155 protein-coding genes, 1 other RNA gene, 5 pseudogenes and 2 riboswitches (1 of these 163 only partly in view) are annotated in these 177,488 nt (G+C 37.8%); of the genes and pseudogenes, 117 read left to right on the plus strand and 44 right to left on the minus strand.

The annotated features are described in order from the left end of the window. The 4 genes from mgsA to B3D94_RS15070 form a co-directional block, all read left to right on the plus strand. Nucleotides 1–197, plus strand: the 3' end of a protein-coding gene (gene mgsA / locus B3D94_RS15055) for a methylglyoxal synthase (RefSeq protein WP_008181558.1). The gene continues 208 nt to the left of window position 1, outside the view; the window shows 197 of its 405 coding nt (coding positions 209–405); the start codon falls outside the window, past its left edge; the stop codon is at nt 195–197. Between the two features lie 33 nt (nt 198–230). Continuing rightward, nucleotides 231–1,376: an N-acetyl-alpha-D-glucosaminyl L-malate synthase BshA gene (bshA, locus tag B3D94_RS15060; RefSeq protein ID WP_193831379.1), complete on the plus strand. Its 1,146-nt coding sequence runs from the start codon at nt 231–233 to the stop codon at nt 1,374–1,376. Then, the gene (locus tag B3D94_RS15065; protein ID WP_291758099.1) at nt 1,363–2,541 is read left to right on the plus strand and encodes a CCA tRNA nucleotidyltransferase; all 1,179 of its coding nucleotides are present in this window, start codon (nt 1,363–1,365) and stop codon (nt 2,539–2,541) included. The genes bshA and B3D94_RS15065 overlap by 14 nt, the downstream gene beginning before the upstream one ends. Before the next feature lie 143 nt (nt 2,542–2,684). Next, nucleotides 2,685–3,668 (plus strand): biotin--[acetyl-CoA-carboxylase] ligase, encoded by a 984-nt coding sequence (locus tag B3D94_RS15070; protein WP_291758100.1) that lies wholly within the window; start codon nt 2,685–2,687, stop codon nt 3,666–3,668. Nucleotides 3,669–3,725: 57 nt separating this feature from the next. On the opposite strand, the gene B3D94_RS15075 is transcribed toward B3D94_RS15070, so the two are convergent. From B3D94_RS15075 to B3D94_RS15085, 3 genes are read right to left on the minus strand one after another with little or no spacing between them, the layout of a single operon-like run. Next, the gene (locus tag B3D94_RS15075; protein WP_069480686.1) at nt 3,726–4,562 is read right to left on the minus strand and encodes a DUF4097 family beta strand repeat-containing protein; all 837 of its coding nucleotides are present in this window, start codon (nt 4,560–4,562) and stop codon (nt 3,726–3,728) included. After that, nucleotides 4,563–5,165: a DUF1700 domain-containing protein gene (locus B3D94_RS15080; protein ID WP_258268169.1), complete on the minus strand. Its 603-nt coding sequence runs from the start codon at nt 5,163–5,165 to the stop codon at nt 4,563–4,565. Further along, nucleotides 5,158–5,478, minus strand: coding sequence for a PadR family transcriptional regulator (locus B3D94_RS15085; RefSeq protein ID WP_008181900.1), 321 nt, complete (start codon nt 5,476–5,478; stop codon nt 5,158–5,160). Before B3D94_RS15085 ends, B3D94_RS15080 begins: the two co-directional genes overlap by 8 nt. Before the next feature lie 418 nt (nt 5,479–5,896). Here B3D94_RS15085 and panB point away from each other — a divergent pair, with 418 nt between their 5' ends. The 5 genes from panB to dinG all read left to right on the plus strand — a co-directional run bounded on the left by panB (nt 5,897) and on the right by dinG (nt 13,366). Next, entirely contained in the window at nt 5,897–6,736 is an 840-nt protein-coding gene (gene panB, locus B3D94_RS15090; RefSeq protein WP_069480688.1) for a 3-methyl-2-oxobutanoate hydroxymethyltransferase, read from the plus strand. Beyond that, nucleotides 6,733–7,587 carry a pantoate--beta-alanine ligase gene (panC, locus tag B3D94_RS15095; RefSeq protein WP_193831382.1) on the plus strand — a complete coding sequence of 285 codons (855 nt, stop codon included), beginning with the start codon at nt 6,733–6,735 and terminating at the stop codon, nt 7,585–7,587. The genes panB and panC overlap by 4 nt, the downstream gene beginning before the upstream one ends. Nucleotides 7,588–7,589: 2 nt before the next feature. Next, complete coding sequence (gene panD / locus B3D94_RS15100) at nt 7,590–7,973, plus strand: aspartate 1-decarboxylase (protein WP_069480690.1); 384 nt, start codon at nt 7,590–7,592, stop codon at nt 7,971–7,973. Between the two features lie 273 nt (nt 7,974–8,246). After that, complete coding sequence (locus tag B3D94_RS15105; protein WP_291758106.1) at nt 8,247–10,379, plus strand: 5'-nucleotidase C-terminal domain-containing protein; 2,133 nt, start codon at nt 8,247–8,249, stop codon at nt 10,377–10,379. A 215-nt stretch (nt 10,380–10,594) separates the two neighbouring features. Beyond that, nucleotides 10,595–13,366: an ATP-dependent DNA helicase DinG gene (dinG, locus tag B3D94_RS15110; RefSeq protein ID WP_069480692.1), complete on the plus strand. Its 2,772-nt coding sequence runs from the start codon at nt 10,595–10,597 to the stop codon at nt 13,364–13,366. A gap of 59 nt (nt 13,367–13,425) precedes the next feature. Here dinG and B3D94_RS15115 read toward each other — a convergent pair whose 3' ends face one another. Then, nucleotides 13,426–14,139 carry a TetR/AcrR family transcriptional regulator gene (locus tag B3D94_RS15115; RefSeq protein ID WP_069480693.1) on the minus strand — a complete coding sequence of 238 codons (714 nt, stop codon included), beginning with the start codon at nt 14,137–14,139 and terminating at the stop codon, nt 13,426–13,428. 255 nt (nt 14,140–14,394) lie between these two features. Between B3D94_RS15115 and B3D94_RS15120 the strand changes: the two genes are divergently transcribed. Together B3D94_RS15120 and B3D94_RS15125 are read left to right on the plus strand one after the other, a co-directional pair. Beyond that, nucleotides 14,395–16,428, plus strand: coding sequence for a CocE/NonD family hydrolase (locus B3D94_RS15120; RefSeq protein WP_069480694.1), 2,034 nt, complete (start codon nt 14,395–14,397; stop codon nt 16,426–16,428). 22 nt (nt 16,429–16,450) lie between these two features. After that, nucleotides 16,451–17,749, plus strand: coding sequence for an MFS transporter (locus B3D94_RS15125; RefSeq protein WP_258268174.1), 1,299 nt, complete (start codon nt 16,451–16,453; stop codon nt 17,747–17,749). A gap of 92 nt (nt 17,750–17,841) precedes the next feature. Here the strand turns inward: B3D94_RS15125 and B3D94_RS15130 are convergent, their stop codons facing one another. The 4 genes and pseudogenes from B3D94_RS15130 to B3D94_RS15145 form a co-directional block, all read right to left on the minus strand. Further along, nucleotides 17,842–18,078: a GGDEF domain-containing protein gene (locus B3D94_RS15130; RefSeq protein ID WP_291758110.1), complete on the minus strand. Its 237-nt coding sequence runs from the start codon at nt 18,076–18,078 to the stop codon at nt 17,842–17,844. After that, entirely contained in the window at nt 18,065–18,457 is a 393-nt protein-coding gene (locus B3D94_RS23035; RefSeq protein WP_414674009.1) for a GGDEF domain-containing protein, read from the minus strand. Before B3D94_RS23035 ends, B3D94_RS15130 begins: the two co-directional genes overlap by 14 nt. A 90-nt stretch (nt 18,458–18,547) precedes the next feature. Beyond that, nucleotides 18,548–18,995: pseudogene (locus B3D94_RS23040) on the minus strand (7TM diverse intracellular signaling domain-containing protein); the annotation flags it as partial. Nucleotides 18,996–19,092: 97 nt separating this feature from the next. Next, nucleotides 19,093–19,662 carry a 7TMR-DISMED2 domain-containing protein gene (locus B3D94_RS15145; protein ID WP_291758115.1) on the minus strand — a complete coding sequence of 190 codons (570 nt, stop codon included), beginning with the start codon at nt 19,660–19,662 and terminating at the stop codon, nt 19,093–19,095. 185 nt (nt 19,663–19,847) lie between these two features. Here B3D94_RS15145 and B3D94_RS15150 point away from each other — a divergent pair. The 5 genes and pseudogenes from B3D94_RS15150 to B3D94_RS15170 all read left to right on the plus strand — a co-directional run bounded on the left by B3D94_RS15150 (nt 19,848) and on the right by B3D94_RS15170 (nt 23,117). Beyond that, nucleotides 19,848–20,615, plus strand: a pseudogene (locus B3D94_RS15150) (isocitrate lyase/PEP mutase family protein). Nucleotides 20,616–20,640: 25 nt separating this feature from the next. Beyond that, the gene (locus B3D94_RS15155; RefSeq protein WP_069480697.1) at nt 20,641–21,198 is read left to right on the plus strand and encodes a bifunctional transcriptional activator/DNA repair enzyme AdaA; all 558 of its coding nucleotides are present in this window, start codon (nt 20,641–20,643) and stop codon (nt 21,196–21,198) included. Nucleotides 21,199–21,212: 14 nt separating this feature from the next. Beyond that, a complete protein-coding gene (locus B3D94_RS15160) occupies nt 21,213–22,127 on the plus strand; it encodes a DNA-3-methyladenine glycosylase family protein (protein ID WP_291758118.1) in 915 nt (304 codons plus the stop codon). Next, nucleotides 22,114–22,611, plus strand: coding sequence for a methylated-DNA--[protein]-cysteine S-methyltransferase (locus B3D94_RS15165; RefSeq protein ID WP_069480699.1), 498 nt, complete (start codon nt 22,114–22,116; stop codon nt 22,609–22,611). The genes B3D94_RS15160 and B3D94_RS15165 overlap by 14 nt, the downstream gene beginning before the upstream one ends. 173 nt (nt 22,612–22,784) lie before the next feature. Next, the gene (locus B3D94_RS15170) at nt 22,785–23,117 is read left to right on the plus strand and encodes a DUF378 domain-containing protein (RefSeq protein WP_036124637.1); all 333 of its coding nucleotides are present in this window, start codon (nt 22,785–22,787) and stop codon (nt 23,115–23,117) included. A 96-nt stretch (nt 23,118–23,213) separates the two neighbouring features. On the opposite strand, the gene B3D94_RS15175 is transcribed toward B3D94_RS15170, so the two are convergent. The 3 genes from B3D94_RS15175 to B3D94_RS15185 all read right to left on the minus strand — a co-directional run bounded on the left by B3D94_RS15175 (nt 23,214) and on the right by B3D94_RS15185 (nt 27,450). Continuing rightward, nucleotides 23,214–24,734, minus strand: a complete 1,521-nt coding sequence (locus tag B3D94_RS15175; protein WP_291758121.1) for a CoA-acylating methylmalonate-semialdehyde dehydrogenase — start codon at nt 24,732–24,734, stop codon at nt 23,214–23,216. 12 nt (nt 24,735–24,746) lie between these two features. Continuing rightward, nucleotides 24,747–26,108, minus strand: coding sequence for an aspartate aminotransferase family protein (locus B3D94_RS15180; protein WP_291758123.1), 1,362 nt, complete (start codon nt 26,106–26,108; stop codon nt 24,747–24,749). A 172-nt stretch (nt 26,109–26,280) separates the two neighbouring features. Then, complete coding sequence (locus B3D94_RS15185) at nt 26,281–27,450, minus strand: PucR family transcriptional regulator (RefSeq protein ID WP_069480702.1); 1,170 nt, start codon at nt 27,448–27,450, stop codon at nt 26,281–26,283. A 140-nt stretch (nt 27,451–27,590) separates the two neighbouring features. Here B3D94_RS15185 and B3D94_RS15190 point away from each other — a divergent pair, with 140 nt between their 5' ends. The 6 genes from B3D94_RS15190 (at nt 27,591) to B3D94_RS15215 (ending at nt 34,977) form a co-directional block, all read left to right on the plus strand. After that, on the plus strand, nt 27,591–28,835 hold the full coding sequence (locus B3D94_RS15190) for a Zn-dependent hydrolase (protein ID WP_291758125.1): 1,245 nt from the start codon (nt 27,591–27,593) through the stop codon (nt 28,833–28,835). A 44-nt stretch (nt 28,836–28,879) separates the two neighbouring features. Beyond that, nucleotides 28,880–30,283: a dihydropyrimidinase gene (hydA, locus tag B3D94_RS15195; RefSeq protein ID WP_291758127.1), complete on the plus strand. Its 1,404-nt coding sequence runs from the start codon at nt 28,880–28,882 to the stop codon at nt 30,281–30,283. A 97-nt stretch (nt 30,284–30,380) separates the two neighbouring features. Beyond that, a complete protein-coding gene (locus B3D94_RS15200; protein ID WP_291758129.1) occupies nt 30,381–31,748 on the plus strand; it encodes an NAD(P)-dependent oxidoreductase in 1,368 nt (455 codons plus the stop codon). Between the two features lie 13 nt (nt 31,749–31,761). After that, on the plus strand, nt 31,762–33,024 hold the full coding sequence (gene preA, locus B3D94_RS15205; protein ID WP_069480706.1) for an NAD-dependent dihydropyrimidine dehydrogenase subunit PreA: 1,263 nt from the start codon (nt 31,762–31,764) through the stop codon (nt 33,022–33,024). 183 nt (nt 33,025–33,207) lie between these two features. Continuing rightward, nucleotides 33,208–34,725, plus strand: a complete 1,518-nt coding sequence (locus tag B3D94_RS15210) for an NCS1 family transporter (protein WP_036147681.1) — start codon at nt 33,208–33,210, stop codon at nt 34,723–34,725. Between the two features lie 45 nt (nt 34,726–34,770). Next, complete coding sequence (locus B3D94_RS15215; protein ID WP_036147683.1) at nt 34,771–34,977, plus strand: hypothetical protein; 207 nt, start codon at nt 34,771–34,773, stop codon at nt 34,975–34,977. 152 nt (nt 34,978–35,129) lie between these two features. On the opposite strand, the gene B3D94_RS15220 is transcribed toward B3D94_RS15215, so the two are convergent. Next, the gene (locus tag B3D94_RS15220; RefSeq protein ID WP_291760592.1) at nt 35,130–36,512 is read right to left on the minus strand and encodes an APC family permease; all 1,383 of its coding nucleotides are present in this window, start codon (nt 36,510–36,512) and stop codon (nt 35,130–35,132) included. A 279-nt stretch (nt 36,513–36,791) separates the two neighbouring features. Between B3D94_RS15220 and B3D94_RS15225 the strand changes: the two genes are divergently transcribed. From B3D94_RS15225 to B3D94_RS15240, 4 genes are all read left to right on the plus strand, one after another. Then, nucleotides 36,792–38,165: an amino acid permease gene (locus tag B3D94_RS15225; protein ID WP_291758134.1), complete on the plus strand. Its 1,374-nt coding sequence runs from the start codon at nt 36,792–36,794 to the stop codon at nt 38,163–38,165. Nucleotides 38,166–38,313: 148 nt separating this feature from the next. Continuing rightward, nucleotides 38,314–39,723, plus strand: a complete 1,410-nt coding sequence (locus B3D94_RS15230; protein WP_069480709.1) for a spore germination protein — start codon at nt 38,314–38,316, stop codon at nt 39,721–39,723. 11 nt (nt 39,724–39,734) lie between these two features. Next, on the plus strand, nt 39,735–40,814 hold the full coding sequence (locus tag B3D94_RS15235; RefSeq protein WP_254664242.1) for a GerAB/ArcD/ProY family transporter: 1,080 nt from the start codon (nt 39,735–39,737) through the stop codon (nt 40,812–40,814). Continuing rightward, on the plus strand, nt 40,811–41,923 hold the full coding sequence (locus B3D94_RS15240; RefSeq protein ID WP_069480710.1) for a Ger(x)C family spore germination protein: 1,113 nt from the start codon (nt 40,811–40,813) through the stop codon (nt 41,921–41,923). Before B3D94_RS15235 ends, B3D94_RS15240 begins: the two co-directional genes overlap by 4 nt. A gap of 47 nt (nt 41,924–41,970) precedes the next feature. Here the strand turns inward: B3D94_RS15240 and pgeF are convergent, their stop codons facing one another. Next, complete coding sequence (gene pgeF, locus B3D94_RS15245) at nt 41,971–42,732, minus strand: peptidoglycan editing factor PgeF (protein ID WP_291758137.1); 762 nt, start codon at nt 42,730–42,732, stop codon at nt 41,971–41,973. A 169-nt stretch (nt 42,733–42,901) separates the two neighbouring features. Here pgeF and B3D94_RS15250 point away from each other — a divergent pair, with 169 nt between their 5' ends. Together B3D94_RS15250 and safA are read left to right on the plus strand one after the other, a co-directional pair. Continuing rightward, nucleotides 42,902–43,528 (plus strand): hypothetical protein, encoded by a 627-nt coding sequence (locus tag B3D94_RS15250; RefSeq protein ID WP_069483288.1) that lies wholly within the window; start codon nt 42,902–42,904, stop codon nt 43,526–43,528. A gap of 231 nt (nt 43,529–43,759) precedes the next feature. Further along, on the plus strand, nt 43,760–44,368 hold the full coding sequence (safA, locus tag B3D94_RS15255) for a SafA/ExsA family spore coat assembly protein (protein WP_069483289.1): 609 nt from the start codon (nt 43,760–43,762) through the stop codon (nt 44,366–44,368). A gap of 190 nt (nt 44,369–44,558) precedes the next feature. Here the strand turns inward: safA and B3D94_RS15260 are convergent, their stop codons facing one another. Continuing rightward, nucleotides 44,559–47,051, minus strand: a complete 2,493-nt coding sequence (locus B3D94_RS15260; RefSeq protein ID WP_291758141.1) for a helix-turn-helix transcriptional regulator — start codon at nt 47,049–47,051, stop codon at nt 44,559–44,561. A gap of 362 nt (nt 47,052–47,413) precedes the next feature. Between B3D94_RS15260 and B3D94_RS15265 the strand changes: the two genes are divergently transcribed. The 3 genes from B3D94_RS15265 to B3D94_RS15275 all read left to right on the plus strand — a co-directional run bounded on the left by B3D94_RS15265 (nt 47,414) and on the right by B3D94_RS15275 (nt 50,617). Then, entirely contained in the window at nt 47,414–48,451 is a 1,038-nt protein-coding gene (locus B3D94_RS15265) for a beta-propeller fold lactonase family protein (protein ID WP_349679802.1), read from the plus strand. Between the two features lie 285 nt (nt 48,452–48,736). Then, nucleotides 48,737–49,693: a VanW family protein gene (locus B3D94_RS15270; protein ID WP_291760595.1), complete on the plus strand. Its 957-nt coding sequence runs from the start codon at nt 48,737–48,739 to the stop codon at nt 49,691–49,693. A gap of 99 nt (nt 49,694–49,792) precedes the next feature. Next, nucleotides 49,793–50,617: a methyl-accepting chemotaxis protein gene (locus B3D94_RS15275; protein ID WP_291758143.1), complete on the plus strand. Its 825-nt coding sequence runs from the start codon at nt 49,793–49,795 to the stop codon at nt 50,615–50,617. A 43-nt stretch (nt 50,618–50,660) separates the two neighbouring features. Here the strand turns inward: B3D94_RS15275 and B3D94_RS15280 are convergent, their stop codons facing one another. The 3 genes from B3D94_RS15280 to B3D94_RS15290 all read right to left on the minus strand — a co-directional run bounded on the left by B3D94_RS15280 (nt 50,661) and on the right by B3D94_RS15290 (nt 53,435). Further along, complete coding sequence (locus tag B3D94_RS15280) at nt 50,661–51,278, minus strand: HAD-IA family hydrolase (protein ID WP_069480715.1); 618 nt, start codon at nt 51,276–51,278, stop codon at nt 50,661–50,663. Between the two features lie 268 nt (nt 51,279–51,546). Continuing rightward, nucleotides 51,547–52,314 (minus strand): YibE/F family protein, encoded by a 768-nt coding sequence (locus B3D94_RS15285; protein WP_069480716.1) that lies wholly within the window; start codon nt 52,312–52,314, stop codon nt 51,547–51,549. Further along, a complete protein-coding gene (locus B3D94_RS15290) occupies nt 52,311–53,435 on the minus strand; it encodes a YibE/F family protein (RefSeq protein WP_291758146.1) in 1,125 nt (374 codons plus the stop codon). Before B3D94_RS15290 ends, B3D94_RS15285 begins: the two co-directional genes overlap by 4 nt. A 609-nt stretch (nt 53,436–54,044) precedes the next feature. Here B3D94_RS15290 and B3D94_RS15295 point away from each other — a divergent pair. From B3D94_RS15295 to B3D94_RS15315, 5 genes and pseudogenes are all read left to right on the plus strand, one after another. After that, the gene (locus tag B3D94_RS15295) at nt 54,045–55,670 is read left to right on the plus strand and encodes an ABC-F family ATP-binding cassette domain-containing protein (RefSeq protein ID WP_291758147.1); all 1,626 of its coding nucleotides are present in this window, start codon (nt 54,045–54,047) and stop codon (nt 55,668–55,670) included. Nucleotides 55,671–55,782: 112 nt separating this feature from the next. Further along, a riboswitch (FMN riboswitch) is annotated at nt 55,783–55,908 on the plus strand. A gap of 118 nt (nt 55,909–56,026) precedes the next feature. Then, nucleotides 56,027–56,152, plus strand: a riboswitch (FMN riboswitch). 183 nt (nt 56,153–56,335) lie between these two features. Beyond that, on the plus strand, nt 56,336–56,974 hold the full coding sequence (gene ribE / locus B3D94_RS15300; protein ID WP_291758149.1) for a riboflavin synthase: 639 nt from the start codon (nt 56,336–56,338) through the stop codon (nt 56,972–56,974). A gap of 27 nt (nt 56,975–57,001) precedes the next feature. Further along, nucleotides 57,002–57,592 (plus strand): annotated as a pseudogene (gene ribB / locus B3D94_RS15305) (3,4-dihydroxy-2-butanone-4-phosphate synthase); the annotation flags it as partial. Nucleotides 57,593–57,636: 44 nt separating this feature from the next. After that, a complete protein-coding gene (gene ribE / locus B3D94_RS15310) occupies nt 57,637–58,104 on the plus strand; it encodes a 6,7-dimethyl-8-ribityllumazine synthase (protein ID WP_008176574.1) in 468 nt (155 codons plus the stop codon). 150 nt (nt 58,105–58,254) lie between these two features. Next, nucleotides 58,255–59,718 (plus strand): spore germination protein, encoded by a 1,464-nt coding sequence (locus B3D94_RS15315; RefSeq protein ID WP_291758154.1) that lies wholly within the window; start codon nt 58,255–58,257, stop codon nt 59,716–59,718. A gap of 261 nt (nt 59,719–59,979) precedes the next feature. On the opposite strand, the gene B3D94_RS15320 is transcribed toward B3D94_RS15315, so the two are convergent. Continuing rightward, nucleotides 59,980–61,287, minus strand: a complete 1,308-nt coding sequence (locus B3D94_RS15320; protein ID WP_069480721.1) for an ATP-binding protein — start codon at nt 61,285–61,287, stop codon at nt 59,980–59,982. Nucleotides 61,288–61,768: 481 nt separating this feature from the next. On the opposite strand from B3D94_RS15320, the gene B3D94_RS15325 reads away from it, so the two are divergent. The 5 genes from B3D94_RS15325 (at nt 61,769) to B3D94_RS15345 (ending at nt 64,938) form a co-directional block, all read left to right on the plus strand. Next, nucleotides 61,769–62,317, plus strand: a complete 549-nt coding sequence (locus B3D94_RS15325; protein ID WP_291758157.1) for a histidine phosphatase family protein — start codon at nt 61,769–61,771, stop codon at nt 62,315–62,317. A 12-nt stretch (nt 62,318–62,329) separates the two neighbouring features. Further along, a complete protein-coding gene (locus B3D94_RS15330) occupies nt 62,330–63,175 on the plus strand; it encodes a GNAT family N-acetyltransferase (RefSeq protein ID WP_291758159.1) in 846 nt (281 codons plus the stop codon). Between the two features lie 70 nt (nt 63,176–63,245). Continuing rightward, nucleotides 63,246–63,467: a DUF2829 domain-containing protein gene (locus B3D94_RS15335; RefSeq protein WP_069480724.1), complete on the plus strand. Its 222-nt coding sequence runs from the start codon at nt 63,246–63,248 to the stop codon at nt 63,465–63,467. 56 nt (nt 63,468–63,523) lie between these two features. Next, complete coding sequence (locus tag B3D94_RS15340) at nt 63,524–64,279, plus strand: 3-oxoacyl-ACP reductase (protein WP_069480725.1); 756 nt, start codon at nt 63,524–63,526, stop codon at nt 64,277–64,279. 149 nt (nt 64,280–64,428) lie between these two features. After that, complete coding sequence (locus tag B3D94_RS15345; protein ID WP_291758162.1) at nt 64,429–64,938, plus strand: QueT transporter family protein; 510 nt, start codon at nt 64,429–64,431, stop codon at nt 64,936–64,938. Nucleotides 64,939–65,012: 74 nt separating this feature from the next. Here B3D94_RS15345 and B3D94_RS15350 read toward each other — a convergent pair whose 3' ends face one another. The 3 genes from B3D94_RS15350 to B3D94_RS15360 all read right to left on the minus strand — a co-directional run bounded on the left by B3D94_RS15350 (nt 65,013) and on the right by B3D94_RS15360 (nt 71,187). Beyond that, nucleotides 65,013–68,120, minus strand: coding sequence for a copper amine oxidase N-terminal domain-containing protein (locus tag B3D94_RS15350; RefSeq protein ID WP_291758164.1), 3,108 nt, complete (start codon nt 68,118–68,120; stop codon nt 65,013–65,015). Nucleotides 68,121–68,451: 331 nt separating this feature from the next. Then, nucleotides 68,452–69,795, minus strand: a complete 1,344-nt coding sequence (locus B3D94_RS15355; protein ID WP_069480727.1) for a TldD/PmbA family protein — start codon at nt 69,793–69,795, stop codon at nt 68,452–68,454. Nucleotides 69,796–69,798: 3 nt separating this feature from the next. Next, complete coding sequence (locus tag B3D94_RS15360) at nt 69,799–71,187, minus strand: TldD/PmbA family protein (RefSeq protein ID WP_291758166.1); 1,389 nt, start codon at nt 71,185–71,187, stop codon at nt 69,799–69,801. Nucleotides 71,188–71,363: 176 nt separating this feature from the next. Between B3D94_RS15360 and B3D94_RS15365 the strand changes: the two genes are divergently transcribed. The 4 genes from B3D94_RS15365 (at nt 71,364) to B3D94_RS15380 (ending at nt 75,061) form a co-directional block, all read left to right on the plus strand. After that, on the plus strand, nt 71,364–71,588 hold the full coding sequence (locus B3D94_RS15365) for a transcriptional regulator SplA domain-containing protein (RefSeq protein WP_069480729.1): 225 nt from the start codon (nt 71,364–71,366) through the stop codon (nt 71,586–71,588). Between the two features lie 12 nt (nt 71,589–71,600). After that, nucleotides 71,601–72,629 (plus strand): spore photoproduct lyase, encoded by a 1,029-nt coding sequence (gene splB / locus B3D94_RS15370; protein WP_069480730.1) that lies wholly within the window; start codon nt 71,601–71,603, stop codon nt 72,627–72,629. A gap of 164 nt (nt 72,630–72,793) precedes the next feature. After that, nucleotides 72,794–73,729 carry an arginine deiminase family protein gene (locus B3D94_RS15375; protein ID WP_291758169.1) on the plus strand — a complete coding sequence of 312 codons (936 nt, stop codon included), beginning with the start codon at nt 72,794–72,796 and terminating at the stop codon, nt 73,727–73,729. Between the two features lie 15 nt (nt 73,730–73,744). Continuing rightward, nucleotides 73,745–75,061: an amino acid permease gene (locus B3D94_RS15380; RefSeq protein WP_069480732.1), complete on the plus strand. Its 1,317-nt coding sequence runs from the start codon at nt 73,745–73,747 to the stop codon at nt 75,059–75,061. A gap of 6 nt (nt 75,062–75,067) precedes the next feature. Here B3D94_RS15380 and B3D94_RS15385 read toward each other — a convergent pair whose 3' ends face one another. Together B3D94_RS15385 and B3D94_RS15390 are read right to left on the minus strand one after the other, a co-directional pair. Further along, nucleotides 75,068–75,814 (minus strand): YqcI/YcgG family protein, encoded by a 747-nt coding sequence (locus B3D94_RS15385; RefSeq protein ID WP_069480733.1) that lies wholly within the window; start codon nt 75,812–75,814, stop codon nt 75,068–75,070. Between the two features lie 248 nt (nt 75,815–76,062). Beyond that, complete coding sequence (locus tag B3D94_RS15390) at nt 76,063–76,500, minus strand: MarR family winged helix-turn-helix transcriptional regulator (RefSeq protein WP_069480734.1); 438 nt, start codon at nt 76,498–76,500, stop codon at nt 76,063–76,065. 119 nt (nt 76,501–76,619) lie between these two features. Here B3D94_RS15390 and B3D94_RS15395 point away from each other — a divergent pair, with 119 nt between their 5' ends. Next, on the plus strand, nt 76,620–77,207 hold the full coding sequence (locus B3D94_RS15395) for an NAD(P)H-dependent oxidoreductase (RefSeq protein ID WP_069480735.1): 588 nt from the start codon (nt 76,620–76,622) through the stop codon (nt 77,205–77,207). A 23-nt stretch (nt 77,208–77,230) separates the two neighbouring features. Here the strand turns inward: B3D94_RS15395 and B3D94_RS15400 are convergent, their stop codons facing one another. The 4 genes from B3D94_RS15400 to B3D94_RS15415 form a co-directional block, all read right to left on the minus strand. After that, the gene (locus B3D94_RS15400; RefSeq protein ID WP_291758173.1) at nt 77,231–78,304 is read right to left on the minus strand and encodes a sensor histidine kinase; all 1,074 of its coding nucleotides are present in this window, start codon (nt 78,302–78,304) and stop codon (nt 77,231–77,233) included. Next, a complete protein-coding gene (locus B3D94_RS15405; RefSeq protein ID WP_069480737.1) occupies nt 78,301–78,978 on the minus strand; it encodes a response regulator transcription factor in 678 nt (225 codons plus the stop codon). The genes B3D94_RS15400 and B3D94_RS15405 overlap by 4 nt, the downstream gene beginning before the upstream one ends. 17 nt (nt 78,979–78,995) lie before the next feature. Beyond that, the gene (locus B3D94_RS15410; protein ID WP_069480738.1) at nt 78,996–80,750 is read right to left on the minus strand and encodes an ABC transporter ATP-binding protein; all 1,755 of its coding nucleotides are present in this window, start codon (nt 80,748–80,750) and stop codon (nt 78,996–78,998) included. Nucleotides 80,751–80,883: 133 nt separating this feature from the next. Continuing rightward, nucleotides 80,884–82,602 (minus strand): PucR family transcriptional regulator, encoded by a 1,719-nt coding sequence (locus tag B3D94_RS15415; protein ID WP_291758175.1) that lies wholly within the window; start codon nt 82,600–82,602, stop codon nt 80,884–80,886. A gap of 218 nt (nt 82,603–82,820) precedes the next feature. Between B3D94_RS15415 and B3D94_RS15420 the strand changes: the two genes are divergently transcribed. From B3D94_RS15420 to B3D94_RS15455, 8 genes are all read left to right on the plus strand, one after another. Continuing rightward, nucleotides 82,821–83,429 (plus strand): ankyrin repeat domain-containing protein, encoded by a 609-nt coding sequence (locus B3D94_RS15420; protein WP_291758177.1) that lies wholly within the window; start codon nt 82,821–82,823, stop codon nt 83,427–83,429. 31 nt (nt 83,430–83,460) lie between these two features. Then, complete coding sequence (locus B3D94_RS15425; protein WP_291758179.1) at nt 83,461–84,339, plus strand: DUF2877 domain-containing protein; 879 nt, start codon at nt 83,461–83,463, stop codon at nt 84,337–84,339. A 2-nt stretch (nt 84,340–84,341) separates the two neighbouring features. Next, the gene (gene fdrA / locus B3D94_RS15430) at nt 84,342–85,895 is read left to right on the plus strand and encodes an acyl-CoA synthetase FdrA (RefSeq protein ID WP_291758181.1); all 1,554 of its coding nucleotides are present in this window, start codon (nt 84,342–84,344) and stop codon (nt 85,893–85,895) included. Beyond that, on the plus strand, nt 85,888–87,315 hold the full coding sequence (locus tag B3D94_RS15435) for a DUF1116 domain-containing protein (protein WP_291758182.1): 1,428 nt from the start codon (nt 85,888–85,890) through the stop codon (nt 87,313–87,315). The genes fdrA and B3D94_RS15435 overlap by 8 nt, the downstream gene beginning before the upstream one ends. Before the next feature lie 31 nt (nt 87,316–87,346). Further along, nucleotides 87,347–88,825, plus strand: coding sequence for a cytosine permease (locus tag B3D94_RS15440; RefSeq protein ID WP_291758184.1), 1,479 nt, complete (start codon nt 87,347–87,349; stop codon nt 88,823–88,825). Between the two features lie 2 nt (nt 88,826–88,827). Then, nucleotides 88,828–89,778, plus strand: coding sequence for a carbamate kinase (arcC, locus tag B3D94_RS15445; RefSeq protein WP_291758186.1), 951 nt, complete (start codon nt 88,828–88,830; stop codon nt 89,776–89,778). Nucleotides 89,779–89,796: 18 nt separating this feature from the next. Further along, nucleotides 89,797–90,255 carry a nucleoside deaminase gene (locus B3D94_RS15450; protein ID WP_291758188.1) on the plus strand — a complete coding sequence of 153 codons (459 nt, stop codon included), beginning with the start codon at nt 89,797–89,799 and terminating at the stop codon, nt 90,253–90,255. 164 nt (nt 90,256–90,419) lie between these two features. Beyond that, the gene (locus tag B3D94_RS15455; RefSeq protein ID WP_291758190.1) at nt 90,420–91,655 is read left to right on the plus strand and encodes a Zn-dependent hydrolase; all 1,236 of its coding nucleotides are present in this window, start codon (nt 90,420–90,422) and stop codon (nt 91,653–91,655) included. Between the two features lie 257 nt (nt 91,656–91,912). Here the strand turns inward: B3D94_RS15455 and B3D94_RS15460 are convergent, their stop codons facing one another. Further along, nucleotides 91,913–93,085 (minus strand): CynX/NimT family MFS transporter, encoded by a 1,173-nt coding sequence (locus tag B3D94_RS15460; RefSeq protein WP_291758192.1) that lies wholly within the window; start codon nt 93,083–93,085, stop codon nt 91,913–91,915. Between the two features lie 125 nt (nt 93,086–93,210). Here B3D94_RS15460 and B3D94_RS15465 point away from each other — a divergent pair, with 125 nt between their 5' ends. Further along, nucleotides 93,211–94,098, plus strand: a complete 888-nt coding sequence (locus B3D94_RS15465; protein WP_069480749.1) for a LysR family transcriptional regulator — start codon at nt 93,211–93,213, stop codon at nt 94,096–94,098. Nucleotides 94,099–94,277: 179 nt separating this feature from the next. Then, nucleotides 94,278–95,525 carry an MFS transporter gene (locus B3D94_RS15470; RefSeq protein ID WP_069480750.1) on the plus strand — a complete coding sequence of 416 codons (1,248 nt, stop codon included), beginning with the start codon at nt 94,278–94,280 and terminating at the stop codon, nt 95,523–95,525. A gap of 51 nt (nt 95,526–95,576) precedes the next feature. On the opposite strand, the gene B3D94_RS15475 is transcribed toward B3D94_RS15470, so the two are convergent. Then, nucleotides 95,577–97,436, minus strand: coding sequence for a multicopper oxidase family protein (locus tag B3D94_RS15475; RefSeq protein WP_069480751.1), 1,860 nt, complete (start codon nt 97,434–97,436; stop codon nt 95,577–95,579). Nucleotides 97,437–97,724: 288 nt separating this feature from the next. Here B3D94_RS15475 and B3D94_RS15480 point away from each other — a divergent pair, with 288 nt between their 5' ends. From B3D94_RS15480 to B3D94_RS15510, 7 genes are all read left to right on the plus strand, one after another. Further along, nucleotides 97,725–99,149, plus strand: a complete 1,425-nt coding sequence (locus B3D94_RS15480; RefSeq protein WP_291758195.1) for a tetratricopeptide repeat-containing diguanylate cyclase — start codon at nt 97,725–97,727, stop codon at nt 99,147–99,149. A 339-nt stretch (nt 99,150–99,488) separates the two neighbouring features. Beyond that, entirely contained in the window at nt 99,489–99,971 is a 483-nt protein-coding gene (locus B3D94_RS15485) for a DUF5590 domain-containing protein (RefSeq protein ID WP_069480753.1), read from the plus strand. A gap of 16 nt (nt 99,972–99,987) precedes the next feature. Continuing rightward, a complete protein-coding gene (locus B3D94_RS15490) occupies nt 99,988–101,181 on the plus strand; it encodes a pyridoxal phosphate-dependent aminotransferase (protein WP_069480754.1) in 1,194 nt (397 codons plus the stop codon). A 28-nt stretch (nt 101,182–101,209) separates the two neighbouring features. Then, a complete protein-coding gene (asnS, locus tag B3D94_RS15495; RefSeq protein ID WP_291758198.1) occupies nt 101,210–102,505 on the plus strand; it encodes an asparagine--tRNA ligase in 1,296 nt (431 codons plus the stop codon). A gap of 77 nt (nt 102,506–102,582) precedes the next feature. Further along, complete coding sequence (locus B3D94_RS15500; protein WP_291758200.1) at nt 102,583–103,311, plus strand: DnaD domain-containing protein; 729 nt, start codon at nt 102,583–102,585, stop codon at nt 103,309–103,311. 12 nt (nt 103,312–103,323) lie between these two features. Continuing rightward, nucleotides 103,324–103,986 (plus strand): endonuclease III, encoded by a 663-nt coding sequence (gene nth, locus B3D94_RS15505; protein ID WP_069480757.1) that lies wholly within the window; start codon nt 103,324–103,326, stop codon nt 103,984–103,986. Next, nucleotides 103,983–104,297 (plus strand): YpoC family protein, encoded by a 315-nt coding sequence (locus B3D94_RS15510; protein WP_069480758.1) that lies wholly within the window; start codon nt 103,983–103,985, stop codon nt 104,295–104,297. The genes nth and B3D94_RS15510 overlap by 4 nt, the downstream gene beginning before the upstream one ends. Before the next feature lie 69 nt (nt 104,298–104,366). Here B3D94_RS15510 and B3D94_RS15515 read toward each other — a convergent pair whose 3' ends face one another. Together B3D94_RS15515 and recU are read right to left on the minus strand one after the other, a co-directional pair. Next, the gene (locus B3D94_RS15515) at nt 104,367–107,069 is read right to left on the minus strand and encodes a penicillin-binding protein 1A (RefSeq protein ID WP_291758204.1); all 2,703 of its coding nucleotides are present in this window, start codon (nt 107,067–107,069) and stop codon (nt 104,367–104,369) included. 1 nt (nt 107,070) lies between these two features. Further along, on the minus strand, nt 107,071–107,715 hold the full coding sequence (gene recU, locus B3D94_RS15520) for a Holliday junction resolvase RecU (protein ID WP_069480760.1): 645 nt from the start codon (nt 107,713–107,715) through the stop codon (nt 107,071–107,073). 381 nt (nt 107,716–108,096) lie between these two features. Between recU and B3D94_RS15525 the strand changes: the two genes are divergently transcribed. The 3 genes from B3D94_RS15525 to B3D94_RS15535 all read left to right on the plus strand — a co-directional run bounded on the left by B3D94_RS15525 (nt 108,097) and on the right by B3D94_RS15535 (nt 111,139). Next, complete coding sequence (locus B3D94_RS15525; protein WP_008176489.1) at nt 108,097–108,291, plus strand: hypothetical protein; 195 nt, start codon at nt 108,097–108,099, stop codon at nt 108,289–108,291. 216 nt (nt 108,292–108,507) lie between these two features. Further along, on the plus strand, nt 108,508–108,891 hold the full coding sequence (locus tag B3D94_RS15530; RefSeq protein ID WP_291758211.1) for a YppE family protein: 384 nt from the start codon (nt 108,508–108,510) through the stop codon (nt 108,889–108,891). Further along, complete coding sequence (locus B3D94_RS15535) at nt 108,866–111,139, plus strand: DEAD/DEAH box helicase (RefSeq protein ID WP_291758213.1); 2,274 nt, start codon at nt 108,866–108,868, stop codon at nt 111,137–111,139. Before B3D94_RS15530 ends, B3D94_RS15535 begins: the two co-directional genes overlap by 26 nt. 140 nt (nt 111,140–111,279) lie before the next feature. On the opposite strand, the gene B3D94_RS15540 is transcribed toward B3D94_RS15535, so the two are convergent. Continuing rightward, nucleotides 111,280–111,633, minus strand: coding sequence for a hypothetical protein (locus B3D94_RS15540; RefSeq protein ID WP_291758215.1), 354 nt, complete (start codon nt 111,631–111,633; stop codon nt 111,280–111,282). Nucleotides 111,634–111,911: 278 nt separating this feature from the next. On the opposite strand from B3D94_RS15540, the gene B3D94_RS15545 reads away from it, so the two are divergent. The 26 genes and pseudogenes from B3D94_RS15545 to B3D94_RS15670 all read left to right on the plus strand — a co-directional run bounded on the left by B3D94_RS15545 (nt 111,912) and on the right by B3D94_RS15670 (nt 136,850). Next, the gene (locus tag B3D94_RS15545; RefSeq protein WP_291758217.1) at nt 111,912–113,162 is read left to right on the plus strand and encodes a ribonuclease H-like domain-containing protein; all 1,251 of its coding nucleotides are present in this window, start codon (nt 111,912–111,914) and stop codon (nt 113,160–113,162) included. A gap of 121 nt (nt 113,163–113,283) precedes the next feature. Next, nucleotides 113,284–113,583, plus strand: a complete 300-nt coding sequence (gene gpsB / locus B3D94_RS15550; RefSeq protein WP_069480766.1) for a cell division regulator GpsB — start codon at nt 113,284–113,286, stop codon at nt 113,581–113,583. A gap of 60 nt (nt 113,584–113,643) precedes the next feature. Then, nucleotides 113,644–114,023, plus strand: an RNA gene (gene rnpB / locus B3D94_RS15555) — RNase P RNA component class B. A 493-nt stretch (nt 114,024–114,516) separates the two neighbouring features. Beyond that, on the plus strand, nt 114,517–116,262 hold the full coding sequence (locus B3D94_RS15560) for a putative bifunctional diguanylate cyclase/phosphodiesterase (RefSeq protein ID WP_069480767.1): 1,746 nt from the start codon (nt 114,517–114,519) through the stop codon (nt 116,260–116,262). Nucleotides 116,263–116,265: 3 nt separating this feature from the next. Then, a complete protein-coding gene (locus B3D94_RS15565; RefSeq protein WP_069480768.1) occupies nt 116,266–117,402 on the plus strand; it encodes a THUMP domain-containing class I SAM-dependent RNA methyltransferase in 1,137 nt (378 codons plus the stop codon). A gap of 85 nt (nt 117,403–117,487) precedes the next feature. Beyond that, on the plus strand, nt 117,488–119,395 hold the full coding sequence (locus B3D94_RS15570) for an ATP-dependent DNA helicase (protein ID WP_069480769.1): 1,908 nt from the start codon (nt 117,488–117,490) through the stop codon (nt 119,393–119,395). Nucleotides 119,396–119,622: 227 nt separating this feature from the next. Beyond that, a complete protein-coding gene (locus B3D94_RS15575; RefSeq protein WP_254664245.1) occupies nt 119,623–121,083 on the plus strand; it encodes a sensor histidine kinase in 1,461 nt (486 codons plus the stop codon). After that, the gene (locus B3D94_RS15580; protein WP_025115126.1) at nt 121,076–121,654 is read left to right on the plus strand and encodes an ANTAR domain-containing response regulator; all 579 of its coding nucleotides are present in this window, start codon (nt 121,076–121,078) and stop codon (nt 121,652–121,654) included. Before B3D94_RS15575 ends, B3D94_RS15580 begins: the two co-directional genes overlap by 8 nt. Before the next feature lie 83 nt (nt 121,655–121,737). Beyond that, nucleotides 121,738–122,979, plus strand: coding sequence for an ethanolamine utilization protein EutH (eutH, locus tag B3D94_RS15585; protein WP_008176453.1), 1,242 nt, complete (start codon nt 121,738–121,740; stop codon nt 122,977–122,979). Between the two features lie 25 nt (nt 122,980–123,004). Next, the gene (eutS, locus tag B3D94_RS15590; RefSeq protein ID WP_012293763.1) at nt 123,005–123,346 is read left to right on the plus strand and encodes an ethanolamine utilization microcompartment protein EutS; all 342 of its coding nucleotides are present in this window, start codon (nt 123,005–123,007) and stop codon (nt 123,344–123,346) included. A gap of 10 nt (nt 123,347–123,356) precedes the next feature. Beyond that, a complete protein-coding gene (locus tag B3D94_RS15595; protein WP_008176450.1) occupies nt 123,357–123,857 on the plus strand; it encodes a EutP/PduV family microcompartment system protein in 501 nt (166 codons plus the stop codon). Between the two features lie 17 nt (nt 123,858–123,874). Then, complete coding sequence (locus B3D94_RS15600) at nt 123,875–125,299, plus strand: ethanolamine ammonia-lyase reactivating factor EutA (RefSeq protein WP_291758226.1); 1,425 nt, start codon at nt 123,875–123,877, stop codon at nt 125,297–125,299. A gap of 5 nt (nt 125,300–125,304) precedes the next feature. Next, nucleotides 125,305–126,675: an ethanolamine ammonia-lyase subunit EutB gene (locus B3D94_RS15605; protein WP_069480771.1), complete on the plus strand. Its 1,371-nt coding sequence runs from the start codon at nt 125,305–125,307 to the stop codon at nt 126,673–126,675. A gap of 9 nt (nt 126,676–126,684) precedes the next feature. Then, a complete protein-coding gene (gene eutC / locus B3D94_RS15610) occupies nt 126,685–127,695 on the plus strand; it encodes an ethanolamine ammonia-lyase subunit EutC (RefSeq protein WP_193831456.1) in 1,011 nt (336 codons plus the stop codon). An 11-nt stretch (nt 127,696–127,706) separates the two neighbouring features. Next, complete coding sequence (eutL, locus tag B3D94_RS15615; RefSeq protein ID WP_291758228.1) at nt 127,707–128,357, plus strand: ethanolamine utilization microcompartment protein EutL; 651 nt, start codon at nt 127,707–127,709, stop codon at nt 128,355–128,357. 15 nt (nt 128,358–128,372) lie between these two features. Further along, nucleotides 128,373–129,863, plus strand: coding sequence for an aldehyde dehydrogenase family protein (locus B3D94_RS15620; RefSeq protein WP_069480774.1), 1,491 nt, complete (start codon nt 128,373–128,375; stop codon nt 129,861–129,863). A gap of 16 nt (nt 129,864–129,879) precedes the next feature. Then, nucleotides 129,880–130,158: a BMC domain-containing protein gene (locus B3D94_RS15625; protein WP_008176438.1), complete on the plus strand. Its 279-nt coding sequence runs from the start codon at nt 129,880–129,882 to the stop codon at nt 130,156–130,158. Nucleotides 130,159–130,248: 90 nt separating this feature from the next. Continuing rightward, the gene (locus B3D94_RS15630; RefSeq protein ID WP_069480775.1) at nt 130,249–130,839 is read left to right on the plus strand and encodes a phosphate propanoyltransferase; all 591 of its coding nucleotides are present in this window, start codon (nt 130,249–130,251) and stop codon (nt 130,837–130,839) included. A 12-nt stretch (nt 130,840–130,851) separates the two neighbouring features. After that, nucleotides 130,852–131,721 carry a phosphate propanoyltransferase gene (locus B3D94_RS15635; protein ID WP_291758231.1) on the plus strand — a complete coding sequence of 290 codons (870 nt, stop codon included), beginning with the start codon at nt 130,852–130,854 and terminating at the stop codon, nt 131,719–131,721. 36 nt (nt 131,722–131,757) lie between these two features. Next, nucleotides 131,758–132,042, plus strand: coding sequence for a EutN/CcmL family microcompartment protein (locus tag B3D94_RS15640; RefSeq protein ID WP_008176433.1), 285 nt, complete (start codon nt 131,758–131,760; stop codon nt 132,040–132,042). Next, nucleotides 132,035–132,403 carry a BMC domain-containing protein gene (locus B3D94_RS15645; RefSeq protein WP_069480777.1) on the plus strand — a complete coding sequence of 123 codons (369 nt, stop codon included), beginning with the start codon at nt 132,035–132,037 and terminating at the stop codon, nt 132,401–132,403. The genes B3D94_RS15640 and B3D94_RS15645 overlap by 8 nt, the downstream gene beginning before the upstream one ends. Then, complete coding sequence (gene mdh / locus B3D94_RS15650) at nt 132,403–133,350, plus strand: malate dehydrogenase (RefSeq protein WP_012293774.1); 948 nt, start codon at nt 132,403–132,405, stop codon at nt 133,348–133,350. The genes B3D94_RS15645 and mdh overlap by 1 nt, the downstream gene beginning before the upstream one ends. A gap of 302 nt (nt 133,351–133,652) precedes the next feature. Further along, a pseudogene (locus B3D94_RS15655) lies at nt 133,653–133,826 on the plus strand (MerR family DNA-binding transcriptional regulator); the annotation flags it as partial. Between the two features lie 22 nt (nt 133,827–133,848). After that, entirely contained in the window at nt 133,849–134,121 is a 273-nt protein-coding gene (locus tag B3D94_RS15660) for a hypothetical protein (RefSeq protein WP_291758235.1), read from the plus strand. 64 nt (nt 134,122–134,185) lie between these two features. Next, on the plus strand, nt 134,186–135,280 hold the full coding sequence (locus B3D94_RS15665; RefSeq protein ID WP_291758237.1) for a helix-turn-helix domain-containing protein: 1,095 nt from the start codon (nt 134,186–134,188) through the stop codon (nt 135,278–135,280). 73 nt (nt 135,281–135,353) lie between these two features. Continuing rightward, a complete protein-coding gene (locus B3D94_RS15670) occupies nt 135,354–136,850 on the plus strand; it encodes a carboxypeptidase M32 (RefSeq protein ID WP_291758239.1) in 1,497 nt (498 codons plus the stop codon). A 412-nt stretch (nt 136,851–137,262) separates the two neighbouring features. Here the strand turns inward: B3D94_RS15670 and B3D94_RS15675 are convergent, their stop codons facing one another. After that, nucleotides 137,263–137,922, minus strand: a complete 660-nt coding sequence (locus tag B3D94_RS15675) for a hypothetical protein (protein WP_291758240.1) — start codon at nt 137,920–137,922, stop codon at nt 137,263–137,265. Between the two features lie 695 nt (nt 137,923–138,617). Here B3D94_RS15675 and B3D94_RS15680 point away from each other — a divergent pair. Next, a complete protein-coding gene (locus B3D94_RS15680) occupies nt 138,618–139,097 on the plus strand; it encodes an RNA polymerase sigma factor (RefSeq protein ID WP_258268692.1) in 480 nt (159 codons plus the stop codon). Continuing rightward, nucleotides 139,084–139,743, plus strand: coding sequence for a zf-HC2 domain-containing protein (locus B3D94_RS15685; RefSeq protein WP_291758241.1), 660 nt, complete (start codon nt 139,084–139,086; stop codon nt 139,741–139,743). The genes B3D94_RS15680 and B3D94_RS15685 overlap by 14 nt, the downstream gene beginning before the upstream one ends. A 188-nt stretch (nt 139,744–139,931) precedes the next feature. Here the strand turns inward: B3D94_RS15685 and B3D94_RS15690 are convergent, their stop codons facing one another. Further along, nucleotides 139,932–140,423, minus strand: a complete 492-nt coding sequence (locus B3D94_RS15690; protein WP_291758242.1) for a DUF2798 domain-containing protein — start codon at nt 140,421–140,423, stop codon at nt 139,932–139,934. A gap of 363 nt (nt 140,424–140,786) precedes the next feature. On the opposite strand from B3D94_RS15690, the gene B3D94_RS15695 reads away from it, so the two are divergent. Continuing rightward, the gene (locus tag B3D94_RS15695; protein ID WP_291758244.1) at nt 140,787–141,185 is read left to right on the plus strand and encodes a hypothetical protein; all 399 of its coding nucleotides are present in this window, start codon (nt 140,787–140,789) and stop codon (nt 141,183–141,185) included. Between the two features lie 214 nt (nt 141,186–141,399). Next, complete coding sequence (locus B3D94_RS15700; RefSeq protein WP_291758246.1) at nt 141,400–141,792, plus strand: peptidylprolyl isomerase; 393 nt, start codon at nt 141,400–141,402, stop codon at nt 141,790–141,792. Nucleotides 141,793–142,015: 223 nt separating this feature from the next. Here the strand turns inward: B3D94_RS15700 and B3D94_RS15705 are convergent, their stop codons facing one another. From B3D94_RS15705 to B3D94_RS15715, 3 genes are all read right to left on the minus strand, one after another. Beyond that, nucleotides 142,016–142,636: a hypothetical protein gene (locus B3D94_RS15705; RefSeq protein WP_291758248.1), complete on the minus strand. Its 621-nt coding sequence runs from the start codon at nt 142,634–142,636 to the stop codon at nt 142,016–142,018. Nucleotides 142,637–143,474: 838 nt separating this feature from the next. After that, nucleotides 143,475–144,533, minus strand: a complete 1,059-nt coding sequence (locus B3D94_RS15710; RefSeq protein ID WP_291758249.1) for an NAD(P)/FAD-dependent oxidoreductase — start codon at nt 144,531–144,533, stop codon at nt 143,475–143,477. 370 nt (nt 144,534–144,903) lie between these two features. Then, complete coding sequence (locus B3D94_RS15715; protein ID WP_083244632.1) at nt 144,904–145,050, minus strand: YrzI family small protein; 147 nt, start codon at nt 145,048–145,050, stop codon at nt 144,904–144,906. 1,329 nt (nt 145,051–146,379) lie between these two features. On the opposite strand from B3D94_RS15715, the gene B3D94_RS15720 reads away from it, so the two are divergent. Beyond that, nucleotides 146,380–148,728: an InlB B-repeat-containing protein gene (locus tag B3D94_RS15720; RefSeq protein ID WP_291760601.1), complete on the plus strand. Its 2,349-nt coding sequence runs from the start codon at nt 146,380–146,382 to the stop codon at nt 148,726–148,728. Between the two features lie 478 nt (nt 148,729–149,206). Here B3D94_RS15720 and B3D94_RS15725 read toward each other — a convergent pair whose 3' ends face one another. The 4 genes from B3D94_RS15725 to B3D94_RS15740 all read right to left on the minus strand — a co-directional run bounded on the left by B3D94_RS15725 (nt 149,207) and on the right by B3D94_RS15740 (nt 152,277). Continuing rightward, nucleotides 149,207–150,868 (minus strand): b(o/a)3-type cytochrome-c oxidase subunit 1, encoded by a 1,662-nt coding sequence (locus B3D94_RS15725; RefSeq protein ID WP_069480785.1) that lies wholly within the window; start codon nt 150,866–150,868, stop codon nt 149,207–149,209. Beyond that, nucleotides 150,855–151,346 (minus strand): cytochrome B5, encoded by a 492-nt coding sequence (locus B3D94_RS15730; RefSeq protein WP_069480786.1) that lies wholly within the window; start codon nt 151,344–151,346, stop codon nt 150,855–150,857. The genes B3D94_RS15725 and B3D94_RS15730 overlap by 14 nt, the downstream gene beginning before the upstream one ends. Before the next feature lie 24 nt (nt 151,347–151,370). Continuing rightward, on the minus strand, nt 151,371–151,493 hold the full coding sequence (locus B3D94_RS15735) for a hypothetical protein (RefSeq protein ID WP_009370491.1): 123 nt from the start codon (nt 151,491–151,493) through the stop codon (nt 151,371–151,373). Nucleotides 151,494–151,815: 322 nt separating this feature from the next. After that, nucleotides 151,816–152,277: a chemotaxis protein CheX gene (locus B3D94_RS15740; RefSeq protein ID WP_069480787.1), complete on the minus strand. Its 462-nt coding sequence runs from the start codon at nt 152,275–152,277 to the stop codon at nt 151,816–151,818. Nucleotides 152,278–152,795: 518 nt separating this feature from the next. Here B3D94_RS15740 and B3D94_RS15745 point away from each other — a divergent pair. From B3D94_RS15745 to B3D94_RS15795, 11 genes are all read left to right on the plus strand, one after another. Beyond that, nucleotides 152,796–153,809: an ABC transporter ATP-binding protein gene (locus B3D94_RS15745; RefSeq protein WP_291758255.1), complete on the plus strand. Its 1,014-nt coding sequence runs from the start codon at nt 152,796–152,798 to the stop codon at nt 153,807–153,809. Next, nucleotides 153,784–154,761, plus strand: a complete 978-nt coding sequence (locus B3D94_RS15750) for an ABC transporter ATP-binding protein (protein ID WP_291758257.1) — start codon at nt 153,784–153,786, stop codon at nt 154,759–154,761. The genes B3D94_RS15745 and B3D94_RS15750 overlap by 26 nt, the downstream gene beginning before the upstream one ends. Then, on the plus strand, nt 154,758–155,549 hold the full coding sequence (locus B3D94_RS15755; protein WP_291758259.1) for an IclR family transcriptional regulator: 792 nt from the start codon (nt 154,758–154,760) through the stop codon (nt 155,547–155,549). The genes B3D94_RS15750 and B3D94_RS15755 overlap by 4 nt, the downstream gene beginning before the upstream one ends. A gap of 31 nt (nt 155,550–155,580) precedes the next feature. Continuing rightward, the gene (locus B3D94_RS15760; RefSeq protein ID WP_291758261.1) at nt 155,581–157,161 is read left to right on the plus strand and encodes an ABC transporter substrate-binding protein; all 1,581 of its coding nucleotides are present in this window, start codon (nt 155,581–155,583) and stop codon (nt 157,159–157,161) included. A 66-nt stretch (nt 157,162–157,227) separates the two neighbouring features. Beyond that, nucleotides 157,228–158,160 (plus strand): nickel ABC transporter permease, encoded by a 933-nt coding sequence (nikB, locus tag B3D94_RS15765; protein ID WP_193831484.1) that lies wholly within the window; start codon nt 157,228–157,230, stop codon nt 158,158–158,160. Beyond that, nucleotides 158,160–159,062: an ABC transporter permease gene (locus B3D94_RS15770; RefSeq protein ID WP_291758264.1), complete on the plus strand. Its 903-nt coding sequence runs from the start codon at nt 158,160–158,162 to the stop codon at nt 159,060–159,062. Before nikB ends, B3D94_RS15770 begins: the two co-directional genes overlap by 1 nt. A gap of 5 nt (nt 159,063–159,067) precedes the next feature. Continuing rightward, nucleotides 159,068–161,896 carry a M14 family metallopeptidase gene (locus B3D94_RS15775; protein ID WP_291758266.1) on the plus strand — a complete coding sequence of 943 codons (2,829 nt, stop codon included), beginning with the start codon at nt 159,068–159,070 and terminating at the stop codon, nt 161,894–161,896. 5 nt (nt 161,897–161,901) lie between these two features. Further along, nucleotides 161,902–162,516 carry a pyroglutamyl-peptidase I gene (gene pcp / locus B3D94_RS15780; protein WP_291758268.1) on the plus strand — a complete coding sequence of 205 codons (615 nt, stop codon included), beginning with the start codon at nt 161,902–161,904 and terminating at the stop codon, nt 162,514–162,516. Further along, on the plus strand, nt 162,500–163,195 hold the full coding sequence (gene pxpB, locus B3D94_RS15785; RefSeq protein WP_291758270.1) for a 5-oxoprolinase subunit PxpB: 696 nt from the start codon (nt 162,500–162,502) through the stop codon (nt 163,193–163,195). Before pcp ends, pxpB begins: the two co-directional genes overlap by 17 nt. A gap of 3 nt (nt 163,196–163,198) precedes the next feature. After that, nucleotides 163,199–164,062 carry a biotin-dependent carboxyltransferase family protein gene (locus B3D94_RS15790; protein ID WP_291758272.1) on the plus strand — a complete coding sequence of 288 codons (864 nt, stop codon included), beginning with the start codon at nt 163,199–163,201 and terminating at the stop codon, nt 164,060–164,062. After that, nucleotides 164,059–164,802, plus strand: a complete 744-nt coding sequence (locus B3D94_RS15795) for a 5-oxoprolinase subunit PxpA (protein ID WP_291758274.1) — start codon at nt 164,059–164,061, stop codon at nt 164,800–164,802. The genes B3D94_RS15790 and B3D94_RS15795 overlap by 4 nt, the downstream gene beginning before the upstream one ends. A gap of 81 nt (nt 164,803–164,883) precedes the next feature. On the opposite strand, the gene B3D94_RS15800 is transcribed toward B3D94_RS15795, so the two are convergent. From B3D94_RS15800 to B3D94_RS15810, 3 genes are read right to left on the minus strand one after another with little or no spacing between them, the layout of a single operon-like run. Next, complete coding sequence (locus B3D94_RS15800) at nt 164,884–165,438, minus strand: phosphatase PAP2 family protein (protein ID WP_291758276.1); 555 nt, start codon at nt 165,436–165,438, stop codon at nt 164,884–164,886. A 7-nt stretch (nt 165,439–165,445) separates the two neighbouring features. Continuing rightward, nucleotides 165,446–166,411 (minus strand): LCP family protein, encoded by a 966-nt coding sequence (locus tag B3D94_RS15805; RefSeq protein ID WP_291758278.1) that lies wholly within the window; start codon nt 166,409–166,411, stop codon nt 165,446–165,448. A 16-nt stretch (nt 166,412–166,427) separates the two neighbouring features. After that, nucleotides 166,428–167,078 (minus strand): helix-turn-helix domain-containing protein, encoded by a 651-nt coding sequence (locus B3D94_RS15810; protein WP_291758280.1) that lies wholly within the window; start codon nt 167,076–167,078, stop codon nt 166,428–166,430. A 347-nt stretch (nt 167,079–167,425) separates the two neighbouring features. Between B3D94_RS15810 and B3D94_RS15815 the strand changes: the two genes are divergently transcribed. From B3D94_RS15815 to B3D94_RS15855, 9 genes and pseudogenes are all read left to right on the plus strand, one after another. After that, the gene (locus tag B3D94_RS15815) at nt 167,426–168,700 is read left to right on the plus strand and encodes a cation:dicarboxylate symporter family transporter (protein WP_083244635.1); all 1,275 of its coding nucleotides are present in this window, start codon (nt 167,426–167,428) and stop codon (nt 168,698–168,700) included. A 336-nt stretch (nt 168,701–169,036) separates the two neighbouring features. Further along, a complete protein-coding gene (locus B3D94_RS15820; RefSeq protein WP_291758283.1) occupies nt 169,037–170,452 on the plus strand; it encodes an ABC transporter permease in 1,416 nt (471 codons plus the stop codon). A gap of 12 nt (nt 170,453–170,464) precedes the next feature. Further along, nucleotides 170,465–171,148, plus strand: coding sequence for an ABC transporter ATP-binding protein (locus tag B3D94_RS15825; RefSeq protein WP_291758285.1), 684 nt, complete (start codon nt 170,465–170,467; stop codon nt 171,146–171,148). Nucleotides 171,149–171,180: 32 nt separating this feature from the next. After that, nucleotides 171,181–171,492, plus strand: a complete 312-nt coding sequence (locus tag B3D94_RS15830; protein ID WP_069480803.1) for a hypothetical protein — start codon at nt 171,181–171,183, stop codon at nt 171,490–171,492. A gap of 227 nt (nt 171,493–171,719) precedes the next feature. Next, entirely contained in the window at nt 171,720–172,382 is a 663-nt protein-coding gene (locus B3D94_RS15835) for a response regulator transcription factor (protein WP_008176378.1), read from the plus strand. Beyond that, nucleotides 172,375–173,817: a sensor histidine kinase gene (locus B3D94_RS15840; RefSeq protein WP_069480804.1), complete on the plus strand. Its 1,443-nt coding sequence runs from the start codon at nt 172,375–172,377 to the stop codon at nt 173,815–173,817. Before B3D94_RS15835 ends, B3D94_RS15840 begins: the two co-directional genes overlap by 8 nt. A gap of 96 nt (nt 173,818–173,913) precedes the next feature. Next, entirely contained in the window at nt 173,914–175,650 is a 1,737-nt protein-coding gene (locus B3D94_RS15845; RefSeq protein ID WP_069480805.1) for a methyl-accepting chemotaxis protein, read from the plus strand. Between the two features lie 248 nt (nt 175,651–175,898). After that, entirely contained in the window at nt 175,899–176,978 is a 1,080-nt protein-coding gene (locus B3D94_RS15850; protein WP_291758289.1) for an EAL domain-containing protein, read from the plus strand. Nucleotides 176,979–177,267: 289 nt separating this feature from the next. Beyond that, nucleotides 177,268–177,488: pseudogene (locus B3D94_RS15855) on the plus strand (hypothetical protein); the annotation flags it as partial.

A 177,488-nucleotide genomic window follows, 5' to 3' on the forward strand; every position in this document is an offset into this window, starting at 1 on the left:
ATGATATGGATATGGTTATTTTTTTCCGAGATCCATTAACAGCACAACCACATGAGCCAGATGTTTCTGCACTTATCCGTCTTTGTGATGTTTACCAAGTGCCACTGGCGACAAATATGGGGACAGCAGAAATATTATTAAAAGGCCTACAAGAAGGCTTTGTGGATTGGAGACTGATACAAGAAAGACGTAACTAATAAAAGACGTGATTTAGAAAGGATGATCATCGAATGAAAAAGCTAAAAATCGGCATTACCTGTTATCCAACAGTTGGAGGCTCTGGTGTAATTGCAACAGAATTAGGCAAAATGCTTGCAGAAAGAGGACATGAAATTCATTTCATTACCTCAAGCGTACCATTTCGATTGAATAAAATTTATCCAACCGTCTTTTTCCATGAAGTCGAAGTTAATAATTATTCAGTGTTTCAATATTCACCATACGATATTGCATTAGCGAGTAAAATGGCAGACGTCATCAAGGATGAAGAGTTGGATGTGTTGCATGTGCATTACGCAATTCCACATGCAGTATGTGCTGTGTTAGCACGTGAAATGAGTGGGCGAGATATTGGCATCGTTACAACACTTCATGGCACAGATATATCGGTGCTTGGACAGGATTCTACGCTTTCACAGGCCATTAAGTATGGGATTGATAAATCTGATATTGTGACGACCGTGTCGCACGCATTAAAAGAACAAACTTATGAATTAATTGATACAGTTAAGCCCATTGAAACAATTTATAACTTTGTGGATGAACGTGAGTACTTCCCTCGAAATTCAGGAAATCTAAAAGAGCAATTTGGTATTCAAGAAGATGAAAAAGTCCTCATCCATGTCTCTAACTTCCGTAAAATCAAGAATCTTCCGCATATCATTGACGCCTTTATGAAAATACGTGCTAATGTGAAGGCGAAACTCTTATTAGTCGGCGATGGGCCCGAAAAGCATCGTGTAATGGACCAAGTAAAGGAAAGTCCATATATGAAGGATGTTTTATTTTTAGGGAAGCAAGAAAATTTAGCTGAACTATATGCAATTAGTGACCTAAAACTATTACTTTCTCAGCAGGAATCGTTTGGACTGGTTTTATTAGAGGCAATGGCTTGTGGAGTACCTTGTATTGGTACAAATGTAGGGGGTATCCCGGAAGTCATTGAACATGGTGTGGACGGCTTTATTGTGGAATTAGGAGATACTGAAGCAGTAGCTGAATATGCTGTTCAGTTATTGCAAGATGAAGAAAAATTACTGCGTTTCAGAGAAGCAGCCATTCATGCAGTCAGTGAAAAATTCCACTCGTCCAAAATTGTAGAACAATACGAAAATCTGTACGAGAAGGTTGCGGAAAGAAATCATGCAAAACAATAAAGAATGGCAAACAGCCTATTCAGTAATTGAACAATTAGAACAAGCAGGCTTTGAGGCCGTTATTGTAGGTGGAGCTGTTAGAGATGCTTTACTGAATCGGCCTGCACATGATGTCGATGTGGCGACAAATGCGCTGCCTGAAGAGGTAAAATTAGTTTTTCAACGGACAGTAGATATTGGGATTCAGCATGGGACGGTACTTGTTATCGTACCTGCTGGGCCAGTTGAAGTAACTACTTATCGTACAGATGGTGAATATACAGACCATCGAAGACCAGATAAAGTGCAATTCGTTCGCTCTCTACAAGACGATTTACAACGCCGTGATTTTACTATGAATGCCATTGCAATGCGCCGTGATGGCACTTTTGTTGATTTTTATGGTGGTCGTCAAGATATTGATCTTCGAATTATTCGAGCTGTTGGAGATGCACAAAAACGCTTTGCTGAGGACGCCTTGCGTATGTTACGAGCAATCCGTTTTTCAGCGCAGCTTGATTTTACAATAGCGGAAGATACATTGATTGCGATACAAAATAGAGCGGCCGATATCGCTTTTATTGCGAAAGAACGAATCAAAGCAGAGCTCGATAAGCTATGGCTCGGAACAACTGTTTTTAGAGGCCTACAAAAATTAGAGGAAAGTGGCTTGGCAGATTATTTAACAGGGAGTTTTCAGGCTGATCGCTGGTATGAATTTCAGACTGTGGACAAGCATGTAGGCTGGGCCTATTTTGCGTTACTTCAAGGAGCGAATTGGCGAGAGATTCTGCGGGATTATCGTATATCCAATAAAGAAATGGCGTTTGTTAAATCTGTATTGACAGCTTATGAAGCGTTAAAAAGTGGCTGGACAAACACCCATTATTTTACCTACAAAGAACAGGAGCTAGAAGCAGCGGTATATTTCGCAAAACTGCTCCAATTGGACGTTCGTTTACCTAGCGAGCCTATTTATGTATTGCAGGACAAGCTGCCAATTCGACAAAAACAAGATATGGTAGTGAATGGGGCGGATTTACTTAAATGGTCTGGCAAAAAAGGAGGCCCCTGGGTTAAAGAAGTATTAGAGGACATACTGGAAGCGATTATTCATAATGAGCTTGCAAATGATCAGCAGCAGATAAAAAACTGGCTAGATCACAACTATTTCCATGAAACATGAATATATATACCTTACAACAAGCCGTCTCAGGAAAGCGTGGGACGGCTTGTCATATATATCACTAATGGTCATTTCAGTTAATTTACAGTATGATTAAGTATAGTTACATAAAAAGCGGAGTTTACAAAAGGATTGATGTGAACATGACAATGTCCATGAAAGATGAAATTTTAAAACGAATACTGGCTACCAATGGAGAAGCGGTTTCAGGTCAAGAATTAGCGGATTCTCTTGGAGTTTCAAGGACGGCTGTCTGGAAACATATGCAGACGTTACAAGAAGAAGGCTACACATTTGAAACAATAAAGAAAAAAGGCTATGTATTAACGGGTGTACCAAATAGTTTAAGTCCCACACAAATTGAACTTTTTTTAAAAACAGAGCATTTCGGAAGAGAAATTCATTATTTCGATGTCGTAGATTCAACACAAACGATTGCCCATAAACTGGCACAGGAAGGCGCACCACATGGCACGGTCATTATTGGTGAAGAGCAAACAGCAGGTCGCGGGCGGATGGCTCGTGCATGGGAATCAGTCCATGGTAGTGGTATTTGGATGACCGTTATCGTTCGACCTGATGTCACACCTCAACAGGCATCCTCTTTTACGCTTGTTGTAGCAGTCGCTGTCACAATGGCCATTAAAACACTATATCAAGATATTGAGCCAGCTATTAAATGGCCCAATGATCTATTAATTAATGGTAAAAAATGTACAGGTATTTTGACGGAGATGCAGGCGGAGGCAGATCTGGTACAGGCATTACTAGTTGGCATTGGAATAAATGCTAACCAGGAGGCGGCTGATTTTTCACCAGATATTGCGGATATTGCTACTTCACTACGATTAGAGGCAGGAGAAGAAATTAATCGTGCGGCACTTGTAGCCTTGATTTTACAGTACCTAGAGCAATTTACCGAGCTATATATCGAAGAAGGATTTGCAAGTATTAAAACCCTATGGGAACAGCTGTCTTGTACAATTGGTCAACGTATTGAGGTGACGACAATACGAGAGCGCTTTGAAGGAATTGCTAGTGGAATTACAGATGATGGGGTGCTACAGCTTACGCAAGATGATGGATTGGTCCGAACGATTTATGCAGGAGACATCAAAATACTTTAAAAAAAAAAGCTGCAAGGTATGTGCCTGCAGCTTTTTTGATGACTTCAATTGCTATTATTATTTGAGTGAAACATTGACGTCACCATGCGATAAAGAAACGTTCAGCTGGTCATCACTTTTGTATAGCTGAGTGACTTTGCCATTTTCTTCTTTGCCATTAACCGTTATATCGCCAAAACTTGTTTTTACTTCATAACCAAGATCACTTTGTTTGTTTTGTAAGTGAAGCGTTGCATCCCCAAAGCTAGATGTAATGGTTGATGTCCCATTTAAAATTCCAGCAATATGAATATCACCATGTTCGCTTTCGATATTAACACCATTACTAGAATATTGCTTGAACGTTAAATCACCAAAGTCCTGTGTAATCTCTGTGTTCTCTCCAGTTATGTTGTTGAAGGTAATATCTCCGTAATTTTGCATCAGATTCAGCTGTTGATAATGCAACCCACGAAGTGTTGTATCCCCAAATTCACTATCTATTACAATCGTCTTTAGGTTAGTATTTGCTGGAACATAGATTTTGATAGAGGGAGAAGAAAAGCTTGAGAAGCCAAATTCAAACCCGTTTTTTTTCTTAGCTTTAGTTTCAATCTGTAAAGTTCCATTTTCAACACGATATGAGACGTCTTGTTGTTTGAGTACATTCGTTTCTAGCTTATATTGGTCTTCAGTTGCGACAATGGTGATATCCCCATAATCATTCGCTATATTTATACTAGTAAACTTATCTAAGTTATACGATTCACTAACTAGTTTATTGCTGCCTGGCACGTGAATGCCATCCTCATCTTTGATAATGAACCATCGGCCGCCTGAAAAATAGCCGACCAATGCTAGTAAAATACCTAACGCAATTATGGTCATAGCAATAAGGGAATTTTTAGAAGCCATTTATAAGCCCCCTTTCCTTGTTTTTGTTATTTTGTGAAATAATCTGCCCAATGCTTCTACAGAGAGAAGGACGGTTTTCTTAATAAAACGGGCAACGAATGGAAAGAGTAAGACACTAAACCCTGTAATGATTAAGCCAACACCCATAAATAATAAGGCGGTTGGCCAATGCTCTGTTAAAATGAAGAGGCCTGAAATCAGGGCTGCAATTCCCCCAATAAAAATACTTAAAATACCAGCTCCAATCGCAAAAATCAAACTAATAATGACAGCACCAAATGAAAATATAAGGGCGATAGCTGTTGCAAGAAGTGGTAAAGAAAGTGGTGCAGAAAGTATAGCTAAAATAATAAGCCATAAAGCTGTCATATTCTTTTTAGTCGATTTCTCCGTATTGTTTTCTAAATCCTTTAAGGCAAAATCAGCCAATATTTGCGAGGCAACATGAGAAGGGGAGCCTAGTTCTGAAATAACCTGCTGCTCATTATTTTCTCCTGCTTCCTCAAAGTATTCTTCATAATAGGCAAGAGCAGCGTCTAACTCTTGCGCAGGAAGGCGCCGTAATTTCCCTCGTAGCTTTTTCAAATAACTAGCTCTATCCATCTATATTCCCTCCTAAAAGTACACAATCAACCTTTTCTTTATAGACTCGCCATTCTTTTAAAAGCTCTAATAAGCGTATACGACCATGCTCTGTAATTTGATAATAGCGTCTATTTCTACCTTGATAAGGCTGATCGTAGGTAGTTAAGTAATCTGCTTTTTGTAAGCGACGTAATACGGGGTACAATGTAGACTCTGAAATATCCATGACTGATTGTACTTGCTGCGTTAAGGAATAGCCATAAGCATCCTCTTTGTCAACAATGGCCAATACACAAGCATCCAGTAAAGCTGAGCCAAGCTGAAATGTCATCTTTCCACCTCACATTCATTACTTATACTTCATTTTATATTATATGCTATATAGTATGTGGATAGTATATGACGTATAGCATGGATTGTCAAATTTTATAAATGAATATTTTTACTATTAGAAAATAATATTTGAAGATTACAAGTTTTATTGTTATAGTATGTGCTGAAGGGCAGTATCCTTTGCGAACGGCACCTTCAAACGTAAGATCTCACACTAACAAATATCTGCCTTGATCTTTATGACAGGGACGGAAGAAAACAATGCGTTCAAAAAGTAGCTTACTTTCTAAGTGAAGCTAGTACCTCTTGCCGAGTTATGTAAGGGGTTTTTGCAAACGAACGAAACACTACCCTTCTGTCCATTTTGGAACCGAGGGGTTTTTCTGTTTTCTTCCCTTAAAAAGGAGGACTACAAAATGAGAACGACAACAGATTTTTTAAAGATGAAAGCGGCAGGCGAGAAAATTGTGATGGTGACTGCCTATGATTATCCAGCTGCTAAATTTGCAGAGGCTGCTAATGTAGACATGATTCTAGTAGGGGATTCACTTGGAATGGTTGTCCTTGGCTATGATTCTACAATGCCAGTGACTGTAGCAGATATGATCCATCATGCGAAAGCAACGCGACGTGGGGCAAAGGACACTTTTGTTGTAGTGGATATGCCATTTGGTTCCTATCATGGTGATGTCAATGAAACATTGAAAACAGCCATTTATATGATGCAAGAAACAGGTGCTGACGCTTTAAAAGTGGAAGGGGCTGGTGATGTCATTCCGGTCATTCGAAAACTAACAGCTGCAGGAATTCCAGTGGTTGCTCATTTAGGCTTGCTGCCACAATCAGCAGGAGTACTTGGTGGTTATAAGGTGCAGGGGAAAACGGCTGAACAGGCAACGCAGCTGATTGAGGATGCCAAGCAGTGTGAAGAGGCTGGTGCATGTGCGGTCGTCTTAGAATGTATCCCACATCAGCTAACAGAAATTGTGTCCTCTAATCTTATTATTCCAACTATAGGTATTGGAGCGGGTGTCGAAGCAGATGGCCAAGTGTTAGTTTATCATGACATGTTAAGCTATGGCTCACACCATGTGCCAAAGTTTGTTCAACAATTTGCGGATATGGGGAAAGAGGCAAGTGAAGGAATGGTTCACTATGTGGAAGCAGTCAAAGCAGGTACTTTCCCAGCCCAAAAGCATTTCTTCACAATGAAAGAGGATGCTCTAGACCAGCTATATGGGGGCGTCAAATCATGAAAGTTATCACAACGATACAAGCATTAACAGCTGAAATTCAGGCAGCCAAACAAGCCCATAAAACTATTGGCCTTGTACCAACTATGGGATATTTACATGAGGGCCATTTAACATTGGCTCAAACAGCACGTGCAGAAAATGATTTAGTTGTCATGAGTATATTCGTTAACCCCACACAATTTGGGCCAAATGAAGATTTTGAAAGTTATCCACGAGATTTGCCAAGAGATATTGCGTTGGCAGAGTCTGTCGGTGTTAATCTTATCTTCGCCCCAAGTGTAGAAGAAATGTATCCACAGGATGGAGGAATTCGCATCCATGCTGGTGAACAGGCAACAATTCTTTGTGGAGCGAGTCGTCCAGGACATTTTGATGGTGTGTTACAAGTTGTAGCAAAACTATTCCACCTTACACTTCCAACAAGAGCCTATTTCGGTCAAAAAGATGCCCAGCAAGTTGCCCTTATTACAACAATGGTGCGTGATTTTAATTTTCCTTTAGAAATGCGCGTCGTGCCTATCGTACGTGAGGAAGATGGGCTAGCGAAGTCTTCTCGCAACATTTATCTAAGCGAATCGGAAAGAGAAGAGGCTCCTGCTATTCATGAAGCACTACAATTGGCTCAGAATAGCTTTTTAGCGACTGGAGATGTTGGGCACGCATTAGTAAAGGCCAAAGCCCATATTGAGGCACGAACTCATGGACGAATTGACTATATTGAATTATTAGCCTATCCAGATTTAATACCAGTGACTGAAACGACTCAACAAGTATTGCTGGCAGCTGCTGTGTATATTGGACAGACACGCTTAATTGATAATAGTATCTTTACTGTGAAAGAGGGACTATAAATATGTTACGAATGATGATGAATAGTAAAATCCACCGTGCCACAGTGACTCAGGCGGATTTAAATTATGTAGGCTCGATAACAATTGATGAGGATATTTTAGACGCAGTCGGTATGCTACCAAACGAAAAGGTACATGTTGTTAATAATAATAATGGCGCTCGTTTTGAAACGTATATTATTGCAGGTGAGCGTGGTTCAGGTGTAATCTGTGTGAATGGAGCGGCAGCAAGACTCGTACAGCGTGGCGATATTGTCATCATTATTTCCTATGCATATGTGGATAATAATGAGGCAAAGGATCATAAACCGACTGTCGCTATAATGGGAGAAGGCAATACGATTAAAGAAATGATTTCCTATGAACCCGAAGCAACAGTGATGTAAGACAAGAGTATATCCCAGAAACTACATTGAGTAAAGTAGTTGGAAATCGAATCAAATAGGAGGATGGCAAGGCTCAATTATGGTAGCCGAATAGCCCATCCTCCTTTTTTATGTGATTAAATCTGCTACAAAAGTACTGGTAAAATTTTGTTTTTCTAACTATTAAACTAGTTTGTGAAATTAAAATTTTACAAATGTTCTAGTATTTTATGAGATATTTATGTAGAATTTAGTTGTTAGTACATCATTTTACTAGTGGAGGTATCATTTGTAATGGAAAATAAACGTAACAAATTTTTAACAGCTACTGCAGCAGCATTGGCTATCACGGCAGTAGCAGCAGCACCAGCATCAGCAGCTAGTTCATTTTCGGATGTAAAGGAAAATCATGCAGATTATGAGGGCATTTCTACACTTTATGCAGCAGGTATTATTAGCGGATTCCCAGATGGTACATTCAAACCTGATACAAATGTCACGCGTGGACAAGCTGCAAAAATGATTGCAGGCGCATTAAAGCTAGACACGAAAGAAGTTGTGAATCCAAACTTTAAGGATATTGAATCAGCTAATACGTATTACGGCCCAATCGCTGCATTAGTAGAATTAAAAGTTATTTCAGGCTATGGAGACAACACATTCCGTCCAAACCAAACGATTACACATGGTGATCTGGCAAAAATCTTATCATCTATTCCTAACTTACAAGAATTAGAAGGTGCTAAAAATCATGAAGCTAGTAAAAGCGTAACACGTGGACAACTAGCAACATTGATTGCAGAAGCTTTAACAACATTAAACCTAGAAACGCCAGAAAAACCAGAAAAACCGGAAGATGCTTTTACATTATCAGTTCTACATGTGAATGATACGCATGCTCGCGCAAATGAATTACCGAAACTAGCAACAGCTGTAAAAGAGCAACGTGAAACAAAGAAAAATGTTTTAACATTACATGCTGGCGATGCATTTAGCGGTACTTTATACTTCAACGAATTCCATGGTCAAGCAGATTTAGCGCTATTAAATGAAATTGGCTTCGATGCTATGGTATTTGGTAACCATGAATTTGATTTAGGTTCATCACCTGAAGGACATCAAGCACTTGCAGACTTTGTGAAAGGTGCTAAATTCCCATTTGTGGATGCCAATACAGACTTCTCAGCGGATGATAAATTTACAGGTTTATTTACAGATTTAGTTTCAAGTGAACCTGAAAACGGTAAAATCTATTCAGGTATTGTAAAAGAAATTGATGGAGAAAAAGTCGGTATCTTCGGTTTAACAACAGAAGAAACTTTGGATATTGCTTCTCCAGGTAAAGTGAAATTTACTAACTATATTGAAGAAGCGAAAAAGGCAGTAGCTGCATTTGAGGGTATGGGCGTTAATAAAATTATCGCTTTAACACATATTGGTTACAATGATAATCCAAATGTAGATAATGATATTTTACTAGCTAAAAACGTACCAGGAATCGATATAATTGTAGGTGGACATGACCATACTAAATTAGACGAGCCATTTGTTGTAGATACGAACACTGTAGGTGAAGCAAAAGATGCAACATTAATCGTACAAGCTAATGAGTATGTAAAATATTTGGGAACACTGGATGTAACATTTGATGGCAAAGGTGTTGTCACTGAGTACGGTGGCGAATTAATCGACCTTGGTAAAGTTACTGAAGATACAGCATTAGTAAAATTACTAGCGCCATATAAAGCAAAAATTGATGAAGTCAACAACAAGGAAATCGGTGTGAAAATTACTGAGGAGTTAGCAAATCCACGTGCAACTGAAACAAACTTAGAAAGTGTACGTAGCAATGAAACAGCCCTAGGTAATATCATTACAGATGGTATGTTGGCAAAAGCACAAAAATATACGGATAAAACAGTTGTCATGGCACTACAAAACGGCGGTGGTATTCGTGCAGCGATCCCAGCTGGCAATATTACTGTTGGACAAGTGATTACAGTATTACCATTTGGTAACACATTAGCTTTAATGGATGCTACAGGAGCTGAGCTTAAAGCAGCATTTGAAGTTTCCTTGAAAAATGCACCTAAAGAAAATGGTGGTTTCCTACACATTGGTGGAGCGAAATTACAATATGATTCATCAAAAGAAGCAGGCTCACGTGTTGTTTCAATCGAATATTTAGATAAAGCAACTGGCAAGTATGTTGCACTAGAAGATGGTAAAACATATACAGTGGCAACAAATGCCTTCACTGCTAAAGGCGGAGACGGCTTTGATATGTTTGCTAAAGCATATAAAGAAGGTCGTGTAACAGATTTAGGCTTATCTGATTGGGAAAATCTACAAGAGCAATTACTATCATTAAAAGAAGTGAAAACAGCAGCAGAAGGTCGTATTGTTGATGTTGCTAAAAAGCAATAATACCTTCGAAAGAATAGTTTACAAACGACATTTGATTTAAATTATGTCACATCGCTATTTCCGCAACCTCAGGGATGACCCTGAGGTTGCGGTTTTTTTAATGTACGGAGCAAAAGGGATTGAATATTAGACGGCATACAGGGGAGAAAGGATGCCGCTGAACCAAATATATGATAAAATTCTTCTTATCTAATGTGAACTGTGAGTTGAGATGTATGATGGAAAGTCAAAAATATGCCATTGTGGATTTGGAGACAACGGGTCATTCACCAGCAAATGGGGACCGGATGATTCAAATTGCCATTGTTATTATGAAGGATTGGGAAATTGAGCGTACTTATACGAAATTTATTAACCCGGGAAAAGCCATTCCATCTTTCATTCAAGATTTAACGCATATAACGAATGAGGATGTTAAGGATTCATACCCTTTTGAGGAACATGCGGATTACATATATGAGCTACTGGCTGATTGTGTGTTTGTAGCCCATAATGCCGATTTTGACTTATCATTTTTACAGGCGGAGTTTAAACGGGCAGGCCTTCCAAAGTGGCAAGGTAAAAAAATGGATACTGTAGAGCTGGCAAAAATTTTGTTTCCGATGTCACTTGGCTTTAAGCTAGGAGATTTGGCGGCGGATTTAAATATAGAGTTGGCCAATGCACATCGAGCGGACGACGATGCTCGTGCTACGGCAGAGCTGTTCAAATGTTGTTGGAAAGAGCTTTTAAATCTTCCTCAACTAACATTAGAACAAATGCATAAGCGTTCGTTTCGCTTAAAATCGAATATTTCTCAGCTTTTTTTCGAGGCTTTGCAAATAAAACGTCAACATAAAACAAGCTATGAGAATGTGCATTATTACCGGAATTTTGCAATTTGTAATGGTCGTAATAAACATGATCATGCATCAGAGACGATTGATTATCCGCAAACAGTGGCTGATAAAACGGCATTAATGACGAAGGCCCTCCCCAATTTTGAGGAACGTCCAGCACAATTCAAAATGATGGATACGATTTGGCAAGCACTACATGAACAAAAGGAATGTGTAATTGAAGCTTCTACGGGTATTGGCAAAACGGCTGGTTATTTACTGCCAGCCATTGTATATGCTCGTACTGTCCATAAAAAAATAGCGATCAGTACCTATACATCCTATCTGCAAGAACAGCTTGTAGAGGAGGAGTTACCAAAGATAGAAAAAATCTTGGGGACAAAGGTAAACATTTGTGTACTCAAGGGGATGCAGCATTATATTGATCTAGATCGTTTTGAACAATGTATGGCATATGCTGACGAATCCTATGATGATACTTTTTCTATTTTACAGATTCTCGTTTGGCTGACGAAAACAGAGACGGGTGTGTTAAGTGAGCTGAATGTTTCAGGTGGGGGACAACTGTTTTTAGAGAAAATCCGTAAAATACCAAATGACCAACCATCTAAAGGCTTTGATTTCTATGAACAAGCTTTAAAGAACAGTGCATTTGCTGACTGTATAGTGACAAATCATGCTATGGTTTTAAGTGATTTAGTTCGTCAAACGCCGATATTTACACAAATAGATGGCTGGATAATTGATGAGGCACATCAATTTATTCAGGCTGCGATGCAACAGGATGAAATTGTCTTCTCCTATACGCAATGGAAATATATTTTTGGTCAAATTGGCACAATGGAAGACACAGCACTTTATCAACTTTTTTGTGAAGCGGCGAAGAAGAAACAACGAGTATCCATGCAAAGTTTACAGCGACTGGATGCTCAATTTATACGGTTACAGCGTGCATTTGATGAGACCATTCAACGAGCTGTTCAAATCATGCAACGCCATATGAAAGGCAAGCGAGCTAGTAGTAAGTGTACCTTATTTATAGAGGATGTAACGCTTGCCAAAGAGTCATTTTTACAAGTTAGCAAATTAACGCAGCAATGGCTTGATCTTGCGACTGAAGCAGCTCAAGGATTTGAAAATAATATTGAGCAATTAGATAAAAATGATATGTATGTTTTATCTGAATGGCATTATTGGATTCGAGAAGTGAAAATTAAAATTGCGGAGTGGGAAGAGATTTTCCTGTCATCGCACGATGGAAGTTCGGTTTGGCTAGAATTTGATGTTCGAAGTGTCCCTGGCAGTTTACATGTTTTTAAGAAGCCAGCCAATGTAACACCGATTATTGAACAAGTGCTAGCACCTCTTCGCAAGCAAGCGAGCATTGTATGGACATCAGGTACATTAACGGTACCAGGCAATGAGCGTTTTGTTACACGACAATTAGGAGTTTCTGATAGCGTTGAAGTGATAAAACTACAGGCACCGCCAGCCTATTACGCTGGTGCAAAAGCATTTATTGTCACGGATATGCCAGACATTCAGCATGTCAGCCAAGAAGAGTACATTGAGGCAGTTGCTCATGCGATTACGAGAACTGTTAGAATGACGGAAGGTCGTTGCTTTGTGCTCTTCACAGCTCAGGATATGTTGCGGAAAACAGTCGAGCTCATTCAAGATAGTGAACTTTTAGATGATTATATGCTTTTTGCGCAAGGTGTTACAGGTGGTAGCCGTATGCGTATTCTGAAATCATTTCAAAAATTTAGCCATGCTGTTCTTTTTGGAACAAACAGTTTCTGGGAGGGTGTCGATGTTCCTGGAGATGCTCTTGCCTCTGTTATCGTTGTACGGCTGCCATTCTCTTCACCAGAAGAGCCTGTCTTTAAGGCAAGAGCTAAGCATCTTACAGCGCAAGGACGCAATTCCTTCACAGAGTTGTCATTGCCTGAGGCTATTATGCGCTTTAAGCAAGGCTTTGGTCGCTTAATTCGTTCCTCTCAGGATAAAGGCGCATTTATCGTCCTGGACCGTCGAATAACTAGCAAATCCTATGGGAAAGAATTTATTAAAGCACTACCGCCAATCGATGTAAAGAAATTGCAGCTACCCGAATTATTAAAAGAACTGAATCATTGGCAAAAATAGAAAGAAATTACCCCTTTTAGCATGAGCTAAAAGGGGTTTTTAAGTGGTTGCCAATACATTTATAACTGTTTGTTGTTATGTTCCTCATCAAAAAGATTGGCATTTCGAACAATCTTAGTAATATAGCTCATAACGATTTCTGTTGCTTGTTGGGCATCATAGCTTTTTCGATTATTTAAAAGGTTAGTAAACATACCTTGCCAAATTAAGAGTGTGATTTCATTAATGGCATCCACATTACCCTCGGTTAAATAGCCTTCTTTTAAAGCGATCTCTAACATAGAACGCCCCCGTTTTGTCAGGCTGTGCTGAAACAGTATAGTCTTTAAATCTTCAGGAATATTAATTAAATCATTAGGGTAAAAGTTATAATAATTTTCCAATAGTTTTTCTGGTGTTTCCCCTAAATCCATAATAAAGACGGCATGAAAAATTTGTGGCTGTTTGAAGGAGTATTGGCAAAAACATTCCCAAGCTAATAAATATTTATCAATAGGGTCCTTGCCTCTTTCTATGTAACGAGCAACTTCGTTTGTATAGTCTTGCATGCACCTCATCGATGCAAAAAAGAGGAGATGAGAGATTTCTGAAAAATAATTGTAAATGGTTGCACTGTTATAACCAGCCTTATCGGCAACCTTTCTAATCGTGACATTTTCCATTCCTTCTTCTTCGATAATTTCCGCTGTGGCGTCTACAAAGTATTTCCACATACGACTCCTTTGTATTTCCTTTTTTTTCAAAGTAATATCCCCCCGACGTACAATGGTCATGTAAAATTATTAGTTAAATTCATATATTTACCACTTGCAAGCTAGTTTAAACTTATTATAGCATAACAATTTCTATTTCCATCTCCCATTATAGCATTAGCTTTTAGCATTTTCAGTGTTGTACATTGGATTTTCAGATGATATACTAATCACAATTATTTTATAATCATGATTACTAAATAATTACGATTCTGAATAATTAGACGAAGTGGATGCAAGAACAAAGAGTTTAAACACAAGGGGAGGATGTATTCAATGAGTAAAAAAATTGTGACACAGTTTGAGTGTACATATGAAACGATTGAAAACACATGGATTGAATTAGCAGACGGCACAAAGCTTTCTAGTCGAATTTGGTTACCGACTGTGGAGGCAGGACGAAAAGTACCGGCTATTCTGGAGTATATTCCTTATCGTAAAACAGATGGCACGAGAGCGAGAGATGAGCCTATGCACGGGTATTTTGCGGGACATGGCTATGCTGTTGTCCGAGTAGATATGCGAGGTTCTGGTGAGTCAGATGGCTTATTAAAAGATGAGTATTTAAAGCAAGAGCAGGATGATGCGCTTGAAGTAATCGAATGGATCGCTAATCAAAGCTGGTGTGATGGCAATATCGGGATGATGGGGAAATCATGGGGCGGATTTAATTCTCTACAAGTAGCTGCTCGCAGACCCAAGGAATTAAAGGCGATTATTACAGTAGGCTTCACGGATGATCGCTATAACAATGACATTCACTATAAGGGTGGTTGTTTATTAAATGATAACTTCTGGTGGGGCGCTATTATGTTAGCGTATCAGCTCCGTCCGATTGATCCTCACATTGTTGGCGATAGCTGGCGTGAGAAATGGATGGAACGCTTAGAAAATATGCCTTTATGGATGGCACAGTGGATGGAGCATCAAACAAGAGATGACTACTGGAAGCATGGTTCAGTTTGTGAGAATTATGATGACATCGAAATCCCTGTTTTTGCACTAGATGGTTGGGAAGATTCCTATACGAACACAGTCTTAAGTTTAATGGAAGGGCTTTCTGTTCCTAGAAAAGGCATTATTGGCCCATGGGCACATGTTTACCCACATGATGGAGTTCCCGGTCCAGCAATGGGCTTTTTACAAGAGGCCGTGAAATGGTGGGATCATTGGTTAAAAGGAATTGACAACGATGTAATGGATGGACCAATGGTGAATGTTTGGGTTGAAGAAAGCATGGAACCTTGTGTTAAGAAACCAGTTAGCCATGGCTATTGGGTTGGACTGGAATCATGGCCAACAGCAGAAGAGGTACAAACGAAGGCGTATCAACTGACACATGGAAAATTGGTAGAGCAACGTAGTGATCAACCAGAACAGGTGCAATTAAAAACACCACAAAATCACGGTCTATTATCGGGAGAATGGATGGGTGCTGGAGTACTTGGCGAAAGTCCAGCAGATCAACGAGTTGATGATGGAATGGCTATGGTTTTTGAAACGGACATGCTAGAGAATCCACTAGAGATTGTGGGTTATCCGAAGTTTGAAGTGGAATTAATGAGTGATAAACCACATGCAATGCTATTTGCGCAGTTGTCAGACGTAGCACCAAATGGAGCTGTTACTCGTGTATCCTATGGGGTGATGAATTTAACACATTTGAATGGTCATGACCATGTAGAACTGTTAACTCCTGGTGAAAAAGTGAAAGCCTTTGTGCAATTAGATTGCTGCGGACATCAATTTAAAGCAGGGCACCGTTTACGCTTATCATTAGCCACAACATTTTGGCCTATGTTTTGGCCGATGCCAGAAGATGCTACATTGACATTAAATCTTGAAACAGCTACTTTCACATTGCCAACCTACCATGGACAACAAATAGCTGGACCCAATATGAATCCTGAAAGTGCACCATTAACACCTATAACAACGCTCCAAGAAGGAAGAGTGGATCGTTCTATTTCATACGATATTTTAACAGATACATGGACATGTATTACAGATGGAGTTGGAGGCGTTTTTGGCGAAGGGATCTATCGCTTTGATGATATTGATGTCACGGTAGAACATAATTTAAAACGAGAATTAACCTTAACGAATGCTGATCCATTGTCAGCTCAGTATACAATCTATCAAAAAATGAAAATAGGTCGTGAGGGTTGGTGGATTGATGCTGATATTACAGTTACTAAAACTTCTACTCTAGAAAACTTCCAAATAGTTGGGGAAATGGCGATCAAAGAAAATGATAAACAGGTCTTCCATAAGGAATGGGATCAAAAAATTAAACGTCATGGCTTGTAAATAACATATAAGGGGTAAACATATGGAAGCTAAGTTAAAAAAGAATACAGCTACTTTAGTTATTTTAGCTGTTTCAGGTGCATTAATTTACGCATTACCTTATTTTAGAAATTACTATTATGATGTCTTTCTCGATGCATTTCATTTGACGAATACTCAAATGGGGACACTTGGTAGTGCGTATGGTGTTTGTTGTTTAATTTCCTATATTTTTGGAGGATTTTGTGCAGATCGTTGGAAAACGAAATATTTATTAACTATTTCTCTAGTGGCCACTGGGTTATTAGGTTTTACATTATTACTCTATCCACCATATCCAGTGCTTCTCCTCATCCATGCTGCATGGGGAATTACGTCCATTATGACGTTTTGGGGAGCATTAGTAAAAGCAGTACGTTCTTTAGGTTCTGAAAATGAACAAGGAAAAGCTTTTGGATTTTTTGAAGGTGGCCGCGGCGTAACCAACATCATTCAATCTGCTGTGATTTTAGGGATATTTGCTTTTTTTGCGAAGCATATGAGTGATAAAATGGCGCTCTCAGCGGTTATTACGGTGTATTCTGTCATTTGTCTTTTGTTAGGTTTCATGATTATGATGCTTTATAAAGACCCCGATCAAGGGACTGTTAGTCGTGAGGACAACGATGGTAGTAAATCATTTGATTGGGCCGTCCTTTGGAAAGTGTTAAAGATGCCAACAACTTGGCTTGCAACTATTCTTATTTTTACGTCTTATGCGATGATTATTAGCTATTATTACATCACACCTTATGCAACAGCTGCATTTGGTGCCTCTACGTTGATTGCTGCGGCTTTAGGCTACTTCTCTCAGTATTGTCGACCAATCGGCAGTTTTAGTGCGGGCATTATTGGTGACAGGATAGGTGTATCTAATATGGTGTTAATCGGCTATATATTATTAGCATTAGGCTTAGTGGGACTCATCTTATTACCAGGCAAAGCTTCCTTTATCCTGATGCTTTTAATATTTATAGGGATTATTTATACATCTATGTATGCTCTGCAGGCGATGCATTTTGCTATTTTAGTAGAAGGAGATTATCCGGTTGAATCAACAGGAACAGTATCCATGCCACTAATGATTATTGGCTATAGTGGGGAAATCTTTATGCCGATTATTGCAGGCGCTTGTTTAGATTATTGGGGTGGCACAGCAGGCTATAAAGTATTCTTCGGTATTTTATTAGGTTTAGCTATTATCGGATTCGTTACAGTAGTTATTTGGCAACGTGTGACGAAAGAAAAACGTAAGGAGATTGCATTGCAAAGAAAGCTTGCGAAGGAACAGGTGCTTACTTAATTTAGCTTCAAAAAGAAATAACAGAATGTCTTCTAATGAAGTAAAAGATGACTTTGGTATGAGCCAAAGTCATCTTTATTCGTAAAGAGGTATCACAATAGGATGGACGCCTTTTTATTAGTCTCTGAATTGATATCGTTTTGTAAAAATTCCACAAGGTTTCTACCATGTTCCTTTGCCTGATATAAAGCTTTATCACATCTTGATAATAAGGAATGAATGGTATCGCCGGTGACAAAGCTTGTCACACCAAAGCTACTCGTTTTTTGATGAACAACTGGAAATGAATGTTGTTCAAGCTGCTGTCGTAGATTTTCAGACAGTTGCACAGCATCCATTAAGCGAGTGTGTGGACAAATAACTAAAAAACTCCTCTCCACCCCATCTACCCACGATGTCTTCTACTCGTACATGATTTTTCAAAAGGTCTGCTGCATGACGTAACACAAGATCACCCACTTGATGTCCAAATTCATCATTCACAGCTTTAAAATGATCAATATCTAACAATATAATCGATAGTGGTGTGCCATTTCCTGTAGCTTGCTCAAATTCTTTTTCTAATACGTCATCTAAGCGTACACGATTTGGTATTTGAGTGAGACGGTCTGTAGTTGCTAATGCTTCAAGCTCAAGCTTGGCTGATTCAAGCTCTTTTGTCCGTTCCTGAACTTTATATTCTAATGTTTCATTTAATGTTTCTTGCATGAGTTGATGTTCTTTTTTAATAATGTTGATTTTATCACCCAATGCTAAAGATAAAAAAATGGATTCAAAAATAGCACCAATGGTTGGTACTTCCTCAAAAATTCGTGGATGGAATGGAATTATACTTAAAAAGGCCAACGCTTGTACAATGATGGAGCTTAGCAAAACTGTACACCCAATGATATAGTATCGAGCCATCTTTTGACCTTTTTTGAAAACGAAAATGCCAGAAAGCCATAGAAAGATAAAGACTACTACCGCAAGTTGTGAAATTATTGATAAATGCAACGTCAGGAAGAATAAAAGATGCCATTAATGAACTGATGGTAATCCATAAAAGTAGTTTTCCGATTTTATGGAATGACGGTAGAAATTTTTTTAACTCCAAAAACTGAAGACAAAATAGAAGCATAAATAAAAGCAGTAGATTGCCAGTAATTGTTAAAGATTTAATAAAAAATTCCTCCGACAGCCAATTGCCCAATAACTCTATGTCTAATGAATTTAATGTTGCTTGATAGAAAATAAAGCTTAACATATATAAAACATAGAAAAAGTAAGCTTTATCCTTCAATGAAAAAATAAAAATAAATTATAAATTAATAAAGCTGATAAAAAACCATAGAAAATGCCAGTTAAAAATTTTTATATTCACTAATCTTATTTGTAAAACTTAATTCCGTATATAAATAGGAGGTAATACTTAGTGGTAATGCCCCATCTAACTTAATAAAAATTTCTTGAGTAGAAGGGTCTTGGATGTGAAATAAATTAGAACGAGATGGAAGAGATTGTTCCCCTAGATTAGCAATGCCTCTTCGTTGCACATCATATGAGCCATCCGCTTTTACCGAGAACAACTCAATGCTATCTAATTTATCTGTCTCCTCTAGCCAATAGGGTTCCTCTTTATCTAATGATATCTTGTCCATAGATAAGCGCAACCAAATGGTATCTTGAGTATGCCAAAAGAATGGATAGGGTTGATTGCTAGCCACAAAGAGATGGTCATAAGTGCCGTTCAATATAGCTTCAATGGGGACCTTTTTGGATGTATCTCGAAAAATTTCATAATGTTCGCCTAATTTTAGAGGGTCTACTAGCTCATCTGTTGGGTTCATTGCACTAACAGGTGGTATAAGGATGATCAAAGAGAGGGTAAAACAAATCAATAACAGCGTTTTTCTGATCTTTTTGTTTTTCATCAAAAATTCATTGCTCCATTCTATCGTTAAATTGAATAGCTACAACATTTGTTTAGTTTTCTCTTTTTAGAAATTTAAGTTAATTCAACCTCCTTATTATAGACTATAACAGCAAGATTGAGGACGAAATAAATGGGAACTTCCTGATAATATGGGGTCTAGTAAAAGATAGGGAGGCTTTCAATATGTCAAACATTCAGAAATTCAATGATTTACATTTCTCGCAGGAGCTTTTATTTTTAGGGAATGCTTGGGATGTGTTATCAGCGCTCATATTAGAAAAAGCAGGTTTTCAGGCGATTGGTACAACTAGCTGGGGGATTGCGAATTCACTTGGCTATGCAGACGGTGAACTGATTGATTTTCAGCGTCATTTGGCAATTATTCAAGCGATCGCAGAACAAGTAAATATCCCAGTATCAGCGGATATTGAAGCGGGATATGGTCATGATAAACAAAGCATTATCGACAATGTGTTAAGGACGGCAGATGTTTGAGTAGCCGGAATTAATATTGAAGATTCAGTCAAACATCAAGTAGGCTTAAGAAGTCTTACTGAACACTGTCATTTACTTACAAATATGAGGTCTATGTTAGATAATCGTGGTTTTCAAAATTTTTTTATTAATGCTAGAACAGATACGTATTTTCAAGTTGAGCAGCCATATCAAGAAACGATGACTAGAGCAATGGCTTATGTCGAGAGCGGAGCGAGTGGTGTTTTTATCCCAGGCTTAACAGTTATGGATGAAATAAGAGCTATCACAAGAAATGTGGATGCACCGATTAATCTACTTTCTTTACCAGGCATAACAAATTGCCAAACATTAAAAGAATTAGGGGTAAGACGGATAAGTTTTGGTAATGCACTTTCAGATAAAATCATTGCCTATTTGACAGAGCATGCTGCACAATTAGTAAAAGATCAAGATACTTCTTCTTTATATGTGTAATCTATGAAAATGAGGTGAGCTATTCGTGGACAATGCAATCAATTTATCCTTTGAGGAGAAGTGGGAAAAGATTATAGACTGTGATCAAACCTATGATGGGCTATTTTATACGGCGGTTAAAACGACTAAAATTTATTGCCGTCCTTCCTGTAAATCAAGAAAGCCAAAAAAGATGAATGTTGATTTTTATGAATCTATTCAAGAAGTCGAGACAGCGGGCTATCGTGCTTGTAAACGATGTCAGCCTGAAATTGAATGTTCACCACATATACAATTGATTCAACAGGTAACGGCTTTTATCATTAGTGCGTATAAACAAAAGGTAACCTTGCAGGATATGGCAGAGCATGTTGGTATTAGTCCTTTCCATCTTGAGCGACTATTTAAACAAGTGACAGCGGAGACCCCTCGATCCTATCTTGAAAAAATAAGAATTGATAAGGCGGCCCACCTATTAAAACATACAAACAATACAAATTTGGAAATTTGCTATGAAGCTGGGTTTCAAAGTCCATCTAACTTCTATAAAGTGTTTCGACGATTAAAAAATTGCTCGCCTACACAATATCGAAATCTTTCATAAAAAGGAGGTAGGCTATGAACTGGATAAATCAAGCTGATTATTTAGAAATCGAACCTCCAACGGAATTTAGTTTTTCAGAATGTTGGATGTTTTTAAAGCGCTCCAATCAAGAAATTCTCCATCAAATAAAAGAGGATGATCTCTTTAAATTACTAAAAATACAGGATCAGCTAATTTTATGTAGAATAAGTGAGCAAGCTTATAAAATGAAAGTAGAATTTCCGATGAATCAGCCATCACTCAACGAAAGAGAAAGAATTGTCCATTATCTTACAAAATGGTTTGATTTAGAAACTGAGTTGGCTTGTTTTTATCAGATGGCTAATAAGGATAACATTTTACAGCCACTGACAGAAAAATATAGAGGATTACGTTTATTGGGAATACCTGACTTATTCGAGGCTCTCGTGTGGGCTATTATTGGACAGCAAATTAATTTAACGTTTGCCTATACACTTAAAAAGCGCTTCGTTGAACAATTTGGAGACAGTGTTACCTTTGAAGGGGAAAGCCACTGGTTATTTCCAACACCTGAAAAAATAGCTACTATTCAAGTGGAGGATTTAAGGAACCTTCAGTTTACGCAAAGAAAATCAGAGTACATCATTGATATTGCGAAATGTATAGCGAGCGGCCAATTGACAAAGGAAATGCTGCGCCAAAAAAGGGATTACGAGGACATGAAAAAAAGTTTAATGGCTATTCGGGGCATTGGGGCATGGACGGCCGATTATGTGCTAATGAAATCTTTACAAGAGCTATCCGCGTTTCCAATAGCAGATGTGGGTCTACATAATGCTCTAAAAATGCAATTAGGTTTAGAACGAAAACCTACGATTGAGGAAATTACCCACTATTCGCAACATTGGCAAGGATGGCAGGCTTATGCCACCTTTTACTTATGGAGGTCACTATATGAAACAGTTTAAATTAGATTATCAATCACCGATTGGCATCATTGAAATCGAAGGACATGAAGAAGCAATTGCTGGCATTAATTTTGCAGAACGAGAAGAGCTCATCCATGTTCCTCAACAAGACACACCTGCAGTGCTCCTAGAATGTGCAAAGCAAATACATGAATATTTTATTGGGGAACGACATGAGTTTTCTTTTCCCTATGTTTTTAAAGGGACAGACTTCCAACAAGCCGTTTGGCATGCTTTACCTAGCGTAGGCTACGGTGAAACAGCTTCCTATAAAGATATTGCTGTGGCTATTCACAATGAGAAGGCAGTGAGAGCAGTTGGTAGTGCCAATGGTAAAAATAATATTAGTATCGTCGTTCCTTGTCATCGAATTATTGGTTCTAACGGATCTTTGACTGGATATGGTGGTGGAATGTGGCGTAAAGAATGGCTTCTTCAACATGAACAATCTCATCAATTAAAGGGCAATACCAAAAAAGGCTAATTACACCTAGTCCATCTGGCCACCTCGACCTGTATAAAAAAGTGGTTATTGCAAAAAATAAGACCGTCAATATGGCGGTTTTAATGACTAGTCTTTATCATTTTATCGCTTCTTATGACACCTCTCTGCTAAAAAAATTAGCTAGGAGTAAAAATGATAAAGGAGGTGTACTCATGAGCGTGCTCTATAGAATCGCATTAGTGTTAGTCATTATAGGGGCAATCAACTGGGGACTCATTGGATTCTTTAGGTTTGATTTAGTGGCTTATTTATTTGGCGGGCAAACAGCGGTTTTATCGCGATGGATTTACGCACTAGTCGGAATCGCTGGTTTAATTACTTTACCAATTTTGGTGAAGCGATTTGAAGACGAGGAAGACATAGATACTTATACGCGTATCGATCGAAATCCTAGCTATGGCATGGAGGCTGGGGAAGAAGCGGATTTCACTGAAGTAAAGAAGACAACTGAAGTGAAAAAAGTGGAGAAGAAAGACAATATGTAAGCTTATGATAAAAACTGGTGGCCATATTTGGTTCATCAGTTTTTTTCAAATAGGGGAAAACTCGCGTAGTCCATTCGATGACTACGCAAGTTATCTTTATGCTTGATTGCTTGGGAAGGCAAAGGATGATGTAGTGTCATGATCCTGTGTGATCCATTTTTCTGAAATGGTCTTTGTTTTTGTAAAGAAGCGTACTTGATCTGGTCCAAACATATGTCCCTCACCAAATCTTGAGCGTTTCCAGCCACCAAAATTATGATAGCCTACTGGAATGGGGATAGGTACGTTCACGCCAACCATACCTACTTCAATTTCAGTGGTGAATTTACGAGCAGCTGCACCATCATTCGTAAAGATTGTCACGCCATTACCTAGTTCATGGGCATTGATTAAGGCAATCGCTTCATCCAATGAATCCACACGAACCATATTGCGGGCTGGCCCAAAAACCTCCTGCTCATAAATTTCCATACCTGGTTTAACATGATCGAGGAGCGTAGGACCTAGATAAAATCCTTGTGATTGCTTCGCAATTTCCGGATGTCGTCCATCACAAACAATGGTTGCGCCTTCCTGTAAGCTACGATCAATATAGCCAATAATCGTTTCCTTTGAATGCTGTGTAATAACTGGACCAAAATCAACGTCGGAATCTGTATAAGGTCCCACTTTTAATTTGGCAATTTTATCAGCTAGTATTGTGACTAATTTATTCGCCGTATCCTCCCCTACAGGGATAATGGTAGAAATGGCCATACAACGTTGGGAAGCTGCACCATAGGCTGCACCTAAAAAGGCATTTGCGACATGCTCTAAATCAGCGTCTGGCATGACAACCATATTATTTTTCCCACCGCCTAGCGCAGTCACACGTTTCCCATGTTTAGAAGCCGTGGCGTAAATAGTCTCTGCAACAGGAGTGGACCCTACAAAGGAAACTGCTTCAATTAGTGGGTTGGATAATAGCTCATTGACAGCATCTTTATCACCGTTAATGACCGTCCATACGCCATCTGGTAAGCCTGCCTTTGTCCATAGCTCTGATATATATAGCGCAGAACAAGGGACACGCTCGGACGGCTTTAAAATTACACAGTTTCCAACAGCGACAGCCATGCTTGTAATAGCTAGTGGGACCATAACAGGAAAGTTAAATGGTGAAATGGCAGCCACTACGCCTAATGGTGCTTTTGTAGAATAAGCATTAATTTGACCACCCACATTAACGGAATACTCACCTTTTAGTAAGTGTGGGGCATTGATGGCTAAATCAACCGATTCTAAACCACGTGTAATTTCGCCCTTTGCATCTTCTTTGGTTTTGCCACTTTCCTTACAGATCATATCGATGAGCTCATCCATATTGTCTGTCAGTAATTGTCGAAACTTGAGCATAATTTCTGCTCTTTTCCCAACGGATAATGCACGCCATGTAGGGAATGCTTTTTTGGCAGCATTGATCGCTTCTTTTACCTCTTCTTTTGTTGCTAGGGGAACCCGCGCAATGACGGAACCCGTGCTTGGATTGTATACATCAGAAAAATGTCCACTTTTTCCTATAACAGTTTGTCCATTAATAAAATGGCCTAATTCTTGAATATCCGTATTCGTTACCATGGAGCTGTCCTCCTACAATTTTATAGCATGTAAGGTTTGCGTGAATTTTTCCACAAGGAAGTCTATCTCCTCAGAGGAGACGATTAGTGGAGGAGATAGCGTTAAAACATTATTGTAGCCTGCAACAGTTACACCGTTCTTGCCAATAATTAGCCCCTGCTCCTTACATTGCGCAATAACTTGATTAACTAGTGTGACATCTAGTGGGACTTTGCTCTTTTTGTCTTGTACAAGCTCTATACCGATCAAAAGCCCTTTCCCACGAATATCCCCCACATATGGGTGTTCCTTTAATTGCTCTCGTAAAGTTTTAAGGAGGGTATCGCCTAACGTAGCGGAATAGTTAAATAAATTTTCCTCTTCCAACATTTCTATATTTTTTAATGCCACGGCACAAGCGGCTGGCGAGCCACCAAATGTGTTAACATGGCGGAAGAAATCGTAATCGTCATTCCCTGCAAAAGCCTCATAAATTTCACGTCGAACAGCAGTAGCAGATAGTGGCATATAAGCGCTTGTTAAGCCTTTAGCCATTGTCACAATATCAGGCTGAATGCCGTAGTTTTGAAAACCAAAAGCTTTGCCCGTACGCCCAAAGCCACAAATCACTTCATCCACAATTAATAAAGCACCATGTTTTTCACAAACTGCTTTAACCCCTTGTAAGTAATTCTCATGTGGCATGATCACTCCGCCGCCAGTAATGATAGGCTCCATAATGACAGCAGCAATAGAATCAGACATTTCCCAGGTCATGACATGGTCGATCGCTTGCACAGATGGCAGTGCACATGGATCTTTACTTTTAATATGGTCTTCATTGGCACGATACGAGTCTGGTGGCGTGACATGAATAAAACCAGGTGCCAATGGCTCATATTTATATTTTCGCTGAGCTTGTCCAGTTGCCGCTAAGGCACCCATTGAGCTCCCATGATAAGCGCGGTAACGAGAAATAATCTTTGTTCGATTGACATGTCCTTTTTGTTGATGATATTGTCGAGCGATTTTGAACGCAGCTTCATTTGCTTCAGAACCACTGTTCGAGAAAAAGACGACATAGTCATCTCCTAAAAGTTCACTAATCTTTTCGCTTAATTGAATGGCTGGGATATGTCCGGCAGATAACGGTGTATACGTATTTTCTAGTAATTGATCATAGGCAACTTTAGCAATTGCCTCTCGACCATAGCCAACATTTACACACCATAAGCCCGCCATAGCATCTAAATAGCGTTTTCCTTCAGTGTCAGTAATCCATGCGCCCTTAGAAGATTGAACAATCATCGTTGCTTTTGGGTTGTATGGCTTCATGGAGTGCCAAACAAATTGTTCATCTTTGACTTGCCAATTTGGTCTTGTTACATTGGTCACTACATTCACTCCTTCTAAACAGGTAATGGCTGAACATGCATACGTCTTGAGTCAGATGTGGACAACAAAAATGCAAAGTCGACCCCATTTGTACTTTATATGTATGCCTTAAGAGTTTTAGAAGGAATATTTCGTGATAGAAAATTCAGATAATTCAGTTGCTATAAACCTATTATTGATGTGTTAAAACATCCTCTATTAAAAAGGCAATATACAAATTTGTCTTTGTAAAAGGATTACTCAAGTCCATATCTAATAGCATTTCAATTTTTTTTATTTTATAAAGTACCGTGTTACGATGAATAAACTGACGCTCACTTATCCTACTTGTACTACCATTTTCCTCAAGGAAAATGCGTAAAAATGGTACATAGTCTGTGTTATGCACATCATCATAGTGGTAGAGATGGCCAAGAATATCTTGGCTAAATGATTTCATGAGTGATTGATTTTGTACAGCCATAATAATTTTATAGGCACCTATTTCTTTATATTTATATAAAAAACGATTGTTGTGGAGCTGAGCTAAATGAATGACCGTTAATGATTCATCATAGCTTTTACGGACATTTTCTAGCTCTTTGTGGTAGTTACCTTTTCCAATAATCATATCCAAGCAACCATTTTTCACCGTAATTTTTTCATAGATTTCTTCAACGATTTTTGAGAAGGGTATATTGGGTGTGTTGATCTGTGTTTTATCAATTAAAAAGATGAGGTAGTTTTTATGTTTTAATTTTAAGAAGCGTTGATAGCGATTTTGAAAAGCGAACTGCACCAATACCTCATATCGATCAATGGAGGCTTGAGTGCCGACCGTTGTGCAAGTAATGATGGCTAATTCTCTCCCTTGGGGAAAACCGAGCTGTGCTAATTGATCCTTCATGGTGTTAGCGTTTTGTTTGTAATGGAATAATAAATTAAACAGAACCTTTTCTTCGATGGATAGCTCCTGATGGTGGTTGGCAATAAACTGAAAGGTCGTTTTTAATAGATCGGCAATTCGATAATTCCATGGCATTTGAAAAATAGGGAAATCATATTGATTGGCAAATGAAATGACGGCTTCTGGAATATCAGGAATGAATGGACCTGTATTAATAATAAAACCAGCTACTTTTTTGGCGTAGGCTTGTTTCACAAGTTGTTCTAATGAATCTACATTTGCATCTAAATTAATACCTGTTGTGACGACTAATTCATTGGGTCTACAAAACATGATTAAATCATTGCTTTCAACAACATTAATACCAGTAACTCTTCGATACGTACCACTATGTCCAGCGACTAATGTGAGCATTGGGAATTGAACTCCCTCCACAATTTTACGAATCGTCCCCATATTTCCCCCCCTTAATTATGAACATAACTTACCATATATGATGTGCAGTTGCACATATTTTTTTAGTTTTCTATCCATATCTCTCAAATTTTATCTATTTTAGAATGTTTAATAACTACTGTGAAAGAGAGGACTTGCATATGTATAAATGTAATAGTAGACGATTGCAAGAGTTAATTGAAAAATTTAGTCAATTTGGGGCTACTGAAAATGGTGGCGTCACACGTTTATCTCTTTCGGATGAGGATGTATTAGCACGAAACTATTTTTGTGAGTGTTGTGAGGCTTTAGGTATGGACATTCATGTGGATGATATGGGAAATATTTATGCGACTCTTGCTGGGAAAAAGGATGTGCCACCAATCGTTATGGGTTCCCATTTAGATTCAGTGGAAAAGGGCGGAAGATTCGATGGTGTATTAGGCGTCTTAACGGCTATCGAGGCAATTCGAACGATTAAAGAAAATGAAATAGAAGTGGATATTCCGCTCATGATTGTCAATTTTACGAATGAAGAAGGGGCTCGTTTTGACCCAGCAATGATGAGTTCGGGGGTAATCACCTCTAAATTTGCCAAAGAAAAGATGCTACAATCCACAGATAAAAATGGTGTTCGTTTCCACGAAGCATTACACGCAAGTGGGTATGAGGGAGAGCAAGCCAATCGTCTGAAGGAAGCACTTGCTTATATCGAATTGCATATTGAGCAAGGGCCAGTGTTAGAGGCAAAACAACGTGAAATTGGGGTTGTAGAAGGTGTGCTTGGCATGGTTTGCTACGAAATTACAATTACAGGGCAATCGAATCATGCTGGTACGACACCCATGTCAATGCGGAAAGACCCGATGATTGTTGCCTCAACGATCATAAAAGAGTTACATGAGCAATTAGGAAAGATTGATGAGCAATTAGTGTTTACATTTGGCCGTCTGAATGTTTCGCCCAATATTCACACAGTCATCCCTAATAAGGTGACATTTACGATTGATTCTCGTCATCAAGATCCCAAGGTGATGGAACAAGTTGAGGATATTTTTAATGCGCTACCAGAAACTGCAGGAGGATGTAATATCCACCCAGTAAAGCTATGGGGTAGGGAAACGGTGTATTTTGATAAAGCTATTTGTAATGAGGTAGAAAGAGCCTGTCAGAGCTTCGGTTATACTGCACATCGCATGTTTAGTGGAGCAGGACACGATGCCCAGTATATGGCGGGTATGGTTCCATCGGCAATGATTTTTGTTCCAAGTATTCAAGGGAAGAGTCATTGTGAGGAAGAGAAAACAACCTTTGAGGATTGTGCAAAGGGAGCAGATATTTTACTAGAAACGGTTCTAACGCTACAAACAAAATTTAGTATGGGCGAAACTTATACATTGCATTAAACATGAAGTATTCTCTAATTTTGTGATGAAGGGTGAGGGGCACAGTGAAAAAAATTATTAAAGGTGGAAGAGTAGCAACTGCTGCGGATGCATTTGAGGCAGATATTTTAATTGATAATGGCAAGATTGTGCGAATCGGACAAAATTTAAGTGAGGATGGCGCTGAAATCATTGATGCAACTGGTAAATATGTGTTGCCAGGGGGGATTGATCCTCATACGCATTTAGATATGCCATTCAATAATACAGTGACAGATGATGATTGGAAGTCAGGAACGATTGCGGCGGCTTTTGGTGGGACAACCACTATTTTAGATTTTTGTTTAACAGCAGGTGAAGAAAAATTGTCAGCGGCAGTAGAAAAATGGCATGACAAAGCCAAAGGAAAATCTGCTATTGATTATGGTTTCCATTTAATGATTGGTGATTTAACGCCTGAAACCGAAGCCGAATTACCTCAAATTTTAGAGCAAGAGGGAATTACCTCTGTCAAAGTCTTTATGGCATATGCTAAAGAGTTCCAGGCTTCAGATCGAACACTTTTTAAGGCGTTTAAAATTGCCAAAGATCTTGGAGCATTGGTGATGGTCCATTGTGAAAATGGCTCTGTGATTGATGAACTTGTCGAGGAAGCAAGACGTGCAGGCCATAAGGAGCCGATTTATCATGCATTAACACGACCGGCTGAATTAGAGGGAGAGGCAACAAAACGTGCCATCGAATTAGCGCATATTGCTGGAGCAAAGCTATATGTAGTGCATGTAACATGTAAAGAAGCGGTGGATGAAATTATTGCTGCTCGTGAAAAGGGCTATGACGTCTATGGTGAAACATGTCCACCCTATTTAACACTTGATCAATCAGCTCTTGCCCAGCCAGGCTTTGAAGGAGCCAAGTATGTTTGGTCACCTCCTCTTCGCCCGAAATATCATCAAGAACATTTATGGAATGCCCTAAAGGCGAAACAGCTTCAGACAATTGGCTCTGACCAATGCTCCTTTAGCTTTAAGGGTAAAAAACAGTTAGGCCTAAATGATTTCTCAAAAATTCCAAATGGAGGGCCTTTCATTGAGGATCGTTTCAGTATTTTATATTCTGAAGGCGTTGCCAAAGGTAGAATTTCGATTCATGAATTTGTCGATATGATTTCAACAAGTGCTGCAAAAATATTTGGTTTATTCCCGCAAAAGGGAACAATCGCCATTGGCTCTGATGCAGATATCGTTATTTTTGATCCAGAGGCAAAACGTCAAATTTCGGCTAAAACACATCATATGAACGTCGACTATAACCCATATGAGGGATGGGAAGTGACTGGCGAGCCTGTTAGTGTGCTAGTACGTGGCGAATATGTCATTAAAAATAAAGAATTTGTTGGTGTACTAGGTAGCGGACAATATATTAAACGTCCATTAAAAACAGTAGCTGTGGAAGCCTTGAAGATTTAGCTTCCTTCAGTTTAGGACCGATTGTTTTGGCTGGAGAACAAAACAATCGGTCTCGTAATTGGTGCACGGAAAAAAGAACACATGAGGGGGATGTGGAATGGTTCCGATTCAAGAAAATGCGATGACCTTGCAGCTTAAACGTAATTTTGTGGAATTAAAAAGCAAGATGACAAAGAATGAGGCTATTGAGGAAGCCAATCGTTGTCTTTATTGTTATGACGCACCATGTATTAAAGCTTGTCCAACAAGTATTCAAATCCCAAATTTCATAAAAAAAATCGCATCTGGTAATATGAAGGGTTCTGCAACGACTATATTAGAAGCAAATCCTATTGGTGCAAGCTGTGCAAGGGTTTGTCCAACGGAAGAACTATGCGAAGGAGCGTGTGTCTTAAACTCTTCAACAAAGCCAATTAAAATTGGGGAGTTACAGCGTTATGCAACGGATTGGGCAATGGAAACGAATGCTCAGCTATTTAAACAGGGGCCAAGTAATGGTCATAAGGTAGCTATCATTGGAGCAGGTCCTGCTGGTTTATCGGCGGCACGTGAACTAAGTCGTTTTGGCTATCAAGTAACCATCTATGAGGCTGAAACGAAGGCAGGTGGCTTAGGTAGTTATGGTATTGTAGCGTTCCGATTACCTAATGACGTGGTAGATTGGGAAGTGGAGCAAATTGAACAGCTTGGAGTGGATATTCAAACTAATACGACGGTTGGTGTCGATATTACCGCGGATGAAATTTTGGCAAAATATGACCATGTTATTTTAGCTGTCGGCATGGGGGCTGTTCCAAATCTAGGCATTGAGGGAGAAGATTTAGATGGTGTCCACGATGCTATAGAGTTTGTCAGAAAAACAAAAATGGGACCGCTTACAAATGATATCGTAGGGAAACATGTAGCTGTTATTGGTGCCGGAAATACAGCGATTGACGGTGCTACAAGTGCGGTGCGTTTAGGGGCAGACAATGTCCAAATACTTTATCGAAGAACGGAAAAAGAAATGACTGCTTATAAATTTGAATATGAATTTGCAAAGCAGGATGGTGTGGAATTTAAATGGCTCACAGCACCAAAGAAGATTATTGGCAATGAGGATGGCAGGGTAACAGGTATTGAATGCGTGAAAATGAAGCTTGGTGAACCTGGCCCTGATGGTCGACAAAGACCAGAGGAAGTGCAGGGCTCTAATTTTATCATCGAAGTGGATGCGGTCATTAAAGCCATTGGGCAAACTCGTTTTGTTGCATTAATTGAAGCATTTGGTTTAGACCATACAAATGGCGTTGTTGATATAGATGAGACGACGATGCAAACGTCCAATGACAAAGTGTTTGCATGTGGAGACGTTGTTTTTGGCAATGGACAGGGAGAAGCGATGGTGGTGACTGCTGTACAGCAAGGAAAAGATGCAGCATACAAGATTCATGAACGTTTAAGAAAACCAAGTGAGATTGCATAAAGGGGGAACTTACATGGCAGACTTACGCATTAACTTAGCAGGCATCCAATCGCCGAATCCATTTTGGTTGGCATCCGCACCACCTACGAATTCAGGTTATCAAGTACAACGCGCATTTGAAGCTGGATGGGGTGGTGCCGTGTGGAAAACATTGGGGGATCCAATTTTAAATGTATCCTCCCGTTTTGCGGCTGTTAGTTTTAACGGTCAGCGTGTAGCCGGCTTCAATAATATTGAATTAATTACAGATCGACCGTTAGAAGTAAATTTACAAGAAATTTATGAGACAAAAAAGAAATTTCCTAATCACGCGATTATAGCCTCTTTAATGGTGGAGCCAAAGCAAGAAAAGTGGCATGAAATCGTAAAACGTGTAGAAGATGTGGGGGTTGATGGTCTTGAGCTTAACTTTGGTTGTCCACATGGGATGGCAGAGCGAGGTATGGGTTCTGCCTCTGGTCAAGTCCCTGAACTGGTGGAAAAACAAACGTACTGGGTAAAGGAAGCGGCACGTACACCTGTCATTGTGAAATTAACACCAAACATTACGGATATTACAGTTACGGCAGAAGCGGCTACTAGAGGTGGAGCAGATGCCATAAGTATGATAAACACGATAAATAGTTTAGCAGGTGTAGATTTAGATACTTGGAATACAGTTCCTCATGTGGCTGGTAAAGGAGCGCATGGCGGCTATTGTGGTCCAGCTGTAAAGCCAATTGCACTTAATATGGTAGCAGAATGTGCTCGCAATCCATTAGTCAATGTGCCGATTTCGGGCATTGGCGGAATTTCTAATTGGCAGGATGCCGCAGAATTTATATTAATGGGTGCAACAGGCGTTCAAGTTTGTACAGCAGCGATGCACCATGGCTTTAGTATTGTGGAGGATATGATTGATGGGTTGAACAATTATTTAGATGATAAAGGTATAGCTTCCGTCATGGACTTAGTAGGTCGCTCCGTTTCAAGATATTCCAACTGGGGTGATTTAGACTTAAATTATAAAATTGTCGCAGAAATTAATAATGATGTTTGTATTAATTGTAACAAGTGTCATATTGCTTGCGAGGATACGTCGCATCAATGTATTGACCTCTATACAGAAAATGGACGTCCATTACTAAAAGTTCGTGAAGAAGACTGCGTAGGTTGTAATCTATGCTCTATTGTTTGTCCAGTAGATGGTGCCATTTCGATGGTTGAACGTAAATCAACCGTTCCACCAATGACATGGAATGAACGCCAAACGCTCATTAGCAGTCTCTCAAAATAAAGACTTTTCATCTTTATTCAGTAGTAGACATTTATAGGGAAGAGCTATAGCCTATCGAACACCAACTGAATGAAGATAGATAAATAAAATCGAAATTCCACCTTCCTTCATCAAGTGGCGATGGAGGAGAGGAAAACTTCAAGTAGGTTGTCACGGAAATTAGAAAAAAAGGAGAGAAACTTTATGGAACGTGAAGGGAATTATTTAAAATCCCCAGATTTACTTCCAGTGACACATCAACAAAGAAATATTGGAACATTTGGTTTTGCGGTGATTTGGATAGGAATGGCGATTGTTTTAGCGGCTTTTGCAATTGGCGGTTCAGCCATTATGAATTTATCCTTACCAATGGTTATTTTAGCTACGTTGGTAGGTTCCTGTTTGATCGGTGTCTTTATGACGTTAATTGGTGATATAGGTATTGAGCATGGATTGTCATTCCCTGTTTATATGCGTGCACCATTCGGCACATTTGGCACTCATATTCCTTCTCTTGTAAGGGGCATAACAGCCGCATGTTGGTTTGGTCTTAATACGTATTTTGGAGCATTAGCCATAAACGGCATTTTAAATTTATTATTTGATTATGATAATTGGTTTATTTGTTTCCTTGTATTTGCGGCACTTCAGCTCTTTAATACATCACTCGGCATTAAGTCCATTGAGCGCTTTGCTGATTTAGCAGCGCCTGTCATTATTTTAATTTCTTGCTGGATGTATTACACATTAGCTGATAATGCTACGTCCCAAGGTAAAAATATATGGACGTGGGTAGAAACGCCAACAACGGGCTTTGCTGCCTTTACAGCTTTTATGGTAGTGGTCATGGCAAACATGGGCTTTTGGTCAACACTGGCAGCTGATATGCCATCATTATCTCGCTTTTTTAAAGCACCTAAAAATGAACGCAATTGGTTCAAACGGAATAAAACACAGCTCGTGGGCTCATTAATTGTTATGCCAATAACGAACACATTTATTGTTACAATTGGTGCAGTTTGTTATATGGCAGTAGCATCTGCTGACCCTATCAATGCTTTACAACAAAGTGCGAGTGGTTTTATTTTAGGAGTCCTTTTGCTGATGATTGTGTTAGCACAATGGTCAACGAATACGTCTGCTAATGTTGTACCAGCAGCTACTATTTTCTCAAATATCGGTGGCCCCAAAGTACCTTTTTGGGTAGGGGTTGTTATTGCGGGGATTATTGGTATTCTTGCTCAACCATGGAGTTTATTTGATGTAATGGTCAATGTTCTATTGATTATAGGTGGAATATTAACGGCGATTGTAGGGATTTTATTTGCGGATTATTATCTCATTCGCAAACGCCGTGTACATGTCAAGGAACTCTATGAATTAGATGGGCAATTTAAATACTATAAAGGTTTTAATATCGCGGGGTTAGTGGCCTGGGTAATCGGTGGTGCTATCGCTAATATTTTTTCTACTTATTCTTCTTTAGTAGGGTTCTTTGTAGGAGCAATTGTCTATTATGTCTTAGCAAAGTATTGGTGGTTTAAAAAATATCCTCAAGCAGAGCTAGAAGATCCAAGTGATGCGAAGTATTTAGGTATTACAGTCGGACATAATTTGGATGAATTATTTGGCCAACAAGTACATGCGCCACTGACAGATCAAGAGGAAGAAGAGCTAGTGGAGCAACCAGACCCTCTGTTAGAAATAAAAGGTGCCGAATAAGGGACACTACATCAAGACATTTTCAAAAGAAGGTGAGGTGATGGCATGTCTGAATTCCAACAAAGCAAAGAGGAAATCCAAAAAGTGGATCATTATTTAGATAGCGGCTTTAAAATCAAATATGTCTACGAAAATTTAAGTGGGATGTTTGTAGAATTTGCTCGTCAGGAAGAAGTGACATTACTACAAATTCTAACGGCAGATGCACGAAAGTATTTCACAGCAAAATTACAGGAACAAACCTTACTATAATAACGAAGTAACCTCTATTTCATTCGCCAAGGATGGGATAGAGGTTTTTATGTTTGCCAGTTCGTTATGTAACAACAGAGCAAGCCTCTAGTTTTATAGGAATTGACATCAATTAAATTAAAAAAGATGTCCCTATGAGAGACACCTTTTTCTTATCCTTTATTCATTTCGCTATGCTTTCGACCATAAACCAAATAAACAATCAAACCGATGATGAACCAAATACTACATGCAATCCATGTAATGACAGAAAGCTGTGAAATTAAAAAGAGACATAATAGGAATGATAAAATCGGTAGGACTGGGAAAAATGGTACTTTAAAGCCCCCAGAAGGAATATTTTTATTTTTACGTAAATACACCACACCGATGGATACAATAGTAAATGCGACTAATGTACCCATATTGACTAATTCGGCAAGCTTAGAGAGTGGTACAAATCCTGCACAAAAGGCAACTAGTATTGCGAACATCCATGTGTTTTTCACGGGAGTTTTATATTTGGGACTGAGCTCAGCCATGCTTTTTGGCAGTAAACCATCACGGCCTAATGCGTACAGTAGTCGTGTTCCTCCATAAGACATAACTAATATAACAGTCATCATTCCAACTACGGCACCTAGTGAGATAATTCCCGCAATCCAATCTTGGTGGACCATCTGCATCACATAGCTAACGGGGTCACTAACATTTAAAGCATGATAAGGAACGATACCCGTTAAAACCATTGATACAGCAACATAAAGCACCGTACAAATAAGTAAAGAACCGATGATACCAATGGGCATATTCCGCTGTGGATTTTTAACTTCCTCAGCAGCCGAAGATACCGCATCAAAACCTAAATAAGCAAAAAATACAAGTGCTGCTCCACTGAAGACGCCGCTTATGCCAAATGGTAGAAAGGGCTCCCAGTTAGTAGGCTTTACATAAAATACCCCCACGCCAATAAATAGTAAGATGACAGCGACCTTCAAGAAAACCATCCAAGTATTGAATCGAGTGGATTCTTTAATACCAAGCGTTAATAAAAATGCCGTAGCAAAAATAATCAAAATCGCAGGGACATTCATATATGTGCCAGCAGCAGGATTAAAGGCTCCTGAAATTGCTTGAGGCAAAACGATATGAAAGCCGGCAAGAAGTGAGTTTAAGTAAGATGACCAACCTGTCGCAACAGCGGCAACAGCCAGTCCATATTCCAAAAGCAAAGCCCATCCTACTAACCACGCAATAATCTCGCCAAAGACAATATAGCCATACGTATAGGCGCTCCCAGTTACGGGGACACTTGACGCAAATTCGGAATAACACATGCCTGCAAAAGCGCAAACAAGGGCAGCGATAATAAAGGAAAAAACGATCCCAGGCCCAGCATGTGTTGCTGCCACCGTTCCAGGCAAGATGAAAATACCAGTGCCGACGATGGCACCCACGCCTAATAATATAAGATCAAAGGCACCTAACGTTTTCTTTAGTTGAATAGTCCCTTTGTTGTGTAATAGTTCCTCAATTTTCTTTCTTCTAAATAATATTTTACTCACATTCAAACCTCTTTTTCTTAGAAATATGTAAAAATATTATACTTTTTTGATAATTGGGTCAATGTTTTTGTCGAAATAAAGCGAAAAAACTATAATATTTAGAAAATTTAGAACGGTAATAGTCAGGGCGCTACTCCATATGCTAAATCTATCAAAAAAACATTAATTTTTGTTTTTCCTAAAAATACAATTGTCTTTTTTAGAAAAATTGATTATGATTTTAAAGTATATTCAACGTAGACAGAACAACAGGGAAAGAGGCGTTATGGAGTGGCCAACAAAGAATTACAACGAGGATTAGAGGCACGTCACATCCAAATGATCGCACTTGGCGGTACGATTGGTGTGGGCTTATTTATGGGTTCTGCAAGTGCCATCCAATGGACAGGACCTTCTGTACTCCTTGCCTATGGAATTGCAGGTATTTTTATATTTTTCATTATGAGAGCAATGGGTGAGATGCTTTATATGGAGCCAAGTACAGGCTCTTTTGCAACATTTGGCTATAAATATATTCACCCCCTAGCAGGCTATTTAACGGCATGGAGCAACTGGTTCCAATGGGTAATTGTTGGGATGTCAGAAATTATAGCCGTGGGAACGTATATGCAGTATTGGTATCCAGATTTACCTGCATGGATACCGGGTCTAATTGCGATGATAATATTAGGTGTGGCAAACTTTATCTCTGTTAAATCTTTTGGTGAATTTGAATTTTGGTTCGCCATGATTAAAATCGTTACCATTATATTAATGATTGTAGCAGGGGTTGGACTGATCTTCTTTGGCTTTGGTAATGATGGTATTGCAATTGGCTTGTCAAATCTATGGAGTCATGGTGGCTTCTTTACTGGCGGCTGGACAGGCTTCTTCTTTGCTTTATCGTTAGTTGTTGCAGCTTACCAAGGCGTAGAGCTTATTGGCATTACAGCAGGAGAAGCGAAAAATCCACAAAAGACAATTACGAATGCTATTCAAAGTATTATTTGGCGCATTTTAATTTTCTATATAGGAGCTATTTTTGTCATTGTGACAGTGTATCCGTGGGATGAATTGGGTACTATCGGTAGTCCTTTTGTTGCGACATTTGCCAAGGTAGGTATTACAGCTGCTGCAGGTATTATTAATTTTGTCGTTATTACAGCTGCTATGTCTGGCTGTAACAGTGGTATTTATAGTGCAGGACGTATGTTATATACTCTTGCGATGAATGGACAAGCACCGAAATTTTTCGCGAAGCTTTCCAAAAATGGTGTACCTTTATTTGGTACAGCTGGCGTGTTAATTGGTTTAGTGATTGGTGTCATTTTAAGCTATATTGCACCACAGAATTTATTTGTCTATGTGTATAGTGCAAGTGTTTTACCAGGAATGATACCGTGGTTCATTATATTAATTAGTCAAATGAAATTTAGAAAAGTAAAAGGTGAACAATTAGCAAATCAACCGTTCAAAATGCCATTAGCCCCTATTACGAATTATTTAACAATTATCTTTTTAATCATGGTGCTGGTTGGCATGTGGATTAATGATGATACGCGTATATCATTAATTGTAGGAATTGTTTTTTTAGTAATTGTAACTATTAGCTATTATGCATTTGGTATTGGCAAAAATCGCTACAGTACGGATCAAGGCGAATAGCAAAAAAGATGCTTCTCTCAAAAAGAGAGGCATCTTTTTTTTGCCTATTTTTGCTAGCATATTTTTTACATAATCATTCGTAAACATGCCAAACTAAAAAAAATTACATGTGGACTGGTATTCGTTGAAATAAAGGGGGTTGAACGGAATGCACGAAATGCCTGAACAGCTTGTTGCAAAATTAAAAAAGGAAATAAATGATGTAGATGATGTAAAGCTGAATATGATTGCAACAGAAGAAGGGGATGTTACCCTTATCTATTTTTCTTCCCTTATAGAAAAAATGACGTTACAAACAATGGTATCTATTCCGTTAACCAATAATCTTAAACAAATTCATCAAATGGCTCAATATGTGGACCCTAAAGATATACAAGGCGTCATTAAAAAATTGAACTCTGGGCAAACACTGCTGTTTTTTCATGAAACCAATGCCCTTTTAAGTATGGATACGTATAGTGCACCTACAAGGGCCATTACAAACACTGAAACAGAATCAACGGTTATAGGGCCTCAGGATGCATTTACAGAATCTTTGGAGACCAATATTTCTCTAGTGAGAAGACGAATTCAAAGCGCTCAGCTGAAAAATGAAAATCGTATTGTTGGTTCAGAGGCTAATATTAAAATTTCCATTATGTATATGGATAATATTGTGAACCATAAAAACTTAGACGATCTTCGGAATCGTATTGATCAGGTGGAATTCCCTTTATTTACGGATATATCGGTGTTGAAGCAATTAATAGAGGATAACCCGCTATCACCATTTCCTCAATATTATATGACGGTACGTCCCGATAGTATTTGTCGATACCTTATTGATGGCCGGATTGTCATGTTTATGGATAATAGCCAATTAGCTATTGTTTGTCCGACCTCTTTTTTTGAAATGTTCGTGTCAATTGAGGATTATTATAACAGGTGGACTACAGCCTCATTACTAAGGATGCTGCGCTTCTTTGGTTTTTTCTTAACGATTATGATTACGCCCATGTATATTTCTGCCTTAACCTTTCATCCAGAAATATTGCCATATGAACTATTGTTAAATCTTCAAGAATCAAGAAGTAAAGTTCCTTTTCCACCTCTCATCGAAGTGTTATTTATCGAACTTATTGTAGAGGTATTACGGGAAGCCGGTTCTCGAATGCCTGCCAAAGTCGGACAAACAATCGGTATCGTAGGAGGTATAGTAATTGGGACTGCGGCTGTGCAGGCAGGATTACTTAGTAACATCCTCATTGTGTTGGTGGCCACTTCTGCACTATTATCTTTCCTACCACCGATTTTCTTAATGAGTAATACGAGCCGATTTGTACGTTATATTTTCATTTTATCCGCCGGGTTATTCGGTCTATTTGGACAAATGCTTGCCTTTGCTTGGCTAATTCATCATTTACTAAGTTTAAAATCATTAGGAACTCATTATATGACGCCAGGTATACCGAGAAAACCAACGGATTTATTAGATAATGTCATCAGATTTCCTATCAACTATTTAACGAAAAAGTCGGGCATTTCAAGGGTTCAGAAAAATACGACAGAGGAGAAATGAGGTAAAAAGCCTTGGGCGCAGCTAACGTAAAAATGCTAAATCGCTATCACGTCATTTTTTTGGCCCAGAGTATTATGGTTGGGACTGGGATACTGTCATTGCCACAAAAATTGAGTGCTATGGGCTATACTGAATGGTTTATGCCCATATTATTCGGTATAGTTGCTACCTTAACGCTATGGCCAATGGTTTGGCTTTGTTCTAAATACCCGAATGACCATTTATTTCGTATCAATGAAATTCTTCTTGGGAAAGTGTTAGGGAAAGGGCTTAATTTTTTATTTGTCATTCAATTTATTATCTTTAGTGCAGGAATTATTAGTAACTATATGCATCTTATACAAAGTACAGCGTTACAAGAGCAAACGATCACCTTGCCTGTTCTTTGCTTCTTACTTTTATTGATTTATATTGTAAGTGGTGGTATCAAATCCATCGCTAGATTTTGCATGATGACTTTTTTTATTACGATCGGCATGTTTTACTTTACACGGTGGGCCATTGAAAAGGGGGAGGTAAGTCATTTACTACCTCTATTCAATTTTAGTGGGATCGATTTTTTTCATGCATTTAAAGAAGGGTATTTATCAATTCTTGGCTATGAATTAATTATATTTTACTTTCCATATATCATCGATCAGAAAAAAGCCTTTCGCCATTCATTGATTGGTATTTGGATTAGTATTTTTCTCTGTTTTTTTACGACAATAGTAAGTGTCATCTATTATTCTGAATGGCAACTGAAAAATGTAGAGTTTTCCGTCTTAAATTTATTTAAAGCTGGCGAGTTCACCTTTGTGGAACGAATCGATATTATCGGTATAACGTTATGGGTATTTTTAATATTATCCACGGCCACAGCCTATGTATGGTGTGCCAAATTAGGGGTGGATTCCGTGTTTAAAAAGAAAAATAGTTATGCATTATATGTGATTGCAGCAATCATTTTTTTGATTATTAGAATGCCATTTTCTCGAGAATTCCAAGAGAAACTTTTTACAGCAAGCAATTATATTGGGTATATGCTAATTATTTGGCCTATCTTCTTAAGCTTGATCTATGTAGTTCGAAAAAAGAAGGTGCAACCATGAATAGAAAGCTTCTGCTAGGCATTACATTTGTGCTCTTAGTGTTATTGGGTGGTTGTTCTAGAAAAGAGCTGAAGGTACCATTAGAGGATATAGGAATGGTTGGGACTATGGCTTTTGATTATATCGATGAAGACCAAATGAAATTAACGGTAGCCATTCCTCAATATGCACCAGAGGCACAACAAAACACACAAATCTTCTCAGTGTCTACAGATCTAGTTTCGAATGGTATTGTAGAAATCGAAAAGCTTTCGGATAAAAAGATTGTCTTTAACCAATTACGTGTTGTGCTCGTTAATGAAGAATTTGCACGAAAAGGTGAGATACGAAATGTAATTCAGCATCTGTACAGAAATGCTGAGGTGGGCAATAAAGTGCTCATTGCTATTGTGAAAGACAAAGCAGAAGGAATTATAAAAGGAAATTATCCGGATAAACCAAACATTAATTTATACATTAATGATTTATTGGAACCAAGCATAAATACGGCTTTTAATCCGAATACGAATATTCATGATTTTATGTATACCATAACGAATCCTGTGACGGATACGATTATTCCATATCTTGAAAAGCACGATGATAAAATTGAAATTAAAGGTGTGGCCGTTTTTCAAGGGAACCATATGCATGATGTCATCAAGCCTGAGGAGGCACTTATTGTTCAGGCATTACTAGGCAGAAAAAGTCTAGCGCCTCTCCATTTAGATATACATGAGGGACATGGGGAGGAGAAATTGATGATAGATTTAATTGAGAGCTCTATCAACATGCAAAGTAATAAAAATATTGAATCACCAAAGCTTGTTATTCGGCTTAAGATTAAAGGAACGCTAAGTGAATATAAAGGAGCAAGAGAGTACGAGCTGAATACAATTGAAAGTATTAGCCACTTAGAGAAAGATGTTAATAAGCAGCTAGAAGTGGATATCACTAAGTTTTTAGATAAACTTAAAAATATGGATGTCGATCCTAGCGGGCTAAGTGAAAAATTTAGAATGTACTATCATGGAAAGTGGACGACCAAAAAAACGAGGGAAGTCATAGGCAAATTACAAACGGAAGTACATGTCGAGACATCGATCATTAGTACAGGTACGTTAAAATAAACAGGACAATCCTTAAGAAATTGAAGTGGATTGTCCTTTTCGTTTGTTTAAGATTTTCGCATAATAAAGCTTAAATGTCTGCCTGCCTGTTTGTCCTGACGATAGGAGAAGCCATCAGGGCTAAGGAATGTACAAGTGGCATCAATCTGGATTTGCTCAGATGGAATACCAGCAAGCTCGCATTGTTTTTTCACCGTTTTTTGATTATCAATATGGTATTTATTCGTCTCGGCATTAAAATACATGAATTCCTCTGCATAACCAAGGCTGTGGAACTTCTCATAAACATCAGCATCTACCTCGAATTTTTGCTGGCTTAATGCCATACCAATTTGAACGTGGAAATCTTCTGGTCGACATTGTTCTTCTTCCAACAGATGCTTGAACAGTTTAGGTGTAATTTCTTTAATAGTGCCTTGCCATCCTGAATGAATAACACCCACTAAACCATTGACCGCATTATAAAAAATCACAGGAACGCAATCTGCTGTAAAACTGCATAATAATAAATTAGGCTCAACTGTATAAAGAGCATCTGTGTTTTTCACTGCGGTATCCATTTGCTCCGCGCCACGTCCTTTATCGGCTAATGTCACTCGATGGAAGTTGGCACTATGTGTTTGTTCCGTACAAATAAAATCTTGAAGGTCGCAGTTTAAGGTTGTTGCTAATTGTTGACGATTGTCAATGACATCATGGATATTATTGCAAACATGCAACGCCATATTATTGTGCTCTAATTCAATCGTATCCTTTAAGGTAGTGCCAGCGATAAATTGATCATTATCTACATATATTTTTGATTTCATTCAATCACCCCGCTTTACTATATAGGATTCCACTACGAATGTATAGGTTCCATTCCTTTGAATATTTGTTACTCCTTTCCCTTACCCTACTAGCAAACTTTTAGACATAATGAATAGATTTCTTCACATATAGTATGGGGAATCATATATGGAGGGAGAGAGTAAAAAGATGGCTCAACTAGATATTTTATTAATTTGTCAATTAGGCATGGGCCTTTTCTGGATCATTACATATCTATTAGTTATTTACAAAGGGTGGAAGGATAAAAAATACGGCATGCCTATGGTTGCTATTTGTGCCAATATTGCATGGGAATTTATCTTTACTTTTCTTTACCCACAAAATGACCTTCAACGATTGATTACGCTTACTTGGCTCGTATTAGATATCGTCATACTGATGCAATTTTTACGTTTTGCACCACCAGAATATCGAAGAATCCTCTCTAAAAAATTATTGTATGCCTCTTTTTTGGTCACTTTAATTTTCAGCATGTTAATGATTTTAGGGATTATTCATCAATTTCAGGATTTTGAAGGGAAGTACGCTGCGTTTTTGCAAAACCTCATGATGTCAGGATTATTTATCGGTTTATTATTGCGTAGAGGGAATTTAGATGGTCAATCCATGGGGATTGCTATCTGTAAGATGATGGGAACATTGTTTGCTGCGGTGGGCTTTTATCTTTATTTCCGTACACCGCTGATTACCATTATTTCTATGGCTACCCTTTTTTATGACTGTCTCTATATTCTATTAATTTACCAAATGAAGAGGAAATTAGTAGTGAAGTAGGGATTATTCAGTAAATATTGCTGGCTTATATAGATGGTAATGTTTGTTAATGACAATTAGATTGCAACTTGATGACAAGGTGCATCAATATAAATGGTGTTAAAATGGGATTCGTCGATTTTTATTGTTCGTCTGTCATGTATTTGTAAAAATCCTTCCAAATATTTTGTGATGATTATTGCTCAGAAACTATTTACGATAATAGGAGAGCAAACAGGAAGGATGATAGACATGTTGAAAAAAGTAAAAAAAGCGGTACTTGCTTCAGTTGTTGCAGCTTCATTAATAGTACCAGTGGGGGCAATGGCGGCTGAATCCTATACAGTCTCATCTGGTGACACTCTTTGGAAAATCGCATTGAAGACTGAAACGGGTGTACAAGAATTAATTGATGTAAACCCACAGCTTGCAAATCCAAATCAAATTTATCCTGGACAAAAAATAAATGTCCCTGTAAAAGAACAAGCAAGTGTTGAACAAGAAGTCATTAAACTGGTGAATGCGGAACGTGCCAAAGCAGGTCTTTCAGCATTACAAGACGATTGGGAGTTATCAAGAGTAGCCAAATACAAGTCTCAAGATATGCATGATAAAAAATACTTTGACCATACAAGCCCAACGTATGGAACGCCATTTACGATGATGAAAAATTTCGGTATTTCGTATCGATCAGCCGGTGAAAATATTGCCAAAGGTCAACGCTCTGCACAGGAAGTCGTAACGGCTTGGATGAACAGTGAAGGGCACCGTGCCAATATTCTCAATAAAAACTATACACATATCGGTATAGGCTATGTAGCGGATGGCAATTACTGGACGCAAATGTTTATACAAAAATAAAAGAAGAACTGCCCAAATCAGGTAAGACTGAGTTTGGGCATTTTTTTACTAGAATTTATTAATATTTCTCCGGATCTTCTTTGGACGGTAAATTATTATATGAAATACTTTGAACAAATAACAAAGATAAATAAATGAATCTTTATAGCAAAACGCATCCGTGTCAGTCCCCGATGCGTTTTTATAAGCTTCAATATTTTTTGAGGGCAATCGCCTTGGCTCGGGAGTTGACCCCTAGCTTACTATAAATTGTAGATAAATAAACACGAACAGTGCCTTCTGATAAATGCAGCCGCTTAGCTATTTCACGATTAGTTATACCATCTACTAGTAAATCATAAATATCCTTTTCACGTTGTGTCAGCATTGCTGGAGCTTTTGCATAAAATGTTGTACCTTCTTTCAGATAATTAAAATAGACTGTCGGAGTGGATTCCCATCGCTGATGAAGCTGTTCGAAATAAATTTCTAATAGTGGCTCTAAATCCTTTTCATCTAAAAATGATCGAACATAATAGTAAGGTGCTGCGAGTTCGAAAGCCTCGTGTAAAGTTTCTAAGGCAAGTTCCTGGTGTTCTAGACGGTATTGACAGATAGCTTCAAGTATTGTGGCTTCAATAATTGTAGCAATTTGCTCTTCCTGCTGGCCCTTCATTTTTACCTGAATCAAGATCGTTAAGGCTTCGTTCGGCATTTTCTTCAATAATAGTAAACGGGCGTGTACTAAGAGCCAGAAGGGTTGCTTTGATTGGGTAGACTGTAAAATTAAATGAGCCTGATGACTATCGCCTGCGATAATATGACAGTAGGCTTGCATAATTTGGATAGATGTACGCCAGTGCTTTTCAGTCACATCCTCTAATAGCTGGGTCAGCATAGCCAGAGCAGAACTTATTTGATTTTGCTGTATATAGATTTTTGCTTTCAGGAGATACATGGGGATACATAATCCAGGATCTTGTAATTGATGACCAAGCTTAAGCGCCATCTCAATTTCTTTATGTGTAAACGTTATTAAGTTGCGTTCATATAACGATTCGGCGGCAACACCATAGCTAAAAGCTGTAACATTAGCTGTTTGTAAAGACGTTTCTCGAAAAAGCTCACTTATGACTACTCCTTGTTCCATTGTTTGAAGTTTTCCTTTTGAGCCAATGCTTGTTCGTAAAAGTTTATATTCAAAACTATTATAGGGAATAGGCACATGATCCCATCTAGAAGGGATATGTCCCTTTGCGAGCTGTTTTCTCATAATTTGTTCCACTAACTGTAAATCACCACCAGCGGCAACAATAGCAAAAGCCTTTGCACTTTCATAAATATAAGTCATGGCCGCATGTTCCTCTTGATCCATCCAATGTTCAGTCTGCTGTCGCAATTCAAGTTCCTCCATAAGGGATGACGCTGCTTCAACTTCCGTGGTTGAAATCGATGTCAAAAAACCAATGACTAGCATTTCATATGAGACTTTATAGTGGTCACGACGAAGCTGGTGCAACCACCGCATAAACGTTGCTGTCTGACCTGATAAAAAAAGTTGGACAAGGTGATTGGTCATCCATGGCGTCGCAAGTTCATATTGTCTATGTTTAAGTGCTAATTCAATGGCAGAAATATAATCCCCTTGGTCATAGATGAACTGAGAAGTTTCTAGAACGAGATTATGTATGTCCTGCTTCGAAAATTGTTTTGTTAATTCCATTTGCAATGCTTCCGCTAATAAATGATGGTAACGGAATATGGGCTGTTTGGATTGCAGCCGAATGGTGAAAAGTCCTTTTGCTTCTAAATGCTCCAATTGTTCAAGACTATTTGTCCGCTTGGTCAATTGATCACAAATAGCAGGATCCAACTCCTGTAATAGGGAAGTGCGCAGTAAAAATTGTTGTGTTTCAGATGGTAGGTTATGAATAATTTCTTGCCATAGAAATTCTGAAATGAAGGGCTGTGCAGCTTCTTCAAATGCTTCTATTTCGGGGTCATGCGCAAAGCTAGTTAACAATAATCCAGCTACCCACCCTTCAGTTTTATCTAAAATAGTTTGCAGCTGTTGGTGGTTGAGAGTAGGTAAATGTTTGCAGGAAAAGAATCGCTTCACCTCCTGTAATGTAAAGCGTAAATGTCCCGAATGGATTTCGTGAATCCATTGCTTAACTCGCCACTTAGCTATTGGTAGCGCAGGGACGGAACGAGAGGACATATAGATATGCACATGACTAGGTAAATACTCTACAAATTGTGTCATGAGTTGATGTATCACTAGATTTTCTATGACATGATAATCATCTAATACAATCGAGATGGGCTGTTGAATGGCATTCATTTCTTCTAACAGTGAATAGATAAAAAATTCAAGTGTTGCAGGGTCCTGCGAGTTGAGGAGCGGTGCCAGAATCTGATCCATTTCAATTTTAGATGCCCTCGCAATAGCGTGTAAAATATATGTCCAGTAACGTATAGGATCGTTATCAGCAGCATCTAAGGAAACCCATGCAGTGGTTTCTTTTTTATTTTTCAGCCAGCTACTTAATAAACTGGTTTTTCCATAACCCGCTGGAGCTCGTAAAATGGTTAATTTAACATGTATATGTTGATCGAATAGATCGAATAATTGTGTTCTTTCTATTAAAGTGGGTGAATGATGAGGCATTGTTATTTTAGAAGATAATAATGTTTGAGGCATCTTAACTTCCTCCTTTTGTTCAGAAAAGTTCCACAATTTTTATTGTACTAAACTATTATCATTTTTTCGTATGTTAATAGTCCTATCATTTCCATCTTTCATTGTTTTTTGGTGTTTAAATGTAATGGTAATGGACATTCAAAACTGAGTCCATCGTTCTCCTCTTTTTCATGATCCATTTCAACGGTGTAGAGCCTACCTGCCCTCACGCAAAAAACTAGTGGATAAATAATTTAAAGGAGCTGGGCAACTCATGTAAACAACTAATCAACACATTTCACACTAGTTAGATTAGGTGAATGTACAAGAAACCCAATTTTGTGGGCATATAGTAGCCATATATGTCTGGGAGGTTGTTCAGTGTGGGAAAAGAACAAAAAATTTTTAGGATCAAGTTTAAATCAAATCCAGGTTGTCATTGCCATTGCTGCGGTTTTTGTTGCCCTTGTCGTTGTAAACACCCATTTTTACCAGTACCACCGACTTGTAACTATCTCGTCTATGTAACAGACGCTGGACAGTTAGCAACTCCTGATAACAGAGTATCAGTGATCGATACAGCAACCAATACGATAGTCGCTTCCATTCCAGTAGGAACGGCTCCACTAGAAATAGCGATTACACCAAATGGTGCGTTTGGTTATGTGCCAGCACTCTTCTCCGATAATGTAACTGTATTTGATACTGCGACAAATATGGTAGTCGCTACGATTCCGGTAGGAAATGAGCCTCTTGGTATAGCGATTTCACCAAATGGTGCCCTTGCGTATGTCTCAAATCACGGAATAGGTGCTAACTCTGTATCCGTCATAGATACTGCGACAAATACTGTCACGGCTACTATTCCAGTAGGGCTTCAACCTCAAGGCATTGCTTTTACGCCGAATAGTGCGTTTGCTTACGTGGCAAATGAAAATTCAGGGAATGTATCGGTTATAAATACAGCAACCAATATGGTGGTGGCTACGATCCCTGTTGGAATCCGCCCAAGGTCAATTGTCTTCACACCAAATGGACAATTTGCTTATGTTACAAATGAAAATAGCAATAATGTATCTATCATTAATGTTGCAACAAATACAGTAGTGGGTACAATTCCTGTAGGAACAGGACCTGTAGGAACAGCTATTACACCTGATGGAACACTTTTGTACATCGTCAATAAAGGTAGTGATACCGTATCTGTCATCAGTACAGCGACAAATATGGTGATTGCTACAATTCCTGTTGGATCTTCACCTGACCAAGTAACGATCTTGCCGAATGGCACTTTTGCATATGTCACAAATCAAACAGACAATACAGTATCTGTCATCGATATAGCAACAAATATGGTAGTGGATGTAATCCCAGGGTTTAATGGCCCGACTGGTATAGATACAGGGGTAATCTGTCTATAAATTGAGTGTTAAAAAGAAAGAGATAAACAGGGGTAGCGGCCGTTTGCATATCACATGTCTTAGTGCCAAGCTATCCCAACTTTACATAATAAAAAAACTACCTTATTAACTGTAAGCTTCCATAGTAAGTAAATTCGGAATGTTCATTTTGTCGACAAACAAATAAATATCTACAAAAATCACACACTATAAGCAATTGATGAATAAGATGTCTCTGTAGTATGACCATAGAGGTAGGTGTATATGTTGAAAAGGAAGTTAGTTTCCGCATTTTGCGTTTTATGTATGGTGGGACTAGTAGGTTGTCAAAAAAATTTGAACAACGACCAAAGTCTAGAGCAAGAAAATCAACCATTAAAACAGCCAATCGAAGAAATGAAAAAGCCAGTTAGCTATGAGCAAGTTCCACAAATTGGGCCGGCTCTTGTAGAGATTGTAGATCCTAGGACAAAGGCGATTATTGAAACCATTTCACCAAAGGATAGTGGCTATGAGACTAATATACATGTCTATCAGCAGCACATCGAGCAGTTAGCAAAGGAATTAGCACGAGGGACAGATGAGATGGAAGGCTATGACCAGAGAATGATGCTCGATCGATTGGATGAAGAAGGTAAAGTAATCAAGGGAAGGCCACAAATGATTTTAAAAGAAAGCGAATTAGTGGAGAGAATTCTGGAAGCCTCTGCGGCTGGTGGTCAAGTAGAAGTACCTCTTTATTTAACGCAAAGTGGGTATTCATTTGAGGACATTCCTTATTTAGAGGAAGTCGTTGTGGCATCCTATACGACGTATTTTAATAGCACTGATGTGGGAAGAAATAAAAATATTGAACTTTCTGCCGAGGCCATTAATAATGTCATCGTTGGTAGTGGAGATCATTTTTCATTTAATACGATGGTCGGACCTCGTGATGAAGCAAATGGCTATCAGCCTGCACCAGAAATTATAAATAAGAAAGTGGTAATGGGGATTGGTGGGGGTATTTGTCAAACTTCTTCGACCCTCTTTAATGCAGTGGATCAGCTACAAGTCAAGTATGTAGAACGTCACCATCATTCTCTAGATATTGGATATGTGCCAAAAGGAAGGGATGCGACGGTTTCCTATGGAAGCTTGGATTTCAGGTTTCAGAACACTAGTGATGTCCCATTTTTAATTCAAACTACCTATGGAAAAGATTTTTTGACGATCGAAATACGAACTGCTGAAAAATATGTAGAAATATTGACAAAGGGTTAATGCTGCGAAAAGACACCATAAGACGTTGGTGTCTTTTTATAAGTGTCATGATATAGTTAAAATTGAATATATAGTAAACATTTGGGAGGGGGATAGATAATGCATCCAAAACTACTGGCCGTCATAGAGACGATGGATTTATATCAGGCAACATACCCAGAGGATGCTTGTGTCATAGTGGCAGACACTGAAAAAGTACTTGCCTATAAACCGGGGAAGCATATTGACTTAAAAGTAGGTGTAGGTGAACCTGTACATAAATATCGGGGAACAGCAACGGAAGTCGCGTTGAGTTCAGGTCGATTCGTTAAAGAGGAACGAGGAGCAGAGGGGTTTGGTATGGCGTATATCGCCTCGGCACAGCCTATTTTTGATGGAGGTCAGATCATCGGTGTATTAAGTGCCATCATTTCTAATGAAAAAATGGATCGTATGCGTCTATTGGCGACGGATCTTTCGAGTGCGGTTGAAGAAATGACTGCCACAAATGAAGAATTGGCTACAGCCAGTATAGATGTTTCCAATCGTTTAGGGGAATTATCAAATTTCTCAGAATCAATGGCAGGCGATATTGAACAAATTAATGTAATTGTTCAATTAGTAAAAGATTTAGCGATGAAATCTAAAATTCTTGGCTTGAATGCATCCATCGAGGCGGCTCGTTCTGGTGAGCATGGTCTTGGTTTTGCAGTTGTCGCAACTGAAATACAAAAAATGTCCCAAAGCAGTACAGAAAGTGCGAATAGTATTACGAAACAATTAGAAAGCATTAAACAATCGATTGATCAGGTGAATGTTTCCGCAAATCAAGTTGCTGCCTTTACCCAGCAATTTGCAATAAGTATGCATGAATTAAGCGATGCATATAAAGGGGTAAACCATACTGCTGAAAAGCTAATGCATATTAGCGAAATCAAAGTTTAAACATATAAAGGATAATAGCCGATAAAGGGCTATTATCCTCCTATTAAATAATCTCTAAAATTTCCTCAGGTGTCGCTACCTTGTATTCTGGCTCTTCATTTTGTATGACTTCAATTGCGTCATAGCCCCATTCTACCCATATAATAGGTACCCCTGCTTTTTTACACGCCACAATATCCCTTTGTTCATCCCCTATATATATTACTTCAGATGATGAAACACTCGATTCCTTTAAAAACTTTTTCATGACTTTATCCTTGCCAAAAATACGATTGGAGCAAAGGACATCTGCAATACAGTCAATGCCATTCATTTTGAGAAATTCTAAAATATTGTCCTTCGAATTAGAAGAGATAATCAAAATCTTATAACCTCTTTTATCAATTTCTAGCAATACTTCTTTCATCCCTTCAAAAAGATGAACATCGTTTAATGATTGGCGATATAACTTGTAAAATTGCGGTAAAATCATAGGCAATTTATACATCGGGAAATCAAATAATTTACTACGTTCTGAAATCGATAATTTTTTTAATGTATCAATTTCCTTTAATTCAATCCCTTTAAATTTATATTTTTGTGCTAACGTATTCCATGCTGATGCAAACACGGCGGTTGAATCTGCAAGTGTTCCATCAAAATCAAAAATTATATGCTTCATTGCAAACTTTCTCCTTTATTATCTAATTGTATTGACGTTTTATGCAAAAAATGTTACATGGAATGGGCGTTTGATTGGGGCATGAAATATGGAACAACAATCCTATTAAAAGTTCTGTATTCATTATATGGTAAATATTATCAGAAAATACGGCATTTGCAATGGAAATCATGCAACAAAATAGGGCGTCTCAAAAATCATTTGAGACACCCAGTAAGCTACAGCCCAGGCCCTCTGACGAAAGATAGGTCTGGTATCTATGTGAGTGCTATTCTGTTTTTTCTCGTGTTTTAACTAAATAATATGCATTGACGGAGGATGCGATAGGAATAATGAGGGCAATGCCGATGCCTGCGCAAAAAATCGTCATCATTTCTGCACTAAATACTTTGGAATTGACGATTTCGCCAATTGAATAAGAGAGATCCTTAAACCATATGAGTAAACTTAAATAGCCACCAAAGAAAGCAAAAAATAAAGTATTTGTATCGGTTCCTAAAATGTCTCTTCCAATATTTAATCCAGAGGTAAACAGTGACTTTCTACTAATCGAAGGATTATGATAAAAAATTTCATGCATCGAAGTCGCGATGGAAATGGCAACATCCATAATGGCACCAATCGTACTCATAATAATGACCGATGCACCAATCTGCACGAAATTCACACCAATATATAGGGAAAAAATACTTATTTCCTCCGTTGATTCTTCGCCAAAACCTTGAATCATCGATTTTTTCGTTACTAACGTAATAAAAAACAATAAAACAACGATCGTCACCATTGTGGAAATAAACGCTGTAATGGTTTTACTATTTGTTTTATTAATATAAAACAAACTAATGCAACTGATGACAGTGCACGCAATAAACGTCAGGATGATAGGGCTGTTTTTAGGGTTTGTCATCAGAAAAATAGTCACAAATAGCACGCCGAAATTTAAAAATAAAGAAAGAAACGAGCGTAGTCCTTGCTTTCCTCCAACTACCACCATTAATAAACATAAAATGCCTGCCAATACAACGATGACATTCATGCCTTCACCCTCTTTCGATTAATGAAAAAAATAGCGGTATATTGACTAATAGGTATGGTGAGGACTACTCCAATACCCCCTGCAAGGGCACGAGCTAGCTCTAAAGAAAGGTTCAAGGATAGTGTCAGTCCTAATGTAGAGGAATTTTTCAAATAGAGTATGACCATTGGTATGGAGCCACAAATATAGGCGAAAAATAATATGCTTGTAATGGTACCCATAATGTCTTTTCCAATCTCATGACCGGATGCCTTTAAAGCTTGTAAAGAAATACGAGAATCTTGTTCGTATAGGGCGAAAATAGAAGAAGACATCGTAATGGCGACATCCATAACAGCCCCAAGTGAACCAATAAATAAACCAGCTATAAAGACGGTTCGGTAGGGACGTGTTAAAAATTGCATTTCCTCATAGCGTAGACCGTTTTCCCCTGTTAACCACATCACAGCTGTGCTAATTATGAGGGCTATCATTGTCCCTAAAAGTGTAGATATAATCGCTGCATATGTTTTCGTCTTCAAACCACTAATCAGTAACAACGAAATAATGGTAAATAATAGGACACAAACCCCACTTATGAATAATAAATTGAGGCTGCCATGCTTTACGTAAAGATCTAATGCAAATGTTAAAATGCAGGCATTTACGACTAAGCTAATAATGGCAAATAAACCTTGTCGTTTACCGATGATAAGTAGCGCAAAGATAAAAATCCAAGCGATCATCATAATTGTTTGATCTCGTTTCAAATCGAGAATAGAGCCCGTTAACTCTGATTTTGTTGAATGTTCATCTATGGCGACAAAGATTTCATTGCCGACATGGTATTCCTGATCAAAGGCTCCGGATGATGAATAGTCATTCGTCAAATCAATTATTTGTCCTTTGTGCTGCCCATTTTTAAGCACAGCTTTAATTTGCTGTGTATACAACATATCGTCATTATCATACATATCTGTTATTGGCTCAGAATCTGCCACTTTGACTTTTAGAATTTCAGCAATGGGTCGATCATAAAATTGTTCATTATGATGAACGAAAAAAATGGAAAGGGCACAGCTAAGTAATAACAAGGCGTAGAAAATACGTTGTTTATACGTTATGTTTCTTAAATATTGCAATGGAATGACCTCCAAACTAGTGGACTGAATAGTCACTTGTACAGGAACGATTTTAAGAATAGTAAGTTCCAATATATTCTCAAGTTTAACGATAGGAATGATATATTCCAAGGCATTTATACTATAAAAATGCGGCAGGACATTTGTATTCTAAAAAAAAATATGATAGATTAATTGGTATTATAAATTCGAAGGGAGGGCGAAGTAATTGGAAACTGTTTGTGCGAAAGGTTTAACTGAATCAGAGGTAAAATCTTACAATCTTTGTGGGGATTTGCTGGCTAAGGGAGAAGTGTGCCCTTTTTTAAGCAAATTTCATATCGATACAGATTCCGGTGCTTTTTGCCTTCTTTATTTCTAACAGATTGATGCCCAATTAAATGGGATGAATAGATTGCTAGACGCCGGTACGTAACGGCGTTTTTTTGTTTAATTGTAAAATTTAACATGCCCTATTGATTATAGGGATGTTTGTAAGGTGCCGTTTATGACGGCGCCTTTTTTTGTGTTTGAAAGGAGTGAAAAGTGATGTGTAACCTTATATGTCCATTTATTTCTTGAGCAATTAGCTTAGTAGTAATGGATAAAATAAATAAGGAGATTGAAAAAATGATACTTCAATTAAATGGAATTAGTAAGAGCTACTTGGGAGATCCGATTCTTTCAAAGATATCAATGAAATTGGAACGTGGCGATCGGATTGGACTTATAGGTGTAAATGGAGCAGGAAAATCAACACTACTAAAGATCATTACAGGGGATCTTTCTTATGATGAAGGCGACATTTTTATAGGGAAGGGAATTAAACTAGGTTATTTGCGACAAGATAGTGGGTTACAGCCAGACCATACGATTTGGACAGAAATGCTTGGCGCATTTACTGAGCTTCAAGAGGCTGAAAAGGAACTTCGAGAGCTGGAAATGCAGATGGGTGAGCCTTCCTGCATAAATGACCCTGAAAAGCTGGAACAAGTTATGAAGAAATATGCGAGCAAATCAGATTGGTTTTCACAGCAAGGTGGCTATGATGTCGAGGCAAAAATAAATAGTATGTTAAATGGAATGGGCTTTGGGAGTACGCCGACAAACACACTTGTCGCATCATTAAGTGGCGGACAGAAAACTAGACTGGCACTTGCTAAAATTTTATTAGAGCAGCCGGATTTGTTGCTGTTAGATGAACCGACTAACCATTTAGATTTTGCGACTTTAAACTGGCTTGAAAGCTATTTACGTGGCTATCAGGGGGCTATTCTTGTTATTTCTCATGATCGTTATTTTTTAGATGCCCTTGTCAATGAAATTTATGAGATTGAACGTACCCATGGAACAAAATACAGCGGTAACTACTCTAAGTATGTGGAAAGCAAGGCGAAAAATCGCGAATTAATGGAAAAGAAATATACAATGCAGCAGCAGCAAATCGTCAAAATGGAGAATTATATTGAGCGGAATATTGCGATGGCTACTTCCTCAAAAAGCGCCAAGAATAAAAGGAAGCAGCTTGAACGAATAAGTCGTCTTGAAAAGCCTCGCAAGGATCTAAAACACGCACAAATGGCATTTGCTACAGATAAGAAATCACATAAAGAAGTGTTGAAGGTAAAAGATGTAGTGCTCTCCTATCAGCTAGAAGATAGCAGGAAAACATTAGTGCAAGATATTGAGTTTTCCTTGTATAGAGGCGATCGGGTTGCATTAGTAGGTCCCAATGGTGTTGGGAAATCAACCCTATTAAAGGCGTTATTACATGAATTGACACCGGACCGTGGCGTTATCGCATGGGGGAATGGTGTGACAATAGGCTATTATGATCAGGAGCAAGAGACATTACATCCTAATAATACGGTATTACAAGAGGTTTGGAGTACTTTCCCTTCAATGGAAGAGGCAAAAATACGATCAGTACTCGGTAATTTTTTATTTACGAAAGAGGATGTATTTAAAAAGATAGCCTCCCTTAGCGGTGGGGAAAAAGCACGTGTAGCATTAGCAAAGCTTATTTTGCAAAAAGCCAATGTACTTATAATGGACGAGCCGACCAATCATCTTGATTTATTGAGCAAGGAAGTATTGGAGGAGGCGCTATTGCAGTTTGATGGCACCTTATTATACATTTCTCATGATCGTTATTTTCTTAATAAGCTAGCCAATAAATTGCTTGAATTATCACCAACTGGGATGACGGCCTTTTCGGGAAATTATGATGATTATGTGCAAAAAATAAGCCATTAAAGGATTTAGGGGCCACCTCTATAGCAAGAGGTGGCCCCTTTTTTTAAAAATTACAGACAGAAGTATAGATAATATAATTAAATAGTGTTATCGTAAGAACTAGCTAAATAAAATGATCCTTCGGGGTAGGGTGAAATTCCCAATCGGCGGTGATGAAGTCATTCAAAGTCCGTGAGCGCAAGCTGATTTGGTGCAAATCCAAAACCGACAGTAATAGTCTGGATGGGAGAAGGGTATAAGTGCGAGCTTTTTAAATTCAATGTAATTTAGAAGGTCTATTTGACTATGCATTTATGACACTGCTTCCCGCGAATATGTTGGGAAGTTTTTTTATTTAGCCAATCAATTGAATAGAAGATGTTCTTCGGGGTAGGGTGAAATTCCCAATCGGCGGTGATGAAGAAATTCAAAGTCCGTGAGCGCAAGCTGATTTGGTGCAAATCCAAAACCGACAGTGATAGTCTGGATGGGAGAAGAACAAATAAGATCATAGTCTATGGAAAAAATGAATATCCAAGTAGGCTTATTTATTGATGTCTTATACTCCCAAAACCCCTTTGTCAAAGGGGTTTTTCGTTTTATATAAGCTTTAGAAGGGAGACGGATAGAAACCCAAAAGCGATGGATAGAAGCTACGAAAGATCAGTGTGAAAGTAGGTGAAGAAATGTTTACAGGTATTGTAGAGGATATTGGCACTATTAAAGCCTTGCAAAGCAATAAGAACAGTATGAAAATTACGGTTCAATCATCTAAAGTTGCTGAAGATGTAGGGTTAGGGGACAGTATAGCAGTCAATGGTGTTTGTTTAACGGTGACCCATTTTACGGATGAAGAGCTTACGATGGATGTTATGCCTGAAACCGTCAAAGCTACAAATTTACATCAGCTGACAATAGGTGATCGGGTTAATTTGGAGCGTGCCATGCCTGCTAACGGGCGATTTGGGGGGCATTTTGTTGCTGGTCATATAGATGGCATTGGGAAGATTTTACGAAAGCGTCCAGTGGCCAACGCGGTTTATATTGATATCGAATTGTCTGAGGAACTAACAAGCTTCTGTATTCCAAAAGGCTCCATAACGATTGATGGCACAAGCTTAACAATCTTTCAGGTTGAAACGAATCAAGTCACTATTTCACTGATTCCTCATACTTATAAGGAAACGATTTTAGGTATGAAAAAAATGGGCGCATTCGTCAATATTGAAACAGATTTAGTCGGTAAATATATTTTAAACGTCTTGAAAGATGGGCAAGGCAAGTCAATGATAACAAGAGATTATTTGGCACGACACGGTTTTTAAGATCACATAATGAGGAGATGAAAAATAGTGCTACATGCAATTGAAGATGCCATAGAGGATTTAAAACAAGGGAAAGTGATCGTCGTAGTGGATGATGAAGATCGGGAAAATGAGGGGGATCTTCTGGCGCTTGCTGAATTTATCACTCCGGAAACGATAAACTTTATGGCGACTTATGGAAAAGGTCTAATTTGTACACCGATTTCGCAGGAGCTAGCATATAAATTAGATCTGCACCCAATGGTTCAGCATAATACGGATAACCATCAAACTTCATTTACCGTAAGTATCGACCATATGGACACAACAACGGGGATTAGTGCCTTTGAGCGAGCTTTCACCATACAAAAGATGCTGGAGTCTCAGGCAAAAAAAACTGATTTTCGTCGACCAGGACACATTTTTCCACTAATCGCAAAGGATAATGGTGTCTTAGAGCGAAGAGGCCATACGGAGGCGAGCATTGATTTAGCCAAGCTTTGTCACAGTATTCCTGCTGGAGTAATTTGTGAAATTATGGGAGACGATGGTCACATGATGCGCTTTGATGAATTGACAAAGTATGCAGCACATCATGGATTAAAAATGATTTCTATTGAGGCGTTAGCCGCTTATCGTAGTCAATCATTTACAACAAACTAAAAACGAAGGAGATATAAAAAATGGGTCAAACGTTTGAAGCACAATTAATTGGGACGGATTTAAAAATTGCAGTAGTCGTAGGTCGATTCAATGAGTTTATTACAAGTAAATTATTAGATGGTGCAATGGATGGGTTAAAACGACACGGTGTAGATGAAGCTTCCATTGATGTTGCATGGGTGCCAGGAGCTTTTGAGGTGCCTTTCATTGCGAAACAATTAGCAGAGACAAAGAAATATGACGCCATTATTGGTTTAGGTACTGTTATTCGTGGTTCTACGACACATTATGACTATGTATGTAATGAGTCTGCCAAAGGTATTGCGAATGTTTCCTTAACAACCAATGTGCCAGTTATTTTCGGTATTGTTACAACAGAAAATATTGAACAGGCGATTGAGCGTGCGGGAACAAAATCGGGTAATAAAGGCTATGACTCCGCGATCTCGGCAATTGAGATGGCTAATCTACAAAAAATGATTGGCTAAAGACATCCTGAATAGATTATAACAGTATTTGTTTCTTGAATAATTTTTATGTCCATGGGAAAAATATGCCTAAGTATATTTATTACATGTCGAAGTTTTCATAAATGTACTAAACTTGAGCAGGCTCAGTAGGAGATGAGAAGTATTTCAATGGAACAAATGATGAATTTGAAAATGTTGAAATCACTATTTCAACGCTCTGCTGATGTGATATTCCAACAGTATAAATTTCAGCAACATACGGTCCATATGATAACCTGTGATGCCATGATAGACGAAGAACTCCTTCAAACAGTTGTGGTCGAACGTGTCCAATCCTTATTTAATAGTGGTTCTGATGAGACGTTAGAGGAGCTAATTGAACAGCATCTTCACGTTCCCTATTTACAAAAGGTCACTAAAAAGGAGGATATGATTACAAGAGTCTACAAGGGCCATGTCTTATTATATTTTGAGGAAGATCACTTGATTTATTCCAGTGATATTTCAAATAGACCTAATCGTGAGCCGGGGGAAACAACGCTTGAGCTAGTTGTAAAGGGACCAAGAGATGATTTTATTGAAGATATATTTATTAATATTGCTTTATTAAGAAAACGTTTACCTACAAATTCATTTAGTGTAGAAACATTAGAAATCGGTCAACGCTCTAAAACAACAGTAGCCGTTTTATATATGGAAGACATTGTGAATTTGAATATGCTAGAACAAATCCGATTACAATTACAAAAAATTGATACAGATATTGTCGTCAATGGTGATTTGCTAATGGAGGCAATTGAACAAACGGCAAAAGTTCTCCCTAGACACGATTATACGGGAAGACCAGATTTTGCTCTTCAAGCATTAATGAGGGGACGAATATTAATAATGATCGATGGCGTTTCCTATGCCATGATTATTCCCGCTAATATTATGCTGCTCTTTAAAACATCTGAGGACAATGAATATCCGATCATTGTCAGTTCAATGGAACGGGTGCTCCGAATATTTGGGATACTGATCAGTATGTTACTTCCTGGTTTTTGGCTAGCCGTAACAACTTATCATCAAGAGCAGCTCCCATATCTTCTACTTGCGACAGTGGTTGAATCTAGAACGGGATTACCATTTCCGACGATACTAGAAATAATGATGATGCTATTTATGTTTGAAATGTTCCGCGAGGCAAACTTACGCTTGCCTAGTGCCATCAGTGGCTCAATCAGTGTTGTTGGAGGGTTAATTATTGGAGATGCTGCGATTAAAGCTGGTGTGACAAGCCCTTCGATGATTGTTATCATTGCAATTTCAAGCATTGCTGCATTTACACTGGTCAATCAAGCCTTTGTGACCGCAATGAGTATTTTTCGGTTAATCATCATTTTATTTTCAGCCTTTTTGGGTCTATTTGGATTTTTTATTTCAGTATTTTTCATTATCATTTATGCAGCAAATATGCGTGTCCTAGGTGTGCCCTATATTAATTTTAGTGCAGATTTCGAAAAGGGTAATATTGGAAAATCTTTACTACGTTTATCGCCGAAGGGCTATAGTCTACGTCCTTCCTTCCTAAAACCACAGGACAGGACAAGAACTGCTAATAATAAATCAAAAAAAGATCAGGGTGTATGACCATTACCAGACATCAGACTGTAGACAAGCTCAAAAAAATTAGAGATTGTCTACAGTCTTTTTTACATTAAATTGCCACTATGGGAGGGGAGCTGTTTCTCTCCTTTTTCCGTAGGAGCTGTTACCCCTAGTACCAATCAACTTTTAAGAAACCTTAGGCTGAACTTCTATTTCTACGCATGTGAAAGAGAAGAAGAACAACAAACGCCATTGAGAGTTATCTTCTCAATGGCGTTTGTATCAAGCTCTCTACATTTTGTGCTATTTAAAAGGAATATGGACGATGGCAGTCGTTTCAAGGTGTTTCGATGATTCAATCGAAATATCTCCATGATATTTATGGACAATTTCTTTCACAATAAATAGTCCTTGCCCTCGAATTTTACCATTTTCATGCTTTTTCGTAGAGAATCCTTGTTTAAAGATTTGGTTTGCGTCTACAATATTCGGTCCTGTATTGGTAATTTTAAATTCATATTGTCCTTCATCAGCTCGACAACAAATCATAATTTTACGTTGCCCCTCAGGCAATTCATTCGCAGCATCAATCGCATTGTCAATTAAGTTCGATAGAATCTTGATTAAATCGGTCGTTTTAATTTTATTAAAATCGCCCTGAGAGATGGTAAAATCCATATCAATATTATGATTCTGTGCTGTTAGCTTTTTCGTTTGTAATAATATGGATAAACCTGGATGGTCAATATTTAATTTTAATGATTTAATCGCTTGTACTTCTTTAGATAGTGATGCTAAATATTGTTTTGCTTGATCTGTTTTTTCTAACTGTAAAAGGCCATGTAAAACTTGGATATGGTTCGTGAAATCATGACGTAACGATGACACCGAAGTAATCAACGTTTTGATCTCTGCTTGGTAAGTGTCTTCTGTAGCTCCTACTTCCTTCGCTACCTCTTTTTGGTACCATCTTTGTAAAAATAAAAAAGAACCAGCAACAATTAAAATAAATACACCATTGAAAATAAAAATAAATAGGTTATCTTCAATTACTTTGCCTTTAATACCATTCAGTGTATCTGCACTTATATCAATGCCTAGGTAACCAATTATTTTGCCTGTATCATCTTTAATTGGCGCACCAACAGATAAATAAGAACCATGGACTGAATCATGGATTACCTCTGTGACATAGGTTTCACCATGATAGGCTTTTTCTACTTGTTTAGCTGGAACAGTACAAACCTCACCTATTTCAAATCCTTTTTTTAGTTCACTTGGCATGCCCATCACCATTGCTTTTGAAACTTTTGGATTATCCACCTGTAATGTATAAACAAATAATGCACCTAGCTTTACCCTTGCATCATTTAAGTAACTTCTTACTTCCCAATAATAATCATTCTTTTGCGGATTATTCAAAAATTGCTGATAAGCAATTGTATCGATAGAAGAAGCAATGGAATTAGCAGCCTCAAGACTTTGATTAGCAATTGATTCTTCAACGGTCTTTTTAATTTTTACATAGGAGGTAATGATGTTTAAACTTGTAAACAAACATAATAAAATTGTGGATAGAATTAATATAAGCTTTATTTTTCGATTTTTCATATTACTCGGGACTTCCTCATCTATTAATATTCTAGAATATTAATTAACTCTATTTTTTGTTTGTAAACCAAACAATGCTTGTTTATCCTACATAAATTAAAACACAAAATCAATATGACTTTAAAATTACACACCGTAAACACTAGTTTAATAATCCTTTACAAGAAAGTAAACTAAAAAGGTGAAACAGCACATTTTATGTCTCATTTCCTATACTCGTGGAAAATTCAAAAATTTTCTAAAACAAAGGTCACATAAAAAAGAATAGGTGCCAGTCATATATAATTTTTTCGACAAATTTGTAGATAAAGTACTGTATATAAAAGTTGAGGGGAACGAGGAGCAGCGACTCATGCGGAAATCGATAGTTTCATTATTTCTATATAGAGGAAAAAATCTCTCTGAAAAATAGGGAGCTTTTTTCTATTTGGAAGACATACATTACAAAGAATAAAGTGATAAAATGAAGGGGATGAAAGAATTGGAAAAGGATCTCCTGAAATTATTAAAAGAGGGAGGACTTATTTTATATGCAAGACATGGGACTGCAACAGTTGGTGTAGATCAAGCTAATGGTCTATTTCAAAGTTGTCAGTATCAAAGAAATTTATCAGAACAAGGCCGTCATGAGGCTATTTATTATGGCCAAATGTTACGTTATTGGCAAATTCCCATCCTTGCGCCTATCATAGCAAGTCCTTTCTGTCGAACGATTGAAACAGCTCTGTTGGCTTTTCCAAATGTTCAAGTACAGATTGACCCTTTTTTGTTTGAGATCTTTATGTTAGGTGGAAATCTTTCGAATGTTCAACAAAATACAATTTTAATGGCTTTTCAATCTATGTTGGAAATGAAACCTCCAGAGGGAATCAATAGAGTAATGATTGGTCATAGTTTTCCAGAAAATGTGGGACTAGGGGATATCTCGAATATGGGCACGGTTGTTGTAAAACCTAAAGGCTTAGGTCAAGGATATGAAGTTTTGGGGAAACTGACATTAGAAGATTTAGCAAAATTAGATTCCATTTGAGGTGAGGAAACGATGAATATTAAAACAGTTTCGCAATGTACATTAGAGGAAGTATTACGGGCGTGGAACAAAGGCTTTGAAGGATACTTTGTGCCAATCCACATGACAGCAGAGATGTTTTTACAGCGGCTTGTTGGGGAAGGATTGTCAGCTGAGCACTCCATTGTCGCTTTTGACCATAATGAACCAATTGGTATTGTCGTGAACGGTTTTCGTCACATGGATGGCAAGAAAATAGCTTGGAATGGGGGAACGGGTATTTCGCCTAATTATCGTGGGAAAGGCATTTCACGATTATTAATGGAGGAAACTCTAGCTATTTATGAACGAGAAAATGTTGAAATTGCCACACTGGAAGCAATAAAGGAAAATTCGGTAGCGATTGCTTTGTATGAAAAATATGGCTATGTTATAACTGATCAACTTCAGTTTTTAAGTGGGGAATATGAGGTGAAGGTAGAACATACATCAGCTATTCGAGTAGAAATAATTCGCCCAGAGCAATTACCTCATGTGCCGATTTATCAGGAAGATATTCCTTGGCAATGTAGCTGGCATAGCGTTAAGCAGGGAGAGGCTAGGGTTTTCTATAACGAAGCAAATGATGTGCTGGGCTATATGTTATATAAAACAGCATGGGATAAACAGGGTGAGTTGGAGCGGGTCATTCTTTATCAATTGGAAGTAGTAGAAGAGAGTAATATCCAATTACTGCCGCGCTTCTTAGCCAGTGTGACAGCTCATAAGGTGAATATAACAGCCGTTAATTTCTTAGCTAGCAATCCAGCCACGAGCTATTTAGTGGAAAATGGACTAAAGGTGACGACAGAGCAGGTACAGATGAAAAAGCAATGCTAACCATAGTTGTCAACCTAACTAAAATCCAGTATACTAATGCGATAATGGATGGGAATAGAGGATGAAAGACATGACATTTGAAGAAATATTACCACGTTTAAAAGCAGGAGATAAAGGTATTCGTGAAGGTTGGGGCGGTGCTGAACTATATGTGAAGCTAGTTGGTCAAAGCCAACACGATGGAGAGACTTTAAACCCTTATTTTTTGATTAATGTACGCGGAGAAGGCTACACAATGTTCACGCCTACAGTATGTGATTTATTAGCAGAAGATTGGATTATCGTTGAATAATAATAGGAGAAGTCATCTCAATTTTGAGGTGGCTTCTTTTTGTAAGGAGACTTGCTATGAAGTTCGAAGAATATAAAAATAAAACTGTTTTCATTACAGGGGCAGCATCAGGTATTGGATATGCTCAAGCACTTGGATTTTTAGAAAATGGCGCGTATGTATTTGGTTTTGATATAGAGGTACGAGGGTTAGTCCAATTACAGCAGCAATATCCGGAGCATTTTGCCTATATGGTAGGAAGTGTTTGTAGCCAACAAGATGTGGAACAGTCGTACGAAGCTGCTATTTCTTCATTTACACAAATTGATATTTTATGTAATACAGCAGGTATTTTAGATGGCTTTGCAAAAACGCTTGATACGGACGAGGCACTGTGGGATAAAATTATGAACACCAATGTCAAAGGAACGTTTTTTGTGACAAATAGAATCTTGCCTCATATGGTTGCACGAGGAGCTGGTACGATTGTCAATATGGCTTCGATTGCTGGGCTTGTTGCTGGTGGTGGAGGAGCAGCCTACACAGCTTCTAAGCATGCCATTGTTGGCTACACGAAGCAGCTAGCTTTAGATTACTGTAGAGCGGGAATACGGGCAAATGCAATTGCTCCTGGAGCCATTCAAACTCCTATGAATCAGGCAGATTTTGAAGGAGATGGGGAAATGGCGAACTGGGTGGCAGAGGAAACGCCAGCTGGTCGCTGGGCACAACCTCAAGAGGTGGCAAATCTAACCTTATTTTTAGCAAGCTCAGCAGCAGATTATATGCATGGTACTGTCTTGCCGATCGATGGCGGCTGGTTGACCAAGTAGCATTGTTCATTCAGATATTCTTCTGCTATAATACGCAAGTAAGTAAAATTGCTTGCACTACGGCACTTCAGATAGGGCGCTAAGCTCTCTTCCTTTGGTCGTAGTTATTACTAAAATAGCGATTAGCTATTTTACAAAGGAGAATAAAATTGAATACTTCGACTGTAAAAGATTCAAGTCGTATGTCAGTAAGTGAACTGACAAAGACGGCACTTGTTGCAGCTCTCTATGTTGCTGTAACGGTTTTATTGTCAGTCATTAGCTTTGGCGCTGTTCAGCTACGTTTGTCAGAAATGTTTAATTATCTGGCATTGTACAATAAGCGCTATGTAGTAGCAGTGACGTTAGGCGTTATACTTGCAAATTTCATGTCGCCCACATGGATAGTAGATGTGCCGATTGGTGGGATTGCCACCTTCCTAGTCTTATTACTTTGTAGGAGTATTACAAAGCATATCGCCCATGACATTGGAAAAATGGTTGTGACAGCACTAATATTTGCTGTATCTATGTTTACGGTTGCTGGGCAATTAACCATTCTTTATGACCTCCCTTTTTGGGCTACATGGTTCACAGTGGGGATTGGAGAATTATTGTCTATGACTGTTGGTGGACTGACAGTTTACTTATTAAATAAAAAAATAGATTTGTCTAAATAATTGAATGATCCTTGCATTATCCATACAGCAAAAAGGGACTCCCATTGGGAGTCCCTTCTATATAAACTATTTGTTTATTGGTTAACTGGAGCTTCTTTTGACGTCTCACCATTAGTATTATCAGGCTTTGCCAGAAGCAGCACTGAATTAATGGACGTATTTGATAGTATATAATTTCCTTTTACTACAGCTAAAACCTTAGCCACATATTCTGTGGAAGTCGTGAGTGGTTTACCAAATGCATCCGAATCTATGTTTAGACTTTGACTCACATTGGAGAGACCATTCTGATAAATTCTTGTACTATTAGTATTGTTCATGGCATCACTTTCTTTGAAACTATCTGCTTCATTTTTAGGTAACATAAACACTCTATATTCCGTTACATTTTGTCCGTTTTTGACATCGAAGCTAACTGTAATATCGGAATACTTATTTTTGTCCCCTTGAACACTCAATTGCACTTTCTCTATCGTTACAGGTGCTAAACGCTCCACTAAAGTAATAGAAGAAGAAGGGTTGGATAAGTTATATATTGCCTTGGAATTTCCATTACCTACGGACAAGATATACACACGATATTCTTCACCATTTGTGATAAGTCTTCCATCTGTATCTCTACTCCCAGTTCCCAAACTCATACTATATTGGCCTTTATTTATATCTGTATAATTAGTGACTTTACTAGCTGCGTTCACATCAAAGCCATTTGCTTTTGATGCAGGTACGACAAGAATGCGGTAACTAGCTATATTTGATTCATCAGAAGGCTTCGTGAACGATATTTGTAAATCTCGACCATCTCCATAATCACCGATATCGCTTACAGTAATATTACTTACCGCCTGAACCCCTTTACTCTTACTAAGTGTAATCACAGGCGAAGCAGAGGACAGGGCATAGGTATTTGGAGTATTTCCATTGGATACAGTCAGTACATAGACGCGATAGCTAGTTCCTTCTGTAACATAATTACCACGCACATCCCTAATCCCATCCAACGTTCTAGTTGTAGCAATATTCCCACCTTTGTTTTCTGTGATGTAATAAGTACTACTATTGGCTTGTGAAAGATTAAAGCTACTGTAGTAGGCTGTCGGTACGATTAGAATTCGATAATGATTGACATTTGATTCTTCAAAAGGCTTCGTAAATGTTACTTGCACATCACGGCCATCTCCATTGTCATCTATATCTGCAACATTCAGATTGGTTACAGCTTGCACATTAAAGTTCTTAGTTAGCGTCATTGTAGATGTCGGCACAGATAGTGCATTGTTTCCAACGGAGCTTCCATTCACTACAGTTAAAACATAAATTTGGTAGCTAGTGCCTTCTTTAATTGCATTTCCGCGCACATCTCGAGCATTTTCAGCTAACGCCTGCTCATACGTGGATTTTCCAGATGTGTAGACAGTCGTGTAATTGTTGCTAGAAACATTATTTGCTTCCGTTAGACTAAAATTAGTGTAATTTGATGTTGGTACAACTAAAATCCGATAATGACTAATTTTTGACTCGTCTACAGCTTTATTGAAAGAAACAAAGAGGTCACGCCCGTTACCATAATCACTTATATCGCTAACATTGAGATTCGTTACTGCACCCAAATTGCTGCTAAATAGCGAAATCGGATTGGAGACAGGAGACAACACGTTATTCGCAGAGTTATTGGTTACGGCCATAACGAATACACGATAGCTAACTCCATTCTGAATGGCATACCCGTCAGTATCTCTTGCTCCAGAAGAAAGCACCTGTGTAATATTGTAGCCTGTCTTGTTCACTTGTGTGTAATAAGTGTTACCTAAACTATTCGCCTTCGACAATGTAAAGTCCGAATAGTTACTAGCTCTTACAACAAAAATTCGGTAAGCGCCGATAGTAGATTCATCGGACACTTTATTGAAGCTAACACTCAGGTCGCGTCCATCCCCAAAGTCATTCACATCATTCACTTGTGTAATAACCGGAGTAGACATTGTATTTTGGCCTAGTGTTACTGATGATGAGCCAGACGACAGCTTGTTTCCTACTGAATTCGAATTACTTACAGACAGAACGACCGCTGTATAAGGTACGTTATTTTTAATGAGATCACCAGAAGTATCACGTGCTGTGGAAGACAATGTTCCTGTCAAAATACTGCTGTTACTTCCCGATTTATTCACTGTTGTATAGTAGCTGCTTGATAGACTATTGGCAGTAGTGAGATTAAAATTGCTAGCATCCTTGGTCTTTACGATAAACACACGATAATTGGCAATATTGTTATCATTTTGCGGACGAGTGAAGCTAACAGAGACATCGCGTCCATCACCAAAATCGTTAATATCGCTAATCTTCACACTTGTTACCTCTGTTACTGAAGACAAATTGGTTAAGGTAATCTTTGGAGAAGAACTCGATAAAACGCTAGAATAAGAACCTTTCCCAACAGCAAGTATACGAACCACATATGGCTGATCATTTCTAATATAGTCTCCGTCCACATCTCTTGAATTCTGCGATAATGTGACAGCAAGGTTTGAACTTGAAGTAGATACCACTGAATAATTAGAAGGAGAGACTTTCAAGGCAGATGCCAAATTGAAGCTTTTTGAAGCCTTCAAAACCATAACCCGATAATGATCGACGTATGATTCTGTAGACGATCTAGAAAAGCTAACCTCCATGTCACGCCCATCTCCCTGATCATTGACATCTCGAGCGGACACATTACTCGGAGGAGAAATACTGATATTGCTTGGAGTGTCAGATTTAATCGTTACGGTCTGCTTTCTTGAGTTCCAGTCAACATCCTGACCAAGCGCTTCACTAACGAAGCGGACAGGTACCATTGTTCTGCCTCTTAATATTTGGGCAGGTACATCAAGCGAAACTGTCTGGCCATTAATAGTAGCTGTCTTCGATTTCATCTTGAGAACTACTGTTGTATCTCCTTTAATCCCTGTTACTGTTTGACTCCTTGAATCCCAATTTACATTGGCACCCAATGCCTCAAAGATTGCTCGAAGTGGCAGCATAACACGCCCTTGAATCATCGCTGGCGGCTGATCGGTCTTCAATTGAACCCCGTCCACAGTAATTGTGATGGCTTTTGCCGCTTGTGCGGTTGCCGGCTGCAGCAATAGCGGTACAATAAGCATTGCTGCAAAAAATAAAGTCCATATTTTTTTCATAAATTCCACCCTTCTTCATGCCATATGACTGACGCAGCATGACAACTAATTTAACGTATCAAAGGGTTAAAAGTTTCACCATTTTACCTATAAAAGAAAATTTAACCATTATTGGCTGTCTCACAGTATTTCCTGGTTTATTTATCATATAAGCAGTAAGAGAATTTCAAGGTGGGAAGAGGTAGGAGGATCAGCTAAAATAGAGGATTACATTGACTTTCTAAAACAAAGAAGGCAACTCTCTTACCCATAGTCAGTTCCACAGAATCAGAGGTTGGTGACTATAGATAAAAGAATTGCCGAGAAAATTAGAATGGCTTACTTTTCGGTTTTATTCCACTGTTACTGATAGTTCCTTTACAAGTAAAGATGAGGAGCCATATCCTTTTGGCAGGAAGTAAAGCTCAGAGCTGGTTTCTTTGATATCATGTAGGAACTCGAAAAAATTACCAGCTATTGTCATTTGCTTAACAGGGGAGGCAATTTTACCGTTTTCAATATGAAATCCTTTTGCAGCAACTGAAAAATCACCTGTAACCGTATTCGTACCAGAGTGAAGACCAGACAATTGAGTAATAAATACACCATTACTAACTGAGTGAATTAACCTGTCTAGCGTTTTCTCACCAGATGAAATATATAAAATTTGGGGCGCAATCGTTAAGGCTCCCTTGTAGGAATCTTTATGGGCATGCCCGGTTGTTTCACAGTTATCTTTTTTAGCCGTTTTTCTATTATGCAGAAGTGTTTGGAGTGTACCTTCTAAAATAATTTCCTGCTCTTTTGTTGCAACACCCTCACCATCAAAGCTTGCTCCAGACAATGCGGCGGGATGGAATGGAGTACTCAGCAATGTAACGGCTCCTGATGCCACTTTTTGCCCGACTTTTCCTTTTAGTAGAGATTGATCTTTTTGTGCATTTTCAGCTGACAGTATCGGCATAAACGTTTCTAATAATGAGGCTGATGCATCAGAGCGAAGAATGATTGGATATTTTCCACCCGGAATCGACTTTTCACCTAAATTTGCAAGAGCTTCCTCAGCTGCTTCCTTTGCAATAGCATCAGCCTGCAGAGAATGAAAATCACGTGTCATTTTCAAATAATGGCCTGTTTTCATTTCTTCACCTTCTTTTACAACTGTGGAGAGGAAAATCACGAAGCCGTTCTCCTTATGTGTTAAGGCAAGATTTTTGCTATTCACTAATGAGCGTTCAGCTGTATATTCTTGCAGGAAACAATAATCAAGAGCAATAATGCGTGAATCGTATGCACGAATCTTTTCCTCGATGGAACGAAGAAGCTCTATTTTTTCTGGAATTCCGATAGTCTCTAATTCTTCATTGTAATATTCATAAGATGGGTATTCAGAGCTGCCATCAAAAATAGCTATGCCTTCATCCTCATCAAGTATGTTTGCGTTTGCTTTTGCGCTATTAATTAAAAAGGGAATTGAATCATCGTCTAGCTTTTCCGTATAGGAATAGCCCATTTTTCCGTTATAAAGTCCTCGTAGACTTAGACCTCCGTCCTCAGACGTTTCATAGCTATCAATCTCGCCCTTGTAGAGCATGCATCGGATCGATTTATTTTGTTCGTAATAAACCTCAGCTTCTATAAAACCAGCTTCTCGCGCCTTATCTAATAGTTTTTCCTGGTATTTAGCAATGTTCATCCATTATTCCCCCTTCGTTCCACCAACTGTTATTTCACTTACGCGAATCATTGGCTGACCTACATTGACAGGAAGACTCCCACTTAGAGAGCCACACATACCTGCTCCATGAGCGAGATTATTACCCACTCGATCAACGAGCTGCAATGTTTTTGCGCCATTTCCAATGAGTGTTGCGCCACGTACAGGGCGTTCGATTTTTCCGTCTTTGACGATATAGGCCTCCATTACCGCAAAATTATAATCACCAGTAGAAGGGGAAACCTGTCCACCTCCCATATACTTTGCGTAAATACCATACTCTGTCGATGCGATAATATCGGCTGGCGTAGATGTGCCTGGGGCGATATACGTATTTGTCATACGTGATGTAGGGTTAAATCGATAGGATTGTCGACGAGAAGAGCCTGTTGGCTGTGCACCCATACGGCGAGCATTAAATTTATCAATTAAGTATCCCTTTAAAATACCATTTTCAATTAAAATGTTCTTCCTAGTTTTTTCTCCCTCGTCATCAATATTTAATGAGCCCCACTCGTTCGGAAGTGTACCATCATCAATATATGTAACAATTTCAGGAGCGACTCTTTCACCGATACGGTTGGCGAACACGGAATTATTTTTGGCAACAGCAGTTGCTTCTAAGCCATGCCCACAAGCCTCATGGAAAATGACACCACCAAATTCATTATCAATAATGACAGGGAATTTACCACTTGGACATTCATCTGCATGAAGCATTGTGACCGCGATACGTGCAGCTTCACCTGCATAATGGTTTAGGTCTAGCTTTTCAATAAATTCAAAGCCTGCATGTGCACCTGGGCCATAGAAGCCCGTTTGTACTTCAGTACCTTCTGTAGCTGTCGCTTGCATACTAAGTCTACTGTGAACACGCGTATCCTCAACAAATTTACCCTCTGAATTTGCAATCAGTACATTTTGTTGTTCATCTAGATATCGAACTTTTACCTGGTGAATTCGGGGATCGTATTGTCTGGCAATAGAATCTGCTTGTCGCATGACAGCTGTTTTTCTTGCGTGCTCCACTGTTTGAGGCATGCGGAGAATTTGATGAATAGGAGTGATGATCTCTTTATGAAGAGGGTGAATGGTACCCGATTCACCGCCTTTGATGGCTAAGGCTGCACGCTCTGCCGCTGCAAGTAAACCTTCCTCAGAAAAATCATTGGTATACGTATAAATGCTTTGGAGTCCTGAAAAAATACGGATGCCAATTCCGAAATCTCGTCCACCAATACTTTGTTCAATCTTGCCGCTTTGTAAGACAAAGTCATTGACATATTTATCCTCTATAAAAATTTCTGAAAAATCCCCACCAGTTGCTAGCGCTGCTTCAAGGACATTTTCAATAATGGATTGTTTGATCATATATCTTCCTCCTTTTCTTGATTATACCAAATAGTTAAAAAATTCTGTATTATCCTATTTTCCTAGATTTGAAGATAGGGTCACATAAATTTATGTATATTACATAAAAAATTTTTTATGACATATTTCTCTAACCATTTCACCACACTAACAGAAAGACAGAGGAAGGTGAAAAGATGCAACAACCATATAATGTCGGAGATATCGTTTATATTTTTTATCGGAATCCTCATATTCAGGATGTAGCGAATATACAGGAAGCCGCGGTTGTTTATCATCCAGAGCAACCAGAAGAGCTAGCCGTATTTCTATTTGAAACCTATTACCCGATAACGCAAGACATGTTAATTTTTTCAAGCGAAATGGCGGCTGAGCAAGCCTACCATCAGTATTTTCAATGAGGGAGGATTACGATGAATAAACCGTTTATCCCTCAGCTCGTCTATTTTGAGCCTGATGCGCTCCATTATCCGTTAGGTCAGGAGTTAAAAGAAAAGTTTGAGCAGATGGGGATCGAAATACGTTATACCACTTCGCATAATCAAGTAAGAAATCTCCCTGGAGACAATGATTTTCAAAAGTATCGAGTAGCGAAATCTACTTTGGTAGTAGGCATTCGGAAAACGTTAAAGTTTGATACATCCAAGCCCTCCGCTGAATATGCCATTCCATTTGCTACTGGCTGTATGGGCCATTGCCATTATTGTTATTTACAAACAACGATGGGGAGCAAACCTTATATTCGTACTTATGTCAATGTGGATGAAATATTGGAGCAGGCTGATCATTATATGGCTGAACGAGCTCCTGACATCACACGTTTTGAGGCATCCTGTACGTCCGATATTGTAGGGATTGACCATCTCACACATACATTGAAACGTGCTATTGAGCATTTTGGACAAAGTGAGTTAGGTCAATTACGATTTGTGACGAAGTTCCATCATGTGGATCACCTATTGGATGCTAAACATAATGGTAAGACAAGATTCCGTTTTAGCGTCAATGCGGATTATGTTATTAAACATTTTGAGCCAGGAACTTCTCCATTAGCAAAAAGAATTGAGGCGGCTGGTAAGGTGGCAAGGGCTGGCTATCCGCTCGGTTTCATTGTCGCCCCCATCTATCTACATGATGGGTGGCAGGAGGGCTATTACCAAATGTTTGAGCGATTAGATGCTGAATTGCCAAAGGATGTGCGTGAAGATATTACATTTGAATTTATCCAGCATCGTTTTACGAAGCCAGCTAAACGTGTGATTGAAAAAAACTATCCGATGACAAAGCTGGAACTTGACGAAACCGTGAGAAGGTATAAATGGGGGAAATATGGAATAGGTAAATACATTTATCAAAAAGAAGAGGAAGAAGATATTAAGGAACATTTATATGGCTATATGAAAAAGTTCTTTCCACATGCAAAATTAGAATATTTTACGTAATGAGAGAGAGCCTTTGCCGTTCTCTCTAAATTTTATTTGAGCTACATATGGTTCAATGAAACGACGATTCAAATCATAGAATTGTCTGTGACTGATCGTATTGTATAATTCTCCTTTCAATGGTAACGCTAGCAGAGAACGACAAGCAGAAGGGGAGAATAAGGATGGACTCATTTCGAGTAAATTGTTGGTCGGAGCATGAGGAACTAAAGGTGGTCATGCTTTGTGCACCTTCGAAAGTTGATGTAACAGATTCGAAAATAGCCGAGCAGGTTGGGTGGAGTGAGCCTGTCAACCATCATAAAGCTATGGAAAATTTTCTGGCATTGAAGACAACGCTTGAAAACGCTGGGGTAAGAGTGATCGATTATGCCGAAGAATTATCAAATGATCAGCAGCTGTTAAGTGAGCAGCTTATTAATCGTTATTTTGTGCGCGATCTAGCATGTGTTGTGGGCCAGCAGCTTTTACCTGGGAATGCAGGCAGCTCGTTAAGGCGCCCAGAGTATCCACATGCTCATGCTATTTTAGCCAAGTGGTTTTCTGAACAATTTATTAGTAAAGCACAGCCTTCTCAATCACTTGAGTGTGGGGATGTGATGCTATTAAATAAGGATGCAGTCCTCATGAATCTAGGGATGAGAACTTCAATAGAGGCTGTTGAAAGCTTGAAGGAGCGCTTCTTTCAACAAGGATTTTCAGAAATTGCGGTCATTGATTTACCGAAGGGCAATGATACGCTTCATTTAGATATGAATTGTAATGTTGTACATCATAACTTACTGATTGCTAAAAGCTTTGTGCGTTATTTTCCTGTACAGGTGTTCACAGCTCAAGGCAGTCATTTTGATATGCCAGCATCATTTTTAAAGCGGCATGGCTTTGATGTTTACTGGCTCGAAACTTATAAAACCATTCCGGACATTAACTTGATTAATCTTGATCCAGAAACGTTAGTAATCAGTAAGCAGGCATCTAAACAGGAGTTATTAAAGCATCCATTATTAAGTAAAAAGAAATTACTGGAAGTGGACGTCACAGAGCTTGAAAAAGGTGGGGGAGGCATTCGATGCATGACATTGCCTTTAGTAAGAAAGTAGTGAAGGGTTGATTACATGACATCAAATACAAGTAAGGGCAGGTTGTCTTGGTGGCAACTTTCGCTTCTCGGTATTGGCTGTACATTAGGAACGGGTTTCTTTCTTGGGACAAGTATGGCCATTCATAAAAGTGGACCGGCTGTGTTAATTCCTTTTTTATTAGCGGCCATTTGTACGTATATTGTTTATGATGCACTTGTTAAAATGTCTGTTGAAAATCCTGATAAAGGCTCATTTCGTACTTATGCTAAACAAGCATTTGGGAGGTGGGCAGGATTTAGTAATGGTTGGGTCTATTTAATCTCTGAGATTCTAATTATGGGGAGTCAGCTCATGGCACTCGGTATTTTTACGAAGTTTTGGTTTCCGTCATTGCCATTATGGGTTGCGGCCTCTATCTATGCTGCTATAGGGCTAGTCGTGATTCTCACAGGCATGAAGGGTTTTGAAAACTTCCAAAACATCTTTGGGGCATTAAAGGCGGCAGCAATTGTGATGTTTATTATCGTAGCTGTTGTAATCCTCCTGAAAGGCTCACAAGCATCAACTTTGGATTCACTCTATGCAAATTATGAACAGTTTTTCTCACAAGGTATAAAAGGAATTTGGCTTGGGCTATTGTATGCCTTTTACGCCTATGGAGGCATTGAAGTAATGGGGTTAATGGTCATTGATTTAAAAAACCCAAAAGAAGCACCAAAAGCAGGAAGAATAATGTTAGTTGTTATTACCATCATTTTTTTAATGGCGATTGCCCTTGCGTTAGCGCTTGTCTCTTGGAAAGACTTTACGATTGATGAGAGTCCCTTTATTACAGCTCTTCAAGGTTATCACATTCCCTTTGTGGCGGATATTTTTAATGGTGTTTTAATCATTGCTGGATTTTCAACAATGGTCGCTTCACTCTATGCGGTGATTACCATTCTTATTACACTTGCAGAGGATCACGATGCACCCAAAATATTAGCGAAGAAAGGGAAAAGGAAAGTGCCTATTCCTGCCTTTATTTTTTTAACTTGTGGCTTAGTCATAACCATTGTTATTGGCTTTCTCATGCCAGAAAAAATCTTTGAATATTTGATGACAGCAGCGGGTTTAATGTTGATCTATAATTGGCTGTTTATTTTAGTGACATATATGAAGCTGATGGAGTTATCTAAGTGGGAGCATGTGAAAAATGGGTTGGGAATGCTGCTCATTGCTGTTACGGTATCTGGTACGTTAGGAGAAAAAACAAGCAGACTCGGTTTTTTCGTGAGCCTGCTCTTTATTGTCCTCATAGGCATTGCAACCTGGATTGTTGTGAAAAGGCAAAGTCATAAGGAAGCCTAATGCACGTTAGTTTTGTAGCCTCCGTAAGAACGGGCATTTGGACGGACTTTGATTATCATCACTTAAAAAATATTGCTTCCATTCATAACTATCTTCTTGTCCGTACCATTTTAAATCCGGATGCCCTGGGAGTGCATCATAATTGGCAATGCGCTGACGGATGAGCTTCTTTAATTTACGTCCAAATGCAGTAGAGTCGTTTATTTCTTCAAAAATCCAGCGTGGTTGAATGGCCATGAGCAAAGTAGAAAAATGGCGACTCCTGCGCAATTTGTGTGCGGGTGTTGCACAGGAGATAAAATAAGGCTCACCGTTAAAACAAAACTCCCATTCATTGTGGGCAGGGTCAGTTGGTATTTCTTCAGGCCAATCGAGATCGTCGATTTTAGTTAATTGGTTAAGAATGGTCCAAAATAATTGCTGATAATCCTCAACTTTATATTGAGCGAGCATATCCTGAGGGCTATGAAAGAAAACAGTGAGTGTCGTATATTTACCAAAAGTTTGGGAGGATTTTGCGAATTCCTTTAAACATTGTGCTAGCTCATGAATGGATGGCTCCTTCCGTGGATCTCCGATAAAACTATAGCGCAAATGGTTCGATAAAAACCCCATTCTTGCAGGTACACACGGAAAGGTATTTTCTTCATCGGCAATTGTGGCGGCAAAATCTGTGTAGGCAGACTGTTGCCAAATGGGAAGTGTGTCCAAATGTTCCTCAATCCACTTCCTATCAAATACTCCTACGTCCACTTGAGTCTCCTCCTTCTATACACCTTTATTCTATTAAAGAAAAAGCTAATGGGTTACGAAATCATGATAAATATGTAAGGATATAAGGATCGATTATTAATCACTCAATGGATGGTATGAATGGTAGAGTCTTGCTTAATTTGAATTGTTTTGAGCAAGGGAGGAGCGGCATTAAAATAATGACAATTGTTTTGAAAACTAGTGCTGCTTCAATGGCTGATAAATCGGAACCATTGAAGCAGCACATGTTAATTTTTTTGTTGAAAGACCTTTTGTTCAAGGATAAATAGGGCATGTTGAATATCTTTTATATCATCCTGTGTCGCATGTTGAATAAGCTGTAGAAAGCGTTCCTCGATGCATGCAAAGGCCTCCTCCATCATTTTATCTCCCTCCATAGACAAGCGAATATACTGCTTTCTGCGGTCCTCCGTGTCGTTCCATTTTTCAATGAGGTTTTGGTCTTGTAATTTTCGCAATTCACGACTTGTGTTGGGTAAGGACATATGCTGACATTCGCTTATTTCGGTAGGCGTGACGGGCTGACTTACTTTAATATATTCAAGAATTTTATATTGAAGCGGTGTTATATTGGCAACGGTCACGTTTTGTGTCAGCTCGTGTGTCACTTGGTGGACATTGGCTGTAAACGTTACGAATTGATGAAATAAACTGCTTTTATCCAATTGGATCACCTCTTATTGTCAAGATAACAAATAACTTATCTTAAAACAATTATCATTTGACAACAAAAAACAAATCAATTATTATTTAGTTATCAAATGATAAGTAATGGAGGCGTAGTATGAAAACGTTAATTGTCTATACATATCCAAACCATAAGAGCTTAAATTATGCATTTTTACAGGAAGTAATGAAGGGGTGTCAAGAGAATCCTGCCATTGATGAGATACAGTTACTAGATTTATATGAAGAAGAATTCGATCCTCGTTTAATTTTCCATGAGCATAAACGACGTCGGGATATGTATCGTGATCCGCAACTGGAAAAGTACCGTCAACAGCTGACCTGGGCAGATCAAATTGTATTTGTTTATCCAATATGGTGGGGGAGACCGCCTGCTATGCTGTTAGGCTATATTGATCAATTGTTTGCATCGAATTTTGCGTATCGGGATACAAAGGGATTATTTCCAGAAGGACTCTTAAAAGGAAAGTCGGTTGTTTGTGTGTCCACAATGAAGGGGCCAACCAAATACCCACTGCTATGGCTGAATAATGCTCATAAAATTTTGATGAAAAGAGCGTTATTTAGTTATGTAGGAATGAAGAAAGTGAAGTTTTTTGAGTTTGGAAACATGGAAAGTAAAAAAGGGCAGCAACAGCGAAAGCTGAACAAAGTTTATCAGTATTTTAGAAAGGTTGCATACTAATAAAAAAACTCGTGCAGACATCCTTAGACGTTTGCACGAGTTTCTGTAGTATCGATGGTCAATGTAATCGAGAAGGCTGTAAATTCTCCAAGCTTGCTTTCGACGGCAATAGTACCGTTGTGCATATCAATAATTTTTTTGACGATGGCTAAACCTAGACCACTTCCTCCATTTGTGGCAGTCCGTGATTGGTCGGCCTTATAAAATCGTTCAAATATATGCATTTGCTGCTCTTCCGATAGCCCAATACCAGTATCTTGCACAATGATGGTAACGGTATCGAGATGCTGCGTCATAGTTAACGTGATTGTACCTCTGTCGGATGTGAATTTAATGCTATTCGTTAGCAAATTCATCCAAACTTGATTCAATAAATCTTCATCTGCTGTAATAGTTATATTGTCCAGTTGGACATCGAAGTCCAGGTGTTTAGCTATCCAATTTGGTTCAAGAGCCAGTATGACATTCCGCAATTGTTTATCCAGTCGATAGGTTGTCGTTTCAAATGGATGATGCTGAGATTCTAAGGAAGTCAGCTTCAGCAAATTATCACTAATCTTTGATAACCGATTACTTTCCAATTCAATAATTTCTAAGTAATGTTGACGCTTTTTTTCAGGCAGATGAATGTTCTTTAGAGCCTTCGCAAAGCCATTAATAGACGTTAAAGGTGATTGGATCTCATGGGAGACGTTTGAAATAAATTCTTGTCGCATCCTTTCAAGCTCACCTAATTCAAGAGCCATATGATTAATGCCATGGATTAATTGGCCAAATTGGTCCTCCTCATTGCCTTTTACATCTAATTGGATATTAAAATCCCCTTTTGCCATTTGTCTTAATGCTTCAACAATAGCGTCCCAGTAATTCCGTTGTCGATTGAGCCCAATTAAGAAGATAATAGCGGCCGAACAGGCAAAGAGTACAAAAACGCCAAGGACAGTGCCTAATTGTTGCCAAAAATCATGGGGTTCTGTACCTAACTGACCATATAACCATCCTGTTGCATGATAAGAAATAAAAGCAAATAGAGTATTTGTAATGAGAAAGAGGAATAGAACAAATAGAATTCTAACAAAGAATTTTCGTTTTCTCATAATGCTAGTTCCAAGCGGTAGCCAAGACCTCGAATAGTACGGATGGCAAAGCCACTAATCTCCTGAGGAAAACGCTCACGTATTCTTTTAATATGGACGTCTACTGTGCGTTCGTCTCCTTCATAATCATAGCCCCAAATTTCTTCAATCAATTGTTCGCGAGAAAATGTTTTGCCCACATAGCTCGCTAATGTAAATAATAGTTCGAATTCCTTTAAACGAAGGACAATGATTTCTCCGTTCAGATCAACTTCATGTGTATGTCGATCGAGTTTAACATTGCCAGCTTCTACTACTTGAGAGAGCGCAATACGATATCGTTTTAATATCGATTTTACACGCACAATTAGCTCGGCAGGTTCAAAAGGTTTTACCAAATAATCATCTGTCCCTAAATGGAAACCCTTGACCTTTTGAGCAGTTTCTCCTTTAGCAGTAAGCATGAGAATAGGGAGATCAGTATTATATGAACGAATTTCCTCACATAAAGCCCACCCATCCATGTTTGGCATCATGATATCCATGATAACCATATCTACCTTTTCATAGGTTAACTTGGACAGTGCATCGACACCGTCCGTCGCTTCAATAACCTCTAGACCTTCATTTTGTAGAAATACTTTTACTAATTCTCGAATATGGGCATCATCATCTACCATTAACAGTTTGGTCATCTAAACAATTCCCTTCGTTAGTCCTCTTTAATTCGTAATTGCTGCTTGGCAAACTCACGATACATGGCATGCGTCTCAAAGAGTGTCTCATGTGTACCACAACCTGTAATATGTCCTTTTTCTACAAATAGTATTTGATCGGCATCGACTACCGTTGATAGGCGGTGAGCAATGACTAAAGTTGTGCGACCTTGCATTAAATTATCTAACGCTTTTTGTACATAAATTTCTGACTTACTATCTAAACTTGATGTAGCTTCATCGAGCATTAAAATTTGCGGATTCCGTAGTAGGGCTCTTGCAATAGAAATACGCTGACGTTGACCTCCTGAAAGCTTGATGCCTCTTTCGCCTACTTCGGTGTCAAACTTATCGGGAAGATCGTTAATAAATTGTTCAGCATAAGCCATTTTAGCCACTCTTTCTAGCTCATCATCCTGCACTTCACGGTCAACACCATAGCAAATATTTTCTCGAATCGTTCCTGACAGCAGGGCACTTTCTTGCGCAACATAGCCAATTTGACTGCGCCAAGAGTGAAGTGAAAATGTCTCTATAGGCGTTTCTCCTAGTGTAATATTACCGTTAGTTGGTTGGTAATATCGTTCTAACAGGGAGAATGTGGTTGTTTTACCGCCACCACTTGGACCTACAATGGCCGTTACTTTGCCTGGCTCTATTGTGAAGTTAATATCGGATAAAATCGGCTCCTCACCATATGAAAAGTCAACATTATTAACATAAATTGGCTGATCTATTTTTTCAACAGTAATGCCTTCTTCAATGTGTTCCTCCTCATGGTCCAGTAAGGCACTAATGCGTTCAGTAGCACCCATTGCTTTTTGAAGTTGCGTAAAGAACATCGTTAATTGTGTCATTGGCATGATGATTTGGATTAAATATAAAATAAATGCCACCATATCACCAGCTGTCAGCTCACCAGAGGAAACGCGCACGCCTCCATAGCCAATAATAGCGACGAGAACCGACATCAGAACGAATGAAATTAATGGTGAAATAAGAGCATGGATTTTTGCTTCTTTTAGGCCAAAGTTAAAGAGATTCGTAATGCCCTTTTTCCCACGCTCATATTCTACTTGCTCCGCATTAGAAGCTTTAACCAAACGTGTTTCAGGTAAAACTTGGTTTAATACCGAAGTAAACTTAGCGGTTTCATCTTGCATCCCTTTAGAAATGACAAACATGCGTTTTCCTAGCAGCATTAAAATAACCATCGCTAGTGGAACAGCGATTAACATCACTAAAGTCATTTTCCAATCTAGGAATAAGAGAATAATAATGGAACCGATGATGGAAATAACACCCGATAAACAGTTCGCTAGATGCTCTGTAATGAGCTCCTTTACGACCGCTGTATCATTTGTTACACGGCTTAATGTTTCGCCAGTATCGTTTTCATCATAGTAGGGGATTGGTAAATGCAGCAGCTTGCGCCAAAGTTGATCCCGTAATTTTGCTACTACATGGTGACCTACACGATTTAAATAATAGATAGATAATCCACTTGCAATGGCTTGGGCGATAAAAGCAATACCAAGCAAAATGATCTGCCAATAATTAAGTGATTCTAGTGAAAAGCCGTCCACTAATTGTTTTGTAAATAATGGGACGATAAAACCTACGCCCGTAGTTGCTAAACTCATAATTAATGCTATAACTAGGAGCCAAATAGGTGGTTCAGCTCGTTTTACTAATTGTATAAAACGTCGCCAATCTGGTTTTTTAGTAGTTTCTTTTGATGTCTCTTGCAAAGAAATAGCCTCCTTCAATATCGTCAAACAACGTATGTCGTTCCTATGGCTTTTACTATAGCATGTGTTTATGAACTGAATATGAAATGAAATAAAAGGTGATGTGCAAATCATCATCACCTTTCAAATAGGACTAGTCAGCAAACTCATCATGGTATAGAGACTTACCTAGTAGTCGATAAATTCTTAGAGCTAATTGTATTTGTAATAGTTCCTCATAGCTTTTTAAATCGGTCTTTAAAATCTCTTTAATTTTTTCGATACGGTAAATTAAAGTATTGCGATGAATAAACATTTCCTTAGCAGTTTCACTAATATTCATATGATAAATAAAGTAATTTTCTAACGTAATTAAATAGCTTGTCCCATGTAATAAATCGTGCTCAAAGACAGGCCCTAAGCTCTCTAAGAAAAAATCTTTTAATTGAACCTCATTAATATTCGAATCTAAAAAGTGATAGATGGAGTGATCGGCAAAATGGGCCACAGCTCCGCTTTCTTCAAATCGGTGCATGAGACGGAGAGCTTCGTGAGCCTCGGCAAAGCTTTTATGAACGTAACGAATTTGTTTATATTCTTTCCCAATACCAATTAAAAAGGAAGTTTCTGCTTGATACTGACTTAATAATTGCAAAATTTCCTCAGCATATCGTTTCGTTTCATTAACAGTCATATCTTGCTTACCTTCTTGTTGTCCCACCAACACGATAATTTGGTGATTTCGATAAAGACATGTAATTTCACCATTGATGGTACTAGAGTGTTTATAGATTAAATTCATACATTTTTTTGCAATATTATCGGATTCGTACTTTCGAGAAATTAAATCATGATGATCCTGCACGTTATCACGGATCATAGAAATTACAATGCAGTAATATTTATAATTGATATTTAATCCATGGAGGTCACAGAGCGTTTGAAGCGTCTCGCTGGATGTGATTTTTCCCGTTAATAAATCATCAAAAAACTCCTGTTTAATTTTTAGTCGGACGTCCTCAATTTCCTTCTGTTTAATCCTCTCTAATGCCACGATCGTGGAGGCTTGCTCTAAAACAATGTAATCAAATTCATTGAGATCATGAACGGTTTGCCAAATGACTATATAGCCGTAAATATAATTAGCTACTGCTACAGGAAGAATTCTACATTTTACAATAAGGTCCTCTAAATGATAATTTCTTGTAATCAATTTTTGCATCTCATTGAGATCCTTAGGAATGGAATCGATAAAATCCTTTGAAAAAGTCGGACGATTTTTTTTAAGGTTGATGCCATAGGCAAGTGGTACTGGATTGGCATCGAGATCAGTGAAATGCAGTAAATTCCAATCCTGGTCTAAAAAGATAATAGGATTATTAATGGTTTCGGCTAATTTTGAGGAAATCGATTCGATGCCCCCTCCTTCTAGCGCTACTTTAAACAATGTATTGTGCATATCCAGTGATTTTCTATTTAATAAGTCATAGCGGCCGGATGCCTTTTCATTAATGATCGATATGACCTTGGACAAGATGTAGTTATAAGGTAACTCCAACAAAGGTAATCCATATTGATTGGCAATATCGATCATGTTTTGAGGTGTTTTTTGTAGATAGCGTCTCATCTTAATGACGAGGCCCGCACAATTCACTTTAGATAGTTCTTGGATAATTTTATTTTGTAACTCTTCATCATCTTGAAATATATAACCGGTTGTTAATAATAATTCATTCGGTGTTAGCCAATCAAATGCATCAGGATTCTCGATGATGTTCACAAGTGATATTTTATTGTGAATGCCTTGCTCTCCCGCAACAATTTTAATTCCCTCCAAAGCCTTAGTTTCTAATAAATCTTTAATTGTTAGCAAATGATTTCACTCCTTTGCCATAATCTTATCACAAAATATTGTACATATTGCCCAAATCATCTGCATTCTTTTTGGTATTGCTAAACAATGATATATAGAGCATAAGGGAATAAAATAAGGCATGTAAGACAGGAATGTGGAAAAACTAACATTCTCGCGATTCATTTTCATTTAGATGAAATGAACAATAGGTCGGGAAAATGGAGGAATGAAAGAAATTGGAAGATACAATTATCATCTCAGAATTTTTAGCGGCAGCTGAAGCGGGAGATAGAGATACTTTGCAACGTTTTTTACAACAAGGTATAGATATTAATGCTCGCAATAAGCAAAAGCAAACAGCAATTTTACTTGCTGCCATGAACGATCAATTAGAAACGGTAAAATTTCTAATACAAGAAGGGGCAGATATTAACCTTCAAGATCAAATTTGTTTAAATCCATTTTTATATGGCTGTATTAATGGGAAATTAGAGCTTGTGAAAATAATGCTCCAAGCAAACACAGATTTAGAACGTCTAACACGTTTCGGTGGAGTAGGTGTTCATCCAGCAAGTGAGAAAGGATTTGTTGAAGTAGTTCGTGAGCTTGTTACAAAGACAGATATTAATGTCAATCATACGAATATTTGTGGTTGGACACCATTAATTGAAGCAATCCTTTTGAATGATGGTGGAGAAAAGCAGCAAGAAATTGTTCGTTTATTAGTAGGGCATGGCGCAGATACACAATTGGTCGATCAATATGGAGTGACTCCATTAGCAATCGCTAGAGAAAAAGGTTTTACGGCTATTGAAAAAATTCTACTAGAAGCTGGGGCAAAATAGTAGCATTCCAACGACTCAAAGGGGTGTACATATGATACACGCTAAATCTGGTGATAATTATTTCCTTCAGCAATTAGCTGAGGCGGAGTTTACGGGGACAGTTCATAGTGTATTTAAACATGCATTAAATATCCGGAGTGTAGCAAATGGTGAAATTTTTACACTTGCAACGAAAGCTATGGACAATGCTCCTAATACGCTTGTCATTGATCTTGATACTTTGGACAATTTGCACATATACCAAAATGACCAAGTAAGGATGAAGCATCACCAATTATTAATAGAAGATAAATTAACAATAGCGATAGAAACAGCCACTCTTTGGCAGTGTCATCTCCCTATTTTCCCGTCAGACACGGCAACGTTAAAACAGAATATCGTTCAAGTGAAACAGTTTATTGATATATATGGAAAAAGTGGGGGGATGAAGCGCAGTGATTCACCAGTTAGTCAGTTTGAGGCTGAAACTTCGAAATTGCTAAAAGAGCGCACAGCATTACTCCATGAAGCATTATGTAATCGCCGATTTGATAATTTTCAGCAGTATGCACTTGATTTAGTGGGCTTGGGGCCAGGGTTAACGCCATCAGGTGATGATTTTTTAGTTGGATTATTGACGGTCATCCATTTAGAACATAGTCCGTGTTCTATGTATCAGCCATTGTGTGAAAGCGTCATCAAATTGATGAAGCCCTTAACCAATGATATTAGTTACACAACATTGAATAAGGCTGCATATGGACAGGTTAGGGAATCTATTCATGCACTTGTCTCTGCCATGCTATCTGGCACGGAAGGTGAAGCGATTCAAGCACTGAAAAAAGTACTTGCCATCGGCTCTTCATCAGGTACAGATATCGCCTTAGGGCTTATAAGTGGCTTTGAAGCCAATATAGAATTAGGAGGATAAAAATGAGTATTAAAGTCGTAATTAAGCGAAACACATATTTTGATTCAGTATCATTGATGTCACTTTCAACAAAAGCGAATCAAATTGAAGGCGTTGAGCAAGCCATTATTGGTATGGGTACAGAAATGAACAAGGGAGTTATTCGCAACGTTGGTTTAATGACTCCTGAAGTAGAGGAAGCAACAGCAGGGGACTTGATGATTATTGTGAAAACTGCTAATGCGGAGGAAACAGAAAGCGCTTACTTAGCAGTGGAAGAATTATTTACAAATAAAAATTCAGCACAAGCAAAAAGCGATATTAAATACGCAACGATTGATTCAGCTGCACAAGGTATCCCAGATGCAAACTTTGCTGTCATTTCTGTGAATGGTGCTTTTGCGGTTCGTGAAGCACGGAAGGCTCTTGAGAATGACTTACATGTTATGTTATTCAGCGATAATGTAAGCGTGGAAGACGAAGTGGAATTAAAAACATTAGCACATGACAAAGGCTTATTAATGATGGGTCCAGACTGTGGTACAGCAATCATTAGTAATATAGGACTTGCCTTTGCAAACGCTGTAAGAAAAGGCAACATCGGTATTGTTGCAGCATCTGGTACTGGTAGCCAAGAGGTCAGCGTTCGTATTCATGACTTCGGTGGTGGGATTACTCAACTTATCGGTACCGGTGGCCGTGATTTAAGTAAAGAAGTAGGCGGAATTATGATGCTAGATGGTATCCAAGCTCTTGATGCCGATGAAGCGACAAAAGTAATCGTCCTCGTATCAAAGCCACCTGAAGCTAGCGTGGAGAAAAAAGTATTAGCACAAATTAAAGAGTGTAGCAAGCCTGTAGTTGTTTACTTTATCGGTGGTAATGAAGAAGCAGTAGTAGCAGCTGGTGGACATTTCGCTAAAACGTCTAAGGAAGCAGCGTTAAAAGCAGTATTACTTGCTGATATTGATGAAGCAGGCATTAACAAACGTGCACTGAACCTTCCATTAATTGAAGAGGTTCGTGCTAAATTATCGCCAGAGCAAAAATATATCCGTGGATTATTCTGTGGTGGAACGCTTTGTGATGAATCTATGTATCTAGCAATGGAAAAATTCGATCATGTATATAGTAATATCCAAAAAAATCCTGATTTTCTATTAAAAGATATTAATGTGAGCCAGGAACATACTTTCATAGACTTTGGGGATGATGACTTTACTAACGGTAAACCGCACCCAATGATTGATCCATCTTCTCGTATTGATCGTTTCTTACAAGAAGCAAAAGATCCATCGGTTGGTGTCATTGTAATGGACTTCGTTTTAGGCTTCGGTTCACATGAAGACCCAGTTGGTGTTATGCTGCCGGCTATTACTAAGGCTAAACAATTGGCTGAAAAAGAGGGTAGACACTTAGAGATTATTGGATATGTGCTAGGAACAGATTTAGATAAACCAAGTTTAGAAGATCAAGTGAAAAAATTAGTCGATGCAGGTGTGACACATGCAAGCAGCAGTACAAATGCAGGCTTACTGGCTAGAGAAATGGTTTTGAAAGGAGATTATCATGAGTAAGATTAATGAACTTTTTACAAGTAAAATTAACGTAATTAACGTAGGTATTGAACTTTTTAACAATGATATCTTAGCGCAAAATGCGAGTGCTACACACCTAGAATGGTCACCACCAGGTGGAGGGAAACCGGCAATAATCGAGGCACTAAACAAAATCGATAAAGCTGAATTGGCTGAAAAAATTGAAGCAGCAAACCGTCTTGCAGTCGAAAAAATTGTTAACTCTCAACCAGTTCTAATTGGTTTCGATCAAGCGATTAATGTAGTACCAGGCATGACGAAGAAAACAATTTTACACGCTGGCCCACCAATTACATGGGAAAACATGAATGGTCCAATGAAAGGTGCCGTTATGGGAGCTCTCATTTTCGAAGGCTTGGCAAATGACCTTGAGGAAGCGGCGAAAGTTGCAGCATCAGGAGAGATTACATTCTCACCATGTCATGAACATAACTCTGTAGGATCTATGGCTGGTGTTACATCTGCCTCCATGTTTGTGCACATTGTTGAAAATAAAACATACGGTAATCGTGCATTTACAAACTTAAGTGAGCAGATGGCTAAAGTTTTACGTATGGGTGCAAACGATGACAGTGTTATTGATCGTTTAGTATGGATGCGTGATGTTTTAGGACCAATTTTACGTGACGCTATGAAGCTCAATAAAGAGGGTATCGACCTTCGTTTAATGCTAGCACAAGCACTTCATATGGGTGATGAGTGTCATAACCGTAACAATGCAGGTACTGCTTTACTCATTCAAGCTTTAACACCTTATATTTTAGAAACAGATTATCCTGTTGAACAGAAACGTGAAGTATTTAATTTTGTAGCAAGTAGTGAGTATTTCTCAGGGCCTACGTGGATGGCTTGTTGTAAATGTGCATTAGATGCTGCACATGGTATTGAGCACAGTACGGTTGTGACAACAATGGCACGTAACGGTGTAGAATTTGGTATTCGTATTAGTGGAATGGCAGGTAACACATGGTTCACGGGCCCTGCACAACAAGTTATCGGGCCAATGTTTGCTGGGTATAAGCCAGAAGATTCAGGTCTAGACATTGGAGATAGTGCTATTACAGAAACATACGGTATCGGTGGTTTCGCTATGGCTACTGCACCAGCAATCGTTGCCCTAGTAGGCGGAACAGTGGATGAAGCAATTGGTTATTCACGTCAAATGAAAGAAATTACGACAACTGAAAACCAAAACATTACTATTCCATTATTAAACTTCATGGGAATTGCTACTGGTATTGATATCCGTAAAGTAATTCAAACTGGTATTCTTCCAATTATTAATACAGCAATTGCACACAAAGACGCTGGAATTGGTATGATTGGTGCCGGTATTACTCACCCTCCAATGGAAGCTTTTGAGAAAGCATTAATCACAATTAGTGAGAAGTGGGCTTAAGCCCACTTCCTATAAGTAGGAGGAGCTTTAGATGGAACATGCAAAAATTGAACAGTCCTATCAAGACTATAGAGCACTAGGCTATTCGGAAGAACTATTACCAAAAGGTCCTCAGGAAAGAGACTGGGGGATCTTTAACTACATCACAGTTTGGATGGGCGCAGTTCACAATATTATGTCTTATATGACAGTTGCAGGATTTTTTATCTTGGGATTATCTGTTAATCAAGTTTTCTTAGCCATTATGCTATCAGCAGTGATCGTTTCTGCAGGATACGCCTTAAATGGATATGCTGCCTCTAAATATGGTATACCATTCGCAATATTACTGAGAGATGCCTTCGGAGTAAAGGGTTCCATTATTCCAGCCTTATGTCGTGGATTAATTGCAGGGGTTGTTTTCTTTGGTACAACCACAGTGGTAGGGGCTCAATCTCTAAATGTTTTATTCGCTAGATTCATTCCGAACTATATGTCTATTGGTGGGGACTTCACTCTTTTTGGCTTAGATGTTCCGACAATGATTTCTTATAGTATTTTATGGATAGTTACAGTGTTACTATTTTTGGGCGGCATGGATATGCTCACTGTTTTTGGTAAATATTCATCACCAATCGTTTATATCTTCATCATTGGAGCAGCGATTTGGGCGATCAATATTGCTGGTGGTATTGGTCCAATTTTAGATTACACACCTGCAACAAAAATGGAAAGTCCATTAGTATTTATTGCTTGTGTGAGCGCATTGGTATCTAATTGGGCTGGTCCAATCGTTAATATTGCAGACTTTACAAATAGAGCTAAATCACCAAAAGCTATGGTCTATGGTTTATCTATTGGTATGATCGGTTCGTATCTACTATTTGCCATCACTTGTATTAGTTTAATAGCGGGGACAGAAATTGCATTCGGACAACCAATTTTTAATATTGTCGATGCAATCGATAAAATCCAAAATCCATTTTCTGTTATTGTATTAATTTTAGCATTAAATGTTGGGGCAACTGCATTTGTCGTATTCGGTAATTTACTACCATCTGGATTACAAATGACAACGTTATTTCCTAAAGTATTTACAGTAAAAACAGCAGGAATTTTAACAGCCATTGTTGGAACAATGATTTTGCCTTGGAAATTAGTTTCTAGTACAGAAACTTTATTCTTCTTCTATAGTTTTATTGGCTCTATGTTTGGCCCAATCGCAGGTATTATGTTGTCTAGTTTTTATATCGAACGTAAACGTCGTATTGAGTTATCTACAATTTATGTGAAAGACGGTAACAATGGGGCTTATAAATCTGGCTATAACATCGTAGCATGTGTCGTGCTATTGATTAGTTTTATGCTACCAATGTCAGGTGCTTTCCTTAAAGGTGTGCCTTTCCTAGTGAAGCTAAATGACTTTGCCTTCTTTAGCGGACTAATCGTGTCGTTCATTTTATATACAGTGTTATATCGATTTAATAACCAAAAAATTCAAAATAATGCGGAAAATGAAGTAGGGGTGTAGTTGTGAATAAATTAGTAATTGTAGCAATCGGAGGCAACTCGTTAGTAAAAGATAGCGGCAGTGAATCTATTCAAAGCCAGCAGGAAGCTGTTGCTCAAACTGTCGAACATATAGCAGATATGATTCAAGAAGGCTATAAAGTGGTTGTCACTCATGGCAATGGGCCTCAAGTAGGTTTTACGCTACAAAGAAGTGAAATTGCTAATGAAATATCTGGCATGCCAGCGGTTCCTTTAGTGAACTGTGTTGCCGATACGCAAGGCGGAATTGGATATTTAATTCAACAAGCCCTAATAAATGAACTGGCGAAGCGTCAAATTAATAAAAAGGTAGTCAGTGTGATTACACAAGTGGAAATCAATGAAAATGATCCGAACTTTGTCAATCCTACTAAGCCAGTAGGTTCATTCTTTACGAAAGAACAAGCGGATGCTATGTTAGTGGAACATCCAGATTGGAAAATGATAGAAGATTCTGGGCGCGGATATCGTCGTGTGGTACCTTCACCACTACCAATCGATATTGTAGAAAAAGATGCAATCAAATCACTTATTGACAATGATTATGTAGTCATCGCAGTAGGTGGGGGTGGTATCCCAGTAATTAGAAAAGAAAACAATATTTACGAAGGTGTAGATGCTGTTATTGACAAAGACTTTGCAACAAGTCTGTTAGCAGCTCAAGTAAATGCAGATTCATTAATTATTACAACGGGCGTTCCACGTGTATTCATTAACTTTGGGAAGCCAGAACAACAAGCACTTGAAGAAATTACGATTGAAGAAACAAAGAAACATGTTTTAGACAATCAATTCCCACCAGGAAGTATGCTACCAAAAATCGAAGCAAGTTTGAGCTTCTTAGAAAATGGTGGTCACCGAGTTATTATTACAAATCCTGAGAGTCTAAAAGAGGCAATCAATAATCAAGCGGGTACTCATATTATTAATTAACATAGGGGGAGTCACGGTATGGATTATATTCAATTAGCAGTTGACAAAACGAAAGACGGTATCGACCAAAATATTGGTGGACCTTTTGGTGCAACGATTGTAAGAGGTGATGAAATCATCGCTGTTGTAGGAAATACGATGATGCGTGATACAGACATAACTGCACATGCAGAAATAGTAGCCATTCGCGAAGCTTCTAAAAAGCTTGGCACAATGGATTTATCGGATTGTGTAATCTATGCAACATGCGAACCATGTCCAATGTGTGTTTCAGCAATTATTTGGTCAGGTATAAAAGAAGTGCATTATTGCAATACAGCAGAAGATGCTCATGTACATGGCTTCTCTGATATGCATATACGTGATTACTTAACAGGTAAAGATACAAGTGTGTTAAACATGCATAAAATGGAGACTCCAGAAGAATGTGATGCACTATTCCATCATTCCAATAACAAAATGGCTAATAGCAAATAATAGCCTATGATCAAGATTAGAATAGGGATCTCGTTTTCGAGAATCCCTTTTCTAATTTTCATTTAATAAGATATGAAATAATTGGTACAATTAAAAAAGATACAGGGCAAGAGCAAATTTGGTTTGATTTTCATCTTCGTAATTCTTAAGAAGGAGTTGTTTACATGGTTGACAAAGAACGTTATCAACAATTACTAAATAAAATGAATCAATATAATTCAGGTGAGAAAGGAATTACGAGAGTTGCCTATACAAATGAAGAGCAGGCTTGTTTACATGCCTTCATTCGTTTATGTAAAGATGAACATCTTCAAATTCATATTGATCAATGTGGAAATCTTATTGCTCGAAGAGAGGGTAAAGTACCAGGAGTAGGGCCTGTAGTCATGGGCTCTCATTTAGATACAGTCTATCAAGGTGGAAAGTATGATGGTGTTGTTGGCGTAACGGCAGCCCTAGAAGTAATCAAACGATTAAATGAGAAATCAATCGTGACCAAGCATCCAATAGAGATTATTGCATTTGCCTGTGAGGAGTCTTCTCGATTTGGTGTATCAACGGTCGGAAGTAAAGCAATGGCAGGGCTTATAGATAAAGAAAAATATCGTCATCTTGTAGATCGCGATGGCATTTCGATGGAAGAGGCCTTTGCACATTGTGGACTGGATTTTAGTAGTGTAGATCAGGCAAATAGAGTAGGGGAAGGTTTCCATGCCTTTTTTGAGTTACATATTGAGCAAGGTCCTATGCTTATTAGCTATGAGAAAAAAATTGGAATTGTGACGGGGGTGGCAGCACCAGTCCGTTTATTAATGACATTAAATGGGAAAGCTTCCCATTCAGGTACAACACCGATGAATATGAGGAAGGACGCACTTTTAGGAGCATCAGAATTGGCATTAGAATTGGAAAAAGCAGCGATAGCCGAGCAAAAGTTTGGAACAGTGGCAACAGTAGGTATTTTAGACGTTGTTGCAGGGTCTATGAACGTAGTCCCAGGACAAGTGGAGCTGACAGTCGACATTCGCTCCTCCTCAGTACAATCAAGGGATCGAGTTCTTCAGCATTTCTATACTGCCATCGCAAATGTTCAACAAAAGCGAATGCTTGCTATTGACTATAAGGTCATTAGCTCGGAGGAGCCTGTCCTACTTTCTCCAAGTCTAATGAAAGAGTTGGAAAGTATTTGTTTAGAAAGAAACCTCTCCTATCAATATATGCAAAGTGGTGCAGGACACGATTCAATGAATATGACTAGACTCGGACCAGTCGGCCTTATTTTTATCCCATCAGTGGACGGCCTAAGTCACCATCCTGATGAACATACAGACCTTGAAGATATTTTATTAGGCATAGATGTTTTAGAAGAAGCGGTTTTAAGATCCGCTATAGTTATCTAGCATTATACGTGACAATGAATAGGGGTTTTTTACAATAGTGGGAGTATAGTTTGTCGTGCAGGTATGTAATACTTACTTACCCTCCGAAGCAGATGCAAGTATGGTGACAGCTAATCGTCCAGTAGAAACTCCGGTAAAAGAATGAATACTAAAGCGACGCACCTTAAAATGACTAGACAAGATTCTTGGAATGAAGAAATTGAGTACATCCGAAGAAAGACGACTTTTGATTATGTAGTCGTCTTTTTCGTATGATTTTAATGGGTAGCATGAGGCTTCTGATTACCAATTATTAATTGGATGATGATCATGACGATCACGATGATCATCATGCCAATAATGGCAGCTGTAAAGTTCCCTGTGTAATCTCTTATTAGGCCCACAAATAGGGGACCGAGAGCAGCAAATACGAAGCCGACAGATTGGGTCATAGCGGCTAAGAAACTTGCTTCTTGGATATCTTCAGCTTCATCTATTGGTAAAGTTAATCCTAATGAGAATAAGCCACCTGCCCCAATGCCGATAAGGACACTGCTTAGCCAAGGGTTAATGGTAAATAGTAGCATCAATAAACCGATTAATTCAAGTGATGAACAAGCTACTAGCCAAACAGCTCGATGCTGGAAGCGGTTATTTAAAATAGGGACTAAAAACGTTGCGGGCATTTGGGCAACCGTTAATAGGGTGAGCATCATTCCGGCATCATGTTTGCTATAGCCCATATGTTCAGCTATTGGTGGTAACCAGGCCATAATCGTATAAAACATGAAGGCCATTAAACTAAAAAAACCTGTTAATAACCAAGCTTTTTCACTTGTTAAAATTTTCTTGATAGGGAATGCTTTTTTATTACCTGTAGTATTTGCTGGGTGTGCTTTTCGCTCGAGAGGCTTCCACCAAAAAAATAGAGCGATGATGGCAAGTAAAGCCCAGGATGCTGCAGAGGTTTGCCAAGAATGAAAAATAGTGCTTAATGGGATGGAAAGACCTGAACCTAAGGCAGCCCCTACAACTAAAGCGAGTGAATAAATACCAACTATACGAGAAGGATTTGCAAACTTTGCTTTAATAAAACCTGATAGTAATGGACCAACAATGGCAATGCCTATTCCCGCAAATAGAGCTGTAACATGCATGACCCAGGGAGAGTAAGCAAAGTACCTTGTAGCGGTTGCAAGCCCAATTAATATGAGGGAGTAGGCTATTGCTCGTTCAATACTCAAACGATTGGCGAGCTTGAGCGCGATCGGTGCAAATAACCCCATACATAAGACAGCTAATGACGTCAATAAACTGGCACTTGCCGCACTCATATGCAATGATTCTCGGATAGTGCCTAACAAAGGTGAAACGGAAGTAATTACAGGTCTTAAATTTAAAGAAGCCAAAACAATGGCAATTATAGGTAGTACCGTTTGCTTCATTTTCATGTTTGATCAACTCCGTAAATTTGAATAAAAATCCTAAGTTGAAGTCTATAGCAATCTAAATGATTGGACAATACTATTATTACTATTACAATGATAGATACAAACTATGATTGGTTGTGATTCATATGGAAATACGTCATCTACATTATTTTATGGCAGTCTGTGAGGAACTACATTTTACAAAAGCGGCTGAAAAGCTAGGCATTTCTCAACCAACGTTAAGCCAGCAAATACGGGTGCTTGAGGATGAGCTAGGAATGCCGTTATTTGATCGAATTGGCAAAAAAATAGTGGTGACGGAGGCTGGTGCCTTATTGTTTACCTATGCTACTGCCATGCTTAATACACTACAAAATGTCAAAAATGCTATTAAAGATTTACAAGAGGTTCAAGGTGGTCAAATAAGTGTTGGTATTATGCCATCTGATTTAGATTATCGAATTACACAACTTGTCATTGATTTTCATCAAAAATTTCCTAAGGTAAAGCTTACAATCCTTGCTTCTATCGATATCATGAGGCAAGTTCTTGAAAATGAAGTGGATATAGGAATTGGGACGAATGTTGAGCCCCATGATCGCTTAGTCATTATTCCTTTACGAAAGGAGGAGTATGTTGTAACGGTTTCAAAGGAACATCCTTGGGCGCATCGAGAAGGGGTCACTATTGCTGAATTAAAAGATCTTCCAATGGTCATGTATCCTGAAGGATTTTTAGGAAGAGAAATAGTTGAGGAGACAGTGAAAAAACATGGTTTCCAGCTCCATACTATTCTTGAAACAAGCTCCGTTACGTCAATTATGAATCTAGTACGCGCGAATATAGGAGCTACGGTGCAGCCCTATCCATTGGTTCAGCAAATGAATGATTCGAATTTACGTATCATTCGTATTTCAGATGACATTCCTAGTCGAAGTTTGTCAATTATCTACCGAGTGGACCGCTATGTAAGTCACGCCACCACAGCTTTTATAGAACAAATAAAAGCATATTTAAAAGAAGAAGAATTTTGAAAAAATCCATAAAAAAAAGTTCCTTTTTTTGGAGAGTTCTCATATACTAATTATAAACCGACAGTCGGTCTAAAAATGTGGTATAAGTTTTAGTCACAACTAACATCTAAACTTATCGCTACATTTTTTTATACAAAAATAATGACCGACAGTCGGTCTGTTAGGGGGGGAGTCATTACATGGAAACATTCGTAAAGGAAAAAGGATTTTCAAAGGATTTTAAAATACTTGTATTTGGACAGATTATTTCTATTTTGGGTTCTGCCTTATTAAGGTTTGCGCTATCGCTTTTTGTTTTAGATATGACGGGAAGGGCCGATCTTTTTGCCGTGCTATTTGCTATTTCAAGCATACCTATTCTTCTTACGCCATTCGGTGGTGCCCTTGCCGATCGTTTTAATCGACGGCATTTAATGGTGTTATTTGATGTCATTAATAGTGTCATTGTTTTGATATTCTATCTCACATTGTGGACTGAATATCATTCAGTGTTAGGGATAGGCGTAGTTATGGTGCTCCTTTCCATTATTAGCGCTATGTATTCACCTGCAGTCATGGCTAGTATTCCGTTATTAGTAAGAGAACAACACCTTGAGCAGGCAAATGGAATCGTGAATGGGGTGCAGGCTTTGGCCGGTGTTGCTGCACCGGTACTAGGTGGAATTCTTTATGGATTACTAGGCATCAAAATTCTGGTCCTTGTAAGTGGTCTATTATTTTTCGCTACAGCCATCGTAGAAATGTATATGACCATTCCATTTGTGAAACGAGATGATGATGGACAATTAATCATGACGTTATTCAAGGATATAAAGGAGGGGTTTACATATGTTGTGAAGCAATCCTTTATTTTGAAATGCACGGTACTGGCCGCCTTATTAAATTTATTATTTACACCGCTCTTTATCGTAGGAGTGCCCATCGTCCTTCGTGTCACGTTAGAAGTAAGTGATTCGATGTACGGAATAGGGATGGGCATTATTGATTTTGCAACCATACTTGGTGCATTAACGATGGGCTATTTCGCTAAAAAGCTCCAAATTAACAGGCTATATATTTGGGTATTGGTGACTGCTTTTTTAGTGATTCCTATGGCTATTGCTGTCATTCAGCCCATGCTTCAAATAGGCTATTATGCTTCATACTTATTATTTACCGGTTGTGCGCTTGTGATGGCGATGATGATGACGATCATTTCAATATACGTAATGACACTTGTACAAAAGGAAACACCCAATGAAAATTTAGGAAAGGTCATGGCGATCATGATGGCTGTTTCACAATGCATGGCACCACTTGGGCAAATGGGCTATGGACTGTTGTTCGAGACCTTTCGCGCCAACATCTTTATACCCATTTTAATGATTTGTGTTATGATGCTGCTTTTGGCGCTACTCACGCATAGATTATGGCGTATACATGCTTGAACACAAAAAAACTACCACTTAAACGGTAGTTTTCTTTGTGTGATTGGCTTGCTAAAATCTTCTAGGTCTACGGGGTCTAGGTCTATTTGTATCAGTGCGTGTGGACGTAGTAGTTGGGAAAAGCAGGATGGGCCTATGTTGATCATTATTTCCGATATGTGTAGACTCCTCTGCTAGTGATTCCACAATTTCTTCCTCCTCTGTGAAAGGAATTTGAGAAGCATTTAATAATGGTGCGGGTGACTCATTATGATGTGTCGTACTAGTAGTATTGGTCGTAGGGGTAGAGGCTGTCGTCGTACTAGTAGTAGCCTCATGATGGGTAGGCTGTTCTATTTCAGCATGCGGCTGTTGAACAGCGTGGACATCCTTCATTACAAGAATAGGTCGCATCATATCATGGTCCTCGTGCTCAAGGAAGTGACAATGCCACATGTAATTCCCCACATGATCCTTCCAATGCATAATAATTTTCGTCACTTTGCCAGCATCCACTTTCACCGTATCCTTCCAACCACGTTCATAGTCCCGAGGTTCCTCTGGTGGTCCTGTAAATGATACGATTCCTTCATTTTGATAGAGTTCTAAATCAAATGGCCGACGTTCAAGAATTTTAAATTGTATGAGATGCAGATGAATAGGATGAATAAAAGGCGTAGTATTAATAAAACTCCAAACTTCAATACTATCTAAGGAAGGTTTTTCTGTCGCTGGGTCATGATACATTCGGTTGTTCAATAACAGCATAGGTCTTCCAAATTCATCCGTTGTTGCCGTCAAAGGTAGTTGTCTATCAATATGTGCATGATGTGGATGTAAATCCATTGTGACTGCCAGTCTCTCAGGAATTTCACTCGTATCCTCACATTTTAAGGGAAGTGATACTTTAAATTGCATAATGACGTTCGTATGCTCATCGATAAAATCTGTATCTGTGTTGAGTAAGGTAATTTCCTGTCCCTCACAAGCTGAAAAATCGATGATGATATCTGTTCGTTCAGCAGGTAGTAACTCCACAGATTGGATTGCTTGAGGTGCTGATAAAAAACCGCCATCTGTGCCTATTTGCATCATAGTCTGCTCATTTGACAAGCTGATGATATAGCCTCTTCGATTGGAGCCATTCAGGAACCGAAATCTATATTTACGAGGTTCAACATCTAAATATGGCCAAAGCTTTCCATTGACCACAATCGTATTACCTACGAAGCCGGGGGTAATCGATGGGTGTACAGTAACTGGAAATGGCGGTTCATCAGGATAAAATAACGAGCCATCCTCATTAAAAGATTTATCTTGGATTAAAATAGGATATTCGTATTCACCACATGGTAAATTGGAACGTTCCTCCAGCGCATCTCTAAGTAAATAGAAACCTGCCAAGCCTGCATAGACATTTAAACGTGTTAAAGCCATGGCATGGTCATGGTACCACATTGTAGTACCAGGCTGGTGGTTCGTATATTCATGGATTTCTTTATTGAATTTTGGACCAGTATGTCGATAATCCCTTGTGTACCAAGCCTCTGGATGACCGTCGCTCTCCCAATCCACGTTAGCTCCATGTAAGTGAGTGACGGTTCTTACCTCTTGGGAATCGTTGGCGGCATGAAGTGTAAAATCCACTGGTAAAAAGTGCTGTAATGGTAATTGATTTTTATATTTAACGTAAATCGGTTTATCTTTCGTCGCTTCTATAGTTGGTCCTGGATAAAGGCCGTTGTACCCCCATATTAATGTATTAGGAAAATGCTTGTGAAAACGATGCTCGCCCTCCATCATGATCAGTTCGTAATAATCATGTTTTTTTTGACCCCTACAGTACTTTGGTTTTGCTATTACTGGCTTCTGTAGAGCATCTACAAATTTTGGAATGGTAGCTGGATCAGAAGGGTTAATTGGTAAACTCAAAACATCACATCCCTTTTCAATTACTTAACATGCCTAGTTATCACATCATATGGGTAAAAACAACAGTTGACTGGGACAAAAATGGAGAAAAATGTGTAAAGGTATAAAAATTTAATGGAGGGGGAAAACAATAGGGCATTATATAGCAGTCTTACAAAAGTTTTTTGAAATCGAGGTAATAGTTGGTATATTGCTAAAAAGTCGGACGAAGTGAATAAATATGTCTTATAATTGTTACAGCAAGAAATGAAAGTGGATTAAATAGGGGCTTGGAAAAGTGGTGAGACAGTGGTGTTAACATTAGAGGAATTAAATAAGACAATCATGGAAATGCGCATAAAGGGGTATTTAACAGATGCGCTGAAACTGGCAGATCAAGGTCTTTTAGTAGCTTTAGAGGATAATAACTATGCGTATGTATTGGATTTGTACTATCAGAAAATTTTAGTACATCACTCTTTGGGTGATACTCTAGCCATTGTCAGCCTTATTTTCGACTATGAGGCTATCTGTGAAAAATATGGTACTAGCAAAGATTTGATGCAGTATTATTTGGTCATGTCATTAATCTACGATATGGTAGGAATCCGTGAAAAAACAGCAGAGATGACGAAAAAGTCAATTGCTTATGCTCAAGAATTACAAGATTTTATGATGCTTGTTCGTTGTCACAATAATTTATGTTATATAGAGGTAGAAAAGGGCTGTACGAAGGAAGCCCTTCAAGCAGGTTTATTAGCAAGAGAATACAATAAAACGCTATATGAGACACAACCAGATTTAGCAAGATTATTAGATATTCGCATTAATAATAATTTAGCAGATGTGTATATTTTAGAAGGGGATTTTGTGGCAGGGAAGGCATTGCTTGATGACTCATTGACCTCTAGCATAATTTCTCAACATAAACCTGAAAAAGTAGCAGCTTGGTTTGGCTATGGCTTTTTATTTGAAAAGCAGCACAAGCTTGAAGAAGCGGTACAATATTATCAACAAGCAATAGAACTTGCCAAATCCTATGGTGATAAACCCATTACAAAAAAAGTGATGCGCTTATTGTTAAATGTACTGTACCAATTGAATTGGCGAGATGAAATTTTTGATGTCCAAAAAGAATATATAGATCTTTCAGAACAGATGAGCATTGATCATTTATTACAGCAAGTGTTGAATTTGGAATTTAAGCGTCAAAAAGAGAGATTAGAAAGAAAGGCACATTATGATCCATTAACAGGTGTCCTGAATCGACACTTTCTGGATCACGAGCTAGATGAATGGTTTCGTGCTGCTAAAATGGCGGAATCCTATGTATGTATTACAGTTCTTGATATTGATAATTTTAAACTATTTAACGATACGCATGGACATTTGTTTGGGGATCGAGTTTTACAGCTTTTAGCTAATGGTTTGAAGGAGTTTTTGCGGGAGGAAGACGTAAAAATTATCCGTTATGGAGGGGATGAATTCATTGTCTGTATTCGCCATCCACAAAAGGATTATATGATAGAACTTGTCCAAAATACACACGCTCATTTGCTAACGTTAACATTAGAAAAAGACCAGAAAAGCTATCCTTTAAAGGTCAGTATGGGAGCTTGTATAAATGATCGAAAAGATTATCATTATAATGATTTATTTGGTCAAGCTGATCGTTGTTTGTATGAGGCAAAAGGTAAAGGCCGTGCCACCTATGTTATTTATGAACTATTATAATATGAGTGATTCCTATTTACAGTGTTGAATAGGAATTTTTCTCTTGTTTCAGGGATATTTTGACAGAAATTGAAGCGTCATTGCAAATTAGAACGAGGCAAAATGATACGGAATGAAATTTACTGTACCAATCATTTGAAAACGTTATTCTAGCAACGTACAATATATGAAATTAAGAAACACGACAGCACAAAATTGTTGTATAATGTTGTGGTATGAGGAAAGAAAGCAGGTTGACAAAATGGAAAGCAAAATGAATTGTTATGCAGTTAAAAAAACACACAAACATCCGCTATGTGTTGTGCCAAAAAAGCACGATGTGAAACAACAGGTGAATAGATGAAAAACTGGTTAATTTTCATTTCTGTCTTTATTGTTTCGTTGTCACTTGTCATTAGCATTTTAGTACTCTGGAAAGCCGAGGCTCCGTTCCGTTCAATTGAAGAGCAGGCTGAACAGTTGGCACTCGATGCCAAAGCCCTCGCAATTGTATCGGAGTCCTACACATATAATGGCAAACATTCGTATGTTACTGTGTTCGGGGTAGACGAATACGGTGATAAAAAGGCTGTCTTTGTTCCGACGAATCTAGACAAGGATTCCATTCAGGAAGTGTTATTAGAAGATGGCATTACGGAAAAGCAAGCATTATCGGTTTTTAAAAATGAAGGAAATGTACAAAAGGTCCTCCACATGAAATTGGGCTATGAGGAGCCGGGCGTTGTTTGGGAGATTACATACCTAAACGATCATGACAAACTCAACTATGTCTATATTATGTTTAAGGATGGCGACTGGTGGAAGCGCATTACGAATTTATAAGAGGAGTAGATCCCGGATGAAAAACTTATTAGCAACACGTGTAAAAACTTTAACACCATCTTCAACATTAGCTATTACTGCGAAAGCAAAAGCATTAAAAGAGCAAGGTATTGATGTCATTGGCCTTGGAGCTGGTGAACCAGACTTTAATACACCTCAAAACATTTTAAATGCTGCCATTGATTCAATGGAAAAGGGGTATACAAAATATACACCTGCTGGCGGACTTCCAGTGCTAAAAAAAGCTATTATTGATAAACTACAGCGCGATAATAACCTTACTTATCAGCCAAATGAAGTGATTGTTGGTGTAGGTGCAAAGCATATTTTATACACATTATTCCAAGTTATTTTAAACGAGGGTGATGAAGTTATTATTCCAATCCCTTATTGGGTGTCTTATCCTGAGCAAGTTAAATTAGCGGGCGGAGTACCTGTATATGTTGAAGGTACACGTGAACAAAACTATAAAATTACTGCTGATCAATTAAGAGCTGCTGTGACTGATAAAACAAAAGCGGTAATTATCAACTCACCTAGCAACCCATCTGGTATGATATATTCACGTGAAGAGCTTGCAGAACTTGCTGCAGTTGCAGAAGAAAAGGATATTTTAATCGTGTCAGATGAAATTTATGAGAAGCTTGTATACAATGGTATTGAGCATTTTTCAATTGCACAACTTTCTGATGCAGTAAAAGCACGTACAATCGTTGTAAATGGTGTAGCAAAATCTCACTCTATGACAGGCTGGCGTATTGGTTATGCTGCGGGTGATGCGGATATAGTAAAAGCAATGACTGACCTTGCATCACACTCAACATCTAATGCGACGACAACTGCACAATATGCAACTGTTGAGGCGTATAATGGACCACAGGACGCGGTAGAGGAAATGCGCCAAGCATTCGAATCTCGTCTTGAGGAAATTTACCCACAGTTAAGTGCAATTCCTGGCTTCCATGTATTAAAACCACAGGGTGCATTCTACTTATTACCAGATGTAGCAGAAGCAATGGCTCACACTGGCTATGATTCAGTAGACGCATTCGCTGCGGATATTTTAACAGAAGCAAATGTGGCTGTGATTCCAGGCTCTGGCTTTGGTGCACCAACTACTATGCGATTATCTTATGCTACATCTTTAGACTTACTAGAAGAGGCAGTCCGTCGTATTGATACATTTGTAAAATCAAAATGGCAAGACTAATCCCTCTAGACGACTTTGGAGGATTTCTATGAAAAAAATTATGATTAAAGATATGCCACAGCATATCGGTGAAACAGTCAAAATTGGCGCTTGGCTAGCTAACAAACGTTCAAGTGGTAAAATCGCCTTCTTACAACTTCGCGATGGCTCTGGCTTTGTTCAGGGTGTTGTCGTGAAAGAAGAAGTGGGCGAAGAAATTTTTGCAACAGCTAAAGGACTAACGCAAGAAACTTCTATGTATATTACAGGAGAGGTGAAAGCTGACGAACGTTCAAGCTTTGGCTGTGAGCTAGCTGTAACAGGAATTGAGGTTCTACATACAGCAACAGATTTTCCTATTACACCAAAGGAGCACGGTCCTGAATTTTTAATGGATAACCGTCATTTATGGTTACGTTCTCGTAAACAACATGCCATTATGAAAATCCGTAATGAAATCATTCGTGCAACTTATGAATTTTTTAACAACAATGGTTTTACAAAGATGGACCCACCAATTTTAACAGGATCTTCACCGGAAGGTACATCTGAGCTATTCCATACGAAATACTTTGATGAGGATGCATTCCTTTCTCAATCGGGGCAGCTTTATATGGAAGCGGCAGCTATGGCACTAGGAAAAGTATTTTCATTCGGTCCAACTTTCCGTGCTGAAAAATCTAAAACGCGTCGTCACTTAATCGAGTTCTGGATGATTGAGCCTGAGATGGCCTTTGTAGAGTTTGAAGAAAATCTAGAAGTACAGGAGCAATATGTAACGCATATTATACAATCCGTTCTGGCTAACTGCAAATTAGAATTAGAGCGACTTGACCGTGATACATCGAAACTTGAAAATATTAAAGCGCCATTCCCTCGTATTTCATATGATGATGCGATCAAGCTTTTACATGAACAAGGTTTTGACGATATCGAGTGGGGTGACGATTTTGGGGCACCTCATGAAACGGCTATTGCCAATTCATTCGACAAGCCAGTATTCATTACATGCTATCCAGTAGGCATTAAGCCATTCTATATGCAACCACATCCAGATCGCGATGACGTTGTATTATGTGCTGATTTAATCGCACCTGAAGGCTATGGTGAAATTATTGGTGGTTCTGAGCGTATCCATGACTATGATTTATTAAAATCTCGTCTTGAAGAACATAACCTATCATTAGATGCATATGCATGGTATTTAGAGCTTCGTAAACAAGGTTCTGTTCCACATTCAGGCTTTGGGCTTGGATTAGAGCGAACTGTGGCATGGATTTCTGGCACAGAACATATTCGTGAAACAATTCCATTCCCACGTTTATTGAACCGCCTATATCCATAAGCAAATCAATTTAAAAGTCGCGTAGTGAAATATCTACGCGGCTTTTCTACTTACTTAAAGAAGGAGTCTAGAGGAATATGAATGCAAATAGTCATCGACTCCGTACATGGACTGAGCAGAGAATGATTCCCATTCCCCAGCTTTTTTTTCAGTTTTATAAGGAGTTAAATATAGAAGATGAAGAGGCGCTAATTGTTATGCACTTGTTAGCCTTTCATATGGAAGGGTATGACTTCCCTACACCAAATGATCTAAAGAATCGTCTCACAATGCCAGAAAATGAACTAACATCCCGTTTACAACGATTAATGCAAAAGGGCTTCCTTGAAATTACTCGTGATGTGGATACAAGTGGCAAGCTCTATGAAAAATATTCGGTTTACCCACTCTGGGAGCGAATTGTGCAGATGATCGAGATGAAAGAGCAACAAAAATCTGCCACAACACTTCAACAAGAAGAAGGAGAGATTTTCCGACTCTTTGAAGAAGAAATGGGACGTCTTTTATCTCCTTTAGAGCTTGAAAAAATAGGATGTTGGCTTGATGAGGACAACCATACTCCAATACTCATTAAAGAGGCATTGAAAGAAGCTGTTTTTGCTGGGAAACTGAGTATTCGCTATATTGATCGTATTTTGTTAGAGTGGAAGAAGAAAAATATTACGACACCTCAAGCTGCACAAAAGCAAAGTGAGCAGTTCCGAGAGAAGCAAACATTTAGCAGGACTCCAGCACGGACAGTTCAGCAAGATGCGCAACCAACTAACAAAGTACCTTTTTATAATTGGTTAGAAGAAAGAGAATAGGGGGCATCCAGTTTGTTAACAAAAAAACAGTGGGAGCATTGCCTAGAAGAAATGGATCGAATGTTTCCTAACGCACATTGTGAGCTTGTGCATGCCAACGCCTTTGAGCTCACAATTGCGACATTATTATCTGCACAATGTACGGATGTACTTGTTAATAAGGTAACAAAAACATTATTTCAGAAATATAAAACGCCTGAAGATTATTTGGCTGTCCCGTTGGAAGAATTACAACAGGATATTCGGTCTATTGGCTTATATCGCAATAAAGCAAAGAATATTCAGGCTTTATGTCAACGTTTGCTAGATGAATATAATGGCGAAATACCGGCAACCCGAGAAGCACTTGTAACATTGCCAGGTGTAGGTCGGAAAACAGCAAATGTGGTGCTATCCGTAGCCTTTGATATTCCTGCACTAGCAGTTGATACCCATGTAGAGCGTGTTTCCAAACGTCTAGGTCTATGTAGATGGAAAGATTCCGTACTTGAAGTGGAAGAAACAATCATGAAAAAAACGCCCATGGATAAGTGGTCGAAAACGCATCATCAGTTAATTTTCTTTGGTCGTTATCACTGTAAGGCCCAAAATCCTGGCTGCCATGCCTGTCCTTTACTTAGCGATTGTCGTGAAGGTCAAAAGCGTTTGAAGAAAGGCTTGGTGAAGGAAGCATGAATAGTAAGGCGATTGAAAAAGATCATGTAGATGCTTGGTTTGCTCAATGGACAACCCTTCAAGCAAACATCCACGAAGCCCATGATGCTAGAGACGGTACAGCAAAAGGTTTAATGGAAGAGGCAATCCAATTGTTTGAACAGCTTGTACAAGCAGCAGGAGACGAGGTGCTGCCGATTAATGGGGTTGAACGACTTGCCTTTATTAAAGCGAAGCCAGGGCAATATGCTTGTTATCGTCAGCTTGATGAATTGTTTAAGGAAACGAAAAAGCGTACAGCACGTTTACGAATTCAAGCTAGTAAAAAATAAAGTGGCAGGATAAAATACTCGTGCCGATAGAAAAAACCGAGAAGCATTATATGCTTCTCGGTTTTTTGTTTATTCTGAGCTTTGTTCTTCATTATTTGGGTCTACAGGATCCGTAGGAGGAGTTGGTTGCTGGCTTCCATCTGAACCGCCATCGTTTCCACCGTTGTTGCCGTTATTCCCATTCCCATTCCCATTTCCATTATTATTATTATTATTATTGTTGTTATTACCACCGTTGTTGCCATTACCGTTACCATTGCCATTATTATGACCGTTATCTTGATCTTCTTCACCAGGATCTGTTGGTAAATCAATGTTTGGCTCATCCGGATCTTCCGTTTCTACATCCTCTTCTTCAGTTGTACTTGTAATTTGGAAAGTTGTGGTACCTGGTTCGCTTCGTGTACCGTCCACAATGGCTACGACTGAAATCGTGTAATTGCCATCTTCCAGCGTATTGGCAACTGATAAACCTTTGCTCTCTGTTTTACCAAGGTCAAACTTTTTACCGTCATCACGGGTTGCAGTTACTTCAAAGGAAGTTGGTAATGGTTCATCTGTTTCCGGATTCAAGCTGGCATCATGTTCCCAAGAAATATTGATAGACTGTGCCCCTAAATCTAAGCTTGCAGATACGTTGTATGGCGTAGCTAATTCTGGTGCCTCATAAACACTCGACACTTCTGTTGGCTCAGTACCACGAACGAATAGCTCTGTTTGACGTAATTCGCTTGGTGTAAAGTCACTTGCCAATTTCAATGGCTTAGACCCCACTTCAATCGTTGCTTCTACAACTGTACTTGGCTTTTTAAAGCTTTCTGTTTCAACGTTTGCTGAAATGTCTTGCATAATCGATTTAAATAGATTTTGTGGTAAACGACGTTCTTCCCACGTTGTAATTGGATCAAAATGTTTTTCATAGCCACTCCATATAGCGATGGAATAGTTTGTCGTATAACCAGCAAACCATGAATCTGGAACACTTGTGTTCGGTAAATTATATTTATTAAAATCTTCAGCTGAATAGTTGGTTGTACCTGTTTTACCTGCGATGTCTAGTCCAGGGACATTAGCTGCAGTACCTGATGCGTCAGGTTTGTTGCCAACTACATCACGTAGCATATCTGTTACCATATAAGCTGTAGCTTCACTCATCGCTACATTAGGCTCAGGTGTATAATTTTTAGATGTTTTCCCATCACGGTAAACAATTTTTGTAATAGCGTGTGGGTCCGTGTAAACGCCGTTATTTCCGAATGCTGCATAGGAAGCCGCCATTTGAATAGGGGAGATAGTAATCGCTCCACCACCAATTGCGTCTGATTCATAAAGGTTTTCTGTTTCAATCCCTAAACGTCCAACAAATTCCTTTGCATTTTCAGTACCTACTTCTTGTAATGCTTTGACAGCTGGTACGTTTCGTGAAGCATATAATGCCTTACGAGCGGTCATGGCACCCATATATCTGCCATCCCAGTTAGTAATAGTTTGTTTTGAATTGGAATAGTTCATAGGTTCATCTACAAGTGTATGGCCTGTAGACCATTTTAAATATTCAATGGCTGGACCGTAGTCCACTAATGGTTTCATTGTAGAACCAGGTTGATTTTTTGTTAAATCATCTGCATAGTTCCAGCCACGTTCGGCACCATAATGTCGACCGCCACCAACAGCTTGGATCGCTCCTGTTTTCGTATCAATGACCGCTACACCTGACTGAATATCTTCTGTTGGGAAATTGCTGTCATTGTTCATCACATTTTCAACAACTTTTTGGGCATTTGGATCAAGTGTTGTATAAACTTTAATCCCTTCTGCCATGGCTGAACCATCGCCATTATTTTCTAATTCATTAATAACGACATCGAGGAAGGCATCGTATTTAGAGCCAGCAAATGATTGACGTGTTGCATCGTCAGCAAGACCTGCTTGGACATCAACGTTTTTAGCTTCTTCCATTTCCGTTTTTGAAATTTTTCCGTGTTGATACATTAATCCTAAAACGGTATTACGACGTTGCTTAGCAAGGTCAGGATTTTTCAATGGATTATAAGCATTTGGTCTTTGTACTAACCCTGCTAATAATGCTTCTTCATCTAATGTTAAATCTTTTAATTCTTTCCCGTAGAAATATTGGGCTGCTGTACCAAAGCCATAAATACGGCCTGACATTAGCATTTTATTGAAGTACATTTCAAAAATTTCTTCTTTTGAATATTTACGTTCTAATTGAAACGCTAGCCAAGCTTCCTGTGCTTTACGCTTTAATTTCTTTTCATTTTGTAAAAATGAGTTTTTGACCACTTGCTGTGTTAGGGTAGAGGCACCTTGTGCACCAAAGCCATCACGGAAGTTAGCAAGTATAGCACCACCTAGACGGTAGAAGTCCATGCCGTGATGTTTAAAAAAGCGTACATCTTCCGTTGCAAGAATTGCGTTCACCATATCTTCGGGTATATCTTCATATTTTATATATTTACGGTTTTCAGCACCGATTGTTGCAAAGATTTCACCGTTTTTATCGTAGAACTCTGAAGACACAGGGTCTTTCAATAATTCCTCATCAAGCTTAGGAGCTGTGCTTGCATAGTAAGCAAATAAACCTGCTCCTCCAATGAAGCCTACAACACCGATGACTAATAGCGTTAAGAAAATACGTTTTATCCACATTTTAGCGGGTGTTGACGATTTTGTTGTTGTCTTCTTACCTTTTTTATTTTTTTCAGCGAGAGCCTTTTGATGCTCTCCACGTGTTCGACGACGTTCAGTCATACTATTTCTCCTCACTTTCAAACCCGCAGCATTTTTCATCGATCAGTTGTTGGATGATGGGTAAATAATCGATACGTGGATAATAGCTAGTGGGAATTTCATACGCCTCTTCTACAATCGTTGAAAAGGGTATAGATTTACGATTGCCATTTTCCATTGCTTGCCAGGCCTTTTGTAAAACTTCATATGGCACAATAAAATATCGTTCAAAAGCTGAAAAGCGAACGATAATAAAAGCCACACCATTTTGTTCAGTCACTTGCTGCATATGGGTCATTTGATGCTCATGAATATTTTTTAAGGGGAAACTCGTTTTGGAAGCAGTTTCCTTTGCATCAAAATCAATATAATGCCCATTCCAAACACCATTGTAGTCGGTTGTAGAGGGTGTTCGAAAATATGCTTCACGAATGACAGCAGCACTTCGTGAAGGGTACTCTACTTTGACGATTTGTACAGGAACAGGTTTCTTATGAATGATAGCAAGTCGTCTTTTAATATAATAGTCGTTTGCTTCATTAATTTCATCTTCTAGTGTCTTTCCACGATTACTAAAAGACAAATCTTTACTTTTACTCTTTTTTTCCGTTTTCTGTACAGAAGTATTGGGGGTATACAATTTCCCATTTGGATAGCGAATTGTCATTTAGCTCACCCTTTATTAAACTGCTTTCCTATATATGAGTTTACCATGATTTGATGGCTCTTCTCTACCTCCATCCGTGTTGTCTTTGTTACAAGAGTAGTAGACAGTGGAAGCAAAGAATAAACAAATTGCGTCGAAAAAAAGCTAATGATTGTCTTCCTTGAATCGTCAAAATAATTGATGAATTTATACATAGAAACGGTTGAAAAATGGTGAATTATCTACACCTTTCATTCAGGACGCTTTTTTAGTTGGAAGGTTCATTTATAAAAATTTATCGAAAATCTTCTTCTTTCAGCTAACTTACGCTTATTTTGTCACGCATGAAGGTAATTCTATACATGCGAGGAATACTTTAAGTAAAGCAAAGGGGGCGTTATTTTGAACAAGTTAGAACAATTAGTTGCGCAGTTAGATCTGGTCAATCAATTACTTTTCACGAGAGTGTCACTGGAGAACAATGCTCAGAATATGCACTTTTTTTTGCAGCTCAAAGCAGTTAGCCAGAAAGTAAGCTTAGCAGAAAAGAACTGGCAAGTAAAGAATGCTTGTTCGCCTATTAGTAGTGAAAAATGATAGACTTTGGTACACTTATCTCATAAGCAATTGAACTAACTCAATAGCATTAAAATTGATACAGTATTTACCACAAAATAAGTAGGGGAAGGTAAAGGTATCAAGATTGCCATATTTTCGTAGTTGAAATGATGGACAGGACATACTCATCATATATATGTACTTGCTACGAAAAATATTTGCTTACGTGTAATTGATGAGAGATGAGGTGCAAAATTGTTAGTTATTCAGCAAACATCCAAATTAATAGATGAATGTGATCGATGTGTTTCACGTTTTTGGCAAATGCGTGAGGAGGACCGTACACCTGACTTTTTTCAAGAGGTGAAACCACATGCTGATAAAATTCACCAATTGTTGAAGGAATGGCAGCAAGAGGCCAATAAATGGATTCAAGAGAATCGACCGAAATATATGCATACACAACAAATTGCTTCAACGGTAGAATCGATGGAGCAATTTGTTGTGCAATCTTTTTATAAAGAAACAAGTAAAAAACGCTTTTTAGACGCGATTCATTCGACCTCCTTTACAATGAAAAACTTTGAACGACTGGTAAAGGAGGAGGCAGTAAATGCTATCAAAGAAACGAACGATTAGCGAGCTTTTGCATGAATGGAGATATGATGAAGAATTAAAAGAACGTATTTTACATTGGCAAACACTTGAAGGCCGACCTGCTAGCTATGCTCCTTTCCCAGAAAATTTACATCCTTCTTTAGTGAAGGCTTTGCAGGCAAGGGGGATCGAGCAACTTTATACGCATCAGCGAGAGGCCTTTGATTTGGCACAGAGTGGTACATCTTTCACTGCTGTTACACCAACCGCATCAGGTAAATCGTATTGCTATCATTTGCCGGTGTTGCAAAAAATAGTAGAGGATAAAAATGCACGAGCCATCTATTTATTTCCAACAAAGGCATTGGCGCAGGATCAAAAAAATGACTTGAATGAGCTTATTGAACAAAGTGGTGAGGAGATTTTAAGTTATACCTATGATGGTGATACGGCTCCAGGCATTCGTCAGAAGGTTCGCAAAGCAGGACATATCGTTATGACGAATCCAGATATGCTTCATTCAGGAATTTTGCCACACCATACAAAATGGGTATCGCTATTTGAAAATTTGCAGTATATCGTAATTGATGAATTGCATACATATAAAGGGGTATTTGGTTCCCATGTTGCCCATGTAATACGTAGATTAAAACGCATATGTGAATTTTATGGTAGTAAACCTGTGTTTATTTGTACCTCGGCAACGATAAAAAATCCTAAGGAGCTGGCCGAGCTGCTAACAAATGAATCACATGCGCTCATCGCAGACTCTGGAGCACCTGTCGGCAAGAAGACATTTCTTTTCTATAACCCGCCTATTATCCACAAAACTTTTGGGGTGCGTAGAAGCGCCGTGTTAGAGGTAAGTGATTTAGCAAAGAGGCTTTATATAGCTGGTATTCAATCTATCATTTTCGCTAAAAGTAGGGTACGGGTTGAAATGATTGTCACTTATTTAAAGGAGCTCACTCGCAATAAGCTGCTTGATGAATCCGTGCGTGGCTACCGAGGTGGTTACTTGCCATCTGAACGTCGGGTGATCGAAAAAGGCTTGCGTGATGGAACCATTCAAACCGTTGTCAGTACAAATGCGTTAGAATTAGGGGTCGATATCGGCCAGTTACAAGCATGTATTATGACAGGTTACCCAGGAAATATTGCAAGTGCCTGGCAACAAGCAGGGCGTGCAGGAAGACGGCAAGATGAGGCTTTAATTATCTATGTTGCACAATCGACTGCACTTGATCAATATGTGGTGAATCATCCTTTATTTTTACTTGGTAGTGCACCAGAGGAGGCACGTATTTATCCAGAAAATATGTTAATTTTAATGGATCATTTAAAATGTGCCGCTTTTGAATTACCTTTTTCTATAGAAGATACTTATGGTGAATATGACATACAAGAGTTGTTAGATTATTTAGCGGAAGAGGGCGTTGTCTTTAAGACGAGCGATAAGTGGCATTGGATGAGCGATCGTTTCCCCGCACATGATATTAGTTTACGGTCCGCTTCACAGGAAAATGTGGTTATTATTGATCTATCTATTCCTGCCCAAACAAAGGTAATTGGAGAAATGGATCGTCATAGTGCCATGACATTATTACATGAGGAAGCCATTTATTTACATCAAGGGATTCAATTCCAAGTAGAGAAGCTCGACTGGGAAGAAAAGAAAGCTTATGTCCGAGAAGTCGACATCGATTATTATACAGATGCCAATCTTGCCGTTGAAATGAAGGTATTAGAGGAAGATCGAAGCCGAACCTATAACGGCGGTACGATTAGCTTTGGAGATGTAGGATTAGTCGCACAAGCAACCATTTTCAAGAAAATTCGCTTTGGTACGCATGATAATATAGGATCAGGGCCCATTCATTTACCTCCTGATGAAATGCATACAAGCGCATCATGGCTATCACTTCAACTAACAGAACAGTGGTCAGAGGCGGAATTGACAGAGGCAATGATTGGAGTAGCCTATGCCATGAATGCCTTTATTCCTTTGTTTATTCAATGTGATAGCAGTGATGTAGCAGTTGTCCCACAAGTCAAAGCATCCCATAATGAGTTACCCACATTTTTTGTTTACGATAAATACCCTGGTGGGATTGGTTTAAGTGAAAAGGTCTTTGACTTATGGGAAGAGCTATTAATGAAAACCTTGGAGCATGTTTCAAATTGTCCTTGTGAATCTGGATGCCCGTCATGTATTGGAGCCCAAGACAGTTTACAAGAAGGCAAGAAGAGGGTCATAATACTTCTTCAGAGATTAAATCAAATTAATTAACATGAAAAAGAGGGCTTGAGGAACAACATAGTTATTTCCTCAAGCCCTCTTGATCTATCAGTGTATATAGATGATCTATCGGTAATGACAGTAGGCTTTTCTAACTCACGTCCAGTAGCATACTATCAAGTTAAAGATGATTAGATAGATATTTTGTGTTTTTCGTTAAGTAGTGTATTGCCATTTACTTTAACGACAATATTTAGACTTAGAAATCCACCGATTTTTACTTTTACTTTAGAGATCGTGCCATTCGCTTCTTTAATTTCACCTGTCAATTTAACATAAGGGTAGATTTGTTTGAACATACTATCTCTACTTTTTTTATCTACTACTTCATTATTAATATAAAGAACTTCTTCAGTGACAGCATTTACAATTCGAATAATATGGCCTTTATAGTCTAACTGCCATACTTTAAATACTTCTTTTTCTAAATCCTCGGTTGTGTTTTTCCATTCTTCTTTTAGTTCTTCACGCAAATTTTTAAACAAGGCATTTCCTCCAAAAAAATAATAATTATATCATACTCTATATAATTTCATTTTATAGGAAATATTTACAATAGTACACAGGTAATAGACAATTGCGTAAGTTTTCTGTACAAAAAAGTGACATAAATCAATAGGTGTCGTTTCTAATAATGTGAATGGGGAAATGTTTGAATCACTATAAGTGAGAATTTCCTGCGATGAAAATTTTGAATGAGTCAAGCAATCATGGTAATCTTGCAAGAGAGTCTTATATTATTAGCAGAAAATGAGTGAAATACATGTCTTACGAAAATAAAATACTGCAAATGAAAAAAATGCTTAGTAAAAAAACAGCGGCGGCTCACCAAAAGGTAGAGGAGCCAGCTTATCAAAAGCCAGCTAGGCCGAGCTATACCAAGCGATGGGAAGAGGCTGGTCTTACGGTTGTAGAAAATGACTTTGGTATTGTGTTTAAGCGCTATGTACAATATCCGTTTTCTTTTCAGCATGGTCATTATCAGTTACAATCATTTTTTGATGCGTTGAAAAAGTGGCAGGGTGCTGCGTTTGAACATCCGTATGCACTGGATTTTCATGAACCTGTACTATTTTTTGATACAGAAACGACAGGCTTAAAAGGTGTGGGCACTCATATTTTTTTGCTTGGGTTTTTAGAGGTAGACAAAGAATGTTTTAGTTTAACTCAATATATTCTTGCAGACCCTGCACATGAGGCAGCGTTTTTGTTTGAATCGAAACTGTGGCAAAAAACTGCAACGGTCATCACCTATAATGGTAAAAGTTTTGATTGGCCACAGCTTGAAACACGCTGGACACTGCATCAAAAAACATTACCCAAATTAAGATCACAACGACAAATCGATTTATTGCATAGTTCCAAGCGTTTATGGAAAAATGATATGGAGCGCTTAAAATTAAAATCTGTGGAGGAAGAGAAGCTTGGTTTCTCTCGGAAGGGAGACATTCCCGGACATCTTGCCCCTATTATTTATTTAGATGCTGTGAAAAGTGGCGTACCAGATGCTCTTATGAAGGTTTTACTGCATAATGAGTGGGATTTACTGTCGCTTATCACGCTATATAGTCATTCTACTCAGCTCTTGTTTGAAGAGGGATATGAAGAATCTGCAAAAACCTTTACCAATATTGGGAAATGGTATGGTGATTTAAAAGAAAGCACACAAAGTGTTAGGGTGTTAGAACGAGTGACAACACAATTTGATGCACTGGAAGCGGGTAATGCTCAATATTATTTAGCACTACAGCATAAAAAGAGTAAACGCTACAGCGAAGCCATTGATGCATTTGTGGCCTCTCTCCATTTTGTCGAAGCAAGAACAAAGTTGCATGTCCTTGAGCAGCTAGCCATACTTTATGAGCACCAAATAAAAGATTATAAGCAGGCCCTTTATTATACGCAACAAGGCATACATCTCATTCAAAAGAATGAGCAATGGAGAGTAGAACAAAAACAAAAATGGGTAATTTCTTGGGAAAAGAGGTTGCTCAGATTAGGAAATAAGAAATAATTTCCCAGGTAATCGCATAAAACGACAAGATTAGCCTTACAATTGGAGTTTTCAGACGATATAATGTGTTGTAGTATGCTATAATGTATTCGTGTATGTAGTGTGAGGAAGGGCGATGTGAATGGACATTAAATTAACGTCAAAAATGATCCTTGAAAAGGAATTTAAAAAGAACTTTAAAGGCTATAATGTAGAAGAAGTAGATTCATTCCTTGATGAAATTATTCAAGACTATGAAACGTTTGAAAAAGTGATGGCCCAACTACGTGAAGAAAATAGACAATTAAAAGAAGAAATTGAAAATACACCGAAGAGACAACCCGTTGCTTCAGTGGCAGCAGCAGGTACAACTAATTTTGATATTTTAAAACGTCTTTCTAATTTAGAAAAACATGTATTTGGTAGTAAGCTATACGAATAATTTTAGTCAATTATATTGTATTTAACATAAAACTCTAGTATAATCTTTCGTATCATCATGAAATTCTGGTAATCGCTGCGGCGCTAGACGTCGTAGAGGAAAGTCCATGCTCACACGGTACTGAGATGTCCGTAGTGTTCGTGCTTACTGAAAAAATAAGGTAAGGCAGCTGTTCAGGCTGACGGCGGAAGGAAAACCTAAGTCCTTGGATATGGTTGACACTTCCTGAAAGTGCCACAGTGACGAAGCTTGCTTGGAAACTTGCAAGGTGGAACGAGGTAAACCCCACGAGTGAGAAACCCAAATTATGGTAGGGGCACTCTCTTGAAGGAATTGAACGGATAGAGGGACGGAGCTTGCTCTGTAGATAGATGATTACTACCTGGTCGTACGAGGCGCAAGCTGTTTGAGTACTCAGGAACAAAACATGGCTTATGGAATTTTTTTGATGCTTATTTACGAAATAACAAGCGCTCTCCAACTCGGTGGAGAGCTTTTCTTTTGAGTTTATGAGGAAAAAGTAACCTAGTTAATCAAGTCTTGGTATGCGCGATACGTTTGAGAATGGCTACTTGCTAGCCAAGCCTCTATCGCTACCGCTTCTAAGTCACAACATCTGAAAACGGTGATCGCATCAATGTGTATTTATCTTGATTCAGCAAAAGTTTGGGTACCTAGCAAAGTGTTAGATACACATGACTCTACTCTATAGGTAGCGAGAGTTTGCACATTTTCTTTCCATTCAGGTGGCGACAGGACGACTGCTGAATCAAGTTTAAACCTCTAAGGATGTCACAGATTTTTAAGACGAGCTTACGAGTTACTCAAAAAAACTGTACACCATCTAAATGAGGTGTCATTGATTTACATACGAGTTGGCCTGACGTAAGTGCCCTTTAAAGGGGAGTATAGAGAGATAGGATGGGGCGGAACATGAACGGAGTAAATAATTGGGAAAGTGTGGATAAATTGAAGTTGATTTCTCAATATCCTACTACCTTAATACTTAAAATCTTCGAAAATGTATCTGAAGGTATCATGATTACTGATAAATACAAAAAAATAGTAATGGTTAATCCTGCCTTTGAATTTGTCACAGGTTATAAACGTGATGATGTGGTGGGTAAAACACCTGCCGTTTTACAATCAGGTGTTCATGAATTACCGTTCTATTTAGAAATGTGGGAACAGATACGACAAGAAGGAATTTGGCAAGGAGAAATATGGAATCGTCGTAAAACTGGAGACGTATATCCTGAATGGTTAACAATTGTTTGTGTAACCAACGATGAGGGTGAGGTTACAAATTATTGTGGTATTTTCACAGATTTGTCTGAAAGAAAAATAGTAGAAAACGAACTAGAAAAACGTTTACTGACTGATTCACTAACAGACGTATCCAATCGTTTTGCATATATCGAAAGAATGGATAATCTTTTAGAATCAACTTCTGCTATTTCTCATTCAGTGCAGCATGCCGTCTATTTTTTAGATTTGGATAGATTTAAGCAAATTAATGATACATTAGGACATGCTGTTGGAGATTCCATTTTAATTGAAGTCGCCAAACGACTAAAACAGTTACTGAAAAACAAAGATATTATTGCAAGATATGGCGGAGATGAATTCGTCATTACATTAACGAATGTAAAAAACGTAAAAGAAGCTGCACAATTTGCTGAACAAATAATAAGTAGTATTGAAAAGCCAATGATGATAAACGGCCAGGAAGTTTTTATTTCTACAAGTATAGGCGTAAGTGTCTATCCAGTAGATGGGAAAAATACGGAAGAATTGATTAATTGTGCAGACAGAGCAATGACCTATTCAAAAAAAAATGGTTTGAACGGCTATTCTTTTTATTTTGATGAACTGCAAACGGATGCACAGCGTGTCTTATTGCTAGATTCAGAGTTAAGAAGAGCCATTGATAATCGTGAGTTTGAGCTGCATTTTCAACCGAAAATTTACATGGACAATGAGCAAATTCAAGGATTAGAGGCATTGGTCCGTTGGAATAATGAAAGGCTTGGCTTTGTCTCTCCTGGAGAGTTTATCCCTTATGCTGAGGAAACAGGATTAATCATTCCTTTAAGTGAGGTCATTCTGGAAAAGGCGTGCGAGGCAGTTATTCAAATGCAACAATACGGGTGGAAAATACCGGTTGCCATTAATATATCAAGCATTCACTTTAAGCAGCAAAATTTTTTAGATTCGATACAAGCAATATTAGAACGCTATAATATGCCAGCAAACAATTTTGAAATAGAAGTAACGGAACGGACAGTCATGAACAGTGCTAACGAAACCGTAAGCAAATTAGTTCGGTTGAAACAATTAGGCTTTAAAATCTCCATAGATGATTTTGGGACAGGCTATTCGTCCCTGAGCTATTTAGTTCGCTTTCCGCTAGATTGTTTAAAAATCGATCGAAGCTTTATTCAACATATTGGGTCGCTCGATGAAAAACAGGCAGTTGTAGATGCTATTATTCAAATGTCCCATCGCCTAAAAATGAAAGTTGTGGCAGAAGGTGTAGAACAGGCACAACAAGTGGATATACTACGTAAAATGAACTGTGATATTATTCAGGGCTATTATTACAGCAAACCATTACCATTAAACGACCTCATGGAGTTTATGGAATATTGGGAAATTGAGCATCAAGGAAGGAAATAATCTATGGCAAATTATCAATTAGTAGCAACGTCAGCAATGGGTTTAGAGGCAATTGTAGCACAAGAAGTAAAAGCACTTGGTTATGAAACAACTGTTGACAATGGTAAAGTATATTTTCAGGGTGATGAAACAGCGATTGCGCGTGCCAATTTGTGGCTACGAGTAGCCGATCGTGTAAAAATTGTCGTTGGACAATTCCCTGCAAAATCATTTGAACAATTATTTGAAAGTGTAAAAGATTTACCCTGGGAAAAATATTTACCAGTGGATGCTGCCTTTCCTGTTTCAGGGAAGTCGGTTAAATCGAAATTATATAGTGTGCCTGATTGCCAAGCAATTACAAAAAAAGCAATTGTTGAACGAATGAAACAGCATTATAAGCGACTTGGCTTTTTAGATGAATCAGGTGCTACTTACAAAATTGAGGTTTCGATTTTAAAAGATGTGGCGACACTAACGATTGATACATCCGGCGCAGGTCTTCATAAACGTGGCTATCGTCAAGCACAAGGTGAGGCACCGTTAAAAGAAACATTAGCGGCGGCACTTATACAAGTTTCAAAATGGAATCCAAATCGTCCGTTTGTCGATCCATTCTGTGGTTCAGGAACAATTACTTTAGAGGCAGCCATGTTTGGACAAAATATAGCACCAGGCTATAATCGTGAGTTTATTTCTGAAGACTGGCCATGGATGAAAGCGCAAATCTGGGATGCTGTCCGAGACGAAGCAGAAAGTTTGGCCAATTATGATCAACCGTTAGAAATAGTAGGTTCTGATATTGATCATCGTATGGTAAGCATTGCACAAGAAAATGCTACAGAAGCAGGATTTGGCGAGCTGATTACGTTTAAGCAAATGCAAGCACGTGATTTCACGACTCAGCTAACAGATGGCGTAATGATCGGTAACCCGCCATACGGAGAACGTATTGGTGATGTTGAAGTTGTAGAACAGGTTATCCGTGATTTAGGAAAAGTTATGAAAAACTATCCAACTTGGTCCGTATATATGCTATCTTCCATGAAAAATTTTGAAGAATTATATGGACGACAAGCGACGAAAAAACGGAAATTATTTAATGGTTTTATCGAAACAAATTATTATCAGTTCTGGGGACAAAAGTCTAAAAGAGATTAACGAATAGTAACGGAAGATAAGATTTTTTCTTATCTTCCGTTTCGTCGCGTATAATAGCACCAGATAGTAAGAGGGGGAACATTAATTGCGTAAATCTTTACCATTTGCATTATCAAAGGACCGATCTTTTTTTGATTCACTAGGTGACTGGATGGGTGATGTCCTTTATGATGAATTGCCTGAAAAAGGCTTTGAATGTCGTGATGAGCAAATCTTTATGGCTTATCAAATAGAACAAGCGCTTAAAGAAAAAAACGTACTCTTTGCAGAAGCAGGTGTTGGAACTGGGAAAACAATAGCCTATTTACTCCCAGCTATTTCTTATGCACGCTATACAGGGAAGCCAGCACTTATTGCATGTGCTGATGAAACATTAATCGATCAGCTCGTTAAAGAGGGCGGAGACATCTATAAGCTGCAAAAAACGCTTGATCTAGAAATTGATGTTCGTTTAGCCAAATCACGGGATCAATATTTATGCTTAAAACGCTTTGAGGAAGCGGAAAAAGTTGAATCGGATGAATGGATTGACGATATTTCCTTCTCCATTCCGGATGGTGTATATGCCCAAGGTTCAATGATTGCTATTCATCCATATGGAGAACGTAGTAATTATCCAACTGTCAGTGATGAGGATTGGCAAAAAGTTAATTACAACTCGATTATGCAATGCTCTGTATGTGATCTTCGTAATCGCTGTGGGCAAACATTGCATCGTTCTCATTACCGTAAATCAACGGATTTAGTTATTTGTTCACAAGATTTTTTAATGGAGCATTTAGCTACGAAGGAATCTCGTGAGCGTGAAGGACAGCTTGCCTTACTGCCAGAAGTGTCTATGATGGTATTAGATGAAGGACATCTGCTGGAATACGCTGCACAAAAAGCAATGACTTATAAAGTACAGGCAACAACGATTGTCCAACTTTTAGAGCGATTAATGGTAGATGGTGTGCGAGAACGAACATTGTATGCTATGGAAAAATTGCAAGATGATCACGAGCTATTTTTTGATCAGCTTCGTGATGATATCGTTGCTTCAGATGAGGATCGTAAACGTATCAATAAATCCAAAACATTGCTTGCTTATGGAAAACAATTGATACATGATGTGGAAATATTGATGGAAGAATTTGTTTTTGAATCTGAAATGTATATGATTCCTGAATATGAGTTAAATATGGCAGAGGAATATTTAGAACAATATGAGGCTTCCTTACGTATTTTCATAGCTCAAGGAGATGCAGTCGATTGGCTTGAGGAAACAGATGGGGAAGAAACGTTGGTTATTATGCCTCGTTTAATTACAGAAGTTTTAGCAGAAAAACTATTCTCTAAAAAGCTTCCGATCGTCTTTTCGTCTGCCACTTTATCCGTCAATAAAGACTTTTCGTATATCGCCTATAGTTTAGGTATTCGAGAGTCCCAATCATTTTCAGTCCCTTCGCCATTTGATTATGAAGAAGTAATGAAAATCTATTTACATGAACTTGATCAACATGCTAAAACTGCACGTGTACAGCAATTACTAAGTGATGGTGAGCAAACATTAATTTTATTTAAATCAAAGCAAGCCATGTTGAAATTTAAAGCCGAATTGCCATTAATGGAGCGCATGCACGTTGCCTTTGAAGGGGATCGAGAGCTCTCCGCCATTGTTCGTGATTTCCAGCAGGGAACCGTTAAAACATTATGCTCATATCATTTATGGGAAGGCTTAGATTTACCTGAAGAAGCATTAACACGTGTCATTATTTATGATTTACCGTTTCCTCCACAAGATCCATTATTTGATGCGAAGCGTACGTTTGCTGAAAACCCATTTGAAGAAGTGGAGTTACCATTTATGCAATTACGCTTACAGCAAGGAATGGGCCGCTTAATTAGGACGTCAAACGATCATGGCGATATTCATATTTTATTGAATGAAGAAGAACAAAAACAACGCGCAGCCTTTGAAAATATATTAGCTGTTGCACCTGAAATAAAATAGAAATAAGAGAGTTTGCTAAATCAGCAAGCTCTCTTTTTTGTTATATCGAAATAACTATTTTACTCTTGTTAAATAATGTAATAACAAAAAGATGTTGAATATTTCTCTTTTAAGCTATATAGTTCTTTGTAATGCAATGAATTTTGATGAAAGATAATATTTTTTGTATTGAAAATAATTTCACAAAAGGTTTATAATAATGACAAGAATTTTTAAGAATAATCAAATTGATTGTTGATTATTCTGTGATGGGGGGCTTTAACCTGTCGAACATTCAATCATTGTGTAGAAACTATACTAATCTTTCGGCAACGGATATTGACAAGTTAATAGAAATAGAAGCTACGCTTAAATATTATGCAGAGCTCACTGATTGTTATATGTTCATAGATTGTATGATGGATAATTTATCACATGCAATTGTCGTGGCAGAAGCATTCCCAAACAAGGAAAAAGGTTTATACGAAAAATCGGTTATTGGAAAATTCGTTTTTGAAAGTTTTGAACCAGCCGTATTTACTGCGTTTAAGCAAAAAGAAAAATCATCGATTTCCAGAGCCGTTACACAAGAAGGCATTACGGTCGAGCAAAATGTGATTCCGATCTTTAATGAACAACAGCAAGTAATTGCTGTATTGATTCAGGAAAAGACGGTGAAGATGCAAACGACACCAAAAGATGATTTTCAAAATATGCCGTTTGCATTAATTGAACATATTGTAGAACCTAATTCTCAACCGATACCAGTTGTTTCTGATTTACTTGTAGAGTCAATTATTCTTACCAATCACGAAAACAAAGTCATTTACAGTAACCCAGCTGGCTATCATTTTATTTCAGAACTTTCGGGATTGGAAAACTTTGACAACATTGCGTTGGATAAAATCTTACCGTTTTTACAGGAGGTCTATGATAAAGGCGACGATGTCTTTTTCCTAGAAATTACGATTGAACGTAAATCCTTTATCGTCAAGAAAATTCCAATTCGCAGTCAAAATGACAAGGTTACACTCCTCATTATTCATGATCTAACAGAGCTAAAGCTGAAAGAAAATGAACTTATGATGAAAACATTTGCCATACGAGAAATTCACCATCGTGTGAAAAATAATCTTCAGACAGTGACAAGCCTATTACGCTTGCAAATGCGCAATGAATTGTCGGCTGTCAATGCAAGTGCTTTTCAGGAGGCATTAAATCGAATATATAGCATCTCATCTGTATATGAGCTTATTTTAGAAAATGAGGATAACGCTGAAGAAAGAGTTGACGTTATTGCATTAGCTAAAAAAATTGGACATAAAATGATTGGCACGTCCAATACAGCAACTATCCAACTAGCATTTCATCACGAACATTTGCAAGTATTTTGCCATTCCAAAAAGGCAGTATCCCTTGCACTCATTATTTGTGAGCTACTACAAAATGCATTAAAATATGCTTTTGTTGGTCGTGATGAAGGAGCCATTGATATTCATTTCATGCAGGAGGCTTCAACTATTTCACTTCATATTTCTGACAACGGCGTTGGAATGCAAGAAGTGAAGGCATCATTTGGCATGGAAATTATCACAAGGCTTGTGGAATATGATTTAGCTGGCTCATTTTCAATTATCCCTAGTGAAGAAGGTACACATACTCAAATTCAGTTCCCTGTAAGTGAGGAGGTATTTATCGTAAATGACTAGGAAAGTTATGATTGTCGAAGATGAATCATTGATTGCCATTGATTTGAAGTTTATGCTAGAGGATAATGGTTACGAAGTAGTGGCACAAGCTAATAATGGAGAAACCGCCATTGAGCTAGCCTTTTTGCATAAACCACAATTAATCTTAATGGATATTAAAATGCCTAAACTAGATGGTTTAAAGGCAAGTAAAATTATTGAACAACAGCTTGGCATACCTGTTCTCTTCATCTCGGCATATAGTGAAAAAGAATTATTACTATACATGAAGCAGGATAATATATTAGGATATGTTATGAAACCGTTTTCTGAAAAAAATGTGTTGCCTGTGTTAGAGGTTGCTTTTCATCAAATTGATAAGTTCAATCGTCTCAATGGGGAGATTTTACATAAGCAAACACAATTGGATAAGCGAAAAGTCATTGAACGAGCTAAAGGATTGCTTATGCAGGCTGAAAATATAAGCGAGGACGAGGCTTATCGCAAAATTCGCAATGAAAGTATGCAAACACAACAAGAAATGGTGCATATTGCGGAGCAAATTATTTTAAACTTACAAGTCAATAGTTGAAGCAAAGGCGCTTTAAAGAGATTTCTTCTTTAAAGTGCCTTTTTTTATATAAATTTATTAATCATAAAGGGGTGATGAGTAAGATGGCAATGATAGGAACGATTATCGTTTATATTATTATGATTTGTGCTGTTTTAGGGGCAATCGGAGCAATCCGAGATGCTGAGTATGGAATTGGTAAAGAGTTTATGAATGGTATCCATACAGTTGGTCATATTTTCGTCCCAGCAGCGGGGATCATGGCAGCTATACCTTACTTAACATGGTTTATTAGTCATTTTATTAGTCCGATTTTTGAGTTAATTGGTGCAGATCCTGCGATTGCAGCGACAACTATTTTAGCTTCGGACATGGGTGGTTACCAATTAGCCAATGCTTTAAAAGAGTCATATGAGGGATGGGTAATGGCTCTAGTCGTTGGATTTATGTCAGGTGCTACTATTGTCTTCTCGATTCCAATGGGTCTTGCGATGTTAGATAAGCGTGATCATAAATATATGGCGCTTGGTATTATGGCTGGCGTATTAACAATTCCGATTGGTGCATTTATTTCATCGATTATGATCGTGCTATTTAACACAGAAGTACGTGAAGTTATTAGTACAACAGAGGCGCCTACATATGTATTTGCCATTTCTGTTTTACAAATTTTAATTAATTTACTGCCTTTGTTCATCTTTGTTGTGTTAATCGCGTTAGGCTTAAAGCTTATTCCAAACGGTATGATTGCAGGCTTCATGTTATTCGGCCGTGTGATGGATGCGGGAATCAAATTGGTATTAGTGTTCTCGATTGTTGAAATTTTTACGGGTATTTTTACAAAAATATTTGGTGCATGGGGCTTCGATCCAATTATGGCTGATGAGATCGATCAATTCCGAGCATTAGAAACAGCTGGTTATATAGGTATTATGCTAGCCGGTGCATTCCCAATGGTTTATTTAATTCGAAAATATGCATCGAAACCACTTGAAGCGGCTGGTAAGAAATTGGGCCTATCATCCGTAGGGAGCGCAGGGATTTTAGCAACAATTGCTAATATCTTAGCGATGTTCACGCTTGTTCGCCATATGCCACCAAAAGATAAAGTTATTAATATTGCGTTTGGTGTATGTTCAGCATTTTTATTAGGCGATCACTTATCGTTTACAGCTAATTTCCAGCCGACAATTATTTTACCTGTTATTGCTGGTAAGTTTTTAGCGGGTGTGATTGCGATTATTTTAGCGTATAAGCTTTCTGTACCGACTGCTTTAAGGTTAGAAATGGAAGATCGCAAGGCAGGCATTATAAAAGAAGGCGAATATTTAGATCAAAAATCTTAATCCATTAAAAGTGAGGTGATGATGTGTGAGTGAAGAAAAGAAACGATTTATTCAGGAGTTTGTGCCGGGTAAACAGCTAACATTGAGTCACCTTATTGCGAACCCTGACCCCGAGATGTTTCAAAAACTGGGTATTCAAGAATCGGGTGCACTAGGTATTATGACGTGTACTCCGAGTGAAACGGTTATCATCGCAGGAGATTTAGCGACCAAAGCTGCCAATGTCAAATTAGGATTTTTAGACCGTTTTACAGGCAGTCTCGTTATTGTCGGTAGTGTATCAGAGGTGGAAATGGCAATGTTAGAAATTAATCGTTTTTTATCCGAGGTATTAGGCTATACACCATCAAGAATAACAAAATCATAGGATGTGTCGTATGAAAAATCGAGTAATGATAATAGGCGGTGTGCAAGCAGGAAAGTCAACATTGATGAATACTTTGTTGGGCAAAGAAAGCAGTGCCAATAAAACACAAGCACTCGTTTATGAAGACTGGATTGTCGATACACCCGGTGAATATATTGAAAATCCCATGTATTACAGAAACATTATGGCCACTTCGTTGGAAGTAACACATGTCATTTATTTGCAGGATGCCACATCTTCAAGAAGTGTGTTTCCTCCGCAATTTAGCTTAGGGATTCCGAAAATACAAATCGGTGTCATTACAAAAATTGATGCACCTGATGCAGATGTAGAAAGAGCTACAGGTTTATTAAAAAATGTGATGACACAGGGCCCTATCGTGAAAACTTCTTCGTGGAAAAAGCTTGGCGTTGAATGGATTGCGCCACTTATTCAGCTTCATACACACGAAGAAATTCAACAATTCGTGAAGGATTGCGATAGTCCATATCTCATGTATTGCTCACAGTAGCGAGAGGATGGTGTAGGGTGAAGACTGAAAAAATTTATAGTGCTGGTATTGATATTGGGACAAGCACGACCAAAATGGTAGTTAGTAGTTTTTTGTTAAAGAATGTGGCTGGCGTAACACATGTGCCAAGGATTGAAATTATTGAGAAAAAGGTGTTACATCAAAGTCCCATCATTAAGACACCATTTATCAATAAAGACATCATCGATGTGAAAAAAATTGAAGAATTTATTTTTCAGCAGTATCAATTGGCTAAAATCGCGCCAACTGATATTTCAACAGGCGCCATTATTATAACAGGCGAATCTGCCACGAAGGAAAATGCAAGAGAGGTTGTCCATACCATTGCGGACGGCGCTGGTCATTTTTTAGTTGCTACTGCTGGTCCTGATTTAGAAGGCATTATTGCGGCTAAAGGGTCAGGTACTTTACAGCAATCCAAAAATTCCTCTAAAGTGATCGCCAATATTGATATTGGTGGTGGAACTGCCAATATTGCAGTGATGCAATTTGGAGAAGTCATCGGGACATGTACCTTACATGTTGGTGGTAGATTGATTGAATTTAACAATGGTAGGATTCAATCAATTTCTCCGCCACTCATGGAACTGATGGAAAAATGGTCTAATCCGTTATCCGTCGGTGATGCGGCAGAAGATGCTCGAGTGACGCAATGTATAGAGGAAATGGTCGGTACACTTGCTTTAATTTTGAAGGGTCAGTGTACGGATGACAAACATCCATTATTACTTGGGCATTTGCCAAACTGGCATAAACCAGTAGATGCCATCGTCTTTTCTGGAGGAGTAGCCTCTTGTATTTATGAAAATGAATGTACACAGCGTCAATATGATGATATTGGTGAACGATTAGCGAAAATGCTCGTTCAGCATGAGCAGCTGCAATCATTTTTATGGCTCCAACCAAAAGAAACCGCTCGTGCTACCGTCACTGGTGCAGGTACACAAACTACGGAAATTAGTGGGGCAACCATCCAGGTGGATGCAGAGGTGTTACCACTCAAAAATGTTCCTGTGTTTAACTGCCATATGGATGCAACAGCAATAGACTATAACAGCACGGTGAAAACAGCGGTGGAGCGAGCAGATGATTTATTTGCAATACAGGATTATCGTGCACCATTTGCACTCTATTTTAGTGAATTGCCATATTTAAGCTTTCAGGGTGTACATGCATTGTGTGAGGCCATTTTGCAACATTTGGCAACAAGATGCTCCAAGGACATACCAATTATCATAGTCATTCAATCAGATTATGCAAAGATTATTGGACAAACCATACAAGCAATCAATCCGACAGTCCCAATTATTTGCATCGATCAAATCAAAGTGGAGACGGGTGATTACATTGACATTGGAGAGGTTCTGCCATCAGGCGTTGTTCCAGTTGTTGTGAAAACACTTGCCTTCCACTCAAAGTAAGGAGGATGAATGTGAATTTATCGGTGATATTTGGTGGAGAGAAATATAATTTTAAATCATTAAAAGATGTCATGGCCAAGGCCAATGAAGAAAAATCAGGTGATCAGCTAGCGGGAATTGCAGCTGAGACCGTCCAGCAACGTATAGCAGCGAAGGCAGTACTAAGTGAGCTGCTAGTGAAAGATATCCGAGAAAATCCATTAGTGCCGCAAGAAAATGATGAAGTTTCACGCATTATTGAGGGTGACATTAATGAGCAAATATATGGAGAAATCAAAAACTGGAGCATTGAGCAGCTACGCGAATATATTTTATCGAATGATACTGGTGATCGTGAGTTAAAGCGTTTAAGCAAAGGCATGAACTCTGAAATTATTGCGGCTGTCACGAAGCTAATGTCAAATCTAGATCTTGTTCATGCAGCCAATAAAGTAGAAATTTTATCGACATGTAATATTACTATCGGTCAAAAAGGTACGCTGTCCTCACGTTTACAGCCAAACCATCCAACAGACAATATCGACGGTATTATTGCTTCCCTAAAGGAAGGTCTTTCCTATGGTATTGGTGATGCAGTTATTGGTATTAATCCTGTGGATGATTCAGTAGAAAGTGTCAAAAAGGTGTTAACTGCTACAAAAGAATTTATCAATGATTGGTCAATTCCTACGCAGAATTGTGTATTAGCCCATATTACGACACAGATGAAGGCCATTAAACAGGGCGCACCAGCTGATATGATTTTCCAAAGTATTGCTGGCACTGAAATTGCCAACCGTTCATTTGGGATTTCAGCAGATTTAATACGAGAAGCAGAAGAGCTCATTAAAAGGCAGGGAACGGGTACTGGTCCGAACCTATTCTACTTTGAAACAGGGCAAGGCTCGGAACTATCAGCAGAAGCTCATATGGGCATCGACCAAGTAACACTTGAATCTCGCAATTATGGATTTGCTAGACATTTCAATCCATATATCGTAAACACGGTAGTTGGTTTTATCGGCCCGGAGTATTTATACAACAATAAACAAGTAATACGAGCGGGTCTAGAAGATCACTTCATGGGCAAAATGCATGGTATCCCTATGGGTGTAGATATTTGTTATACAAACCATATTAAGGCAGATCAAAATGATGTAGAAGATTTAAGTGTGTTACTGACAGCGGCTGGCGTTAACTTTATTATTGCGGCGCCAATGGGTGATGATGTCATGCTCAACTATCAATCAATGAGCTTCCATGATGTAGCTACATTACTACAAACATTTGGAAAAAAACCAGCACCAGAATATTTAGCATGGCTTGAGAAGATGGGCATTTATGAAAATGGTCGACTTTCAGCTAGGGCTGGCGATTTATCCATTTTTGAAAGGTAGGTGAGTCGAGTGAATGATCAATTAGTCTCTATGATTACACAACTTGTCATGGAAAAGATGGAGAAAACTACTGAGGGGCAAGCACCTGAGGTAATTGCAACACAAACAGAGGAGCCGCTTATTAAGTTCTATGATACAACAGCAACTAGTGGGGCTACAGAAATAGCAGAACCTATGTCTACAACAAGTGAACCATTAATTCAGCTGTATCAGCACGGAATTCCTCAGCAGGCACATATAGCACCTGCAACTTTTGAACAACCGGTAAATGTAGCTGTACCCATTAAGCCTTTTCAGTTCGAAGCAGACACATTAACGGAAAGTATTCAGGCAGCTAAAAAACATACACCAGCTCGAATTGGAGTAGGTAGAGCGGGCACAAGACCAAAAACAAAAACATGGTTAAAGTTCCGTCTCGATCATGCCGCTGCAGTGGACGCTGTGTATGGTGAAGTGACAGAAGATCTTTTACAAAAACTTGATGTCTTTCAAGTGACAACGAAAGTAACAGATAAAGAAGAATACATTACAAGACCTGACTTAGGTCGTCGTTTATCAGATGAAGCCAAGTCATTAATTCAACAAAAGTGCAAGCAACAGCCAAAAGTACAGATTATTATTTCGAATGGCTTAAGTGCGAGTGCGATTGAGGAAAATGTACAAGATGTTTATTTAGCGCTTCAGCAAAGTCTTAGCAATTTAAATATTGATATCGGCACAACGTTCTATATTGATAAAGGCCGAGTGGCTCTCATGGATGAAATCGGTGAGTTGTTACAGGCGGAGGTTATTGTTTATTTAATTGGTGAGCGTCCTGGACTAGTATCAGCTGAATCGATGAGTGCTTATTTATGCTATAAACCTAGAATCGGCACAGTAGAAGCAGAGCGCATGGTCATATCTAATATCCATAAAGGAGGCATCCCACCATTAGAGGCGGGTGCGTACCTTGGAACAATCGTACAAAAAATCTTGCATTACGAGGCAAGTGGGGTAGAGCTTGTCGCAAAAGAAGGTTAGGAGGCTGAAATATGAATCCTCAAAAAATAATGGCCCAAATTTTGGCGATGCAAACTATTCCAAGAGTCAACAGTGAATTAGCAGAGCAGCTAGATTTGAAGCCGCACCATCATAGTATTGGGCTCGTGACCCTCACGATTGATGATGTAGGATATGTAGCACTAGATGAAGCAACGAAGAAGGCAGATATTGATGTTGTCTATGCGAAAAGTTTCTATGCGGGAGCGGCACATTCATCTGGTCCCTTGTCGGGGGAGGTTATTGGCATTATTGCTGGGAGCTCGCCTGATGAAATTCGTAGCGGTCTAGATGCCATTCAACAGAAAATAGAGTTTGACACGTACTTTGAAGCTATTAATAACAATGAAAACCATGCTTTGTTTGCCCATACCGTGGCAAGCTGTGGGACATATCTTGCTGATCTAGCAGATGTAAAGGTTGGCACACCTCTTGCGTATTTAATCGCACCGCCATTGGAGGCAGTTGTTGGTTTAGACGCAGCATTAAAGGCGGCAGATGTAGAGCTAAAGGTTTTCTTTGGCCCTCCCTCGGAAACCAATTTTGGTGGCGGTTTATTAAGTGGCAGCCAATCTTCCTGCGATGCTGCGGCACAAGCTTTTAGAGAAGCCATCGAAAATTTAGCAAGAAACCCAGTGATTTAGAAAGGAGGCGGCTTTATGGCCACATTAGACAAAGACTTATTAGCTATTCAAGAAATGAGAGATGCTGTTAAACATGCTAATACAGCACAAGCTGCCTATATGCAATTTTCACAGCAACAAGTAGACAGCATCGTGAAAGCTGTTGCGGATGCTGCCTTTAAGGAAGCTGATCGCTTAGCCAAAATGGCTGTGCAAGAAACAGGGATGGGTATCCCTAATCATAAAAAAATGAAAAATGAAGTTGCTTCACGAGATGTCTATGAAGATATTAAAGAATTAAAAACGGTTGGTATCGTAGGCTATGATCGTATGAAAAAAGTGGCAGAAATTGCAAGTCCTTTTGGGGTTATTGCAGGGATTGTGCCAACGACGAATCCAACATCAACAGCCATTTTTAAAACATTAATTTCTTTGAAAACGAGAAATGCCTTAGTGCTAAGTCCTCACCCATATGCTGTGAAATGTACAAAAGAGGCGTTAGACGTTTGCCGAGTAGCTGCAGAACAAGCAGGTGCACCAGAGGGTTTACTGCAATGCTTAACGATGTCTTCTATGGAGGCAACACAGCAGCTAATGAAGCATCCTGATATTCATTTGATTTTAGCAACAGGTGGCGGCGCATTAGTGAAGGCGGCATATAGCTCAGGAAAACCTGCTTATGGAGTAGGACCAGGGAATGTCCCTGCCTACATCGAAAAATCAGCAAATATTCAAAAGTCTGTACGTCAATTGGTGCACAGTAAATCGTTTGATAATGGCACCATTTGCGCTACAGAGCAAGCTATTATTGTAGATAAAGCAATTGCCGAGCAGGTACAAACAGAATTAAAGAAAAACGGTGCATATCTATTAAATGCTGAAGAAAAAGCTAAAATGGAGAAATTAATTTCACCAGTTCCTGGAAAGGTGAATCCACAAATCGTCGGCAAATCAGCAACCTGCTTAGCGGATTCTGTAGGCATCACTGTACCAGAGGATACTAAAGTACTTGTTGGCTTAGAAACGATGATTGGTAAGAATATCCCGTTTTCTCTTGAAAAATTATCACCTATCTTTGCCCTCTATACGGTAGAAAACAGTACAGAAGCTAAGCAAGTGATGATTGACCTTTTAAATATTGGTGGACGCGGACATACATGCTCGATTCATACTGAAAATGCAGCTTTAGCAGAGCAATTCTCCGTTGAGTTACCAGTATCTCGTATTGTAGTGAATACACTATCATCTATTGGTGCAGTAGGTGGCACAACTGGATTAGCACCATCCTTTACATTAGGCTGTGGTACATTTGGCGGCAATATTACGTCGGATAACATTACAGCAAGACATCTTTTAAACATTAAACGCATGGCTTATGGCATTAAGGATGTAGACGTGCCAAAACCAGAGTTTGAAGTGCAGTCCGTTGTTGAGTCAGTTGTATCACAGGAGTCTTCTTTAGACACAAAAATGGTTCAACAAATCGTTGATCAAGTATTAAAACAAATCACATTACAAAATAAATAATTTGGAGGAATGACAAATGAGTACAGCATTAGGAATGGTAGAAACAAAAGGTTTAGTAGGAGCAATCGAAGCAGGAGACGCAATGGTAAAAGCGGCAAGCGTTAATTTAGTAGGTAAAGTACATGTTGGTGGCGGTATCGTAACGGTTCTTGTTCGTGGAGATGTAGGTGCTGTTAAAGCAGCAACAGATGCAGGTGCAGCAGCAGCACAACGTGTAGGGGAACTTTTATCAGTTCATGTAATCCCACGTCCACATCACGAATTAGAAATGATTTTACCAAAAGCAGAAGCTTAATATATCAGCAATGAGAGCTGATCCAATTAAAGGACAGCTCTCCTCTTGTCATCAAGGAACAACAATCCATTTAATATAGAGGTGGCTAACGTGACAACAGCGACAAAAACATTTCCAGTGGCCATTTCGGCTCGTCATATCCATCTAAGTGAAGCGGATTTACAAGCACTTTTTGGTCCACAAGCAACGTTAACAAAGGATTTTGACTTATCACAGCCTGGACAATTTGCTGCTAAGGAGCGTGTCTCCATTGAGGGACCGAAAGGCGTTATTCATAATGTCCGAGTACTTGGTCCCGTAAGAGCAGCTACTCAAGTGGAAGTCAGCCGAACAGATGCGATGAAACTAGGAGTAACCCCTCCGCTAAGACAGTCAGGAGATATTGACAACTCAGCAGGCATCAAAATTATTAGCCAACAACATGAATTGTCCATTGAGCAAGGAGTCATTATTGCGCAGGCACATATTCATATGACTGAGGATGACGCGAAAGCATTGGAAGTTCAAAATAATGATTTGGTTTCTGTAGAAGTAATCAGTGACCGTCCAGTTACATTCCGTGGTGTAGTTGTACGCGTTTCCAATGATTTTAGTTTGGAAATGCACATTGATACGGATGAAGCAAACGCTGGTTTTATTGAACAACAAGCACAAGGAACGTTAATAAAAGTAACATCGTAAGGAGGAGGCAAGATGCAAGAAAATTTAGTGCAAAAAATTGTAGAAGAAGTTCTACAGCAAGTTTTAAAAAATCAATCTTCCCCTCCACATGACGGTAAAATTCCAATTGGTGTATCCGCCCGCCATGTCCACCTTGCACAAGCAGAAGTGGAACAGCTCTTTGGTGAAAATTATCAGCTTACACCAAAGTTTGAGCTTTCACAACCTGGGCAATTTGCTGCGGAGGAAACCGTAGTCATTGCTGGTCCAAAAGGATCGATTGAGCGTGTACGTATACTGGGTCCGGCTCGTTCATTGTCTCAAGTGGAAGTCAGCTGGACAGATGCCATGAAACTAGGGATAAAACCACCATTAAGAATTTCAGGTGATATACAAGGCTCTAGCCCTGTTACATTGATTGGTCCAAAGGGGAGTGCTGTGCTAAATGAAGGACTCATTATTGCACAAGCACACATTCATATGTCCCCTGAAGACAGTGCGAAATTCAATGTAGTAGATGGACAGTCTGTACAAATCAAGGTAGAAGGTATTCGCCCAATTATTTTATCGAATGTGGTTATCCGTGTATCTGAGCGTTATCGATTAGAGATGCATATTGATACAGATGAAGCCAATGCAGGTTTAATTCAACAAGGAACAGTAGCAGAAATCGTTCAACATCAAGTGAATGAGCAACCGATTCCAGTGAAAGAGCAGTCTCCAGTCGTAGCGAAGGTAGAAAAACCAGCTATCTATCATTATGATAAAAAGCTACTTTCACAACTTGAAGTGTTAGAAATAGAAGCGCAAGAAATTGTCGTGCCAAAGAAAACCATTGTAACGGCGTTAGCTTATGATAAGCTGCGAGAGTTAAATAAAACGTTAACGATCCGTTCTGAGTAGCAATCTAATCTGTGAAGCATAAAGAGGGTGAAGTTCATGCAAATGGGAAGAGTGATAGGCAGTGTATGGGCAACACGTAAGGAGGAAGGGCTGAATGGTTTAAAACTACTAATCATTCAACCAATTGACTCCAATCAACAGCCGATTCGCACTGAAATTGTAGCAGCTGATCGTATCGGTGCAGGGATTGGTGATGATGTCCTAATAACAAGTGGCGGTTCATCACGCTATATTATGAAAGAAAATCCGTTACCAATCGATGCAGTTGTCATTGGTATTATTGATTCTACTGAAGTGATGAGAGGTGAGGACAATGAGTAGCGCAATTGGAATGATTGAGACAAAAGGATTGGTAGGCTCTTATGAAGCGGCTGATGCGATGATTAAAGCTTCAGACGTGACAATCGTCAAGCAGGAATTCGTAGATGGTGGCATTGTGACAGTGGTCGTGAAAGGTGACGTTGGTTCTGTACAAGCAGCGGTAGAAGCTGGAAAAGCGGCTGCTATGCGTGTTGGAGAATTATTAGGCGCTCACGTAATTCCAAGACCTGATGAAGAGGTTTTCCAAATGATTAATGGACCAGAAGCACCGAAGAAAAAGCCAGTTTCTGCATCTACATCAACACGTGCTAAAAAAACAATCGAAGCAACACCAGCGACAGATAATCGAGGTGAAGCATAATGGCATTTCGTAAAAATAAAATCGCTGTGATTGGTGCCGGACATACCGGTTCTACATTGAGTTTATTTTTAGCACAAAAGGAACTAGGCGATGTTGTGCTTGTTGATATACCCGAAGCTGAGAACCCAACAAAAGGGAAGGCATTGGATTTACTACAGACAGGTCCAATAGAAAAGTTTAATGTATCTATAAAAGGGACAAGTAATTATGAGGATATTGCTGGTGCAGACATCGTAGTCATAACAGCCGGAATCCCTCGTAAGCCAGGCATGAGCCGTGATGATTTAGTGACAACGAATGCAAAGATTATTCAACAGGTCTCAAGACAAATTAAACACTATGCTCCAAATAGTATTGTCCTAGTGTTGAGTAATCCGGTTGATGCCATGACGTATGTCTGTCACAAGGAAACAGGCTTTGCTAAAAATCGTATCATTGGTCAGTCTGGTGTGTTAGATACAGCTCGCTTCAACACGTTTGTTGCACAGGAGCTACAAATTGCACCTGAAGATGTCTCTGGTTTTGTACTAGGTGGACATGGTGATGAAATGGTACCTTTAATCCGTTATTCCTATGCAGGAGGTATCCCGCTAGAAAAACTCATCCCCCAGGATAGACTCCAGCAAATCGTCGAACGTACACGTAAAGGTGGCGGTGAAATTGTCGGTTTATTAGGAAATGGTAGTGCGTATTATGCACCAGCTGCTGCATGCGCGCAAATGGTCGAAATCATTATCAAAGATCAACGGAAAATTGTCCCTTCAATTGCCCTATTAGAAGGTGAATATGGGTACCAAAACCTGTATCTAGGAGTACCAACAATTTTAGGCGGCAATGGTATTGAATCTGTAATCGAATTGCACCTAACAAATGAAGAACAAGCAGCCCTTCAGCATTCTGCGGAGGCTGTTAAACAAGTAATTGCTATTTGCCAAAACATAGAGTAAACAGACTCTACTTTCGATGAATAGAAAGAATCCCCATCTTTCTTTCGATTGAAAATGAATGGCAGCTCCTAAAAATGTTTGATTGGAAACCGAACATTACTCGAAAGCTAGTGAAAATTCCCCTAAATATATACCTCTCTTTGATTAAGAGAGGACGAGCTGTAGCAAGCGCATCGTTTGCTACAGTTTTTTTATTTTGTAAAAAGTGCTTTTTATCCAAATAAGTTAAAGGAAGTTGACTTTGCCCTAAGGGGAAAGTGTATAACGGATATAAGACAGAGTTGAAAGGGAGAAGTGATGGTGTGATATCAATTGGTGAATTTTCGAAAATTTGTGGTGTATCAACGAAAACGCTCCGCTATTACGATGAAATTGGTTTAATTCATCCTGAGGAGATAAATGAAGAAAACGGCTATCGCTATTATTCCATTAAACAGTTGAAAAAAATGCTCTTTATTAACCGTTTAAAATCCTATGGCCAGAATAGGCTCTTTATATATGAATGAGGGTTTATGGAATCACCAAAGAATTCTGTCAAAAGCATGGATTCAAGAATCTATCGCGCGAAATTCACATCATTATGGTTATTTATGGTGGCTACGAGAGGAGGAAGATTTATTTTCTTATGCTGCAGTTGGCGATGGCGGCAATATAATCTGTTGTATTCCTTCATTGAACACAGTAGTTGCTATCTCTTCACTCTTTATGGTCAATGCTCCAGATAGATGGTCATTTATCAAAGAACATATTATTCCAACATTAGTGCAATAATATCACAACCTATATCATAACAAACCATATCACCTCTACTATAATCAAAGTAGGAGGGATGAGGATGAATAACATCATACAAGAGATGATTGATTGGATTGAAGATCATCTCTTAGAAGGCTTTTCATTAGAACATTTAGGGAAGGATATGAGCTATTCCCCGTATTATTGTTCGTTTAAATTCCATCAAATAACGGGGATCACCATTAAAAAATATGTTTCATTACGCAAGGTCTATTTGGCCTCTGAAGCGTTAAAAAGGTCGGAAGCAAAAATGATCGATATTGCCTTACATTATGGCTTTTCAACACAGGAATCCTTTTCTAGAGCCTTTAAAAAAGCCTTTGGTATAAGCCCTCATGAATTCCGAAAGTCCCCACAACCTTTGCAAACATTTGTAAAAAAGAATTTAAAGGATGAAAGAGGCTGGTTTACAATGGATATTTCTTCAAAATTAAAAATTGAAGCATTGCAAGAGAAAATGCATGCGCAATATGATCAAGCGGTATTGAATGTTTTAAATGGTCAAATGATGTACGAGGAGTTTTCGAAACAGCAATTAATGGGGAGCAGTGATTATGTACCTTTTAATGAAGCCATGTGTACCAATCCAACAGCTAGCCCCATTTTTGGTGAAGAATTTAACAACATTCGTGCCGCTGGACACCAAGTAACGGTGCAGGACTATGAGCGTATAACAGTGAATCCTTTAAAGTCATTGTGGATCAAAAACTATCAATGTATCGTTTTATGGTTTGGAGATGATATGTTTTGTCAAATGAACTTACTAACTGTACTTGCTTTTCTGGAGCAGCAAAAATACGAAGGCAAGGTTTATTTCCATATGGTACAGGAAGAGACCTATGATGTGGATGAAATTGAGATCATGCTTGGAGACTATTTAAAGATTTATCAAGACGTTTTGATCCGTCATCGTATCCCAGAGGCAACGCTTTTACCAGTAATGTATCAAGGCATTCAATTATATTTTGACTATTTAAAAGAAGAAAATGATATTTCAACGTATATTAAGAAACATCTTGATCAGTCTCCACAGGAAATGTTACCACAATTATTTCGCCTCTTTCCTCAATATGGGCTCGGAGATACACAGTATTTAAAAATAATAGATAAAGTGAAAAATGAAAAAATTGAGTAAAACTACTAAACGGTCCACAATATACAAAATTTTCGAAAATATGATAAACTTATAGCACAAGGAGGATGAAAGCATGACTGTTCAACAATTTACTGACTATGTTAAAAAGATGCAGCATTATGAGGAAGCACTTAATGTGATTTATTGGGATATGAGAACGGGAGCACCTAAAAAAGGGTTAGCACAACGTTCAGAGGTATTAGGTACATTATCAGCCTCCTTATTTGATATGCAAACGAGTGAAGAATTAGGTGATCTACTATTAGCCTTAGAGACAAAAAAATCAGATCTTGATTATGTAACACTTCGTTTAGTAGAAGAAGTAAGAAAGAATTATGATCAAAATAAAAAAATCCCTGCTGAAGAGTATAAAGAATTTGTTATTCTACAATCGAAGGCGGAAACGGCTTGGGAAGAAGCAAAGGAAAGCAATAATTTTGAATTATTCCTTCCATTTTTAGAGGAAATTATTCAATGGCAAAAAAAATTCATTCAATATTGGGGCATTAAAAATGGATCTCCATATAATACATTGCTCGATTTATATGAACCTGACATGACGACAGATGTATTAGACCAAGTATTTGGTGATTTACGAGAATCCATTGTAACGCTTGTACAAAAAATTGCTGATTCATCGAATAAACCAGATACAAGCATGTTATTTAAGCATTTTCCACGTGAAGCTCAGCGTGAACTATCACTAGAAATGCTAGCTCAACTTGGTTACGACTTTGATGCTGGCCGTTTGGATGAAAGTGTCCATCCATTCATGATCGGCTTAAACTATGGTGACGCTCGTATTACCACTAAGTATGATGAAAGTGATTTCCGTTCGGCCATTTTTGGTACCATTCATGAGTGCGGTCACGCAATGTATGAGCAAAACATTGATGAAAAACTTGCAGGTTTGCCATTAGCTACTGGTACTTCAATGGGGATTCATGAATCCCAATCATTATTTTATGAAAACTTTGTCGGCAGAAATGAAAAGTTCTGGGAGCATAACTACGAGCGCCTTCAACATTTCTCACCAGAACAATTTGGTGATGTTGCATTAGACGAATTTTTACGTGCCATTAATATGGTAGAACCATCTTTCATTCGTATTGAAGCAGATGAACTAACGTATCCACTACATATCATGATTCGCTATGAAATTGAACGTGACCTGTTCAATGGAGAATTACAGGCGAAGGATCTCCCACAAGTATGGAATGATAAGTACGAGGAATACTTAGGCATTCGCCCTGAGACAGATGCAATGGGAGTACTACAAGACATGCATTGGTCAGGTGGTATGTTTGGTTACTTCCCATCTTATGCGTTAGGAATGATTTATGCAGCACAATGGAAGCATGCGATGGATAAGGATATTCCTCATTTTGATGAGCTACTAGAAAAGGGCGAGCTGCTACCAATTCGAGAATGGTTAACAGACAAGGTCCATCAATATGGGGCATTGAAAAAACCATTCGAATTGCTAAAAGAAGCGACAGGGGAAGGCTTAAATGCCAAGTATTTAGCCGATTATTTGCTGGATAAATATACTAAGTTATATCAATTATAAAAAAACAAGCGATTTCTCTACAATGAGAAATCGCTTGTTGCTTTGAAAAAATCCTTACCAAAGCATAAAGCATTTTGAGCCAGATGATGAATTCGTAATAATTTCGAAGATTGGAATTGTGTAAGCAAATATGATTATCGCTACTACAATTACAAGTCAATATTTAAAGTAATTAACATGTTTCATCCGTATTGTTTATAAAATGTGCAACATTATAACTAGTAATTTTTAGGATGAACTTTGGTGTTCAGATTGTCGAATAAATATTTGCTTATATAGCATTATGCATGGTGAACCGTATCATAAGTAGATACGGCTTTCGCAGAGAGCTCATTAGTTAAGTCGCAGTCTCTTTGTGTTGCCAGGTATGGCAGGAATTTTGTACAAAACCTAAGTCTATTTAGATACGAAATTAATATGTCTTCTTGGGATTGAAATGACCAATGCCTTTTAATTCATAGTCAAAAAATTTAAGAATTAATTCATTTTCTATTTCAATACAGTAATATGGATTGATGTTGGGTTTTCCACCATGCAGCTTATTCGCAAGTATAGGCGAGAAAAGCTGTAAATCGGTCAAACTTAAATGTTTTGCCCCTTTAAAATGGGTAGTATATGCTCCTTCCAACTGTTTATTGTTGAGTTTATTCGCTACATAAACAGGAACACTATCCAATTGTCTCCAAACATCGTCCGAATAAATGTTAAAAAGTGGGGTTGTATAGGTTTTGCTACTTGCTATAAAATTATCATCTGCTTTATTATAAACAAGTTCACTAAAGAAAGGGGCATCGATATTTGCTACTGCACTTACATCATCGCGTGTTCTGCCTAGCCACACACTTGCAGCACCTCCCATTGAGTGCCCAAACACACCAATTTTCTCTGTATTGATATGTTGAAAAATAGGGTCATTGTCACTTTTGACTTTTGTAAGTATAGTATCAATGACAAAATTCATATCGTCTGTTCGCAGTTTCATCCATTTTTGAATGAGATTGTACTGTTCTTCATTCGAATAAAGACCCTTATTCTTATTTTCGAATTCTTTTCTAAAATCTGAATTGATCATCGTTACTCTTCCATCCTCTGAACGAATATAGATCCGAGTATTATGAGAGTCTCAGTTTTTAGTTTACTTACGATTTCATGTATTTCTTCGTCTACCTCATGACACTTAATGAGGATTTCTTCTTCCAGTTCTCTACTTATTTCTTCTATTGAAATTTTCAAATTATCACCCTCGAAAATTTAAACTATTTTCAGGTTAGAAGTCTGTGAATTTACTAGTATCATGAAGACTTGGAAATAACAACCTTCAAACCATTCTAACACAACCAATTATAATTCTTATTTTCATTTTAATAAAACCTCATTTTGATATGTTATGGTAAACCGATAAAAAATTAAATATAATAATCAGATTATGGAAATACCCTCATATTCAACAATCGGGCGCTATTCTTGAAAAAGAGTTATGCCGTATGCCTTTGTTAAAGGGCCGTTAGGAAAAAATTGGGTATTAATTGGTTGCATCTGGAAATGATATTGTGCCTAAATTATAGAAGTAGTTAAAGAATGATGAGGTATATTCTTTTGAATATGCCTATTTTAATTGAAAATTAAATATAGTATGTTGATCCTGAATCAATTGGAGATTAAAAATAACATAATTGCCCATTGTAAAATATTTAAAATTTTTGTAACGTAATTAAATTCTGGGAGTTATATAAGTGAAAGAGGTGAAAAGAGATCGACTTTGAAGAAATCTATCGCGAATACTTTAAAGAAGTTTATTTGTTTATCAGATCATTAAGCCACGATGAGAGTATAGCTGAAGAAATTACGCAAGAGGTATTTTTTAAAGTGTTAAAATCAATTGAAAAATTTGATGGTTCTAAAGATATTCGAGCGTGGCTTTATACAATTGCAAAAAATACATATTTCTCGCACTACAAAAAAAAGAAACGACAAATAGATTCAGATGTAGTAGAAGAATCAAATATGGGCGTGCAAATTGTAAAGCATTTGATGAACGAGGAAGATGCCTTTACTGTTCATCAGTTTCTTCACTCTATGAATGAGCCGTATAAGGAGGTCTTTTCACTACGTACTTTTGGTGAATTACCCTTTGAGAAAATAGGGCATCTTTTCGGAAAAAGTGCAGGATGGGCAAGAGTGACCTATTACAGAGCGAGGAAAAAAATTATTGAGTATATGGAGGAGATGGGTCATGAAAGAGGTTAAATGCACAATCATTCAAGATATTTTACCTCTCTATATTGATGAAGTAGTTAGTCAAGATACAAAAGAAATGGTAGATGAGCATTTACAGCATTGTAATAAATGTCAAAAGGAGTACGAATCCATGAAACGAGATCTTTATATTCCAGTAGACAATAAAGTCTCTCTATTTAAGAGTGTTGGTAAAAAATGGCGTATGAAAAAAGTAATCATTTCACTTGCCTCCATATTTGCTACAGCTATCATTTTATTAGGAGCGTATCTATGTATTTTTTATTATGAAAGGGTTATTCCGTACTCGAAAAATCTATTTAAAATTGAAATGCAAAATGATAACCAATTGGTTTCTCATTATTACGGAAAAAGTTATGCTACTTTTCACGGGACCTACCCTAGTCCAATGGTAATTGACGGTGAGAAGAAGAATGTGAGTTTTATCTTTTATACAAAAACAATTGCTGATTCGCCTTCAAGAAGCCTAATTAATAACGAGAAGAATCTCAATGAGCAGGATTATATCTGGAAGTTTGATGAAAGTGAAAAAATTGATGCTGTGTATTATGTGGACTATGATGTAGAAAAAATCGTTGCTGGAAAGGATTCTTGGGATTCAGTTTTAGAACGTGCTGTATTAATTTGGGAGAAATAATTTGTTTTATAATTGAAATCATATTTAGTTATTCCATTATAGGTCGCCATCCCTATAAAAGGAGTTGTGTCTTTTTAGTTAACCTTTAAAAGTGGTTTTGCATACTTGAAAGAAAATGTTCAGTAAAAAAGTAACCAAAAAGAATAAATCTCTAAGGTTACTTAAAACGTAAATAATATAGTTTCAGCTTAATTTTTTAAAACTAAATTATTTTGAGAAGTTTTTATAAACTTATTAAATAAAAAACGTACAATTGGCCCCATAACAATAATTTGCAAAGGCAATGCTACAATAAAATTCCTACAAAACACAGAAAGGAATTCTTTAATAACAGAATTGGAATACAATCCATTGTGAAAATAACTTATTATCAAACCATAAATAGACATAAAAAAAGCCATTCCAATAACCATGCATGTAGATATTGTTAGAATCTTAAATAGAACATTTGATGTATTTGCTGTTAATTTGAATGCTATTTTTTTAGCTATAGGTCCCACTAGGTACAAGTCAAGAATGATAGCAACAATAAAACCTATAAAAAAATCAGTAATTCCACCTAAGAAAGAAATTTGCCCAAATATATCATTAAGGTAGAAGTTATAAAGGGTCATAAAAAGTACCATTCCAAAACACATTATTAAACCAAAATATAGACTTTCTTTTCTAGTAGTTGGCATACGTCAACACTCCTTTCGTTACTTGAGTAAGTATATAAATTTTATAAATACTTCGTAAGTGACAATTCTGTGAAGGTTTTGGGGGAATTATAAATATATTACTGCACAATATGAAGGCATCATGCAATAGCTTATTCAATAATAGGGCGCTTTTTTGAAATTGATCTGTACCCTAAATGTTAGACACGACTATAACATTTGGGGTGCAGATTAAAATAAGGAAAGCGCCTTTATTCATGGAAAGTTCCATTTAAATATAATAATTATTGGACGCGAGAATTGTGAAGAAAAGTACTTAAACTAACGAAGCAATTTAGTTGAATATGTAACTTTTGGAAGACAATTTGTGTCTATATAAAAGAGGTGGGTGGATTGAAAATAAAAAAGTTATTCTATGGTTTGATTGTATTAGCTTTATTCATGATTACAGGATGCAATATTCAAGGGGGAACTACAACAGTATCAATTGACAGTATAGATGCCGAAGAAGTTTTAACATTAGATTCTGATGCTGATATTTTTCAGTATGATGGAGTTTTCTACAAAACTAATATTGATTGGGTTGAAGAATTATCTTTAACAAAAGATATTCAAATCGGTGAAATAAAAATAATAAATGATACTAATACAGATTTTAAAGATGAGATGTCCAATAAACTTCCCGTTGGTACAAAGATTTTTTCAACCAAAGGACGAGGAGATATTTTAATTGTTGAATCTGAAGGAGAAATCAAAAGATATCTTGCAATTGTTGAAGGGTAAACAAATTATCTTGTTCAACAAACGGGGGCTTTAGTTAACAAGAATTATGCTTATAATCTTCCACAATCGGGCGCATTTCTCTAATAAGGAATGCGTCTATTTGCATTTAAGGGCCATTTTATTGAATAATATTCTTTTATGAAAGGTCCCCAAACGACGCTTTGGGAAGGTTATAATTCAATTAACGGGTCATTTGATGGAGGAGGTGAAAGCATTGAAAAAGATGTTTGTTTCAGTACTTTTTGCTATGTTGATTTTATCAGCCTGTAATTCATCAAAATTAAGTTTTAGTGAAATTGAAAATGTACCTCGAAAAATTGAAGAGCATATTGATTCCAATTTAAAACTCCAATCAATTAATGACGGTACAAAAGGTTATTATATTATTTTTCATTCCAATGGGGAAATAGAGGCAGACTTAGACCCGCAGGATAATATAGTAAATATAATATTTAATGAACTTAACCCACAAGATAAAGATATAAAGCGGAATGTATATTATTTAACGATAGATTCAACGCACGATACAATCAATGTTCTAGTGAATGGTGAAGAAATACCTTTCGATGAGGCTACAATTGTTCTACAAAAGGGCGCATTTCTTTAATAAGGAATGCGCCTTCCTCCATTAAAGGGCCAGAATGTGGTGAAAACAGGAAAGAGGGGGTTCGAGTACTGTGAGGTTGTCAATCCAAATCTGCTCCTTATCCTCTCCTCGGTCCGGTACCGCAAATTTGGATTGACCACCGCCACGTTTCACCCTCCAGCTACTGCCTAGCCAAAAAGAAAAAAGAGCAGCATTCGCTACTCTTTTTTTATATACATAACAATTAGACGCCAGAATTATAGTTGGCACGTTCTAATCTCGCATCACCACTACCATATAAATTCATTACTATATAACTTGTATATCCTGTACCAGTAAGTCCACCTACAACACCTAAATATTTATGAGCAACTGTACTTTTAATTTGCCAAAGACTCGGATCTAATTTTGAAACACTTTCAGATTTATCATGTGAAAAGAGGAATCCACTAGCCTGCGTGTTATCTTTTGAAACTGCTGTCAATTTCCCTGAAGAATATGTAAAATCCCCTATTAAAGTATGCGTAAATGAAACACCATTTATTTCTGCTCTAAATGTTTGTTTTCCGCTAGCTGCTGCTGCTCTCATTAATTCATTCGACTTCGGAACTTCTCCAACCGAAAATTTAATACTTACAAAATTATTAACTTCAGGAACATAACTAGTTTCAGAAATATCACGTTTTCCTTCTTCAATTTGCTCGTTTACTTTAACAATTATTTCATCTAATGCTGATTCAACAGCATTTAATTGTTCCTGATCAATTAGATCATTTTCTTGAGCCTTTGCACTATTAATAAAACCAAAAGTAAAAAGCAGTAAAAAACTAGAAATAAAAGCAACACCTAATTTTATTTTTCTCATAATACCTTCTCCCTTTCTATTGCTGTACTCAGTTAACAATGATAGTATAATAATACAATATTTACTAGTCATTTGGTAAAATATGTATTATTACGAATTTTACAAAAATTAACAAGAGAGGTTAAAAACATGCTATTTTTATACAACTTTATTTTCATTTTTTTTATAGTCTTAGTAATCAACTTAATAATTGAAAAATTAGTAAATAATAACACAATAACTAAAAAGGTTTTCTTTAAAAATTTAGTTATCTGTATTTGTATCAGCTTTTGTATCGCTTTCTTTTATTACATTCAACCTTTCTCTCAAGATATGATATCACGCTAACACTAAGCTCATTGAACAACTCTATCAAAAACAAAAAGGAGTAGCATTCGCTACTCCTTTGCTATTTCAAAAACACCTTCTTAATTCCTCTACTTCGTCAGATTCTTCAATTTTCAACGCTCTTTCGTTGTACTTCTCAAATTCTTCAGGTGTCAATTCTTGCAACGTACTTTCATACTTCGAGTTGTTCCAAAGGGAACGCAGCAAGTGGGTATAAATTGCATCGTCCGTTTCCTTGTAGCTGTCCAATTCACCACGCTCATACATTTTGGCATAAGCCTTGAACGTACCGCTATAAACGAGCAATTGACGCTTTTTAAGCGCTGTATAGGTAGGATAGTGGAAGAGTATCATGTGAATTTTGAGAAAGGAAGATTGAGATTGACAATTATAATATTAATCCTTGATTTGAGAACAAATCTAAAGAGCATGTTTTGAACAAAAGATTGATCAAAACATGCTCTTATCTACATTTCTTACAGGAAACCAGCCTTACAAAAACATTGAAGCATTATTCATTTATTGGGTAAAATCGAGATAGTCTACAACCTTCTAGTTCTTCTAACTGCACATTATCTACGATTTCCTTCGCAACCAATCGACTAATAACAGGAGATAACGTGATTGCGGAATGCATAACTGCTAAATAAAGTCCTTTTATTTGATCATGAAAACCAACGATGGGGTAGCCGTCTTTAGGCATTGGTCGTTCCCCTACTTGAATACTATCTAGCTCTAGATATTCTCCTTTTTTTAAATCATTTCGAAGGGTATCAAAAGCTCTTCTTCCAACCTCTTCAGGTCCGTTTTCTCCATGGTCATCCAAATAATCCTCAGCAGCAATTATAGTAGTATCAGATAATTGTCTTGCCTCAAATCTTGAATTAGAAATTAATGTGTGAATAAGCTTTCTTGGAGATTTCATACGAATAATAATAGAAGGTGATGCTTCAACAGGAACATCAATACTAAGAGGCTTACAAAGCTCAGGTAAAGTTGTACCAGTTGCCAATACAATGACATCTGATTCTATAAACCCTTTTGAAGTATGTATGCCAACAACTTTAGCGTCCTCCTTTTTAATTTGTGTTACTTTTGTGTCGAACAATATATTTACCCCATTTTCTTGCGCTTTCTTTACTAAAAGATTCGTTAGAATATTAGGGTCTATTGCACCTTCTTTAAAAGCATATAGAGCTTCCTTTGGATATTCTTTTAAATGAGGTTCTAAATCCGATATTTGCTGGCGAGTTATTGTTTCTATATAAGATTTATGGATGTTTACAGGAATTCCCCATGAAAGGGAGCCGTTCCAATCTACCTTTAATTCTGGGATCTCTTTTTCCAATACATGATATTCTGCTAATGAGCCGTCATACAAATGTTGAAAGGTATCTGGAACACGCCCTGAAGGATTGATCCAAGCAAAGGAAGTTGATGTTACACCACATCCTGCTTTTGAATGGCTCTCAACTAAAGTGACATCCTGATTTTTCTTTGATAGATTATAAGCAATAGATGCACCAACAATCCCTGCACCAACAATTATAATCTTTTGCTTTTTAGTCATTACTTTCCCTCCTAGTTCTATCTCTATAATTTATAGTAAACGTTTAATCGTCTAAATTCAGTTACCCTCTTGCTCTATTAACAAAATTGCAAATACTGTGAATTGTTTAGAGACGGATGCGAGATTAAAATGTATTTTGTTGTCGTATGTTTAAAATATCGCTTAAAAATTGCAAAATACCTCCTGAAGCAACCCGTCTTAGATTAGAACGGGTTAGCTTTACGGAGATTATAAAATTAAATAGCTGTATTACCACTTTATATTACTTCATCTGGTGGTTGTGTCTTTCTCCAACCATAATACTGCATGACGACTTTTGATCATATAAATCATTTAAATTCCCACCTTTCAGTTTTTTAAAATTACAAAATTAATATTGACGAATACGAATATAACTTTCTACTTTTCTTCGGTTCTCTTCAAAGATTTTTTTCGCATTTTCATTATGAAGTGCTTTCTCCAGAGAGATCTCACGTTTTGTAATAGTTATCGTGAGAGCAAAAATGTTTAACATCATTTATTATCACCTCCTTAAATGACCATGAAAAATAAAAAAAACCGTAGAGAGACTCCCCTACGGTTAAAAAAGGCACAAAAATACCGCAGGGGCACACTTCTCCCTGCGGTATGGGCATGCTTAATTACAAAAAAACCTTAAGCGATCCATTCCGATCTGGTCGAATGTGTGATTTTCATTTTTACTGAAGTTGTAGCTACCAATGACATCAATTTAACGATAATGAACATTTCATTCGACCTCCTTAAGAATTTTTGTTTACTTTGTAAGTATAACTATATTTAAATTGTTTGTAAACATCTTTTACTAAGATTTCCTGATTGTGTAAATATCTAGAAAAACGCTTTGCTGCTTTACATTGTTAATTACCTGATTTTTTTCCGAGTAGCAAATAGAAGACATAAAAGCCAAAAACATAATTATAAGACAGGGATTTCAGAAATGGTTTAGAATTTTTAAATTTAAGGACAATTTAAATGAAAACCTAAAGGGATTTTACGAAATTTTAATGTGCTTGAGAATTTTTGTACTTAAAGTAAAGGGGGCTTTAGTTGAAAACCAACCTTCCACAATCGGGCGCGATTCTGTAATAAGGATCAGCGCTCGACCTCATTATATGGCCAGATTGTTGAGGAACGTTTTCAATAAAATTGAATAGTATTGTTGAAATATTTAGTAAGATTGTGAGTTTTCTACTTAAACTAACGGAGCAGGCTCTATCTAGTAGAATTTTAGTATTCGTTAACGAATACTAATAATACAGTAATTAATTGGAAAATATGTCTATCAATAATTAGAAAATGAAATGGGGTTACATTAGAGAAAATTTGCAATAATATTTTCAGTTATAGTCGGAGCACTACTCCTTATTCCAATACTAGATGGGATGTGGACTTGAAATAAAAAAAGAATCCTTATGGTTGGTGATGTAAGAAAATCAGAGGTAAATGGGTCTTGAAAGCAACACTAAAACAAATTTTTTAACCTCAAACTATCATGTTGAATCCTCATTTGGAATGTTAATTGTCGCATTATTAACATTTGTCAGTATCGTCCTCTGTTTCCCGGTAGTAGAATTAAGCGATATGTATTTACCAGAGGGCGTTATGTCTATGTGGAATTATGCCTTTGAAAAATAGGGGGTTTTGCCTTTTAACAAGCAAAAGAAGTGAAGGTAATCAACCAATTATTTGAACGACCAGCTCTAGAAGTATTCACAATGTCTACATTTAGCGATGTCCATTCTCCACATTGGGCTATTGTAGAAATCTAGATAACTGCAACAGAAGGAATGATCAAAAATGAAAGGAGCAACACAATTTGCGAAAAATGAGTGAGTTTAAATATTTCATCCCCATAATTTTCTTTTCCTTTTGCATATTATTTTCTAATAATATAGTTTTTGCAACTAGTATAGAAAATGATTTTAATTATGATGACAATCAAACGGGCGTAGTAACAGATCAATATTATCCAGGTGGGGTAACAATTTATGGCGATTTGCGAACTAATAGAAATGATTTAGTTTTACCAGACATGTTAGGTGGAAAACCTGTCACTACAATATGGTTAGGTGCATTTAAAAATAAACAACTGACCTCCTTAGAATTTTCAAATAGTACGAAGTTAATTTCTTACGAAGCTTTTCAGAATAATCAACTGACATCGGTAATACTTTCGAATCAGCTTGAATGGATTGGATCTTTTGCTTTTGCTAATAATAATCTGTCGAGTATCACGATACCAAGCAGCGTAAAACAAATAGGTGAAAACGCATTTATTGGAAATGATTTGAAAACGATAACGGTTTTTGGTGCTAATACAGTACTATTGCAAAATTCTATTCCTAATAACACGAAGATATTAGGGATTATTCCATCTAAAGCAAAAGAATATGCTGATGCAAATGGATTTGCATTTGAAGAAATAGCGAATAAAATCACATATGATGGGAATGGACAAACGAGTGGTGGACTATCGGAAGACTACACAGGAAACACTACAAAAACATTTATTGTAAAAAATCAAGGGAGTTTAAAGAAAGTAGGCTATACATTTATAGGGTGGAATAATAAGCAAGATGGAAGTGGAACGGATTATAATATTGGAGAAGAAATAGTAATAGATCAAGATATTACTCTATACGCAAAATGGGAAGAGGGTCCCTTTTTGGTAAGCTATGAATCAAATGGTGGTACAACTGTAGCACCCGAAACCGTCGCGCCTAACACAATGCTGATAGAACCGCCAGTCCCAACTAAAACAGGTTATACATTTGATGGATGGTATAAAGAGGCTGCCCTGACGAACTTGTGGGACTTTACAAAAGATATAGTAACAGGAGATACGACGCTGTTTGCGAAATGGAACGCAACACAGTATGAAGTGACGTTTAACAGCAATGGGGGTAGTATGGTAGCCTCACAATTCGTTACTCCCAACGCAAAAGCGACAGCACCGCCAGTCCCGACAAAACTAGGCTATACATTTGATGGATGGTATAAGGATAATGCATTCGTAGTACCATGGGATTTCACTACAGATGTCGTCACAGAAGCCATCACATTGTATGTGAAATGGACAACCAACCCAACATACACCGTCACATATGATAAAAATGGCGCAACTGGTGGTACTGTGCCACAAGATAACAAAGCATATGAAGAAAATGACAGTGTAACGGTGCAAGACAACAGCGGTAAACTTGTCAGAACGAACTATATGTTTAAAGGCTGGAACACGCAAGCAGATGGCAAAGGGACATCGTATGCTGAAAAAGCAACATTCAAAATGAGGAAAATGGATGTCACACTGTATGCCGAGTGGACAGTGAAACCACCAACGACAGGCGGAGATAGTAATCCACCACCTGTATCAGATGACAATGACTACTCGCCACCAACAAAAGTGAAAATCACGTTACATACGAATGGTGGCACAGTGATAGCGCCAATCGACATTCTCTATAATACAAAAGTTAACGATTTACCTGTTCCAACAAGAGTTGGTTATCGCTTTAATGGATGGTATCAGGATGAAGCACTAACAAAACGATGGGCAGAGGAAATCCTTGTGCGAGAAAATATTTCTCTTTATGCCAAATGGATAGAGTTACCTGTGGAAGAATCTGAATCTCCACAAGAGCCAAAACCATCCAAACCAATCGTGACATTTAGCGATGTAGAAGGACATTGGGCAAAAGCGATGATGGAGGAACTAGCGACACTTGGTATTATTCAAGGCTATGAAGATGGTACTTTCCGTCCGAATGCCCCGATTAGTCGTATGCATGTGGCAGTTTTACTAACAAGATCATTTTCACTAAAAAAAGTAACAGAAGCGGATGATTTTTCGGATGTGGCGTCCACACACCCTTATTATGAGGCGATACAAGTATTGCAACAAGCAGGCATTGTAGACGGGTCAAACGGTGCTTTTCGTCCAACAGAAAATATGACAAGAGCGCAATTAGCAAAAGTTCTTGTTGGCTTGCTTGGGCTAACACCAGAGGGCGCAAGTTCATTTGTAGATGTGGATAGCACCCATTGGAGTTCAGGCTATATTGCGGTGTTAGAGCGTGAAGGAATTACATTAGGCGATAATGGCAACTTCCACCCAAATGAGCCAGTAACAAGAGCGCAGTTTGTGGCATTTTTATATCGGATTATACACAAATAGCAAGAATCAAAAAACTTGAAGGGATATTTCTTTCAAGTTTTTTTGTTGTATAAAACACGATGCTAGATTATTTTTTAATGGTGTTGTTTCCGCGTTTTCACTGTCAAGGATTGTATAGACAAATAGTGCAGGCACGGTGTATGATCCTGCACATTTGAGTATATAACTGTTTGACAATCCTTATCATTTCGAAATAAAAAAATTTGAAGGGGTGGTTAAAAATGAATAACAATAGTGATGGTGAAAATAAAGATAATAAGTATAAAATCTATACAAAGTCAGAAAGAATAACTGTAGTTTTTTGTTTGCTTCTGTAATAGTTTGGGGAATTAATGATCGTTTTACTACAGGTACTTTTGAAGGCTTAAATGCCAAGTACCTAGCAGACTATCTACAAGATAAATAAACGGAACTGTATCAATTATAATGTGAAAAAAGCGATTTCTCGGAAATGAGAAATCGCTTTTTTTCTAAATACTTACCACAATTGATAGCCTTTGGAGCCAGCTGGTGAATTCGAAATAATATCGAAAATTGGCACGGTGTAAGCGAATAAAATTAAGGCTACTAATATGACAAGCCATACTTTAAAGTTTTCTAAAATAGCTGGTGTTGGTCCACTAAGCTCATGTACATCCCCAATAGGGAACTCCTCTTCACCCTTAGGAGCGAACCAAGCTAATTTCACGACGATATAAATAATTATTAGAATGGCGATAAAGAGAATCGTTCCGCCCACAGCTTGTGCAATCTGATACGGAATCCAATCATATGCCTGTGAAGCACCACCATATTCTGAGTAATCTGAACGACGAGGTGCACCGATAAGACCAGCAATATGCATAGCCGAAGACATAATTGTCATACCGACTGCCCATAAGATACCAGCGAAATTGCTAAGATTATTTAAAGCCTTTGTTAAAGTACGCCCTGTTAAATGAGGAATTAACCAGAAGGCCGCACCAAAGTATGTTAAAACAACAGCAGTTGCAATCGTTAAGTGGAAATGCCCTGTCACCCAAATAGTGTTATGGATTAATTGGTTCATTTGATAGGAGGCATTGACAATACCGCCAGCACCACCAGGAATGAATGCCACCATACCGATAAATGGAACGAAGAAACGAGAATCTTTCCAAGGTAATTTTTTGAACCATCCGAACAGTCCTTTTCCACCTAATTCTCGGCCACGTAATTCGAACATGGCAAACATCGAGAAGGCTGTCATTAGCGATGGAACGATTACAGCAAATGTTAATACAACTTGAATGAACTTCCATGTACCATCAATACCAGGCTCTGTTAACTGATGGTGAATCCCAACAGGAATAGAGAAGAGTAAGAACAGCATAAACGAAAGTCTTGCTAAAGAATCGGAGAAAATTTTTCCGCCAATGACCTTTGGAATAATCACGTACCAAACCATATAAGCAGGTAATAGCCAGAAGTATACAAGTGCATGACCGAAATACCAGAAAAGGGTACGAGATAAGGCAACATCGACACGTTCAATTAAACCTAATGACCATGGTAACAGTTGGATTAATACTGAAGCTGCCACACCAAGTGTTGCAACGAACCACATTAAATTATTAACAACCACCATAAACGATAATAATGGGCTAGGCTGACCGCTACCTTTATTTTCTTTGCGCCATTGAGCATAACGTAAAATTTGACCTGCGCCGCCAACCCAAGAACCAACTACGACTAATGTAAGGCCTAAATAGAAAATCCAGTGTGCCTTTAGCGGTGCATAAAACGTATAAAGAACAGTTGCTTTATTTAATAGAACCATTGTTGCCGCAGCGGCTGTACCAATTGTCATTAACCAAAAGCCGATCCAGCCAAGTCTGCGCTGACTATTAGTAAATGTACCAGAAGTACGACTAACACTAGCAATTTGGAAACCGTAAATAAAGAATGTAGTTAAAATAAGACCGAGTAATACTCCGTGTACGGTTAACACTTGGTAATAGCCAATGCCCGCTGGTAATGTAAATTGACCAGAACGTACAAATACTTGTAATAAACCGGCAAGACCACCTAATAGCAATGCGATAAATGCCACATATATATGCGCCATTGCTAGCTTTGCATCGCGACGATCTACTTTTGCCATTGAATTAGTGTGACTCATTTGAATCCACCACCTTTAACATAGAGTGCATCATCGTATGTCCTGTACCACAATATTCATTGCATACGATTAAAAACTCGCCTACTTTGTTGACTACTGTTACATATTCTGAAATATAACCAGGCTCAAGCATCATATTAATATTTGTACCTGCAACCTCAAAACCGTGCATGACATCCTCGCTTGTTGCGATGAATTTTACTTTTGCACCCAGTGGTACCTCAATTTGTGGAGGATTATAATTGAATGCAGAAGCTATTACGACTACCTCATAATCCCAATCTTTGCCCTGTACCTTATGGACTCCTGGATTATCAAAAGGGGCTGTCTCTTTCACTTTCTCGTAATCTAGTGTTTTTTTACCATTGTTCGGGTGGGAGCCTTGATGAAATGCCCCGATACCGAGAATGATTAGGAATGCGACTAAAGTAGCAACTCCGAACACAAGCCAATACTTCTCATACTTATGTATGTGCATATGTTTCTGTCCCTTCTTCGTAGATTAAAACCGTCCAATGAACAAATCAAAGCAGTACACCCAAAGTAAAATAATGATGATACCTACTCCAAAGACTGCATAGAGTGAACCTTTTAAATTCTCATCTGACTTCTTTTTATTTGCCATTTTTGCTCCTCCTACGCTTTTATAATTGGTGTTTCTTACAGTCATCATATATAAATCCGATGCAATTTGATGTGAAAAAAATCACACTTCTAAACAAATTGTGTGAAGAAAGTGTGAAGAATTTAGGGGAGAAAAAAACAAGCCATCTCAAAAGTCATTGAAATAGCTTGTTTTATTATTATATTTAGCTCTTTTTTAATAAGAAAAATAGATTTTAATGAAGTCCTATCAACTCTTCTAGGCGAACGGCAAATTTAAAACATATATGCTGTATCCTCTTGCATATAATGTCTTATTTGGCATAGACTTTAAACCTAGCTTTCTACTCCACTTCTTCCTCAATTGTTAATAGAACAGTTAGGGCACCCACGCTTGGGACCGAAACTGGGAGAGCAAAAGCCTTTTCAAAGCCATATAATTTTGTATTGCCCACCATCACAGTTGGCGGAGTGATATCAATTTCTAAGCTTTCTTGCCCAACAGCTGTACATAAATTTCCTGCAATCATGTTACCAAATTCCCCTGTAAAGGATTCTAACATTTCTCCTTCAAGCGGCATACCAAACATCGTACTACCGATTCCACTGAACACTTCAGGAGAGGAGTCAATGATGACGCGACCCTTTAAATCTCCGATTAAACCAATTAATACACCCATTTGCTGCTGTTGAAAGGGTTCAGATATAATACTAGGCGACTTTACTTCTATATCCATAGGAAGAATTGATTTTAAAGCGTGAATAGTCCCGTTTAAAATAGTTTGAAAGTACTTCGAATTACTCATCATTACCGCATCCTTTTTCCGACTTTTCTACATCTTACCATGTAAAAAGGGTAAGATGAAAGTATGTCTTGACGAATTAACAGGAAATTTATAATATATTAGTGAGAATGATTTTCAAATTCAATGTCTTGATCTGAAAGCCAAGAGAAAAACACTAAATTTATATGAAAAGGAGCGGTCAGCAATGACATTCGTATTGATTGGAACAGCTGTAGCCATATATATTGGAGTAGGGAAATACGTCATGAAACAGGCGACTGCACATTTGAAATAAGAAATTATACAAGAAAAAAACATTATAAGCATGGTCCGAGCACTTGGGACCATGCTTTTTTGTATTTTATGAAAGGTAGGAAGATTTCTTGCCGGTTTATAAATGTAATTAATTGTTTTTTTGGAATAATTATAGTAAATAGAATTTTTATTTTTTTCTGAAAACTATTGAAATAACCTATTAATCTCTGATAAGATTTTAAAAAATGGAATCGCGTTTCATAATATGGAACGGAGGGGGAAAAATGGGATTGAATATTTTAGAAGTAAAGGATTTGAAAATAGGTATTCAGCAAAATAAAAAGGATATTTCCATTGTGAATGGGGTGTCATTTCAACTTGAAAAAGGCAAAACATTGGGGATTGTAGGGGAATCTGGTTGTGGAAAGAGTATGACATCATTATCTCTTATGGGGTTATTGCCTTCTGGGGTTGAATGGCAAAGTGGAGAGATTTACATAGATCAACAACAAATTCATAAAAAATTGAAGAAGGAATGGCGAAAGATTCGTGGGAAAAAAATCTCAATGATATTTCAGGAACCGATGAGCTCCCTTAATCCAGTGTATAAAGTTGGCTCCCAAATCATTGAAATGATTCATAGCCATGAAAATATTTCAAAAAAAGAAGCGCATGAGCGAGCAGTTGATATGCTTCGTCTTGTTGGTATTCCACGTCCCGATAAAGTGGTTAATGAATATCCACACCAATTATCTGGCGGTATGAGACAACGAGTAATGATTGCCATGGCATTGGCTTGTGGACCAGAAATATTAATCGCAGACGAGCCTACTACAGCATTAGATGTAACTATTCAGGCACAAATTTTAGAGTTAATGAAAGATATACAAGAAAAACTGGACATGTCCATTATTTTAATCACCCACGATCTTGGAGTTGTTGCTGAAATCTGTGAGAAAGTGATTGTGATGTATGCGGGTGAAATAGTTGAAGAAGCAAATGTGTTGGAATTATTTGATCATCCGCTCCATCCCTATACTAAAGGGTTACTAAACTCATTGCCGGATATTGAGACAGAACAAGAGTATCTTCCGTCTATTGATGGTGTGGTACCATCACCATCCGATATGCCAGCAGGTTGTAGATTTTTCGATCGATGTGAATTTGCAACTGAAAAATGTAAAAGTAAACCAGAGCTATTTACTACGTCCATTGGTAGCACAGTTAGATGCTGGTTATATGAAAAGGATGATGTGGAAGGGGGAATTGTAAATGAGCAGTCCATTGTTAGAAGTTAAACACTTAAAAAAATATTTTCCAGTGAAAGGATCGCGCTCGGGAAATTTAAAAGCAGTAGATGATGTTTCATTTTTTGTAAACGAAGGTGAAGTTTTAGGAATAGTAGGGGAATCTGGTTGTGGAAAATCCACAATGGGCAAAACACTCATTCAACTTCTAACAGCTACTGAGGGCGAAATTTTGCTGAACGGAGAAAATATAGCCACACTTAGCGCCAAGGAGGTCCGCCAAAAACGTCGTGATATGCAAATCATTTTTCAGGACCCTTTTTCGTCCCTTAATCCACGTATGAAGGTTTTCAAAATAATTGAAGAACCTTTAGTGAATTTTGGAATCGGTACAAAGGAAGAACGGAAACAACGTGTTTATGAGGTCGCCAAACAAGTTGGGCTTACAGAAAAGCAGCTAGATCGTTTTCCACATGAATTTTCAGGCGGCCAAAGACAGCGCATTGGAATTGCGAGGGCACTAGTATCCAATCCAAAATTGATTGTTGCAGATGAGCCGGTATCGGCACTAGATGTATCCATTCAGTCTCAAGTGCTTAATATTATGAAAGATTTAAAAAGGGATATGAATCTTACCTATATTTTTATATCCCATGATTTAAGTGTCGTACATCATTTTTGTGATCGTATAGGGGTGATGTACTTAGGTAAGATAGTGGAATTAGCTGACAAACATGAATTGTTTAATAATCCGAAACATCCTTATACGAAAGCATTACTTTCTGCATTACCGAAGTCCCATCCTTCAAAGGTTAAAGAACGAATTGTCCTTAGCGGGGATGTGCCAAATCCAGCAAATCCGCCATCAGGATGTACCTTCCATACGCGGTGTCCAAACTGTATGGAGATTTGTAAAGTGACACCCCCAAAATTAAAAAAAATTAGTGATCAACATGAAGTTTCTTGTTTACTTTATGAAGAACAAATGGAGCGATTAACATGAGCAAAACATTGGAAAAAGGGATCAATATTTTAACGTTATTTACGGAAGAAAAACCTTCTTGGCGGTTAGACGAACTAGCTATAGAAACTGATATTCCTAAACCGACCTTACATAGATTTCTAAAAACATTTACGGATTTAGGCGTATTAAAACGTCCATATGTTCAAAGTGGCGGACAGGTAGTGTTAAGTGATCATTATTTACTGGGGAATAAACTAATTGAATTAGGGGCAATAGCTGCTAATTCAATAGAGATTCGTTCGTTAGCCATTCCGTATATGAAAATGTTACAACAGAAATTTGATTTGGCTGTTCAACTAGTAGTATTGGATGAAACTGATGGCCTTTATATAGAAAAAATAGAAAGTCTAAAACCGGTTCTATTATATACAAGAGTCGGAAGAAGAGCACCACTATACGCAGGTGCTTGCTCACGTATTCTTTTATCTTTTCAAGGTGAAGAGAAAATTAACGAGGTCCTCCATAAACCTCGAAAAAAATATGCGAGCGGAACCCCTCATACGGATAAAGAAATTCATGAATTAATTGAATTGGGTAAGAAAAATGGCTATGCCTACAGTGTGTCAGAACTAGAAGAAGGAACTGTATCAATAGCGGTGCCGATTTTTAATAGTGATCGAAAAGTAGAGTATTCCATTAGTATTGCTGGCATAGAATCACTACTTCCACAAGAAAAAATAAATATGTTTTTAGAGGGACTGTGGGAAACTGCTGCGTTAATTTCGGCTGAACTAGGTTATTCGATGCCATATCCTTATGGCGTATAAATAGCACAAATATAAAAGGGGATGAACAATAATGAAGAAACAAAAATGGCTTGCGCTATTACTAGTTTGCATGATGATTATTTTATCAGCATGTAGTGGCGGTACATCAACAAAAGAGGACAGTAAAAATAATAGCAAAACTTCTGGAGAAAACGCTGCACTCACAAGAGGTAATGAATTAGTTATCCGTGTGGCAGGAGATCCTCAAAACTGGGACCCTATTGATACGTTTTTACTGTCTTGGAGTACAGTAGCAACATCTGTATTTGAAGGATTAGTCAGTCGTTCTTTAGATTTAGAAATTCAACCTGGGTTAGCGGAATCTTGGGAATATAAAGATGACAAAACAATTGTCTTTCAATTACGCCAAGGCGTTACCTTCCATAATGGTGAACCATTTAATGCGGAAGCCGTTAAATTTACTTTTGATCGTCTGCTAGGTGATGAAGGTCAAAAAGGTCCTCAATATTCAAATTACACTTCCATCGATAATGTGGAGGTAACGGGTGATTATGAAGTAACTATGCACTTAAATTCGATAGATCCAGTATTACTCACAAAACTATCAGGATATGGTGCTGTAATCGTGCCACCTAAATATATTCAAGAGCAGGGAGCAGAGAATTTTGATATGAAACCTGTTGGTACAGGTCCATTTAAAATGACAGATTATCAACGAGATAAACAAGTGGTAATTGAACGTTATGCAGAATACTGGAATAAAGATGCTATTAAACTAGATAAAGTTACATTTAAAGTAATACCGGAAACAGCAACAGCACTTGCAGAATTACAAACAGGCAATATTGATCTTATGACACGTTTGGAAGTTTCCCAAGCTGCAACAGCAGAAGGAACTGACTTTATTGAATTAATGGAAGTGTCTACACCTACAGCTTATTCAATTCGTTTTGATACAGCGCAAAAGCCAGTTGATGATGTACGTGTCCGTCAAGCTATTAACTATGCAATCGATAAAGAAACGATTGTAAAAGAAATTTTAGGTGGCTATGGAAATCTTATAAGCTCATTCCAAAGTGATTTATCATTTGGCTATAACAACGATTTAGAGCCATATCCATATGATCCTGAAAAGGCAAAAGAATTATTGGCTGAAGCGAAAGTCCCTGAGGGTACTACATTAGATTTCTTTATTCCAGGTACAGATGGAACATTTAAAGAGATTGCACAAGCAGTAGCGTTTTATTTAGAGGAAGTCGGAATAAAAGTATCTATTAATAGTGTGGAAAATACGACATTCCAATCAGAGTTAATCCCTCAAGGAAAAGCCGGCCATATGTATAAAAATGGCTGGGGCGGATGGACGCTGGACTTTGATAATACAGCTTATTTAATGTATCACGAGGGAGAATTCTGGAACCCATCCTATAAAAATGACAAAGTTGAACAATTATTAGCAGCAGAGCGTTCCACTATTGATAATGACGAAAGACAAAAGGTTTTTAAAGAGCTTACAGAAGTATTATATGAAGATGCAACTGAAGTCAACTTATATTCCGAAGTTGAAATATACGCAGTGAATAAACGAATAAAAGGCTTCCAACCACCACATGATGGCCGCTTTAATTTTGCAGGTGTCACTGTCGAGTAAGTAAAAAATTATGAGATAGTATGCTAGCATACTATCTCTTTCATTTCACATTAGGAGGATGGAATTATGCTTTCCTATATTCTACGACGTTTGTCGCATACCGTTCTGGTAATCATTGCGGTTTCATTAATTATATTTTTCTCCATTCGTTTGACAGGTGATCCCGTAAGTATAATGTTTGGGGCTGGTGAACCTTCACAGCAGGCAGTAGAAGAACTGACAGCCAAACTCGGTTTAGATAAGCCTGTTTGGGAGCAATACATCATATTTATGAAGGATTTAGTCACACTAGATTTTGGCACTTCCTATCGTTCCAATAGCCCAGTTTTAGAGATGTTACTCGAACGAGCGTGGCCGACAATTGCACTTGCTTTAGGGGGGATGGCAGTGGCATTGTTAATAGCTGTTCCGTTAGGCATTCTATCCGCTATTTATAAAGGAAAATCCATTGATGTGTTTAGTCGTATTTTTTCTTTGTTAGGTATTTCCTTCCCTAATTTTTGGTTGGCGTTCATGCTAATTTTAATTTTTGCTGTTCAACTAAAATGGCTGCCAGTATCCGGCTTTGATGGGGTTAGCTCATTAGTTTTGCCATCCGTTGCCTTAGGACTCATCCTATCTGGTATTTTAGTTCGATTAATTCGTACGTCTATGCTGGAAGTACTTAAAATGCAATACGTCACAACTGCACGGGCGAAAGGAATAAGAGAATGGCTAGTGATCATTAAACATGCTTTCCGCAATGCCTTATTGCCAACTGTAACATTTGTTGGTTTACAGTTTGGGGGGCTATTAGGAGGTGCAGTTATTGTCGAGCAAGTCTTTTCTTGGCCTGGAATTGGAAGGTTAATTGTTGATTCTATTAATCAACGAGACTATCCAGTAGTCCAGGGAGGAATCATACTTTTAGCACTTATTATGATTTTAGTTAATCTAATCGTTGATTTATGCTACTCATTGATTAACCCGAAAATAAGAACTGGAAGAGGTGAGCAATAATGACTCAAATAATGGAAACAGAAGCAATCGAAATAAAAAAAGCCAATAAAATAGTAACCGTTCTTAAATTCATGAAGAATAATCCAACGGGCATAATTGGCTTAGTATTGGTTATCACTACGATACTATGTGCTATATTTGCGCCTTATATTGCTCCCTATGATCCGGGGGCGGCTAGCTTAGGACATCGGCTTGACCTACCCAAATGGCTAGATGATACTGGTAAATCCCAATACTTACTCGGAGGAGATCAGGTTGGGCGTGATTTGCTAAGTAGAATTATTTACGGAGCACGTATATCTCTATTAGTCGGGATTTGTGGCGTAATTATTTCATTAGTACTTGGTACATTTCTGGGAATTATTTCAGGTTACTTTGGGAAGTGGATGGATGATTTAATAATGCGGTTAGCCGAAGTTCAAATGGGGTTACCGTTTATTTTACTAGCCATCGTAATCATGAGTGTTTTTGGAACAGGTATTGAAAAAATTATTATTATCCTAGGACTTACATATTGGGTTAGTTTTGCGAGATTAATTCGAGGAGAGATTTTGGCTTTAAAGGAACAAGAGTATATCCAAGCAGCAAAGGCAATTGGTGGGACACATTTCAAAATAATCATGAAGCATATACTTCCTAATGTTGCTTCCTCCATTTTAGTGTTAGCAACGATGTGTATTGCAGAGTTTATTTTATTGGAGGCCTCTTTAACATTTTTAGGTTTAGGCGTAGAGCCTACAGTACCTTCATGGGGAGGAATGTTAGCGGATAGTCGAAATTATATGACCTCTGCTTGGTGGATATCTGTTTTCCCAGGCGTTGCTATTATGCTAACTGTTTTAGGCTTTAATTTATTGGGAGATTGGTTGCGAGATCGCTTAGATCCAAATATGAAAGTTTAGGTGATATGATGAACTCAATAATTTTTTCTAGTTTATTTCAAAAGAACGAAACGAAAAAAAAGCCTTCTTTATTTATAGATTTACCTAAAGATTTAGTTCCATTAGGATTAATTGATTTTTGTTTACGCTTAGGCTTTGAATCAAATGAATTAGACTTTGATTTATTTCAGCCAGTTAATCAGTCCTATACAATGAAGTTTTTACAACATACTAGCTCATTTATTTCAGAAGAAGAGTCTACATGGATCATTTATTATGAGAGTGAATCAGCACTTTCTACATTGTTAAGTGCAATAGCCAGTGAAGGAATGGTCGAAACTAAAACGGACAGCCCATTAACGTATTATGAAAATTTAAGTCATCTATGGTCAGCCTATGGCACGGGTGAAAAGGATGAGGCACATCCCCAGCAACATGTAAGTGTGAAAATGGATATACAAGAAGAATTAAAGACTAATGCTCTGTTAAAAGAAGTTTGCTATCTTGCTTTGCGTTTAGGCTTATATGCCACATCTATTTCATTACCAGCTATAACAACAAAAGAGCGACATGTGACCATTTCATTTAAGCACGAAAACGAAAGTTATATGGAATTGACCGCCAAAAACGCCATTCAAATCTGTGGTAGAAAAGAAAGCCTTCCAGCCGTTGTTCATTCCGTTGCAACAGCAAAGCATGTGTCTGAGGGTGGGCTGCTTGGAGTTTGGGAGCTAAACGAAAAACAAGTGAATGAAGCGGCAATTTTAATGGAAGAAAAATGGAGCGATGAATCTGAGGCTTCATACATTATAAAAGCATTAGAAAAAGAATCAGATAGAGCGTTAGAGGCTGAAATTTATATGACGGCCACTAAAAAAAACCGTGATCAATTCAAGCTAGATTTATATGAAAAATTTTCAGATTTGACAACAATTAAAGTTCGCTCTGCCTTTAAAACAGGTTTATACTGGATATTAGAGGAAGTGCTTCCATCTGTGGAGGGGCGCTTTGAAAACGTAAAAATAGTTTGTAAGGATGGGGTAAGTGTGGACGGCTTAGAGCAACATAATCGCTGGATTATGGAGCTATATCCTGTGGATGAAATGATTGAAATGCAATATGGCATACCTAAAGAGCAGGTGCAATTTGAGCTTTCAAGCACCCAACAACATGTGTATAGAGTATTTGTAGATGATCAGTTAATGGCTGAGCTCAATCCACTTATTAGTGAAGTGGATTATGTTGATGGTCAGAAAAAAGCTTATCCAACTACCGCTGGGTATAGACTATTCAACAAGATAGAGCGAGTGCAAGAGAACATCATATTTTCTGATCGTGAACGTTTCTACAAATACTATGTGAAAGAATTATTGCCACGCATGGTGAAAAAGTTAAAAATAGATACCCATAATGTAAATCAAGGACAGCTATTTCCATTATTCGATCGAATTGAAATTGACTTTACTTCTTCTGGAATTGAAGACGAAATCGACGTTCAGCAAGAAGCAAACTCATCGTTTGAGGCGTTATACGAGGATTTATACTTTAATACTTTAGACTATTTTCATGAGCTTGGCCGTCAATTAGTAAATCAGCCTTACAAAGCTCCAGGTGGTGTAATTCCTTATATTCATATAGAACAAGATTTGTATAAGCCTATTAAAAGTGCCATAAAGGTTTACCAGTGGAATGACAAGCCGATGACTGAACCAGTTATAAAGCGAATCTTGTTTAATCAAGATGGACGGTTTGAATCTGTAGAAATGTCTATAGGTAATGAACTGAAAGTAACTGAGGCAAAAACCATTTTAAAACACAGCATGAAAAATACATCTCCATTATTAGAACGTTTTAAACAATATTCGGAGGTCAAATCGAATTATGGAGATATATCTTATAAAGGTACTGTCATTCCATTTTTCGAAGTGACTGAACCTATTATGAGTGAATATTATTCAGGGCTAAAAAAATCAGATGAAAAACATACGATTGTTTTTGAAGCTGGGCATCATCCAAATGAAGTATCTAGCACTCCTGCAATTTTAGCGCTAATGGAAGATATTATTTGTCATCATCCAGAAATATTAAAAAAAATGAATGTCATTATTATCCCTTTAGCGAACCCTGATGGCTATGAAATCATGGAATGTTTGACAAAGGAGCATCCAAAGTGGAAGCATCATGCTGCGAGATTTAATGCGGTGGGATTAGAATTTGCTCATGTGAAATTCCGAAAAAGTGTGTTCGGTGAGGCAAATGTATTACCACTTATCTTAAAAAAGTGGGCTCCAGATATTGTTATTGATGACCATGGAATACCTGCTCGTGAGTGGGTTCAACCGTTCGCAGGTTACGCCTGCCCACCTATTTTCCCAGTTTCTTATACGCTTCCAAGTGCCAAAATTTATGGAATTGGTCGTTATGCAGATGATCATACGAAGGAAATCCAGGCCCAAAATCTGGAGCTAGTAGCGGAAAGAGTTAATAGGATGTTTGAAGGATCAACGTTTGCTCAAGAAAATGCGTATTGGCGCGATCGATACTATAAATATGGAACAAAGTGGGATCCAAATAAATACCCGATTGAGGGAATGGGTAATATTAACTTTTATCGTAGTATGGAAGTAACGCCTACGTATTCATCAGTTAGTATTTTACGTTATCCTCAGTGGGTCGCTTTAGATATTATTTCGGAAGTTGCAGATGAAATCGTTTATGGTGAGGAATTACTTTCGTGTATGGCAGCCCATCAATTATTTAATCAGGCAATTTTAGAAGCTGCACTTGCTACTCCAATAAATAAACAAAAACAATCTGGACGCTACATAAAAAAACGTCCGATAGAAATTAGGTGACTAACATGACAAAAATATTATTAACGGGATTTGAGCCATTTTTGGATTATAAGCTTAATCCAACCATGCAAATTGTAGAAAACTTAAATGGTGAAAAGATAGAAGACTATCAAATTATAGGAAGAATTTTATCTGTAGATTTTCAACAATCTGCCGAGCAGCTAAAGCGACATATTGAGGAAATAGAACCGCAAATCATTATTTCGTTAGGGCTGGCAGGGGGGCGTTATAAACTAACGCCTGAACGAATTGCTATTAATGTGAAAGATGGGGAGCCCGATAATAACGGCTACACACCTGTTGATGAGAGCATTCAAGAGGAGGGGGCAGATGCTTATCTGACGAATTTACCAATTCGCCAGATGGTTAATCGCTTACAAGCAGAGGGCTATCCGGCTGAAATCTCTAATACAGCAGGTACTTACTTATGTAATAACATTATGTATGAGGGGCTTGTGTATGCGCAGCAACATGAAGGGGTACGTGCTGGCTTTATTCATATACCTGCTTCCTTTGAATTAGCCATTCAACATGGTAAAATCCCAGGCTGGCATATCCGTGATTTAATCGCTGCTGTGAAGATTTGCATTGAGGAGACGATACGTGCAGGTAATCATTGAATTTCCTCAGTCAATGTGGATTAGCAAGAATACGATTCGTTTTTCCTTTAAGGAAGAAATATCCCACCAAAACTTTTATGCAGTACAAGCATTTAATCGATTTCTGAAAAAACAACTACGACATTATCTTATCGAGTGTGTTGCAAGCTATCATACAGTTACAGCTTATGTGAAACAACAAATAGATGTAGACCTTTTAAGAAGGCAATGGCTGGACAGTCAAACATCCACAACCATTTATGACAGAACGAATAGACTATTAAAAATCCCAGTTTGCTATGATGAAGAATTTGCCTTAGATAGGCAACGAGTGATGGACTATACAGGTCTATCATTTGAGGACATGAAAATGCTACACATGTCCAAAAGCTATTATGTTTATTTAATTGGCTTTTTACCAGGTTTTCCGTATCTTGGAGAACTTGATTCTAAATTATTTGTACCTCGCTTAGAGAAGCCGAGAGCGTCGGTGTCTGCAAGTTCTGTTGGAGTTGGAGGTGGACAAACAGGAATCTATCCTGTCGATTCACCTGGTGGCTGGAATATTATCGGAAAGACGCCATTTGAGCTTTTTAATGTCAATTGTAAAGAGCCATTTCTATTTGAACTTGGTGATGAAGTTCAGTTTTATGAAATAACTAAGCAACAATATTGGGAAATGAAAAGCAAAGGAGGGTAGCGATTGAAGCCACTTCTGCTCATAACAAAACAAGGGGTTTATGGTAGCTTACAAGATATAGGAAGGTTTGGCTATCGAGCATTTGGTATTCCGTTATCTGGACCAATGGATCATGTTTCATTTCAAACGGCCCAGCTGATTTTACAAAATCATCATAACCAAACTTCTTTCGAAATGTTCGTGGGTGGTTTTGAATTTGAGGCATTGGCTGATGGGCTCTATGTTTTAACAGGCGGTCAGGGTGTATGCATGATCAATGATGCAGCCATTGAAATGTGGAAAACATTCCACTTAACAAAGGGCGATAGGTTAACGATCAAGAGCGTGAGTCAAGGCTCTATCATTTACTTGACACCGCTTGGAGGGTTTACTTCAACATTGGAGCTTGGTAGTACCTCATACCTCTCTCAGGGGAATCTAGGTACGGAGATGACAAAAGGAAGTATCTTATATGGACAAATAGCCTCTCCGTTAAAATATAATAGAGGTCTTTATGCTCCATATCGACCGACTTTTGACAATACGATTACTGTTAGAATTTTTAAGGGTCCTCATTTTCATTTATTTACGGGAGAGAGTCAGCAACAATTTTTGCAAAATCCTTTCCAGTTTAGCGGTGGTAATCGAATGGGCTATTATTTAAAAGGCCCTGTTTTACAGCTAAAAGAAATGAAGGAAATTCTATCTGAAGCGACACAGTTTGGTTCAATCCAAGTGCCTCAAAATGGGAATCCCATCATCTTAATGGCCGATGCTCAAACAGTAGGAGGCTATCCTATTATGGCCACTGTTCATGAAGATGATTTACATAAAGTAGCCCAAATGCGTATGTTTAACACAATACATTTTGCACTGGAGGAAATGTGATACGAATGGATATTAATTGTGATCTAGGAGAAAGCTATGAAGCGTTTTTGACGGGAAGAGACGAAGAGATATTAGATTATGTGACATCAATCAATATTGCGTGTGGCTACCATGCGGGTGATCATTCCATTATGCACCAAACAGTTCGTCATGCAATTGGCAAAAATGTTCATATTGGTGCACACCCAGGGTATCCTGATCGTGAAGGATTCGGACGAAGGGATATGGCGTTTAGTCCAGCAGAAATTTACGATATGATTGTCTATCAGGTAGGGGCACTGCAAGCGTATGTCCATATCGAAAAAGGGACATTACATCATGTCAAGCCACACGGAGCACTATATAATCAAAGTGCAAATGATAGGGAGAAAGCTTCAGCCATTGTTCATGCGGTGTACGATCTCGATCCTCAGCTTATTTTATATTGTTTAGCAGGTAGCCAGATGGCAGAAATCGCAAGGGGTAAGGGTCTTCAAGTATATGAGGAGGTTTTTTCTGATCGTCGTTATCACTCTGATGGCACATTAGTGAGCAGACAGGAACCGAATGCCTTAATACAAACTGATGAAGAAATGCTTGAGCAGGTAAAAGGTATTTTAATGGCAAATGAAGTATTGTCTGTACAGTCTCAAAAAATAAAAATAGCGGCGCACACCTTATGTATTCATGGAGATGGTCCTCATGCATTGGATTTTGCTAAAAAGATTGCAGCACTTAGAAAGCAGCTACCTCAACAATAAAGTAGATGGCTTCATGCATAACGGATTGAAACGCAAAAAAGTTCGCATAAAGAGCGAACTTTTTTGATTGGAAGAGCATTATTATTTCACATACATTTTCCTGTGATTTTTGGATTCTTCAAAAAGGCGAATGAGCCACATCACTATGTAAGTTACCCCTAATCCAATACAAGCACCTGCTAACACATCTAGCGGGTAGTGTACACCGATAAAAATTCTCGAAAATGCCATGATGCTGGCCATCAAGATGAGTACAGCTCCAATTTTTCTTCGTTTCCAAAACAAAGCAAACGCTAAGGCAAATGCACCTGCCGCATGATTACTTGGAAAGGATGGGTCTAGATTTGATTTTTCAAGTAACAATATTACGCTATGATTGACGAATGGACGTGGTCGAAAATACACCATTTCAATCATTTTATCGATACCAAGTGTAAGAATAGCAATCGTTACAGCGTATACTACTATTTTTCTATTTTCAAGCTGATTTTGAGAGTTTGAAAACCATAGCCATATCAAAATTAATCCAAATAGGATAGGGCCATATTTTGAAAATAAGAGGACAAGTTGATCTAAAATAGGGTATTGTCCAGCAAATTGGTTGAGTAGTTTAAAAAATTGATAATCTATCGTCATATTTTCTTTAAGAGGAAACTCCTTCTAGTTTAGACATTTGTACATCATCCTCAGTGGATAAAAATTTTTCTAATTCACTTTTATTCTTTTCCAAATCAATATCTAGTACTGCGCCTACATTTACATGTCTGTTTTCAAAAGAACTGGCAACTGGAATCCGTAAAGTATTTACCCCATTAGAGTGCCCATCCATTAAACCTTTCCCAATCGCAAGAATTGTTTTTTTGTCAACATTTGTATCGATGTATGCCTCTGCCACACCTAATATTTTCGGTAAATTCATGAAGCTTTGAAAGCTAATTTGATCTTTAACCTTTGTCATAATTTCCTGCTGACGATCCACTCGTCCAAAATCACTTAAACGATCGTGACGGAATCGTACATATGCTAATAACTGGTCACCATGTAAAGTTTGTTCTCCCGGAAATAATGTCATGCCAATGCCATATGACATTTCATAAGGAATGTCGACATCAATCCCATTGGGTGCTAAAAGATCTACAATTTTAGGGAATCCTTCAAAATCAACGATAGCATAGTAATTTACATCAATATCAAAGTTTTGCTTAATGGTCTTCCTAACAAGTTCTGGACCTCCAAAAGCAAACGCAGCGTTTATTTTATTCTTTCCGTAATCTGGGATATCCACATACGTATCTCTCATAATGGAAACGATTTTTACTTGATTCGTCGTTTGATTATAGTGTCCAATCATTAAGGCATCAGATCTACCTTCATCGCCTCTAGTATCACTACCTATCAATAGGACATTAATCTCCCCAAATTGTAGGTCTGCGCCTTGGAATGGCTCAAAAGTTTCTTCAGCCTCAGCTTCATTTTTACTGTCGTCTTCTGCCATGGCCAATCCACTATTGTACTGATAAAACCAATAAATAATCCCCAATATGATCATCAATGCGAATATGAAACATGAATTTTTTAGCCATCTACGGCTTGTTTTACTACTTTCCATAAATTAATGAATCCACCTATCCGTTATTTTTCAACAAAGATTTTCCGGTAAGTTGTACAGCTATTGCATCATCCAAATAACCAATAGGAAAAACATAATCCGGAATTACATCTACAGGAATAATAAAATATAATAATGTGCTTCCTATTATTGTTAATTCAAATAGTGTACCTTTATCTGTTGTAAATTTTTCATATAACTCTTTTAACTTATTTATAAATGGACCAACACTACCTACTTTTTGAATCTTTTCATTAAAACTCGTATGAATGGTATGTTTGCCTTCTTCCGTTTGAGAAAATAGACCATAATCGTCTAATTTTTTTTCAACATCCTGCACTGAAAACTGGTTGTCGTACACATTTGATGCCTTAAGAAAGGTTTGTATGGCATCAACAGAGGTATGAATATCTGATTGTGACTCTTCTTGACTTTGTTCCATAGGATATCCCGCTGCTTCAAATAGCTGAATAAAAGGAACACCAAGGCAGTCAGCGAATTTTTCTAAATGTTGTGGGGTAGCTTTGCGTTTATTATTGATAATCCGTGAAATCGTAGCCGTATCGATTCCTGTTAGTTCACTAAACTTCCGCATAGATAATGAACGTTCTTTCAATAGCTCTTTCAACAATAAACCTAGAGTCGTATTTTCTTTCATTTCCGTCATATTCGATTCTCCCTTCTTCATTAAAAATAACTGTTGAACAGAAGTGTATAATGATGTTGACAAATTGTCAACACTCGTCAATGATAATGTAGCCAAATGGAAGTAATAACGGTAGCATGCTTGCATTTGATTAGTTGAAGGCTTAGTAGCGTTTTGGAATGTTTTCAAATTGCGGTAAATGCCTGATAAATAAAGGTAGAATGCATTTAATTGTAAGAAGCGAACAAGTGTTATATTCTGACTTTTCTAAAAAAATAAAAGTTTTTTCATAGGATTTTGTCGGATTCTATAAGTATCTCTTATTATTAGGCAAGCCCCAAAAAAATAATATGAGGAGGTACGAAGGATTGAAAAAGATATTTAAAATTAGTTTAGCCAGTCAAATTTTAATCGGTTTGATTTTAGGGATTATTGTTGGCGGTATTTTTTATGGAAATCCTAAAATTGAAACCTATTTACAACCATTAGGGGATATTTTCCTGCATTTAATTAAGATGATTGTGGTGCCGATTATTATTTCGACGTTAATCGTAGGTGTTGCTGGTACTGGAGACATGAAACAGCTTGGGCGATTAGGCGGAAAATCCATTATTTATTTTGAAATTATTACAACAGTAGCTATCGTAGTTGGATTACTTTCCGCGAATATTTTCCAGCCTGGCGCAGGTTTAAACATGAACGAGCTTTCTCAAGGAGATATTTCGAAATACGTGTCAACTACAGAAGAAGTACAGCATGAAGGCCCGTTTGATATTATTGTAGGCATTGTACCGACCAATATCATTCAGTCAATGGGTGAAGGCGACATGCTTGCGATTATATTCTTTGCTGTTATTTTTGGTTTAGGTGTTGCGGCCATTGGCGATCGAGGTAAACCAGTTTTAGACTTCTTCCAAGGGGTTGCAGATGCGATGTTCTGGGTAACTAACCTTGTGATGAAATTTGCACCACTCGGGGTATTTGGGTTAATTGGTGTAACCGTTTCCAAATATGGATTCGCCTCTCTAATACCTTTAGCTAAGCTGGCTATCCTTGTTTACGCTACAATGCTATTCTTTATATTTGTTATTCTTGCACTAGTTGCAAAATTCGTAGGTGTCAATATATTATTTTTAATTAAAGTACTAAAAGATGAGCTCATTTTAGCATTCTCGACTGCAAGTTCAGAGGCTGTGTTGCCACGAATTATGTTGAAAATGGAGAAATTAGGGGCTCCGAAGGATATTGTATCCTTTGTTATCCCGACTGGTTACTCCTTTAACTTAGACGGATCAACGCTGTACCAAGCGATTGCAGCATTATTTATTGCGCAAATGTACGGTATTCACCTAAGTATTGGTGAACAAATTACGTTAATGCTTGTATTGATGGTTACATCGAAAGGGATTGCAGGGGTTCCTGGGGTATCTTTCGTAGTACTTCTAGCCACTTTAGGTACTGTCGGCATTCCATTAGAAGGTCTAGCATTTATCGCTGGTATTGACCGTATCCTTGATATGGGACGTACAGTTGTTAACGTAATTGGTAACTCATTAGCGTCATTAGTAATGGCGAAATGGGAAGGCCGTTTTGATACAGTTAAAATGAAAAATTACTTTAAAGATAATGAAAATTTAGCTTAAACTTTATCACAATGTTTCGCGTTAGTTAACATAGAAAACACCTTTCGTCGATAAATGGTTTTTAACCATTATCAATCAACGTAAAGGTGTTTTTCAGTCTACTAGATTAGTATTGCCTATAGACTTTAAAAATTAAACTTAATTCTCTTTTTCAATGTTGGAATTATGTTATGTGCATCCTTCATCTGCTACATTTCTTTTTACGTTCACTGGATTTACCATGACGGAAGAGGATGACTCACATAAACCCCCTAATTTCTCTAGATAAAGTTTTCACGCACTCCATATTAACTCCAGATAGGTCAAATATATTGGAACTACCAAGGAGGTAAGGAAATGAATTTTATCAAACGTGCATTTTTAAGTGTGAAGGCAAGGAAAGGGAAATCGATTATATTATTTACAGTATTTTTAGTAGTTTCCAATTTAGTATTAGCTGGTTTCGCCATACAAAATGTGTCACAGAAGGCGAATGACCATGCTAGACAAACATTAGGTGTAGACGTAAGTCTTCGAATGGATGAAGAAAAGCTTATGGAAAACGTCGCAAAGCAGCGACAAGAAAATCCAAACGGAAAAATACAACACCCTGAGCTTTTTGCAGATGATGCAGATCAGTTAGCTAAATCACCATATGTAATAGACTATAACTATCTTAAAAGTGACATGGTTATAGCAGATGATTACACACCTATTAACGATGCTGAAGGTGATGATGGGGTAAGCGGTGCAGTCGGTAGTAGTGTCTCTGGAAATATGAAAATGCCTAATACGTTTCTTCAAGGTGTGAGAAGTTCTGAATTATTACAAGAATTTACGGATGGAACACATGAAATAATGGAAGGTCGTTCAATTACATCTGAGGATAAGAATAGTAAAGTAGTGCTAGTTGAAAAGCGATTAGCAGAACAAAACGAGCTTCAAGTTGGTGATATGATAAAGGTCCAATCAATGGAAGGGACAACTGAAGTAGAGTTGGAAATAATAGGGGTATATAAAAACTCTGGTATAACTGACTTCGAGGAAAACTTACCAGCTATGATGCATCCATCTAACAAACTATACACAAATTATGACTCGACGAAAGAAAGCGATGAAAAAAATTCAGTCATTAATGAAGCAATCTACTACTTAAATGATCCAGAAAATATAACAGATTTCAAAACCGACGCAAAGAAAAGCAATATTGATTTTGATTTGTTCAAGTTAGATGCACATGATGCTTTATATCAGAAAATGGTTGGTCCTATTGAGAATATTGCTGCTACTTCAAAATGGATGGTCTATTTAGTATCCATTACAGGATCAATTATTTTAGCTCTCATTATTATGTTAACCATAAAAGAACGACGTAAAGAATTAGGCATACTCTTAGCAATCGGTGAGAAAAAGAGAAAATTAATTGGCCAACTATTAGTCGAAGTATTATGTATAGCCGTACTAGCATTTGGTATTTCTACAATTACAGGTGAAACAGTGTCTCAAAAAATGGGAGATAGTTTATTACAGCAAGAGGTTATTGCCTCTCAAGAAAATCAACAAGAATCTAATAATTTAGGATTCTCATTTGGCACGATGAATAAGCAAGATAATGATGTGGAGCCTATCGATGATATTGATGTAAGTATAACTTCACAAGATGTGTTGAAGTTAGGTGGATTAGGACTGTTAATTGCCATATTATCAACGCTTCTTCCAGCACTATCCATTCTTCGCTTAAATCCAAAAGAAATACTATTAAAAGATGAGTAGGAGGAGTCCCACATGGACACAATATTACAATTTAAAAACCTATATTATTATTATGTAAGCAATAACAGGAAGAATATTTTACTGGAGAATGTGAATTTTACGTTTGAGAAAGGCTGTTTCTATAGCGTTTTAGGTCCTTCAGGCTCAGGAAAAACTACAGCACTTAGTTTGGCAAGTGGGTTAGATAACCCGAAGGAAGGACATGTGCTCTATAAGGGGAAAGATATAAGGAAAATTGGTTTAGATAAATATAGAAATAAATTTGTATCGGTTATTTTTCAATCCTATAATCTGATAACGTACATGACGGCCCTTCAAAATGTAGTAACAGCTATGGAAATTACAGGGGTTAAAGTAAAAGATAAAAAGAAAAGAGCTCTCGAATTATTAGAAATGGTGGGTTTGACCGAATTAGAAGCAAAAAGAAAGGTCTTACAGCTTAGTGGTGGTCAACAACAACGTGTAGCTATTGCTCGTGCATTATCTAGTAATGTGGATTTATTAATTGCGGATGAGCCGACGGGTAATTTAGATGAGAAAACCTCGGCTGAAATCGTTGAACTATTTCAGGAATTAGCCCATCAAGAAAATAAATGTATTATTGTTGTGACGCATTCACAGGAAGTGGCCAAACAATCTGATAAGATTATTTACCTTAAAAAACGCAATTTAGTTTGTGAAAATCTGAATAAGTAAACTTAGCTAATCAAAGAATGGGAGTGGTATAAATGTGGACAAAAATAGTGACCTCATTAGGCTTAGTCTCTATAGGTGTCGCTATTGGAATGCTTACTAACTTAGTGGCCTTCAATGGTGACTTAGGTGACAATGAAAGCAATATGTATCAGGATTATAATTCGTATTTAGATGAAATGAATCCGGCTCAGGGGGATTGGGAATCTCCAAATCCGAGAGGTGAACTGACCCCAGAACAATGGGAGGAGTTCACATCAAAATCGGGTGGACAAATGCCTGAGCAGTGGGATCCCTCCACACCTCATTCAGAAGAAAGTATACAAGGTTCTACATCTCCATATTAATTTTCATTCATAATTATCATAAAAAATAGCATAAAACCTCCAAAGATTTGTAAATTTAACCTATGGATCTTTGGGGGTTTTTGTACCTGAAGGTTACCCTGTTCTTATGAAATGGATGTATGACTTTGATCGTAGGATTCATATAAAATTTTTTAGGAATAATGTAGGTATCTTCACATAAACTACAGATTGCGTGGTTATAATGGCTAACTAGGGGGGATATCTTAATGAACTATAATATTTTAGTAGTAGAAGACGATTTAGAAATTCAAGAATTAATTAAGCAGTTTTTGATGACACAAAATTATACGATTGAGGTAGCATCTGATGGAGTAGAGGGAATAAAAAGATTAAATACACAATCATTTGATTTAATTCTCCTTGATGTCATGATGCCAAATCTCAATGGATTTGAAGTGGCCAAAATGCTACGTAACCAATCTAATATACCCATAATATTTTTAACTGCGCTAGAAGAAGAACAAGATCAAATGAAAGGCTTTGATCTTGGTATTGATGATTATATAACTAAGCCGTTTTCATTTCATGTGCTGATCAGACGAGTACAAGCGGTTCTTAGAAGAAGCAATCATAAAAATTGGGGAAATCATTTAAATTTTAATGAACTGAATGTCGACTGTGACGGGTATAAAGCTTATGTAAATAAGGAGGAAATACCTTTAACTACAAAAGAATTCGAAATTTTACAACTATTACTCCATAATGAAAAAAAAGTGCTCACTAGAGAGATCATAGTAGAAAAAGTTTGGGGCTACGATTATTCGGGAGAAACACGGATGATTGATACTCATATAAAAAACTTAAGAAAAAAATTAAATTTACCCTATATTAAAACAGTAAAGGGTATCGGATACAAAATCGATGAATAGGATTGTAAACTTCATGAAGATGAAAAAAATAACCTATAAGCTCTTTATGATTACTTCACTTATATTGCTATCGTTTGCGGTCTTAATTTATTTAACTTTATACTTCTTCCTTCCAACATTCTACGAGCAATATAAAACAAATCAGCTCCAATCCGGCATAGCAGAAATAATTGATAAATCTAAGAGTTTAACAGTAAGAGAAGCGAAAGAGCTATTGGATGAGTACTCCAAAGAAAATAATGCAATCATTTACCTACAAGAAAAGAACGGAAATATTATCTATTCGCCTTCTTTTAATTTTCAAGGAAATACGCAATCATCCATTATTACCGGAAAAACATCACAAAATGAAGAAACTGTTAATGCCTATAATCATTCATTGCCCATACAATTTCTGAATGAACGTAATTTAATGGTTACCGTATTCGCGACATTTCAACCCATCGATGAGGCCTCTCAGGTTTTAGTACGTTTTCTTCCTTATATAAGTATCATTGTTGTTTGTATTGGTTTGGGCAGTGCCTATTTATATTCAAGGTTCATTACAAAACCACTTCTCTATATAAATGAACGTGCACAAAAGATGGCAAATCTTGATTTTTCAGAAAATATAGTAGTTCGTTCTAATGATGAGTTGGAGGAGCTATCTAATAGTTTAAATGAGATGTCGAATAATTTGCAAAAAACAATGGATGATTTACGAATAGCCAATGAACAATTAAAAGATGATATTGAAAGAGAAAGAAAAATCGAAACAAAACGGAGGGAATTTTTTGCTACAGTTGCACATGAGTTAAAAACTCCACTCACTGTAATGAAAGGGTATATAGAAGGGATGATTTATAATATTGGACCTTATGAAAATCGTGACTTCTATTTAGAAAAAAACCATAAAATTATAGAAGGTATGGATCAACTTGTCCGTGAAATTTTGAGTATGTCCAAACTAGAACAAAATATATTTAAAATACAAATGAAAGAAACAAATCTCTCAAATTTAATTGAGACGATAACGAAAGACCTCGTTTTTTTTGCATCTCAAAAGGAGATTACTGTTATAAATAAAATCCCCCCGAATCTTTACGTATTTTCAGATAAAGATTTACTAGAAAAAGCATTTAAAAATATTATCCATAATGCAATTATGTATTCACCACAAGGAGAAACAGTCTATTTAGAATTGACGGAGGATTCAAAAGAAAATCAAATTCAAATCCAAGTCGTTAATACCGGTGTACACATTAAAGCAGAGGAACTACAACAATTATTTCAGCCTTTTTATAGACTCGAAAAATCAAGAAATAGGAACACTGGTGGGAGTGGATTAGGCTTATATATCGTCAAGCAAATATTTATATCACTCTCAATAAATTATTCTTTTAATAATGTTGAAAATGGCATTCGATTTTTAGTTACATTTCCTCAAATTAAATAAATGGTACGAAGATTGGCGTCTCAGAAGCATACACAGATGACTCAATAAAGTAATTAGATTTATTGAGTCTTATATTAGATAGGAGATCTACTGAAAATGAAGATAAGAACAAAGTTAATTATTATTTCATTGAGCCTATTATTAATCCCAGGTTTAATTATAGGCGTTAGCAGTTATAATTCTGCTAACAAGCACTTGGATGATTTGGGAGAGAGGATGCTAAAAAATAATGTAGAAATGGCACTTCAATTAATTGATTCAATGAATTATGCCGTTCAAATTGGTGAAATAACTTTAGAAGAAGCTCAAGAAAAAGTAAAACAAAATTTAATTGGCGATTTACGAAGTGATGGTACTCGTGAAATAACGACAAATGTTGATTTAGGTGAGGACGGCTATTTTGCCATTTACGGGGCGGATGGAGATAGGGTCGCTCATCCATTCTCTGAAGGAGAAAATGCGTGGGAAAGCGTTGATAGTCATGGGGTGTATATGGTACAAAATATGATAAACGCAGCACTAAATGGCGGGGATTTTACATATTACGCTAGAGCAATGCCCAACGCCCCTGATGCAGAAGAGGATAAAATAGCCTACTCTGCATTAGATCCGAACTGGGGTTGGGTGGTAAGCGCTAGTAGCTTCATGACATCATTTAATCACGGCATTCATTTAATTCAATATACGATTATCATTACTCTTGGCATCAGTATTTTAATAGGTGGAATCGTTATATTTTTATTTGCCAGACATTTAGCCATTCCAGTTCAAATGGTTACTGATAGAGTTGAAAAGATCGCCAATCAACATTTAACCTTTACGTATTTAAACGTAAAAAATAAGGATGAGTTAGGTATTTTAGCAACAGGAATAAATACGATGACTACAAATTTAAGAGGAATGATTGAAACCGTTTCGAACTCAGCCGAACATGTTGCGGCTACATCTGAACAACTTACTGCGAGTAGTGAACAGACAAGCACGGCTTCAGATGAAATTACGAAGGCTATTCAGCAAATTTCTACAGGACAAGAAAAGCAACTGCTTGGAATGAAAGAAGCGAATCATTCTGTTACAGAGATATCATCGAGTCTTACAGCAATTACGGAAAATATTAAAGAATTAAATGACCTATCCATTGAAACCTCTAAAGTCTCTCTTTCTGGAAATGAAGTGATTACACAGTCCGTTGAACAAATGAATCAAATTAATAAACAGAACATAATGACAAATGAAGCCATGCTATTGCTCGAAAGCAAATCACAAGAGATTGGTGAAATTATTAATGTCATTACTAGCATTGCAGCACAAACCAATTTACTTGCTTTAAATGCAGCGATTGAAGCCGCGCGCGCAGGGGAGCAAGGTAAAGGTTTTGCTGTTGTAGCTGATGAAGTTAGAAAACTAGCAGAGGAATCGGGAAATGCAGCTAACAATATTTCTACTCTAATAGGTGAAATTCAACTTCATACACAAAATACAGTACAAATTGTCAATGAAGGACAAAGTGTAGTTGAAACAGGGATACGTTATGTTGCAAACGCTGGGAAAACATTTGATGTAATAGCAGCTGATGTAGACATGATTAACAATAAACTTTCATCCGTCTCTACTGAAATTCAAGAAATTAATGCTAATACAGAGAACTTAGTAAATGAAATACTGAAAACCCAAGATGTTACTGATCAGTCATCGAGTTACACCCAACAGGTTGTTGCAGCAGCGGAAGAACAGTCCGCTACTATGATTGAGATGACATTTGCTTCTCGTTCTTTAGCAGAGATGTCTCAGGAGCTTCAAAATCTAGTATCAAACTTTAAAACCAAAGAATGAATCATTATATTTGGTAAGGTTTATAAAAGTAGAGACATATTCTTATGGTAAAAAGAGTATTGGGCTAGCAAATTTATGAACATGTAAATTTGTTAGCTTTTTTAATAGAGTTCTAAATGGTATCCATTGATACTCCACATAAACTTCACACGACATTCATACAGACTACAGATTAGCTTTATAAAATAATATAATAGTAATTTTTTGTTAAAAGATGGAGGTTGAAACGACCTATTGGAGGAATTAGGATGGAGACCGGTATTACATTATTTGAATCAAATCGAAAATCTGTATTAAAAAGTATTGAACATAAAAAATCTTTCGCATTAGTATACATTACGATTATTAGTTGGCATGAATTGGATCTTTCTAAATGTATAGATGTGGTTATGAGAAAGCTAACTTTGTATCAACCAAAAGTGGAATGGTATAGAGTATTTGATAAGGAATATCTATTAGTCTGTCATGCTCAGTCCCAAGCTCGTTTAATTAGTCAAGAACTATCAAATATTGAATATTTAAAGATACACTATCTATATGTCCAAGATAGAAAACTTCCTGCGTTAAATTACGTTAGACAAGTCTATTTGCAAAACACAAATAGCGATGAACTAAAAGAGTGTAGTTCACAGAAAAGTTTAGTAACTGAAGAGTTTGAAATAGTCTTCCAACCGATACTACACCATAATAGGCAATTATCCTTTGAAGCACTAAGTAGATGGCGGTGGGAAGAGATGGGTTCTATCTCTCCGGGTATATGTATTCCAATTTTAAATATAGAAAGTTTAATAGAATTAACTAAGAATATTATCAAAAAAGCTGTTGATTTATTGAGTAGATATAATGAAATCGTTTATGTTTCTATTAATTTATCAGCGTCATTAATCAAAGATATTACTTGGTTAATCAAACATCTAGATGAAATTGGTATTACTAACAATAACCGAATTGCTTTTGAAATAACTGAGGAAACTATAATGGGGATAGAAGCTAGTGAAAATCTAAAAATTATACGTGATCGAGGTCATATTATATTTATTGATGCTTTCGGTTCTGGAAACTCGAACTTTCAATATATGTCCTTACTGCCCCTCAATGGAGTGAAATTAGATAGGTTGTTTATTAGTGGGAAATCAAATAAAAAGGTAATGGAGCTGCTGACAAATATTATCAAGGCCTTAGATTTAGAAGTAATCATAGAAGGTGTAGACAATGTTGAGCATCTTAATACCTTATCTGATGCCCAATACGATTCAATACAAGGCTATTACATATCAAAACCACTAACAATAAATGAATTGACGAAATTTATGAATGACAATTGCTAGACTAAGTATTGTACGACAACAAAAGTATACCCTGTAGACTGAAGGGGATTTTCAGAAAAATAAAATGACATCATAAAAACGCAATACCCTTATAGGGCATTGCGTTTTTTGCTATATAAAACCATTTCTATCAGTAGAGGTGAAGGTGAACAATTAAGAAAGAAGGGAACTCCAGATAATCTCCAGGAAATCTCTAGAAATTCTCCACTCTATTTCCATATGAACTACAGATAATGCCTCTATTATAAAAGCTGTAAGACAAAATACATCTTAAAAGGAGAATAAGAACATGAAAAAGAAAAAGAGATTAGCTGCTACTACTTTAGGTGCAGTATTTGCACTATCCACGATGGGGTCTGCATTTGCAGCAGAGATACCAACTCAAGTGAGTGAGAGAAGTGAATATGTAGTAGGTCAAGTAAGTAAACCAACGAACTTTGATGAAATTTCAAAGGTAAAGGTGCAAGCCATTTTTGATCAAGCAGAAGCGGGTACACTAACGAAAGAAGA

The sequence above is a fragment of the Lysinibacillus sp. UBA5990 genome (assembly GCF_002429815.1).
Classification (GTDB): domain Bacteria; phylum Bacillota; class Bacilli; order Bacillales_A; family Planococcaceae; genus Lysinibacillus; species Lysinibacillus fusiformis.

Bases quoted from the DNA above. Each gene is read 5' to 3' on its own strand.
- bshA (WP_193831379.1), top strand. From the start codon at position 231: ATGAAAAAGCTAAAAATCGGCATTACCTGTTATCCAACAGTTGGAGGC.
- B3D94_RS15065 (WP_291758099.1), top strand. From the start codon at position 1,363: ATGCAAAACAATAAAGAATGGCAAACAGCCTATTCAGTAATTGAACAA.
- B3D94_RS15070 (WP_291758100.1), top strand. From the start codon at position 2,685: ATGACAATGTCCATGAAAGATGAAATTTTAAAACGAATACTGGCTACC.
- B3D94_RS15075 (WP_069480686.1), bottom strand. From the start codon at position 4,562: ATGGCTTCTAAAAATTCCCTTATTGCTATGACCATAATTGCGTTAGGT.
- B3D94_RS15080 (WP_258268169.1), bottom strand. From the start codon at position 5,165: ATGGATAGAGCTAGTTATTTGAAAAAGCTACGAGGGAAATTACGGCGC.
- B3D94_RS15085 (WP_008181900.1), bottom strand. From the start codon at position 5,478: ATGACATTTCAGCTTGGCTCAGCTTTACTGGATGCTTGTGTATTGGCC.
- panB (WP_069480688.1), top strand. From the start codon at position 5,897: ATGAGAACGACAACAGATTTTTTAAAGATGAAAGCGGCAGGCGAGAAA.
- panC (WP_193831382.1), top strand. From the start codon at position 6,733: ATGAAAGTTATCACAACGATACAAGCATTAACAGCTGAAATTCAGGCA.
- panD (WP_069480690.1), top strand. From the start codon at position 7,590: ATGTTACGAATGATGATGAATAGTAAAATCCACCGTGCCACAGTGACT.
- B3D94_RS15105 (WP_291758106.1), top strand. From the start codon at position 8,247: ATGGAAAATAAACGTAACAAATTTTTAACAGCTACTGCAGCAGCATTG.
- dinG (WP_069480692.1), top strand. From the start codon at position 10,595: ATGATGGAAAGTCAAAAATATGCCATTGTGGATTTGGAGACAACGGGT.
- B3D94_RS15115 (WP_069480693.1), bottom strand. From the start codon at position 14,139: ATGACCATTGTACGTCGGGGGGATATTACTTTGAAAAAAAAGGAAATA.
- B3D94_RS15120 (WP_069480694.1), top strand. From the start codon at position 14,395: ATGAGTAAAAAAATTGTGACACAGTTTGAGTGTACATATGAAACGATT.
- B3D94_RS15125 (WP_258268174.1), top strand. From the start codon at position 16,451: ATGGAAGCTAAGTTAAAAAAGAATACAGCTACTTTAGTTATTTTAGCT.
- B3D94_RS23035 (WP_414674009.1), bottom strand. From the start codon at position 18,457: ATGCAAGAAACATTAAATGAAACATTAGAATATAAAGTTCAGGAACGG.
- B3D94_RS15145 (WP_291758115.1), bottom strand. From the start codon at position 19,662: ATGAAAAACAAAAAGATCAGAAAAACGCTGTTATTGATTTGTTTTACC.
- B3D94_RS15160 (WP_291758118.1), top strand. From the start codon at position 21,213: ATGAACTGGATAAATCAAGCTGATTATTTAGAAATCGAACCTCCAACG.
- B3D94_RS15165 (WP_069480699.1), top strand. From the start codon at position 22,114: ATGAAACAGTTTAAATTAGATTATCAATCACCGATTGGCATCATTGAA.
- B3D94_RS15170 (WP_036124637.1), top strand. From the start codon at position 22,785: ATGAGCGTGCTCTATAGAATCGCATTAGTGTTAGTCATTATAGGGGCA.
- B3D94_RS15175 (WP_291758121.1), bottom strand. From the start codon at position 24,734: ATGGTAACGAATACGGATATTCAAGAATTAGGCCATTTTATTAATGGA.
- B3D94_RS15185 (WP_069480702.1), bottom strand. From the start codon at position 27,450: ATGGGGACGATTCGTAAAATTGTGGAGGGAGTTCAATTCCCAATGCTC.
- B3D94_RS15190 (WP_291758125.1), top strand. From the start codon at position 27,591: ATGTATAAATGTAATAGTAGACGATTGCAAGAGTTAATTGAAAAATTT.
- B3D94_RS15200 (WP_291758129.1), top strand. From the start codon at position 30,381: ATGGTTCCGATTCAAGAAAATGCGATGACCTTGCAGCTTAAACGTAAT.
- preA (WP_069480706.1), top strand. From the start codon at position 31,762: ATGGCAGACTTACGCATTAACTTAGCAGGCATCCAATCGCCGAATCCA.
- B3D94_RS15210 (WP_036147681.1), top strand. From the start codon at position 33,208: ATGGAACGTGAAGGGAATTATTTAAAATCCCCAGATTTACTTCCAGTG.
- B3D94_RS15215 (WP_036147683.1), top strand. From the start codon at position 34,771: ATGTCTGAATTCCAACAAAGCAAAGAGGAAATCCAAAAAGTGGATCAT.
- B3D94_RS15230 (WP_069480709.1), top strand. From the start codon at position 38,314: ATGCACGAAATGCCTGAACAGCTTGTTGCAAAATTAAAAAAGGAAATA.
- B3D94_RS15240 (WP_069480710.1), top strand. From the start codon at position 40,811: ATGAATAGAAAGCTTCTGCTAGGCATTACATTTGTGCTCTTAGTGTTA.
- pgeF (WP_291758137.1), bottom strand. From the start codon at position 42,732: ATGAAATCAAAAATATATGTAGATAATGATCAATTTATCGCTGGCACT.
- B3D94_RS15250 (WP_069483288.1), top strand. From the start codon at position 42,902: ATGGCTCAACTAGATATTTTATTAATTTGTCAATTAGGCATGGGCCTT.
- safA (WP_069483289.1), top strand. From the start codon at position 43,760: ATGTTGAAAAAAGTAAAAAAAGCGGTACTTGCTTCAGTTGTTGCAGCT.
- B3D94_RS15260 (WP_291758141.1), bottom strand. From the start codon at position 47,051: ATGCCTCAAACATTATTATCTTCTAAAATAACAATGCCTCATCATTCA.
- B3D94_RS15270 (WP_291760595.1), top strand. From the start codon at position 48,737: ATGGTGGGACTAGTAGGTTGTCAAAAAAATTTGAACAACGACCAAAGT.
- B3D94_RS15275 (WP_291758143.1), top strand. From the start codon at position 49,793: ATGCATCCAAAACTACTGGCCGTCATAGAGACGATGGATTTATATCAG.
- B3D94_RS15280 (WP_069480715.1), bottom strand. From the start codon at position 51,278: ATGAAGCATATAATTTTTGATTTTGATGGAACACTTGCAGATTCAACC.
- B3D94_RS15285 (WP_069480716.1), bottom strand. From the start codon at position 52,314: ATGAATGTCATCGTTGTATTGGCAGGCATTTTATGTTTATTAATGGTG.
- B3D94_RS15295 (WP_291758147.1), top strand. From the start codon at position 54,045: ATGATACTTCAATTAAATGGAATTAGTAAGAGCTACTTGGGAGATCCG.
- ribE (WP_291758149.1), top strand. From the start codon at position 56,336: ATGTTTACAGGTATTGTAGAGGATATTGGCACTATTAAAGCCTTGCAA.
- ribE (WP_008176574.1), top strand. From the start codon at position 57,637: ATGGGTCAAACGTTTGAAGCACAATTAATTGGGACGGATTTAAAAATT.
- B3D94_RS15315 (WP_291758154.1), top strand. From the start codon at position 58,255: ATGGAACAAATGATGAATTTGAAAATGTTGAAATCACTATTTCAACGC.
- B3D94_RS15320 (WP_069480721.1), bottom strand. From the start codon at position 61,287: ATGAAAAATCGAAAAATAAAGCTTATATTAATTCTATCCACAATTTTA.
- B3D94_RS15330 (WP_291758159.1), top strand. From the start codon at position 62,330: ATGAATATTAAAACAGTTTCGCAATGTACATTAGAGGAAGTATTACGG.
- B3D94_RS15335 (WP_069480724.1), top strand. From the start codon at position 63,246: ATGACATTTGAAGAAATATTACCACGTTTAAAAGCAGGAGATAAAGGT.
- B3D94_RS15340 (WP_069480725.1), top strand. From the start codon at position 63,524: ATGAAGTTCGAAGAATATAAAAATAAAACTGTTTTCATTACAGGGGCA.
- B3D94_RS15350 (WP_291758164.1), bottom strand. From the start codon at position 68,120: ATGAAAAAAATATGGACTTTATTTTTTGCAGCAATGCTTATTGTACCG.
- B3D94_RS15355 (WP_069480727.1), bottom strand. From the start codon at position 69,795: ATGAACATTGCTAAATACCAGGAAAAACTATTAGATAAGGCGCGAGAA.
- B3D94_RS15360 (WP_291758166.1), bottom strand. From the start codon at position 71,187: ATGATCAAACAATCCATTATTGAAAATGTCCTTGAAGCAGCGCTAGCA.
- B3D94_RS15365 (WP_069480729.1), top strand. From the start codon at position 71,364: ATGCAACAACCATATAATGTCGGAGATATCGTTTATATTTTTTATCGG.
- splB (WP_069480730.1), top strand. From the start codon at position 71,601: ATGAATAAACCGTTTATCCCTCAGCTCGTCTATTTTGAGCCTGATGCG.
- B3D94_RS15375 (WP_291758169.1), top strand. From the start codon at position 72,794: ATGGACTCATTTCGAGTAAATTGTTGGTCGGAGCATGAGGAACTAAAG.
- B3D94_RS15380 (WP_069480732.1), top strand. From the start codon at position 73,745: ATGACATCAAATACAAGTAAGGGCAGGTTGTCTTGGTGGCAACTTTCG.
- B3D94_RS15395 (WP_069480735.1), top strand. From the start codon at position 76,620: ATGAAAACGTTAATTGTCTATACATATCCAAACCATAAGAGCTTAAAT.
- B3D94_RS15400 (WP_291758173.1), bottom strand. From the start codon at position 78,304: ATGAGAAAACGAAAATTCTTTGTTAGAATTCTATTTGTTCTATTCCTC.
- B3D94_RS15405 (WP_069480737.1), bottom strand. From the start codon at position 78,978: ATGACCAAACTGTTAATGGTAGATGATGATGCCCATATTCGAGAATTA.
- B3D94_RS15425 (WP_291758179.1), top strand. From the start codon at position 83,461: ATGATACACGCTAAATCTGGTGATAATTATTTCCTTCAGCAATTAGCT.
- fdrA (WP_291758181.1), top strand. From the start codon at position 84,342: ATGAGTATTAAAGTCGTAATTAAGCGAAACACATATTTTGATTCAGTA.
- B3D94_RS15435 (WP_291758182.1), top strand. From the start codon at position 85,888: ATGAGTAAGATTAATGAACTTTTTACAAGTAAAATTAACGTAATTAAC.
- B3D94_RS15440 (WP_291758184.1), top strand. From the start codon at position 87,347: ATGGAACATGCAAAAATTGAACAGTCCTATCAAGACTATAGAGCACTA.
- B3D94_RS15450 (WP_291758188.1), top strand. From the start codon at position 89,797: ATGGATTATATTCAATTAGCAGTTGACAAAACGAAAGACGGTATCGAC.
- B3D94_RS15455 (WP_291758190.1), top strand. From the start codon at position 90,420: ATGGTTGACAAAGAACGTTATCAACAATTACTAAATAAAATGAATCAA.
- B3D94_RS15460 (WP_291758192.1), bottom strand. From the start codon at position 93,085: ATGAAAATGAAGCAAACGGTACTACCTATAATTGCCATTGTTTTGGCT.
- B3D94_RS15465 (WP_069480749.1), top strand. From the start codon at position 93,211: ATGGAAATACGTCATCTACATTATTTTATGGCAGTCTGTGAGGAACTA.
- B3D94_RS15470 (WP_069480750.1), top strand. From the start codon at position 94,278: ATGGAAACATTCGTAAAGGAAAAAGGATTTTCAAAGGATTTTAAAATA.
- B3D94_RS15485 (WP_069480753.1), top strand. From the start codon at position 99,489: ATGAAAAACTGGTTAATTTTCATTTCTGTCTTTATTGTTTCGTTGTCA.
- B3D94_RS15490 (WP_069480754.1), top strand. From the start codon at position 99,988: ATGAAAAACTTATTAGCAACACGTGTAAAAACTTTAACACCATCTTCA.
- asnS (WP_291758198.1), top strand. From the start codon at position 101,210: ATGAAAAAAATTATGATTAAAGATATGCCACAGCATATCGGTGAAACA.
- B3D94_RS15500 (WP_291758200.1), top strand. From the start codon at position 102,583: ATGAATGCAAATAGTCATCGACTCCGTACATGGACTGAGCAGAGAATG.
- B3D94_RS15510 (WP_069480758.1), top strand. From the start codon at position 103,983: ATGAATAGTAAGGCGATTGAAAAAGATCATGTAGATGCTTGGTTTGCT.
- B3D94_RS15515 (WP_291758204.1), bottom strand. From the start codon at position 107,069: ATGACTGAACGTCGTCGAACACGTGGAGAGCATCAAAAGGCTCTCGCT.
- recU (WP_069480760.1), bottom strand. From the start codon at position 107,715: ATGACAATTCGCTATCCAAATGGGAAATTGTATACCCCCAATACTTCT.
- B3D94_RS15535 (WP_291758213.1), top strand. From the start codon at position 108,866: ATGCTATCAAAGAAACGAACGATTAGCGAGCTTTTGCATGAATGGAGA.
- B3D94_RS15545 (WP_291758217.1), top strand. From the start codon at position 111,912: ATGTCTTACGAAAATAAAATACTGCAAATGAAAAAAATGCTTAGTAAA.
- gpsB (WP_069480766.1), top strand. From the start codon at position 113,284: ATGGACATTAAATTAACGTCAAAAATGATCCTTGAAAAGGAATTTAAA.
- B3D94_RS15560 (WP_069480767.1), top strand. From the start codon at position 114,517: ATGAACGGAGTAAATAATTGGGAAAGTGTGGATAAATTGAAGTTGATT.
- B3D94_RS15565 (WP_069480768.1), top strand. From the start codon at position 116,266: ATGGCAAATTATCAATTAGTAGCAACGTCAGCAATGGGTTTAGAGGCA.
- B3D94_RS15580 (WP_025115126.1), top strand. From the start codon at position 121,076: ATGACTAGGAAAGTTATGATTGTCGAAGATGAATCATTGATTGCCATT.
- eutH (WP_008176453.1), top strand. From the start codon at position 121,738: ATGGCAATGATAGGAACGATTATCGTTTATATTATTATGATTTGTGCT.
- B3D94_RS15595 (WP_008176450.1), top strand. From the start codon at position 123,357: ATGAAAAATCGAGTAATGATAATAGGCGGTGTGCAAGCAGGAAAGTCA.
- B3D94_RS15605 (WP_069480771.1), top strand. From the start codon at position 125,305: ATGAATGTGAATTTATCGGTGATATTTGGTGGAGAGAAATATAATTTT.
- eutL (WP_291758228.1), top strand. From the start codon at position 127,707: ATGAATCCTCAAAAAATAATGGCCCAAATTTTGGCGATGCAAACTATT.
- B3D94_RS15620 (WP_069480774.1), top strand. From the start codon at position 128,373: ATGGCCACATTAGACAAAGACTTATTAGCTATTCAAGAAATGAGAGAT.
- B3D94_RS15625 (WP_008176438.1), top strand. From the start codon at position 129,880: ATGAGTACAGCATTAGGAATGGTAGAAACAAAAGGTTTAGTAGGAGCA.
- B3D94_RS15635 (WP_291758231.1), top strand. From the start codon at position 130,852: ATGCAAGAAAATTTAGTGCAAAAAATTGTAGAAGAAGTTCTACAGCAA.
- B3D94_RS15640 (WP_008176433.1), top strand. From the start codon at position 131,758: ATGCAAATGGGAAGAGTGATAGGCAGTGTATGGGCAACACGTAAGGAG.
- B3D94_RS15645 (WP_069480777.1), top strand. From the start codon at position 132,035: ATGAGTAGCGCAATTGGAATGATTGAGACAAAAGGATTGGTAGGCTCT.
- mdh (WP_012293774.1), top strand. From the start codon at position 132,403: ATGGCATTTCGTAAAAATAAAATCGCTGTGATTGGTGCCGGACATACC.
- B3D94_RS15660 (WP_291758235.1), top strand. From the start codon at position 133,849: ATGAATGAGGGTTTATGGAATCACCAAAGAATTCTGTCAAAAGCATGG.
- B3D94_RS15665 (WP_291758237.1), top strand. From the start codon at position 134,186: ATGAATAACATCATACAAGAGATGATTGATTGGATTGAAGATCATCTC.
- B3D94_RS15670 (WP_291758239.1), top strand. From the start codon at position 135,354: ATGACTGTTCAACAATTTACTGACTATGTTAAAAAGATGCAGCATTAT.
- B3D94_RS15675 (WP_291758240.1), bottom strand. From the start codon at position 137,922: ATGATCAATTCAGATTTTAGAAAAGAATTCGAAAATAAGAATAAGGGT.
- B3D94_RS15685 (WP_291758241.1), top strand. From the start codon at position 139,084: ATGAAAGAGGTTAAATGCACAATCATTCAAGATATTTTACCTCTCTAT.
- B3D94_RS15690 (WP_291758242.1), bottom strand. From the start codon at position 140,423: ATGCCAACTACTAGAAAAGAAAGTCTATATTTTGGTTTAATAATGTGT.
- B3D94_RS15705 (WP_291758248.1), bottom strand. From the start codon at position 142,636: ATGAGAAAAATAAAATTAGGTGTTGCTTTTATTTCTAGTTTTTTACTG.
- B3D94_RS15710 (WP_291758249.1), bottom strand. From the start codon at position 144,533: ATGACTAAAAAGCAAAAGATTATAATTGTTGGTGCAGGGATTGTTGGT.
- B3D94_RS15715 (WP_083244632.1), bottom strand. From the start codon at position 145,050: ATGATGTTAAACATTTTTGCTCTCACGATAACTATTACAAAACGTGAG.
- B3D94_RS15720 (WP_291760601.1), top strand. From the start codon at position 146,380: ATGAGTGAGTTTAAATATTTCATCCCCATAATTTTCTTTTCCTTTTGC.
- B3D94_RS15725 (WP_069480785.1), bottom strand. From the start codon at position 150,868: ATGAGTCACACTAATTCAATGGCAAAAGTAGATCGTCGCGATGCAAAG.
- B3D94_RS15730 (WP_069480786.1), bottom strand. From the start codon at position 151,346: ATGCACATACATAAGTATGAGAAGTATTGGCTTGTGTTCGGAGTTGCT.
- B3D94_RS15735 (WP_009370491.1), bottom strand. From the start codon at position 151,493: ATGGCAAATAAAAAGAAGTCAGATGAGAATTTAAAAGGTTCACTCTAT.
- B3D94_RS15740 (WP_069480787.1), bottom strand. From the start codon at position 152,277: ATGAGTAATTCGAAGTACTTTCAAACTATTTTAAACGGGACTATTCAC.
- B3D94_RS15745 (WP_291758255.1), top strand. From the start codon at position 152,796: ATGGGATTGAATATTTTAGAAGTAAAGGATTTGAAAATAGGTATTCAG.
- B3D94_RS15750 (WP_291758257.1), top strand. From the start codon at position 153,784: ATGAGCAGTCCATTGTTAGAAGTTAAACACTTAAAAAAATATTTTCCA.
- B3D94_RS15755 (WP_291758259.1), top strand. From the start codon at position 154,758: ATGAGCAAAACATTGGAAAAAGGGATCAATATTTTAACGTTATTTACG.
- B3D94_RS15760 (WP_291758261.1), top strand. From the start codon at position 155,581: ATGAAGAAACAAAAATGGCTTGCGCTATTACTAGTTTGCATGATGATT.
- nikB (WP_193831484.1), top strand. From the start codon at position 157,228: ATGCTTTCCTATATTCTACGACGTTTGTCGCATACCGTTCTGGTAATC.
- B3D94_RS15770 (WP_291758264.1), top strand. From the start codon at position 158,160: ATGACTCAAATAATGGAAACAGAAGCAATCGAAATAAAAAAAGCCAAT.
- B3D94_RS15775 (WP_291758266.1), top strand. From the start codon at position 159,068: ATGATGAACTCAATAATTTTTTCTAGTTTATTTCAAAAGAACGAAACG.
- pcp (WP_291758268.1), top strand. From the start codon at position 161,902: ATGACAAAAATATTATTAACGGGATTTGAGCCATTTTTGGATTATAAG.
- B3D94_RS15800 (WP_291758276.1), bottom strand. From the start codon at position 165,438: ATGACGATAGATTATCAATTTTTTAAACTACTCAACCAATTTGCTGGA.
- B3D94_RS15805 (WP_291758278.1), bottom strand. From the start codon at position 166,411: ATGGAAAGTAGTAAAACAAGCCGTAGATGGCTAAAAAATTCATGTTTC.
- B3D94_RS15810 (WP_291758280.1), bottom strand. From the start codon at position 167,078: ATGACGGAAATGAAAGAAAATACGACTCTAGGTTTATTGTTGAAAGAG.
- B3D94_RS15820 (WP_291758283.1), top strand. From the start codon at position 169,037: ATGAATTTTATCAAACGTGCATTTTTAAGTGTGAAGGCAAGGAAAGGG.
- B3D94_RS15825 (WP_291758285.1), top strand. From the start codon at position 170,465: ATGGACACAATATTACAATTTAAAAACCTATATTATTATTATGTAAGC.
- B3D94_RS15830 (WP_069480803.1), top strand. From the start codon at position 171,181: ATGTGGACAAAAATAGTGACCTCATTAGGCTTAGTCTCTATAGGTGTC.
- B3D94_RS15835 (WP_008176378.1), top strand. From the start codon at position 171,720: ATGAACTATAATATTTTAGTAGTAGAAGACGATTTAGAAATTCAAGAA.
- B3D94_RS15840 (WP_069480804.1), top strand. From the start codon at position 172,375: ATGAATAGGATTGTAAACTTCATGAAGATGAAAAAAATAACCTATAAG.
- B3D94_RS15845 (WP_069480805.1), top strand. From the start codon at position 173,914: ATGAAGATAAGAACAAAGTTAATTATTATTTCATTGAGCCTATTATTA.
- B3D94_RS15850 (WP_291758289.1), top strand. From the start codon at position 175,899: ATGGAGACCGGTATTACATTATTTGAATCAAATCGAAAATCTGTATTA.